This is a genomic window from Brevundimonas sp. SS2672 (genome assembly GCF_059579685.1).
The window spans coordinates 1,186,739-1,409,215 of record NZ_CM184201.1 but is presented as its reverse complement, the minus strand read 5'-3'; the positions used below and the strand labels follow the sequence as shown (position 1 = coordinate 1,409,215).

General features: G+C 65.9%; 226 protein-coding genes, 2 tRNA genes and 3 pseudogenes (2 of these 231 only partly in view). 101 read left to right on the top strand and 130 right to left on the bottom strand.

What is annotated here, in order from left to right:
* Positions 1-1,107, top strand: partial view of an ATP-dependent DNA helicase RecG gene (gene recG / locus AC52GN_RS07170; protein ID WP_496528617.1) — the 3' portion only. It extends 984 nt beyond the left edge of the window; 1,107 of the gene's 2,091 nt are visible here — the last part of the coding sequence; its start codon lies beyond the left edge, outside the window; its stop codon occupies positions 1,105-1,107.
* Between the two features lie 35 nt (positions 1,108-1,142).
* Here recG and AC52GN_RS07165 read toward each other — a convergent pair.
* From AC52GN_RS07165 to AC52GN_RS07155, 3 genes and pseudogenes are all read right to left on the bottom strand, one after another.
* A pseudogene (locus AC52GN_RS07165) lies at positions 1,143-1,716 on the bottom strand (DUF2497 domain-containing protein).
* Positions 1,717-1,879: 163 nt separating this feature from the next.
* Positions 1,880-3,454, bottom strand: coding sequence for a TolC family outer membrane protein (locus AC52GN_RS07160; protein WP_343829412.1), 1,575 nt, complete (start codon positions 3,452-3,454; stop codon positions 1,880-1,882).
* Between the two features lie 159 nt (positions 3,455-3,613).
* Complete coding sequence (locus AC52GN_RS07155) at positions 3,614-4,243, bottom strand: protein-L-isoaspartate O-methyltransferase family protein (protein ID WP_312219884.1); 630 nt, start codon at positions 4,241-4,243, stop codon at positions 3,614-3,616.
* Positions 4,244-4,374: 131 nt separating this feature from the next.
* On the opposite strand from AC52GN_RS07155, the gene AC52GN_RS07150 reads away from it, so the two are divergent.
* Positions 4,375-4,448: transfer RNA gene (locus AC52GN_RS07150), tRNA-Cys, on the top strand.
* Between the two features lie 55 nt (positions 4,449-4,503).
* On the opposite strand, the gene AC52GN_RS07145 is transcribed toward AC52GN_RS07150, so the two are convergent.
* Positions 4,504-5,313 carry a TrmH family RNA methyltransferase gene (locus tag AC52GN_RS07145; RefSeq protein ID WP_496528616.1) on the bottom strand — a complete coding sequence of 270 codons (810 nt, stop codon included), beginning with the start codon at positions 5,311-5,313 and terminating at the stop codon, positions 4,504-4,506.
* Between the two features lie 111 nt (positions 5,314-5,424).
* Between AC52GN_RS07145 and AC52GN_RS07140 the strand changes: the two genes are divergently transcribed.
* Positions 5,425-5,499: transfer RNA gene (locus tag AC52GN_RS07140), tRNA-Asn, on the top strand.
* Positions 5,500-6,071: 572 nt separating this feature from the next.
* Here AC52GN_RS07140 and AC52GN_RS07135 read toward each other — a convergent pair.
* The 18 genes and pseudogenes from AC52GN_RS07135 to AC52GN_RS07050 form a co-directional block, all read right to left on the bottom strand.
* A pseudogene (locus AC52GN_RS07135) lies at positions 6,072-6,980 on the bottom strand (recombinase family protein); the annotation flags it as partial.
* A 268-nt stretch (positions 6,981-7,248) separates the two neighbouring features.
* The gene (locus AC52GN_RS07130) at positions 7,249-7,509 is read right to left on the bottom strand and encodes a hypothetical protein (RefSeq protein ID WP_253107876.1); all 261 of its coding nucleotides are present in this window, start codon (positions 7,507-7,509) and stop codon (positions 7,249-7,251) included.
* On the bottom strand, positions 7,499-7,837 hold the full coding sequence (locus AC52GN_RS07125) for a DUF736 domain-containing protein (protein ID WP_253107877.1): 339 nt from the start codon (positions 7,835-7,837) through the stop codon (positions 7,499-7,501). The genes AC52GN_RS07130 and AC52GN_RS07125 overlap by 11 nt, the downstream gene beginning before the upstream one ends.
* A gap of 1 nt (position 7,838) precedes the next feature.
* On the bottom strand, positions 7,839-8,054 hold the full coding sequence (locus AC52GN_RS07120; RefSeq protein ID WP_200165115.1) for a DUF2274 domain-containing protein: 216 nt from the start codon (positions 8,052-8,054) through the stop codon (positions 7,839-7,841).
* A gap of 13 nt (positions 8,055-8,067) precedes the next feature.
* Positions 8,068-9,303: a TraB/TrbI/VirB10 family type IV secretion system protein gene (locus tag AC52GN_RS07115; RefSeq protein ID WP_269297217.1), complete on the bottom strand. Its 1,236-nt coding sequence runs from the start codon at positions 9,301-9,303 to the stop codon at positions 8,068-8,070.
* Complete coding sequence (gene trbG / locus AC52GN_RS07110) at positions 9,300-10,286, bottom strand: P-type conjugative transfer protein TrbG (RefSeq protein WP_269297215.1); 987 nt, start codon at positions 10,284-10,286, stop codon at positions 9,300-9,302. The genes AC52GN_RS07115 and trbG overlap by 4 nt, the downstream gene beginning before the upstream one ends.
* A complete protein-coding gene (gene trbF / locus AC52GN_RS07105) occupies positions 10,283-11,047 on the bottom strand; it encodes a conjugal transfer protein TrbF (RefSeq protein WP_253107881.1) in 765 nt (254 codons plus the stop codon). Before trbF ends, trbG begins: the two co-directional genes overlap by 4 nt.
* Before the next feature lies 1 nt (position 11,048).
* Positions 11,049-12,404: a P-type conjugative transfer protein TrbL gene (gene trbL, locus AC52GN_RS07100; RefSeq protein WP_253107882.1), complete on the bottom strand. Its 1,356-nt coding sequence runs from the start codon at positions 12,402-12,404 to the stop codon at positions 11,049-11,051.
* Between the two features lie 10 nt (positions 12,405-12,414).
* Positions 12,415-13,143, bottom strand: coding sequence for a P-type conjugative transfer protein TrbJ (gene trbJ / locus AC52GN_RS07095; RefSeq protein WP_269297211.1), 729 nt, complete (start codon positions 13,141-13,143; stop codon positions 12,415-12,417).
* Entirely contained in the window at positions 13,140-15,614 is a 2,475-nt protein-coding gene (gene trbE / locus AC52GN_RS07090; protein WP_269297972.1) for a conjugal transfer protein TrbE, read from the bottom strand. The genes trbJ and trbE overlap by 4 nt, the downstream gene beginning before the upstream one ends.
* A complete protein-coding gene (locus AC52GN_RS07085) occupies positions 15,608-15,865 on the bottom strand; it encodes a VirB3 family type IV secretion system protein (RefSeq protein WP_269297209.1) in 258 nt (85 codons plus the stop codon). The genes trbE and AC52GN_RS07085 overlap by 7 nt, the downstream gene beginning before the upstream one ends.
* Complete coding sequence (locus tag AC52GN_RS07080; RefSeq protein ID WP_253107886.1) at positions 15,862-16,182, bottom strand: TrbC/VirB2 family type IV secretion system protein; 321 nt, start codon at positions 16,180-16,182, stop codon at positions 15,862-15,864. The genes AC52GN_RS07085 and AC52GN_RS07080 overlap by 4 nt, the downstream gene beginning before the upstream one ends.
* On the bottom strand, positions 16,179-17,144 hold the full coding sequence (gene trbB, locus AC52GN_RS07075; protein WP_496528779.1) for a P-type conjugative transfer ATPase TrbB: 966 nt from the start codon (positions 17,142-17,144) through the stop codon (positions 16,179-16,181). The genes AC52GN_RS07080 and trbB overlap by 4 nt, the downstream gene beginning before the upstream one ends.
* Before the next feature lie 38 nt (positions 17,145-17,182).
* Positions 17,183-17,584, bottom strand: a complete 402-nt coding sequence (locus AC52GN_RS07070) for a ribbon-helix-helix domain-containing protein (protein WP_269297205.1) — start codon at positions 17,582-17,584, stop codon at positions 17,183-17,185.
* Between the two features lie 265 nt (positions 17,585-17,849).
* Complete coding sequence (locus AC52GN_RS07065; RefSeq protein ID WP_269297203.1) at positions 17,850-18,125, bottom strand: HU family DNA-binding protein; 276 nt, start codon at positions 18,123-18,125, stop codon at positions 17,850-17,852.
* Between the two features lie 147 nt (positions 18,126-18,272).
* Positions 18,273-20,186 (bottom strand): conjugal transfer protein TraG, encoded by a 1,914-nt coding sequence (locus AC52GN_RS07060; protein WP_496528778.1) that lies wholly within the window; start codon positions 20,184-20,186, stop codon positions 18,273-18,275.
* A 565-nt stretch (positions 20,187-20,751) separates the two neighbouring features.
* On the bottom strand, positions 20,752-22,161 hold the full coding sequence (locus AC52GN_RS07055) for an MFS transporter (RefSeq protein ID WP_496528615.1): 1,410 nt from the start codon (positions 22,159-22,161) through the stop codon (positions 20,752-20,754).
* Positions 22,162-22,186: 25 nt separating this feature from the next.
* Positions 22,187-22,549 (bottom strand): DoxX family protein, encoded by a 363-nt coding sequence (locus AC52GN_RS07050; RefSeq protein ID WP_253107890.1) that lies wholly within the window; start codon positions 22,547-22,549, stop codon positions 22,187-22,189.
* A 146-nt stretch (positions 22,550-22,695) separates the two neighbouring features.
* On the opposite strand from AC52GN_RS07050, the gene AC52GN_RS07045 reads away from it, so the two are divergent.
* Positions 22,696-23,295, top strand: a complete 600-nt coding sequence (locus tag AC52GN_RS07045; protein WP_496528614.1) for a TetR/AcrR family transcriptional regulator — start codon at positions 22,696-22,698, stop codon at positions 23,293-23,295.
* 209 nt (positions 23,296-23,504) lie between these two features.
* Here AC52GN_RS07045 and AC52GN_RS07040 read toward each other — a convergent pair whose 3' ends face one another.
* Positions 23,505-23,843 carry a hypothetical protein gene (locus tag AC52GN_RS07040; protein WP_269298668.1) on the bottom strand — a complete coding sequence of 113 codons (339 nt, stop codon included), beginning with the start codon at positions 23,841-23,843 and terminating at the stop codon, positions 23,505-23,507.
* A gap of 18 nt (positions 23,844-23,861) precedes the next feature.
* The gene (gene rlxS / locus AC52GN_RS07035) at positions 23,862-25,841 is read right to left on the bottom strand and encodes a relaxase/mobilization nuclease RlxS (protein WP_496528613.1); all 1,980 of its coding nucleotides are present in this window, start codon (positions 25,839-25,841) and stop codon (positions 23,862-23,864) included.
* 298 nt (positions 25,842-26,139) lie between these two features.
* On the opposite strand from rlxS, the gene AC52GN_RS07030 reads away from it, so the two are divergent.
* Positions 26,140-27,504 carry an erythromycin esterase family protein gene (locus AC52GN_RS07030; RefSeq protein WP_269298664.1) on the top strand — a complete coding sequence of 455 codons (1,365 nt, stop codon included), beginning with the start codon at positions 26,140-26,142 and terminating at the stop codon, positions 27,502-27,504.
* On the opposite strand, the gene AC52GN_RS07025 is transcribed toward AC52GN_RS07030, so the two are convergent.
* The 7 genes from AC52GN_RS07025 to AC52GN_RS06995 all read right to left on the bottom strand — a co-directional run bounded on the left by AC52GN_RS07025 (position 27,474) and on the right by AC52GN_RS06995 (position 31,496).
* Positions 27,474-27,716 (bottom strand): hypothetical protein, encoded by a 243-nt coding sequence (locus AC52GN_RS07025; RefSeq protein WP_496528612.1) that lies wholly within the window; start codon positions 27,714-27,716, stop codon positions 27,474-27,476. The two genes, AC52GN_RS07030 and AC52GN_RS07025, sit on opposite strands and share 31 nt — an antisense overlap.
* Positions 27,717-28,095: 379 nt before the next feature.
* Positions 28,096-28,332 (bottom strand): hypothetical protein, encoded by a 237-nt coding sequence (locus AC52GN_RS07020; RefSeq protein WP_496528611.1) that lies wholly within the window; start codon positions 28,330-28,332, stop codon positions 28,096-28,098.
* 299 nt (positions 28,333-28,631) lie between these two features.
* Complete coding sequence (locus AC52GN_RS07015) at positions 28,632-29,252, bottom strand: lytic transglycosylase domain-containing protein (RefSeq protein WP_269298658.1); 621 nt, start codon at positions 29,250-29,252, stop codon at positions 28,632-28,634.
* Positions 29,253-29,281: 29 nt separating this feature from the next.
* Positions 29,282-29,854: a S26 family signal peptidase gene (locus tag AC52GN_RS07010; RefSeq protein ID WP_496528610.1), complete on the bottom strand. Its 573-nt coding sequence runs from the start codon at positions 29,852-29,854 to the stop codon at positions 29,282-29,284.
* Positions 29,847-30,095: a helix-turn-helix transcriptional regulator gene (locus AC52GN_RS07005; protein WP_253107899.1), complete on the bottom strand. Its 249-nt coding sequence runs from the start codon at positions 30,093-30,095 to the stop codon at positions 29,847-29,849. The genes AC52GN_RS07010 and AC52GN_RS07005 overlap by 8 nt, the downstream gene beginning before the upstream one ends.
* Before the next feature lie 173 nt (positions 30,096-30,268).
* The gene (locus tag AC52GN_RS07000) at positions 30,269-30,598 is read right to left on the bottom strand and encodes a DUF736 domain-containing protein (RefSeq protein WP_200165134.1); all 330 of its coding nucleotides are present in this window, start codon (positions 30,596-30,598) and stop codon (positions 30,269-30,271) included.
* Positions 30,599-30,986: 388 nt separating this feature from the next.
* The gene (locus AC52GN_RS06995; RefSeq protein WP_234287783.1) at positions 30,987-31,496 is read right to left on the bottom strand and encodes a Ros/MucR family transcriptional regulator; all 510 of its coding nucleotides are present in this window, start codon (positions 31,494-31,496) and stop codon (positions 30,987-30,989) included.
* Between the two features lie 407 nt (positions 31,497-31,903).
* On the opposite strand from AC52GN_RS06995, the gene AC52GN_RS06990 reads away from it, so the two are divergent.
* Entirely contained in the window at positions 31,904-32,098 is a 195-nt protein-coding gene (locus tag AC52GN_RS06990) for a hypothetical protein (RefSeq protein ID WP_253107900.1), read from the top strand.
* A gap of 96 nt (positions 32,099-32,194) precedes the next feature.
* On the opposite strand, the gene AC52GN_RS06985 is transcribed toward AC52GN_RS06990, so the two are convergent.
* The 6 genes from AC52GN_RS06985 to AC52GN_RS06960 all read right to left on the bottom strand — a co-directional run bounded on the left by AC52GN_RS06985 (position 32,195) and on the right by AC52GN_RS06960 (position 38,047).
* Positions 32,195-33,976 carry a ParB/RepB/Spo0J family partition protein gene (locus AC52GN_RS06985; RefSeq protein WP_269298653.1) on the bottom strand — a complete coding sequence of 594 codons (1,782 nt, stop codon included), beginning with the start codon at positions 33,974-33,976 and terminating at the stop codon, positions 32,195-32,197.
* A gap of 93 nt (positions 33,977-34,069) precedes the next feature.
* Positions 34,070-34,498, bottom strand: a complete 429-nt coding sequence (locus AC52GN_RS06980; protein WP_269298651.1) for a DUF2958 domain-containing protein — start codon at positions 34,496-34,498, stop codon at positions 34,070-34,072.
* Positions 34,495-35,403 (bottom strand): ArdC family protein, encoded by a 909-nt coding sequence (locus AC52GN_RS06975; RefSeq protein ID WP_496528609.1) that lies wholly within the window; start codon positions 35,401-35,403, stop codon positions 34,495-34,497. The genes AC52GN_RS06980 and AC52GN_RS06975 overlap by 4 nt, the downstream gene beginning before the upstream one ends.
* A 443-nt stretch (positions 35,404-35,846) precedes the next feature.
* The gene (locus AC52GN_RS06970) at positions 35,847-36,542 is read right to left on the bottom strand and encodes a hypothetical protein (protein ID WP_253107904.1); all 696 of its coding nucleotides are present in this window, start codon (positions 36,540-36,542) and stop codon (positions 35,847-35,849) included.
* Between the two features lie 312 nt (positions 36,543-36,854).
* A complete protein-coding gene (locus AC52GN_RS06965) occupies positions 36,855-37,523 on the bottom strand; it encodes an RES family NAD+ phosphorylase (RefSeq protein WP_253107905.1) in 669 nt (222 codons plus the stop codon).
* The gene (locus tag AC52GN_RS06960; RefSeq protein ID WP_496528608.1) at positions 37,523-38,047 is read right to left on the bottom strand and encodes an antitoxin Xre/MbcA/ParS toxin-binding domain-containing protein; all 525 of its coding nucleotides are present in this window, start codon (positions 38,045-38,047) and stop codon (positions 37,523-37,525) included. The genes AC52GN_RS06965 and AC52GN_RS06960 overlap by 1 nt, the downstream gene beginning before the upstream one ends.
* Before the next feature lie 422 nt (positions 38,048-38,469).
* On the opposite strand from AC52GN_RS06960, the gene AC52GN_RS06955 reads away from it, so the two are divergent.
* Together AC52GN_RS06955 and AC52GN_RS06950 are read left to right on the top strand one after the other, a co-directional pair.
* Positions 38,470-39,240, top strand: coding sequence for a hypothetical protein (locus AC52GN_RS06955; protein WP_496528607.1), 771 nt, complete (start codon positions 38,470-38,472; stop codon positions 39,238-39,240).
* Positions 39,237-39,803: a hypothetical protein gene (locus tag AC52GN_RS06950; RefSeq protein WP_496528606.1), complete on the top strand. Its 567-nt coding sequence runs from the start codon at positions 39,237-39,239 to the stop codon at positions 39,801-39,803. Before AC52GN_RS06955 ends, AC52GN_RS06950 begins: the two co-directional genes overlap by 4 nt.
* A 4-nt stretch (positions 39,804-39,807) precedes the next feature.
* Here the strand turns inward: AC52GN_RS06950 and AC52GN_RS06945 are convergent, their stop codons facing one another.
* The gene (locus tag AC52GN_RS06945) at positions 39,808-40,305 is read right to left on the bottom strand and encodes a DUF2285 domain-containing protein (RefSeq protein WP_496528605.1); all 498 of its coding nucleotides are present in this window, start codon (positions 40,303-40,305) and stop codon (positions 39,808-39,810) included.
* 389 nt (positions 40,306-40,694) lie between these two features.
* Positions 40,695-41,360 (bottom strand): GntR family transcriptional regulator, encoded by a 666-nt coding sequence (locus AC52GN_RS06940; RefSeq protein WP_496528604.1) that lies wholly within the window; start codon positions 41,358-41,360, stop codon positions 40,695-40,697.
* Between the two features lie 196 nt (positions 41,361-41,556).
* Here AC52GN_RS06940 and AC52GN_RS06935 point away from each other — a divergent pair, with 196 nt between their 5' ends.
* From AC52GN_RS06935 to AC52GN_RS06920, 4 genes are all read left to right on the top strand, one after another.
* Positions 41,557-42,042, top strand: a complete 486-nt coding sequence (locus AC52GN_RS06935; RefSeq protein ID WP_496528603.1) for a helix-turn-helix domain-containing protein — start codon at positions 41,557-41,559, stop codon at positions 42,040-42,042.
* Positions 42,043-42,132: 90 nt separating this feature from the next.
* On the top strand, positions 42,133-42,255 hold the full coding sequence (locus tag AC52GN_RS06930) for a hypothetical protein (protein ID WP_262923268.1): 123 nt from the start codon (positions 42,133-42,135) through the stop codon (positions 42,253-42,255).
* Between the two features lie 67 nt (positions 42,256-42,322).
* A complete protein-coding gene (locus AC52GN_RS06925; RefSeq protein ID WP_496528602.1) occupies positions 42,323-42,964 on the top strand; it encodes a lasso peptide biosynthesis B2 protein in 642 nt (213 codons plus the stop codon).
* Between the two features lie 2 nt (positions 42,965-42,966).
* On the top strand, positions 42,967-44,721 hold the full coding sequence (locus AC52GN_RS06920) for an asparagine synthase-related protein (RefSeq protein WP_496528601.1): 1,755 nt from the start codon (positions 42,967-42,969) through the stop codon (positions 44,719-44,721).
* Here the strand turns inward: AC52GN_RS06920 and AC52GN_RS06915 are convergent.
* The 4 genes from AC52GN_RS06915 to AC52GN_RS06900 all read right to left on the bottom strand — a co-directional run bounded on the left by AC52GN_RS06915 (position 44,657) and on the right by AC52GN_RS06900 (position 51,638).
* Positions 44,657-47,155: a S9 family peptidase gene (locus AC52GN_RS06915; protein WP_496528600.1), complete on the bottom strand. Its 2,499-nt coding sequence runs from the start codon at positions 47,153-47,155 to the stop codon at positions 44,657-44,659. The two genes, AC52GN_RS06920 and AC52GN_RS06915, sit on opposite strands and share 65 nt — an antisense overlap.
* Entirely contained in the window at positions 47,152-50,082 is a 2,931-nt protein-coding gene (locus tag AC52GN_RS06910; protein WP_496528599.1) for a TonB-dependent receptor domain-containing protein, read from the bottom strand. The genes AC52GN_RS06915 and AC52GN_RS06910 overlap by 4 nt, the downstream gene beginning before the upstream one ends.
* Positions 50,083-50,164: 82 nt before the next feature.
* Positions 50,165-51,130 (bottom strand): FecR family protein, encoded by a 966-nt coding sequence (locus AC52GN_RS06905; RefSeq protein WP_496528598.1) that lies wholly within the window; start codon positions 51,128-51,130, stop codon positions 50,165-50,167.
* A 13-nt stretch (positions 51,131-51,143) separates the two neighbouring features.
* The gene (locus AC52GN_RS06900) at positions 51,144-51,638 is read right to left on the bottom strand and encodes an RNA polymerase sigma factor (RefSeq protein WP_496528597.1); all 495 of its coding nucleotides are present in this window, start codon (positions 51,636-51,638) and stop codon (positions 51,144-51,146) included.
* Between the two features lie 524 nt (positions 51,639-52,162).
* Here AC52GN_RS06900 and AC52GN_RS06895 point away from each other — a divergent pair.
* Entirely contained in the window at positions 52,163-52,540 is a 378-nt protein-coding gene (locus AC52GN_RS06895; RefSeq protein WP_496528596.1) for a thermonuclease family protein, read from the top strand.
* 2 nt (positions 52,541-52,542) lie between these two features.
* Here AC52GN_RS06895 and AC52GN_RS06890 read toward each other — a convergent pair whose 3' ends face one another.
* From AC52GN_RS06890 to AC52GN_RS06870, 5 genes are all read right to left on the bottom strand, one after another.
* Entirely contained in the window at positions 52,543-53,223 is a 681-nt protein-coding gene (locus AC52GN_RS06890) for a hypothetical protein (protein WP_496528595.1), read from the bottom strand.
* Positions 53,224-53,672: 449 nt separating this feature from the next.
* Positions 53,673-54,323: an MAE_28990/MAE_18760 family HEPN-like nuclease gene (locus AC52GN_RS06885; protein ID WP_496528594.1), complete on the bottom strand. Its 651-nt coding sequence runs from the start codon at positions 54,321-54,323 to the stop codon at positions 53,673-53,675.
* Positions 54,320-55,423 carry a GmrSD restriction endonuclease domain-containing protein gene (locus tag AC52GN_RS06880; protein WP_496528593.1) on the bottom strand — a complete coding sequence of 368 codons (1,104 nt, stop codon included), beginning with the start codon at positions 55,421-55,423 and terminating at the stop codon, positions 54,320-54,322. The genes AC52GN_RS06885 and AC52GN_RS06880 overlap by 4 nt, the downstream gene beginning before the upstream one ends.
* Positions 55,424-55,628: 205 nt before the next feature.
* Positions 55,629-56,432 (bottom strand): nucleotidyltransferase and HEPN domain-containing protein, encoded by an 804-nt coding sequence (locus tag AC52GN_RS06875; protein ID WP_496528592.1) that lies wholly within the window; start codon positions 56,430-56,432, stop codon positions 55,629-55,631.
* Positions 56,426-56,569 carry a hypothetical protein gene (locus tag AC52GN_RS06870; RefSeq protein WP_496528591.1) on the bottom strand — a complete coding sequence of 48 codons (144 nt, stop codon included), beginning with the start codon at positions 56,567-56,569 and terminating at the stop codon, positions 56,426-56,428. Before AC52GN_RS06870 ends, AC52GN_RS06875 begins: the two co-directional genes overlap by 7 nt.
* 706 nt (positions 56,570-57,275) lie before the next feature.
* Between AC52GN_RS06870 and AC52GN_RS06865 the strand changes: the two genes are divergently transcribed.
* The 8 genes from AC52GN_RS06865 to chrA all read left to right on the top strand — a co-directional run bounded on the left by AC52GN_RS06865 (position 57,276) and on the right by chrA (position 63,655).
* Positions 57,276-58,571 (top strand): Fic family protein, encoded by a 1,296-nt coding sequence (locus AC52GN_RS06865; RefSeq protein ID WP_496528590.1) that lies wholly within the window; start codon positions 57,276-57,278, stop codon positions 58,569-58,571.
* Between the two features lie 2 nt (positions 58,572-58,573).
* Complete coding sequence (locus AC52GN_RS06860) at positions 58,574-59,170, top strand: Shedu anti-phage system protein SduA domain-containing protein (RefSeq protein WP_496528589.1); 597 nt, start codon at positions 58,574-58,576, stop codon at positions 59,168-59,170.
* Between the two features lie 187 nt (positions 59,171-59,357).
* The gene (locus AC52GN_RS06855; protein ID WP_003163806.1) at positions 59,358-59,693 is read left to right on the top strand and encodes an ArsR/SmtB family transcription factor; all 336 of its coding nucleotides are present in this window, start codon (positions 59,358-59,360) and stop codon (positions 59,691-59,693) included.
* A 7-nt stretch (positions 59,694-59,700) separates the two neighbouring features.
* The gene (gene arsC, locus AC52GN_RS06850; protein ID WP_003163807.1) at positions 59,701-60,123 is read left to right on the top strand and encodes an arsenate reductase (glutaredoxin); all 423 of its coding nucleotides are present in this window, start codon (positions 59,701-59,703) and stop codon (positions 60,121-60,123) included.
* On the top strand, positions 60,123-61,208 hold the full coding sequence (gene arsB / locus AC52GN_RS06845) for an ACR3 family arsenite efflux transporter (RefSeq protein ID WP_496528588.1): 1,086 nt from the start codon (positions 60,123-60,125) through the stop codon (positions 61,206-61,208). Before arsC ends, arsB begins: the two co-directional genes overlap by 1 nt.
* Positions 61,208-61,648, top strand: coding sequence for an arsenic resistance N-acetyltransferase ArsN2 (arsN2, locus tag AC52GN_RS06840; RefSeq protein ID WP_003163809.1), 441 nt, complete (start codon positions 61,208-61,210; stop codon positions 61,646-61,648). The genes arsB and arsN2 overlap by 1 nt, the downstream gene beginning before the upstream one ends.
* Positions 61,645-62,391 (top strand): arsenical resistance protein ArsH, encoded by a 747-nt coding sequence (arsH, locus tag AC52GN_RS06835; RefSeq protein WP_003163810.1) that lies wholly within the window; start codon positions 61,645-61,647, stop codon positions 62,389-62,391. The genes arsN2 and arsH overlap by 4 nt, the downstream gene beginning before the upstream one ends.
* A 22-nt stretch (positions 62,392-62,413) precedes the next feature.
* Complete coding sequence (chrA, locus tag AC52GN_RS06830) at positions 62,414-63,655, top strand: chromate efflux transporter (protein WP_003163811.1); 1,242 nt, start codon at positions 62,414-62,416, stop codon at positions 63,653-63,655.
* Positions 63,656-63,983: 328 nt separating this feature from the next.
* On the opposite strand, the gene AC52GN_RS06825 is transcribed toward chrA, so the two are convergent.
* The 4 genes from AC52GN_RS06825 to AC52GN_RS06810 form a co-directional block, all read right to left on the bottom strand.
* On the bottom strand, positions 63,984-64,187 hold the full coding sequence (locus tag AC52GN_RS06825; protein WP_496528587.1) for a hypothetical protein: 204 nt from the start codon (positions 64,185-64,187) through the stop codon (positions 63,984-63,986).
* A gap of 99 nt (positions 64,188-64,286) precedes the next feature.
* A complete protein-coding gene (locus AC52GN_RS06820) occupies positions 64,287-64,664 on the bottom strand; it encodes a DUF2971 domain-containing protein (protein WP_496528586.1) in 378 nt (125 codons plus the stop codon).
* A gap of 367 nt (positions 64,665-65,031) precedes the next feature.
* Complete coding sequence (locus AC52GN_RS06815; protein WP_496528585.1) at positions 65,032-65,613, bottom strand: hypothetical protein; 582 nt, start codon at positions 65,611-65,613, stop codon at positions 65,032-65,034.
* Between the two features lie 180 nt (positions 65,614-65,793).
* A complete protein-coding gene (locus AC52GN_RS06810) occupies positions 65,794-69,099 on the bottom strand; it encodes a DEAD/DEAH box helicase (protein WP_496528584.1) in 3,306 nt (1,101 codons plus the stop codon).
* Between the two features lie 729 nt (positions 69,100-69,828).
* Between AC52GN_RS06810 and AC52GN_RS06805 the strand changes: the two genes are divergently transcribed.
* The 6 genes from AC52GN_RS06805 to AC52GN_RS06780 all read left to right on the top strand — a co-directional run bounded on the left by AC52GN_RS06805 (position 69,829) and on the right by AC52GN_RS06780 (position 72,918).
* Positions 69,829-70,527, top strand: coding sequence for an abortive infection family protein (locus tag AC52GN_RS06805; RefSeq protein ID WP_496528583.1), 699 nt, complete (start codon positions 69,829-69,831; stop codon positions 70,525-70,527).
* Positions 70,528-71,025: 498 nt separating this feature from the next.
* The gene (locus tag AC52GN_RS06800; RefSeq protein ID WP_496528582.1) at positions 71,026-71,598 is read left to right on the top strand and encodes an SOS response-associated peptidase family protein; all 573 of its coding nucleotides are present in this window, start codon (positions 71,026-71,028) and stop codon (positions 71,596-71,598) included.
* A complete protein-coding gene (locus AC52GN_RS06795; protein WP_253107936.1) occupies positions 71,595-71,759 on the top strand; it encodes a hypothetical protein in 165 nt (54 codons plus the stop codon). Before AC52GN_RS06800 ends, AC52GN_RS06795 begins: the two co-directional genes overlap by 4 nt.
* 34 nt (positions 71,760-71,793) lie before the next feature.
* Positions 71,794-72,066: a hypothetical protein gene (locus tag AC52GN_RS06790; protein ID WP_253107937.1), complete on the top strand. Its 273-nt coding sequence runs from the start codon at positions 71,794-71,796 to the stop codon at positions 72,064-72,066.
* A 169-nt stretch (positions 72,067-72,235) separates the two neighbouring features.
* On the top strand, positions 72,236-72,475 hold the full coding sequence (locus AC52GN_RS06785) for a hypothetical protein (RefSeq protein WP_291783441.1): 240 nt from the start codon (positions 72,236-72,238) through the stop codon (positions 72,473-72,475).
* Positions 72,476-72,741: 266 nt separating this feature from the next.
* Positions 72,742-72,918: a DUF1328 domain-containing protein gene (locus tag AC52GN_RS06780; protein WP_346487774.1), complete on the top strand. Its 177-nt coding sequence runs from the start codon at positions 72,742-72,744 to the stop codon at positions 72,916-72,918.
* Between the two features lie 159 nt (positions 72,919-73,077).
* On the opposite strand, the gene AC52GN_RS06775 is transcribed toward AC52GN_RS06780, so the two are convergent.
* The gene (locus AC52GN_RS06775; protein ID WP_200165182.1) at positions 73,078-73,287 is read right to left on the bottom strand and encodes a cold-shock protein; all 210 of its coding nucleotides are present in this window, start codon (positions 73,285-73,287) and stop codon (positions 73,078-73,080) included.
* Positions 73,288-74,467: 1,180 nt separating this feature from the next.
* On the opposite strand from AC52GN_RS06775, the gene AC52GN_RS06770 reads away from it, so the two are divergent.
* Both AC52GN_RS06770 and AC52GN_RS06765 read left to right on the top strand, forming a co-directional pair.
* Positions 74,468-75,109 carry a DUF421 domain-containing protein gene (locus AC52GN_RS06770; protein ID WP_200165183.1) on the top strand — a complete coding sequence of 214 codons (642 nt, stop codon included), beginning with the start codon at positions 74,468-74,470 and terminating at the stop codon, positions 75,107-75,109.
* Positions 75,110-75,197: 88 nt separating this feature from the next.
* Positions 75,198-75,425 carry a hypothetical protein gene (locus tag AC52GN_RS06765; RefSeq protein ID WP_269298579.1) on the top strand — a complete coding sequence of 76 codons (228 nt, stop codon included), beginning with the start codon at positions 75,198-75,200 and terminating at the stop codon, positions 75,423-75,425.
* 51 nt (positions 75,426-75,476) lie between these two features.
* On the opposite strand, the gene AC52GN_RS06760 is transcribed toward AC52GN_RS06765, so the two are convergent.
* The 6 genes from AC52GN_RS06760 to AC52GN_RS06735 form a co-directional block, all read right to left on the bottom strand.
* Entirely contained in the window at positions 75,477-75,800 is a 324-nt protein-coding gene (locus AC52GN_RS06760; protein ID WP_496528581.1) for a hypothetical protein, read from the bottom strand.
* Positions 75,801-75,931: 131 nt separating this feature from the next.
* A complete protein-coding gene (locus AC52GN_RS06755; protein ID WP_269298577.1) occupies positions 75,932-76,174 on the bottom strand; it encodes a hypothetical protein in 243 nt (80 codons plus the stop codon).
* 179 nt (positions 76,175-76,353) lie between these two features.
* Entirely contained in the window at positions 76,354-76,695 is a 342-nt protein-coding gene (locus tag AC52GN_RS06750; RefSeq protein ID WP_496528580.1) for a nuclear transport factor 2 family protein, read from the bottom strand.
* A gap of 63 nt (positions 76,696-76,758) precedes the next feature.
* Positions 76,759-79,974 (bottom strand): error-prone DNA polymerase, encoded by a 3,216-nt coding sequence (locus AC52GN_RS06745; protein WP_496528579.1) that lies wholly within the window; start codon positions 79,972-79,974, stop codon positions 76,759-76,761.
* The gene (locus AC52GN_RS06740; protein ID WP_496528578.1) at positions 79,971-81,491 is read right to left on the bottom strand and encodes a DUF6504 family protein; all 1,521 of its coding nucleotides are present in this window, start codon (positions 81,489-81,491) and stop codon (positions 79,971-79,973) included. The genes AC52GN_RS06745 and AC52GN_RS06740 overlap by 4 nt, the downstream gene beginning before the upstream one ends.
* Positions 81,406-82,164: an ImuA family protein gene (locus AC52GN_RS06735; RefSeq protein WP_291783467.1), complete on the bottom strand. Its 759-nt coding sequence runs from the start codon at positions 82,162-82,164 to the stop codon at positions 81,406-81,408. The genes AC52GN_RS06740 and AC52GN_RS06735 overlap by 86 nt, the downstream gene beginning before the upstream one ends.
* Positions 82,165-82,309: 145 nt before the next feature.
* On the opposite strand from AC52GN_RS06735, the gene AC52GN_RS06730 reads away from it, so the two are divergent.
* The 8 genes from AC52GN_RS06730 (at position 82,310) to AC52GN_RS06695 (ending at position 87,635) form a co-directional block, all read left to right on the top strand.
* Complete coding sequence (locus AC52GN_RS06730) at positions 82,310-82,531, top strand: hypervirulence associated TUDOR domain-containing protein (RefSeq protein WP_291783471.1); 222 nt, start codon at positions 82,310-82,312, stop codon at positions 82,529-82,531.
* Positions 82,528-83,073 carry a DUF488 domain-containing protein gene (locus tag AC52GN_RS06725; RefSeq protein ID WP_496528577.1) on the top strand — a complete coding sequence of 182 codons (546 nt, stop codon included), beginning with the start codon at positions 82,528-82,530 and terminating at the stop codon, positions 83,071-83,073. Before AC52GN_RS06730 ends, AC52GN_RS06725 begins: the two co-directional genes overlap by 4 nt.
* Before the next feature lie 66 nt (positions 83,074-83,139).
* Positions 83,140-83,316, top strand: a complete 177-nt coding sequence (locus AC52GN_RS06720; protein WP_145915895.1) for a hypothetical protein — start codon at positions 83,140-83,142, stop codon at positions 83,314-83,316.
* A 2-nt stretch (positions 83,317-83,318) separates the two neighbouring features.
* The gene (gene ligD / locus AC52GN_RS06715; RefSeq protein WP_496528576.1) at positions 83,319-85,169 is read left to right on the top strand and encodes a DNA ligase D; all 1,851 of its coding nucleotides are present in this window, start codon (positions 83,319-83,321) and stop codon (positions 85,167-85,169) included.
* On the top strand, positions 85,166-85,981 hold the full coding sequence (xth, locus tag AC52GN_RS06710) for an exodeoxyribonuclease III (RefSeq protein WP_496528575.1): 816 nt from the start codon (positions 85,166-85,168) through the stop codon (positions 85,979-85,981). The genes ligD and xth overlap by 4 nt, the downstream gene beginning before the upstream one ends.
* Positions 85,978-86,487 carry a hypothetical protein gene (locus tag AC52GN_RS06705; protein WP_496528574.1) on the top strand — a complete coding sequence of 170 codons (510 nt, stop codon included), beginning with the start codon at positions 85,978-85,980 and terminating at the stop codon, positions 86,485-86,487. Before xth ends, AC52GN_RS06705 begins: the two co-directional genes overlap by 4 nt.
* Positions 86,488-86,567: 80 nt before the next feature.
* Positions 86,568-86,957 (top strand): four-helix bundle copper-binding protein, encoded by a 390-nt coding sequence (locus tag AC52GN_RS06700; protein WP_496528573.1) that lies wholly within the window; start codon positions 86,568-86,570, stop codon positions 86,955-86,957.
* Positions 86,958-86,981: 24 nt separating this feature from the next.
* Positions 86,982-87,635 carry an SOS response-associated peptidase family protein gene (locus tag AC52GN_RS06695; RefSeq protein WP_496528572.1) on the top strand — a complete coding sequence of 218 codons (654 nt, stop codon included), beginning with the start codon at positions 86,982-86,984 and terminating at the stop codon, positions 87,633-87,635.
* Between the two features lie 274 nt (positions 87,636-87,909).
* Here AC52GN_RS06695 and AC52GN_RS06690 read toward each other — a convergent pair whose 3' ends face one another.
* Together AC52GN_RS06690 and AC52GN_RS06685 are read right to left on the bottom strand one after the other, a co-directional pair.
* A complete protein-coding gene (locus AC52GN_RS06690) occupies positions 87,910-88,659 on the bottom strand; it encodes a class I SAM-dependent methyltransferase (protein WP_496528571.1) in 750 nt (249 codons plus the stop codon).
* Positions 88,656-88,952: an XRE family transcriptional regulator gene (locus tag AC52GN_RS06685; protein WP_496528570.1), complete on the bottom strand. Its 297-nt coding sequence runs from the start codon at positions 88,950-88,952 to the stop codon at positions 88,656-88,658. Before AC52GN_RS06685 ends, AC52GN_RS06690 begins: the two co-directional genes overlap by 4 nt.
* 62 nt (positions 88,953-89,014) lie before the next feature.
* On the opposite strand from AC52GN_RS06685, the gene AC52GN_RS06680 reads away from it, so the two are divergent.
* The 8 genes from AC52GN_RS06680 (at position 89,015) to AC52GN_RS06645 (ending at position 99,579) form a co-directional block, all read left to right on the top strand.
* On the top strand, positions 89,015-91,075 hold the full coding sequence (locus tag AC52GN_RS06680) for a TonB-dependent receptor domain-containing protein (RefSeq protein ID WP_496528569.1): 2,061 nt from the start codon (positions 89,015-89,017) through the stop codon (positions 91,073-91,075).
* A 74-nt stretch (positions 91,076-91,149) separates the two neighbouring features.
* Positions 91,150-91,527, top strand: coding sequence for a MerC domain-containing protein (locus tag AC52GN_RS06675; protein WP_496528568.1), 378 nt, complete (start codon positions 91,150-91,152; stop codon positions 91,525-91,527).
* 20 nt (positions 91,528-91,547) lie between these two features.
* A complete protein-coding gene (locus AC52GN_RS06670) occupies positions 91,548-93,500 on the top strand; it encodes a TonB-dependent receptor domain-containing protein (protein ID WP_496528567.1) in 1,953 nt (650 codons plus the stop codon).
* A 3-nt stretch (positions 93,501-93,503) separates the two neighbouring features.
* Complete coding sequence (gene cobN, locus AC52GN_RS06665; RefSeq protein ID WP_496528566.1) at positions 93,504-97,337, top strand: cobaltochelatase subunit CobN; 3,834 nt, start codon at positions 93,504-93,506, stop codon at positions 97,335-97,337.
* Complete coding sequence (locus AC52GN_RS06660; RefSeq protein ID WP_200165203.1) at positions 97,324-97,800, top strand: MotA/TolQ/ExbB proton channel family protein; 477 nt, start codon at positions 97,324-97,326, stop codon at positions 97,798-97,800. Before cobN ends, AC52GN_RS06660 begins: the two co-directional genes overlap by 14 nt.
* On the top strand, positions 97,800-98,102 hold the full coding sequence (locus AC52GN_RS06655) for a DUF2149 domain-containing protein (protein WP_496528565.1): 303 nt from the start codon (positions 97,800-97,802) through the stop codon (positions 98,100-98,102). Before AC52GN_RS06660 ends, AC52GN_RS06655 begins: the two co-directional genes overlap by 1 nt.
* 281 nt (positions 98,103-98,383) lie before the next feature.
* Positions 98,384-99,214, top strand: coding sequence for a DUF6880 family protein (locus AC52GN_RS06650; protein WP_496528564.1), 831 nt, complete (start codon positions 98,384-98,386; stop codon positions 99,212-99,214).
* 32 nt (positions 99,215-99,246) lie between these two features.
* On the top strand, positions 99,247-99,579 hold the full coding sequence (locus AC52GN_RS06645; protein WP_496528563.1) for a DUF6880 family protein: 333 nt from the start codon (positions 99,247-99,249) through the stop codon (positions 99,577-99,579).
* Positions 99,580-99,588: 9 nt separating this feature from the next.
* On the opposite strand, the gene AC52GN_RS06640 is transcribed toward AC52GN_RS06645, so the two are convergent.
* Together AC52GN_RS06640 and dinB are read right to left on the bottom strand one after the other, a co-directional pair.
* Positions 99,589-100,155: an alpha-ketoglutarate-dependent dioxygenase AlkB gene (locus AC52GN_RS06640; RefSeq protein ID WP_496528562.1), complete on the bottom strand. Its 567-nt coding sequence runs from the start codon at positions 100,153-100,155 to the stop codon at positions 99,589-99,591.
* 5 nt (positions 100,156-100,160) lie between these two features.
* Positions 100,161-101,249, bottom strand: coding sequence for a DNA polymerase IV (gene dinB, locus AC52GN_RS06635; protein ID WP_496528561.1), 1,089 nt, complete (start codon positions 101,247-101,249; stop codon positions 100,161-100,163).
* A 173-nt stretch (positions 101,250-101,422) separates the two neighbouring features.
* Between dinB and gst the strand changes: the two genes are divergently transcribed.
* From gst to AC52GN_RS06605, 6 genes are all read left to right on the top strand, one after another.
* Positions 101,423-102,124, top strand: coding sequence for a glutathione transferase, Atu5508 family (gene gst / locus AC52GN_RS06630; RefSeq protein ID WP_346522528.1), 702 nt, complete (start codon positions 101,423-101,425; stop codon positions 102,122-102,124).
* A 117-nt stretch (positions 102,125-102,241) separates the two neighbouring features.
* Positions 102,242-104,302, top strand: coding sequence for an AsmA family protein (locus AC52GN_RS06625; RefSeq protein WP_496528560.1), 2,061 nt, complete (start codon positions 102,242-102,244; stop codon positions 104,300-104,302).
* A gap of 523 nt (positions 104,303-104,825) precedes the next feature.
* On the top strand, positions 104,826-105,059 hold the full coding sequence (locus AC52GN_RS06620; RefSeq protein WP_269298526.1) for a hypothetical protein: 234 nt from the start codon (positions 104,826-104,828) through the stop codon (positions 105,057-105,059).
* The gene (locus AC52GN_RS06615; RefSeq protein ID WP_452111347.1) at positions 105,056-107,998 is read left to right on the top strand and encodes a TonB-dependent receptor domain-containing protein; all 2,943 of its coding nucleotides are present in this window, start codon (positions 105,056-105,058) and stop codon (positions 107,996-107,998) included. Before AC52GN_RS06620 ends, AC52GN_RS06615 begins: the two co-directional genes overlap by 4 nt.
* 90 nt (positions 107,999-108,088) lie before the next feature.
* Positions 108,089-109,894, top strand: coding sequence for a DUF885 domain-containing protein (locus AC52GN_RS06610; RefSeq protein ID WP_452111346.1), 1,806 nt, complete (start codon positions 108,089-108,091; stop codon positions 109,892-109,894).
* A gap of 132 nt (positions 109,895-110,026) precedes the next feature.
* Positions 110,027-110,500 (top strand): Lrp/AsnC ligand binding domain-containing protein, encoded by a 474-nt coding sequence (locus AC52GN_RS06605; RefSeq protein ID WP_253107971.1) that lies wholly within the window; start codon positions 110,027-110,029, stop codon positions 110,498-110,500.
* A gap of 171 nt (positions 110,501-110,671) precedes the next feature.
* On the opposite strand, the gene AC52GN_RS06600 is transcribed toward AC52GN_RS06605, so the two are convergent.
* From AC52GN_RS06600 to AC52GN_RS06575, 6 genes are all read right to left on the bottom strand, one after another.
* Positions 110,672-111,991 (bottom strand): PQQ-dependent sugar dehydrogenase, encoded by a 1,320-nt coding sequence (locus AC52GN_RS06600; RefSeq protein WP_269298518.1) that lies wholly within the window; start codon positions 111,989-111,991, stop codon positions 110,672-110,674.
* Positions 111,988-112,404 carry a DUF2231 domain-containing protein gene (locus AC52GN_RS06595; protein ID WP_269298516.1) on the bottom strand — a complete coding sequence of 139 codons (417 nt, stop codon included), beginning with the start codon at positions 112,402-112,404 and terminating at the stop codon, positions 111,988-111,990. The genes AC52GN_RS06600 and AC52GN_RS06595 overlap by 4 nt, the downstream gene beginning before the upstream one ends.
* On the bottom strand, positions 112,401-112,625 hold the full coding sequence (locus tag AC52GN_RS06590; RefSeq protein WP_269298514.1) for a hypothetical protein: 225 nt from the start codon (positions 112,623-112,625) through the stop codon (positions 112,401-112,403). Before AC52GN_RS06590 ends, AC52GN_RS06595 begins: the two co-directional genes overlap by 4 nt.
* A gap of 238 nt (positions 112,626-112,863) precedes the next feature.
* The gene (locus tag AC52GN_RS06585; protein ID WP_452111344.1) at positions 112,864-113,985 is read right to left on the bottom strand and encodes an osmoprotectant NAGGN system M42 family peptidase; all 1,122 of its coding nucleotides are present in this window, start codon (positions 113,983-113,985) and stop codon (positions 112,864-112,866) included.
* Positions 113,986-114,004: 19 nt separating this feature from the next.
* Positions 114,005-115,651 carry an N-acetylglutaminylglutamine synthetase gene (gene ngg, locus AC52GN_RS06580; RefSeq protein WP_452111343.1) on the bottom strand — a complete coding sequence of 549 codons (1,647 nt, stop codon included), beginning with the start codon at positions 115,649-115,651 and terminating at the stop codon, positions 114,005-114,007.
* Positions 115,652-115,739: 88 nt separating this feature from the next.
* Entirely contained in the window at positions 115,740-117,515 is a 1,776-nt protein-coding gene (locus AC52GN_RS06575) for an N-acetylglutaminylglutamine amidotransferase (protein ID WP_496528559.1), read from the bottom strand.
* Positions 117,516-117,579: 64 nt separating this feature from the next.
* Between AC52GN_RS06575 and AC52GN_RS06570 the strand changes: the two genes are divergently transcribed.
* The 4 genes from AC52GN_RS06570 (at position 117,580) to AC52GN_RS06555 (ending at position 120,340) form a co-directional block, all read left to right on the top strand.
* A complete protein-coding gene (locus AC52GN_RS06570; RefSeq protein ID WP_496528558.1) occupies positions 117,580-118,062 on the top strand; it encodes a MarR family winged helix-turn-helix transcriptional regulator in 483 nt (160 codons plus the stop codon).
* Positions 118,063-118,890: 828 nt separating this feature from the next.
* Complete coding sequence (locus tag AC52GN_RS06565; RefSeq protein ID WP_269298506.1) at positions 118,891-119,679, top strand: Crp/Fnr family transcriptional regulator; 789 nt, start codon at positions 118,891-118,893, stop codon at positions 119,677-119,679.
* Between the two features lie 78 nt (positions 119,680-119,757).
* Entirely contained in the window at positions 119,758-120,240 is a 483-nt protein-coding gene (locus AC52GN_RS06560; protein ID WP_331283367.1) for a cyclic nucleotide-binding domain-containing protein, read from the top strand.
* The gene (locus AC52GN_RS06555; RefSeq protein WP_269298502.1) at positions 120,182-120,340 is read left to right on the top strand and encodes a hypothetical protein; all 159 of its coding nucleotides are present in this window, start codon (positions 120,182-120,184) and stop codon (positions 120,338-120,340) included. Before AC52GN_RS06560 ends, AC52GN_RS06555 begins: the two co-directional genes overlap by 59 nt.
* A gap of 234 nt (positions 120,341-120,574) precedes the next feature.
* On the opposite strand, the gene AC52GN_RS06550 is transcribed toward AC52GN_RS06555, so the two are convergent.
* The 5 genes from AC52GN_RS06550 to AC52GN_RS06530 all read right to left on the bottom strand — a co-directional run bounded on the left by AC52GN_RS06550 (position 120,575) and on the right by AC52GN_RS06530 (position 124,256).
* Positions 120,575-121,291: a cyanophycinase gene (locus AC52GN_RS06550; protein WP_496528557.1), complete on the bottom strand. Its 717-nt coding sequence runs from the start codon at positions 121,289-121,291 to the stop codon at positions 120,575-120,577.
* Between the two features lie 89 nt (positions 121,292-121,380).
* Positions 121,381-122,361, bottom strand: coding sequence for an NAD(P)/FAD-dependent oxidoreductase (locus AC52GN_RS06545; protein WP_496528556.1), 981 nt, complete (start codon positions 122,359-122,361; stop codon positions 121,381-121,383).
* 22 nt (positions 122,362-122,383) lie between these two features.
* Positions 122,384-122,650 carry a hypothetical protein gene (locus AC52GN_RS06540; RefSeq protein ID WP_496528555.1) on the bottom strand — a complete coding sequence of 89 codons (267 nt, stop codon included), beginning with the start codon at positions 122,648-122,650 and terminating at the stop codon, positions 122,384-122,386.
* Between the two features lie 155 nt (positions 122,651-122,805).
* Entirely contained in the window at positions 122,806-123,717 is a 912-nt protein-coding gene (locus tag AC52GN_RS06535) for a manganese catalase family protein (protein WP_253107989.1), read from the bottom strand.
* A gap of 23 nt (positions 123,718-123,740) precedes the next feature.
* Entirely contained in the window at positions 123,741-124,256 is a 516-nt protein-coding gene (locus AC52GN_RS06530; RefSeq protein ID WP_496528554.1) for a ferritin-like domain-containing protein, read from the bottom strand.
* A 140-nt stretch (positions 124,257-124,396) separates the two neighbouring features.
* Here AC52GN_RS06530 and AC52GN_RS06525 point away from each other — a divergent pair, with 140 nt between their 5' ends.
* From AC52GN_RS06525 to AC52GN_RS06495, 7 genes are all read left to right on the top strand, one after another.
* Complete coding sequence (locus AC52GN_RS06525; RefSeq protein WP_269298494.1) at positions 124,397-124,966, top strand: SRPBCC family protein; 570 nt, start codon at positions 124,397-124,399, stop codon at positions 124,964-124,966.
* Between the two features lie 21 nt (positions 124,967-124,987).
* Complete coding sequence (locus AC52GN_RS06520) at positions 124,988-126,163, top strand: zinc-dependent alcohol dehydrogenase (RefSeq protein ID WP_496528553.1); 1,176 nt, start codon at positions 124,988-124,990, stop codon at positions 126,161-126,163.
* A 254-nt stretch (positions 126,164-126,417) separates the two neighbouring features.
* Positions 126,418-129,798 carry a response regulator gene (locus tag AC52GN_RS06515; protein WP_338578619.1) on the top strand — a complete coding sequence of 1,127 codons (3,381 nt, stop codon included), beginning with the start codon at positions 126,418-126,420 and terminating at the stop codon, positions 129,796-129,798.
* 7 nt (positions 129,799-129,805) lie between these two features.
* Positions 129,806-130,393 carry a CheR family methyltransferase gene (locus tag AC52GN_RS06510; protein ID WP_496528552.1) on the top strand — a complete coding sequence of 196 codons (588 nt, stop codon included), beginning with the start codon at positions 129,806-129,808 and terminating at the stop codon, positions 130,391-130,393.
* The gene (locus tag AC52GN_RS06505; RefSeq protein ID WP_496528777.1) at positions 130,317-130,631 is read left to right on the top strand and encodes a CheR family methyltransferase; all 315 of its coding nucleotides are present in this window, start codon (positions 130,317-130,319) and stop codon (positions 130,629-130,631) included. The genes AC52GN_RS06510 and AC52GN_RS06505 overlap by 77 nt, the downstream gene beginning before the upstream one ends.
* Entirely contained in the window at positions 130,628-131,203 is a 576-nt protein-coding gene (locus tag AC52GN_RS06500) for a chemotaxis protein CheB (RefSeq protein ID WP_269298488.1), read from the top strand. The genes AC52GN_RS06505 and AC52GN_RS06500 overlap by 4 nt, the downstream gene beginning before the upstream one ends.
* Complete coding sequence (locus tag AC52GN_RS06495; RefSeq protein WP_269298486.1) at positions 131,200-132,339, top strand: hybrid sensor histidine kinase/response regulator; 1,140 nt, start codon at positions 131,200-131,202, stop codon at positions 132,337-132,339. The genes AC52GN_RS06500 and AC52GN_RS06495 overlap by 4 nt, the downstream gene beginning before the upstream one ends.
* 6 nt (positions 132,340-132,345) lie before the next feature.
* Here the strand turns inward: AC52GN_RS06495 and AC52GN_RS06490 are convergent, their stop codons facing one another.
* Complete coding sequence (locus AC52GN_RS06490; RefSeq protein WP_200165245.1) at positions 132,346-132,633, bottom strand: SemiSWEET family sugar transporter; 288 nt, start codon at positions 132,631-132,633, stop codon at positions 132,346-132,348.
* 234 nt (positions 132,634-132,867) lie between these two features.
* Positions 132,868-133,653 (bottom strand): Crp/Fnr family transcriptional regulator, encoded by a 786-nt coding sequence (locus AC52GN_RS06485; RefSeq protein ID WP_269298483.1) that lies wholly within the window; start codon positions 133,651-133,653, stop codon positions 132,868-132,870.
* Between the two features lie 146 nt (positions 133,654-133,799).
* On the opposite strand from AC52GN_RS06485, the gene AC52GN_RS06480 reads away from it, so the two are divergent.
* From AC52GN_RS06480 to AC52GN_RS06455, 6 genes are all read left to right on the top strand, one after another.
* Positions 133,800-134,018: a hypothetical protein gene (locus tag AC52GN_RS06480; protein ID WP_269298481.1), complete on the top strand. Its 219-nt coding sequence runs from the start codon at positions 133,800-133,802 to the stop codon at positions 134,016-134,018.
* Positions 134,019-134,161: 143 nt separating this feature from the next.
* The gene (locus tag AC52GN_RS06475; protein WP_269298479.1) at positions 134,162-134,815 is read left to right on the top strand and encodes a class I SAM-dependent methyltransferase; all 654 of its coding nucleotides are present in this window, start codon (positions 134,162-134,164) and stop codon (positions 134,813-134,815) included.
* A 183-nt stretch (positions 134,816-134,998) separates the two neighbouring features.
* Positions 134,999-135,301, top strand: coding sequence for a hypothetical protein (locus AC52GN_RS06470; RefSeq protein WP_269298477.1), 303 nt, complete (start codon positions 134,999-135,001; stop codon positions 135,299-135,301).
* Positions 135,302-137,413: 2,112 nt separating this feature from the next.
* Entirely contained in the window at positions 137,414-137,671 is a 258-nt protein-coding gene (locus tag AC52GN_RS06465) for a DUF6894 family protein (RefSeq protein ID WP_291783760.1), read from the top strand.
* A gap of 149 nt (positions 137,672-137,820) precedes the next feature.
* On the top strand, positions 137,821-138,942 hold the full coding sequence (locus AC52GN_RS06460; protein ID WP_291783758.1) for a methyltransferase: 1,122 nt from the start codon (positions 137,821-137,823) through the stop codon (positions 138,940-138,942).
* A 346-nt stretch (positions 138,943-139,288) separates the two neighbouring features.
* Positions 139,289-139,612 carry a GrlR family regulatory protein gene (locus tag AC52GN_RS06455; protein WP_269298473.1) on the top strand — a complete coding sequence of 108 codons (324 nt, stop codon included), beginning with the start codon at positions 139,289-139,291 and terminating at the stop codon, positions 139,610-139,612.
* A gap of 26 nt (positions 139,613-139,638) precedes the next feature.
* Here the strand turns inward: AC52GN_RS06455 and AC52GN_RS06450 are convergent, their stop codons facing one another.
* The 4 genes from AC52GN_RS06450 to AC52GN_RS06435 form a co-directional block, all read right to left on the bottom strand.
* On the bottom strand, positions 139,639-139,827 hold the full coding sequence (locus tag AC52GN_RS06450; protein WP_200165253.1) for a hypothetical protein: 189 nt from the start codon (positions 139,825-139,827) through the stop codon (positions 139,639-139,641).
* A 298-nt stretch (positions 139,828-140,125) separates the two neighbouring features.
* Positions 140,126-140,779 carry a hypothetical protein gene (locus tag AC52GN_RS06445; protein ID WP_496528551.1) on the bottom strand — a complete coding sequence of 218 codons (654 nt, stop codon included), beginning with the start codon at positions 140,777-140,779 and terminating at the stop codon, positions 140,126-140,128.
* Positions 140,779-141,129 (bottom strand): hypothetical protein, encoded by a 351-nt coding sequence (locus AC52GN_RS06440; protein ID WP_253108006.1) that lies wholly within the window; start codon positions 141,127-141,129, stop codon positions 140,779-140,781. The genes AC52GN_RS06445 and AC52GN_RS06440 overlap by 1 nt, the downstream gene beginning before the upstream one ends.
* A gap of 94 nt (positions 141,130-141,223) precedes the next feature.
* Positions 141,224-141,466, bottom strand: coding sequence for a hypothetical protein (locus AC52GN_RS06435; protein ID WP_253108007.1), 243 nt, complete (start codon positions 141,464-141,466; stop codon positions 141,224-141,226).
* 368 nt (positions 141,467-141,834) lie between these two features.
* Between AC52GN_RS06435 and AC52GN_RS06430 the strand changes: the two genes are divergently transcribed.
* On the top strand, positions 141,835-142,149 hold the full coding sequence (locus AC52GN_RS06430) for a hypothetical protein (protein ID WP_496528550.1): 315 nt from the start codon (positions 141,835-141,837) through the stop codon (positions 142,147-142,149).
* Entirely contained in the window at positions 142,149-142,607 is a 459-nt protein-coding gene (locus AC52GN_RS06425; RefSeq protein ID WP_346521904.1) for a hypothetical protein, read from the top strand. The genes AC52GN_RS06430 and AC52GN_RS06425 overlap by 1 nt, the downstream gene beginning before the upstream one ends.
* Here AC52GN_RS06425 and AC52GN_RS06420 read toward each other — a convergent pair.
* Positions 142,604-142,855, bottom strand: a complete 252-nt coding sequence (locus AC52GN_RS06420) for a hypothetical protein (protein WP_346521906.1) — start codon at positions 142,853-142,855, stop codon at positions 142,604-142,606. The genes AC52GN_RS06425 and AC52GN_RS06420 overlap by 4 nt on opposite strands.
* Positions 142,856-143,203: 348 nt before the next feature.
* Here AC52GN_RS06420 and AC52GN_RS06415 point away from each other — a divergent pair, with 348 nt between their 5' ends.
* On the top strand, positions 143,204-143,422 hold the full coding sequence (locus AC52GN_RS06415) for a hypothetical protein (RefSeq protein ID WP_269298460.1): 219 nt from the start codon (positions 143,204-143,206) through the stop codon (positions 143,420-143,422).
* A 261-nt stretch (positions 143,423-143,683) separates the two neighbouring features.
* Here AC52GN_RS06415 and AC52GN_RS06410 read toward each other — a convergent pair whose 3' ends face one another.
* The 5 genes from AC52GN_RS06410 to AC52GN_RS06390 form a co-directional block, all read right to left on the bottom strand.
* Positions 143,684-144,157, bottom strand: a complete 474-nt coding sequence (locus AC52GN_RS06410; protein WP_269298458.1) for a hypothetical protein — start codon at positions 144,155-144,157, stop codon at positions 143,684-143,686.
* Positions 144,158-144,745: 588 nt separating this feature from the next.
* Positions 144,746-145,105 (bottom strand): disulfide bond formation protein B, encoded by a 360-nt coding sequence (locus tag AC52GN_RS06405; RefSeq protein ID WP_496528549.1) that lies wholly within the window; start codon positions 145,103-145,105, stop codon positions 144,746-144,748.
* A gap of 162 nt (positions 145,106-145,267) precedes the next feature.
* Positions 145,268-146,215 carry an ATP-binding protein gene (locus AC52GN_RS06400; RefSeq protein ID WP_496528548.1) on the bottom strand — a complete coding sequence of 316 codons (948 nt, stop codon included), beginning with the start codon at positions 146,213-146,215 and terminating at the stop codon, positions 145,268-145,270.
* Positions 146,216-146,269: 54 nt separating this feature from the next.
* On the bottom strand, positions 146,270-146,611 hold the full coding sequence (locus AC52GN_RS06395) for a hypothetical protein (RefSeq protein WP_496528547.1): 342 nt from the start codon (positions 146,609-146,611) through the stop codon (positions 146,270-146,272).
* Positions 146,608-147,261 carry a response regulator gene (locus tag AC52GN_RS06390; RefSeq protein ID WP_496528546.1) on the bottom strand — a complete coding sequence of 218 codons (654 nt, stop codon included), beginning with the start codon at positions 147,259-147,261 and terminating at the stop codon, positions 146,608-146,610. The genes AC52GN_RS06395 and AC52GN_RS06390 overlap by 4 nt, the downstream gene beginning before the upstream one ends.
* Positions 147,262-147,324: 63 nt before the next feature.
* Here AC52GN_RS06390 and dsbD point away from each other — a divergent pair, with 63 nt between their 5' ends.
* From dsbD to AC52GN_RS06375, 3 genes are read left to right on the top strand one after another with little or no spacing between them, the layout of a single operon-like run.
* On the top strand, positions 147,325-149,220 hold the full coding sequence (dsbD, locus tag AC52GN_RS06385) for a protein-disulfide reductase DsbD (protein WP_496528545.1): 1,896 nt from the start codon (positions 147,325-147,327) through the stop codon (positions 149,218-149,220).
* The gene (locus AC52GN_RS06380; RefSeq protein WP_496528544.1) at positions 149,217-150,011 is read left to right on the top strand and encodes a prolipoprotein diacylglyceryl transferase family protein; all 795 of its coding nucleotides are present in this window, start codon (positions 149,217-149,219) and stop codon (positions 150,009-150,011) included. Before dsbD ends, AC52GN_RS06380 begins: the two co-directional genes overlap by 4 nt.
* 24 nt (positions 150,012-150,035) lie before the next feature.
* Positions 150,036-150,698: a DsbA family protein gene (locus tag AC52GN_RS06375; RefSeq protein WP_346487695.1), complete on the top strand. Its 663-nt coding sequence runs from the start codon at positions 150,036-150,038 to the stop codon at positions 150,696-150,698.
* Here the strand turns inward: AC52GN_RS06375 and AC52GN_RS06370 are convergent.
* The 4 genes from AC52GN_RS06370 to AC52GN_RS06355 form a co-directional block, all read right to left on the bottom strand.
* Positions 150,695-150,883 carry a hypothetical protein gene (locus tag AC52GN_RS06370; RefSeq protein ID WP_496528543.1) on the bottom strand — a complete coding sequence of 63 codons (189 nt, stop codon included), beginning with the start codon at positions 150,881-150,883 and terminating at the stop codon, positions 150,695-150,697. The two genes, AC52GN_RS06375 and AC52GN_RS06370, sit on opposite strands and share 4 nt — an antisense overlap.
* Positions 150,884-151,947: 1,064 nt before the next feature.
* Complete coding sequence (locus AC52GN_RS06365; protein ID WP_496528542.1) at positions 151,948-153,282, bottom strand: TonB-dependent receptor; 1,335 nt, start codon at positions 153,280-153,282, stop codon at positions 151,948-151,950.
* Between the two features lie 262 nt (positions 153,283-153,544).
* On the bottom strand, positions 153,545-154,042 hold the full coding sequence (locus AC52GN_RS06360) for a hypothetical protein (protein WP_496528541.1): 498 nt from the start codon (positions 154,040-154,042) through the stop codon (positions 153,545-153,547).
* A 109-nt stretch (positions 154,043-154,151) separates the two neighbouring features.
* Positions 154,152-157,124, bottom strand: a complete 2,973-nt coding sequence (locus AC52GN_RS06355; RefSeq protein WP_496528540.1) for a TonB-dependent receptor — start codon at positions 157,122-157,124, stop codon at positions 154,152-154,154.
* Positions 157,125-157,442: 318 nt separating this feature from the next.
* Here AC52GN_RS06355 and AC52GN_RS06350 point away from each other — a divergent pair, with 318 nt between their 5' ends.
* The 3 genes from AC52GN_RS06350 to AC52GN_RS06340 are packed head-to-tail and all read left to right on the top strand — an operon-like array spanning position 157,443 to position 160,030.
* Positions 157,443-158,096 (top strand): FAD-dependent oxidoreductase, encoded by a 654-nt coding sequence (locus AC52GN_RS06350; RefSeq protein WP_496528539.1) that lies wholly within the window; start codon positions 157,443-157,445, stop codon positions 158,094-158,096.
* An 11-nt stretch (positions 158,097-158,107) separates the two neighbouring features.
* Positions 158,108-159,115, top strand: a complete 1,008-nt coding sequence (locus AC52GN_RS06345; protein WP_496528538.1) for an FAD-binding dehydrogenase — start codon at positions 158,108-158,110, stop codon at positions 159,113-159,115.
* Between the two features lie 51 nt (positions 159,116-159,166).
* Positions 159,167-160,030 carry a bile acid:sodium symporter family protein gene (locus AC52GN_RS06340; RefSeq protein ID WP_453989457.1) on the top strand — a complete coding sequence of 288 codons (864 nt, stop codon included), beginning with the start codon at positions 159,167-159,169 and terminating at the stop codon, positions 160,028-160,030.
* Here AC52GN_RS06340 and AC52GN_RS06335 read toward each other — a convergent pair.
* The 6 genes and pseudogenes from AC52GN_RS06335 to AC52GN_RS06310 form a co-directional block, all read right to left on the bottom strand.
* Positions 160,027-161,757 (bottom strand): AMP-binding protein, encoded by a 1,731-nt coding sequence (locus AC52GN_RS06335; RefSeq protein ID WP_496528537.1) that lies wholly within the window; start codon positions 161,755-161,757, stop codon positions 160,027-160,029. The genes AC52GN_RS06340 and AC52GN_RS06335 overlap by 4 nt on opposite strands.
* Positions 161,754-163,040, bottom strand: a complete 1,287-nt coding sequence (locus AC52GN_RS06330; RefSeq protein WP_496528536.1) for an acetyl-CoA C-acetyltransferase — start codon at positions 163,038-163,040, stop codon at positions 161,754-161,756. Before AC52GN_RS06330 ends, AC52GN_RS06335 begins: the two co-directional genes overlap by 4 nt.
* Before the next feature lie 181 nt (positions 163,041-163,221).
* A pseudogene (locus tag AC52GN_RS06325) lies at positions 163,222-163,398 on the bottom strand (MaoC/PaaZ C-terminal domain-containing protein); the annotation flags it as partial.
* Positions 163,399-163,914: 516 nt separating this feature from the next.
* Positions 163,915-165,222: a 3-oxoacyl-ACP reductase gene (locus AC52GN_RS06320; protein WP_496528535.1), complete on the bottom strand. Its 1,308-nt coding sequence runs from the start codon at positions 165,220-165,222 to the stop codon at positions 163,915-163,917.
* A complete protein-coding gene (locus AC52GN_RS06315; protein WP_496528534.1) occupies positions 165,222-167,579 on the bottom strand; it encodes an acyl-CoA dehydrogenase in 2,358 nt (785 codons plus the stop codon). The genes AC52GN_RS06320 and AC52GN_RS06315 overlap by 1 nt, the downstream gene beginning before the upstream one ends.
* Positions 167,580-167,686: 107 nt before the next feature.
* On the bottom strand, positions 167,687-168,472 hold the full coding sequence (locus tag AC52GN_RS06310) for a Coq4 family protein (protein ID WP_496528533.1): 786 nt from the start codon (positions 168,470-168,472) through the stop codon (positions 167,687-167,689).
* Positions 168,473-168,534: 62 nt separating this feature from the next.
* On the opposite strand from AC52GN_RS06310, the gene AC52GN_RS06305 reads away from it, so the two are divergent.
* Positions 168,535-169,155 carry a TetR family transcriptional regulator gene (locus AC52GN_RS06305; protein ID WP_291782154.1) on the top strand — a complete coding sequence of 207 codons (621 nt, stop codon included), beginning with the start codon at positions 168,535-168,537 and terminating at the stop codon, positions 169,153-169,155.
* 127 nt (positions 169,156-169,282) lie between these two features.
* On the opposite strand, the gene AC52GN_RS06300 is transcribed toward AC52GN_RS06305, so the two are convergent.
* A complete protein-coding gene (locus AC52GN_RS06300) occupies positions 169,283-170,026 on the bottom strand; it encodes a hypothetical protein (protein WP_496528532.1) in 744 nt (247 codons plus the stop codon).
* A 132-nt stretch (positions 170,027-170,158) separates the two neighbouring features.
* On the opposite strand from AC52GN_RS06300, the gene AC52GN_RS06295 reads away from it, so the two are divergent.
* Both AC52GN_RS06295 and AC52GN_RS06290 read left to right on the top strand, forming a co-directional pair.
* Positions 170,159-170,764, top strand: coding sequence for an LOG family protein (locus AC52GN_RS06295; protein ID WP_312218569.1), 606 nt, complete (start codon positions 170,159-170,161; stop codon positions 170,762-170,764).
* Positions 170,765-170,879: 115 nt separating this feature from the next.
* Positions 170,880-171,173, top strand: coding sequence for a DUF8200 family protein (locus AC52GN_RS06290; protein WP_291782163.1), 294 nt, complete (start codon positions 170,880-170,882; stop codon positions 171,171-171,173).
* A gap of 76 nt (positions 171,174-171,249) precedes the next feature.
* Here AC52GN_RS06290 and gltX read toward each other — a convergent pair whose 3' ends face one another.
* The 3 genes from gltX to AC52GN_RS06275 form a co-directional block, all read right to left on the bottom strand.
* A complete protein-coding gene (gene gltX, locus AC52GN_RS06285) occupies positions 171,250-172,584 on the bottom strand; it encodes a glutamate--tRNA ligase (protein WP_496528531.1) in 1,335 nt (444 codons plus the stop codon).
* A 93-nt stretch (positions 172,585-172,677) separates the two neighbouring features.
* Positions 172,678-173,091, bottom strand: coding sequence for an RNA polymerase-binding protein DksA (dksA, locus tag AC52GN_RS06280; RefSeq protein WP_291782169.1), 414 nt, complete (start codon positions 173,089-173,091; stop codon positions 172,678-172,680).
* A gap of 206 nt (positions 173,092-173,297) precedes the next feature.
* On the bottom strand, positions 173,298-173,726 hold the full coding sequence (locus AC52GN_RS06275; RefSeq protein ID WP_496528530.1) for a flagellar assembly protein FliX: 429 nt from the start codon (positions 173,724-173,726) through the stop codon (positions 173,298-173,300).
* Positions 173,727-173,910: 184 nt separating this feature from the next.
* Between AC52GN_RS06275 and AC52GN_RS06270 the strand changes: the two genes are divergently transcribed.
* Genes AC52GN_RS06270 through AC52GN_RS06255 form a run of 4 tightly spaced genes read left to right on the top strand, consistent with a single transcriptional unit; the run spans position 173,911 to position 177,420 of the window.
* Positions 173,911-175,026, top strand: coding sequence for a flagellar basal body P-ring protein FlgI (locus AC52GN_RS06270; RefSeq protein ID WP_496528529.1), 1,116 nt, complete (start codon positions 173,911-173,913; stop codon positions 175,024-175,026).
* Entirely contained in the window at positions 175,026-175,334 is a 309-nt protein-coding gene (locus AC52GN_RS06265) for a rod-binding protein (protein ID WP_343829293.1), read from the top strand. Before AC52GN_RS06270 ends, AC52GN_RS06265 begins: the two co-directional genes overlap by 1 nt.
* Positions 175,331-175,771, top strand: coding sequence for a flagellar basal-body protein FlbY (locus tag AC52GN_RS06260; protein ID WP_343829292.1), 441 nt, complete (start codon positions 175,331-175,333; stop codon positions 175,769-175,771). Before AC52GN_RS06265 ends, AC52GN_RS06260 begins: the two co-directional genes overlap by 4 nt.
* A gap of 47 nt (positions 175,772-175,818) precedes the next feature.
* Positions 175,819-177,420 (top strand): EAL domain-containing protein, encoded by a 1,602-nt coding sequence (locus AC52GN_RS06255; protein ID WP_496528528.1) that lies wholly within the window; start codon positions 175,819-175,821, stop codon positions 177,418-177,420.
* Here the strand turns inward: AC52GN_RS06255 and AC52GN_RS06250 are convergent.
* Both AC52GN_RS06250 and AC52GN_RS06245 read right to left on the bottom strand, forming a co-directional pair.
* Positions 177,393-178,994 carry an ABC-F family ATP-binding cassette domain-containing protein gene (locus tag AC52GN_RS06250; protein ID WP_496528527.1) on the bottom strand — a complete coding sequence of 534 codons (1,602 nt, stop codon included), beginning with the start codon at positions 178,992-178,994 and terminating at the stop codon, positions 177,393-177,395. The genes AC52GN_RS06255 and AC52GN_RS06250 overlap by 28 nt on opposite strands.
* Positions 178,960-179,103 carry a hypothetical protein gene (locus AC52GN_RS06245; protein WP_496528526.1) on the bottom strand — a complete coding sequence of 48 codons (144 nt, stop codon included), beginning with the start codon at positions 179,101-179,103 and terminating at the stop codon, positions 178,960-178,962. The genes AC52GN_RS06250 and AC52GN_RS06245 overlap by 35 nt, the downstream gene beginning before the upstream one ends.
* 165 nt (positions 179,104-179,268) lie before the next feature.
* Between AC52GN_RS06245 and AC52GN_RS06240 the strand changes: the two genes are divergently transcribed.
* Together AC52GN_RS06240 and uvrA are read left to right on the top strand one after the other, a co-directional pair.
* Positions 179,269-179,796, top strand: a complete 528-nt coding sequence (locus AC52GN_RS06240; protein ID WP_496528525.1) for a group III truncated hemoglobin — start codon at positions 179,269-179,271, stop codon at positions 179,794-179,796.
* 96 nt (positions 179,797-179,892) lie between these two features.
* A complete protein-coding gene (uvrA, locus tag AC52GN_RS06235; RefSeq protein WP_496528524.1) occupies positions 179,893-182,832 on the top strand; it encodes an excinuclease ABC subunit UvrA in 2,940 nt (979 codons plus the stop codon).
* Positions 182,833-183,032: 200 nt separating this feature from the next.
* On the opposite strand, the gene AC52GN_RS06230 is transcribed toward uvrA, so the two are convergent.
* Entirely contained in the window at positions 183,033-183,923 is an 891-nt protein-coding gene (locus AC52GN_RS06230) for a hypothetical protein (protein ID WP_496528523.1), read from the bottom strand.
* Positions 183,924-183,943: 20 nt separating this feature from the next.
* Positions 183,944-184,882, bottom strand: coding sequence for a hypothetical protein (locus AC52GN_RS06225; RefSeq protein WP_496528522.1), 939 nt, complete (start codon positions 184,880-184,882; stop codon positions 183,944-183,946).
* Positions 184,883-184,984: 102 nt separating this feature from the next.
* Here AC52GN_RS06225 and trmFO point away from each other — a divergent pair, with 102 nt between their 5' ends.
* The gene (gene trmFO, locus AC52GN_RS06220) at positions 184,985-186,391 is read left to right on the top strand and encodes a methylenetetrahydrofolate--tRNA-(uracil(54)-C(5))-methyltransferase (FADH(2)-oxidizing) TrmFO (RefSeq protein ID WP_496528521.1); all 1,407 of its coding nucleotides are present in this window, start codon (positions 184,985-184,987) and stop codon (positions 186,389-186,391) included.
* Positions 186,392-186,542: 151 nt separating this feature from the next.
* On the opposite strand, the gene AC52GN_RS06215 is transcribed toward trmFO, so the two are convergent.
* Positions 186,543-187,562: an MFS transporter gene (locus AC52GN_RS06215; protein WP_496528776.1), complete on the bottom strand. Its 1,020-nt coding sequence runs from the start codon at positions 187,560-187,562 to the stop codon at positions 186,543-186,545.
* On the opposite strand from AC52GN_RS06215, the gene AC52GN_RS06210 reads away from it, so the two are divergent.
* Together AC52GN_RS06210 and AC52GN_RS06205 are read left to right on the top strand one after the other, a co-directional pair.
* Positions 187,504-187,758 (top strand): hypothetical protein, encoded by a 255-nt coding sequence (locus tag AC52GN_RS06210; RefSeq protein ID WP_496528848.1) that lies wholly within the window; start codon positions 187,504-187,506, stop codon positions 187,756-187,758. The genes AC52GN_RS06215 and AC52GN_RS06210 overlap by 59 nt on opposite strands.
* A 55-nt stretch (positions 187,759-187,813) precedes the next feature.
* Entirely contained in the window at positions 187,814-188,305 is a 492-nt protein-coding gene (locus AC52GN_RS06205; protein ID WP_496528520.1) for a MarR family winged helix-turn-helix transcriptional regulator, read from the top strand.
* Between the two features lie 3 nt (positions 188,306-188,308).
* On the opposite strand, the gene AC52GN_RS06200 is transcribed toward AC52GN_RS06205, so the two are convergent.
* Genes AC52GN_RS06200 through AC52GN_RS06190 form a run of 3 tightly spaced genes read right to left on the bottom strand, consistent with a single transcriptional unit; the run spans position 188,309 to position 189,967 of the window.
* Positions 188,309-189,085 carry a sulfite exporter TauE/SafE family protein gene (locus AC52GN_RS06200; RefSeq protein ID WP_496528519.1) on the bottom strand — a complete coding sequence of 259 codons (777 nt, stop codon included), beginning with the start codon at positions 189,083-189,085 and terminating at the stop codon, positions 188,309-188,311.
* A 4-nt stretch (positions 189,086-189,089) separates the two neighbouring features.
* The gene (locus AC52GN_RS06195; protein ID WP_452111302.1) at positions 189,090-189,623 is read right to left on the bottom strand and encodes a rhodanese family protein; all 534 of its coding nucleotides are present in this window, start codon (positions 189,621-189,623) and stop codon (positions 189,090-189,092) included.
* Between the two features lie 26 nt (positions 189,624-189,649).
* Complete coding sequence (locus AC52GN_RS06190) at positions 189,650-189,967, bottom strand: ArsR/SmtB family transcription factor (RefSeq protein ID WP_496528518.1); 318 nt, start codon at positions 189,965-189,967, stop codon at positions 189,650-189,652.
* 68 nt (positions 189,968-190,035) lie between these two features.
* Here AC52GN_RS06190 and AC52GN_RS06185 point away from each other — a divergent pair, with 68 nt between their 5' ends.
* Positions 190,036-190,911, top strand: a complete 876-nt coding sequence (locus tag AC52GN_RS06185; RefSeq protein ID WP_496528517.1) for an MBL fold metallo-hydrolase — start codon at positions 190,036-190,038, stop codon at positions 190,909-190,911.
* On the opposite strand, the gene AC52GN_RS06180 is transcribed toward AC52GN_RS06185, so the two are convergent.
* From AC52GN_RS06180 to AC52GN_RS06135, 10 genes are all read right to left on the bottom strand, one after another.
* Positions 190,908-191,534, bottom strand: a complete 627-nt coding sequence (locus AC52GN_RS06180) for a squalene/phytoene synthase family protein (protein WP_496528516.1) — start codon at positions 191,532-191,534, stop codon at positions 190,908-190,910. The genes AC52GN_RS06185 and AC52GN_RS06180 overlap by 4 nt on opposite strands.
* A gap of 105 nt (positions 191,535-191,639) precedes the next feature.
* Positions 191,640-192,632, bottom strand: a complete 993-nt coding sequence (gene secF / locus AC52GN_RS06175; protein ID WP_291782212.1) for a protein translocase subunit SecF — start codon at positions 192,630-192,632, stop codon at positions 191,640-191,642.
* Entirely contained in the window at positions 192,632-194,230 is a 1,599-nt protein-coding gene (gene secD, locus AC52GN_RS06170) for a protein translocase subunit SecD (protein ID WP_343829279.1), read from the bottom strand. Before secD ends, secF begins: the two co-directional genes overlap by 1 nt.
* 48 nt (positions 194,231-194,278) lie before the next feature.
* Positions 194,279-194,593: a preprotein translocase subunit YajC gene (yajC, locus tag AC52GN_RS06165; RefSeq protein WP_003165259.1), complete on the bottom strand. Its 315-nt coding sequence runs from the start codon at positions 194,591-194,593 to the stop codon at positions 194,279-194,281.
* Positions 194,594-194,752: 159 nt separating this feature from the next.
* Positions 194,753-195,841 (bottom strand): peptidoglycan DD-metalloendopeptidase family protein, encoded by a 1,089-nt coding sequence (locus AC52GN_RS06160; RefSeq protein ID WP_496528515.1) that lies wholly within the window; start codon positions 195,839-195,841, stop codon positions 194,753-194,755.
* A 127-nt stretch (positions 195,842-195,968) separates the two neighbouring features.
* Positions 195,969-196,613, bottom strand: a complete 645-nt coding sequence (locus AC52GN_RS06155; RefSeq protein ID WP_128115360.1) for a protein-L-isoaspartate(D-aspartate) O-methyltransferase — start codon at positions 196,611-196,613, stop codon at positions 195,969-195,971.
* Positions 196,610-197,401 carry a 5'/3'-nucleotidase SurE gene (surE, locus tag AC52GN_RS06150; RefSeq protein WP_291782223.1) on the bottom strand — a complete coding sequence of 264 codons (792 nt, stop codon included), beginning with the start codon at positions 197,399-197,401 and terminating at the stop codon, positions 196,610-196,612. The genes AC52GN_RS06155 and surE overlap by 4 nt, the downstream gene beginning before the upstream one ends.
* Positions 197,401-198,696 (bottom strand): serine--tRNA ligase, encoded by a 1,296-nt coding sequence (gene serS, locus AC52GN_RS06145; RefSeq protein WP_496528514.1) that lies wholly within the window; start codon positions 198,694-198,696, stop codon positions 197,401-197,403. The genes surE and serS overlap by 1 nt, the downstream gene beginning before the upstream one ends.
* 85 nt (positions 198,697-198,781) lie before the next feature.
* Positions 198,782-200,086, bottom strand: a complete 1,305-nt coding sequence (locus AC52GN_RS06140; protein ID WP_496528513.1) for a YceI family protein — start codon at positions 200,084-200,086, stop codon at positions 198,782-198,784.
* 73 nt (positions 200,087-200,159) lie between these two features.
* On the bottom strand, positions 200,160-200,864 hold the full coding sequence (locus AC52GN_RS06135; RefSeq protein ID WP_346487661.1) for a YceI family protein: 705 nt from the start codon (positions 200,862-200,864) through the stop codon (positions 200,160-200,162).
* A 249-nt stretch (positions 200,865-201,113) separates the two neighbouring features.
* Between AC52GN_RS06135 and mutL the strand changes: the two genes are divergently transcribed.
* On the top strand, positions 201,114-202,997 hold the full coding sequence (gene mutL / locus AC52GN_RS06130) for a DNA mismatch repair endonuclease MutL (protein ID WP_496528775.1): 1,884 nt from the start codon (positions 201,114-201,116) through the stop codon (positions 202,995-202,997).
* A gap of 36 nt (positions 202,998-203,033) precedes the next feature.
* On the top strand, positions 203,034-203,504 hold the full coding sequence (locus tag AC52GN_RS06125; RefSeq protein WP_496528512.1) for a low molecular weight protein-tyrosine-phosphatase: 471 nt from the start codon (positions 203,034-203,036) through the stop codon (positions 203,502-203,504).
* Here the strand turns inward: AC52GN_RS06125 and AC52GN_RS06120 are convergent.
* Positions 203,494-204,207, bottom strand: coding sequence for a Kelch repeat-containing protein (locus tag AC52GN_RS06120; protein ID WP_496528774.1), 714 nt, complete (start codon positions 204,205-204,207; stop codon positions 203,494-203,496). The genes AC52GN_RS06125 and AC52GN_RS06120 overlap by 11 nt on opposite strands.
* Positions 204,208-204,700: 493 nt before the next feature.
* On the opposite strand from AC52GN_RS06120, the gene AC52GN_RS06115 reads away from it, so the two are divergent.
* Positions 204,701-204,976, top strand: a complete 276-nt coding sequence (locus AC52GN_RS06115) for a YjhX family toxin (RefSeq protein WP_291782242.1) — start codon at positions 204,701-204,703, stop codon at positions 204,974-204,976.
* On the opposite strand, the gene rsmD is transcribed toward AC52GN_RS06115, so the two are convergent.
* Positions 204,959-205,534, bottom strand: a complete 576-nt coding sequence (rsmD, locus tag AC52GN_RS06110) for a 16S rRNA (guanine(966)-N(2))-methyltransferase RsmD (protein ID WP_496528511.1) — start codon at positions 205,532-205,534, stop codon at positions 204,959-204,961. The genes AC52GN_RS06115 and rsmD overlap by 18 nt on opposite strands.
* A gap of 46 nt (positions 205,535-205,580) precedes the next feature.
* Between rsmD and AC52GN_RS06105 the strand changes: the two genes are divergently transcribed.
* Positions 205,581-206,528: a CPBP family intramembrane glutamic endopeptidase gene (locus tag AC52GN_RS06105; protein ID WP_496528510.1), complete on the top strand. Its 948-nt coding sequence runs from the start codon at positions 205,581-205,583 to the stop codon at positions 206,526-206,528.
* Between the two features lie 70 nt (positions 206,529-206,598).
* Here the strand turns inward: AC52GN_RS06105 and AC52GN_RS06100 are convergent, their stop codons facing one another.
* Complete coding sequence (locus tag AC52GN_RS06100; RefSeq protein ID WP_496528509.1) at positions 206,599-207,852, bottom strand: pseudouridine synthase; 1,254 nt, start codon at positions 207,850-207,852, stop codon at positions 206,599-206,601.
* Between the two features lie 208 nt (positions 207,853-208,060).
* Between AC52GN_RS06100 and tadA the strand changes: the two genes are divergently transcribed.
* Both tadA and AC52GN_RS06090 read left to right on the top strand, forming a co-directional pair.
* A complete protein-coding gene (gene tadA, locus AC52GN_RS06095; protein ID WP_346487656.1) occupies positions 208,061-208,555 on the top strand; it encodes a tRNA adenosine(34) deaminase TadA in 495 nt (164 codons plus the stop codon).
* Positions 208,556-208,587: 32 nt separating this feature from the next.
* Positions 208,588-208,998, top strand: coding sequence for an MliC family protein (locus AC52GN_RS06090; RefSeq protein WP_496528508.1), 411 nt, complete (start codon positions 208,588-208,590; stop codon positions 208,996-208,998).
* Here the strand turns inward: AC52GN_RS06090 and AC52GN_RS06085 are convergent.
* From AC52GN_RS06085 to AC52GN_RS06075, 3 genes are read right to left on the bottom strand one after another with little or no spacing between them, the layout of a single operon-like run.
* Positions 208,995-209,582, bottom strand: a complete 588-nt coding sequence (locus tag AC52GN_RS06085; RefSeq protein WP_496528507.1) for a GNAT family N-acetyltransferase — start codon at positions 209,580-209,582, stop codon at positions 208,995-208,997. The two genes, AC52GN_RS06090 and AC52GN_RS06085, sit on opposite strands and share 4 nt — an antisense overlap.
* Positions 209,579-210,685 (bottom strand): 3-dehydroquinate synthase, encoded by a 1,107-nt coding sequence (gene aroB / locus AC52GN_RS06080; protein ID WP_496528506.1) that lies wholly within the window; start codon positions 210,683-210,685, stop codon positions 209,579-209,581. The genes AC52GN_RS06085 and aroB overlap by 4 nt, the downstream gene beginning before the upstream one ends.
* A complete protein-coding gene (locus tag AC52GN_RS06075) occupies positions 210,682-211,251 on the bottom strand; it encodes a shikimate kinase (protein WP_346487653.1) in 570 nt (189 codons plus the stop codon). Before AC52GN_RS06075 ends, aroB begins: the two co-directional genes overlap by 4 nt.
* A gap of 84 nt (positions 211,252-211,335) precedes the next feature.
* On the opposite strand from AC52GN_RS06075, the gene AC52GN_RS06070 reads away from it, so the two are divergent.
* The 4 genes from AC52GN_RS06070 to AC52GN_RS06055 all read left to right on the top strand — a co-directional run bounded on the left by AC52GN_RS06070 (position 211,336) and on the right by AC52GN_RS06055 (position 214,423).
* Complete coding sequence (locus AC52GN_RS06070) at positions 211,336-212,238, top strand: tyrosine recombinase (protein ID WP_496528505.1); 903 nt, start codon at positions 211,336-211,338, stop codon at positions 212,236-212,238.
* 86 nt (positions 212,239-212,324) lie between these two features.
* Positions 212,325-213,275, top strand: coding sequence for an acetyl-CoA carboxylase carboxyltransferase subunit alpha (locus AC52GN_RS06065; protein ID WP_496528504.1), 951 nt, complete (start codon positions 212,325-212,327; stop codon positions 213,273-213,275).
* Between the two features lie 96 nt (positions 213,276-213,371).
* Complete coding sequence (locus tag AC52GN_RS06060) at positions 213,372-213,947, top strand: response regulator (RefSeq protein ID WP_291782271.1); 576 nt, start codon at positions 213,372-213,374, stop codon at positions 213,945-213,947.
* Positions 213,944-214,423 (top strand): chemotaxis protein CheE, encoded by a 480-nt coding sequence (locus tag AC52GN_RS06055; protein ID WP_291782274.1) that lies wholly within the window; start codon positions 213,944-213,946, stop codon positions 214,421-214,423. Before AC52GN_RS06060 ends, AC52GN_RS06055 begins: the two co-directional genes overlap by 4 nt.
* Here the strand turns inward: AC52GN_RS06055 and AC52GN_RS06050 are convergent.
* The 6 genes from AC52GN_RS06050 to AC52GN_RS06025 form a co-directional block, all read right to left on the bottom strand.
* The gene (locus AC52GN_RS06050; RefSeq protein ID WP_496528503.1) at positions 214,420-216,300 is read right to left on the bottom strand and encodes an ABCB family ABC transporter ATP-binding protein/permease; all 1,881 of its coding nucleotides are present in this window, start codon (positions 216,298-216,300) and stop codon (positions 214,420-214,422) included. The genes AC52GN_RS06055 and AC52GN_RS06050 overlap by 4 nt on opposite strands.
* Before the next feature lie 50 nt (positions 216,301-216,350).
* Positions 216,351-217,367, bottom strand: a complete 1,017-nt coding sequence (locus tag AC52GN_RS06045; RefSeq protein WP_496528502.1) for a threonine aldolase family protein — start codon at positions 217,365-217,367, stop codon at positions 216,351-216,353.
* Between the two features lie 3 nt (positions 217,368-217,370).
* Complete coding sequence (locus AC52GN_RS06040) at positions 217,371-218,351, bottom strand: mechanosensitive ion channel family protein (RefSeq protein ID WP_452111284.1); 981 nt, start codon at positions 218,349-218,351, stop codon at positions 217,371-217,373.
* A gap of 44 nt (positions 218,352-218,395) precedes the next feature.
* Positions 218,396-220,093, bottom strand: coding sequence for a cisplatin damage response ATP-dependent DNA ligase (locus AC52GN_RS06035; RefSeq protein WP_496528501.1), 1,698 nt, complete (start codon positions 220,091-220,093; stop codon positions 218,396-218,398).
* Positions 220,094-220,186: 93 nt separating this feature from the next.
* A complete protein-coding gene (locus AC52GN_RS06030) occupies positions 220,187-221,998 on the bottom strand; it encodes an ATP-binding protein (protein WP_496528500.1) in 1,812 nt (603 codons plus the stop codon).
* Positions 221,999-222,115: 117 nt separating this feature from the next.
* Positions 222,116-222,415: a BolA family protein gene (locus tag AC52GN_RS06025; RefSeq protein WP_496528499.1), complete on the bottom strand. Its 300-nt coding sequence runs from the start codon at positions 222,413-222,415 to the stop codon at positions 222,116-222,118.
* A gap of 44 nt (positions 222,416-222,459) precedes the next feature.
* Between AC52GN_RS06025 and AC52GN_RS06020 the strand changes: the two genes are divergently transcribed.
* Positions 222,460-222,477, top strand: partial view of a J domain-containing protein gene (locus AC52GN_RS06020; RefSeq protein WP_496528498.1) — the start only. Its footprint extends 657 nt past the window's final position; 18 of the gene's 675 nt are visible here — the first part of the coding sequence; its start codon is at positions 222,460-222,462; its stop codon lies beyond the right edge, outside the window.

Sequence of the window (222,477 nt, the reverse complement as noted above, 5' to 3'; positions counted from 1 at the left end):
CATGACAAGCTGTCGCCCCTGCTGGATCAGGCGGGCGTGTCCAGCCTGCTGCTGACCGGGCGCGACACTGCGGCCGAGCGACGCGGCAAGCTGGCCGCCCTCGCGTCCGGCGAGGCTCAGGTCGCCATCGGCACCCACGCCCTGTTCCAGGACGCCGTGCAGTTCCACCGACTGGCGCTGGCAGTCATCGACGAGCAGCATCGCTTCGGCGTGCGCGAGCGTCAGCGTTTGCAGGCCAAGGGCGATCCGGCTCTGGGCGGGGTCCACCTGCTGACCATGTCGGCGACGCCGATCCCGCGCACGCTGGAGCTGACCCAATACGGCGAGCTGGAAGTCAGCCGTTTGATGGAGAAGCCGCCCGGCCGCACGCCCGTGACCACGGCCGTCCTGCCGCTGGCGCGCATCGGCGAGGTCGCGAAGCGTCTGAAGGCGGCGGTCGAGGCGGGCGCTCAGGCCTATTGGATCTGTCCTCTGGTGGCGGAATCCGAAGCCATCGACCTGGCCGCCGCCGAGGATCGGGCCGAAGACCTGCGCAAGCTGCTGGGAACCGAGGTCGGTCTCGCTCACGGCCAGATGCCGGGCGCCGAGCGCGAGGCGGTGATGGCCGAGTTTGCGGCGGGCCGTCTGCCCCTTCTGGTCGCCACGACCGTGGTCGAGGTCGGCGTCGACGTGCCGAACGCCTCCATCATGGTGATCGAACACGCCGACCGCTTCGGTCTGGCTCAGCTTCACCAGTTGCGCGGGCGCGTGGGGCGCGGCGCCAAGGCCAGTTCCTGCATCCTGCTGTACGGCGGCGAGGACGGCGCCTTGGGCGAAACGGCGAAGGAGCGGCTGGAGACCCTGCGCGGCACCGAGGACGGCTTCGTCATCGCCGAGGAGGACTTCCGTCTGCGCGGCGGCGGCGACCCGCTGGGCCTGAAGCAGAGCGGCTTCCCGGCCTATCGCTTCGCCGATCCGATCCGGCATCGGTCGCTGCTGCTGGCGGCGGCGGACGATGCGCGCCTGCTGCTGGGCCGCGATCCCGACCTGACCAGCGAGCGCGGCCAGGCCGTGCGCCTGCTGGAAGCCCTGTTCGACTGGAAAAACGAACGCCCCTCAGCGGACTGAGGGGCGTCGTAAATCTCGGCGATGTCCTGAAGCGATCAGCCTGCGTTGCGGGCGATGCGTTCGACTTCCTTGCGGACCTGCGCCTCGACGATGGCGGGCAGGTTGGCGTCCAGCCAGTCCTTCAGCATCGGGCGCAGCATTTCGCGGACCATGGCTTCGACCGTATTGCCGCTCATGAAGTTCATGTCGGCGGCCGAAGCGATCGGCGCAGGTTCAGGCTTCTGGAAGCTGGCGGCTAGACCGGCGAAGGCCGAAGCAGCGCTGGCGGCGGCGGTTTCGCCGACCAGGGTTTCGACCTCTGCCGCAGCGACTACGGGCTGCGGCGCGGCTGGCGCGGCCTCGGTCGGGAACGGCGCAGCGTCCGCCACATCCAGATCGCCGATGGCTTCGGCGGCCGGCGCCTCATAGGGTTCGGTCAGTTCCAGCACTTCGTCCTCGACCGGAGCGGGCTCCGGCTCGGTGACGACGGGCTCTGGTTCCAGCGCCGGCTCGGGCGTCGCCTCCGCCGCCGGGGCGGTTTCGACCGGAGCGTCGTCTTCAGAGATGATCCGGCGAGATCGACGCCAGAATCTCTTCCATCGTCGGTTCCTGGGCGGCTTGTTCGGTCATGTCGGAACCTCAACCTGGGTCGCTCGAACGGGGACGATCGCCAACCGATGCGGACTAAGGCAGGCGACGATGGGGACCGAGCCGCAAGACTCGTCTCCCCCTTCGAGATCCTGTCGTCGCATCAACGCCCGTCGGAATCAACGGACGTTTTGTCGTTCGACCTTCAGCCCTGGGGAGCAGTGCGAACCACTTCGCCCTTCAGCTGGCGGTCGACCGGGGCGTCCTCGACATCGACGGCGGGCGTCGTCGCCGGGGCGGCGATGCGGTCAATGGCTTCGATCACGCCGTCCCAGGGCAAGGCGCCGCGGTTCCGCACGGCGCGATAATTGTCCGACGGGTCGTAAGCGTCGATCGTCGGATCCAGGTTAGGGCCGCCCAGACGGCCCATGGCGGCCAGAAGCTGGGCCTGAGCGACATATTCATTGCGACGCGCGCTGGTCAGGGCGACCTCCGCGTTCCGCAGCTCCAGTTCCTGGTTCAGCACGTCCAGGGTGGTGCGCAGGCCCACCTGGGCTTCCTGACGCACGCCCTCGGCGGCCACCGAGGCGGCGCGCACCGCCTGTTCGCCCGCTAGGACGCTGGAACGCGCCGAAGCGCTTTGAGCATAGGCTGAACTGACCGATTGCAGCACCGCGCGACGCTCGCCCTCGACATTGATCTGGGCGGCGTTGGCGCGTTCCAGCGCCTGGGCCACCCGCGAACGGTTCAGGCCGCCCGTGAACAGCGGCACGGACACTGTGGCCCCGGCCGTAAAGCTGGTGCGGTCGCCCAGGTCGAAGCCCGACAGGTCATTGGCCGTCCCGCCATAGGAGGCGTTCAGGCGCGCCGAAGGCAGATATTCCGACCTCGCCGCGGCAACATTGGCCTCAGCCGCGCGCTGGGCATGGATGGCGGACAGCACGCCGGGGTTTTCGGCCAGTCCGACGTCCATCGCGCCGTCAAAGTCGGTCGGCAGACCGGGCAGCGTCGGCAGCGTCTGCAGATTGGACGGCGCCTGTCCCACAACGGCGGCGTAGGCCGCGCGCGAAACCGACAGCTGCGCCTGAGCGCTGGCCAGGTCGGATTCGGATTGCGCCAGACGCGCTTCGGACTGGGCGACGTCGGTGCGAGTGATCTCGCCGACCTCGAAACGGGCGTTCGATTCGTCCAGTTGCCGCCGGAGGACCGCCAAGTTCTCCTGACGGATACGCAGGATTTCAAGATCGCGGGTGACGTCGGCATAGGCCTGGATGACCGACACCATCACCTGTTGCTCGACGTCGCGCAGGTTCTCGCGGCCGGCCAAGACATTGGCCTCGGCGGCGGAAATGCCGTGCGATACGCGGCCAGCGGTCCAGATGTTCTGGCTCAGGCTGACGCTGGCGGTGGCGCCGTCGCTTTCGATCGTGCCGCCCGTGGTGCTGCTGCTGCCCGGCAGCGTGCCGGTCGCATCGGGCACGCCGTCGCCGTCGGTGTCGATGGGAAAGGTCTGACCGGGGATCGTCGTGGTGACGCGATCACTGCGCGTGCGGCTGTAGTCGACGCCCGCCGAAGCATTGATCGTCGGACGCAGACCGGCGCGAGCCTGGACGATGCTCTCGTCGAGGGCGCGTTGGTTCGCCCGCTGCGCCAGCAGGGTCGGATTGGTGCGATAGGCTAGGCCGATGGCTTCCTGCAGCGACTCGGCAAGGACCGGCGTCGCCCCCATCGTCAATGCGACCAGTGCGACCGAAGCGAGCGCGCGCGAGCGTTTCAACATGAACCTGTCCCTGCCTGACGCCCCCATCCGGCGCGCCTGTACTGCCTTGTACCGGCGTAGTTGGGGGCTATGCGCCCCCGACGCCAGTTAAGTTTTTTCACGCAGCGCGACGCCCCTTCCGTCGCACCGCTGAACGCCTTTTACGGCGCGAACGTCAGCCTAGAGCGCGAACGCGGGGGCCGGAACCATTTCCGCCAGCAGGTCCGGCGCCGCGTCGAACAGCTCGCGCCGCGAAACGCCTTCGCGCCCGCGTACATAGAGCACCGCCGTGCCGCTGGCGCCTTCACGCTCCACCACGGCCAGACGACCGCCGGGACGCAGAGCCGCAATCCACGATTCGGGGCGCTCGATCACCGCTCCCTCGCTGATGATCAGGTCATAGCCTTCGCCGTGCGGCTGGCCCAGCGGCGCCACGACGGTCTCGACCCCGGCCTCGGCCAGAGCGGCGCCGACCACGTCGAACACGGCTGCATCCGATTCCTGCGCCGTCACGGTCAGCCCCATGTGCGCCAGCACGGCCGCAGCGTAAGGCGCGGCGATCGCCAGAGCCTTCTCACCGGCACGAGCGTCCAATCCCTGCAGCAGCTTGGCCACATCACGCGGCAACATCAGGCGGCGGTCGCCGGCGATTTCCGGCTCGACGTCGGCATAGGCCGAGAAGGCGCGGTCGGCGGCGCAGAATCGCTCGCGCTCCACGGCGCCGATGGCGGCGTGCAGCTGACGGTCGGTGACGTCGTTCACGCGGACCTGCGAGTCCAGCATCACCTTGCGGGCGGCGGCGAAATCCATAATCCGAAGTCCTTCAGGTCGGCTCAGGCGAAGAAATGTGACGCGCTTATAGGTCCGTGCGTTGCAGCGGACAATCCGATCTGATAGCTGACGGCCCTCGCGATGGCGGGGCCTCTGAAATACGGGGTCGCGGCCTGATGGCGGAGTGGTGACGCAGAGGACTGCAAATCCTTGCACCCGGGTTCGATTCCCGGTCAGGCCTCCATCGCGATGAAACATCGAGAAAGCCGCTCTTCGGGGCGGCTTTCTTGCTTTCAGCCCTACGCCTGCCTCCTCGTCGTCACGTGATGCAGCGCCACGGCGCTGGTCGCCGCCACGTTCAGCGAATCAAACCCTCCCGCCATAGGGATGCCGACGGGACGACAGCGCGCGATGATCTCGCGCGGCAACCCCGGCCCCTCACTGCCCAACAGGATCGCCGTGCGGCGCGCCGGCTTCATGTCCGCCAGCGCCTGATCCGCCGACGGCGTTAAGGCCAACACCTCGAATCCCCTGCCCTGCAGCAGGTCGATCATCGCCTCGGCGTCCAGCCCTGCCGCCATAGGCGTTCGCAGGACCGCGCCGACCGAAACCCGGATCGCCTTCCGGTAGAAGGGGTCGCAGCAGGTTCGATCCAGGAACACCGCCGCAGCTCCGAAAGCGGCGGCGTTGCGGAACAGGCCGCCCATATTGTCATGGTTGCCGATCCCGGACGCCACGACCGCCACGGCGTGCTCGGGCAAACTGTCCAACAAGACGTCTGGCGCTACCGGTTCCGGCTTGCGCCCCAGGGCGAGGATGCCCCGGTGCAGATCGAACCCAGCCACCGCGTTCAGCACGTCTTGAGGCGCCGCATGGACCGGCACATCGTCCGGCAGACGCTCCAGCACCTGCCTCAACCCCGCCAATCGCTTCTCCGCGATGAGAACGGACACCGGTGCGCAGCGGGACGTCTCGGACGCCAGGACGCGCAGCACCACCTCCCCCTCGGCGACGAACAGCCCCTGCCGCCCCGTCAGGTCGCGCTCCTTCACATCGCGAAAGGCGGCGATGCGCGGGTCATCAGGATGAAGAACAGGAATGGGCGTCATGCCGAACCTTGTAGCGCAGGGCTTTCCGAAAAAATTTGGCGATTTCTGCCTTTTACCGGTTGCATGAATCGAAATGGCGCTGCTATACGCCGGCCTCCCCCGAGGGGATGTTCCGCGGTAGCTCAGTGGTAGAGCAGCCGACTGTTAATCGGCTGGTCGTAGGTTCGAATCCTACCCGCGGAGCCATTTCTCATTTTCGGGCAAATCGCCCGTTTCCCCTTCTCTGGGAGGGTGGATTGGGCGATGGTTTCCGACAACAAATCAAATGGTTGACGGAACTTTGTCGTAAGCTCTCCATGGGCCCAGGAGCAGTTCGAAAGTACGAGATTCAGCACCCTTCGCTTCTCTGAAGCGGAGGCCCGCTCGAAGAGATCGTGTGCTTCCCGTCCGAGACGGATCAGCGCAATCCCGTTATCGATATACTCGTCATCAGCGCTATGGTGCCGCTCAATGTCCTTCAGGCAACGATCCCGCTCCTCGCGCCATACGATTTGCATCCGGCGATAGAAGTCGTCGGAGATCACCCCGTCGAGTTTGTCTTCGTACATTCGCTCGATGCGAGCCTGTAGCCGATCGGCCTCGCCGCGGAGCCGCTCAATCGCCGCCCTACGCTCGCGGGTTTCATCCTGGAGACTTTCGCGCAAGGCGCGTTGGATCAGTTCAAAAGCAGCATCATCGAATCGCAGTTGCCGCAACAGTCCGGCGAATCGCTGCTCCAGCACCTCCTCGCGGACATACGGTTCGCCGCATTTTCCTTTGAAGCCCGTGCAGTGGTAATAAATGTATCGCTGCTTTTTGATCTCAGCGACCATCGCGCAACCACAATGACCGCACGTCATCATGCCGGTGAACGGAAAGTCGTTTACGCTGGCGCGAATGTTGGCCGCCTTGCGCCCATCTAGGACATCCTGGACCGCGCCCCAAAGGTCCTCGGAAACCAACGGCGCGTGGGAGCCCTGATAGACCTTGTCCAGCCATTCGAAGGCGCCGGTATAAATTCGGTTCCGCAGGATCGTATGGACCGTGCTTACGCCTATGGGAGCGCCACTCTTCCGGTAGGTCAGGCCAGCCTGCCGAGCCTTCTTGGAAACGTCCTTTAGCGAGTATTGGCCCGTAGAATACCACTCATATAGGCGCTGAACGAGCGGACCGAGCGCCGGATCGATGGTGATGATCTTCTTACCGTTCGGACCTTCGACGTTCAGGTAGCCGATCGGTGCGACTGTCGGCCACAGGCCCTGTTCGGCCTTCTCCAACATGCCCTTTCGGGTTTCTTCCGACAGATTGTCGATATAGTTTTTCGCCATCAGCACCTTGATGCCGTGCATGAACTTTTCTGAAGAGCGGGAGTCCTGCGAGAGGACGACGCCCTCTTTTACGAAATGAATTTCGATGTCGAGGTCGTCGACCGTCACCCAATCCTTGAGATTGCGATAGAGTCGGTCGGTCTTTTCGACCAGAAGCGTCCGAACTGTAGGGTGCCGGCGAACGTATTGCAGCATTTCGTTGAAGCTGGTGCGCCCGCTCTTCTTGGCGGTTTCAACGTCGACAAATTCCCGCGCCACCTGAATATCGTTGGCATCGGCGTAGTCTTTCATCAGCTTGGTTTGAGCCGGGATGGAAAATCCTTCCCGATCCTGCTCCTTCGATGAAACACGAGCATACATAACAGCCCGTCTTATCTCGATAACTGATGCAGAACGCGCGACTTTCCGACTGGCCATATCTGTCTCCCGCTAAGGTCGCCGAGCAAAGGCGATAACGGCGCGGCAACGGCTCAATCCAGAAAAGAGCATCAACAACGCCGGACGCAGAATCCTAGCGACCCAGCAGAACCAATCAAGCAAATAACTCGCAAACCTAAGAATGTTGCTATATATTTCAATTACATACGAAAATTTACTGCAACGCGACACCAGGGCGTGATCCGTCTCATCACTCCTTCTTGCGTGACTTTGGAATAGACCGTCCAGGCTTTGCTCTACGCTTCGAATCCCATTCGATCAGGATACGAAAGAAGTCCGTCAGATCGGCGAGCATCGCCCGCGCCTCGACTTCTGAAACTTCCCCTATCGACTGCTTCTGGAAGTGCGCTTGCGCGTCACGCGCGAGATCCGCGGAAAAGTGGCCGCCGCGCCGCGACGGACGAACGTCTTTCTTCGGGATGGACGACACAGAGCGGCGGTCAGGGTTCATCGTCCCAATCCCGCATCCGGTGCTGGCGGCTGCAGACCAGCTCGGCGGTGGCGCCGTCCGGCGCTGGAAACAGGGTCGCACGCTTCGGCTCCGACCAGGGGTCGTTCAACCGAACGCGGAGATAGTCTCGCGGATTCTCTCCCCGCGACGTCGCTTTCCAGGCCTCGCCGACGCGCGACCAGCCGAGCATGACGACATAGTCCGGCGAGTTGTCGTTTCGACGGTCGTCGTTCGGAACGAACCTGATTTTCCGGTCGATGAGGAGGGTTTCGATGCGGCCTTCCCAGCCGCCCTGCTTGGTCGGCTTGAACTTTCCGATGACGCCCATCTCAGCCTCCCTTCGCCTTCAGCGCCTTGGCGAACTCCCTGTCGCCGGCGAGGAAGACTTCGAGCATCGCCGGGATAAGGTCCGCGGTTTCGGCTTTGTCGCCGTATGCCTCGCGATAAACGGCGGCGTAGTCGGCCAGCGACCGATGAAGGTCCGGCGTCACGGTGATGGTGAGCTTGATCGGCGTCCGATCAGGCAGTTTGCCGAGCTTCAGCATTGGGTCTCTCCTCTCAGCGGGCCCACGGACGCAGCACGAGATCCTTGTGGACGATCACGCGCAGTGGAAATCCGGGGCGGATGGTGATGGTGGGTTGGACGTCGAGATTCCGGGTGACGATCTGTTGCCCGGCCTGACTGCTGGACTGCTGGGTCGACTCGCGGATGGCCCGGACGAGGTCGCTCTCGCCGTCGATGGTCAGCTCCGTTCCGACCCCGAGCAGGGTGGAAAGCGCGACGCCCTTGAGGAGTCGCCATGTATGGAAATCCACCTTGTCGGCGAGCCCGGCGTAGCCCGCGGCATCCGTCGCAGGGAAGTTGTCGAGCTGAATCGAAGCGCCGTCAGGCAGGATGATGCGCTGCCAGACCAGAAGCGCCCGGCTCTGACCGAAGGCCACGACGCTGTCATAGGCGCCGATCAGCCGCGCGCCTTGTGGGATAAGCAGGATGCGGCCTGTCGCGGTGTCATAGACGTTCTCCGTGACCTGGGCGGTGACGAAGCCAGGGAGATCGGAGCGCAGACCCGTGACAAGACTGGCCGCGATGACGCTGCCGGCCATGATCTGATAGGGCGAAGCCGGCTCCTGAATGCGATGCGGGTTGATCGTCGAGGACGGCCCTTGCGCCACGAAATCGATCTTGCGCTGCTGGCCGTTCGGATCGCGTTGGGGATCGATGCCAGGCTGTCCCTCCCCTGCCCCGGCGGGCGCGACCGCCGTGACCGCCCCCATCTGGGCGGCTTCTGCCGTGGCGGGAGCCTGACGCGCGAGTTGCACCATCACGCCGGACTCGCGGGCCTGGCCCGCCTGCGCCGCCTGACGCTGACGCTCCGCCTCCAGCGCCTGTTCCTCCGCCGATAGCGGCGGCGCTTCCTCATCGAGGGACGCGCGGCCTCCCACGCGCTCGTCATCAAGGATCGCCCGTCCGAGGTCGCCCGGAAGCGGCGGCCCGAGTTGCGGTATGGAGCCGTAGTCGCCTGGGAGGTCCGCGACGGCGTCGGCGGTTGCGCGGCGATCCGTCACGACCGGCTCGTCAACGGGCTCTGCGACCCGAAGCGTCGCTGGCCCCAGCGCGAGCCAGGCAACGCCGGCGATCACCGCCGCCCCGGCCGCGGCGCCGCCGATTACGACGCTGCGTTTGAACCGGACGATGCGGCGCGGCGCGGCGCGCAAGGTAAAGGCGTCGGGTGACGACTTGGGCGCACCTTCACGAGGCGGGGTCGCCCGGGGCGTGTCGGGCTCGTCGATCATCGCGACGCCCTCCGGCCACGCCGCTGATCGCCATCGGTTCGGGTAATCCGCACGACCTCCTGCGGCGCTTCGCCCATGCGCAGTTCCGCCGCAGCGAACAGCCGGTCGACGATGTAATGGTGTCCGCTGACCCGGTAATTCACGAGTTGGGCGTCGCCGAGCGGGCCGACGACGAACAGCGGCGGCGCCTCGCCCTGATCGAGTCGGGCCGGAAATTCGATATAAACCTTCGCCCCGTCGTCCCAGGCGCGGAGCGGCCGCCACGGCGGCGCATCGCCGGTGATTGCATAGCGGAAACGCAGGTTCTCGACGGCGACAGCGGGCGCGATAGTCTGCGCCGCCGCGGCCGCATCATTTCGCCGTTGCAGCGCCAACAACCGGTCCTGCGGATAGGTCCAGGAGATCGCCGCCATCGCGGTCGCATCGGTGCTTTCGAGCGCGAGGTGATAGGCGCGACGCGTCGTGGTGATGACCATGTTGGTGTGCAGCCCTGCCGCGAAGGGCTTGACCAGAACATGCACCCGCCGCCGGTCGCCGGCCCCGCTCACCGTATCGCCGATGACCCAGCGCACAGTGTCGCCGGCGGAGACCGCGATCAGCTCCTCGCCCGGCTGAAGCGCAATGTCGCTGACTCGCTCCGGCGCGGCGTAGAGCCGGTAGAGCGCCCCCTCGGTCCAAGGGTAGACTTGCACGGCGTTGACGTAGCCCGCGCGCGACGGCTCCTGCGTCGCGGCGCGGTTTGCGGCCTCGACGCTGGCCGTGGGCGAGCCGGTCTCGCGGCGCGCGGAAGGCGCAGGCTGTAGTTGGCCCGGCAGCGGCAACGGAACCGGGGTTTCTACGATCTCGACCGGGGTCGGCGGTTCCGCCGCGACGACGGCGGGCTGGAAGTCGACGGGGTCGTAGGCGATGGCGGGCGGCGGGGTCTTCCCCGCGCACCCGGCGAGCGCCAGCGCGGAGACCCCTGCAAGCGGCAAACGGATCACGGCGTATCTCCTTCAGGGGCGGCGATGGAAGGGTTGGGAAACGGCGCCGCTCCGACCGGCGACTGCGTCGCCGCGGTCGTGTCGAGTTCGCGGGACCAGTCGATCGCGTTGACGAACAGACCAAGAGGGTTCTTGCGAAGCGCGTCCGCTGTCTTCGGCGCGCGAAAGACCGTCGTCAGGATCGCCGTCCAGCGCTCGGTCCTGGCAAGACTGCCCCGCTCATAGGTCTGCTCGACCCATTTCACCTGGAACGACGAATCCGATGCGCGCACGACGCTCGTGACCTGCACCGACACGCTGCGCTCGCCGATCATGGCGAACGGGTCGTTGGTGCGGGCGTATTCATTGAGAAACCGCGCCCCGCGGTCCGTGGCGAAGTCGTACGCCTCCAACCAGTTCTGCTTGACCAACACCGGATCGGTCGAGACGGAACGGACGTTGGCGACGAAGCGCGCGAGGTGCCAGATGATCTGGCCGTCGGTCGGACGATAGTTCTGGACGGCGGGCGCGACCGACCGCGCCTCGCCCAGCCGATCGACTTCCACCACATAGGGCGCTACGCGGCTCTGGGTCGACTGCCAGACATTGCCGGCCGCGAGGCCGCCGCTGATCACGAGGCAGCCGAAGGCCATCAGCCTCCAGTTGCGGGCCTGAACGCGGGCGGAGCCGATCCGGTCGTCCCACATCTGACCGGCCCGTTGGTAGGGCGTTTCCGGCTGCGGTGTCCGGCCATAGCGTTGGATGGGGCGCTTGAATTTCATGCTAATCGTCCTTCTGACTGAGGTCGGGATTGGCGGGCGCGCCCGGACGGTCGCCGTCCTTCACGGCCTGCGCGATCATGTGCCTTCGGTGACGGGACGCCTGTTCGCTACGCATGCGCTGCGCCCAGGCCGGAGCGCTGGATGTGTCGGCATGAGCGCCGGCGCTCCCGCCTGGGACGGCTGCGCCGGAGGCGGAGCCAGCGGGCCGCGCGCTGTTCATCGCGTTCCACGCCGCGTCCTGCCCCCTCTGGGCGCTCTCGCGAAACGGCTGCGAAAGGCGCGATCCGGCGTTCCGGGCGCCCTGTCTCAGCGCTCCCGCCGCGGCGCGAGCGACGCCTGACGCGCCCGCTCCGATGGTGGACTTTCCGGCGGCGTTCTGACCGAGTTGGTAAGAGGCGCGAGCCGCCGAGCCCATTGCGGTTCCCGCGCGAAGGCTCGCCATGCCGCCGGACGCCGCAGCGCCGAGCGCCCGTGCGCCGAGCGCGGCGCCGCCGGCTCCGAGGAGAGCGGCGCCCGCGACCGTGCCGACCGCCGCGCCCGCCCCGAGTTGCGGCGCGCCGGACACGAGGCCGGAGGCGACGCCCGGTCCGAAGATGGCGAGACCGAGCAGCGAAAGAGCGGCGAGAACAAGCGTCATCGCCGAAGCCACGTCCGGCTCGCCCGTCCCGGCGGAGAGAAACATTTCAAAGAAGCCGCCGCCGATGCCGACGATGACGGCAAGCACCATGACCTTAAGGCCCGACGAGACGACGTTGCCGAGCACCCGCTCGGCGAGAAAACTCGTCTTGTTGAACAGGGCGAACGGCACGAGCACGAAACCCGCCAGCGTCGTCAGCTTGAACTCGATGATCGTGAGGAAGAGCTGGATCGCGAGGATGAAGAAGGCCAGCACCACCACCAGCCAAGCGACGAACAGCACGAGGATCGACAGGGCGTTGCCGAAGAAGGCGGGGAAGCCGAGCATGTCCTTGATCGCGGTCAGCATCGGCTTGGCGGCGTCGAAGCCTACGGCAGCGAGCTTGCCCGGCTTCAGCAAGTCGTCGGGGCCGATCGTCCCGCCGCCCGCGGTGAGGCCGAGCCCGGCGAAACTGCGAAAGACGATGTCGCCGAGTTGCTGGAAGTTGCCGAGAATGAAGGCGAAGATTCCGACATAGAGAATCTTCTTCAGGAACCGGCCCAGGACGTCCTTGTCCGCGTCCATCGCCCACCACAGGCCGGCCAGCGTGATGTCGAGCCCGATCAGGATGGTGGTGAGAAAGGCGACGTCGCCGCCGAGCAAGCCGAACCCGCTGTCGATGTATTGCGAGAAGGCCGCCAGGAAGCGGTCGATGATGTTGAGGTCCGGGGCCGGGTCCATGGTGTGCGGCCTATTGCGGCGTATAGGCGGGGCGGGTTCCGATGAACCGCCGGGTCCGCTCGTGGGCCGCTTCCATGACCTGTCGCTGGCGCGCTTGTTCGATGGCGTCGGCGCGATACTGCGCCGCCATCATCGACTGAAGCTGAAGCTGCTGACGGGCGACGAGCGCCGTCAGTTGATTGCCGGCCTGCTGCGCCTGCAAGCCGCCGGTCGCGGCCTGGCTTTGCGCGACGAGATCGGTGAGCAAGGCGCCGTCGGCCCGGACGTTCTCGACGACCTGGGCCTGAACGCGCATCGTCTGACGATAGCCCTGCAAGGACGACTGGAGCCGGGCGCGCGCCTGCTGGACGATCTGGTCGGTGCTGAGGCTTCGATCGAATGTCTGCGGAAACTGTTCGCGCAGCGCCGCGTCGGTGGCGGCGACGTCGAAGGCGATGCCTTCGGCGCGAGCCATCAGGCCGTCGATGCGCTCGATGGAACGCGTGAGCTGGTCCAGCGAAGAGAAGTCCAGACGCTGGAGCTGGCGCGCCTGGTTCTGCAACATGGTCGCCTGGTTCTGAAGCGCGGTGATCTGGTTGTTGATCTGCTGGAGGGTGCGCGCGGCCGTCAGAACGTTCTGGCTGTAGTTGGTGACGTCGAAGACCTTGAGCTGGGCGTGGGCCGGCGAAACCGGCGCGAGCGCGCCGCCGGCGGCGACGGTCGAGGCCAGAACGGCGGCGATGAGGGTGCCGGAATTCATGAGGTCGGCTCCTTCTGCTGGTTGAATGGCTCGGCAGACGCCGCGCCGGGATAATCGCTGAGGAGGTCGGCGGCCCACGGAAGGCCGCGCTCGCGCAGGAAGGCCGCGCCGAATGCCTCGGGTCCCGCGTCTTTCAGGGCCGCGTCGCTTACTAGAGCGTCGATCAAGGCCTGGGTCGCGGGGTCGGACGCGCCGCAAAGCGCGAGCGCGACCGGGCCGAGCGCGAGTTCGAACAGCCGGTTTCCGCCGCGCGACTGGAGATAATAGTGCCGCTTGGGCGTCGCCCGGGCGATGAGTTCGACCTGACGCTCGTTCAGGCCGAAGCGTTCATAGGCGGCGCGGGACTGCGGCTCGACGGCCCGGTCGTTCGCCAGGAAAATGCGTTGCGGGCAGCTTTCGATGATGGCCGGCGCAATGCTGCTGTCGGCGATGTCAGCCAGAGACTGCGTGGCGAAGACGACGCTGACGTTCTTCTTTCGGAGCGTCTTCAGCCATTCGCGGATGCGTTGGGCGAAGGTCGGATTATCGAGATAGACCCAGGCTTCGTCGAGGATGAGCAGGGTCGGACGACCGTCGAACCGGGCTTCCAGGCGGTGGAAGAGATAGCTCAGCACCGGCAGGACAAGGCTGGGCGTGTCCATCAGGGTTTCGGTCTCGAAACACAGGACGTCGGCGAGGGTCAGCCGGTTTTCGGCGGCGTCGAGCAGTCGTCCGAACGGCCCTTCCAACGTCCACGGCGCGAGCGCAGATTTCAGCGCCTGCGATTGCAGCAGGACGGACAACCCTGTCAGCGTCCGCTCTTCCGGCGGCGCGCTGGAAAGGCTCGTCAACGCCGACCAGAGCATTTCCTTCAGCTCGGGCGTCACGATCAGTTTCTCATGGCTGAGAAGTTCGGCGATCCAGTCGGCGGCCCACGAGCGTTCAGCGTCGTCGTCGATGTTGCAGAGCGGCTGGAAGGCCAGCGCGTCCCCCTCCCCGAGCGCGATATGGTCGCCGCCCATCGCCAGCGTCGCCGCCCGCGCCGACAGCCCCTTATCGAAGATGTAGACCTGCGATCCGGCGTAGCGGCGAAACTGTAGGGCGAGCAGCGCCAACAGCACCGACTTGCCCGCGCCGGTCGGCCCGACGATGAGCATGTGGCCGACGTCGCCGATATGGGTCGACAGCCTGAACGGCGTCGCTCCGCGGGTCTCCGCATAGAGAAGCGGCGGACCGTCGAGGTGGACGTTTCGAACGGGCCCGGCCCAGACCGCGGACAACGGCATGAGGTGGGCGAGGTTCAACGTGTGGACGAGCGGCTGACGGACGTTGGCATAGACATGGCCGGGGAGGCTTCCGAGCCAGGCTTCGACCGCATTGACGGACTCGCGGATGCAGGTGAAGCCGAGCCCGTTGACGATCCGCTCGACGATGCGGACCTTATTTTCGGCCGCGCCGCGATCGACGTCGGACACGGCGACGGTCGTGGTCAGATAGCCGAAGGCGACATGGTCGCCGCCAAGCGCCTGCAAGGCGAGGTCCGCATCGACCACCTTATTGTCGGCGTCGGTGTCGGTCAGCGGGACCGGCTCGTTGGTCATCACCTCGCGCATCAACTGCGCGATCGACTTGCGCTTGTTGAACCATTGGCGCCGGATCTTGGTCAGCGCCTTGTTCGCCTCGGTCTTGTCGAGACAGATGAAGCGGGTCGCCCAACGATAGGCGAAGTCCTGATGATTGAGCGCGTCGAGCAGGCCGGGACGGGTCGCGTTGGGAAAGCCCAGGATCGTGACGGTCCGCAGATGCTCGTCGCCCAGCATCGGCTTGATGCCGCCCGACAGAGGGGTGTCGACGAGAAGACCGTCCAGATGCATCGGTGTCGACGGTGCGGCGATCGGATGCCGCCGCGTCGAGATCGTCGCGTGGAGAAATGACAGCGTTTCTGCGTCATCAAGGCCACGCACCATCGGCATGAAACCGGAGAGGAGATCGAGGACGCGATCGGTCTCGGCGACGAACGCCCGCAGCTCTTGAAGCCAATCGCGGCCGACGTCCGGGGTGTCCCGCTCCAGAAGCGCGCGCTCCGCGCGATTGACCTGATCGGCGGGCGGCAAGTAGCAGAGCGTGAGATGAAAGCGGCTCTCGAAATGCTGCCCGCGCCGTCCATCGAAATGCGCCCGCCGCTCTTCATCCACCAGCCAGGACGCCGCATCGGGAAAGGCGCTGTCGGGGTAGCCGAGCGCTTCGACGCGGACCGCATCGAAGAACAGCGCCCAGCCCGAGCCAAGCCGGCGCAAGGCGTTGTTCGCCCGTGCAGAGACCGAAACCAGTTCGGCCTCCGTCGCGGATTCGAGATCGGGACCTCGAAAGCGCAAGGTGCGCTGGAACGCCCCATCCTTGTTGAGGACCACGCCGGGCGCGACCAGGGCCGCCCAGGGCAGATGATCGGCGAGAAGGTCGGCGGTGCGGCGGTATTCTCCTAGGTTCAGCATGACCACCATCCCTTCTGCCGAAGGTGGCGGACGCCGACGGCGGCGAAGTCCGGGTCCCGCTTGGCGGCGAAAACTGCGAGGCTGTGTCCGAAGAGCCAGATGATGAGGCCGGCGATCCACTGCTGGAGACCGAGCCCGATCGCGGCGGCGAGCGTTCCATTGAGGATCGCCACGCCGCGCGGCGCGCCGCCGAGCAGGATCGGTTCGGTCAGCGCGCGATGCAGCGGAACCTCAAAGCCCTCGACGCTCATGCGATGAGCGCTCCGCCGCCGAAAGAGAAGAAGGACAGGAAGAAGCTCGAAGCGGCGAAGGCGATCGACAGGCCGAACACGATCTGGATCAGCTTGCGGAAACCGCCTGAGGTTTCTCCGAACGCTAGGGCGAGCCCGGTCGTGATGATGATGAGGACCGCGACGATCTTGGCGACCGGGCCCTGAACCGACTCCAGCACCTTCTGGAGCGGTTCTTCCCAGGGCATGCCGGAGCCTGCCGCGAGAGCGACGACCGGGATCAGGACCCCGGCCAGGACGACCGAGGCGGACAGGCGCGGATGCACGGTAGGCGTCATGGGAGTTCTCCTCTGAGAAGGGCTTTGAGCTGAGGGGGATTGAGGTCGGTCACGGCGTAGGCCCCGTCGCCGTCGAGGCCCGTCACCTCGGCGACGGTCTCGATCCGCCGTCCGACGCCGCGACCGCGGATGAAGACGACGAGATCGATCGCTTCGGCGATCAGACGGCGCGGCACCGTGACGACGCCTTCGGCGACGAGCTGTTCGAGCCGGTAAAGCGCGGCGTGCGCCGAGTTGGCGTGCAGCGTGGCGATCCCGCCGGGATGGCCTGTGTTCCAGGCCTTGAGCATGTCGAGCGCTTCGGCGCCCCGCACCTCCCCGACTACGATCCGGTCGGGCCGAAGGCGAAGGGTCGAGCGCACGAGTTCGGCCATGCCGACGACGCCAGGTCGCGTGCGCAGCGGGACGGTGTCCGCCGCCGCGCATTGCAGCTCGCGGGTGTCCTCGATGAGGATGATCCGTTCGTCGAGCCCGGCCATTTCGGCGAGCAGCGCGTTCGCGAAGGTCGTCTTTCCTGACGAGGTGCCGCCGGCGATCAGAATGTTCTTGCGGTCCACGACCGCGCGCCGAAGGACGTCGGCCTGGACCGGCGCGAGCATCCCGTCAGCGATATAGTCGATGAGGCGATGGACCTTCACGGCGGGCTTGCGGATCGCGAAACAGGGCGCCGGGGCGATCGGAGGGAGAAGACCTTCGAACCGTTCGCCGCCACTCCCGTCGGGCGACGTCGGAAGCTCGGCCGAGACGATGGGCGCGTTCGGATGGACCTCCGCACGGACGTGATCGGCGACGAGACGGACAATCCGTTCGACGTCCTGCGGCGTCATCCTCGCGCCGGTGTCGGTGCGGCCTTCGCCCAGCCGATCCAGCCGCAACGCGCCGTCTGGATTGACCATGATCTCTATGACCACAGGATCGGCCAGTGCTTCGGCGATCGCTGGCCCCATCGCGGTACGCAGCATGGCGCGGCGTCGGCCGAAGGTGACGGGATTGGCGCCGGTCACGCCGCGTCCTCCTGGACGGTCGGCATGTCGCTAGTCTCAGTCCCGGCGATCCGTCGCCCAACCTGATCGATGAATTTCTGGAAGCGTTCGCGCCCGACCGCGCGGGCGGCCGCGTCCGGCTCGGGAATCTGCGCGGTAAGGCTGAACTGGAAGCTGAGAAAGAGCGAGACGCTTTCCAGCAGCACGTTCATGTCGCGGGCGACACGTCGTTGATCGGCCGACATCCGGTCGAGGCGCGCCTTCAGCAGGTCGTCGACCTCGCGCATTCCACGGCGGCGGAAATGCTCGCGCAACGCGCCCGCGACGATGGCCGATTTCGAGGTTCCGGGCGCCTTCGCCAACCGATCGAGTTCGGCAGTGAGTTCGGCGTCGAGATAAACGTGGTGGCGCGGCTTCATGCCCGTTCCACCGGGGTCGGAAACCGGCTGACTTGGGCGCCTTTGGCACGATTGTTCATGAGCCTCGTCCGTCGGCCGTCGCGACGCGCGACGGGTCGACAGCGAAGATCAGGCGAGGCGGCTCAGGCCGTTACCCCCGTTATTCTCACTCAAATGCACGGACGCAGTCGATGACAGCGCGCGGGATCAACTCTAGCAACGGGTTTTTCAGCTCACGCAATCATCTTTGACGGAACGCGCGCACATGGCGCGCGCTCCGTTGAGATCAGCCGTTCAGCTTGTCCTTGACCGCTTTCGCGGGCGCGAAAGTCAGCTTCTTCGACGCGGCGATCTTGATCGTTTCACCCGTCGCCGGATTGCGGCCTTCGCGCGCCGGGCTGTCCTTCACCTTGAACTTGCCAAAGCCGTTCAATGCAATCTCGCTGCCGCCAGCCGCCGCATCGGCGATCGCGGCGAAAACCGCGTCGACGATTTTCCGGGCGTCGGCTTTCGAGGTCCCGTGCTCGGCCGCTATCTTGTCGGCCAGGTCGCTGTTGTTCATTGGTGTCTCCAGAGGATTGTTGAGACGCTTCGCGTAGCGTGACCTCCGGTCATCGTCACGCGTGAAATACGGCGTTCTAGAAATCGGGCAGCAGGTCGTTTCCTTTGCCTGTCGCCTCATTCATCGCGTGAGCGCGCGCGACATTGCTCAGCGCCTCATCGCGCGCCGATCCAGCGCCGGGTCGCCGTCGTCCTCGCCGGTCGTAGCCGCGTCGTGAAGGTCGGGCTCCGGCGTCGCGTCGGCGCCTTCCTCGGCAAGGCCCGGATGCCGTTGCTGTTGAAGACCGCCCTCTTCTGCGATCGCCGCAATCAGCTCGTCCTCATCGGGGGCGACAAGCGCGACATGCGGTTCGCGCACCTGACCGCCCCAGTCGTCGGAACGCGCAGCGGGGCGGTCGGCATATCCATCGTCCGCGAGTTCGGGAGGTCCCAAAACCCGCGACTTGAAGTTCCGGTCTTCGTAGTAGCGAAGCTTCTTGGCCCGGATCGGCGCGAGGCCGGACACCATCACCAGCTCGTCGGCGGGCGGAAGCTGCATGATCTCGCCGGGCGTCAACAGCGGGCGGGCCGTCTCCTGCCGGCTGACCATGACATGGCTGAGCCAGGGCGCGAGGCGATGACCCGCGTAATTGCGCTGGGCGCGCAGCTCCGTGGCGGTGCCGAGCGCGTCGGATATCCGCTTGGCGGTCCGTTCGTCGTTCGAACTGAAGGCGATGCGGACGTGGCAGTTGTCGAGGATGGCGTTGTTTTCGCCATAGGCCTTGGAAATCTGGTTGAGGCTTTGCGCGATCAGATAGGCGCGGATGCCGTAGCCGGCCATGAAGGCGAGCGCGGTCTCGAAGAAGTCCAGCCTGCCCAAGGCGGGAAACTCATCGAGCATCATCAGCAGCTCGTGCCGCCGGCTCTTCTTCGGATCGCCTTCCAGCCGTTCGGTCAGGCGCCGTCCGATCTGATTGAGGATCAGGCGGACAAGGGGCTTGGTGCGGCTGATGTCCGACGGCGGAATGACGAGGTAGAGCGAGACCGGCGCCGCTGCGTCCACGAGGTCGGCGATGCGCCAATCACAGGCCGAAGTCGTCTCCGCCACGACCGGATCGCGGTATAGGCCGAGGAACGACATGGCCGTGGACAGGACGCCCGAGCGTTCGTTCTCCGACTTGTTCAGCACCTCCCGCGCCGCCGACGCCACGACCGGGTGAACCATTGGATTTTCAGGGGCGCCGAGATGGTTGGTCTCCATCATCCGGCGCAGGGTATGGGCGAAACTGCGCTGAGGATCGGACAGGAAGCTGGCGACGCGCGCAAGGGTCTTCTCCTCCTCTGCATAGAGGACGTGGAGGATCGCCCCGACCAGCAGGGAGTGGCTGGTTTTCTCCCAGTGGCTGCGCCGTTCGAGCGCTCCTTCCGGATCGACCAGGATGTCGGCGATGTTCTGGACGTCGCGCACCTCGTCGGGACCTTTGCGGACTTCCAGCAGCGGATTGTAGCGCGCCGAGCGGGGATCGGTCGGGTTGAACATCAGGCAATGCGAGAAGCGAGCGCGCCATCCCGCGGTGAGCGTCCAGTTCTCGCCCTTGATGTCGTGGATCACTGCCGAACCCGTCCACGAAAGTAGGGTGGGTACGACCAGGCCGACGCCCTTGCCCGAACGGGTGGGCGCAAAGGCCATCACATGCTCAGGACCGTCGTGGCGCAGATAATCCCCGTCCTTGACGCCGAGGAAGACGCCGGACGGCCGCATCAATCCGGTGCGCGCGATCTCGCCGTGCGTGGCCCAGCGCGAGGAGCCGTAGGTCGTGACCTTCCGGTTCTGCCGGGCGCGCCAGAGCGACCCCGCAATAGCGGCGGCGCATGCCATGAAGCCCGAGCCCCCCGCCAGCAGCCCCGCCTTGTCGAAGACGTTGGGCGCATAGGCCTCGTAGTGGAACCACCAGCTGAACAGCGCCCACGGACGATAGACCGGAACATCGAACAGGATGAACATCGGCGGGCCGAGTTGCGGCTGATGGCCGAGCATCGCGGCGGCCCATTGCGTCGCCGCCCAGACGCCCAGGATCACCATGCCGAAGCAGACGAGGATTTGGCCGACGAGAAGTCTGGTAGGAGTCACGGTGTTTCTCCGCCGCCGGCAGATGCGCGCGCGGGCGGCGAGGCGAGCCTCGTGTCATGCGGATCGGATCGTTAGACCGTTTATCCGCATTCAAGCGCACGGACGCGCCCGGCTACCCATCCGGTCATGAACCGCGCCTCGCGATTGCGCGGTCGCCGGCTACGATCTCAAAAAGCCCAGCAAGCGCCGCGTGGGCGGCCGCCGCCGCGGCAGGAACGGGAGACGCAAGTAGAGAGGGATAGCGCAGTTCCTGTCTGGAATGGGGGCGTCGAGCGCTTCGCTGGGACGGTCAACACGCCAGAGGCCCGCGAGAACCGGGAAACCGCTCTTCGAGTTTCCATGTCAGACGCTGCTTCGGCTGCTGCCTCGCCCTTTCAACGAGCGAACCCCGCCGAGGTGCGGATAGAGCCAGTCTACGCGCGCGATTTGGCCTGACGCCTGTAGCGCCGAAGCGATGCAGCCCAACGGCCACATCGCTCCTGAGCGGACTCCAGCCAGGGCCTCTCGCACGGATTGGCTATTTCCTCGTCGCCACGCCAGCGGCGAAGGTGCCCAGCAGAGTCAGAAGCGCGATGCCGAGCACAACGTATCGTGCAGAGTCCACCGCAGACTCCCCGCCCGCGGCCATGAGCGTGCCGGCGAACGCTGAAGTGATCGAGAAGGCGATGAGCTGGGTAATGGTGATCGCAGCCGCCGCCTTGCCTCCTTCGGCAGGGTCGTTGGTGCTGCTCATCGCCGCAACGCCCAGAAGAGGCCATGCCAGCCCGATGCCGACGCCGGCAAGCGCCAGAACGGCCACCCAAGTCAGCACCATCGCCAGATCAGCACCAGCGATCTGAAGCATGCCATAGGCGATCAATCCGGCCGTCAACAACGGCGCGCCGCCCCGGATGGCTCGGCGACGGCCGCGCTCGCCTTTGATCGACACCACGAAAAGCTGCGCGATGACCCACGCCAACGACAGCACCGCCCCGAGAAACCCGGCGGTCAGCGGGGACAGTCCCGCCAGTTGCTGGCCAAACAGGGGAACGAAGTTCTCGACCATGACCCCTGCGCTCAAGGCCGCAACCGTGAGGTAGACCCATTTCAACGAATTTCCGCGCCTGTAGGTGATGTGCGGAAGGATGGTTTCTTTCGCACGCCGTTCCACGACAACGAACAGCCAGAGCAGTACAAGGCCGATTGCGACCATTGCGAACGTCGGCCAGCCCATCGGCACGATGGCGCTGAGGCTGATAACGATGGTGGCGAGGACGAGCGGGATCAGGGAGGCGACGGGGACAGCAGTGCGATGCCCCGACCCCGCCAGGCGCGCGAACGACCGCTGCGCGACGACGCCGAACAGGAGCGAGATCACGGCCAGCGCCCCATAGGACCAGCGCCAGAGGCCGAGTTCCGCGAACACCCCGCCAAGGGCCGGGCCGAACAACGTCCCCAGGCCCCACATGGCCGATACGACCCCGGTCGCCCGCGCCCAATGCCGTTCGGGCAGGGCTGCCCTGATCACTGCATAACCGAGCCCGGCCAGTAATCCGCCGCCAAGCCCCTGCACGATCCGGCCGACGATCAGCATTTCCATCGTCGGACTCGCAGCATTGGCCGCCGCTCCGAGCGCAAAGACGACGAAGGCCGTGACATAGGCCGGCGCCGGTCCCTTCCAATCGAGGATACGGCTGACGAACAGGGAGGCCACGATGGCGGAGATGACGAACGCCGTCGTCACCCACGCATAGTATCGCTGCCCGCCGATATCCGCGACGATTGAGGGCATGAGCGCCGCGGTGAAGTAGAGATTCATCGCATAGAGCAGCACGCCGCTCGCCATGACCAGAACAATGGCGAGGTGACGGCCGGACAGGAGATCGGACCAGCCGTCCAGGCGAGCCGCAGGCCCGCTTGGACCCGCCGGCGTTGGTGACGTGTTCATCGATATTTTTCCGATAAGGCGCGATTCAGCGAGAGAGGCGTCGCGCGGCCAGAGACAGAGCCAGCACGGCGAGCGAAACGAACAGGACGATGCCGGGCGCGACCGCATGGTCGTAATCGGCGTTCAGCAGCGTCGTCAGGGACGCGGCGGCCATCACCAGCGCGCCAAGTCCGGCTCCATAGGGCCGCGAGATAGCGCGGATGAGCAAAAGCCCGGCCGCCAGTTCGAGAATGGCCGTGACGTAGTGGAACCAGTCGGGGTAGCCCCAGGCCGCATAGGCGGCGGCGTTTTCTTCGGAAATGAAAGCATTTCCATAGGCGCCGAACAGAAAGAACGCTGCGAGAAGCCAAGCCAGGACGGAGGATATGACGGGGAGGGATTTGTTCATGGCGGTCGCACCTCACGGATCGGAGCGACCGAGGCAGCATAGGCTGGACCCAGGGGCCGCTCTAAATTAGAATGAGCGCTCAATCTATTATGATCACTTCGAGGTCAAGCTATAATAGAGCGATCATTCTACGAAATGGAGACCCCATGGTCCGCAAGCGCGTCCCCGCACAGCACGAAGGCAAACGGCAGGAAATTCTGGCCGCGGCCCACAGCTGCTTTCTGAGGCATGGGCTGCAAGGTGCGTCGATCTCGATGATCTGCAAGGAAGCGGCCATGAGTCCCGGCCACCTCTATCACTACTTTCCGAGCAAGGACGCGATCATCGAACAGATGGCCGATGACTACCTTGCGCAACTCCACGCGCATTTCAGCGGCCATGCGGAAGGGTCACAAACCTCGACCGTCTTGCTGTCGGAATTATGGAGCATGAAGGGATGGGACGATCTTTCCCATTGCCGCATTCTTTTCGAGTTGCTGGCGGAAGCCGGACGGAACGAGAAGATTCACGCCATCCTGCAGGAAAACACCAATGGCGTCAGGCAGCTTCTGGCGGCAACGCTCATTGCTGGACAGAGGCGCGGCGAAGTCGATCCTGGCCTTGACCCACAACACGCCAGCGCCGTGCTCGTCGCGGTCCTCGACGCGGCGCCGATGTTGCCGTTGTTGGTTCCGGGTATCGATTTCGAGGAAAGCAGAGCCTTGATCACAACCATGATCGACCGATTCCTGCGACCGGAGAAATAGCTAGGAGCCGATAAACCTCAGGGAAGCTCCTGATCGGCGCATCGCCAATGACGAACACTGGTGGAATGGCATGATCGCCCAGTAGGCCGTCAATGTTGCTCGCCGTTTCCGCATTGCGGCCGACACGTCCAGTCCATCGGCGAAGACGGTCCTGCATGAAGAGGCCAATGATTCAAGTTGGCGAGAGATCTGGAGCCTCCCGTCGTTCCTCATAGAAGAACCGCACCATCTCGATTTGGCAGAAGGCAGATAGTTTGAAAGGCTTCGGCGAAGCGGACGTCGAACGCCTCGATCAAGCGAGCGATTTCACGTGGAATCGGAGACGACGCTCCGCTTCGCAAGACTGTCCGCATGGCCTTCTCCAGATTGTGGCCGACCGACGACATCAGCCACGCCTCGTCGCCTTCTCCGCGCAAAACCTGGGCCTTGAGCGCCAACTCATGGGCATGGGCGCGCAGATCAGCCCGCTTTCCCACGACGACGCCCGCCGCCTCTGCATAGTCGCGCGCCAACGCCAGGTAGGCGCCCGCCCTCTTGCAGTCACTCACCAGCGTTCCATCTCCTGCCTAGGTGATCGACGGCCCGCCGCGCCCGCGCCCGATCGTCCAGTTGACGCCGTCGCCCTTCATCACCCCCGAGACCGTGCGGCCGATGTGCCGGTCGAGAACCGGCCGCCAAGGCACGAGGGTGAACTCCCGGGACTTTTCGATCAGCGCGACCCGCCCCGAAGCCAGGTCGACCGGACGGCGATAGACGCCTTCGATCCGGTCGCCGGATCGGCTCTCGACATAACCGAGACCGAGTTCGTCCGAGAGGGTCCCGGCGACGCGGCTCATCTCGCGCCGCCTGAGCTGGGCGAGCATGTCGCGGCGATAGACGATCTTGCCCTGATCCTCCTCGGCCAAATGCTGCCCCACGAGCCAGCGCATCCGGCGGGCCTTCGCCGCCGCGATCTCCTGCCCGAACCCCGCGTCGCGCGTCGCCTCGGGCCCGGACGCAACCAGTTCGCGGTCGAGCCAGGTCGCGCCGTCGAAAGTAGCCTGCCGTTCGAGCGGGATCTTGGAAAGCCTATCGACGACCACCGGCGCGGCCTTGGCGCGCCGGGCCTCGAACGCCGCCGCCCGCGCGACATGGTCGGGCGCGATCAACCAGCGGCCGTCGGCTTCGCGCTCGACCCCGGCGCCGGCCTTGCGCATGGCCTCGAGCCGACGAACGTGCGTCTCGGCGAAATCCTGCGTCGCGGACGCGTCGTGACGGAGATGAAGGTCGACGCTATAGCTGCCTCCGTTCGACGCCGCGATCTCGGCGACGGTGCGGTCAGCGGCGCGGGCGTCCGTTGGCGTCGCGCGGATACGTACGACCGCGCCCGCTGGAAGTCTCTCGGTCGTCTCGCCCCGTCCGATGTCGACATAGTGAATGCGGCCGTCGGCGGCGTCGACGATCAGGTAGTGACGATCATTGAGTTCGTCGGACAGGCCGCGCTCGATCACCCGTCCGACGATAGGCCGCATCGAGGACGGATCGGCGATCACGGCGTCCAGGCCCGGACGTTCGACGCCATGGGCGGTGAAGGCGCGCTGCATCGTGCGGATGATGTCGCCGCGTTCGCCCATACGCCGCAAGGTCTCCTCGCAGTCCGGCGCAAGCGCCCAGCGCCCTGCCCCCAGCTCGCGCGCCAGGCCGAGACGGCCGAGCGTCTGCAACCGGCCGGCCCGCAAGGTCTGCTGGAACGGATCGCGCTCGAACGCCACGACGACGCCCCCGGCGTCGAGGTCGCGAAGGAGCCGCCGGTCGAGGCTGGTCAGCCGCTCCTGGGACACCTCCGCACGAAGCCGGTCGGCGATTTCGACGTCGCTGCGCGGACCCAGGTCGAGCGAGACGAGTTCGGCGGCCCGCTCGCGCATTCCCTGCGAGAGATAGTGGCGCGCGATGATGAGGTCCTTCCCGCGATCGTCCTTTCCGCGCACGATGATATGGGTGTGCGGATGGGCGGTGTTGAAGTGATCGACCGCGACCCAATCCAGCTTCGTCCCGAGATCCATTTCGACCTGCGCCATGAGGCGGCGCGTCAGGGATTTGAGATCGTCGTAGGATGCGCCGTCCTCGGGCGAGACGATGAAGCGCATGTGGTGCCGGTCGCCGTCCTGACGGTCGATAAAGGCCCGGCGGTCGACGCTGTCCGCGTCCGCCGAATAGAGACGGCCTGGTCCTCCATCGCGCGTCGTTCCGTCGCGTTCGACGTAGCGCAGGTGCGCAAGCGCCGGAGCGAGTCCCTTGGGACCGTCGAGGCGCACGATGCGCGTCTTGATGATCACCCGGCGCTGACGCAGCGCCGAAAAGCGGTCGCGTGAGGCGAGGACGCGGCCGACGCCTGCGCCGCGTCCGATCCGCGCGCCGGAGAAACCCCGTCTGCCCCGTCCGGACGCTGCGCCGCCGCGCGCCAGGTTCGCCGCCTTCACGACGCGGCCGACATAGCTGCGCGCCCGGGCCTTCCCGAGCGAACGGATGCGGCCGAGGCGCGGTTCAAGATCGTCGTAGTCCGACATGGCGGCTCCTTTCGGCGGGCGCGAGACCTCGCCCGAAACCCCGACATGGCGCGCCCGAACGCCCTTGCCTATTGGCGCCATCGCAAAGCCCGGATTTGCGAGCTTTCAGCGCACTATGGCGCCATCGCGCCGGTCATGGCGCTACTCAATCTTAGAAAAAACGATGTGCAGACAATCACTTGCAGCGCCATCCCGGGAAGATGGCGCTGTTGTTTTATCTTGCCCGGCACGCCTTGATGCACCCCGCGGAGATGAATACCGATGCCCCGCCTCCGAAATTCTGGGCGATTCCGCCCGCTTGCCCGAATCCGGCCTTCGCCACTACGAGGGTTGCAGCATCCTAGGAGGGCAGGACATTTTTACGCGACGCGAGACATCCTTTGGGCTTCTGGCGACGGGCATCGCTTCACTGGCCTGGCCTGCATCAGCTCACGACGGCGGAGTGGCGTCGCGGCTTGCGGAAGCCGCCCTGCCCTTCGATGCGGCCCAAGATCTCGGGCAGGATGCGAAGCTTGTAGAGGCTCTCGCTGCGGTCATCGGGGATCGCGATATCGTCATGCTGGGGGAGCCAAGCCATGGCGACGGCAGTTCAATCCGGCTGCGGGGCCGTCTGGTTGAGCTCCTGCATCGTCGCTTCGGCTTCGACGTCCTCGCATTCGAGGCCGACTTCTGGTCGCTCACCCGCGGCTGGGAAGCGATAAGCGAGCCGGCGCAAATCCGGCCGTTCGCGGACGGCAACCTCTACGACTTCTGGGGCCGCGCCCCGGCCGTCGACGGCCTTTGGACCTATGTGGAAGCCGTATTCGCCAAGGGAGGCCGCCTCGATGTGTGCGGTTTCGACTGCCGCTTGAAAGGCGAAATGGCACGCGAAAACCTGACGGCGACTCTCCGTTCCACCGTCGGGGCGAACCTCTCCGACGAACAGTTCAAGGCCTTTGCCGACGGCTACGCGGCGCTGCAAACCGCCGAGTTCGCCGTCCCTCCGCCAAAGGAATTGCAGGAGGGCTATTTCGCCTCGATCGATCAGATGATCACTGCGCTTCAGCAGGAAAACGTCTCGACCGATGCGGTTGAACAGGCCCAAGCCGAGCTGCTCAGTCTGGCGGCCTGGGCCCGGGTGGCTTGGAAGGGCCGCTCGAGAGACGAGGCGATGGCCGCCAACCTGGAATGGCTGGTCACGCAGAAATTCCCCGGCCGCAAGGTCATTGTCTGGGCGCACAACAACCACATCCTCAAGAACCCCACGGTCTACCTGGACATTCGCGACCCCGGCCCCGCTCAACAGATCGCGGCGATGAGCGAAGCGCAGAAGGCCGCCCTTTCCTATGTCGGCAGCGTCTCTTCCCGAACCTTTCCCGGCAGGGTCTGCGCCATCGCCACGACCCTGGGACGAGGTGAAACCAGCGCCCTGTTCTACAAGGCGCTGGACGGCTCGCAGATCGATTTCACCGTGACCCGCCACGTGCCCGCCCATGCGTCGGATTCGATAGAGGCCCTGCTTTTGGAAAAGAACGCGGAGGCGGCCCTCCTCGACCTGCGCGACCTGTCGCACGCAGACTTCTTCCGATCGCGCCTGATCGATCTGAGCTATCCCGCCGACGCGCCATTTGGGCGCGGCTATGACGCTGCCATCTATCTGAGAGATGGGCGCGGGCTCGCCTGACCGGCCATTTCCACGACCGGGGACCGCGCCGGTCGTCGGCGCGGTCGTAGCGGCTCATCCCCCTGCTCCAGAAGCTCGAGCGACGCCGTTTCGAGCATCGCCCGCTGGGCTTTGGCGGCCTCCAGTTCGGCTGCGATCTGACGCAGTTCGCGCGGATCGAGCACGCCACGAAGCTCGGCGCGCAGTTCTTCGATATGCTGTTCCAAGGTCATTTGAGCCTCCTGTCGAGTGAAAGACAGGGGTCGTTTCCGGCGCGGGGCGGGCCGGGTCAGGGACCGCGAAGCGGCCGCGCAGCGGCGATGGGGGAAACGATTTTTCCCGGCGCGCCCGGCGTTCGATCGGGAGGGCCGTCGTCTGTCCCCCGGGAAAAATGGTGGGGCCCCGTCGTCCTTGAGGCGGCCCGCCCCGCGCCGGATGATGGGGAGTCCGAGCGGACGTCCCCCGCTCCAGCACGGGCGCCGCCGCCCTGCTTTATGCGCCGCCGCCCTGCTTTATGCGCCGCCGCCCTGCTTTATGCGCCGCCGCCCTGCTTTATGCGCCGCCGCCCTGCTTTATGCGCCGCCGCCCTGCTTTATGCGCCGCCGCCCTGCTTTATGCGCCGCGCCGAACCACTGCGGCCGTCGAGCCATCCAGCAGCGCGAGGTTCTCGTAGCCGAGCCGCTGACAATGCGGCAGGAGTAGTTCGAAGACGGCGAGGGCCTTCTCGAAGGCGCCGGTGCAGCACCACATCATCACCTCCCCCGGCTCATCGGTGACGGTTGAAAGCACCTCGAAACGATCGCCCGACCCCTCTTCGTCGGCATAGAAATATTCTTCAGACTTCGGCATCTCCGTCTCCCTTCGCCGATTGACGGATGCAGCGACCGGAGCGGAAGGGCCGGGTCAGGGACCGCGCAGCGGCCGCGAAGCGGCGGTGGGGGAAACGATTTTTTCCGGCGCGCTCCGCGCTCTACGGATGCGCGCCGACGCCTGCCCGCCGGGAAAAATGGTGGGGCCCCGTCGTCCTTGAGGCGGCTCGCCCCGCGCCGGAGCCTGCATCCCATTGTCGACAACCCGATAGCGACGAGGCGCGCCGACCGACGCGAATGGCGTCGCAGTTAAATTCGCGCGCCACCGCGACCCTCCCCTTACGGATGGTCGCCTAGCGGCCGTCGCACCGCGAACAGACTGTCGGACGCCGTCGCCTCCGGCGGGGCGGAGGTCGACGCCTCAGGCCGGACGAGCGCGAAGAACAGGCTCTCGCCGGACAGAACGGCGGGCGGCATCTCGCGTGTCGCAGGCGCGCGGGCGAGCTGGGCGATATAGGCGCGCGTCTCGCCGGGAAGCGGCCGCCCCGTGGCCAGATGCTCGGCGTAGCGGCCAGGACCGGCGTTGTAGGCGGCGAACAGACCGGGATAGCCGAAGCGGTCGTGCATCAGCTTCAGATAGGCGGTCCCCGCCATGATGTTGTCGCGCGGATCGTGCGGATCGGACCCGAGACCGTAGCGACGGCGCATCGCGGCGTAGGTGCCGGGCATCACCTGCATCAGGCCCATCGCGCCCGCGCGCGAGACGATCGGCCGCCCGTCGAGATGGGTCCGGCCGCCGCTTTCGGCGCGCATCACAGCGGCGATCCACGCCTCGGGGACGCCGAACCGGCGCGAGGCTTCGCGGATCAGCGGCGTCCAGCGCGCGACGGCGGGCGACATCACGACAACCGCGTCCGGGACGGCGGGCGCAGCGTCGGCGACGGCGTGCGCCCCCGTCATTCCGAGAGCGAGCGCGAGCGCGGCGAGCCTCAGCGCAGCCACAGCGGGGTCGCCTTTCCGATCACGGCGGCGCGCGGGACGGGTCCGAAATATCGGCCGTCGAAGGAGCCCGGCGCGTCCATCAGCAGGAGGACCGCGCCGTTCTTGAGGCGGCGACATCCGCGCCACCAGGGCAGCGGGCGGCCGAGCCGGTCCGCCTCGCGGCGGGTCGCGACGAGGCGGGCGTTGACGTAGATCCACGGCCCGAGCGCGCAGACGAGGTCGCCGTCGGCGGCGACCACGCGCTTGAGCAGCGGCACGTTCGTCGGCAGGTAGCGGCGCTCGGCGGCGAGGCGGCGGACGCTCGCGGGCGTCGCCGCCAGCACCATGTCGCCGACGCCGTAGGCGGCGTGCGGATCGATGCGCCATAAGCCGATCGGCGCGCTGGCCGACGCGTTCCAGACGAGGCGGGGCGCGGGGCGGACGCCGAAGTCGAGCGCGGCGGGGACGCCGATGAGCGTCGCCCCGGCGGCGGCCGCGCCGAGCCAACGGCGCGCACGGCGGTCCGCGGCGCGGCTTCGCGCCAGCCAGCGGACGAACGGGAGCGGGGCGCGATCAGACATCGAACCGCCCCCGCACCTTGCTGCGGTTGGTCAGCGACCAGTCGTCGAGATCGTCGATGTGATAGCGGACATAACGTCCGTGGCGGCGGGGGCGCGGCCCCTCGCCGCGCCCCCGCATATTGTCGAGGGTGCGGCTGTCGAGGCCGAGATACCAGGCCGCCTGCGCGGTCGAGAGAAAGGGGCTGCCCTTGCGGGCGCGCGCGGCGCGCGCCACGGCGTCGTCGTCATCCTTGTCGATCATGTCTGTCTCCTTTCGCGGGCCGGACCGGCTCAAGGCGGGTCCGGCTGCGCGCGAATGGAGACGGGACCGACGCCCTGCGGCAGGCCCGTTCTGGCGGACCCGCCGAAACGTCCGGGGTGCAGACCGAACGTGAAAAGAGACCCCCGCGCCGGTGAGGCGCGGGGCTGCGACGTTCAGACGACGCTGTTGGGGATGATGGCGAAGACGTCCTCGTCATCCTGCCCGGCGGCCTTGCCGAGGGTGGCGTAGATGGGCTGGTCGCCGATCTGCGGGTGGAAGATGCGGACCGAGACATAGGGGCGTTTCGATTCGCGCCCTTCCCTCACCCACGCCCCGCCGAGTTCGCTGGGGCCGGACCAGATGCGGTAGTCCGGCTGGTTCTCGCGCTTCTTCTCCTCGTTGGGAACGATGGCGATGGGAAGCGGCTGGCGGCGGCCCAGGAGGGCGAGTCCGCCGGCGTAGCTGTTGGTTTCGGGGTTCAAGACGACGGTTCCGAGCGACATGATGCGGTTCCTTTCCGATCGTGCGTCGGGGCCGATCCCCGACGACAGGCGGACCGTTTCGGACGGGCGGGGCCGCACGAACCCCTTGGGCCGGAGCGAAGCGGCGGACCGGAGGCGCGGGCCTGTTTTGGAGCGAAGCGGCCGCGAGGAGGCGGCGCAGCCGCCGGGGAAAAGAGGCCCGAGCCCCGGTTTCGGGCGGCACGGCGCGGACGTAGGTTCAAGCCCAAGTCGGATGGATCGGCTCGCCGCGCATGGTCGGGGCTACCGCCATCGCGCCGGATGACGGAGCATGACACGCCCCGTCAACGCTTCACGGCGCGCACATCGCCGGGCCGGCGCACCTTCACTCCATGACAGGCTTCCCCCGAGGGGCGACGCGGCGTTCCGGTCAGCCGCTCGTCTTGGCCCCGCGCGGCTTGCGGCCGGGTTTGGCGGGCGCCGGCGACGCGACCCTCTTCGCCGGCCGGCCCGCGCGCTTCGGCGTTTGGCCGGACTTGCCGCCGAGGCCGATGGCCATGGCGGCGACGCGACGCTTCTCCGAATAGCCCGGCGCGACCATCGGATAGTCGGCGGCGAGGCCGTAGCGGGCGCGGTAGTCGTCCGGCGTCAGATCGTGGGCGCGAAGGTGGCGCTTGAGGCTGGCGTAGGGCTTGCCGTCGATCATCGAGAGGATGCGGTCGGGGTTCGCAAGAGACTTGCGGACCGTGACGGCGCGGACCGGCGCGGGCGCGTCGGCGACCGTTTCATCCGGCGCGGCGGCCCCGGCGAGCGCGCCGTGAACCGAGGCGATCAGGCGCGGCAGTTCGGCGGCGGCGACCGTGTTGTTGGCGACATAGGCGGCGACGACATCGGCCGTCAGGTCGATGAGGCTGGCGGTCGGCGCAGCGTCGTCGGTCATGAACAATTCCCCTTCCCAGCGTTCGGAAGGGCGGACGCTAGACGAACGACGCGAGGGATCAAACAGAATCCCGACGACGCCGGGCGCCTCCCGCCGTCGCGAGGGAACCCGACCCCGCGCCTGAACGCTTAGCGGCTGCAATTCCGCGCTCGGAAATGCATTGCGGCCCGGCGTGTCATCTCGCACCCCTGCGGCGCACCGGGCCGCTTCCCCATGGACCTCGTGACGATTCCCGCTAGGCTCCGCGCGCCGCTGTTCCGGTGCCGCGGCCGGCGGCTCGGGCGTCCTCGTGGGACCCGCACTCCGAGCCGCCACCGGCCGAGCGAACGCCTCGCGGCGCGCTACATTCGTTTGCAGTCTCGCGGCGCATCCTGACCTAGGGTCATGGCGAGCGGGGAAGCATCGACGTGACGGAAACCTCGGATTTTGAAATGATCGCGGCGGCGTGGCTGGAGCGGTTCGGGTCGCCCATGCCGGTCGCGGGCGAGATCGAACTGGCCTGGCGCATCCTCAAAGAGAGCGGCGTCGACCTGCCTCCCCCTGCGCCCCCGCCTCTGTCTTCCCCGGAGAACGTTCAGGACGACCCTGCGTCCGAAGATTGACCAAAGAATCGCCGCCCGTCGTCCCGGAGGGGCGCGGGCGGCGCGCGATTTTCGGGCCGCTGAAACGGGCGGCGGAGGCCGCCGCCCGTCCCGTTGCTATTCCGCCGCGATGGCGTAGGGCGCAGGTTCGAGCGCCTGCGGGGGCGGCAGCCGCCGCATGGCGGTCTTGACCGCGCCCCACCGATCGACCGGGGCGTAAATCCGGTCGGTGTAGCGGGCGGGCGGAAAGGCCATCCATTTCGGCGTCCAGCCGTCCACCTTGGCGCGTCCCCCCGTCCCGGCGAGGAAGTCGCGCAGGATGATTTTCTGCGTCTTCACATTCTCGGCGATATTGGTGTCCGCGATCCGCTTGCCGCCGACGTCGCGCAAGAGAGCGTTGGCGACGGCGCGGTCGCGCAGCAGGCCGAAAAAGGCGTCGTCGGGGGCCCACCAATCGGCCATATCGACCTTGAGATAGGCCCCGACCGCCTCGACCAGCGGGCCGCCGACCGCCAGCGTCTCGCCCATGACCACGGCGGCGACGGCGAACACCTCGTCGTCGGACAGCTTCACCAGCCGCGCGAACAGTTCGACGACCGGCGTCTCGCGCGCCTGCGCGCGGGCGACGGTTTCGTCGTCGGCGTCGAAACCAAGCAGGGCGAGGACGGCGCGGCGCCTGGCGTCGAAGACGGTTTCGGCGCTCGCGGTCTCGACGCTGTCGGCCATGGCCTCGTTGCGGACCTTGCGGTCCGCCGTGCGGACGCTCCACAGCGACGACCCGGCGACGGCGTGGGCGACGAGCAGGCGGAAGGCGACGGCGGGATGGTCCGCCAGCACCGCGCGCACGGCGGCGTGACGGTGCAGGTCGATATAGTCCTGCATGACGCCGGTCGTCTCGGGCTTGCCCGCGCCGGGCGGCAGGCCTTGCGCCTGCGCTTCGGCCTTGGCGGCGGCGGCGCGGGCGCGACGGGCCTCCTTGCCCGAGAGATAGCCTTCATGGACGGTCACGTCGCCGCGCCCGCTGACCGCAATGAAGACCTTGCCGCCCTTGTCCTTGGGCGTCTTCTCATGGTCGTAGCTGTAGAAATGCTCGCCCGTATCCATGATCTCGACGGCGGACCAGCCGTCCTCAAGGTAGCGGTCGCGCAGCGCCGCCACCGCCTCGTTCTGCATCGTCCAGAACAGGTCGGCGTCCTCGAAAATGCCGTCCTCCCCGAACAGGTCCGCCTTGATCCGGCCCGGATAGGCGTCGAGGTCGAAGAGGGCGACCTTGGTCGGGATCGACTGGCCGCCGAACAGCCACGCCTTCAACGACTGACCGGTGGGCGCATACTGCTCGGGATCGTCGTAGAGGGCGAGCCAGTCCTTTTGCTGACTGCGGCTGGCGAGCGTCAGGTGACGGACGGTGGCCGCGTCGATCTTGTCGGCGGCGTAGAGGGCGCGGATGCGCGGCAGGAGATTGCCGAGCGCGAGGATGCGCCGCACGTAGAGCAGGGTCAGGCCGAAGGTCTGGCCGATCTGTTCGGGGGTGCGTCCCTTTCGGATCAGTCCGGCGAAGGTCTCCCACTGGTTCACCTCGTCGGGGTCGAGCCGGGCGATGTTCTCGATCAGCGAGGCTTCGAGCGCGGCGGCGTCGTCGCCGGGCTCCATGATGGCGCACGGCAGGGGGTCGACCTCACCGCCCTCCTCGAGGACGGTGCGCGCCGCGAAGTAGCGGCGGCGGCCCGCGACGATCTCGAAGGTTTCGCCTTCGCCGGAGGGTCGGACGAGAAGCGGCACGAGGACGCCGCGCGCGCGGACGGTGGGCAGGATGTCCGACACGTCGGGCGGAGCCTTGCCGTGGCGCATGTTGAGCTTGGACACGCTGAGCTTGCCAAGGTCGATGTTTGCGAGTTGCATGACAGTCTCTCCTTCGGGAGTGACCGGCCCCGTCCGTTCGATCTATCTGACGGACGACGGGCGGGGCCGGGATACGCGGGAAGAGCCGCGCGCTCATCCTTGGCCGGGGTCGGCGCTCGGATCAGGGGACGCGCCGGGCGGGCTGGTCCGGCGCAGAAGGGCTTCGGCGCGGATGATCGACCCGGCGCGGCGCGCCCAGGCGGACCAGACCGACAGGCGGAAATGGGTCGCGAAATGAAGGTCGCGCTCGATGCCGAGGCCGAAGGGCAGGCGAAGGCTCGCGAGTTCCGTCAGGCTGAACGATCCGAGTTCGGGGGTCCCGAAGCCGAGGTCGGCCAGCCCGAACAGGGTGTCGCCGTCTTCGTCCAGTTCGGTCGCGAGCCATGTCGCCGCGCCGACCGGACTGAAGAATTTGACGACCGGAACGGGATCGGGCTCGGGCTTTTCGGCATCGAGCGCGGCAAGCCGGGCCTCGGCGTTGGCGCGCAGCCGGTCGCGATGATCGGGGGGCAGGAGGATCATGCCGCCGCCCTCCCCGCCTCACAGGCGACGGACGCGGCGGCTTCGTCCGCCTCTGGCGCATAGACCAGCAGGTAATCGGCGGCCTTGGACGCCTGCCCGGCGGCGCGGAAGATGGCGCGATTGTCGGACCGCAACACGGTCAGCCAATGCGCGAGATAGTCGGCGTGGCGGACGGTGGGTGCGATGTCGAGCGCGGCGCACAGGAAGGCGGAGCCGAGTTCGGCGGTCAGTTCCTCGCGCGCGTAGGCGGGGGTTCCGAAGCCGCCCGACTGGTCGCGGCGGAGCCGGGTCGGATGGCCGGTCCAGTGGGTCAGTTCGTGCAGCGCCGTGCGGTAGTAGTTGATCTGGTCGAAGAAGGCGGGCTGCGGCGGGATGCGGATATAGTCCTCGCCGGGGTGATAATAGGCGCGCTCGCCGCCGATGCGGACATCGGCCCCGCTGGCGGCGATCAGGGCTTCGGCGCGCGGGACGATCTCGCGTTCGGGAAGCGGCGCGGGCCCAAGGTCGGCATTGACGGCGAGCCGGTCCAGTCCTTCGCACTGGTCGAGATTGAAGACGGTGAAGCGCTTGAGAAAGGGGACGACGCGGGCGTCCTCGCCGGTTTCGCGGGCGCGCTCCTTCTCGGCCTCGGGGGTGAAGCGGTCGGCATAGACGACGGTCGTCCCGCGCTCGCCCTTGCGGACGCTGCCGCCCGCCGCGAGGGCCTGACGGAAGGTCAGCCAGTTCTGCGAGGCGTAGCCTTCGGAAAAGCCCGCGCCCCACAGCAGCAGGACGTTGATCCCGGAATAGCGGCGGCCGGTGGCGGCGTTGCGCGGCAGGCCTGGACGGCCCGCCCCGGCGCGGCCCCATGGCCGGACCCATGGGAAGGTCCCGGCTTCCAGTTCGGCGATGATCTTGGCGGTCACCTCGTCATAGAGGTTGGCGCGCGGTTCGGCGGCGGGCGAAGCCCGCCCTTTCCCTTGCCCTTCCCGTTCGGGCGGCGCTGCGGCTGGCTGTCCTTACGCATGGCGATCCTCCTTCCCCGCCCCAAACCCCACAGCCTCTTCCGGAAGCAGGGGGTGGACGGCGAAGGCGTCCTGCAGGACGCGCCCTGCAAGGCGGGCGTCACCCAAGGGGCCGGAGCGGAGCGGAGGAGCGGCCAAGGGGCGCTTGGCGCGCGCCGGGGCGCGTCCAGAAGGGCGCGTCGGCCACCTCCCGCTTCAGGGAGAGGCCCAAACAAAGCCGCCGCGCGTCTGCGCGGCGACCGTCAATGGGGAGCGTTGCGGGGGGCGAAGCCCCCTGCTCGAAGGGGTAGCGGGAGACCGCGCGCGGGCTCCCGCTCAGGGAAAGGCCTTCCCCTCTTCCTGCATCAACGGCGCAAGGTCATAGGCAGCCCCTCCCTGGTCGTCATGACCCGGATGTCCTTGCGATCGGCGGCGCAGCGGACGACGGTCGCCCTTTCGCCGAGCCAGAGCAGGTCGCCGTCGCAGGGCGCGCCGTCTATCTCGGCGACGATCAGGTCCCGCACAAAACCGACCTTGACGACCTCGCCGTGGAAGGCGCCGATGGAGCCGGCCATCCAAAAGGCGGCGGGAAGCGCCGGGATGATCGTCACCGCGGCTTCGAGCCAGCGGGTATTGGGCTTGGCGATACGGGCGTCGAGAATGATCCGGGCTGCGGCGACCGTGGCGATGAAGACGAGGACCAGGCGCAGGGGCAGGCCGAGTGGGCCGACGAACCAAAGCGCGCCGCCGACGATCGCGACGATCCAGAGCGCGATAGTCACGGAAGCGCGCGGCGTCTCCCGATAAAGCCAGCCGCCCGCATAGGCGAACATGACGGGTACGCACAGCAACGCGCCGAGGACGAAGGCGAGCATGACGCTGGGAGCCGCGGTGTCGGCCATGGTGATCAGCTGAAGCCCAGACAGCCCCCATTGGCCGAAGATCGAGCACAGGAACATCATCAGGACGGTGAAGCCGCCTACCGACAGGAGCGGCAGCAACAGGAGCAGGCGCGTCAGATTGAGCGGCAGCGTGGGTGTTTCGCGGGAGGCGTCGGTCATGGCTTTCTGCTTTTGCAAAAAGCCGCTCCGCTTGTCGGCGCCGCACGATTCGGCCAAGGTTAAGGATGCATCGCACCGGAATGTCGACGTCATCGATCCGGGCGATGTCAGGTCGGATCGCCGCCCCACAGGACGACATGCTCGCCTGTGGAGCGGAACGGGCGAAGCCCCCTGCTCGAAGGGGTAGCGGGAGACCGCGGGCGGGCGCCCGCTCAGCGGAAGGCCTTCCCCTCCCGCGCCTCCCGAGCGATTGCGGTTGGGCAAACATGCGCGACGGCGTTCGGCTCCGCCCGAAGGCGGCGTTGCCGATTCTTAGGCGCTCAGCTTGCGAACCTCGATCCGGCGCGAGGCCGCCTCGACGCTGATTTCGAAATGCTCCGCCTGCACGACCTCGGTGACGCCGACCGGTCGGTAGGCGACGATGTTGCATCCGCCGCGATGGCGCAGGCTGTCGTAAAGAAGCCCCGACGCCAGGGACGCCCGTACGCCTTCGCCGAAAGCCTGTGCAGCGTCGTAACTGTCGGAGGCGTAGGCTTCGGGCAAGGCGGTCTGTCGGCCGCGAATGTCGCGATAGTCGCCGATCAAGGCAGCGGTATAGTTGCGATAGGTCCGCCGCATTCCCTTCACCGATCGCGCCACAGCTTCGCGACGCAGGTGGTGGCCGACTTCGGCGGCCGCGGTGACGATCGACGCCGCCGCATACCAGGCGCCGAGGTCCGGACCGTTGAACCGCATGCCTCCGGGCGCGACATGGAGGAAGGACGCCATGACGATGCTGGCGTTGGCGCGACCGTAGACCCACTGATCGCGCGGAAGGCGGTCGATCCGTTCAGCGACCAGACGGTCATTGGTCCAGCCCGCCAGCTCCATCACCGCCGCCGCGTCGGCCGCCGTGGCGACGGTGTCGAACAGGCCGATCGGCGGAAAGCGCGACGGCACCAGCCGGTGGGCCGGACGGGGCGCGGCGACTAGCTTCTCCATCAGCTGAAGACGATCTCGCTGTCGTCATAGGCTTCGAACGCCGCATCGAGGGCGTTGGGTGCCATGTAGGCCCCGCCCCGCGCGGCGTCGAGGAAGCGGCGCACCGTCATCAGACCGTCCTGGGTCCCGTTGGTCACGAGGTTGATGGGCGGATGTCCGCCGAACACCGCCGCATCGTGCGGTCGGAGCAGCCAGTCGACGCCCGCATGCTCATCGGCGAACAGGACGCCCAGAGCCTGATGGATGCCGAACAGCGCCGAGATCCGCGTCAGCACATCGACGTCGAGCGTGATCTCGCCATGCTCGCGCGCCTGCTTGCACCAGCTCTGATAGGTCGAGCGCGACGGGTAACCGAGGATCAGGCGGCGCTGCTCTTCGTTCAGCCCCCAGAGATCGGCGATGGCGGTGAATGTGCGAAGCGCGGGCGCGCTCAGACGGCGCCGGTTCGCCGGGGCGAAACGCGCCACATCGAGGCGCGGCAGCTCCGCTTGAGGACCGCGACCGGAAACGATGCCTATTGCCATGACCATCTCCTAACAAATCTGGACATAGTCCATATTCGGTCAGATATCAACCAACCAGCTTCGGCTCGCCCGCACGGTTCTCGGCGACGAACAACCGGAGGCGCTTAAGCGTATGGTCAGCGAGACTCACGGTCGTTACCGTGCCGCAGGCGAGGATAGAGGACGACACAGATATGCGGACCTTCGGACTGACGATGATCGCAATCGCTCTCGTCGGATGCACCGCCCCTTCGTCGCCGGACCAGGGCGTCGGCCCTGCCCCCGGACCGGCATCAGCCCGGGTTCCCGCCGGCGCGACCATCGGGGCGGACGGCTATGCGACGCTCCTGAGCGCCCCGCCCTCGCCTGCGCCGCCGCCGCGCTCCCGGCAGCCCATGCCTTCGGAGGACGACGAAAGCCTCCGCAATCCCGAAGAGGCGGCGATGCGCGACGCCCAGGCGCTCGACCGGCGTCTGAAGGCGGCCGAGCCGGGGAACTATATCGGCTACCGCGTCGTGCGCGATCCTTCGCCGCGTTTCGCCTTCCAGTTCCGGCGCGACGCCGCCGCGACCCTGGCGCGTCATACGCGCGATTCCCGCTTCGCTTCGCGCGAGGGCGGCGTCCCCACCGCCGAGCTGCAACCGATCTTCGATGAGTGGTTTCCGCGTCTCGCGGCCAAACGGCTCGTCGGCGGCGGCTCGGTGCTGGAGTTCGACGGCGTCGTCGCCTTCGACATGACCGTGGACGAAGCCGCCTTCCGCGAGATCGCCGCCGCCGAGGGCTGGACCTTGCCCGAGCGGCTGCGCCTGGACTTCGGGCCGCCGCCCAATCCGCGCGCGATCGATCCGGCGCTCGCCGCGCTGGTTCGCCTCGTCCCTCGCTCGGATCGTCTGCCGGGCGCCGTCAACCAGGCGGCGCTGTCGGGCCGGATCATCCTGCGCGACGGCTGCTTCCGCCTCGCCGATCATGGCGACGGCGGCGAGCCGCTGGTGCTGTTCGACAGGGACGCCGAGATCGGACTCGACGCCGACAACCGCATGACCGTCACGGACGGCGGACAGACGGTTCGGATCGGCGAGAAGGTCGTATGGGCCGGTCCGCGCGGCGCGAATGAAGCCGACGCCGGCGTAAAGGCGCTGCGGGCGCAATGCGGCGCGGGGCCGATCATTCCGATCGGCGCGCCGAGCAGCGCCGCCCATTTCCCGCCCCGATGACCGACATGCCGCACCACTGCGACCGCCAGGCAGACCTTATGAAGCAAGCCCTTCTCAACATCGACATCCAGTCCTCCAGCTCGGCGCGCGCGCGCCGCCTGCTGATCCTGTTCGCCTGCGCGGCGCTGACCGCTTGCGGGCAAACGCCGCCGGAGGCCGCCCCGCAGCCCCGCACCACAGACAGTGATGCCGCCGCGCCGGTCGATCGCGAGGCTCCCACCGCGACGGTCGCCACCCTGTCGGGCGAATGGCGCGTGGCCGCGATCGACGGCCGCTCTCTCGACGAGCCTGTGGGGATCGCCATCAGCGGCGACGAGGCCGCGGTCTGGTGGGAGCCGGCCTGCGCCGGCGTCGCGCGCCGCTATCGGATCAACGGCGGGTCGGTCTCCTTCTCGTCGATCGGATCGAACGGAGGCCGGAAGGAAGTTTGCGAGATCGCTCCACCCCCGCGCCTGGACGATGTCCTGCGCGCGCTCGATGAGGCCGATACGATCGCGCGCACGCCCAGCAACGGGGTCCGTATCTCGGGCACGCGCCACGACGTGACCCTGTTCTCGCAATAGTCGGTCAGGACGGCTCGCGCCGAAGCATTCCGGGTCCGGCGCCGGCGACGAGGCGTTCGCCCGTTCTGACGAGCCGCGCCACCCGTTTGCGCATGTGGTCGCCCGCCGCCCAATCCGCGGCGACGCGCCCCCCGCCGAACAGGGCGACAGCGATCTCGCGCTGGCTCGCGCCGGCTCGCCCGCCGTCCCAGGCCTGCAAGGCCATCGCCCACCGCCTCGCCCGCGGCTCGATACGAAAGAGGCCGGACGGCAGTCGGTTGAGGCGATGCAGGGCGACGAACTGGCCGAGCGCCTGAAGGCGGATGTCGATATCGGCGAAGCCGGCGAGATCATAGGTCAGCCGGACAGGTCCTTCGAGCAGGGTGCCTGCCCGCACCTCGAGGCGGATCGAATGCGTCCCGCCGCCGATGATGATCTGTTCGCGCCCGTCGCCAAGGCGTCGGATGACCGCACGACAGGGCAGACGATCAAGTCGAAAAGCGTCGGGGTCGGCGTCGGCCACAGGCGCTGCCCGGACGGGAAGAACCGCGGGGTGGAGGTCGGCGCGCCAGAAGACGAGCGGGGACCGCGCCCCGAGGAAATCGCCACCCCCAGACCTCCCGTTCATCCACGGCCGGGGTCTCGATGAGCCGGATCGCCGGGAAGCGCCTGAGGTGTCGGTTCGCCTTCACCGGCAGGATACGACCGGCGTCATCAGGTCGACGCCGGAGCGCTTCCCAAGCCCACCCGGCGAGGTCGAGCGCGACCATCCGGTCATAACCCTCTCGATCGCCCCATTCCGGGCGATAGCCATCGCTCCCCGCTTCGCGCATGCCCCCTCCTTGCGGCCGCCGCTTGAAAGTCAGTTGGGATGATCCCCCGCCGGTCGGCCGCGCGCGGCGCCGCTCAAATTCAGCACGACTCTCCTGTTGGCGAAGCCAAGGGGACCTCGTCTACGCCGTGGGCTGACGCAGCGCCGCGCCGGGCGATTTCCGCCGCGATATGGGGCGCCGCCCGTATACGGCGATGGTGATAGGTTCGCAGTGCTTCGCAGAACGCTTGGGGCGCGCCTTCATCCGCCAGGACTTTTATGCGATCCGCCTCGACATCGACGTCGATGAAGACGATCCGCTCGGCCTCCAGGACCTGCCGCAACTGCACACCGACACGCTGATAGGCGGCAAGAAGCACAGCATTTCCCGAGCGCCGCACGACATCCTCGAAGATCCTCTGGATATCCGGCGCCGCCGTGGCGTCCGTTCGCGAGCGCGGCCGATATCCTGGAAGGTCAGCAGTGAGATCGAGCGCCGCCAGCAGGCACGTCAGACGAAATTCGTAGCGATCGCGCAGGGCGCCTGCGTCAAAGCGCGGCGCAACGAACCCGCCGCACGGCCCTCGCTCGACCAGACCCTCTCCGCAAAGGCAGGAAAGCGCCTCACGGATCGGCGTCGTTGACAGACCCAACCGGCGCGCTTCGTCCGCGATCACGATTGGCTGCGCAGGCGGATAAACGCCCTTCAGCATGTTGGTCCGGATCACATCCAACGCCCTTAGGAAGGGATCCCGCTTCTTGGCCATGGCGCCCTCCAACCACAGAAGCGCCGCGATAACGCGCGGCGAAGCTTGTTCGCCAACACGTTGCAAGCTCGTTCGATGCGAACCCGCCGGACATCGTCGGCCTCACCGCCCGTTATCGACGGGTCGCCTTTTTTGGACCCGACGAAGAACGTCGTTACGGTGAGAGCCAGTGATCGTCAGCAAAAGGAAGGCAGCCATGGATTCCATGCGCAGGCAGCCCCAGCGCGACAACGACGTGCTGTCCCGAGCCCTCAAGCTGGTGCGTCGCCACCGCGGCATGACTGCCCGCGCCGTGGCAAAGGCGATGCACATGCCGCTTCGCACCTATGAGCGTTTCGAGGCGGGCGGGAGCCGGCTCAATATCGACTACATCCATCGCTTTGCGGCGGCCACGCGCAGCGATCCCCACGCCGTCATCATGGCGGTCGCCATCGGCTCGCCTGAGCTGGCCTGGCGCAGCGCCGACAACAAGCTGGTCACGGCCTTGACCATCGGCGGCAAGCGCCTCAACGGCCTTCTGGGCGATGGGATCGCGAAGCTGGACGGTCGCGCCGTCATTTTGGCCGTGTGCGCCATGTATGATGATCTGCTGGCGGAAAACGAGCGTCAGGAGATGGCGGCGCGTTGGCTCGAGAAGGGCGTCACAGAACTTACGCTCGCACGTCCCCAACCCGGGCGATGAAATATACGACAAATATAGTTTTGAGTACCGACGTCTAGGGCGCTTACTCTCTGGGCTACGTCTGTAGCGATCAACCAGGGAGTGACTGAAATGACCAAGCTCAAACTGCGCCTCGTCAGCTTCGGCAGCGCCAAGGCTCTGACGCGCGATGGACTGGGCATCCAGTTCATGGAAGGCGCCGTCCGAAACGGTCTCTACCCGACTGGCGGCTGACGACCCTGCGGGCGATCACGAAAGCGGTCGCCCGCAGCGTCTCCGCTCTATGGAGGCCGCAGAAGACATGCCCACATTATGGCTCCAGCGGAATGTCCACACTGCGCAGATCGCAACGGATATCGTGGTTCTCGACGTTGAGGCTGATCGGTACAGTTGCCTGCTCGGCGCAGCGTTGTACGTCCGCCTCGGCCAAAACGGTCGCCTAGAGGCGGCGAATGAGGATGTCGCAGGAGCGCTGGAGGCTGCGGGATTTGCGACAAGAAGCCCGCTTTCGACTTCACACATGCCTCCGACGCCGGCCAACCGGGAATTGTCGATGGTATCGAATACGTCCAGGATCGAGACTGTTCGCGCCAGCCTCGCCTTCCTCGCAGCGAAGTGGATATTCAAGGGCAAGACCCTAGGCGAACTTATTCGATTTCATGACACCGTCAGGCGGCGAAGCGATCCCATCGCCGAACCTCGGCTAAGCGAGTTTGTCAGCGCAGCCCGCCGGGCGCGCCCATGGACGCCGTTCGAGGGAGAGTGCCTTCAGAGGTCGTTCCAGCTCCGCTGCTATCTCGCGTCGCACGGCGTGGCGGTAGACTGGATCTTCGGCGTGCGCACTTGGCCGTTCTGCGCGCACTGCTGGCTCCAGTTCGACGACATCGTCGTCGGCGATCGGCTTGATCGTGTGGCGCGATATACGCCGATCCTGAAGGCCTGAGCATGGGCGACTACGTGCTCGTTTGTAGACCGCACGATGAGGGGGCGATGCTCGAACGCTCGGCCGGCCTCGCCGCAAAAGCTCGGCAACAGGGTTACGCTGTCCAAGACCTGAATGCGCACGCGTGGTTCGGGGTGCGCGGCCCAAACCCGCCCAAGAGGATGCAGGTCGGAGGGTGGACCTTGATCGGCGACGTCATCAACAGACGTTCGCCTCATATTCCTTCCTGCTCGGACAGTGATCAATGGAACTACGAACGCAAACTGGTCGCCCGTTTCTGGGGCCGGTTCGTGGGCGTGCTGTTCGGACGCAAGGACCAACCTACTGCTTTTCTCAGGGACCCGTCCGGTGCGATGGAATGCGTGGTCTGGCAGGACAGGGGCCTGACCATCGCCTGCTCATCGGCCGAAGCTTGGCTTCTACCTCCTGTCGGCGTGTGGCGCATCGATCATGATCGCGTTTCTGACGCCCTTTATGATCTCATCGCCCCCACCGGGCCGTTGATGCTCGACGGGCCTATCGCGTTGCAACCTGGCTCCATTCAGCCTCTTCCACTGCCGCAACGCGCTGAGTTGATATGGCGTCCGCGCGACTTCGCACAGATAAGTCTGGGGGCTGCGCCACGAACCCAAGAGGCCATGGCGCGCCTCGAAGGGGCGATCGATGAAGCCATTACGGGTCTCGCTGACCTGGGCGGTCCTTTAGCAGCCGAAGTCTCCGGCGGGCTCGATTCCGCTCTTGTGGCCGCCACGCTGACGCGCCGACGTCCCGGAGCGACCGCGCTCTGGATTAACACCTTCGGCCAGACCACGGAGTCCGATGAGCGCCGCTATGTCCGCGCGCTTGCTCGGACGTTGGATTTCGAGCCGCATTGCCAGCCTCACGTCGCCAAGCCCATGACGGCTGATTGGATCGAGGCGATTTCAGGCGGCTTCCGTCCAGGGCTGAATGGCATGGACTATCCTCAGGACCTCGCCTGGGCGAAGCAGATCGAAGCCCATGGAGCGAGCGCCGTCATGAGCGGCAAGGGTGGAGACAGCATTCTCCTTCAGGCCGCGACGACCGACATCTTCATCGATCTGTGGCGTCAGAGGAGATGGCGAGCGTTCGCATCGGAGGATGTTCTGGAACTGGCCGCCGCTAATGAAGCGTCCATATGGACGCTATGGCGCGAAGCTCTTCGATATCGAGGCGGCCTCACTCAGCCGCTGCGGCGCGCACACCCAATCCTCACGCCTCGCGAAAACGACGCCGGGTTGCACCCGTGGCTCGAGGGACTGGAGGCCTTTGGGCCCTCCAAATGCTTCCAGATCGCCGGCGTGGCCGACAGCGTCTCGCACCACGGTCCCAGCGCGCTCACCCGCGCCGTGGACGTCCGGCATCCGCTTTGCGCACAGCCGGTCATAGAGACATGCTTAGCCCTGCCCGCCTGGGTTTTGACCGTGGGCGGACGGGATCGTGGACTGGCGCGGCGGGTCTTTGCGGATCGACTTCCCACTGAGATTCTAGAGCGTCGGTCAAAGGGCGAGATGACGCGAGTGTACGGCCAGATGATCGTGGAGAACCTTGCTTTCATCCGATCCTGGCTGATGGACGGCCGACTAGCCGCCCTCGGCCTGATCGACCGTGAGGCCGCGGGCGGCGAACTGACGCCCGAGGTCTTGATCTGGCGGGGTCAGTACGCAGCCTTGTTCACGATGGTGACGATCGAAGGTTGGGTTCGGTCCTGGGAAGGGAGACTGGGGCGGACGGCGTGACCGTCTTAGTCCCTCGCAGGACCCGCTCCAACCAGCCGAAGATCTGTCCGTAGTAGTCCCTGATATTCGCCGGGCTCCACAGTAGGTGCTGTTCTCCCCAATAGGTCACCATGCGCGCCTCGCCCCCGGTGCGTAGAATGGCGCTGAACATTCGCTCGGCCTGCGTCGCCGGCGTGAAGTCCATGTCAGCCGTGAGGAACAGGACGGGCGCCCTGATCCGATCGGCCCTGAGAAACGGGCTGGAAGCGGCGTAGTCATCGGGTTTGACCCAAGGCGGCGCGCCAAGCGCCGCTTGAGTCGTCTCTGTCCACCCCTGATTGAGACGGAAGAGTCCGCCGTCTTCGGGCATGATTCTGGCGCCGGGATCGAACTCCCCCCAGACGCCTTGCATGTCGCTGTAGGACGAGGAGGCGATGTAGCCGCGGAACCGTTCGGACCGGGTAGCGATCTCCAGCGTGGCGTAACCGCCGAAGCTATGCCCCCAAAGAACCAGTCTATCCCGAGGCAGCTGCGGCTCCGCTTTCAGAGCCGCGTCAATGGCGAGGTCTACCCCCTTCTCAAAGGCCTCGCCTCGCCCCGCCGCTGGCTGGTCTGCGGGAAGGAAGGGGCTCAGATAGGCGTACCCTGCCGCGACGAAGACAGCAGGCCGCGTACTGTAGGTCATGGTCCACGGGTCCGCCCAGACGAGATTGTCCGCCCACCCCGGGTAAACCTTGACGATCACGCCCTTGATGTCTGCGCCGTCCGGCAAGAACAACCAGCTTGTCACGGGACGCCCGTGGATATCGAGATGGGAGACGGCCTTCGGGGTCGGCAGGTCGATGCCGGCGAGGCCTGCATTAACGACGTCGAGCTGACGGCTTCCAAGGCCAGTTTGGACAATCAGGTTCTCGGCGAGACCGACGCGTCGCAAGACCACAGCCCTGTCTCGCGACAGCGCGAGCACGCGGTCTTCGCCGATCGGACCGAACGGGGCGGACAGCACCCTTCCATCGGCCGAGATGACGACGCCTTCGTCGTTCTCGTCCAAACCGACCGACCACGGCCTCCTGGGCGGCTCATTTATCTTTTGCCGACGCGGCCGATAAATATCGCCGGCTTGCACCGCCTCACGCACAACCGCGTCGCCGACCGCAAGCGGTCGCACGCCTTGCGCCGTCATTTCCCAATAGCCGCCGTCAGCGAAAACATAGGCGGCGGTTCCGGTCGAAGCGGAAATCCGACCGGGCGGAACGCGGAGCTCGGCCGTCAGAATGGCTGGCGCCCCATCTGACGAAAGCCGGTGCCAGTCTCGTCGCTCGCTGTCGGGCGTCCGCGCTTGAATCACGGGCGAGCTCCCAATCCATTCCGCCTTAACGCCCGCCGTCACCTCTGCGGAGGTTCCCACGACGAGATTCGCCAGGTTGAAGCGGGTCGTCTTCTGCGCGCTCAAGGACCAGAGCGCTCCGTCCCGCCATCGCTCTCCGTCCTGGCGCGCCCAAACCAGCACGGCGCGAGCGTCAGGCGACCAACGCATCAGATGCGGCGCCACATCCAAGCCGGCGAAACTCGTAACATTGCGCTGTGCGTCGAGGTCGATGATCGACAGCCTGAGCCTGCTTTCATTCTCCAGCTGGACGAGTTCCGGCTCCGACAAGGGCACGGCGTCCCCCTTCCATGTCACAGCGACAGACGTCCCGTCCGGCGCCACCGCGAAATCCGCAACCCTGCCCTGCATGAGGGTTTTCCGCTCACCGGTCAGGGCGTTGAGGCGAACAAGCACATTTTGCGGAGACGGCGTCTCGGGAGACAGGACGCCATGGCGCGCCTCGATCACGGTGCGTGCGGGCTCCCGGCCCCGGGCCGTGGTCGCCCAGGCGCTCGAACGCCTGGCGGTCATATCCCGATCATAACGGAGACTGGCGGGAAGCCGCCCGTCCTCCGAGGCGAGCAGGACGAGCGTGTCATGAGCCGCCCATTCGGCGAAGGCCCCATTTGGGGGCATATCGGGGGTCAGGCCGGTCCATCGCACGGCCCGGTCCCGCAACGTCACGATTCCGTACTCGAACCGGTCCCCTTGCAGACGTGTGATCAGCAAGCGCTCGCCGTCCGGCGACCACGCCACCCGCTGCAGGCCCAGGCCCTCCTTAGGAAGCAGTCTCGTGGGCGGCGCATCGGAACGGAGATCGACCAGCCAAAGGTCCATGATGGTCCAGACCGACCGACCCCCGAATTCGACGCTCGGCAGACTGTCGTAGGCCCCCCGCTTTTCATAGACCAACCAACGGCCGTCGGGCGAAAGGTCCGCGCGCTCAATCGACTCGAGACCGAGAATGTCGTCCACCGTCAGCGAAGGGGGCGGCCCGTCGTCTGGGCGAAACTGGCCGAGGCCAGGCAGGCGAGCACCGCCAAGACTGCAACGAGCGAGTTCAGGAAGGTTCTCATGGCGCGTCACCAGCGCCGGATCAGTTGCAGCGAAACGACGCGGCCAAGCGGATTGGCCTGCCCGGCGTCGAACCCGTACCCCGAGGGAGCGTCATAGAAGGGCGGATCCTGATCGAAGAGGTTCTGAGCCGTCAGTTGGAGCCTCAGACCGCCAAGCCGGCGTCCGGTCGGGGACCAGGCGATCGAGGCGTCTGCGGTGTTCCATGCGTCGATCCGCGAGCCGACCGAGTCGCGATAGGAGTCCACAAAGTTCCATGCGCCCCCGACCTGCCATTCCCCGCGCGACCACGTCAGGCCCGTCCTGGCGCGCAGATCCGCCGGGTAGCCCAAGCGGCCGGCCAAACGCTGGACGGGCGCGGCGGGCGTTGACCGGCTCGCGTAGTCCAGGATCCAGGACACCGAGGCGTCGAAGGCCAATTCACCCTGAGCGAAGCGCCACGCATGCCGCCCGGCGATATCCACGCCCGACACGCGGACGTCACCCGTATTGACCCAACGCGTATCGACGATCGCACCGTAGGCGGTCGTCGGAAATGCCGCTGAGAATCCAGGCGATGCAGCGTAGCTTTCGACCAGCGCCAGGTCAGCTGGCACAGAGGTCGGGTTCACGAAGACGACAAACGGTCGAAGCGAGGGATCGATCAGAGCGCCATCGAAATTGGCGTTCACAGGCTGGGCGATCCGATCCTCAAAGCGCGTCTCGAACACGTTGACGCTCAGGTTCGATCCGGTGGCGAAGCGATAATCGAACCCCGCCGTGAGGGTCTGCGACGTCTCCGGCTTCAGATTGCGATTACCGCCGATGAGCAGCAGAACCAGCGCCTCAGAGCCGTCTTCCCGGTCAAGGAAGGCGGGCGACACCGCCGCTTCCTCAAAAATCTGCTGCAGAGCGCCCGCCCGAAAAGACGTCCCCCATGAAGCCCGGAGGGTCAGGCGTTCGAGCGGAGACCAGACGACGCCCAGCTTCGGATTCGTCGTGGTTCCTAAATCATCGTAGTCCTCGACCCTCGCCGCCACGGACACGTCAAGGCTTTGGACGCCAGGTCGTGCGTTGTCCGGACCGACAAGCGGCAATCGCGCCTCGGCGAAAAGCGCTGAGACGGATCGCTCTCGCGTGGGGCTCGGAAAAAGGCGCGGCGTCACTCCGACGAGGAAGGTCTCGCCGCGATTGTCGAACACCTCCTGCCTGACCTGGGCGCCGACCGCTACGGACATCTGACCGCCAGGCAGGTTGAACCAATCACCCTGGATCAGGACGTTGGCCGAGCGGGCCTCGCTTTCGTTGTTCACCCGGCCGTAGCCGCCGCTGATGAAGTCGAGCACCGCGCGATTGTTGGCCGCTCCGGCGCCGAAAGGATTGAAATAGCCGTCGACGGCCGGATTGAATCGGGTTTCGGGATTGTCAGGGACATTCCCGAGCGCTTCGGCCAGGAAGGTGTTGTTCACCCGATTGGTGAAACCGTATTCGGCGATCTCCGTCGCCTTCGCCAGATAGGTCTCCAGAGCCCAGTTGTCGGATAGCTCGTAACGAAGGCCCACTGTCAGCCCAAGGCTTTCCGACTGGGCGTAGCTCCGCGCCGGACCGAGATCTCGCGCGAACGAATAGCCGATCATGTGGGAGGTCGCGCCGACAGGCGACACGAACCAAGGATTGGTCGTCGAGACCGAAAACACCGATGTCGTCGCCGAAGAGGCGATCTCATTGTCCCGGCGACTGTAGCGGAGGTCCGCCGTGAGTTCGAGGCGGTCGCCAAACGCCTGACGCACCCGCCCGTAAACGCTATGGCGCTCCACCGCAGGAAGCAGGTCCACGTCCAGCATGGGGGATTGAAGGTTCGGCTGTCCGGGCGCGAAATCGGCGGCGACCTGCGCGGTCCCGCTGGCGTTGGGTCGAATGCCGAAGCGGGTCACATAGGCTGAGACCGCCGGGTCGAACTCCACGATATTGCCCGGACTGCTGTAGAATGTGCGACGATCCGATCCTCCGAACGGCCGCAGGTCGCCGTCCGCCGTATACGGGCGGTCCAGAGCGCTGAGGCCGTTGGCCGTCTGATACTCATAGGAGAGGTAGGCTGAGCCTGACGCCCAGCTCTTGCCGAAAAGGTGGGACGCCTGCACGTCCTCGCCGCCGCTCCGTGCGGAAGCGATGCGAAGCCGGCTTTCCTGTCCGTCGAACGAGCGACGCATCAGAACATTGACGACGCCGGCCACCGCGTCCGCCCCATACAGAGCCGACGCCCCATCGAGAAGGATATCGACCCGTTCCACCGCCGCGGACGGCAGCGCCGAAATGTCCGCGAATCCCGCGCGGGCGCCTGTACCGGCCAAGCGTCGGCCATTGACGAGCACGAGCGTCGACGCCGCGCCCAGGCCGCGCAGATTGACGCCCGTGGAGAATACATTGTTCGACGTACTGGCGTCGGACATCGTCGCCTGCGAGAGCGGCGTCGACGTGCCGTAGTTCTGCGGGAGAGCCGCAAGGGTTTCCGCCACCGTTCCATATCCCCGCCGATCGAGTTCGTCGCGGGTCAGGATCGTGACCGGCGAAGCGGGATCGCCCGAAGACCGCAGCAGGGTGCCCGTCACCACCACCTCGTCCAGGACGGTGACTTCGTCGTTTGTCGTTCGAGCCGTCCTCTGCACCACGAAGACGCCGGGTCGGCTCTGAGACCAGGTCAGGCCGCTGTCACGCAGCAGGCGGCTCAGAGCCGCCTCGGGTTCCATCCGTCCGTTGACGCCGGGCGAGCGCCGGCCCGCGACAACGTCCGATGCAAAGAATATCTGCTGGCCGGACTGGGCGCCGAAGGCCGTCAGAGCGTCGCGCATCGGTCCTGCGGGGATGTTGAAATCGCGCGCGGACTGGGCGCAGGCGGGCGTCCCGGCGGAGAAGAGGCAGGCGACCACGGCGGCGCCGGATAGCAGACTCGAACGGCTCATAGACAGGTTTCCTCCAACGCCCCCTCTGGCGTCGAAGAAAGAGACCAACGAGACCCCGGCCTACCCCGGAGCCGAAACCCAATTAATTTCCGCGGCGGACCAATCCGACGGATCCGTCCGCCTTGGGAACGGACTTCAGGCCCAAGCCATCCGAGGCGGCGGAGACGAAGGCGTCGCGGTCTCCGACCAGGAAGACGCCGTTGATCGACACGGTCCGGATGCCCGGATCGTCGATCTCGATCTTGTCTGTCAGATAGCGGTTCATCTCGGAGACGGCCTGCTCCAACGGGATGTCGGAGAAGATAAGGCGTCCAGAGGTCCAGCTTGTCTCGGCGGCGACATCCACCGCCCTAGTTGAGATCGCTCTGCCCGAGACCCTGGTCTGCTGGCCCGCCGCCATGCGGCGCTCGCCGGTCGCCATCTCCGGCGCCGCGACGTCGATCACCCCCGAGACGAGGGTGACGCTGACCGCCTCCCCTGCCCTGCGGACGTCGAACACCGTGCCCACGGCGGTGACGCGCGCATCCCCCGCATAGACGACGAAGGGCCGCTCGGGCGCCGGCGCCACGTCGAAGAGCGCCTGGCCATGATCGAGATCGATCCGCCGCTCCCCATTCGTGAACCGCACCCGGATGCGGGAATCGGTGTCCAGATTGACCTTGGAGCCGTCGGCGAGCCGGATCACGCGCTGCTCGCCGACATCGGTCGCAAACGCGCCCCGTCCGCTCCACAGCCACGCTCCTGCGATGAGGAGCAAGGCGGTCGCGCCCGCCAGCCCCCCGATCAGGACGGACCGTCTGCCCAAGCCGCTGCGGCGGGCGCGATGACGCGCGCCGTCGAGCGCCTCCGCGATCGCCGGATCGGAGCCCAAGCCCTGGCTCTCGCGCCAGACGCGATCGACGCGACGATAGGCGTCGGCATTGCCGGGTTTCGACCGCCATTCGAGAAACTCCTCGATGGCACCGGAGTCGATGGAGGTCGCGCCGAAGCGGGCATGCCACGCGACCGCTTCCTCTTCCGCCTTCTCAACCCTGTTCGGGTTGGTCATGTCGCGCCTCATTCTAGCGCCGGAGTTGGGCGGCGCAGTGGGCCAGGGCCCGGGTCATGCGCCATTCGACGGTCTTGGGAGATATGCCCAGCCTATCCGCGATCTGGGCGTTTGTCAGACCATCGATACGCGACAGTAAAAAGACATCCCGAAGAGATTCTGGCAAGCCGAGCACGATCTGAATGAGCATGACTCGGTCGGTCTGGTCGGCGTCGATGCAGTCGCGGAGCGCCGCCCCGGCCTCCGCCCTCAACGCCAGTTCGCGCCGCCGCCGCCGCGTCGACGCCAGGTTTGTCGCTATCCGCAGCAGGAAGGCTTTCGGGTGACGGATGTCCGAAAACGAGACCGCCGAAGCTAGGCGCAGCCAGGTTTCCTGAGCCAGATCCTCAATGTCCTGATCGCCGAAGCGGCGCTTGAGCGATCGGGCCAGCCACCGCTCGTTCTCGCGATAGAGAATGGACAGTTCGGCGCCGCCTTCGCCTTCCATCCGTCTGCTTTGATCCGACACGGGCCCGCCTCCTTTCGCAAAGAGGCGGGCCCGGCCGAAGCACCGGGTGTTGAGAACATGCTCAAACACATGCGCTGACGTCTTTAGCTCCCGAGGAAGCCTGGACATGCACGCCGGCCACCCGTCGCCACGGAGCGCGAGGTGGTGATTTCAGGATCTGCTCAAGCGAGGTTCTCACGCCTCGGCGTCAAATCAGACGCAGCCCAAGCCTGATTCATCCGTGTTCACTTGGCAAGGCGCATTATGCGGCGGGCCGCGCCTGCGCCGTTGACGCCGCGTTGCCGCGCCCAGGCCTGCAGAGGATCAACCCTCTCTCAACACGGTCCGGGCAGGTTGTCTTGATGCGTGATTCCCGTCCTCGCCGTGGTCGCCGACCTACCCGCCTCCTTCGTGCAGACCGTCGGCGCCGTCCTAACCTGAGGTTCGCGGCGCTCGTTGCGGGCGCTGCAGCGGCGGCGTTTGCGGCGGCCTTCTCGTGGCCGCTCGACGACGAACTGAGCCGCCTCGTCCCCACGCTCGAGAAGATGCTGAGCCATCGAGAAGCCTCGGCTCCCGCTGACCGCTTCCTATGCGACGTCGCCTATGTGAACGACGGCGACACCCTGCGCTGCAAGGACGGAACGCGCGTTCGCCTTCACGCCGTCGCCGCAAGGGAGGCCGACGAAACCTGTTCGCCGGGCCACCCCTGCCCCGCCGCGTCGGCGGCTTCGGCGACCGCCGAGCTGCGGCGCCTGGCCGCCGACCGGACGATCAGCTGCGAGCCAATCGGCCAGAGCTACAACCGCGTCACCGCCATCTGCTGGACCCCGACGCAGGTCGAGATCAACTGCGCCATGATCCGCAGCGGCACGACTGTGGTGTGGGCGAAATTCGACCGCCAGCGTCCGCTGTGCCGCGCCTGACGTCAGCGCCGCATCGCCTTCTCGTGCACCCAGCCCTCGTTCATCAGAACCACGGCCGCCTTGCCTTCAAGCGTTTCGGCGTTGTCGCGAGCCAGCTGCGGGAATGCCTCCTGCATCGGCTTCGACTTCGCCCATTCCGGCATGTTCTTGAGCTGCCAGGTGTAGTCGACCTGTGAGACCGTCATCCCCATCATTTCGCCCGGCTCGGTGAAGCGGACGATCTCCTTCACCGCAGGTTCGCCGTAACAGAAGGACGGGGCGGCCATCAGGCGCGAGTTGCCTTTTTCGCTGAACGCCTTCTCGCCTTCGGGCGTCAGCGTGTATGCGACGACCGCCACCTTGGGTTGGGGACCGGGAAAGTAGCCGCTTTGTGTGATCTCGGCAGGCTCGCCCTTCATTAAGCCAGCCGCCGCCAAGGCTTCAAAGGGCGCCGCCGCCTTCTTCTGGATCTCCAGCCGCAAAGGATGATCGCTGACGGCCTCCTCCACATAGAGGGGGAAGACGCCCGCGTCGGCGAGGCGATCCGCAGCGCGCACGCTGCCGGACGGCAATGCGAGACAGGGCGGGTTCTTGCTGATCCAGTCGTTGATGGCCGTCTCGAAATTCTTCTTGTCGGCGGCCTTGGGGTTTGAACACCCGGCGACGAGGGCGGCGACAGCGGCAAGAACGATGACGGATCTCATGACAGCTTTCCCTTCAACGCCCTGAGGGCGATCACTCGCGACGCCGCCTACAGGCAGACAACGCCCCAAAGCAAAGCTTATAGTCCAACGCCGCCGGGATTCCGACCTTTCCCGACCGGCATGATGCCGCCGCAGCTCGTCAACCGTCGCTGATCGCTGCCTCCCACCAGGTGAGTTGCCTCTTCTTCTGACTTAAACCCGTCATTGGGGACGTCTGCTTTGGGAGCTAGGCCTGAGGTTCGAATTATCTTGCGACCAAAAGTTTGCTGGAAATCCGACCCAGATTTCCAGCAAGTCTTCCGGAGACCCAATTGTCCTAAAGCGGTTGCCCGGAACGCCAGGCAGCGCGTCCGCCTGATCTGAGCGAGATGGTAACGGCAAGCGCTGCCAAGCACGGCCACGTTGAGGCTCGCATGTTTGATATTTGCAAACTGCCCGCCTTTGAAGGCTTATCCCGCGGCCCGGTAGCTCTTCAGAGCGACAAGGTTCTCAAGTTCATCTGAGAAGCGGCGGATGAGCTCCACTGTCGTGTTAGCTATCTCCGGCACTTCGTCGGCTGAAACCAGTGTTTCCTCCCCATGCGCAATGGAATTCCGCCGTTTGAGCAGAAGGATGTCGACGAACGTTTCGTGTTCTTTGAAAGGCTCCGGTGAGATGCCGCACACTAAGCATATGTCGGCGAAAACCTCGAAGTTTAGGTTTGCGCGCGTTTGAATCAGATCGTCGTTGGCTCTCCCAAAACGCCGCGTCTCGCTATCCAGAATGTCATCTATCAGCTTGCAGCGATCGGCCATGTTCATATTGTTTTGGGCTATGCTGGCGAGCCGGGGGATGAAGTAGTTGCGTCGGTGCTGGCGATCGAGCTCGGCATAAGTGAGTTTCTTAAGAGCCAGATGCTCCATCAGCTTCCGGGCAGCAAAGCGCACGCCACCTTCCCAATGGGCATAAGCGAGCGCGATCAGCGCGCGTACGAGCGGCTGCTTGAGTTGGTCGTCAGCGCGTTCGATCGATGAGACAAGATCGCTTATCTCACGTAGGCGCCACGTCCGATCCGCGGTGAGTTGCTCGCTTAACTCAGCTTCGGTGCGTGCCTTACTCAAGGCCGGAACCAGTTGTCGCCCAGCGGCACAGTCTCCTGGATGCGGCTGGTTCCCCGCAAGCCTGGCGACATTAGGGTAGCAACGACTGGTTGCTGCCAGAAGCCGGCGATCCGCTGCACGACGAATCCCGCCGGGTCAGCCAGACGCTGGATCGCATCGAAGTTTTTGGAGATGCCAACCGCAATGCTTTCCAAGGCGACGAGCCCCACGCGGCCACTATGCTGGCCGTCCTCAAGCCGTCGGAGAGCATTCTCTCCCGCAACAGCATCTAGAAGGTTGAACGTCTGAGTTATAGCGTCGGTAGCTTTCGCAATATCACCCTCCTTGCCGAGAGTAATCATTCCCTCATCGATGTATTCCTCGACGTCGAGTTTTCCATCGTAGGGAATGAACCGATGCACGAGGAAGCGAACGGCGAGCGCAATATGGCGTTGTTTTTCCATCGCCCCATCTTTAATTCCTAGCACGCGCCGGAATAGTGGACTTTCAGCGACCTGTTTGATTGCTCGGAAGTAGCCCGGGTTCACCATCAGCATGATGCAATTTCGCAGTTCTTGAGCGTTCGCAACGGTGCCGCCAGCGTTGAGGCGCTGAAACAAGTCGTACTTCGTTTCCTCGTCGCTTGGACGTTTGAGAATCTCGACCCCAATGCGCGACCGTCGGATGGCAAGCTGGTGAGCTTTGGTCAAAGGGACCTGCTGTGCGACGGGCACATTGATCCTGTCAGACTGATCCCAAACCGTGTTGGCCAGCGAGGGAAGGTATTTTGTCGCGTCTAATATCGACGGCGGCTTCTGACCTTCTGCACTTTTTAGAAGTCCCATGAACTCGAGAATGGTCGAGGTGCGCTGCAATCCATCGATCAACTCCCAACGACCGTCGGGCCTCTCGAACACAAAAATCGACGGAATCGGAATTCCGAGCAAAAGCGATTCGATCAGCTTCGATTTTTGACTGCTCTCCCATCGAAACAGTCGTTGAAACTCCGGGTCGATAACGATGTCGCCCTCGGTGTACATGCTGACCACCTCGCCCACTGACATCTGATATGCATCAGTCCTGACCTGACGCTGTGCCTTACTGATTTCGGCGTCGAGCATTCGATCTCCTGACAATTTTGAGGGTCGGCTTGCGTGCCACACGTTCCGCGGGAAGTTCGAGCTTAGCCAAATCGCTCAAGGTCCGACTAGGGTCGATCTACGAAATAGACGTTCGGCCCGAAAACGGACCGTGGACTTCTTCGCAGAATGGCGGGTTTATAGCGTGACGCCGGTAGCCGCTTGTGGCGCATTTCATACCCCGACCTTAGGTCGAAGTAGTCCGTTCGGCGGCGTCGGCCAGCTTTGCGATCCGCTCTTCACCTGCTTCCACGATGAGACCTCGAAGACGTTCAGCGCCGGCCAGCAAAAGCTGCAGGTCTTCGACATCAAGATCGTATTGGTCTGAATAGCGCGCTTCGACGTAAGCCCGCTTTAGCAGTTCAAAGCGGCGGCGGTCGGCGCGCTGCTCTCTTGGCCATGCAGCAGCCAGGCGCTTGTCAGTGTCTTCCGCGAGGGAGCGAAGGAACTTGATGTTGTGCGAGCGCGGAAAATAGAAGGTGTGGGTTAGGAGAAAGCACGCATAGGCGGTCTCTGTCGCCTGATGCAGCAGAAACGCGGCCCGTTTGCGAACGTGCTGCCCTTCCCCGCCCATCGCCACATGCCGCCGAGCATCTTCGATCCAAAGATCCAAATCCTTGATCCGCGCGTCGAAGTATCTTTGAGCGGCATCTCGCGCCTCAACCGCCGTCATCGGCTGCGGCTGGGCGAACGGATGTCCCGGCAACTCGTACAGCACCACGCCGTCGCGCAGAATGTCAGTCCAGAAATACTCGCCCCGGGTCAGGGCCTGGTTCACCTCGGCCATGGTGTGGACGATGATGTTGACCGTCCGCCCCACGGCGGGATCGCGCAGGATCTTGTCCTCGGCCACGTACCAGTAGTCGGCGATGTCGGTCAGTTTCTCATGGCTGACGATCACCAGCAGATCGAAATCGGACAGATAGCCGTTGTCGGGTTCATCGACCCAGTCGTTGCGGGCGTAGGATCCGAACAGGATGATCTTCAGCACCCGCCCGTCGCGCCGCCAGGACTGGGTGCCCCCTCCCCGCTTTTGATCGCCGCGTCGAACTCGGTCAGCAGGGTCGTGCGGACGCGCTCCAGTTCGCGCTGCTGCTTGGCCGGAAGGTGATCCAGATCAGCGCGCATGGAGCCGCCCGCCGTGCGCCCGCAGAGTCCCCAAATCCATCGTCATGCCTGCCGCCTTCGTTCGCATCCTCACCCCAAATCACTTCCGCAAAAGCCTACCCCGCCTGTTCGCCAAGCGCCACAATGAGGGGTGGTGTCCGCCGGACAGTTGAGAACACGAGAGCTCGTGCGCCGTCGCCTTTAGCTTACGCCTGGACATAGCAACGGCCAGCCGGGGGACGCGGCAACTGTCGCCGGTCGAGCCGCGTGTGGCAAGCCGATTGGGGAGGCGCCAGGTGCGCGGCGCGTTCCGACGGCGAGCCGGACTTGACCTCCGGGCTGGCGCGGACCGTCATGGGGGGGCTCACGCCATAGCGAAGCCTCCTGTAACCTGTGTACGCGCCATGGCACACGGCTTGGGGGCACGACGCGAACGGCCACATCATGAGTCCGCCTAGTCTGGCCATGCTGGATGTCCTGGCGACATCAGGGCGAGCCATGGACATTAAGGACATATAGGATGTCATCGCCGGCCGCGGCCTGGAGGTATCCTTGTCGGCCTAGGGCCCGCAATGAAGCGCCCGGGATCGGTCTGACAACGGCCACTGGGGTCAGGTCCGCGCCATGAGCAGTCATTCACTGTCGGCCGCAAAGGCGACATTCGGCACCCCTAACCAAGCGCGACTACCGCTGGCGTTAGCCTTGCGGTTCGGTCTATTCGAGGCGCATGGCTAAGAAATCCTTGGAAACGCTTCTTGCCCGCGCGCGAGCGCACACCATGACCGCACGGCAGCGCCGCGAGCAGGGTATGAGCCTTGTTGTAGGAAATACTGCGGTCGAAGGCCTGCCGCTTCATCGTGGCACTGTCACTATGGTTGTGACCCGCGTCCCGGAGCCCCAGCGCGGAACGGTCGCCACCACTATCGGCCATGAGCCCCCGAGCGTACCTTTCGATGTTAGCGGTGCAGTGCGCCAATTCAATCTGGTTCAGACCTTGGTCGAACGTCACCTAGCTGGCGAAACCGTCCGGATCACGGGGGATCTTATTAAATCCCTGCACGCCGCTGCAGGCGACGGGGCCAGCCGTCACTTCGGCACCTTTCGACAGCTTCCCGTCGAAATGCGAGGTAGCCCGCATCAGCCGCCGCCACCTGCCGACCTTGACCAAGCTGTCGCGGCATTCTGTGACCAGCTTGCAGACCGTTGGCACACGGACGACGCTTTTGCTCTCAGCGCCTATGCACTCTGGCGGCTGAACTGGATTCACCCCTTCCTCGACGGCAATGGCCGAACCGCCCGAGCCTTGAGCTATCTCATTCTCAACCTCAAGCTAGGCATGCTCCTTCCAGGATCACCGACCCTGCTAGAGCAGTTGAAGGAACGGCGCGACGATTACTTCGACGCTTTGACAGCCGCAGATGTAAGCCTCGATGAAAGCGGTGCCGTGGACTTGGTGCCTCTGCAAAGCCTGCTCACCCTCTTGCTTGAACGACAGCTTCTCAGCCTGCCAGCCCTGTCGGGACGTGAGGAGAACCGGCTCGCCGCGATCGTCAAACGACGCATCGGACAACTAGATTCAGCAACGCGCGAGGCTCTGTTCGGGGCCACTACGGTCGATCACCGCGCGTGGTCTGTTGGCGATTACTTGCTAGTCCATGTCGGCCCGCTCGAGGCGCTTGATCGTGCGGAAGCGCTCTTTTCAATTACGCACCAGCCCTTTCCGGGCCTCCTTGCGCTTCCCTACGAACGCGCGCAGCTGTCGATCAGCGCGAAACAACGCGGCGCGATCGTGAGGCCGAGGACGTTCGAGGTAGCCGACACCGGAGGCTTATGGCTCGAGCCGAACGCTGCGATCACCCTTGAGCGGCCCGCTGTGGTACTGCGGCGGCCGGACGCGCCTTCGTTCGACTGGCGTCTGGACGGCGCGCTCTACGTGCTCAGGCGCGGCGATGAAATTACTGATCTCTGGACGCATGAGGTGTTCGACCTGTTGGTCGCGCGTCACATCGACGGGGCGCGCTGACCGTGGCCCTGACGCCCGGGGAGTTCGCCGTTTTCGAAGCGTTAGTGAAGGAGCCGACAGTTAGACGCGAGCTCGAGTGCCGCCCCTACCTGGTCCACGCCGAGCATCTGCTGATCGAGAAAACACTACGCAGCACTGTTCAGCACTATGAGGTACGTAGCTACGCGGGCGACGCCGATCTTATCCTCGCCGCCGACGTCCTCACCGATACAGGTCAGAGCAAGCGGGTGGCCTTCCTCTGGGAGTTGAAGGCCCCACAATGTCCATTGTTTGAGTACGACGACAACAAGCATCGCTGTCGCCCCTCTGCTGACCTAATCAAGGCCGAAAACCAACTGCTACACTACGTTGACGAAGCCGTTGCCAACGAGAACACCCGTGCTCGGCTGGGCGTGGCACATCGAGAGGACATACGTCCGGGCGGCATCATTATCGGCACACAAATATCCATGCTCCGCAATCTAAGACGCCCCCGCGACGTTGAAATGGCGGCTACGGCGCTGCGAGTGCGCCAAGAGCGACTTTACCACGCTCAGGGCATTCGAATCCTACTCTGGGATCGTGTTCTTGATGCGGTCCGCCCGGTGCCCGACATCTAAGAGAGTCCGGATGAGACGAAGTCGAAGCAGGTGTTCGCAGGCCAGCAGCAACAGACCCAGCCGGTTATGCGGCGACGCTATTGCGCCAGGAGCAGTCATTGGCTTCTCGACGGACAGCTGACATTCCATCCTTGCTTAGCGTTCCCGGCTTGGTTGACGACACCATTAATTCCATTATTTTGGAATCATGGAATCCGAAGCCGCCATCCTCGCTCTTGCCGCCCTAGCCCAACCGACACGCCTTGAGGCCTTCCGTCTGCTGGTGCGGCACGAACCCGAAGGCCTACCCGCCGGCGAGATCGCGGATGCCCTGGCGGTGCCCGCCAACACCATGTCGGCGCACCTCGGGGTTCTGTCCCGCGCCGGCCTGGTCAATTCGGAGCGCCACAGCCGGTCGATCATCTACCGGGCGGACCTGGATCGCCTCCAGGCGCTGGTCCTGTTCCTGCTGAAGGACTGCTGCCAGGGCCGCGCCGAACTGTGCGAGCCGCTACTGGCCGAACTCTCGCTCTGCCGCGCATGAGGACACCATGGACGTCGTCATCTATCACAACCCTGCCTGCGGCACGTCGCGCAACGCCCTGGCCCTGATCCGACACGTCGGGATCGAGCCGCAAGTCATCGAGTATCTGAAGACGCCGCCCAACCGCGCCATGATCCAGGCGCTGGTCGAACGGATGGGCGTCCCCCTGCGCGGCCTTCTGCGCGAGAAGGGCACCCCCTTCACCGAACTGGTCCTCGGAGACCCTGATTTGACCGATGACCAGATTCTGGACGCCATCGAAGCACACCCGATTCTGCTGAACCGTCCGATCGTGGTCGCGCCGCTAGGCGTGAAGCTATGTCGCCCGTCCGAAGCGGTCCTCGACCTTCTGCCTTCAGAAGGACTCAAGCCCTTCACCAAGGAGGACGGCGAAGTCGTCATCGACGCCGGGGGCCGGAGGGTCCGCTGATGGTCAATGCCGTGATTGCTGAACAACCAAGGCGCCACCTGTCCTTCCTCGATCGCTGGCTGACATTGTGGATTTTCGCCGCAATGGCGCTGGGCGTGCTGCTGGGCACAGTCGCGCCCGGGCTTCCCGCCTGGATCGACGGCCTGTCGGTCGGGACGACCAACATCCCCATAGCCATCGGCCTGATCCTGATGATGTATCCGCCGCTAGCGCGGGTGACGTACGAGGAACTTCCCCGCGTCTTCGCCGACAAGCGCGTGCTGCTTCTGTCCCTGTTCCAGAACTGGGTGTTGGGGCCGGTGCTGATGTTCGCGCTGGCGGTGATCTTCCTGCGCGACCAGCCGGAACACATGACCGGCGTCATCCTGATCGGACTAGCCCGCTGCATCGCCATGGTGCTGGTCTGGAACCAGTTGGCGCGCGGCGACAACCAATATGTGGCGGGCCTGGTCGCCTTCAACTCGATCTTCCAGATCGCCTTCTTCAGCCTCTACGCCTGGCTGTTCCTGACCGTACTGCCGCCCCTGTTCGGGCTGGAGGGCAGCGTGGTTGACGTCAGCGTCTGGACCATCGCAAGCGCCGTCCTGGTCTATCTGGGCCTGCCCTTTCTCGGCGGTTTCCTGACCCGGCGCGCGCTGGTCACGCGCAAGGGGAACGACTGGTACGAGGCGCGCTTCCTGCCGCGCATCGCGCCGATCACCCTGATCGCCCTGCTGTTCACCATCGTCGCCATGTTCAGCCTGAAGGGCGGCGAGGTCGTCGCCCTGCCGCTGGACGCCCTGCGCATCGCCATTCCGCTGACGATCTACTTCCTGGTCATGTTCGTGGTCAGCTTCCTGATGGGACGGCTGATCGAGGCGGACTATCCGCGCACCACGGCCCTGGCCTTCACCGCTGCCTCCAACAACTTCGAACTGGCGATCGCCGTCGCCATCGCGGCGTTCGGATTGGCCTCGCCGGTAGCCTTCGCCGCCGTCATCGGTCCGCTGGTCGAGGTCCCTGTGCTGATCCTGCTGGTGTCGGTCGCCCTGTGGCTGGGCCGCCGCTGCTTCCCCGCGACCGCCCCGATGAAGGGCGCCTGCTGATGGCCTTCAACGCCGTGGAGTTGCCCGAGCCCACTCCCGACCTCATCGCCGCGCTGGAGGCCGCCGGGCTGCCGACGGACGATCTCCACGAGCCCGGTCGGCGCTTCTACCGCTTCGGGGACGATGCCGGACTGATCGGCTACGGCGGGCTGGAGCAGGTCGGGCCCGACGTCTTGATCCGCTCCATCGTCGTCCCTGACAGCCGTCGCGGCGGCGGTCACGGCGGGGCGATCCTGTGCTGGCTCGAAGCCGAAGCCGCCGGACAAGGGGCCGACGGTCTCTATCTGCTCACGACCTCGGCCGCCGCCTTCTTCCAGCGACACGGCTATTCGGTCGCCCTTCGGTCAGCCGCGCCGCCCTCAGTCGCCGCCTCCCGGCAGTTCAGCGGCCTGTGCCCGGCCTCGGCGGCCTTCATGTTCAAGGAACTGCGCGCCCGATGACCCGCCTTCGCGACCTGCCTGATCCCGACCACCTGCCCGCGCTCGACCCAGCTTATCTGTCCAGCCGCCCCGCGCTCGGCCTCGGCCCGCACGATCATCCGCCCCGCATCCTGCTGCTCTACGGCTCACTGCGCGACCGCTCCTATTCCCGGCTATGCGTCGAGGAGGCCGCTCGCCTGCTGCGCTTCATGGGCTGCGAAACGCGCATCTTCGATCCGTCCGACCTGCCGCTGACCGATCAGGTCGACTACGACGATCATCCCGCCGTCCACGAACTGCGCGAGCATGCCCTGTGGTCGGAGGGCATGGTCTGGAGCAGCCCCGAACGCCACGGCCAGATTTCGGGGATCATGAAGCTTCAGATCGATCACCTGCCGCTGAGCATGGGCGGTATGCGCCCGACTCAGGGCCGCACCCTTGCCGTCATGCAGGTCTCCGGCGGCTCGCAGAGTTTCAACGCGGTCAACACCCTGCGCCTGCTCGGCCGCTGGATGCGGATGATCACCATCCCCAACCAGTCCAGCGTCGCCAAGGCCTTCCTGGAGTTCGACGACGACGGCCGCATGAAGCCGTCCAGCTACTACGATCGCATCGTCGATGTGATGGAGGAACTGGTGCGCTTCACCGTCTTGACGCGGTGGCACGCAGGTCAGTTGGTGGATCGCTATTCCGAGCGAAAGGCGTCGGGCGTGCCGATCGATGCGGCCAATGACCTGTCAGCGATCGCGATCAGGTCTGCGTAGCATCAGACTGGATTGCTGGAGAATGGCCACGGAAATCAGCGGCGAATCCAAAGCAGCCCACAGACGCCTGAGCGCGCCCCTGACCGGCTCGCCGGCAGAGGTCTTCGCGGTCTTCCTCAAACTCGGCCTCACGTCGTTCGGCGGCCCCGTCGCGCACCTCGGCTATTTCCGGAACGAGTTGGTCGCTCGACGCCGTTGGATCGATGAAGCCGGATACGCCGACCTGGTCGCCATGTGCCAATTCCTGCCAGGGCCGGCCTCCAGCCAAGTGGGCTACGCCTTGGGCTTGTGGCGCGCCGGCCCATTGGGTGGCGTTGCGGCATGGTGCGCCTTCACGCTGCCGTCCGCCGCGCTTCTGGTCTTGTTCGCCATGGGCGCAGCCTCGCTCCACGGGCCAGTTGGAATGGGCCTGCTTCATGGACTGAAGCTGGTGGCCGTGGCTGTGGTCGCTCAGGCGGTCTGGGGGATGGCCCGCACCCTGACCCCTGATTGGCAAAGAGCAGTCATCGGCCTAGCCGCTGTTGTAATCCTGATGTTGCTCGGCGGAGCGACAGGCCAGATCGTCGCTATCGTCCTCGGCGGTCTGGCGGGGCTGCGCCTTTGCCGCACGACGACCGCCGCGCCAGGGGCGACTGCAAGCTTCCCGATTTCACGGCGCGCCGGCGCAGGGGCCCTGGTCCTGTTCCTTCTGCTTCTGGCGGGCCTACCGCTCGCCTCCATGGCGACAGGGTTCCACGGCGTCGCCTTGCTGGACGTCTTCTATCGAGCCGGCGCCTTCGTTTTCGGAGGCGGTCACGTCGTTCTGCCCCTGCTCGAAGAAGGCGTGGTGCAGCCCGGCTGGATCGATTCCAATGGCTTTCTTGCGGGCTATGGCGCAGCCCAAGCCGTCCCGGGGCCGCTTTTCACCTTCGCCGCCTATCTGGGCGCCGTGATGGAGCCTTCTCCGAATGGACTCGCTGGGGCCGCCCTTTGTCTCGTGGCGATCTTCGCGCCGGGATTGCTGCTGGTGACAGGCGTGCTGCCGTTCTGGAGCCTGCTGCGCGCCCGACCGGCGGCCCAGGCGGCGATGCGCGGTGCGAACGCGGCGGTCGTCGGCATTCTCGCTTTCGCCCTCTATACCCCAGTAGGAACCAGCGCGATCCTGAGTCCGATCGACTTCCTCGTGGCGCTGGCCGGCTTCGTTCTGTTGACGGTGTGGAAGTGCACACCATGGATAGTCGTTGCCCTGACCGCCGCAAGCGGGGTCGCCTTCGCACTGATCTGAGCCGAGCCCGCGCCCGTCGCGATGTATCCAGGACTCCTGCATGGTGAACAAGGCAGACCTTGCACTCCGAGTGCTCGTAGCGGCATGGATGCCGATGGGGCATCATGACAAGAGCCATCTTCCCGTCGGGCGGTCGCATTGATGAGTCCTCCCAAGAGGGTTCGTCATTCTTGCCCCACCGGAGGGGCTTCGTCGGCTTATGGTCAGGTGTCCTCGCCTATTCGCGCTGATGTCGGCGACGCGCCAGAAGCGGACATGAGGGTCCGGCTGCAAAGCGGACGTGCCGGACATTCAGGCCGGTCTGCGATTAAGCGCGAATGCCCTTGGGTCAGGTGACATGCGTTCCAATTGCAGGCCCTTGGAAGCGATTCTGGTCCCGGATCCAGACTTCGTCCTCTGGAGAACAGTTCGCGCCGAGCACGACGCCGGTGATGACCTCGGGATTGAACCGCACGACTTGCCCCGCACCATCGGGCTTCATCGACCGCCATTCCTGTTCGTAGGACCAGATGTCGGACTTGGTCGCGAGCATGCGGGGAACCGCATCACCAAAGCCGGCAGCAAGAAGGTCGCCGATGACCGGACGCTCGGACTGGTAGTCTACCTTCCAAAGAGGATTGAGGCCTCCGTATCACTGGCGACTGAAGTCGAACTGTAAGGCGACGCCCTGGTGGCTCCATCCGTAATGGCTCCACATCAAGGTGCTGTCGATGCACGCCGCAAGGCAAAAGACCCCGGTCGCATTAGCGTTCATGCGTAGGCCGTTCTGGACTTGGTCATGAAGCTCCGACATGGACTTCCCAGCCAACTTCCGTCGGATCCACTCTGTCGCGAAATCCGCAGGAATCTCGCGCCGGGTCACCTCAGCCAAAGCCGCGACTAACGGATCCTGACGAGATTCGAATTCCGCCTTGCTGTCGGGAAGCGTGGCATAGGGCCAACAGTCGAATGGATCGTTGAACGCTGCTGCGCCGGGATAGAAGCAGCGGCCGTCCAGAAGCTGGTTCACACGATCCTCCCAGGACGGTGACTGTCCGGGCGCAAGGCTGAGAAATTTGTAGAGAAGCGGTGCGTCCGTAGGCAATGCGATTTGTCCGATCACAAGTACACGTTGGCACTGTTAGAACAGCGCAACCGTCACGCGGAGTCAGTTAAGGTCCGCAAGGATTGCTGTCGCCGCTTTTGATGCCATCGAACAATCCGTTCAGCGCCAGAAGCGGAAGTCGACTCACTAGCCGCTTGCGGACATCCCTTTCCTTAGATGCGAAGCTTCCACCAACGCTAACCGCCTGCGGATGTCGACGAACCAAGCTGAAGATCGCTGTCGCTCAGGTCAGCGCCGACAAGTACTGGTGTCGAATGCGTCCATGCGAGCGTTAGCGGCCTAGCGAAAAAGCTGTGGCCGCACCCAGGTCGGGAAGGCCGCCCTCGCGAGGTCCCCAAGCGAATGACGCGTCCTGCAGTAACAGGACGATAAAGCCGTGGTACGACTTGTAGAACCCGGACAGATCCAAGGTGCCTCGGTCAGGCGAAACGTGTGCTTGGGTTATGTTCCGGTAGCGGCGGAAGGTCGACGCGAACTCGGCCGGCGCTGTCTCAGGATATGCCTCAAGCCCATTTTCCCGAGGAGGCGATCGCCCGGCCAAGATAACGGCCCGGCGCGCGTTCAAAATCCGCTGTAGATGATGCGTGATAAGCGCGTCGGCCTGCTCCGCCCGGAGCGGTCGGGTGTCGCGTTGTCGCCGGGCAGCGCAGCCCATCAAGAACTCATAAAGATGATGCACCAACCGAGCGTAGGCGTTGTAGGCCGCATAGCGGTCCCGCCGGTTTCCAGTGCCCGTTAGCAGTTCGGGCGCGTAGCCTAGGAAGTCATCGAATGCGTCGCGACATCGCAGAAATTCGTGTTGCAATGCCTGAACCAGTTTCTGGTCAGTCTCGTCATTCAGCTCGAAGCGCATATAGCATCGCTCCCCTTTCTCGAGATCAGGCCATGACTGGCTCCGCGACTTTTCGCAACAGCGGAAGCCAGTGCCTGATCAGGGGCGCCTCCGAGTGAGTTGGCGCGGGGCCTGCCGCTCTGCGCCACGAGGCGACATTGGGAGCAAGCCGGGAAGCAGTCATTCCGTCTGCACACAAGGCTAGGTGTGTTCCGCGGCGATGACCCGGAATCTCATCCCCCACGTGTCCATCAACAGAGCTTCCGTCGAGACAAAGAGCTCTAGGTGCGACGGATCGAAGGCGGTCTTCACATAGCCCGGCTGAACGATAGAGACGCTGAACTCGTAGGAGAACTCCTTCCAGCGGTTCGTCCATCCATTCACGATGGCTGGCGTGCCGATGAGGTAGCGGCTCGGGCGACCGCCACGGATTGCCTTCGCCTCCCGCTTTTGAAGATGGTCCAGAAAGATATCGGGACGCTCTCGCCAGCGGATGCATTTCTGAGCCTGCCCGCAAACCGCAAAGAGATCATCGACACGAGCGCCTTGCCGATCGCTCGAAGAATATTTCAGATGGAAGAGGTCCACCTTGAGCGTGCTCCCTGAGAGCCGCATGGCGACGAGGTCAGCAATTTCACCAGACCCGTCGTCATTATAGATCACCTCGTACTCTGCATCGCTGTCTCGGAGCCTGCGAGCCATAAACGCCTGCACGGAGTCGTCGTCGATCGAGCTGAGTGACTCCTTCCGAATGTTCACGCCAGTCCAATCGAGAGCCTCGATCTTATCGAGGTCGAAAGCCGGTCGTTCCTCATACGGAGGCAGGACGAAAAGGTCGTGGTCGACAAGCATGTCGCCGTCCGCGAAATAAATGTGCGGAGGGTCCTCGACGAACTTCTCGCGCAGGAGCTTTTCCTTCCCGCGCACATAAACCGACACCTCTGGTCCGCTGGTCTGGCGGTAGTGTGCTCCGGCTGCATCGATCGTCATCTCGAATTCGGCAGCGCGCTCGTCAGCTACGACGCGGAAGCCGAGCGGGCCACTATCGCTGAATGAGCTCAGCTCGATATCGCAGTCGTAGAAGGGCGCTCGAACGCCCTCGATCTCAATCTCGACCTTGTCCTCTTGCAGATGGAGGAAAGTCTCGGGCCAAGCGATTGCAATAGGGGGCTTCGGAGGGCGAGTTGTTTGGCGTTTCGGTCTGACAAGGCGCTGGATGATTTTGTCGGTGGTGATCGTGCCGTCAGTCAGCTTACGGCCGAGGCCATGGCACCAGTCGATCCAGTCGCCGAAGTTGTTGGTGGTGTCATAGGACCAGATCTTGCCTTTAACCGAGCAGCCGATCGTGGTCTTCCCATCGTCGGTGTAACCTTGCCCGAAGAGGTTGGTCTTCATCCGATTGCGATTGCCAGGCAGCGTATCGAGCTGCTCGCCGATATCCGAACCCATGAAGCTTGAATAGCGAACCGGCTTCCTCTGCGTTTCGCTCAGGCCAAGGTTCATCAGGATGAGGCGGCGGAATCCGTCGAGAACGCGGAAGATATTTTCTCCGCGGATGCGCTCGACGTCCAAGCCGCAGATCTTTTTGGCGATGTCTTCGTGGAGATCCTTCAGGCGCGAACTGTTGATGTAGAGCAGACCATGATCGTCATCCCAGTGGATCATGTAGAGGTTGTATTCGACGTTCGTCGGCTCTTTGGCGGTGGTCCAGCGCAGGCGATCTTCCTCACGCTTCACGAAAATCGCGATGCGTTCGGTTTCGTTGATGTGAGGGCCTTCAACGATTGAGCCCGGCTTGAACAGGTCCTCAATGGCGTGTGGTTGCCATGATGGGCACGTGGTCTTGTAGACGACAGTGCTCATCCGAGGTGTAAGCGTTTCCAATGGAAAGTGCTCGGGGATGTCCGAGAAGCCTGCGAACACCTCTTCGCGGCGACGCTCCTTCTCAGTTCGGGCCGCGCCAACAACACTCAGGACTCGGTTCCAATCTGCGTCCTCAGCGTAGAGGACCCTGAGCGACTCCTTGATGTCTGTGCCTGTTATGTTCGCGATGACGGTGGCGTCACCGAGATCGTTCCGTGTCCGCGTAAACCGTCCAACGAACTGGAACGTGACCGCTTCGCTTCGCTGCTTATCGTGCAGAGCGGCAATTTTCAGATCGGGTAGATCAAAACCTTCGCCGAGCATGTCGACGCAGACAGCGATCTTGCTTCGCTTCGCTATTAGCTCATGCAGTCGCGTCTCGCGCTCGCCCTTGCTGAGGTCGCTGTGAATAAGCACAGGCGCGGCTTCGGGAGCAGCCTTCGCGTACTTGCGGAATAGGTTCGTTGCGCGCGCGATTGTATCTGCACGCGCCATCACAAGATGCTCGAAGCCGGCGGCGCGGTCCTCTCGCATAACGCGGACGGCTTCAGCCACGATTTTGTCGTCTGCATCTTCCTCATCAAGACCCTGAACAGGGACGAATTTGATGGGCTTGAAGAGGTTCTCCTCCTGCGCCTTCGAGAGGGGGTAGACGTAGATAAAACGGCCGTCGACGCGTCGGCCGTCATTCCGAAATGGTGTCGCTGTAAACTGAAGGATGCGCTTGCGCTTGAACTGCGCACGCGCGGCGGACCAAGTCTTGGCCGCGATATGGTGGGCTTCATCGACGAACAGTGCATCGACGTGCTCCGCCATCCGCGCCTGTACCTCCGGCGCGGCCTGGCCGAGGATCTGAAGCGTGGAAATGATCACGTTCGAACGAAGGAAAATCTCGTCGACCTCTTCGATGGTCTTAGGACCGCTCACAAGCTTCGCGACGACCGGGTAGCGAGCAGATTCTTCGAGGCAGGTTGCCGCTTTCAGCACACCCAAGGTCTCGAATTTCTCAGTGATCTGTTTACGGAGGTTGCTGTTCGGCACGACAACCAGGAGCCGCCTGATTGGGGTTCCGACCGTCAACGCGAGCATTGTCTCAGTCTTACCCGTGCCGGTGGGCATCACCACCGTCGCGGGCGAATTGGTGACGCTCCAATGGGCCTGCGTCGCATAAACTGCGCCAATCTGAGGCGGGCGAAGGCCTTTGGTTATGACCTGCGCGTTTTCGACCTCTTCGGCCCGCAGCGTGAGCTTCCCCTTCCATGACTTCAGTGCCTCGTCACCGAGGGCGATGCACCCATCTCGCGAAACGGAGAGCGCGCGCTTCGTCTTCGGAAACAGCCAGACACCGTTGTTCGCATCCAACGATGCGGCAATTGACGACGCAGACGATGCGTCATCGACCTGCAGAACGCCGTCGCATCCAAAATTCGAGGTGGTGGCCTTGTCTACGAAAGCGATCGTTTCGCCCGACGGCAGCCTGCCCCTAAAGGCAGCGATCTTCTTGTATTCGTAAGGTTCAACCGTTGCAGACACGGTCTCAGACTCGCGGTCCAGATGCGAGAAGGCAGCACCCAAGATGCGCCCCTGGAAGGTGAATCGTTCGGGTAGTTTCAGCTCGACGACTTCGGCAAACAGATCGGTCAAATTTTCATTCCCGGCGCACGACTCGTTGATAGCGCTTGACGAAGGCTCACCGTGAGAATGCGACGAGAATCGTTCCACGAACACCGGTCGACCACATATGCCCACAGCTAAGTTGTGAAGCAGGTGCACGCAGAGAGAGAGTTCGAGGTGTCGACCACCAGGTGCCGTTACTGATGGCCCGGCAACGGGCCTTGGTCGTGAGATGGGAATTCAACGCGTCTCTCGCAGGCTACGCATCCTCGCTGCGGAGCATCGAGCTTTGGGAAGACCTCTCCATAGAAGCGACCCGCGAGACCGAGGGGGCCACGGGCGACGTCCTGCGTCATTTGAGTTCAAGTTCGCTACACGACATCTGATCGGCCCTCGGCGTCCTAAGTGCGCTTCGCGAACTCCCCGTCATCGTATGACTTGATGCCGGATCCAAATGTGGCGCTTTCCTCCACTCGATCTGTTAGCCGCACGAGACGCTTTCCGTGGGCCGGCCCTGTCGTAAGGTGTTCGCCTCAGGTCGTTTGCGGAAACGAGACGCATGCAAAGCCGGTTTTCTTCATTCATTGTCGGCGCCTTGGTCGACGCAATCACAGGCGGTGCCGGGAATGATCAGACCCCCCGGTTGGCATCTACCGATCCGGCCCGAAGATCGAGCAGTTCTTTCTCGACTGCGGCATCGATATGCGGATCGGCGCGAGCTCACGGGTACCGGCCGCCACCGAAGCGATTAGGAACGCCATGAGCAGACCGGACGGCGATGCGGCGATCGAGCGGCTGATCCAGAAGGTCTGCGACCCTAGGGAGTATCTTTCTGAGCCTGCCAAGGCGGTCGCCGTTCGTAACCGTCTCAACACTGCGCTTGAGCCTGATGGGCTGTCGGTCACCGTCGTCGGCGGACGGGCGGTTCTGGTAGAACTCCAACACGCGGGACTCGTGGTGGAACCATTCTTGGCGAAGGTCCAGACCATCGACTTCGACACCGTTCAGCTCGAACTCGCCCGTGCGATGCCTAGCCTCAAGTCCGACCCCGAGGATGCCGTAACTGCGGCCTGCTCTCTGATCGAGGCCGTCTGCCGGTCGATCCTCATCGAACTCTCCCTCCCGCTGCCGCCGAAAAAGGATGTTGAGGGCCTGCTGAAGGCGGTCCAGGAGCCGCTCCGCTTATCGCCAGGGCGAAGCGATTTCCCGCCGGAGATCGAAGCCGATATTCGGCAGGTGCTCAGCGGCCTGACCTCGGTCATCAAGGGCATCGGTGCGCTACGAACCCACGGCGGCGACGCGCATGGCCGTCAGCGAGGTTTCCCGCGGATTGACGCGCGCATTGCTCTCCTGGCTTTGAATCCCGCGAGCTCGGTGGCCCTGTTTCTGATCGAGACCTGGGAGCGGCTGCAGCACCGCACCCTGCCCCAGCATTCCAATCCAGAGGCTCCGCGGTAGCGGCCTGCTCGCTCGTCATGATAGCCCGTCGCTTAGGACCGTCTGAAACGGCGACCATCAGTAGGTCGTAGCACCTCCCCACAGGCCCGATCAGAACTCCACTTTGAGTTAGACGCTGACGCAATGGATTTAGCTTCCAGCGTCGTCCGAAGCGGACGTCCTGAACGTCCGATAAGAGTCAAAAGCCGTACTGGAATGGGCTCCCGAGTCCTGTCGAGTTCAGTACTCGCGATGCGCTGCGAGAAGTACAGGGTGAACACCTCCCCCACGGCTGAAGACCTCGAGCGCCTTGGGGACATCCACCGGCAGCTCCAGAAACTCATGGTCGGGTTCCACCCTGCGGCCCACGGCCATGCCCCACTCTTCGCCACCATAGCCGCCGTGCAAGCTTGTGGCCAAGAATGGAGCGGCCAGCCAAACATATGGCGCGTGAGGGATTCTATCGGCCCCGGCCCGCCCAGGGATTGAACGTCGCTCGGCCAGAGTTGAGGATGCGCCATGTGCAACAACTATCGCCTGCACGTGCCGGCCAACCAAATCGCCGCGCCATTCCGTGACGCGGGCCGGTCGCTCGGCTTTCCGAGCGGCCTGCCCAACCTGCCTCCGGCCGACTACCGCATCGGCGACATTGCGCCCGTCGTCACCCAAGGCGCCGATGGCCCGCAGCTGACTATGACGACCTGGGCGTGGAGGAGCCCGACCGGGAAACCCGTCTTCAACTTCCGCTCGGACGGCCGGTCTTTCGCCAACTCCGTCCGCTGCCTGATCCCGGCCGACGGCTTTTACGAGTTCACCGAGCCTAAGGCGCAGGGCAGGAAGACGAAATGGCTGTTCACCATGGCCGGCCAGCCATGGTTCTGGATCGCCGGCATCATTAAGGACGGGGCCTTCGCCATGCTGACGACCGAACCAGGCCCCGACGTCGCGCCCTATCATGACCGCCAGATCGTCCTCTTGCCGCAGGGTGCTGGCGTCCACTGGCTGGATCTCTGCGCGGCCGAAGACCTCATGTTGCGGCCCTGCCCGGCCGGATCGTTGACGGTGCAGAAAGTCTGGCCGGAATCGCCATGACAGCCGAGACCGATCTGCACAAGGCGGCCCGCTTCGAAGCCGAGGCCCATGACCTTCACCGCCGATCGCGCGCGGCGGCCAACCTGCCCGCGTCCATCATCCTGCGCTTTCGGGCGCTGTGGAAGGAAGAGGCGGCGCGCCTGCTGCGGCGCCAACGCTAGGCCCCGACAGGGCGACTCAGCTACACGCGGCGCCATGACGCCCGACGAACTGAACGACACTCTCGACGCTATGGCCGCAGCGGCTGGCGATGACCCCAACCTTCTGCCGGGCCTGATCACGGTCGAGACTGACCATTGGGTCAATGTGTTGTCTGCTGTGCGAGCCAAGTGCACGGCCCTACACGACGGCCTGCGCCATCGGGACATCGTCATCCACGTCGGATCGCAGCAGGAAACCAAGGTGCTGACTAGAGCCGAGGCGGGCGATCGAGGCGAACCCTATCGAGATCTTCTGCCCAGCGGTTGAGCGCCACTCCGCCGCCAGGATAACAGCGGAGGGCGCTCGTCTCCCCGGAGCGCCGCACGGGGCCAGCAAGCGCGACGCTGTGTGCCAACCGGCCCCGCGCGGAAGAGTTCCGTCCGCGGGAACCGTCTATCGCCTCCCGAGCTTTATCGGCTCGCTCAGGAGGTCGATCATGGTCGTCAGTTCACGCGCGCCCCTGCGCGATCAGGCCGGAGTGAAACTCGTTCGGATAGAGCGCCTGGCCAAGCAGCAGCGCAAGATTTCCTTTCGTCTCTCGTCGCATCGGGACGGCAGTAAGCGCCTGATCATGGATGAGGCAGAGGCGCACCGCGCTTTCGCGCGCGAAGTCGCCGCCTCCCTTCAGGACCCCGTCGTCCTCGCTCTGATCGAGCGCGGCGTCCTGCAGAACTGAAAACCCCTCGCCGGCGCTTGGGGCATCCGGCGAGGGGCTCGGCGGTTCTCAGACGGCAGCCCCGAGGATGGGGTGGGCTGCGAAAGGCCAACTGGCGGGCGCTTGCCGGGTTCCAAATGATCGCCAATGGACGTCGCTGCAAAGTCGGATAGCACGGTTCCAGTCCCTCGGAACGCTCAAGCCTCCGATACGTTGGCCGACGGGTGGAGCGATCGAGGCGGAGGCGTCGACGTTCACGCCGTCATCAACACGCCAGAGGACCATCCATGCTTCGTTGGGCCATCATCTTCTTCATCATCGCCCTGGTCGCCGCCGTGCTCGGCTTCGGCGGCATCTCGGGCATGTCGTTCGAGATCGCGAAATTCATCGCCATCATCGCCATCATTCTGTTCGTCGTCTCGCTAGTTGTGGGCGGCATGCGCGGCCGTGGGCCGCGTATCTGACGCGTCATTTCTAGAGCGCGTAAAGGCCCGGCCGCCGGTCGGGCCTTCTTGCTGCCGGCGCCTCACAGCCTCAGGGAAGTCAAAGCGTCTCAAGAAACGAGAAAGCCCGCCCTCCTAAGAGAGCGAGCCTCAATAGCGCCATTAAACTGGCGCGTTCGCTTAAACGACCTGCAGCTGACCTGCCGAAGTCTTACCCGAGCGCTGGTCGCGCTCGAGTTCATACGACAGCGCTTGGCCTTCGTTCAGGCCGCTGAGGCCAGCACGCTCGACAGCCGAGACGTGGACGAAGACGTCGCCGCCGCCAGCGTCAGGAGCGATAAAACCGAAACCCTTGGTAGGATTGTACCATTTGATAATGCCAGTAGCCATTTCCATGACCTCCGAGAAAGATTGCCCTGAGGAAAAGGTCCTGAGAGCTGTCGGGTCTAAGGAAACGGAAATCTCGATGCGTCGCAAAGAAATAGGGCGTTACGCAGAGATATCGACATCCAGACGGTGAGCTACAAAGACGGAACAAGCAAGGATAAATATTATTTAGTTCGAGTTGAGGGCTCCACCAGATTTAATATCGAGCAATTACAGGGCGCTTCTGGAGCGCAGACAAGTTTATCACCTGCGGCTTCACAATGGTGCTACGCGTACTGTTCGCCGGCTGCCGCCCACGGAGATCACGGAACAATGGATCATCGGAGGCTGACTGCGGCTGAAAAGCGCCTCGTAATCGCCGCCGCGTTTGGGGGTGTGATCGCACTGGCCGTAATCATCTGGGCCGTTCTGACGATCATTGCAGGCGGTGCTGATTAATTTCTTGTGGGCCTTGCGCTTTTAATACTAGCTCCCATTTAGGCTACGAGCCTCGGCTCATTAGGCCCGTCTGAGTCCCAATGTGGCAGACGGGTTTTCTTATGCCCGTCAGCCAGGCTTCGGCGGCAACTCGGCGGCGGGTTAACTGGAGCGGGCTTCCGGCCTCCCTTCAATGCGCGAGTGATAGACGCGAGTTCTTTTTCGCCCCGCGCTTCCGCATCAAGCCTAATGCGAGCCTTAAGCCTTGATTTCCTTTGCTGCGTGATTTCGAGCCCGCTCCACAGTTATCGTACACGCGCCAAGAGGTTTCACCGGTCGACCGTCCAGCTTTATCAACTCCCGCAGCTTCATCTGAAACTGCCCGAGAGTTATTTCGCGACCCTGGATGGGCGTGTCGGTCATTCGATATCCTCCGAGCGGCGCAGCGACTCGATCACTTGCTGGAGCTGGCGGATCTCGCCTTCCTTCTGCTTCGCCTTCTCCAGAGCGGCGTCCCATTCCTGTCGTACGCAGTCCAGATCAGCCGTGAGCTTCCTGACCTGGGCGTCGAGCGCCAGCGCCCGGTCATGCGCAGCGGCGAGGTCGGCCTGCCTATCCGGCGACGCCCCTCAAGGACTGCGTGGTTACGGTTGAATCTTCCTAATCTACACCGCCCCTTTGCTGAGGGTGCGATTAGGCACACAGCCAACCCTAAACCACGCGCTGCGTTGTGAAGCTATCGGCTTAACTGCAAGGACGCGGAAAGATGAAAGCAAGCCCCCATCTTGCGGACCTGAGTGCTCTGCCCAAGCTGGCGACTGTCCCGCCTAAAATACGCTTACGAAAGGTAGAAGCTCTCGGCGTCACGCTTATCGCAGCCGTGGTTTTCCTCGGAGCTGTCGGCGTCATCGAGCCGGAGGAAAGCAACGGTCTGGATTTGATCGTGCGGGTCACGATCATATTCGTCGCTCTAACAGCGGGGTTTCGGTTCCTTGGCAAGCGTGAGCTTAGCCAGATGTCGCCGTTCGAGATCGTCACGCTTCTGATGATAGCCGAGATCGTATCGCCGTCCCTGACGGCTGGCGACGAGTCTATCCCAGGAGCCTTGGTCGGGGCCGCTACCCTTCTGTTCCTGACCTTTATCGATTCGGTTATGACCTACCGGCTGAAATGGTTTCAAACCGTCAGCGAGGCGCTGCCTGCGATCGTGATCAATAGGGGCAGGCTCGTCGAAGATGCTTTGCACAAGGATCGCATCAGAACGGACGAAATCCTGTCGGAAATGCGCAAGGCCGGGATCGAGCGGCTGGATATGATCAAATGGGGCGTGCTGGAGCCCGATGGCCGGCTATCGTTCGTTCGATACGACGGGGAAGACACAGGTGCAGAAGAGCCATTGGTTAGCTAGGCTAGAGTTTGGAACCTAAGGGGCAGCCTGCTGGAACGGGATCGGCGCCCACCGCTTGGTTAAGGGCAACCCTAGAGAGGATATGACCATGACCGACGTCCCGCCAAACGACCCAAACTCTCGCGGCCCCGCCGATAAAGACAGCCTCCAGGAGCAAGCCAGACGCGAGACCGACGAAGCTGAGCGCCGGGAACGGGAGCCCGATCCCAGCGTCACTACGCCTCAACCGGATGAGAACCCCGACCAGCGCCGAAAGCTGGAGGAGGAAGCGGCGAAAGCTCCACCGGCGACGCCGCCGATCGCTAACCCAGACTGATCAACCGAGGTTCAGTCGGACGGCGGCCCGGGCAGAGCCGCCGTCCAAGCTTCAGTTCCTGCCCTGCACGATGTCGCGGTTAGCTGCCCTGGTCTTGGGGCCCTGAGAATCCATGGCCTCGGTACGGTCGGGCCGGTTTGCGTGATTGGCGCCCTGCTGAACGGCTTCTCCGTCCAAGGCCTCCTCTTCGTCCATATAGTCGGACACCTCGCCGGCGGCGGGCGGGGCTAGCGAGCTGTCGGAAACATCCGATGCCGCGTAGGAGCGAGGTTCTTCTTTGCGGTCCTGATCTGTCGCCTGGTCGCGTGGAGCCGCCGGATCGGTCGCGGCATTCTGAGCGGTCGCGCTGGACGATGACGTGTTCTGATGTGGCATGTCTTGTTCCTTCGTTGTGTCTATCGAAAGACGCGCGACGCTCTCTGTTCCATACTGCTCAGGCTAGGTGACCTCTTCATTCAATTGGAAACGGCGGCCCCGGATGGAGCCGCCGTTCTTCTGTCGAGCTCCTACTCCGGACGACCGGTCGCTGGCGCGCGCTCTTGGCTGAGATCCACGTGCGCTGGGTTCGGCGTCAGATCGAGCATCGCGCCGGTCCCCGCATCGATTCCGGCGCCAAGGATGCCCCCGACGAGGACGTTTCCGGCCATGGCGACGCCGCCACCGGTCGAAACCTTGTTGGTCACGGTCACAGTCGCCAGCTGATACCCCTCCAGCGTTGAGGTCGCCACGAACTCCGACTTGCGCGGCATCTTGATGGCGATACCGTCACTCTTCGCGGGACAACCCAAAGCGGACCTTTCGACCCACCGCAATGAGTCGCAAGCCGTAGTGAAATAGACTCCCGAGTCCGATCCAGGCCCGCACTCGCGATTTGCTGCAAAACGTACAGGCTCCTGGGCTTGGTCGCGACAGCGCGTTACGAGAAGCATCAAGCCTCGACGGTTTGCTGATGCTGGATGATAAGCCAACGACCTTCGGAGAGGAGGTAAGTGGACGTGCAGACGCAGCGGTAGGTAGGAGCTTCTGGTCGATCAGCCGCCGCGCGATAGCCAATAACAATAAGGTCGGCACTCGCTCGGGCGATTGTGTAGTCGCTGGGTGTGACCTCGCGCCAACGCGGTCCGCTGATGCTATCGATGACAGTCTCAGCGTCCAGGATTCCAACCTCGGCGAAGGCCATCAGGCAGCGCGGATGCAGGAGCGCTGCGTAGGCTTCGCGACCGCCGAGCCAGAGGCTTTTCTCAAGCGTCCAGATTTCGTCAAACGTCATGCCGTGCTCTCTTATTCTGAGGAACGCCTCGGATCCGTTGTCGATCCTGCTAACGTCACGGGACTAGCGAAAATCCCGCGGCTTGATACGCAGACCCCTGCCCTCGCGCGCATCGGAGCCGCTCGATCCGTGATGGAACTCGTCGCCACGTCCGTGCGGCAACGGGAAAGCGTCATCCTTCTCGCCGATCCGGCCCAGCCGGTCCGACAGGTCGAAGAGTTTCGCGGCAACGAGGTGAACGACGTCGCCTTCGCGTTGGACGCACCCCTGCACAGCGATCATGCTCGAGCCGAGTATCACGCGGCGGTGCTTCTCGTAGATGTCGGGCCAGACGACCAGATTGGCCACTCCAGTCTCATCCTCGATGGTGATGAACATGACGCCCTTCGCGGACCCCGGCTTCTGGCGCACCAGCACCAGACCCGCGATCTTGGTGAGGCGGCCGTCGCGCGTCCCCTGAGCCTGGGCGCAGGTGACGATGGCTTCGCCGGCCAGTTCGTCGCGCAGGAAGGCGACCGGATGGCGACGAAGCGAAAGACCGACATGCTGATAGTCCTCTACGACCTCCCTGCCCGCGGTCATCGCTTTCAGCGCCACCGCCTCCTCGTTGATCTCAGGCGGCGGCCGTCCATCGTCGCCGGCCGCCGCCGCGAACAAGGGCAAGGGCTCGTCGCGCAGCGCCTGGATCGCCCATAGCGCCTCGCGCCGCGCCAGACCGAAGGCCGCGCGGAAACCATCCGCCTCCGCCAGCCGCACCAACGCGGACACCTCGGCGTCCGAGCGCCGCCATACATCGTCGATGTCGGCGTAAGGGCGATCCCTGCCCGCCACGAGCGCCGCTCCGTCCGAATTGGCCAGCCCTGTGACCATGCGCAGGCCGAGCCGGACAGCGAAGGCGCCCGGGCGGTCCGTGGACTCAAGCGTGCAGTCCCAGCGCGAAGCGTTAATGCAGACGGGTCGCACCTCGACGCCATGCTCACGCGCGTCGCGAACGATCTGAGCCGGGGCGTAGAAGCCCATCGGCTGCGCGTTGAGAAGGGCCGCGCAAAAGACGTCGGGGTGCCAGCATTTAAGCCATGACGAGGCGTAGGCGATGAGCGCGAATGACGCGGCATGACTTTCCGGAAATCCGTAGGAGCCGAAGCCTTCGAGCTGGTTGAATGTCCTGGTGGCGAACTCCTCGGTATAGCCGCGCGCCACCATGCCCTGGATCAGCTTGCCTCCGAAGGCCGATACGCCGCCGGTGTGCTTGAACGTCGCCATTGCGCGGCGCAGTTGGTCCGCCTCGCCGGGGGTGAAGCCGGCGCATTCGATGGCGACGCGCATCGCCTGTTCCTGAAACAGGGGCACGCCGAGCGTCTTGCCCAGCACCCGCTCGAGTTCGGGCGTCGGATAGTCGACGGGTTCGCGTCCCTCGCGCCGCCGCAGGTAGGGATGGACCATGTCGCCCTGGATCGGACCGGGCCGGACGATCGCCACCTCGATGACGAGGTCATAGAAGGTGCGCGGCTTCATGCGGGGCAGCATCGCCATCTGCGCCCGGCTCTCGATTTGGAAGACTCCGAGGGTATCGGCCTTCCGGATCATCGCATAGGTGCGCGGGTCCTCCGCCGGGATGGTCGCGAGATCGAGGTCGACGCCCTTGTGCTCGCGAAGGAGATCGAACCCCCGGCGCATGCACGAGAGCATCCCCAGCGCCAGCACGTCGACCTTCATGAACTTCAGCGCGTCGATATCGTCTTTGTCCCATTCGATCACCTGTCGGTCTTCCATCGCGGCGGGTTCAATCGGGACCAGTTCGTCCAGGCGGTCCTCTGTCAGGACGAAGCCGCCGGGATGCTGCGACAGGTGGCGCGGCGCGCCGATCAGTTCGCGCGCGAGTTCGAGCGTCAGCCGCAATCGGCGGTCGGCCATATTGAGATTGAGTTCGCTCGCAAGCTTCTCGCCCGCCCCCTCGGTCGCCCAATGGCCGAGTTGCTTCGACAGGAGGCCGATCATGTCCTCGGGCAGGCCTAGCGCCTTGCCGACGTCGCGTAGCGCGCCCTTGGCGCGATAACGGATCACGGTCGAACAGAGGGCGGCGCGGTGACGGCCGTAAGTTTCATAAACCCACTGGATCACCTCCTCGCGCCGCTCATGCTCGAAGTCGACGTCGATGTCCGGGGGCTCCTTGCGTTCCTGGCTGACGAAGCGCTCGAACAGCAGGTCGTTACGGCCCGGATCGATCGAGGTGACGCCCAACACGAAGCAGACGGCGGAGTTGGCCGCCGATCCGCGCCCCTGGCAGAGGATGCCGAGCTTGCGCGCCTGCCGGACGATGGCGTCCACCGTCAGGAAATAGGGTGCATAGTCGAGGCTGGCGATCAGGGTCAGCTCATGACGAAGGGTCGCGGCGACCTCGTCCGGGAGGCCCTCAGGATAGCGCTCGGCTGCGCCTTCCCAGGTCCGTTTCTCCAAGGTCGCCTGCGCCGACAGACCGTGCTCGACCACCTCATGCGGATATTGATAGGCGAGTTCATCCAGGCTGAAGCGGCACCGCTCCGCGACCTCAACGCTGCGGGCGACGGCTTCGGGCCACAGGCGGAACAGCCGGGCCATTTCCTCGGGCGGTTTCAGATAGCGGTCGGCGTGGCGATTGCGGACGAAACCGGCGTCGTCGATCGTCACGCCCTCGCGGATGCAGGTCACGACGTCCTGCAGGACGCGGCGATAGGGATGGTGAAACAGGACATCGTTGGTCGCCACGGTCGGCACGCGCGCCGCCGACGCCAGATTGGAGAGGCCGTGCAGGCGAAGATGGTCTCGCGGCCGCCGACGCAAGGTCAGGGCGCAATAGGCGCGGTCGCCGAAGAGATCGGCGAGCCTTCGCAGCCGCCGCGCCGTCAGGTCATCGGCCTCGTCTGGAACCAGGACGGCGATCAGACCCTCGTTCCATGCGGCGACGTCGTCCCAATGGAGTTCGCATTCCGCCTTACCCGCACGACCCTTGCCGAGGCTGAGCAAGCGACACAGCCGGGCGTAGGCGGGCCGATCGGTGGGATAGACCAGAAGCTCGGTCCCGTCGGTGAGCACCAGCCGGGCGCCGACGATCAGGCGGACGCCGGTCGCCTTGGCCGCTTCGTGGGCGCGCACAATCCCCGCAAGCGAGTTGCGATCGGTGATCGCCAGCGCCTCGATCCCCAGCACGGCGGCCTGGCTGAAAAGCTCATCGGCCGACGAGGCGCCGCGCAGAAAGGAGAAATGCGAGGCGCATTGCAGTTCGGCATAGCGCGCGCTCATCCGAACAGCCCGTGCAGAAACCAGCGGTGCGAGCCCGTATGCGGGTCCTCGCCATCGCCGGCCCGGTAGAGCCAGAAGCGCTCGCCCGCTTCATCCTCGACCTGGAAGTAGTCGCGCACCGCCTCCAGTTCGGCGTCGCGCGTCCACCATTCACCGAAGATCCGTTCCGGACCGTCCGCGCGCATCACCCGTCGCCGCTGGCCGCGCCAGGTGAATGCGGCGGGCGGATGGTCGGGCAGCAGCGCCATCGCTTCGACCAGCTCGGGCGGGTCGAGCAGCCGCGACGGGCGGGGCCAGTCGAGAGGCCAGGTGCGCCCATCCGCCGGAGCCAGAGGTGCAAGGCGGCTCAGGCAGCGCTCGGGCACATCGCTCTCGCGCGGGGCGAGGCGATAAAGACGGCCCGCACCGATGCGGTTGGCGAGGGTGTCGATTAGCTCGGAGACATCGGCGGGCGCGGCTTCGACCAGGCTCGATGCGCCCGCCCGGTAGTGCAGCGGTTCGGCCACGGCGGCCGTCAGCGTCATGCGCTCGATTCCGAACCCCGGCGCTACGGTTTCGATCTTGTCGCAGAGGAGCCGGGTCAGGCGCCGGACGTCGCGCACCGGCTTGGCAGTCCCGATGCGGACCGCCTCGACCCGATTGTCGACGCGGTGAAACAGCAGGTCGAGCTTGCGCGCCCCGAGCCGCTTTTCCTCCAGCGTCTCGCAAAGCTGGACGACCAGCTTGCCGGTGTAGCGCGCCAGGGTCTCCGGCGCGCCGATCGGCTCGGCGAAATCACGCACGACCCGCACCAGCTCAGCAGCCGTCATCAATTCGAACGGCTCTTCGACGCGGCCATAGGCCTGATCGAGCCGCCGCCCGAGCTCGGGTCCGAACCGAAGGGTGAGCGGCGCGCGCGGCGCGGCGGCCAATTCGTCGATACGGTCGAAGCCGAGCCGGCGCAGGCCCTCAACCGTGACGGGCGTCAGGCGCAGCGCGGCGACCGGCAAAGGGCTCAGGCGGTCCGCGATCTCGTCTTCGGCGACCAGCCTGGCTCCACCGCCGAACCGCGCGAGGGCATGGGCCGCGCCGTAGGAGGGTGCGACGACCGCCCGCGCGTGGATGCCCGCCGAGGCGAGCCGTCCGGTCAAGTCGTCGAGCAAGGCCGCCTCACCGCCCTTAAGGTGAGAGGCCCCGGCAATGTCGATCATCAGGCCGTCGGGCGGATCGGGCGCGACGATCGGCGCATAGCGCCGCAGCGCCCACAGCGCGAGCCTATCCAGCGCGCGATCATCGGCCTCCCGGTCGGCGTCCATCACGGTCAACTCTGCGACCAGGGCCTGGGCCTTTGCTATCGCCATGCCAGGATGGAGTCCGAATCCCTGAGCGGCCGCATCGGCCGCCAGCACCATGCGTTTGCGGCCGTCGCGACCGACGAGCACGAGCGGCGCGTCAGGCGGCGGCGCGGACGCGCCCATCGACCGGCGCAACCGATCGGTCGGCCACGTCGGCAGGTAGAGCGAGACGACCCTTCTCATCACAGGCTTCCAGGACAAAATCCGCGCATTCGCCGGCGCGGGACCGGATCAACTCGACCAGCCAGCGGGGGCGGCCGACACCCGGTACAGGCAGGGGTTCCGAAGGCAGGGCCGAGACTCGCCAGCGCGTGACGGCCGCGGTCGGCTGGCCGAAATCGCTGGCGTCTGACTGTCTGCGCCAGCGGCGCACCGCCAAACCCGGCACGCCCGACGCTTCCGCCGCAAGCTGCAAACGCCGCGAGGCGGTCATCGGCAGTTTGGACAGCTCAGCGACGACGCCGGCGAGGCCGCCGTGACGCAAGCCTTCTTCGAAACAGGCGAGCATGGCCTTGTCGTCGCCGATCTCGGCGTAGATCACCCTGTCAGGATGAAGCCCTGCTTGGGCCAGCGCCGGCGCGAAGAGGTCGCGCTGGCTTACGCACCACAGAACCGGCCCATCCAGACGCGCCATGATCCCCGCGGCGAACAGCGCCGCCGCCGCGCCGTTAAGCGCGCCTGCCCCGCCGCCAGCGACCTCGTGCAGCGCGCCCAGCGAGAGCCCGCCGCCAGGCAGCCGGCGATCCACCGCCTCGATCCCGAACGGCAACACCCCGCGGTCCCGCTTCTCGCTCGTCTCGATCCGACGAATGCGAGTGCGTAGCGCATCGAGAAGGGGTTTCGAGGGCGATGACATAGACTCCAAATTCTGCCGCGAGTTAAAATGTTCCCTTTCTGTTCTACTCGCGAGCGTCAAGAGTCAACACGGATCGCAGGGGGGCCGCCGAAAATTGGGGGGAACGAAATCGGCAAAGCCTGATTGTCCTTTTAGGAGATCAGGAATGGCCAAGACTTTCGACGTCGGCGATCACGTCAGCTGGAACTCCGAGGCGGGGCGCGTGTCGGGCCGGATCATCAAAATCCACACCCGCGACTTTGATTACAAAGGTCACACGCACCGCGCGTCGGAAGCCGACCCCCAATACGAGATCAGGAGCGACAAGACGGATCACATCGCCGCCCATAAGGGCAGCGCTCTGGATCATGTGCGACACGACGCGTGACGCTGCCGTTCTACACGATCGGACACTCCAACCGGAGTTTTGAGGATTTCGTCGCCCTGCTGCAGGAGGCGCACGTCGAACGGGTGGTGGACGTCAGGAAGATTCCGATGTCCCGAACCCATCCTCAGTTCAACAAGACAACGCTTCCGGACGTCTTGGCGGATTTTCAGATTTCTTACGAACATAGCGCCGCCCTGGGCGGTCGACGCGGGCAGGTGAAACACGTGCCCGCGGACGTGAACGCCTACTGGGAAAACAAGAGCTTCCACAACTATGCCGACTACGCCCTCTCACACGAGTTTCGTGACGGGCTCGAACGACTGATCGAGGCCGGCCGCCAGCAGCGCTGCGCAATCACGTGCTCCGAAGCGGTCTGGTGGCGATGTCACCGCAGGCTCATCGCCGACAATCTACTCGCGCGCGGCGAGCCGGTTCTACACATCATGGGACGCGGTCGTCTGGAACCGGCTCGGCTGACAGGCGGGGCGGTCATTGGTTTGGACGAGACCGTCAGCTATCCCGCTCCGATGAGCACGGACTAGGCCTGCCAATCAGCAGACGGCACCTTTCGCTCCGATGGCGCGTTGCGCTCCCGAGAGGAGACTTTCATGTCCAAACGCGAGTTAATCGATACGGGCTCGGACAAGCGCTACGTCCGGCGCGATGAGAAGGGTCAGTTCAAGGAATCCGACGACGTGGGCCGCTCGCTCGCCGCTGACCGTCGGCAGAAGGCGAAGCACGAGAGCAAGCCCGGCCAAGGCGACCGCGGCGATCGTCGGTCCTGACCGTGGCCCGCGCCGCCCGGCGCGCCGCCCCGGCGTCCACTACCTCCCTCCCCGCCTTCCGTCCGGTCCAGCTCGCGACGCTGGTTGACGCCGTGCCAAGCGGCAACCGCTGGTTGCACGAGATGAAGTATGACGGTTATCGGCTGGAGATCGCGATCGGGGGCGGTCGCGCGCGAGCGTTCACTCGCTCGGGTCTGGATTGGTCCGAGAAATTCGACGGAATCGTCGAGGCGGCCGCGAGCTTGAAGGTCGAGTCCGCGTTGCTGGATGGCGAGGCCGTCGTGTTCGACGCCGAAGGCCGCTCCGACTTCCAGACGCTTCAGGGCGCATTGAAAGGCGATCCCGCCAGGATCGACTATGTCGCCTTCGACCTGCTCGAATTAAACGGCGAGGATCTGACGGGGCTGCCACTGCTCGAGCGCAAGGCTCTTTTGCGCGACCTAATGCCCAAGAAGCCGAGGCGACTCCGCTACTCCGACCATATTCGTGGGAGCGGTGAAAAGCTGTTGAACAGCTTCTGCGCAGCGGGCCTGGAAGGCGTGGTGTCGAAGCTGGCCGATGGACGCTACGTCGGCGCGCGATCGTCCGGGTGGGTTAAGACCAAATGCATCCAGCGCCAGGAGTTCGCCGTGGTCGGATGGACGCCTTCGGACAAATCCCGCGCTTTCCGTTCCCTGATCCTCGCCGTCAACGAGGACGGCGCTCTACGCTATGCCGGCAAGGTCGGGACAGGCTTCGATGCGAAGGAACTGCAGCGGCTCATGTCCATCATGGGTCCGCTCGAGCAAGACACGCCGACGGTCGAGGCGCCGCGTTCGGAAGTCCGCGACGCCCATTGGCTACGCCCCAAGCTCGTCGCGGAGGTCGCCTTCACCGAAATGACCAACGAAGGCACGCTGCGCCATCCAAGCTATCTCGGCCTGCGAGACGACAAGAAGCCTGAGGCCGTTGTGATCGAGAAGGCGACGCCGGTCAGGTCGGCGGAATCGCCGGTGAACGTGCCGATCAGCAACGCCGAGCGGATCATCTATCCCGAGAGCCAGATCACCAAGGGCCAACTCGCAGACTATTACGCAGCCGTCTCGCCGATCATGCTGGCCTGGATCGCGTCCCGTCCGATCAGCCTCGTCCGATGCCCGCAAGGCCGGGCCAAGAAATGCTTCTTCCAAAAACATGACGCCGGCAGCTTCGGCGAGGCGGTCCGTCATGTGGCGATCGAGGAGAAGGACGGCGAGGAGGAACCTTACCTCTATATCGACACGGCCGAAGGGCTGATGACCTGCGTGCAGATGGGCACGATCGAATTCCACGGCTGGGGCGCGCGCATCGAGGACGTCGAGAAGGCGGACCGACTAGTCTTCGACCTTGACCCGGACGTAGGTCTCGATTTCGAGGCCGTGCGCTCCGCCGCCTTCCGTTTCAGAGATATCCTGAAGACGATCGGGCTGGAGACCTTCCCCATGGTGACGGGCGGAAAGGGCGTTCACGTCATTGCGCCGCTGACGCCGCGGGCCGAATGGCCCGAAGTGAAGGATTTCGCCCGGCGGCTTGCCATCGCAGTCGCTCAGACTGAGCCGACCAAGTTCACAGCCGCCCTGCCGAAGGCCCAGCGGAAAGGACGCATCTTCGTCGACTACCTGCGCAATCAGCGCGGCGCGACCGCCGTCATGCCTTACAGCGCTCGCGCTCGCGAAGGCGCGCCCGTCGCCGCGCCGATCACCTGGAAGGAGATGGAGACGATCGAAGGCCCGGCTCGCTTCCATGTCGGCGATCAGGCCGAACTGCTTAAGCGCGCCGGTCTGAAGACGCTGTCGTCCTGGGGACGCGCTGATCAGGCGCTGCCCGACCTGTGAAGATCGCAACCTACAACGTGAATGGGGTCAACGGCCGCCTCCCTGTCCTTGTTCGGTGGCTGGAGTTGGCTCAACCGGACATCGTCTGCTTGCAGGAACTGAAAGCCCCTCAGGAAAAATTCCCCGAAAGCGCCATCCGCGATCTTGGTTATGACGTGATCTCGCATGGTCAGAGCCGATGGAACGGCGTCGCGCTGTTGAGCCGGGTCGGTGAGATTCACGAGACTCGACGCGGCTTGCCAGGCGATCCCGACGACATACAGAGCCGATACATCGAGGCGGCCGTGAACGGCGTGCTTGTCGCCGGCCTCTATCTGCCGAACGGCAACCCCCGACCGGGTCCGAAGTTCGATTTCAAGCTGCGCTGGTTCGAGCGTCTGCACGCCCACCTGGCGAGTCTGGTTGGTCTTGACGCGCCCGTCATCGTCGCTGGCGATTTCAACGTCATGCCGACGGATAAGGACGTTTATGCCCCCGAGCGCTGGCGCGACGACGCCCTCTTCGCCCCTGAGGTGAAGGCCGCCTACCAGCGGTTGCTTGACCAAGGGTGGACGGACGCCGTCCGCCGCCTGCACCCCGACGACGTCATCTACACCTTCTGGAAATACTGGCGCGGCGCGTTCGAACGGAACGCGGGGCTGAGGATCGACCATCTCCTCTTGAACCCGCCAGCCGCCGCTCGGCTTGTGGCGGCCGAAGTCGATACCCGCCCGCGCGGCTGGGAGAAGACGAGCGATCATGCGCCGGTGTGGATTGAGATTCGCGAGCCGAAAGGCAGGCGGCGGACGCCTCCCGCTCAGGAGAGGAGATGATGGAGACCGAACAGTTCATTCTTCATGAGAACGATTGGTTGCCGAACAACGAACGGCTCCCGGTCCTCCTCTATCGCGGAGTCGTCAATGCCGAGGGGAAAAAGGCCGCGGAACGCTTCGAACGGATGTTCGCCGATCACGGCTGGCCGCCGCAATGGCGCGACACGATCTTCGACTATGACCACTACCATTCAACGGCCCACGAAGCGCTCGGCGTGGCGACAGGCTATGGCACGCTGCTGCTCGGCGGGCCCGGCGGCCGCGAGGTCGAGGTCCGCGCCGGCGACGCGCTCATTCTGCCTGTGGGCGTCGGCCATCGCCGCATTGAGGTCAGCGACGATTTCATGGTCGTCGGGGCATATCCGAAGGATTACGATTGGGACATATGCCGAGAGGCGCCCTCTGCTGAGACGCGCCGGCGAATGCGGACGCTCGCGATTCCTGATGAAGATCCAATCGCCGGGCGCAGCGGACCGCTTCGCGAGCGCTGGCAGGCGAACAGGTGAGGCCTCCACGAAGGCGGATCGTATCTTCGACCTCGGGAGTTCGACAGGGCGGGGCGCTTGAGAAACGAGAGGCCCAGGCCATGTCCATTCATAAGATGATCCTGCTTCACCCGGATGTCGGCGACGACTTCAACGAACTGCTCGCCGACGCCGCCCGCCACGCGATGTTCTGCAGCCTGATGTGCACGTCGTGCGCCGACGCCTGTTCTGCCGAGACGATGGATATGCGGCAGTGCATCCGGTCCTGCCTGGATTGCGCAGACGTTTGCGATGCGACCGCCCGACTTGCGGTCCGCCGCACGGGTCAGAATATCGAAGCTCTACGCGCCATGCTCGAGACCTGTGCGAACGTCTGTGATCTTTGTGCAGAGGAGTGCGAGCGTCACGACCACGACCATTGCCGTCTTTGCGCAGAGATGTGTCGCGAGTGCGCGGATGACTGTCGCAAAGCGGTCCCGACGGTCCAGTAGGATTGTTTCAGGGAGTCATTCCCGATGTGTAACGAGTACGCCCGCGAGATCGCATTGGCCAAGTTTCGCGAGGAACTCGCGAAAGCCAAACAGATGCCGTTCGAGTGGCAGGATGGGCGGATTCCTAACGACCTCGGCCCGAAGCCCAGCCTGAAAATTCGAGATCTTGGTTTGGTGGTTCGCCTCAAAGGAGACCACCTCGTCGGCTCAATGTTGCCTTGGGCCTGGCGCGCGCCGAACGGCAAACCTGTCTTCAACTTCAGGAGCGAAGGCTGGGACTTTGCGGGCAGCGATCGCGTGCTGATCCTTGCGACCGGATTCTACGAGCACAGCACGCCGCGCAAGCCTGGCGTCAAACTGATGGATCGCTTCTTCTTCACGATGCGAGACCAGCCTTGGCATTGGATCGCGGGCATCGTGAAAGACGACTGCTTCTCGATGCTCACGACCGAGCCCGGACCAGATGTCGCGCCTTTCCACAAACGCAGCGTCGTCCCGCTGGCTCCGACCGATGGGGTGGAGTGGCTGACGCTTTCCAGGGATGAGGCGGAAATATTTGCGCCTCTCCCGGAAAACACGCTCGAGGTGCGTGTGATCCGAAGAGACGGCATTCAACGGGCAGCCGATCCGGCCAAGCCCGTGCCTGCTGACGAAGGTGGATTACTCCAGGGGCTGTGATGGTCGTTTCGGCAGAGTTGTGGTCTGGACCGTCTTTTCGGCCTAATGCGCGGCGCAAATGCAGAAACGCAAACACCTCGTGCGCCATTGAGCTTACGGGGTTTTTGGCGCCTATATCGGTATAACCAGAGCGGCTATACGAACAGTGGTTGCGGGAGCCGGATCGGGACGATGCCTCACACCTGCGATCCGCTTCATGACGTGACTACGTCAGCGACATTCAACGCCCACATCGCTTCAGAAGCAGCCACTGCGTCAGAGCGAGAAGGCGACTCTAGTTGGGCTCGCAAACCACCACATAATCGGCGCCGCATCGTAAGCCGTTGCGCTCGGCACAGAGCGCGAGTCCTTCTTCGCGAAGAGTTTCAACCCGCGAGGCAAGGCTCCGGGCCAGCCCGTGGTTTGCGACCCGGGGCAAGCGCCGCACAGCCATATCCAGTTGACCGTTCACCCATTTCGCCTTGTAGCGATTGGGAAAGCGACAAGCCGAGAGCACCCTGAAGCCGGCGCTGGCAAGCGCGTTCAACGTCCACTCCGCCGGATACTCCCGATAGGGCGTCTCGTCCGCCAGGAGCAGGACCGCGTCGCGCAGCCTGCCGATCTCACGCACCATCCGGGCCTCGTCCGTATCGGCCGGTCCGACGATGTAGGGATCCAGGCCGACGACATAGAGGCGACGCCCAGTCATGGGCCTCAACCGGCGCAGAAGGGTTTGCTGGAAATAGGGCGCGAAGCCCTCGACGGCGCCGATGAGATAATCGGCCAGCACCGTGTCGAAGACCTCGCCTTCCAGCAGGGTCGCGTCGGTCCAGTTGCCGAGCAGCAGCCGGTCGTGCGGCCGAAGACGCTCCCCGACCGAGGCGCGCACCTGATCCGCATGACCGGCCGCAGCCGTCACCCCCGTCCAGGCCTCCGTGGCCAGACCCGTGCTCCACAAACTGGAGTTGACCCCTGTCCCGGCGTCCAGAAAACGACCCCACGGAAGGTCGCCCTGCAGCGCCTCCACGTGATCGAACAGGCTCATTGCGCCTCGGCCCGGGCAGCGCGAAACGCCGCTCGGCGGACCAGCCGCACTTCGAGATCATGACCCATGGCGTCGGCCAGGCGCACCGCCGCCTTCAGGGTCATGCGCTCCCGATCCCTCAGCCACAGGCAGACCTGTCCCCGCGGGACGCCGAGCCTTCTCGCCAGATCGGACTGACTGAGACCGTTGGCCCGACACGTCTCGAAGACCCGCCCGATCATTCGCCAGACCTCGACCTGCACCCGCTCGGCCTCCGCCAAAGCCCCCTCGCCGCTCATTTCAATCTCCCTCATGCTCGCTTGATGAATGTTACGATATAACATAATAGCGACTCTCTTCATGAACGGGGAGCGTCATGCACTCAAGATCGATCCTGCTCGCGGCGGCGAGTTTCTCAGCCATTTCCACGGCGGCCTGGGCCGACGCCCTGCCCCAGTCCGGTCCGGCCGCGACCCGCTTGGAAGACGTCGTGGTGACCGCCGACGCCCTGGGCCGTTCGAGCAGGGAGGTGGTGTCCAATGTGGCGGTGCTGCGAGGCGACGAACTGGTCCAGCGCCGGCAATCGACTCTGGGCGAGACGCTGACCGGCCTGCCCGGGATCAACTCGGACACCTTCGGCGGCGGGGCCAGCCGTCCGGTTATCCGCGGCCAGACCGCGCCGCGCGTGAAAGTCCTGACTGACGGCTCGGCCCTGATGGACGCCTCGGAAGTCTCCCCCGACCACGCCGTGTCCGGCGAACCCCTGTTGCTGGACGGCGTCGAGATCCTGCGCGGCCCGTCCGCCCTGCTCTACGGCGGCGGCGCCATCGGCGGGGCAGTCAATCTGATCGACAAGAAGATCCCGACGCGCATTCCAGAGAACGGCGGCGAAGGCGTCGCCGAGTTCCGCCTGGGCACGGCGGACAATGAAGAAGCCGGCGTGGTCGGCCTGACCGCCGGCGCGGGATCGTTCGCCATCCGGGTCGAGGCCGCCGGACGCCGCACCGACGACTATGAGGTCCCCGACTTCGACGAAGCCACGCTGGACGGGTCGTTCAACCGGAGTTCGACCGCGACCCTGGGCCTGTCCTGGATCGGGTCGCGCGGCTATCTGGGCGCCGCCTATACGGAGCAGCGCAGCGAATACGGCCTGCCGGGGCATACGCACGAGTATGAATCCTGCCATCCGCACGGCTCCAGCCTGCACTGCGGCGGTCACGACCACGGCGACGACGACCATGACCACGATCATGATCACGATCACGACCACGATCATGACCATGTCCCGATCGTCGATCTGATCAGCAAGCGGGTGGACGTGCGCGGCGAGATCGAGGATCCGTTCGCCGGGATCGAACGCATCCGCTTCCGCGGCGGCTTCACCGACTATCGCCACGACGAGATCGACGACGGCGAGATCGCCACCACCTTCACCAATGAAGGCTATGACGCCCGCGTCGAGGTGCAGCACGCCGCCATCGGCTTGGTGCGCGGCGTGGTCGGCGCCCAGACCTCGCGCAGCGATTTCGCCGCCGTCGGCGCCGAATCCTTCATTCCCGAAAGCCGCACCGAGAACCACGCCCTGTTCCTGGTCGAGGAATACGTCGCCGGCGACTGGCGCTTCGAAGGCGCCCTGCGCCAGGAGTGGCAGGAGGCCCGCGCCCTGGGGCGCGCCGATACGAGCCACTCGCCCTTCTCCCTTTCCGGCGGCGCCAGCTGGACCTTCACGCCCGGCTACGTCGCCAGCGTGACCCTGGCCCGATCACAGCGCGCGCCGACGGCGCAGGAGCTGTATGCGCGCGGCGTCCATCTGGCGACCAACACCTATGAGATCGGCGACGCCGATCTGGACGTCGAGACGGCCAATTCGATCGAACTGGGCCTGAAGAAGATCGAGGGCGCCACGACCTTCGCCGCCAGCCTCTATCACTATGACTATGACGGCTACATCTTCGCCGACACCCTCGACCAGTTCGAGGACTTCCGCCTGATCCGCTACACCCAGGCCGACGCCCGCTTCACCGGGATCGAAGGCCAGGTCACCCACGAGTTCCGGCCGGGCCTGTCGGCCACGGCCTTCGGCGACTACGTCCGCGCCGAGCTGAAGGGCGACGGCGGCGACTTGCCACGCATTCCGGCCGGCCGCCTGGGCGCCCGCGGCGACTTCTACCAGGGCGCCTGGTCGGGCAACCTGGAGTACGTCCACGTCTTCGAGCAGGACCGCATCGCCGCCTTCGAACGCAAGACGCCCGGCTACGACATGGTCAACGCCACCCTGGCCTATGACGTCCCGACGATCGCCGACATCAGCGGGCAGATCTTCGTGCGCGGGACCAATCTGCTGGACGAGAAGGCGCTGAACCACGCCTCCTTCATCAGCCATCTGGCGCCCCTGCGCGGCCGCAATCTCGTCCTGGGTTTCCGCGCCCGATTCTGATCCTTCCCCTCCTCCCCCCGCCTGGCCGCGGCGTCCCATGACGTCGCGGCCGACTTTCCTCTGAAAGGATCGCCATGAACGCTCGTGTCCAGACCTGGGGCGACGCCGCCGCCGTCGGCCTGTCCTGCCTGTGCATGATCCACTGCCTCGCCCTGCCTCTGGTCGCAGGACTGCTGCCGGTACTCGGCCTGTTCGCCGAGGCCCCCTGGGTGCACTGGGCCTTCGCCCTGACCGCCGCGCCCATCGCCGCCTGGACCCTGACGCGCCCGACGCAGGACGGTCGTCGCGCCTGGCCGCTGATCGGCCTGGGCGCGCTCGGCGTCGCCCTGCTGTTCCTGGCCGCCGCCGAGTGGCCGACGCACGAGGCCGAGACGCCGATCACCGTCGCCGGCGGCCTGCTGCTCAGCGTCGCTCACCTGATGAACTGGCGGCGCAGGCCGCACGCCCACTGACGTCCTGGACATCCCACACCATGAAATCCGCTATTCCGCAGGCCTCTGCGACGGCGCTCGCCGCCGCCCTCGGCGCTGCTTTTCCCGCCATCGCCGAAGAGGCCGCGCCGCAACGCCTGCCTGACGTGGTCGTCACCGCCACATCCACCCAGCGGACGACGACCGACGCGCCCGCCAGCGTCACCGTCATCGACCGCGAAGAGCTTCTTCGGCGGCCGGTTCAAGACCTGACCGACGTCCTGCGCGACGTGCCGGGCGTGACGCTCAACGGCGCCGGACTGACCCGGCGCGGCGTCTCCATCCGCGGCATGCCCAGCGAACACACCCTGTTCCTCCTCGATGGGCGACGGGTGAACGCCGCCGCCAACGCCGTCCAGCACGCCGACTTCGACCTGGGCTGGATGCCGGCCGAAGCCATCGAACGCGTCGAGGTCGTGCGCGGGCCGATGTCGTCGCTCTACGGCTCCGAGGCCCTCGGCGGCGTGGTCAACGTCATCACCCGCAGCGCGTCCGACGAGTGGCGCGGCAGCCTGACCGTCATGGGCGGATTACGCGAGGATGGCCGAGGGGGCGAAACCTACCAGGTCGGCGCCTATGCGGGCGGCCCGCTGGCGCAGGACCGTCTTGGCCTCAGCCTGTTCGCGGAATCCAAGGCGCGGGCCAATACGCCCCAGGCGACGAACCGTCGCCTTTCCGACCTCGAAGATCGCGAGACCGTCACCGGCTCGGCGACCTTGAGCTGGACGCCGGATGCGGCGCAGCGGATCGACCTGACCATTCTGGGCGGGCGCGACGACCGCTATCGCGACACGGCGACCACAGGCGCATCGCCCGTCTACTATCGCTTCGCCGACACGGTGCAGCGGCGCCAGTACGCCCTGTCGCATCGCGGACTCTGGGGCTGGGGCGAAACGGCCGTCCGCGTCTACCGTTCGACGCTGGATCGCGAGAATGCGGTGACGGCCGGACAGACCCCGTCGCGCCCTGTGGGGATGCAGGAGGACATCCTTGACGGCCGGGCCATCTTCGACCGCTGGGCGAGCCATCGCCTGAGCGTGGGCGGCGAATGGCGGCGCGAGCGGCTGGAGGACGCGGCCGCTTCCCGGTCCGGCCGGCTGGAAGGCGAACGCTACGCCCTGTTCCTGCAGGACGAATGGACCCTGACGTCCTCGCTGTCGCTGACCGGCGGCGCGCGGTTCGATCATCACGAGCAGTACGGGTGGCAGACCAGCCCGCGCCTCTACGCCGTCTGGTCGCCGCTCGAGGGGCTGACGCTCAAGGCCGGGGGCGGCCGGGGCTTCAAGTCGCCCAGCCTGAAACAACTGTCGCCGGAGTTCGAGACCATAGCGGCCGCAGGCCGTTTCCGCGTCTACGGCAACCCCGACCTGAAGCCCGAGATCGGAACCTCCTACGAGGCCTCGGCCGAATACCGCCGGGGCGGCTGGATGGGCCGCGTCGGCGTTTTCGACAACGACATCGAGGACCTGATCGAAACTCGCTGCACCGCATTCTGCGGCGTGCGCGGCCGTGAAATCCGTCTGTATCAGAACATCGCCGAGGCTCGGATTCGCGGCATGGAACTGGCCGGCGCCGCGCCCCTGCCGGGCGGCTTCAGCCTGAGAGCCGACTACACCTACCTGGACAGCGAAAACCGGGAGACGGGCTCTCCCTTGTCCGAACGACCCGAGCACAGCGGCCACGCCACCCTGCGCTGGCAACCTGACGAAACCCGCTTCGTCCAGCTTCGCGGCGAGTACGTCGCCGAGCAATGGATGGTCTCCAACTCCGTACAGCAGCCGGTTCCCGACTATGCCCTGGTCTCGCTGGAAGGCGGCTACCAGATTCAGCCGAACCTGTGGGTGCGCGCCGGGGTTCAGAACCTGGCCGACGTGCGTCTGGCCGAGGAATCCGCCTTCTTCTCCTTCGCCGAGCCCGGCCGCTTCTACCACCTCGGCTTTACGGCGAGCTTCTGAGCCGTGGCGTTCCTCCTCCGCCTCTTCCTGATCGTCGCTGTCTGCCTGGCCCCGGCCCTGCGGGTCGCCGCCCAGGACGCGCCGGGCCCCCGCGTGCAGGTGATCGGCAGCGATTTCATCCTGCCCGCCAAGTTCGTGCGGTTGCAGGCCATGGCTGGGGCGGAGGACGTCGCCTTGCGCGGAGCATCCCTCTCCACGCTTGACGATCAACCGGACTGGGCGCGGGCCGACTTCATCCTGCTCGACACGCCGCGTCCCTCCGATGTCGAAGCGGTGCAGGCCGTGATCGGCGACAGGCTCGAGATCGGCGACCGGCCCTGGGTTCGCATCGGCGGCGGCGCGCCGGCCTTCGGCAACCTGTCGCCCGAGGCGGCGCGGCGCATCGCCGGCTACTATGCGGCGGGCGGACAGGAGAATTTCACCCTCCTGTTCCGATATCTGAAGCTCCACGCCATGGGCGGCGACGCCGCCGCGCTTCCGCCGCCGCGCCCGCTGGAGCAGGTCGGCTATCATCACCCGAGCCTGGAGGCGCACGACGCCGAAGCTCTCGACGCCTGGCTTGCCGGGCGGCCGGCGCGCGCCCGCGCGGCGATCTTGATGTCGAGTTCACAGGTTGCGGATGGCGACACCGCCGTGATCGACGCCCTGATCGCCGCGCTCGACGCCAGGGGCCTGGAGGGCGTCGGCGTGTGGTTCGACCAACGTCGTCCGCAGGGCCTGACCGAGGCGCTCGCGCCGCTCGCCCCCGATCTGCTCCTCAACACCCAGCATATCGTCGCCGGCGACCCGATCCGCGACCAACTCATCGCGCTCGACATCCCCGCCCTGATGACCTTCTCCTACCGGGAAGGCGGCGTCGAGGCCTGGCGCGCGGCCGATACCGGCCTGCCCAGCCGGTCCGCCGCCGCGCTGATGGCGCCCGCCGAGGCCTGGGGCATGAGCGATCCCATGGTGATTTCGGCTTTCGAGAACGGCGCTCTCGCCCCGATTCCCGAACAGGTCGAAGCCGTCGCCGCCCGCGCCGCCCGCCTCGTCGCCCTTCGCCGCAGGCCCAACGCCGACAAGCGGCTGGCCCTGATGTTCTGGAACCATCCCGGCGGCGAGGCGAACGTCTCGGCCTCGAACCTGAACGTTCCGCGCAGCCTGGAGGCGTTGAGCCTGGATCTGAACGCAGCGGGCTATGCGATTCCGCCGCTTTCCGAAGCCCGCTGGATCGACGCGGCGCGCGCCATGCTGGGCGCCTTCTACCGGCATGAGGAACTGGACGGTCTGCGGGAGCGGGAATTGGCCGTGACCCTGCCCGTCGCCCGCTATCGCGCCTGGCTTGACGCCCTGCCCGCCGTCCGGCGTGACGCCGTCCAGGCCCGCTGGGGCGACCCGGCGCGGCATTGGTCGGTGCGGACCATCGACGGCGAGACGGTTTTCGTCATCCCCGCCTTCCGCGACGGCGCCCTGACCGTCCTGCCCCAACCGCCCCGGGCCGCCCGCGTGGGCGAGGCCTATCACGACACCGCCGCACCGCCCGACCATCTGTATCTGGCCGCCTATCTGTGGGTGCGCGACGTTCTGGACGCCGACGCCCTCATCCATCTGGGCACCCATGGGACGCAGGAGTTCCTGCCCGGCAAGGACCGGGGACTGTCGGCGCACGATGACGCCTTCGTCGTGCTGGGCGGCCTGCCGGTCGTCTATCCCTACATCCAGGACAACATCGGCGAGGCCATGCAGGCGAAGCGGCGCGGCCGCGCCGTCACCGTCAGCCATCAGACCCCGCCCTTTTCTCCCGCCGGTCTGAATGACGAGCTCAAAACCCTCCACGACCTGATCCATCAGCACCAGCAGCTGGAAGAGGGCGCGGTGCAGGACGCTGTGCGGGAGCAGATTCTCGACCTCGCGGCGCAACGAAGCGTGGACGCAGACATGGGCTGGACGCGATCGACCGCGCGCATCGACTTCGCGGCCTTCCTGAACCAGTTGCACGACTATCTGCATCAGGTCGGCGGCGCGCCCACGCCGCTCGGGCTGCACGTGTTCGGTCGTCCGGCCTCGCCGGATCACCGGTTGACCACCGTCATGCAGCAACTGGGCGCGCCCTACTTCGAGGCGCTTGGCCTGGACGAGCAGGAGGTGCTCGCCAAGGATCAGGCCGCCCTGCACGCCGATCCGGCCTTCCAGACGCTGCAACATCACCTTCGCGACGGCCTTCCTTCCAGTTCCATCGCCGATCCCCTTCTGCGCGCCCAGATCGAACGCGCTGAAATCCTCGACCGGCGCCTGACGGAAACCGGAGAGACAGACGCCCTGCTCAGGGCCCTGTCCGGCCGTTTCGTCCTGCCGGGCGAAGGCGGCGATCCGGTGCGCAATCCCGAAGCCGTCGGCGGCCGAAATCTCTACGCCTTCGCGCCCGACAAAATCCCCGCCCAGGCCGCCTATGACGCCGCCGCCGAGGCCCTGGACAGCCTGCGTCAGGCCTATGCCGAAGAGCACGATGGACGCCCGCTGACCAAGATGGCCGTCAGCCTGTGGTCGTCCGAGTCCGTCCGCACCCTCGGCCTTCCTGAGGGACAGATTCTGCGCGCCCTGGGATTACGGCCCCGCTGGGACGCGGGAGGACGCATCGTCGCGCTCGACATCATACCGGCCGTCGAACTGGGGCGGCCGCGCATCGACGTGGTGGTGCACGCCACCGGCGTCTATCGCGATCAGTTCGACGGCTTCCTGCGCCTGCTGGCCGACGCTGTCGAACGCATCGCCGAACAGAACGAGCCCGGCGATCCCGTCGCGGAGAACAGCCGCGCCGCCGCCGCTCGCCTGGTCGCCGAAGGCCTTTCGACCGATGAGGCCGAGGCCCTGGGCCGCGCCCGCATCTTCAGCAATGCGCCCGGCGACTACGGCAGCGGCGTGCCCGACGCCGTGCGGGACGCCGACAGCTGGAATGACGCCGAGGATCTGGCCGATCCCTTCCTGGATCGCCTGGGCTATGTCTATGGCGCGGGACGCTGGGGCCGGAAAGCGGAGGGCGGCGTCTTCGCGGCCCAGCTCGCCGGGGTCCAGGCCGCCGCCCTGTCGCGATCCAGCAATCTGCACGGCGTCCTGTCGACCGATCACCCTTTCGAATACCTGGGCGGCCTGTCGCTGGCGATCCGGCGGGCCGGCGGCGAGGCGCCCTCTCTCTACATCACCGACCCGCGGGCCGGGTCGCCGAGGACGGTCGCCGCTCGCGACTTTCTGGCTGCGGAAATGCGCAGCCGCTACACCAACCGCACCTGGATCCAGGCCATGCAGGCCGAAGGCTATGCCGGGACGCTGGCTGTTGTGGATCTGGCCGACAATCTGTTCGGCTGGCAAGCCACCGCGCCCGGCATGGTCCGACAGGATCAGTGGCAGGCGCTTCACGACGTCTATGTCCGCGACGAGCGCGGCCTGGGCGTGCGGGAATGGTTCGAAGCCCACAACCCCATGGCCGAGCGACAGATGATCCAGCGCCTGCGCGACGCCGTCGCCAAGGGCTACTGGTCTCCCGACGCGGCGACGCGGAAAGCGCTTGAGGCGCGCCTGGCGCAGATCGACAGTCCTTCGCCCCCCGGAGCGACGACGCATCCCGGCTTTGGCCAGGGAGCGGCTCGCTCAGCGGCGGCCTCGGTCCTGGAGCCTGCCCCGGCGGGCACGCCCTCCGACCTCGTGCGGGGCCAGGTCCTTGAGCCGATCCCGCCGCCCGCCCCTGCCCCGTCCCTTCCCCCGCCGTGGGGCCGCCTGCTGTTTCTCCTCGCCTTCCTGGCCGGCGGCGTCAGCCGTCTCGTCTCCCTCCCTCGAAAGGTCCCTCATGCCCCAGCTTGAAGCCGGCCTCTATCAGGTTTCCAGCCTGTTCCTCGCGCCGGCGCTGATCCTCATCCTGGCCGCGATGGCCTATGCCCTGTTCGCCCTCGGCGCCTTCCTGGTGGAGGCCGGTCAGCGCCGACGCGCCGACTGGCGCAGTCCCCTATGGCGCCGCTGGCGAGCGACCGACGCCGCCAGCGACGATCTGGAACTGATGATCCTCAAAGACCTCGAGGGCCTGCGCATCGTCTCGCGCAGCGCCCCCATGCTGGGCCTTGTCGCCACCATGATCCCCATGGGCCCCGCCCTGCTGGCGCTGGGACGTGGCGACGCCTCGGGCGTAGGCGAGAACATGGTGGTGGCCTTCTCAGGCGTCACACTGGCCCTGATCGCCGCCAGCATCGCCCACTATGTCCTGACCGTGCGCCGGCGCTGGCTGCTTCAGGACCTGCGCGCCATCGAACGCGCGCGGGAGGCCGGTTGATGCGCTTCCTCGACGAAGAAGACGACGATCCCATCACCGCCGTTGTCAATCTGATCGACCTTTTCGTGGTGATCATCGCCGTCCTGCTCGTGGTTCTGGTGCAGAACCCGCTCAACCCCTTCAACGCGCGCGACCTGATGGTGATCGAGAACCCCGGCAAGGCCGACATGCGCATCACCGTGAAGGGGGGCGACGAACTGACCCGCTACGAATCCCAGGGCCGGATCGGCGAAGGCCAGGGCGTCAAGGCGGGCTCAGCCTATCGCCTCCCCGACGGTAGGATGATCTATGTGCCGGAATAGAAGATCGGATCATAAATCCCAGTCCAAAGCCGGCGCTCCATAGGAAAGGCTTCCAGTGCTTGATCTGAACCGCAGCCAAGGGAGGAAAGGGGTATGAATAAATCGAAGTCACTGTATCCCTGCTTTCGAGTTGCGCCAATCTGGGTCTTCTGGCGGCTCCGTAAGGCGCGCCTCCCGTCCGACACACAGCGACTGCTGGGTAGCAGGGTGGTGACGAAATCGTCCTTGGCGCCCGTGCTATAGCTGCCCCTCGGACGACCCCGCTCCTCCCAAAGGACCTCATGGCGCGACAACCCAGGATCTCGACCAGGCTTTCCGCAGCCAACCTCGTCCATCTCGGGGCGCCCCGTCTGGCGGACCTGCTGATCGAGGCCGGCGCCGGGAACGCCAATCTCAAGCGCCGTCTTCGTCTGGAACTGGCGGCCGAGGCCGGCCCCGACCTCCTCGCCCTTGAGATCGACAAGCGCATCACCGCCGTCTCCGTCGCCCGCACACGTGTGTCCTGGCGCAAGCGCGGCGAACTGATCGAGGACCTGACCGCGCACCGTCGGATGATCGTCGAACGTCTGGCGCCCGAAACCCCCGGCGAAGCGCTCGCCGTCCTCATCCGCTGGTTCGACCTCTATCCTGGCTTGGCCGCCCGCGTGAAGGACACCAAGGGGGAACTGCCCGCCGCCTTCGAAGCTGCGGCGCCGGACCTCTTCACCCTCGCCGAAACCGCAGGAGACGAGGCGCTGCGCGACCTGGTCGATGCGCTCCGCCGGCGCCCCCAGGACTATGCGCGCTGGATATCCTCCGTCGGCGAGGCCCTCGGCCCGCTCACGGCGCGCCGACTTCTGGACGGCCTGGACGTATCGACCCGCAAAACTCCGGCCGGCCGCAACCTGCTGCGCCGCCTCGCGGATCGGGCCGGCGATCTCGATCTATGGCTGTCCCTCGTCACGCCTGAACAGGCCGGATCGCCCGACGTCGCCGCCGACATCGCCCGCCGGCTCCTTGAGGTAGGCCGCACTGCAGAAGCCCGCGCCGCCCTGGAAGCCGCCCTTAGCCCCTCCCCCTTAACCGTCGCTGGACCTATGGACGCGACCCGACTGACGGCGCGCCCCGACTGACCCCGGCCTGGGAGGCCGCATCCATCGAGGTGATGGACGCCGAGGGCCATCGCCAGGAAGCCCAGGACCTTCGCTGGCGCCTGTTCGAGCGCGACCTGTCGGCGCCCGTCCTTCGCGACTACCTCTCGCGCCTGGCGGACTTCGACGATGTCGAAGCGCTCGACCAGGCCTTCGTTCACGCCTCGACCCACCCGGACTTCGAAGCGGCCATGCGCCTGCTGATGGACTGGCCCGCCCATCGCGAGGCGGCCGCCCTCGTCCTGGCGCGCCCCCGCGAAGCCCGGCAGGTGCGCCCCGCATCGGCGGACTGGGCCTCGCGCCTGGCCCAGCGCTACCCTGAAGCCGCCGAAATCCTGACGGGTTAGGCCCGCCTGTCAGGCCAGGGTCCTGAAGGTGACGGAGTAGCGCAGCGCCGTCATCGGCGAGATGGAATGCTCCCAGTCGCTCCGCGCTTCGCCGGAAAGGCGATAGACGGAGCCCGGCCCCAGCGCCGCTCCGGCGCGACCCCACTTCGACCCCGCCTTGCGACGAAGGCGCATGACGCAGGGCGCAAGGAAGGAGACGCCCAGAATCTTCCCATAGACGGGACGGTCGCGGTGCCAGCCGATCCCGGCGCCGGGCGCATATTCATTGACGAGGGCCTGCACGAACGCCCCCTCATCAAGACTGAGCGGTCCAGCCAGGCGATCCAGAAGCGCTTTAAGGAAATCCGGCCAAGGTTCGGCCGTCTCCAGTCGTCGCTCAAGGTCGTAGCGGCGTCCAAAAGCTGCGATCCGTCTGAAGCCCTGATAGCCCATATGCTCATAGGGCCTGAAGCTCAGCTTCTGCAGGTGAGCGACCACCGCCGCCTGTTCGGCCGCCGTGAGGACGTCCGGCCAATAGTCGAAACCCGCTGGCGCGGCCGGCCGCGGGACGTGGCCGAACAGATCAGTCTGGAGCATGGCCGTCACAGCGCCAGTTCGCCCGCCGGCGTCGATGAAGGGATTCCAGGCGAAGCCTTCTCCAGATTGGACAGGGTCACGCCGACAAGCCGCACGCCCCTGGTTGGCGGATAGAGGGAGCGCACCAGCAGGCGGGCGATCTCACGCAACCGCGCCTTCGAGGCGACCGGCTCTTTGAAGGACCGACCGCGGGTCGACTGTTGGAAGTTCGCCCATTTGACCTTCACCGTCACGGTCCGGCCGAGCGCCCCCGCCTCTTCGCACCAGGCCCAGACCTCGTCGGCCATCCGATCCACGCCCGCCTCGATCGCCGCGGGATCGACCAGGTCGCTGGCGAAGGTGGTCTCCGAGCCGCTGGACCTGCGCTCGCGGTCCGGATTGACGGGGCGCGGATCCTCCCCGCGCGCGACGCCGTAGTACCAGGCGCCGGATTTGCCGAAATGATGCTGAAGGAAGGCCAAGGACTGACGCTTGAGGTCTGCGCCGGTCTCGATACCCAGGCGGTTCATCTTCTCAGCCGTCACCGGCCCGACGCCGTGGAAACGCTTGACCGGCAGGGCCTCGACAAAGGCTTCTCCTCGCCCGGGCGGGACCACGAACTGGCCGTTCGGCTTGCGCTGGTCCGAGGCCAACTTGGCCAGGAACTTGTTGTAGGAAATCCCGGCCGAGGCCGTCAGACCGGTCTCCTCGAGGATGCGCGCGCGTATCTCCTCCGCGGTCGCCGACGCCGTCGGCAAGCCCCGGATATTTGCGGTGACGTCGAGGTAAGCCTCGTCGAGGGACAGGGGTTCGATCAGGTTCGTATAGTCGGCGAAGATGGCGTGGATCTGCGCCGAGACGGCGCGATAGACCTCGAACCGGGGCGGCGTGAAGATCAGTTCCGGGCACTTCCGCAAGGCTGTGCTCGACGGCATGGCCGACCGCACGCCGAACTTGCGCGCCTCATAGCTGGCGGCGGCGACCACGCCGCGCGAAGCGGCGTGGCCTACGGCGACGGGACGACTGCGCAAGGCGGGATCGTCCCTCTGCTCCACCGAGGCGAAGAAAGCGTCCATGTCCACGTGGATGATCTTGCGTATGGGGGCAACGTCCATGGACAACGCCTAGCAAGACTCGAACAAAATGAGAACATTCTTCCGGTGGCGTGACGGCTCCAGCCTGAAATGCGCCGTATCGGAAGCGGAACGCGAAACAGTCGGACCTGTTCTGCAAATTCGCTTGCCCACCCCCGCTGGCGTTCGCGATCAGCTAAGCGTTGGAGAGCTCCATGACGGACTTCACCCTCTATTATTGGCCGGTTCCCTTCCGGGGCCAATTCGTTCGCGCCCTTCTCGCCCATGCTGCCCGGACATGGTCGGAGACGAACGAAGCGGCGATCAGCGCGCTCATGCAGAGGCCGCCCGGGGAGATGCCCGTGCCTTTCATGGGGCCGCCCGTATTGGTCGATCACGCTTCCGGAGCGGCGATCTCCCAGATGCCCGCGATCCTGCTGTATCTGGGAGAGACGCTTGAACTGCTGCCTTCCACGCCAGAACTGCGCGCCTTGACGATGAAGGTGGTCAATGACGCGAACGACGTCATCGATGAGATCACTCTGGACGGCGGCCGACAGATGTGGACCGAGGCGCGCTGGTCGAGCTTCGCGCCCCGTCTGGGAAAATGGATGGCGTTGTGGGAGGACCTGGGCCGACGCCATGGCCTGACGGCGCATTCCGGTTTCTTGCTGGGTGGAGAAAAACCGGGCGTGGCCGACATCGTCACCGCGACCCTCTGGTCCGCCCTGACCGAGCGCTTCCGCCCTATCGAATTAATGCTTGAAGAAACCGCCCCCATCACCGCGGGCCTTGCACGGCGCCTCTCAAGGACGCCAGCCCTGGCCCGCTTGGCGGAGTGGTCGCGCCGTGAATACGGCGACGCCTATTGCGGCGGCGACATCGAGCAATCCCTGCGTAGAGTTCTGAACGTCTGAGGCGCTCGAACGCGAGAGCCTCGCGAAAGCCGGTGAGCGCCTGAACCCGCGCAGGCTGACCCGGCACGTGGCGCCCTTTGCCGGTTGAGGCGTTGATCAGCCTCACCGGAGGCGATCTTGATCGACAGGCCTGGAGCGAAATCGACGATCGACAGCTTGCGCCAGAAAGCGGAAGCGGCCCTGCGGCGCGCAGCAGAGGGCCGCGACGCCATTTGCGCCTATGTGGTCGCTCGGGATCCGGTATGGCTCGCCGTTCGTCGTCCCGGCCGGCCGGAGTTCATCGCGGCGGCGATCACCTTCGCCCTCGTCGCCGCCTTTCTCCTGTTCCTTGTTCTGTTCGACTGGAACTGGGTGCGCGGCCCTATCGGTCGCGCCGCCTCCGCCTCGACCGGCCGGGAGGTGGCTCTGAAAGGGGACCTGGATGTCAGGCTGTTCAGTTGGACGCCCTCGGCGACGGTGCGCGGTCTCAGCGTCGGCGGGCCCACATGGGCGTCCGGGCGCAATACCGCCGAGATCGAACGGCTCGACGTCTCGATACGATTGCGACGGCTGTTTCTGGGCCAGATCGAAGTCGCTTCGCTGACCCTCACCCGCCCGCGGGTCCACCTAGTCGTCGACAGCCAGGGCAGGCGTAGCTGGGACCTGGAGCCGGACCGACCCGATGACGGGCGGGGCGCCAGGCTGCCCGTCATACAGCGCCTGGTCATTCACGACGGCCGGCTTACGCTGAACGAACAGCGACGCGGCATGACGCTCGACGCCGTGGTCACGGCGCGTGAGGCGCGCTCGCCCCGGGATGGAGAGAGCGGCTTCGTGCTCGACGGCAAGGGGACCATGAACGGCGAGCCCCTGACGCTTCGCGTGACGGGCGGTCCCTTCATCAACATACGCCGCGACCGGCCCTACGCCTTTACAGCTGAATTGGCCGGAGCGAGCTCCAGGCTGAGCGCCGCCGGAGCCGTCACCCGGCCCTTCGACCTGGGTCGTTTCAACGCCAGGCTCGAGCTGCAAGGTCGTGATCTGGCCGACCTCTACCTTCTGACCGGGATTACGACCCCCAACACGCCGCCTTATCGGCTGAGAGGAAGCCTGACTCGCGACGGAGCCCGGTTCCGCTTCGCGGACTTCAGCGGGCAGGTCGGTTCGTCGGACCTGTCGGGGACCCTGGAGGTGAACAGGGTCGAAGGGCGCCGCCGCGTCGATGCCGAGCTCGTGTCCCGCGCCCTGGACATTGACGACCTGGCGGCCGTGTTGGGCGCGCGCCCGCAGGTCACGACTGCGGGCACGGTCGCGACCTCGGGCCAGCCCGGCAAACTGCTGCCCGACGCGCCCTTACGAACAGAACGTCTGCGCGTGATGGACGGAACCCTCGCCTATCGCGCCGCTTCGGTGAAAGCCAACGCCTTCGACATTCGGCAGGTCCGGCTCGGCGCGGATCTGAAGGACGGCGTTTTAAAGCTCGATCCGGTCTCCTTCGCTTTCAACCGCGGCGAACTGAACGGAACCGCGCGGATCGACGCCACGAAGGACACGCCTTACAGCGCCGTCGACTTCCGTCTCAGCGGCTATCCGCTGGAGTCCATCATACCCGCACGGGACGGTGCGCCGACGGTGACGGGCCGCGCCCTGGGCCGGGCGAAGCTCGAAGGGCCCGGGGCGTCCATTCATGAACTGGCGGCCCGTTCGAAGGGAAGCATCAGCCTCGTCGTTCCTCAAGGGCGGATGCGTTCGGCCTTCGCCGAACTGCTGGGGATCAACGTCGGCGCCGGCCTGCGCAAGCTGCTTTCGGGCGATCAGTCCGCTTCGGCCATCCGCTGCGCCGTCGCCGATTTCAAGGTCTCAGACGGCGTCGCTACAGCCCGCACCTTGGTGATCGACACGGACGTGGTCCTGGCCCAGGGATCGGGAACCATCGACCTGGGGGCCGAGAGGCTGAATCTGAAGATCGACGGCGAAACCAAGAAGCCTCGTCTTCTGCGGGTCTGGGCGCCGATCACCATCACCGGCCCCCTCGCCTCTCCGGATCTCGGCGTGGACCTGTCGGCCGTCGCCACACAGGGCGGCGTCGTCGGCGCCCTGGCCACGCTCGTCAGCCCCATCGCAGCGCTGCTCGGGTTTATCGATCCCGGCCTGGCGGAAGACGCGGACTGCGGCTCGCTAATCGCCAGCGCGCGATAGCCCTATGGTCCGGAAACGCCCTCGCGCGATCCGGCGGCGTGTTCTGGGGCGGCGGACGGGAGGCGCTGCGCACGCCCAGAGCCGTCAGGAGCCGTTACAGGTTCAAGCGCCTAGCTTTGCCGCTACTCCTCGCTCAGGCGGACGTGCATCCGCTCATGAAGGGGATTACCACTGCCGCACGACATTCAAATTATAGGCGCTTTCTCCGGCTTCACTGCGAACGACTTCCTGATGGAGACGCCGCCAACATAGAAAAAACCACCCACGTATGACGAGTATCGTTTTGCATATTGGATTATTGTTTCATTTTTCTCACAAAATGATTCTTTCTATTTCTCATTGAGCCTTCGGCGCACATTTCGAAGATGGCGCAGTTTTTCGACGTCGGCGTGAATTTCATTCCGCCTCACGAACAATAACCGAAACTCCTGCTCCCGCCTCAGTGCTAGCGATTCAGGAGTCGGCTAAGCGCCGACAGACGCTTGCAGGGGCCGCGGCCCCCGATCTTGGGAGGGATTGAGGCTTGCGGACCACGACAGGGGTGAAGGCTGCCTTCAGGCCGGCGCGCGCGGTCTGCGCCGCTGCTGACGGGAGGGTCGATCCAGCTGACGACGCAGGCCAGGCGGGGCTCACGAACGCTACGCTCGATCCGCCCCGTCGCGGCGCGGCGCGGCGCGGCGCGGCAGGCTGGAGAACCATCGCCGCGATGGAACTCAAGGCGCAAATTCAAATCAAAAAACGAGGGGTGATCCGATGAGACTGTCTGCGTATCTGAAGACCGGGACGATAATCGCCGGTCTAGCCGTCACAGCCGCCGCCCAGCCGGCTTGGGCTCAATCCGAAGCGCCGCCCGCCGAGCCCGAAGCCAGCGCCGTCGCCGATATCGTGGTGACCGGCTCGCGTATCCGACGGCCGAACGTCGAGGCCTCGACTCCGGTCAACGTCGTCGACGCCCAGGAGATCGAGAACATCGGCGTCACCAACCTGATCGACGCCATGGCGCGCCAGCCGCAGGTCGGCCTCGGCGCATCGGCCTCCAGCACCACCAATACGGTGGCCGGACAGGGGCTGGCGACGCTGAACCTGCGCAACCTGGGCGCCAGCCGCACCCTGGTGCTGGTGAACGGACGACGCCATGTGGCGGGGTCGAGCGGCACCAGCGCGGTGGACGTCAACACCATCTCCAAGACCACGATCGCGCGCGTCGATACGGTGACGGGCGGCTCCTCGGCCGTCTATGGCGCCGACGCCGTGGCCGGGGTGGTCAACTTCATCACCAAGCAGGATTTCGACGGCATCGCCGCCCAGGCCCAGTACGGCTCGGCCGACGGCCCGAACACCTACTACGGTTCGGTGGCCGTCGGACGGAACTTCAACGACGGTCGCACCAACGTCATGGCCGCCGCCACCTATGACAAGACAGAGGGACTGTACCGGCACGAGCGCGACTACGCCATGAGCGGCCTGGCCTATATCCCGAACCCGGACAAGAAGAGCCCGGACGACGGCCTTCCATCCTTCATTACCGCGCGGGACGTCTACACCAACATAACCAACGATTCCTTCACCCCGGTGATCGTCACGCCGATCGGCTCGAACGCGGCCTACAGCCTGACCTTCACCGAGGACGGGCGGCTTGTTCCCTTCGATCGCGGCCAGATCGTCGTCGACGGCGCCGGGCGGCCGCAGAAGGTCTCCATCGGCGGCGACGGCTTCAAGTTCCGCGAAGACGCCCTGCGCACTCCAGTCGAGCGCTATGGCGGCGAGCTGCAGCTGCGCCATCAGTTCCAGCCCTCCGGCGACGTCATCACCGAACTGAACCTGTTCGCCGAGGCCAAGTATTTCCATACCGAGGCGAACAGCCAGCGCGAGAACGGAACCTTCGCCGGAGACGTCGCGGGCACGGCCACCGGCAACGCCTACCGCATCCAGGCGGACAACGCCTTCCTGCCGTCGGATCTGCGCGCGATGCTGACGGCCGCGGGGGTGGAGGAATTCGATATCACCCGCAACGACCGGGATTTCGGCATCCGCACCTATGAGAGCGTGTACGACACCACCCGTTTCGTGGCCGGGTTCGACGGCGCCTTCAGCAACGGCTGGCGGTTCGAGGCCTACGTCAACTACGGCCAGACCGAGTCCCAGTTCACCAACTTCGACCGACTGCAGAGGGAGTTCTACGAGTCGATCGACGCCATCGAAATGAACGGGCAGATCGTCTGCGCTGACGCGGACGCGCGGGCGCGAGGCTGTAAGCCGCTGAACCTGTTCGGAGCGGGCATCGCCTCCCAGGATGCGATCGATTACTCCTACATCTACACCGTCCGGGACGACGTGACCCGTCAGTGGAACGCCGTGGCCAGCGTCAACGGCGAACTGTTCTCCTATCCGTCTCTGTTCAGCGGAACCAGCCTGCCGGTCGCCTTCGCCGCGGGCGTCGAATGGCGCAAGGAATACGCTCGTTCGGTGCCGGACAAGCGTTCACAGGATGCGTTGATCTTCCAGAACGCCCAGCAGATCACCGAGGGCCGCTATGAATCCAAGGAGATCTTCGGCGAAATTAATGTGCCGCTGCTGGCCGATGTCCCGTTCGTGCAATACTTGGATCTGACGGCGGCCTATCGCTATCAGGACTACACCACCACGGGCGGCGACAGCAGCTACGGCGTCGGCCTGGAATGGACGGTCGACCGCAACATCCGCTTCCGCGGCAACTTCGCCAAGGCGGTGCGAGCGCCCAATATCAACGAACTGTTCGGCGGCGGCAGCGAGGGCTACAGCCAGATCGAGGACCCGTGCGACGCCACGCGGGTGAACCTGGGCAACTTCTCCTCCAACCGCCGGGCGAACTGCGCGGCCCTGGGCCTGTCGCCCGACTTCGTCCAGTCCACCGCCACGCGGCCAGTGGTCAGCCAGGGCAATCCCGACCTGGCGCCCGAAGAGGGCGAAACCCTAACCCTGGGCGTCGTCTTGACGCCGTCCTTCCTACCAGGGCTGGCGGTGACCATCGACCACTACGACATCAAGATGAGCGACGTGATCGCCTCGCTCGGATGGCGGAACATCATCAACAACTGCGTCGACAGCCCTGACCTGAATAATCCCTTCTGCACCAGCGTATCGCGCGGCTCGGACGGCAACATCACCCGCGTGCTGAACCAAGTGCTGAACGTGGCCGAATACACCAACTCGGGTTGGGACGTGACGGCCTCCTACCGGACCGATCTGGCCAAGCTGGGTCTGCCGGATTACGGCTCCTTGTCCTTCAACGCGGCCGCCGGCTTCCTGGAGGACCTGACCTATGACCCGGTTCCGGGCGACGCCAGCGTGCGCGACGAGCAGGCGGGCGAACTGCCCAATCCCAAGCGCCGGATGAACTTCCGCGTGACCTGGGACTATGACCGCGTGTCGGTGTCCTACGCCAACCAGTATCTGAGCAGCATGGTCCGCAGCAATCAGGACCAGCCGGGAACCTATGAGCCCTACAAGGCCCCGTCGTGGCTCACCCACGACATCCGCGCCGAGTATCGCTTCGACAGGTTCTCCGTCTTCGCCGGTGTGAACAACTTCACCAATGAGGAGCCGCCGCAGACGCCCTTCACCTGGACGGGTACGTCGCTCAATACCGGCTTCAACGCCAGCATCTACAATAATCTGGGCCGCTACGCCTACATCGGCGTGAACGCCAAATTCTAATCGAACAGGTTTGAGGCCGCCCTGCGAGGGGCGGCCTCTTTCATGACGGGCGTCCGGTCGGCGCCCAGAAGATCCAGGGGGAGAAGAAAGATGAAGACCGTGATCGCTCACAGCGCCATCGCCGTCGCACTCGGCGTTCTGGCGATTGGCGCCGGCGTAGCGCCGACGCCGGCCCTGGCGCAGACCCAGGCCAGCGCCGCGCCTGCCGCCGCGCGCCAGGCTCCGCCGCCGCTGACAGATCTTGACCGGCAGTTCCGCGCCATCGCCGATGAAGAATGGGCGTGGCGTCAGCGTGAATTGCCCTCGCGCCTCTCCAAGCCGATGAATCTGCCGGATGTGAGTGCTGCGACCCAGGAGCGCCGTCTCGCCTACTGGGTGGATGTGCAGCGACGTCTGAATGCGATTTCCCCGGATCAGCTATCGCCGTCCGAGCGCACCAACTACGCCGTCTACAAGAACCAGATCGACAACTTCGTCGATGACGGACGCTTCCGCCTTTACGAGATGCCCTTCAACGCGGACAGCTCGTTCTGGTCGAGCATCGCCGGCATGGCCAACGGAACCTTTGGCTCCGTAGCTGACTACGAACGCTACCTCTCACAGCTGGGCGATACGCCGCGATACTTCGACCAGCAGATCGCCAATATGCGCGCCGGCGTCGCGCGCGGCTTCGTCCAGCCGCGAGAAGCCCTTTCAGGACGCGATGTTTCGATCACGGCTGTGACGGATCCGACCGACCCGCTCAAGAACCCCTTCTATGCGCCCTTTATCGACATGACGGGCGTCTCGGACGCTGACAAGCAAAGGTTGCGGAGGGCCGCGATCGAGGTCATCCAGCAGAAAGTCGTGCCTGCGCACCGAACTCTGCTGACCTTCTATCGGAACGAATACCTGCCAGCGGCCCGCGACACCCTGGGGGCCAACCAGCTGCCGGATGGAGAGGCCTTCTATCAGAGCCAGATCCGCCAATACACGAGCATCAACCTGACGCCGGACGAGATCCACCGGATCGGCCAGGCGGAGGTCGCCCGTATTCGCGCGGAGATGGAAACCGTGATGCGCAGCACCGGCTGGACCGGCACCTTCAACGAGTTCACCCGCTTCCTGAAGACCGACCCTCAGTTCGTCTACGACAAGCCCGAGCACCTGCTGTGGCACGGCGCCTGGGTGGTCAAGAAGGTCGACGGAAAGATGAGCCAGTTTTTCGGCCTTCAACCGCGTGACACCTTCAGCGTCTCGGCGGTCCCGGCCAATATCGCCCCCTTCTACACTGCGGGGCGCGGCAACTGCTCGCTCAACACCTACGACCTGCCGTCGCGCCCGCGCTACAATATCCCCGCCCTGACGGTGCACGAGTGCAACCCGGGCCATGCTTGGCACGGAAAGATGCGCAAGGAGTTTCCGGGCATTCCCGAATGGCGTCTGCAGGCCAATATTTCGGCCTTCGGCGAAGGTTGGGGGCTCTACACCGAAAAGCTTGGCGTGGAGATGGGCGTGTACGAGGACGCCTATGAAGACTTCGGCCGCCTGAATTATGAAATGTGGCGCGCCGCTCGCCTGGTGATCGATACGGGTCTTCACTCCAAGGGATGGACCCGCGCTCAGGCTATCGCCTTCCTGAGCGACAATACGGCTCTGTCAGACCACGAAATCCAGACGGAGATCGATCGCTACATCACCTGGCCCGGCCAGGCCTTGGCCTACAAGTTGGGCGAGATCGAGATCGTTCGCCTGCGACGCAAGGCGGAAACGGAGCTGGGCGCCGATTTCGATATCAGGGCCTTCCACGACAAGCTGATCAGTCTGCTTGTCGCCACGATCCCGGCGATGACGGCCGAGATGGAAGACTTCATCAGCCAGAGCAAGGCGACCGCGAACGCGGCGCGCGCCGAGTAGGCCATCCGGCCGATCCACGGCTGGCGGTTTTCTCCCAGATCGCCGCCCCCCGCCGCCTGTTGATCCGTTTGCGGATCAGCAGGCGGTTTGTCATCGTTCGGAGTAGCCAGGATGCGTAAGGGGGAGCCGCGTATGAGCGCGGCGGGATACAAGCTGGACGAGGCTGACCGCCGCATCCTGCAGGTGCTCCAGCAGGACGGGCGGATCACCAACCAGGATCTGGCCGCCGCCTGCACCATGTCGGCGTCGTCCTGTTTCGAGCGGGTGCGCCGCCTGCGCGAGCGCGGCGTCATCGCCGGCTATAGGGCCCTGATCGACCCGAAGTTCGTTGAGCGCGAGCTGCTGATCTTCATCGAAGTGCTGCTGGACCGCACGACCTCGGACATCTTCGACCAGTTCGCCGAGCGCATCCGCCGCTCGTCCGAGGTGCTGGAGTGCCACATGGTGGCGGGGCGCTTCGACTATCTGGTCAAGGTGCGAATGAGGGACATGGCCGCCTACCGCGGCTTCCTGGCCGGCGCGCTGAGCGTCATGCCAGGGGTGCGCGAGACCCGCACCTATGCGGTGATGGAAGAGGTCAAGGACACCTCGGTCCTCGCGCTGTAGCCAATCGACGTCATGGCGCCTCGCAGATTTCCGCGCCAGCCGGATGGCGGAATACCAACGCGACGCGTAACGGCAGACGATCCGCACCTCGCGGGAGACACGCCTCGAGCGCTGGCCAAGGCGCTGAAGCTGCTCGAATCCGAAGAGGCCCGACTGGAGCGTCGAGTCGATCTATCGCCCGGGAGCGGCGCCTGCGGGAGCGACGCGCCAAACCGTGTTGGACAGGTCGTCGGCCACCAGCAGCATCCTGCGCTGAGGATCGAACCAGACGCCCACGGGACGGCCGCGAGCTTCGCCTTTGTCCGTCAGAAAACCGGTCAGGAAGTCGACGGGCGGGCCGGCCGGCCGGCCGCCGGAGAACGGAACCCAGGCCACCTTGTAGCCCGCCAGATCCTGGCGATTCCAGCTCCCGTGCTGTCCGATGAAGGCCCCTTCGGCGAAGGCGCCGCCGAAGCCGCCGTCGCGGGCGAACGAGAGACCGAGGGCCGCCACATGGGCTCCCAGGGCGTAATCCGGCTTCACGGCCGTGGCCACCAGTTCCGGCTTCCGGGGCCACACGCGCGGGTCGACATTCTGTCCCCAGTAGCTGTATGGCCAGCCGTAGAAGGCGCCGTCGCGGACCGAGGTCAGATAGTCCGGAACGAGCTGGGGTCCGATTTCATCTCTTTCGTTCACTACGGCCCAGAGGGCGGCGCTCGACGGCTCGATCGCCAGGGCGGTGGGATTGCGGATGCCGCGGGCGATGGTCCGACGCGCGCCCGTGGCCCGATCGACGGCCCAGACGACCGCCCGCTCCTCCTCCACGGCCATACCCCGCTCGCCCGCATTGCTGTTGGAGCCGATGCCGACGTAGAGGGTCGATCCATCGGCGCTGGCGGTCAGGGCCTTGGTCCAGTGATGATTGAGGGCGGACGGCAGGCGAGTCACCTCTTCAGCGGAGGCCGAGATCCGGGTCTGCCCTTCGACATAGGGGAAGCTGACCAGGGCGTCCTGCTCGGCCACATAGATGCGGCCGTCGACATAGGCCAGGCCATAGGGCGCGTTGAGACCGTCGATGAAGACCGTGCGGACTTCGGCGCGGCCGTCGTTATCGGCGTCGCGCAACAGCGTGACACGGTCCCCGCCCTCGACCTTCGTGTTGCCCTGCTTCTTGATGACCCCTGCGATGACGTCCTTCGGCCTCAAGGCCGGAGCGCCGCCGCCCCGCCCCTCGGCCACGAGGATGTCGCCGTTAGGCAGGACCAGCATCTGACGCGGAATACGCAGGTCCGTAGCGAGGGCCGTCACCACGAAGCCTTCGGGGGCGCGCGGCGTCTCATCTCCCCATCCTACAGGCCGGGCGATACGCATCGGCGGCAGCAGGGTTTCCCTGATCTCCGGCAAGTCAGGCGCCGGCCCGACTTCGTTGATCCCTTTTTCGCTTCGACCGCAGGCGGCCAAAGCAACGGCGCCGGCCAGGGCTCCGTACAGAAGAAGGTTGGTGCGGATCATCGGCCAGCCTCCTCGTCCAGCATCCCGGAATAGCGCAGCCAGCCCGCAATCAGGGCCAGAACGCAGCACAGGGCGGACAGGGTGACGCCGAGCGCGCCCACGGAGCTCCATCCGTCCTGACTATGCTTGAATGCGTTCGCAAGCCCGACAAGGCACAAGGCCCCGAGGACGCCGCTGTACAGAAAACGCGAGACCCCGCGGCGTCCCCAGGCCAGGTCGATCAGGCTCCATACGAACGCCGCCCCGCCGAAGATCAGACCGCCAACGATCGCCCAGGAAGAGAAGTTGCTCCACTGCATCTGCGCGGTCCGGAGGTAGGCCGCATCCGTCGCGGTCCCGAGGCTGAACAGAGCCACCGGAACGCTCAGGATCAGCCCCTGCAAGGCCCGCCCCGGGCCTGCCGTCGCGGTCATGGCCGGCTCTCGGCCAGTTCGATGCGACGGACCGCGCGGGCGCCGCGCGCCTTCATCCGCCGTCTCAGTTGCTCGCGGATGCTCCAGCCTTCCAGATGCATCAGATCGCTGATCGTATAGCCTTCCCGGGAAAGCGCTTCGCGCACGTCGCTGACTTTAAGGCAGGCGTGGTCTCGCTCGGCGATTTCAAAAGCGCGTTCGATGACATGGGTCTGGTTCATGGCTCCTCCTTCGCCTGACCCAATCGGCCCCAGGCCATGCGGTTCCGAGCCCGAACGATATGACGCAGGCTGGCGATGGTCCTGCAGGAGATTCCGCCCGCTTTCGAGGACCAGACGCCCGGCGTGACGGCTCGCGCTCCGCTGCCGCCCAACGAGAACAGGATTCAATGTGCGTGGGACATGGCGTCTGGGTGAGAAGGACCTCGGTCTTCCCTCCGCCCCGACGGCCAAGGCGGCGTCAACTCGTCGAAATGTTCGGCTGATGCGTGAATCCCCTGACGCCTGTCAGCGCGCGCGCGTCGCGTCTGATTTCCACCTCGCTCTGAGCATAGAGGGTCAGGAGGCGAGCCAGATCGACCAGAGCGCTCTGATGGATGCGTTCGTAGCCATGGCTGGCGTCCACGCCGAACGTCACCAGGGCCGTGCGGATGTCGGCGCCGGATTCCAATGCAGAGGCGGAATCCGAACGGTAGTAACGGAACACGTCTTTCTGGTGCGGGATGTCGTGATCCCGCGCCAGTTGGACCAGCTTTCGGGAAAGGTGCCAGTCGAAGGGACCCGTCTGATCCGCCATGGCGATGGTGACGCCGAACTCGGACGAGTTCTGACCCGGCGCAGTGGTTCCGTTGTCCACCGTGACCATCGCCGCCACGTCCGGCACGAGCACGGCGGAGGCGCCCAGGCCCACCTCTTCAGCGATAGTGAACAGCCACCAGGTATCGACCGTGGGCGTGCGTTCTTCGCGCAGCATGCATTCCAGAGCGGCCAGCATGACCGCGACGCCGGCCTTGTCGTCCAGATGACGTGACACGATGAAGCCGCTGTCGGTGAACTCGGGCTGGGCGTCGATGGCGACAATGTCGCCGACATCCACGCCCAGAGCCAGGGTGTCGGCCCGCCCGTGGGTCACGGCGTCGATCCGCAGTTCGACCTGACGCCAATGGACGGGTTGATCGTCCACCTCTTCGTTGAAGGCGTGCCCGGAGGCCTTCAGGGGAAGGATCGTTCCGCGATAGCTTCCGCCTTCCGCGAAGACGGTGCAGCGCGCGCCCTCGGCGAAGCGTGACGACCAGTGGCCGATCGGCACAAGCTCCAGCCTGCCGTTGTCCTTCACCGCCTTCACCTGGGCGCCGAGCGTATCGACGTGCGCCACGATGGCCCGCGCCGGAATAGCTTCGAGACCCGGCAGGCGCACCCGGATCGCGCCGCGTCGGGTCAGTTCATAATCCAGGCCCAGACGCTCCAGCTCTCGGCACAGGGCCCAGACGGCTTCGTCCGTGTAGCCCGTCGGACTGGGCAGGCTCAGGAGTTCCCCCAAGCGGGCGTTCAGGTAATCCAGGTCGATCTTCGGGGAGGTCAAGGTCGCTCCTGACATAGTCTCAGGCGTCGGGGCGCGCCGACAGCGGGAACAGCAGATCGATGAACCGTTCTGCCGTGGGGCGGGGTTCGTGATTGGCCAGGCCAGGGCGCTCATTGGCCTCGATGAAGGCGTAATCCGGCTGATCCGGCGCACGCACCATGAGGTCGATCCCCGTCACCGGGATGTCGATGGCCCGCGCCGCCGCCACGGCCGCTTCGACCAGAACCGGATGCACCTCGTCCGTCACGTCATGGATGGTGCCGCCGAGATGCAGGTTGGCCGCCTTGCGCACGAGGACCTCCTCGCCCTCCCCTGCGACGTCATCCAGGCCATAACCGGCCTCCGCCAGGGTGCGCTCCGTTTCCGCATCGATGGGAATGCTGGATTCGCCCCCGGTGGCGGCGGCGCGCCGACGGCTCTGATGCTCGATGAGGACCCGCAAGGTCGAGCGTCCGTCGCCGATGACGCGCGGCGGACGCCGCACGGCGCAGGCCACGACCTCATAGTCGATCACGACCAGGCGCAGATCCTCGCCTTCCACCTGCTCCTCGACAAGGACGTCCGGACAGATGCGCCGGGCGCGCAGCAGGGCCGCCTGGACGTCGGCCATGGTCTTCAAACCCACGGCCACGCCCTTGCCCTGTTCCCCTCGCGCAGGCTTGACCACGAGCTGACCATAGGTCTCCAGCGCTTCGTCGATCGCGCCGAGATTCTGCGGATCGATGCGGCGCGGCACGCGCACTCCGGCGGCCTCCACGATCCTGCGGGTCACCCTCTTGTCGTCGCAGATGCTGAGAGCCACGGCCGAGGTCAGCTCCGAAAGGCTTTCGCGGCAGCGGACGGAGCGTCCGCCCCAGGAAAGGCGGAACAGCCCTCCTTCCGAGTCGATGATATCGGTCTGGATGCCCCGTCGCCGCGCTTCATCCACGATGATCCGGGCATAGGGATTGAGCGCATGATCATCCGAGGGCCCGACGAACAAGGCTTCGTTGATCGGGTTCTTGCGCTTCACGCCGAAGAAATGGACGCGCCGGAAACCGAGCTTCTCATAGAGGGCGATCGCTTGGGCGTTATCGTGCATGACCGACAGGTCCATGTGGGCCAGGCCGTGCGTCCTGAAGTGCTCCGCCAGACGGCGGACCAGAGCCTCGCCGATCCCCGGCTGTGTCGCCTGGGGATCGACCGCCAGGCACCAGAGGGATGCGCCGTTCTCCGGATCATCGAAGGCGCGAGCGTGGTTCACACCCGTCACCGTGCCGATCACCGCTCCGGTCGTCAGGTCCTCCGCGACGAAATAGGAGAGAGTCCGGTCGTCGCGATGCGACCAGAGGAAATCCGGCGGCGCCTGCACCATGCGACGCTTGGCGTAGATATCATTGACCGTCTGGGCGTCCGCTTCCGACATCAGACGGCGAACGGTGAAGCCCCGCGGCTGACGGCGGCTGGACCGATAGGTCGCCAGGTCCAGCCGATAGGTATGGGACGGATCGAGGAACAGCTCCTGCGGCGCCGAGGCCAGCAGGACGTGGGGATTGCGGACGTAAAAGGCGATGTCGCGGCGATCCGGCCCCTCCGCGCGCAGAGCCTCGACCAGAGGCGCGGCGGTCTCGAAGGTCTGGGCGAACAGAAGGCGGCCCCAGCCGCAGTCAAGGACGGCATCGCGCACGGACTCACGTCCCGAGGGCACGGGCGGTTTGAGGCCTTCATGACGCATGCGTTTCAGCCGGTGCGCCTTGGGACGCGCGAGACGAAGATCAGACGCCATGTTGCTGCATCCACATCTCGAGGACGGCGACCTGCCACAGCTCCGAACCACGCAAAGGGGTGATATGGCCTGTCGGGTCGTTGAACAGCCGATCCAGGTAGGCCCTGTCGAACAGCCCGCGGTCGCGCGCCGCCTGATTGGTCAGGGTCTCACGCACCATGTCGAGATAGGGACCCTGGATGTATTTGAGCGCGGGCACCGGGAAGTAGCCCTTCTTGCGATCGATCACCTCTGATGGGACGACAAGGCGCGCCGCCGCCTTGAGCACGCCTTTGCCGCCCTGGGCCAGCTTGTGTTCCGGCGGGATACGTCCGGCCAGTTCGACCAGTTCATGGTCCAGGAAGGGCACGCGCGCCTCCAGTCCCCAGGCCATGGTCATGTTATCAACCCGCTTCACCGGATCATCGACCAGCATCACCTGGCTATCCAGCCGCAGCGCCTTGTCGACAGAGGTCTCCGCCCCGGGTTGCGCGAAATGCGCCTCGACCAGAGCCCGGCTGACATCGACATCCGTCATATAGGCGCCGTTCAACTGGGTTTTCAGGGTTTCGTGGCTGCGGTCGAAGAAGGCGCCGCCGTAGGCCTCGACAGGGTCGGCGGCCCCGACCATCGGAGGATACCAATGGTAGCCGCCGAACACCTCGTCGGCCCCTTGCCCGGACTGGACGACCTTGATGTGTTTCGAGACTTCCTGGCTCAGCAGGTAGAAGCCGACATTGTCATAGCTGACCATCGGCTCGGACATGGCGCCGATCGTGCCGGGCAGAGCCTCCATCAGCCGCTGGTGCGGCACGAAGATCTGATGATGCTTCGTCCCATAGTGTCTGGCGATCAGGTCGGAATAGACGAACTCGTCTCCCTTCTCGCCGTTGGCCTCCTCGAAGCCGACCGAAAAGGTCATCAGGTCCTTCTGACCCAGTTCGGCCAACAGGCCGACGATCAGGCTGGAATCCACTCCACCCGACAGCAGCACGCCGACGGGCACATCGGCGACCATGCGGCGCTTCACCGCTATGCGCAGGCCGTCCAGCACCTGATCGCGCCAGTCCTCGGCGGTCAGGGCGGCGTCCCCGGCGTGGCGCGTCATGTCCGGGCGCCAGTAGACCCGTTCGCGCGACGCGCCGTCCGGCTCGATCACCCGTATCGTCGCCGGCGGAAACTTCTTCACCCCCTTCAGGATGGTGTGCGGCGGCGGCACCACCGCATGAAAGGTCATATAATGCTGCAGACCCACCGGGTCGATTGTCCTGTCGACGTCGCCCGCCGCCAGAAGCGCCGGGAGGGTCGAAGCGAAACGCAGCCGCCTGCCTCGTTCGGCCAGATACAGCGGCTTGATGCCGAAACGGTCGCGCGCGATCACGATCCGACCGCTGTCGCGTTCGTGCAGGACGAAGGCGAACATCCCCTTGAACCGCTCGACGCAGGCCTCGCCCCAGGCCTTCCAGGCCTTGATGATCACCTCCGTGTCGCCGTGCGAGAAGAAGCGGAAACCCAGGCCCTGAAGCTCCTCGCGCAATTCCGGATAGTTGTAGATGCAGCCGTTGAAGGCCAGAGTGACGCCCAGATCGGCGTCCACCATCGGTTGCTGCGCCTTCTCCGACAGGTCGATGATCATGAGGCGCCGATGTCCCAATCCCACTGGCCCACGCATCACTATGCCGGATCCGTCCGGTCCCCGGGGCGAGAGGGCGTCCGTCATCCGCTGTACCGCGCCGGCGTCGGCGGGGCGCCCGTCGAAGTTGATCTCGCCGCTAAGACCGCACATGGGTCCTCCTTGAAGTGTGGATGCAGCGCGTACAAATGGTTAGTTCACGAATGAGTTCAACCCAATGAGCGAAATTCCCCTGGCGTCAGCCGCCGACGCCACGGCGTCATTGGTGCGCTCGGTCCGCCGCATCGCCCAGGCGATCGACGTTCGCTCGCGCGAGATCGCCCGGTTGACAGGCCTGACGCTGCCGCAGCTTCTGGTGCTGCAATCCATCCGTCGTCTCGGCGAGGTCAGCACCCGCGCCATTTCCCAGGACGTCTCCATGTCGCCGCCGACCGTGGTGGCGGTGCTCGACCGACTGGAGGCGCGCGGCCTCATCGTCCGGTACAGATCGACCACGGATCGTCGCATCGTCCACGCGCGCCTGACCGAGCCGGGGCACCAGGCCCTGGCCGAGGCGCCGGACCTACTTCATTCGGATGTGCTGGCGAGGCTCGCGCTGCTGTCGCCGAACAAGCGACGCCAGATCGCCGGCGCCGTCGCCGCCCTCGCCGATCTCATGGCGCCTTCCGACTTGGGTACGGAAGCACATCGAAACGCCTAAACAGATCGACGCGGCGTTTCCCTCATCAGGCCTTCCCGGCGCCCGCGACAGCGGCGTCGCCTATGCCCGAACGCATGCTCAAGGCTAGGCCAGGTCCAACGGGATACGCCCAGCCGCAACAGCAGCTTGCTCCAGGCCCTTTTCCCGCAAGCGCTCCATCCGGTTGATCTGCCGGCGAACGCTCTCCCTTCGGCGAGCAGCTGCTCCGGGGGCGCAGCGTTCTTCCGCGCCTCGCCGATAGATGGCGATGTCACGGATGGTCCCTGCGAAACATGATCTGATCGAGCACGAGAAACAGACCCGCCGCCAGGGCCGCCCAGGCCCGAGCCCGATCAGGACCAGGCCTGCGAAGCCCTGCATTAAATGCGCGCCTCTCATCGCGGCGTTTCCCTTGCAGGCGCCCCGCCCCCCTGGCCGTCGTCCTGAAAATAAGGCGCGGCCTCCGGAAGCAGACCCTTGTCGACGGGCGCTTCCGAAAGGGGCTTCGACCAGGACAGCCAAACCAGGCCGAACCCCACAGCCGTCAAGGCGAGGCCCGCCGCGAGGATGATCGTAATGCGCCTCCCGCCGCGACCCTGGCGGGCGTACTGCGCTTCAATCGGACGCTGCTCGTGAACAGCGGTGGCGGATTTTTCATGTGGGCTTGGCGGCATGGTCAGACTCCTGATGCTCAGCCGCTCCACAATCATTCGTACGAACTGAGGTTGCCCTAAGGACGCCTTCAGACAAGCGGAACCCGGCGCCGACGGCTCCTAAAGCCTGCGGCTTAACCCATGTGAACGTGAGCTCTTCGGCGGCATGCCATGCTCCCGACGTGGAGGAATTCCCATGTCGCGTTTGTCTTCGTTCTCGCCTAGCCGTGCCTTCATCACCGCCCCCGCCCGCGAACTGGGGGTCGCCGACCATCCGGTCTTTCAAGCGCTGCCGCTTGAAGCTCGAAAGCGAATAGAGGCGACAGGCCGTCTGCAACGGACTCAGAGCTTCGGCCGGGCACTCGCCGAGCACGAACTGCATTTCGTCTTGAACGGCGCGGTGGGCCTGTTCCCGGGGGCCGGCGACATCTGCGTTTCGCTCGTACCCGCCGGGGCGGTTCAAGGATGGGACCGCGCCCTATGGCCGACCTCCCCCGGTCCAGTGGCCGTCCCCCTGGTGGAAACCCTGCTGTTCAGCACCCCCGCGGCCTCGATCCTCGACACGCTCGGTCGGGATTGGCTGACACGACTGGTCATGCTGCAGGCGCAGCAGCGTCTGCGTGGACTGGAGGCCGAGGCCTGCTGCAACGCCTCCCATGCGGTCCTGGATCGGCTCGCCAAATGGATTGTACGACTGCACGAGGGATCCGCCGGCGCGCCGCTGCATATCACACAGGCCCAGTTCGGCCAGATGTTGGGCGTCCAGCGCACCAGCGTCAATGTCGCAGCGGCCCGGCTCCAGGCTCTGGGTCTGGTTCGTTTCGGCAGAGGGCGGGTCCGCATCCTGGATTTGGAAGGCCTCCGGGCCGCCTCTTGCTGCGTCGCCCCCGCTGCGAGCCTCGCCGACCGGGCCGCGCCTGTGCGCGCTCCTGAAAGCAAGAGCTTCATTCAGGCGCCGGAGTCGCCCCTCAGGAGAATTGCCTGACGGGAAGGAGCGGCTCCCGCTCGGGAGCCGCAACGACTACGAGCCGCTGGCGTTGGCCTGTATTCGCAAGAGGACGCCATGCTCCACCTTCCTCCCACGCGTCGGCTCGAACTCAAGCTCGCCAGACGCGACTGTCTGACCGCTCAGGAATCCGCAGCCTTGGCCGGACTCGTGGAAGAGCCGGTGCTCAAACCGGCCGGCGCGCAGCTCGTCGGCCCAGGCGAACGGCCGGAGATCAGCACCCTTCTCCTTTCCGGCTTCGCCGCCCGGTACAGCGAGCTGGCCGACGGACGGCGCCAGTACACCCAGGTCAACTGCCCCGGCGATTTCGTCGACTTGCACAGCCTCGTCATGCGGCAGACGGATCATGGCGTCCTGGGTCTTTCACCCTGCGTCGTGTCGGCCGTTCCACATGACCGACTGAGGCGCATCACCGAGGATCGTCGACGACGGCGTCTTCGACCTGCCGATCCGACAGCAGGATCTGGCGGATTTTCTGGGCATGTCCGCGGTGCATCTCAACCGCACCTTGCAGATTTTGCGCGACACGGGCTGGATTAGCTGGAAAGGCGCCCAGGTTCGCGTCATCGATCGCCAACGCCTCATCGAGGCGGCCGAGTTCGACGACGCCTACCTTCGCCTTGACTGTTCTCCGGTCTGACCGCCGCAATGTCGTCCTCCGCACGCAGGCAACGCCCTCGCCGCGTGCGCGCTGGCCTTAAGGATCAAGAAAAGGAACAGCGCTCATGCGGCGAAACAAGGCGGCCTGGATCATCACAGGCGTATTCATTCTTATCGTAGTGCTTGCCGTATTCCTGACGCCGCGCGGGCGCGACATGAACGCGGCGCCCGGGACGCTCGTCGATCAACCGGACCCAGCCGCCCAATCAGGGAGCTAGTCGGCCGTGTCGCGCGCAGCCGCCGCAGGCCTTCGCGCGTCCAGGTCGAAGCCGTCGCCATGAGCCAGCACATGCATGCGGATGTCGAACAGCGACAGGGCGTCGTCAGCCTGGCCTTCCACAATATTGGAATGAGTGGCGGCTTCGCCGTCGACCACATAGACTGCTCCGGCGCCCAAAACAGTCATCCGGCGTCCTTCGACCACGAGGGCGGTGTCCTCGTCTACGCCAAGGCCCAGCAGTCTCGGATTATGCGCCACGGCGCCGAGCAGACGTCCATAACGCCCACGCTCGGCGAAATGCTGGTCGATGATGGCGTCCCGCAGCAATCCCAGTCCCGGCGCCATATGCAGCTCGCCGATGCGATAGGATTCTTCGGCCGTCCCCTTCACAAGCATGGTCTCGCTCATGACGGAGGCGCCGGCCGAGGTGCCGGCGATCAGGCCGCCCCTCTCATACAGACGCCGGACGCTCCGTTCGATCGGAGTGTCTCCAATCTGGCTGGATAAGCGGAGCTGGTCGCCGCCGGTGAAGAAGACTCCCGCGGCGTTCTCGAAGGGGGAAAGCTTGTCGGCGTCGCAGCCCTCGCGCGCCAGAGCCAGGGCGATGGCGCGTCCTATGCCGCGCGCGCCGCCGGTGACCAATGCCACCCGGCCTTGGAATCGCGGCGGCGCGCCGGGAGGCGGGGCGGGCGCGGGATCGTGAGCATTCATGGAGACGGCCTCCCTTACCGCCTCCCTGCAATCGCGGTCCCCGGACGCCATTCCGGAGCGTCTGGATTCAGACTTTCATCCGGGCTCCCTCAGTGCAGCTTGAGCCGCCCGGACACGCGGCGCATCAGCAGGCGGGACAGGGCCAGAAGCGCTGTACGCCGCAGGCCGATCACCGCGCGATAGTGGTCAAGGTGAAGACCCATATAGGCCTGACGCGCCAGCCAGCCCTCGATCAGGAAGTTCGGCCCGACCAGACCGCCCATCAGCGATCCCACGCCGCCTTCGCTGCCCAGGGACACCAGGGAGCCGCGGTCGCGATAGACATAGGGCCCCGGATCGCCCGCCTTGAGCAGGGCGCGAGCCAGATATCTGGCTTGCTGGGCCGCCGCCTGAGCGCGTGCCGGGACGAAGCCGGCGCCATGCGGAGTCTGGGCGCAGTCTCCCATGGCGTAGACGTCCGGGGCGGACGTCCTCAGACGATCGTCCGTCAAGAACTGATTGAGACGCCCGGTCTCAAGTCCGAAATCGCGATTGCGGGGCGACGCCAGAACGCCCGCCGCCCAGACGGTCAGGTCCGATCGAATCCAGCCCCGGCTGGTCTGCAGTCCGTCCGCCGCAACCTGCTCAACCCTGGCGTCCACGGCGAGGGTCACGCCCCGGCGCTCCAGTTCCTGCGCCGCCTTGGCGGCCACGGTTTCGGGCAGACCGCCGAGGATGCGCGGCCCCGCCTCGACCACTGTCACCCCCAGATCGAACTTCTGATGGGCCCCCAGACCGGCTGAAAGGGCCCGGTGGCCTTCGATCAACTCGGTCGACAGCTCGACCCCCGTGGCGCCCGCTCCGACGATGGCGATGTCCACCCTTTGGCCGGGCGCATAGGCCGAGGCCAGGAAGGCGCCGGTCAGGCGCCGGTTGAAGGCTTCGGCGTCCGCCACGTCCTCCAGCAGGTGGGCGTGCTCGGCGGCCCCCGGCGTATTGAACAGATTGGAGCCGCTGCCCATCGCCAGCACCAACCGGTCATAGGCCAGCGTTCGCGGCGGAATCAGAACCCCGCCGTCGTCGTCCCGCACTTCGGCCAGACTCAGCCTCTTTTCAGCGGCGTTCAGTCCCTCTAGGTCTCCGAAGGCGAAACTGAAGTGATTGCGCCGGGCCAGCAGCGGATACGCCAGGCCTTCCTGATGCGAGATCCAGCGAGCCGGCCGCGACCTCGTGCAGGGAGGGCTTCCACAGGTGAAAGATGGTCCGGTCGATCAGCAGCACGCGTCGCGGACCTTCATTGCGGCCCAACGCGCGCCCCAGCCGGGCGGCGAGCTCCAGGCCGCCCGCGCCTCCGCCGACGATGATGATTTCGTGGCGCATGTTTTCTCCTCGCGTGGCAAAGGCCGAACCCGAGCCTCAATGCGGATATGGATACGGCCGACGCCTGACGCGCCGGCCGCTCCGCGAATGCGACGGTGTTTCGCATCGTCCGTCCGCAACCCCGCCTCCCCTTCCTGATGTGAAACGACCGCCCCCTAGCCCGGCGGAACGGATGGGACCGGCCGAGTTCGCCCCGCGCCTGGGCCGGCCCCGAGGTCCGCGCCGGTCAACGGATCGGATTCGGGATCGGAACGCGTGCGAGCGGCGAATGTCTCCACCGCCTTTTCTTCGTCGGCCGAAAGCGCCACCTCGGCGCGGCCGTCCCCGCCGTCGACGGCCATTTGAGCTTCGCGCTCGTCGACGGTGTCCCACTGCTCGCCCGTGTTCCACGGTCCGGATGCGTCGCCCTCGCCCTGGGACATGTTGTAGTATTTGTCCGCGAAGTCCGGATGGCCCGGCAGCTTGCCCGGCGGGAAGTTGGCGGGGATGGCGTAGAGGGCCTTCTCGAACGACTTCTGGTGGGCGACCTCACGCGTCATCAGAAAGGTCAGGGCGTCCTTGATTCCCGGGTCGTCGGTGACGTTGATCAGTCGCTCATAGACGATCTTGGCCCGCGACTCCGCCGCGATGTTGGAGCGTAGGTCGCAGGCCGGATCCCCGATCGAGTCCACATAGGCCGCCGTCCAGGGCACGCCCGCCGAATTGATCAGGGCCGCGCCGCCTCCATAGAGGATGGACGTAGTGTGGCTTTCGCCCCCCGACGTCATGCTGGCGTAGAGGTCGGCCTCCTCCTCCGCCGCCTCGGCCAGGCGCCCCTTGGCGCCGCGGTTCAGCATGGCGACGATCGAACCGATGATCTCGAGGTGGCTGAGCTCCTCGGTCGCGATGTCCATCAGCATGTCGCGGCGGGCGACGTCCTCGTCCGCCAGACCCTGCGTAAAGTAGCGCATCGCCGCCGCCAATTCGCCCTGTGGCCCGCCGAACTGCTCCAGCATCAGGGTCGCCAGGGCCGGATTGGGTTCTGAAACCCGCACCGTGTACATCAGCTTCTTGTTGTGCATGAACATCTCGCGTCTCCTTGCGACAGCGATCAGCGGCTGGGGTTCTCGCCCGCGCGCTTCAGCATCAGGAATTTCTCGGTGAGGGCCGGCAGGCTCTGGTCCACCCAGGCCGCCATGCGCGCTTCTTCATCCAGCGAGGCGTTCAGCGGATCCAACGCGACAGAGTAGCCACCGTGCTCGGCCAGGACGATCAGTCCCTTGTAGGCCGCGACCTCATAGTTCTCGAAGGCGAAGTTGGCGAAGGCGTTCTTGAGAATTTCGTCCTCGGCGAAGGTGTGGCCCAGGGCTGCCATGTTGCCGCTCATGGACATCGCGGCGTCCTTCAGACCTGACGGACTCTCGTCAAGGCCCGAGAGAATCTGCTCAAGCCGTGAAATCTGCTGCTCGGTTTCAAGCCGGTGCGCCTTCAGCTTCTCCGCCACCTCCATGAAATTTCTGGCGCGTTCGATCTGCCGATCCATCAGGGCCAGGGCCTGATGCTCCACGGCATGGGCGTTCTTCAGGCCAGTCACGAACACGTCGCGCCAGACGTCGTTGTTGATCATGTCGATCTCCTTCGGTTTGCGGGTCTCTGGCAAACCGGCGGAGCGGATGAGGGGTCCGGCTGTCGGATACCCGTCACTTCATCGATCTCCGCAACGAACCCGCTGTCGGTCCATTGGCTCTTCACGCACCGGAGCCAGACATGACCGATCGTCCGATTTCGACTGACGCCGATGTGGATTCCTCGGCCTTCCGCGACAGCGACCTTCACGAAGGGCGCCACGCGGCCGACAGCTTGCGCGCCATGCTGATCCGACGGCCCCGATCGGCCCTCTACAACTATTGGCGCGATCTTTTGAACCTGCCCGTCTTCTCGGAGACGGTGAAGTCTGTCGAAGTTCTGGACGCGACGCATTCCCGATGGGTCGTCGAAGGACCGGGCGGAAAGGACGTCGCGCTGACCTCCGTGGTCACAGAGGACCTGGCGGACCGTCGCATCGCCTGGACCTCGACCCAGGGCTCCGACGTCGACCATGAGGGTTGGATCGAGTTCCGGGACCATCCTTTCGGGCGCGGCACGGAGGTCCGGCTCTTCATCAGCTACGATCCGCCCGGCGGGGTCGTGGGCAAGGCGATCGCCAAGGTCATGCAGCGCGAGCCGCGCCTGCAGGCGCGGCGCGAACTGCGGCGCTTCAAGCAGCTCATGGAGACGGGCGAGATTTCGACCTCAAGGGCGCCGGATGCAGCGCCGCGCGGCTCCCGCCGCCTCTGATCGCAGCAGAAAGGATCGCCCATGCGCGCGCTCACCTGGCACGGCAAGCATAACGTCCAGATGGACACGGTTCCCGACCCGGAGATCATCAACCCTCGCGACGCCATCATCAGGATTACGGCCACGGCCATCTGCGGCTCGGATCTGCATCTGTACGACAGCTACATCCCCGGAATGTCGAACGGCGACATCCTCGGCCATGAATTCATGGGCGAAGTCGTGGACGTCGGGCGCGGAAACACCAGCCTGAAGAAGGGGGACCGGGTCGTGGTGCCCTTCGTCATCGCCTGCGGCCAATGTTTCTTCTGCCAGAAATCCCTTCCCGCCGCCTGCGACAATCCCAATCCGGCGGATAAGGCCGACGCATCGGAGATCGCCTTCGGCCAGGTGATGACCGGCGCCTTCGGCTATTCGCACCTGACCGGCGGCTACGCCGGAGGACAGGCCGAGTACGCGCGGGTGCCCTATTCCGACTACGGGCCGATCAAGATCCCGGACGGCGTCGAGGACGAGAAGGTGCTCTTTCTGTCCGACATCTTCCCCACGGGCTGGATGGCCGCCGAGAACTGCCAGATCGAGCGCGGCGACACCGTCGCCGTCTGGGGCTGCGGGCCGGTGGGTCTGTTCGCGATCAAATGCGCCTTCCTTCAGGGCGCGGGCCGCGTCATCGCCATCGATCACCATCCCAACCGCCTGGCCCTGGCCAGGGCCAACGGCGCCGAGGTCCTCAACTACCACGAGGTCAGGGTCCGCGAGGCGCTCCAGGAAATGACGGCGGGCCTCGGGCCCGACAGCTGCATCGACGCCGTGGGCATGGAAAGCCACGGCTTCTCGCCCGACAACATCGTCGACGCCGTAAAGACCTCGACCCGCATGGGGACAGACCGCGCCCACGTGTTGCGCGAAACCATCATGGCGGTGCGCAAGGGCGGCACGGTGTCGGTGCCCGGCGTCTACGGCGGCTTCGCGGACAAGGTGCCGGTCGGCGCCTTCATGCAGAAAGGCCTGACCCTCAAAACCGGCCAGACACATGTGCAGCGCTACCTCCCCGCCCTGCTCGAGATGATCCTGGACGGCCGCATCGACACCACTGATCTGATCAGCCACCGCCTGCCGCTCGAGCAGGCCCCCGAGGCCTACCGCAACTTCAAAGAGAACCAGAACGAATGGACGAAGGTGGTGCTTCATCCGGAATGAAGCTGCAGGAGGCGCTGCGACGCCGGGCTTTTCCGCCGCTTCGTCAGATTCTGGAGCTGGCCGCGCCTTTCTCGTGAGAGCCGCAGCGGGGCCACGGGGCGATCAGCCGCATCGTTCATCAGCAAGTCTGTGCGGCGAGATCCAGCATAGGTTATTGCAAGGTCTGCACGCGTCCTTAGGCAGGGCGCTCTCGCTCCTCGTCCAGGGTTCACAACTTGATGAAATCGTCACGTCGTCCGTCTGCGGGCTCGAAGATGGAGGCCTGGGCGGTTCTGGGGTTGGCCCTGGTTCTTTCCTTCTTCCTCGCCACCGGGCTTGTCGCCTGGAGGAATGTCGAAGTTCTGCGCGCCAACAACCAGCAGATCATCCATACGCACGAGGTGATCCTCGCGGTTGATGAACTGTTGTCCGCCGCTCAGGACGCCGAGACGGGCCAGCGCGGCTATCTGCTGACGGGCAACGTCTCCTATCTGCAGCCCTACGAGACGGCGACCCGGGATCTCAACCGACGGCTGGGCGATATCGCGGAGCTCACCCGCGACAACCCTGTCCAACAAGGTCACCTGAATCAGCTGCGCGCTCGCCTCGACGCCAAACTGGCCGAGCTGGACGCGGCCCTACAGGCGCGCCGCGCCGAGGGCATGCAGGCCGCGCTGGCGCGGATGGCCACGGATCAGGGCAAGCAGGAGATGGACGCGATCCGGGCCCAGGTCGCCCTCATGCGTCAGGAAGAGCAGAGCGTGCGTCAGCAGCGACTGACGGAAATGAACGCCGCCTATCGCACGGCGCTGATCAGCGGCGTGCTTTCGGGCGTGCTCGGTGCTGTCCTGACGATCACGGTCTTCATGCTGGTCCGTCGCAGCGCCAGGGCGCGCGCGCGCCAGGAATGGCTGCATGAAGGCCAGGTGGGCCTCGGCGTCGCCATGATGGGCGATCAGTCGCTGGAACAGCTGGGAGACAGCATTCTCGCCTATCTGGGACGGTACGCCGGCGTCCAGGCGGCCGCCCTGTTCAAAGGCGAAGGCGGCCTTTATCGACGCATCGCCGCGCTCGGCGTCCCGTCGGACGCGCCCGTCGCTGAACGCTTCGGCCCGCGCGAGGGGCTGCTCGGGCAGGTGGCGGCGGACGGTCAGATTCTGACCCTGTCCGACGTGCCTGAGGGCTATCTGACGATCGGTTCGGCCCTCGGCCGCGACAAGCCGAGGCACCTGGTGATCGCCCCCGCCCGGGCGGACGGCGCGGTCAATGCGGTTCTGGAACTCGGCTTTCTGCACACGCCGGACGAACGGCTTATGGCCCTGCTTGAAGAAACCGGGCCCGCCATCGGCACAGCCTTGCGCTCGGCCCGCTACCGCGCCCAGCTGCAGAACATGCTGGAGGAAACCCAGCGCCAGGCCGAGGAGCTCCAGGTCCAGAGCGAGGAGTTGCGCGTCTCCAACGAAGAGTTGGAGGAACAGGGTCGGGCGCTGAAGGAATCCCAGACGCGACTGGAGCAGCAGCAGGCGGAGCTGGAGCAGACCAACAGCCAACTGGAGGAGCAGGCCCAGTTGCTGGAAACCCAGCGCGACGATCTGGAGCGCGGCGCCTCGGCGCTGACGCTGAAGGCGCGCGAACTCGAACAGGCCAGCCAGTATAAGTCCGACTTCCTGGCCAATATGTCCCATGAGCTGCGGACCCCGCTCAACTCCCTGCTGATCCTGTCCAAACTTCTGGCCGACAACCCAGAGGGAACGCTGTCGGAGGAACAGGTCAACTACGCCCGCACGATTCAGTCGTCCGGCAATGATCTCCTGGCCTTGATCAACGACATCCTCGACCTGTCCAAGATCGAGGCAGGCCACATTCAGGCGCGTCCCGAGGCGGTGTCGATGCAACGGTTGACGGAGGACGTCCGGCAACTCTTCCAGCCGGTGGCGGACGATCGCGGTCTGGCCTTCGAGATCGAACTGGACGCTGGAGCCGATCTGATGGAGACGGATCGCCAGCGGCTGGAGCAGATTCTCAAGAACCTGCTGTCGAACGCCTTCAAGTTTACGGAAATCGGGGGTGTGAAACTGGGCATATCGGCCCAGCCCGGGGACAGGATCGCCTTCGCCGTGTCGGATACCGGCATCGGCATATCCCCCGAGCAGCAGACGGGGATTTTCGAGGCCTTCCAGCAGGCCGACGGAACCATCAGCCGCAGATACGGCGGCACGGGCCTGGGCCTGTCGATCTCGCGCGAACTGGCGCGCCTGCTCGGCGGGCGGATCACCCTGGAAAGCCGAGTGGGCGAAGGGAGCGTCTTCACTCTGACCCTTCCGCGCGCCTATGACGCTGCGCAGGTCCCTCCGCGCGAGACGCCTGCCCCTGCCCCGCATGTTTCACCCCCGTCGGAACCGCCTCCCGAGCGGCGTCAATCAATGTCTGCGAGCATCGAGGACGACCGCGATCATCTGGCCGGAACGCGCCGCCTGCTGCTGGTTGTCGAGGACGACGACCGCTTCGCCGCCATCGTCCGCGACCTGTCCCGCGAGCTGGGCTTCCAGTGCATCGTGGCGGGCACGGCCCAGGAGGCTCTCAAGCTGGCCAAGCGCCATCGTCCCAGCGCGGTCGTGCTGGACGTGGGCCTGCCCGATCAGTCGGGCCTGACCGTTCTCGACGTGCTGAAGCGCGACGATGACACCCGCCACATCCCCATCCACGTCGTCTCGGCCGAGGATCACAGCCAGACCGCCCTGTCGCTGGGCGCCATCGGCTATCTGGTCAAGCCGGTGAAGCGCGAGGATCTCGCCGAGGTTCTGCGCACTCTCGAGGACACGCTGACCCGCACCGTACGTCGCGTGCTCATCGTGGAGGACGATCTGGTCCAGCGCGACGCGGTGAGCCGCCTGCTGGCCTCCGGCGACGTAGAAACCGTAGGCGTGGGCACCGCCGCCGAATGCCTGGAGCAACTCAGAACCCAGACCTTCGACTGCATGGTGCTTGATCTCACCCTGCCTGACGCGTCGGGCTTCTCCCTGCTGGAGACCCTCAGCCGCGAGGGCGGCCATGGCTTCCCGCCCGTGATCGTCTATACGGGGCGCGATCTGTCGCCCGATCACGAGCAGCAGCTGCGCCGCTATTCGAGCTCCATCATCATCAAGGGCGCCAAGTCGCCGGAGCGGCTGCTCGACGAGGTCTCCCTCTTCCTCCACCAGGTGGTGTCCGAGCTTCCGCCCGAGCAGCAGAAGATGATCCGCAAGGCGCGCAATCGCGACGCCGTGCTGGAAGGGCGCCGGATTCTGATCGTCGAGGACGACGTCCGCAACGTCTACTCCCTGACCAATGTCCTTGAACCGCGCGGCGCCCTGGTGGAGATCGCCCGCAACGGCAAGGAAGCGCTCGAGGCGCTGGAGCAGGCCTCGACCGATCCTTCGAAGGCTGTCGACCTTGTGCTGATGGACGTGATGATGCCGGTCATGGACGGCCTGACGGCGACGCGTGAAATGAGAAAGGATCCGCGCTGGACGACTCTGCCGGTGCTGATGCTGACCGCCAAGGCCATGCCGGACGACCAGGAGCGCTGCATGGCGGCCGGGGCGAACGACTACATGGCCAAGCCGCTGGACGTGGACAAGCTGCTGTCCCTGGTCCGCGTCTGGATGCCCCGCTGAGTCCGCCATGACGAACGAGATCGAGGATATCGAGATCGGTCTGCTGCTGGAGGCGCTATACCAGCGCTACCATTACGACTTCCGCCAGTACGCACGGGCGTCGATCAAGCGCCGCCTGATTCAGGCGCGCAGCCATTTCGGCCTGCCGAGCCTGACGGCCCTGCAGGAACGGGTCCTGCACGATCCCGAAATGCTGCCTCGTCTGCTCGCCTTCCTGACAGTTCAGGTCAGCGAGATGTTCCGCGATCCCGGCTACTTTCGCGCCCTGCGTGAGCAGGTGCTGCCCCATCTGCGCACCTATCCCTCGCTCAAGGTGTGGATCGCGGGGTGCAGCGCCGGGGAGGAGCTGTATTCCATGGCCATCCTGTTCCGCGAGGAAGGCCTGTTCGATCGCACCCTCTTCTACGCCACCGACATCAATCCCGACGCCCTGCGCGCCGCGGAAGCGGGGATCTATCCCCTCGATCGAGATCCGCAAATTCACCGAAAACCACCAGAAGTCGGGCGGCCGCTCGTCCCTGTCCGACTACTATACGGCCGACTACGGTCGCGCGGTCTTCGACAAGTCGCTGCGCGCCAATGTCGTCTTCTCTGACCACAGCCTTGTCACGGACGCCGTCTTCGCCGAGATGCAGCTCATCTCCTGCCGCAACGTCATGATCTATTTCGACCGAGGCCTTCAGGATCGCGCCGTGGGCCTTTTCAGGGACTCCCTGGCGCGCAACGGCTTTCTGGGGATCGGATCGAAGGAAAGCCTGCGCTTCTCACGCCATGCGGCCGCCTTCTCCGAGTTTGTCCCGGCGGAGAAGATCTACAGGAAACGCGAACCATGAGTCCGTCCCCCGACCGGGCCGTGGTGATCGGCGCCTCCGCCGGAGGGGTGCAGGCCCTGCTCGCCCTCCTCCCGTCGCTGCCGGCGGACTTCCCCTGGCCGATCTTCATCGTCCTGCACGTCCCGGCCGACCGCGGCAACGTGCTGGCCCCTCTGTTCGGGGCCAGATGCCTGCTTGAGGTCAAGGAGGCCGAAGACAAGGAGACCGCCCGTCCCGGCGTGGTCTATTTCGCCCCCTCAGACTACCACCTGCTGGTCGAGAGCAACGGTGATATGGCCCTGTCCTCCGACGAAGCCGTCAACTACTCCCGCCCCTCCATAGACGTGCTGTTCGAAAGCGCGGCGGACGCCTACGGCGCCGGCCTGACCGGGGTGATCCTGACCGGCGCCAACGAGGACGGCGCAGCCGGGCTGAGCGCCGTCGCCGCCGCGGGCGGGGTCGCCCTGGTGGAGGAGCCCGCCGCCGCCTACGCCCAGGCCATGCCCCAGGCCGCCCGCAACGCCTGCACGGCGGCCGTCGCCCTGCCGCTCGAAGGCATCGCCGAACATCTGAAAGGTCTCGGAACAGAATGAGCAGCCCGGAACAGCCGATTCACCTTCTGCTGGTCGACGACCTTGAAGAGAACCTGCTCGCGCTGGAGGCGCTGCTGAAGCGGGAGGACGTCGTCTGCCTGAAGGCCCGCTCGGGCGACGAGGCGCTGGAGCTGCTGCTGATCCACGATGTCGCCCTGGCCCTGGTGGACGTGCAGATGCCAGGCATGGACGGTTTCCAGTTGGCCGAGTTCATGCGCGGCAATGTGAACGCGCGCCACGTCCCCATCATCTTCGTCACGGCGGGAAGCGCCGATCTGCAGCGACGGTTCAGGGGCTATGAGGCCGGGGCCGTCGACTTCATCCAGAAACCGATCGAAACCGACATCCTGCGCAGCAAGGCGAACGTCTTCATCGACCTCTATCGCCAACGCAGGGAGATTCTCGCCCAGCGCGATGAACTGGAGGCCTACGCCAACGCCCTGCGCGCGGCGGACCGCCGCAAGAACGACTTCATCGCCATGCTGGGCCATGAGTTGCGCAACCCGATCATGGCGCTCCGCGCCGGTCTTCAGCTTCTGGAGCGCCAGTCGGACAAGAACCGCAAGGCCGACATCCAGGCGCGGATGGAGGTTCAGGCCCACCACCTCTCGCGGCTGATCGAAGACCTGCTCGACGTCGCCCGGATCGATCAGGGCAAGATTTCCCTTCAGCGCGAGCGTGTGAGTCTGCAGAGCGTCATCGAGTCCGCCGTGGACACCAGCCGACCCAAGATCGAGGCGGGCGCGCATGACCTGACGGTCGCCCTGCCTTCCCAGCCCCTGTGGCTCGAAGGCGATTTCACCCGCCTGTCGCAGGTCGTCAGCAACCTGCTGACCAACGCCGCCAAATACACGCCGTCCGAAGGACAGATCCGTATTTCCGCGGATGTCGTCCAGGACGAGGTGCGGATCGACATCGCCGACAACGGCGTGGGCGTGCCGCATGACATGCAGGGCCGCATCTTCGATCTGTTCACTCAGTCGAAGGGGCCGGACGATCGCTCGCGCGAAGGTCTCGGCATCGGCCTGGCTCTCGTAAAGCAGTTGGTCGAGATGCATGACGGAGCCGTCGAACTGGCCAGCGACGGCCCCGGTCGAGGCAGTTGTTTCACCCTGCGTTTTCCACTCGCCGCCTGACCGCGTTCACGCGTCCGATGCGCTCTTCGCCGCGTCGCGAAAGCGCCATTTCATAACCAGGACCGCCGACGCCATCACGAGGGCGGAGGCGTTGGCGACGGTCACAGGCCAGGCCGAGGTCATCACGCCGTAGATCGTCCACAGGATGAAGCAACTGACGGTCAGGGAATAGGTTTTGAGGCTCACCGCCGAGGCGTCCCTCTCCTTCCAGATCTTGTACGCCTGCGGGGCAAAGCTCGTAATCGAGCAGATTGCTGCAGCCGAGCCGATAAGTGTTGCAACATCGCCAGTCATGATGGGCCAACGTCATGTTAGCGACGCTGTTCCCAAGGTGCATGTTCGCCGCTGAGGTCAATGTAGTGACGATCGCCTCAGCGCCGCCGACAACGATCCTAATGGATCGGAGCCTTTTCCGATTGCGCCGGGGTGGGTCGATGGGTCGATAAAAGCCATCTACGCTTGCGCCTGTAGCGAGAACAGGGACGGACGCGGCCGATCTCGCGCCGCCGTCCCACCGCGACCGCCCGCTTACTCTGGAGGCGACTCCAGGTAGGCCTTGTCGAACTCGGCCAGGGCGGCCAGCCCGCCCCAATCTTTCAGATGAACAAGAGCCCCCTTCCACTCCACGAGACCTTCTCGTCGAAGCTCCGCCACGACGCGGTTCACATGGACGGTCGAAAGCCCAAGGATATCCGCTATCTCCGCCTGGGTCATAGGCAACTGGAAGCAGCAGTCTTTCGCGCGGCCCACCAGTTCCAGTCGGCAGTAGAGTTCACACAGGAACCAGGCCAGGCGCTCCTTTGCGCTCTGGGCGCCGAGCGCAAGAATCCACTCGCGGCTTACGGCGCCGTCGACCAGGGTGTCCAGCCACAGGCTTCTGACCAGGTCGCCGTCGGCGTCGATCAACCGATCAAGGCGAGCATGGGGAATGGAGGCCGCCCGACAGTCCGTCAGGGCCACGACGCCCTGCGGCTGACGCTTCTTCAACAAAGAGCCGAGATTGACGAAATCGCCTGGGAGACAAATCTCGGTGAATTGGCGCCGCCCATTCCGCAACAAGCGGTAGCGAGCCGCAAACCCGTTCAAAAGCAGGAGGCAGGAGGAGGCCTTGACGCCCTGTACGATGAGGTCGTCCCTCGCAGGGATGAGCGCCAAGGGATTGAACGCTTCACTGAGCTTGCGGAGGGTTGCTGGAGACACGCTCCTGCGCCGCGTCAGCTTGATCGTGATCAGATCGTGGAGCTCGTCGCCGGACCACATCCCCTCTTCGCCTTCCCGCTCCACACTTCGCGCATTTCCATCGCCGCCGCTCATGCGACGCGGCGTCGATAACGTCCTCGACGCCCAGGCGTTGCTTTAACGGTTCCCCTTCGCATGGGTCGGATCGCCTGGCGCCATGCCGAGAGACGCCGATCAGCAGAGTCATCCTAGGTTCAGGCTCGGGCGTATAGGTTTCCGTCATGGCCCTCTACGATTTCCTCGTCGCCGGTCTGGAGGTGGATCAGGTCCACGAAGCCGAGGCTTCGACGGACGCCGAGGCGCGTCGTCAAGGGTTTCGCTTCGCCGGCGATCTGATCAAGGAGCGCGAGATCCTGAGCCGGGAATCCGTCGCCTTCGAAGTGAGAGTGAAGACGAAGGACGGCCGCCAGATCTGCGCGGTCAATGTGAGGCTGGATTAGGATTCCCGAAATGGGCCTCGGACGATCGGCCGGTTGCTCTAACAGGACATGACGGTTGGCATGGTACCGGACGACGTTTGTGTTACACATTAACAATGCCTTCTTCCCGATCGACCGCCTCGCCGTCCTTCTTCAACCAGGAGATGGCGGACGCCTACGACCATCGGAACCGCGCCCTCGTTCCGATCTCCAATTGCCTCCACTTCCTAACGGGCCTGGTCCTGGCCGAATGTCCGAGCGAAGCGCGAGTGCTGTGCGTCGGCGTGGGAACGGGCGCTGAAATCCTCTCCCTGGCCCAAGCGCGTCCAGGATGGTTTTTCGTCGGGGTCGATCCTTCCGCCGAGATGCTGAATGTCGGCCGGGACCGGTTAAAGGAAGCGGGCGTTCTGGAGCGATGCGAGCTTATCCAGGGCTACGCCGAGGACGCGCCCCCCGGCCCATTCGACGCCGCGGTCAGCCTGTTGGTCGCCCATTTCATCAGACGGGAACAACGGCCGGCCTTCTACAGCGCCATTCATGATCGACTGAAGCGGGGCGGTCGCTTCGTCAGCGCCGAAATCAGCGCCGATCTCGAAGATGCGGCGTTTCCAGACATGTTGAAGGACTGGAAGCAGGTCCAGACCCTGATGGGCGCGACCCCCGAATCGTCGGCCAGGCTGGAGAGCATGCTGCGCGACGCGCTGGGGGTTCTGCCGGCGGCAGAGACCGAGGCCCTTTGGCGGGCAGCAGGGTTTGCGACGCCCGTGTCCTTCTTCCAGGCCTTCATGATCCGAGGCTGGCACGCCATGAAGGCGTAGGCCGGACGCGATCCGGGCCGGGACGCTGGCCGGCCTTTGCTGACGCAGTCGCAATGGCCGGCCGTCGGTTGGAAGCCCCCAAACTTATGGAACAGCCTGCCGGGCTGGACTACAGCGCCCCTTGAACCGTCTCCGCGGCCATCCAAATAGCGACCGCCTTCACTCTTCACTGGAGATGCTTCGATGCGAACCGTCGTTGTAGAACCCTTTGGCGACGTCTGGGCCGTCCGCGTGGATGACGTCGAGCCTCAGCTGTTTGGGCGCGGGCGCGCCGCGGAAGACGTCGCCAAGACCGTGGCGGAGCGGCTGGCTGCCGCCGGCGACCACGTCGAGATCCATCTGTTCCTACGGAACGGCCAAAAGGCGGCGCGATTTGTTTGCCTACCTCCCCTTTCAGCCGAGGACTCTCCTCTGCTGATCGGAGGAAGCCTGCTGGCCCAGGCGGCGGCGAACGTCGACGATACCGACCAGCGCGTAAACGCCTGACGGCCAAGGCGGAGTGCAGCAGGTAGAAGGGGGCGCCAGAAGAGCGCTGCGGACTCGCCCTTCCCTATGCTGCCCAGGAGGGATTTATCCAGGTCGCCGAGCCGGTCCGTCGATGCGGCCGGTCGAGGGCTGGACAGCCATGCAAATTGTAAAATAGTAACATCGTTCACGACGGGAGGCGGAACGTGCCGGGGCGGCCCAAACGAACGGGACGGATGACAGAGGCGGTCCTGATCGCCCTGTGTCTTGCGATCTTCGGCATCCTTTACTGGATTGCGACCGGATAACGTGAAGCGGGCCGGCTTCGGCTGTCATTCCGCAGTTGGTCGAAGAGCCGCCCCCGTGGAACCCATCGCCCTCGGGACGGCTAAGGATTGTCTTCCGCGCGGAAGTCTGCGGCCCGGAGCGCAACCCCCTGACCACCGCTCCGGGCCGCAACCCCTGACGAGAAAGGCGCGACCGAGAGGAACCAGGCCGGGCTTAAGCAGTTTGCCGGGCATCCCCTTCTTCCTGGCGCCGGGAGATCGTCTTTGCGCAAACAAAAATCTCCCATCCCCCGCTGGTGGCGTCTAGCCGGGTGGGAGGCGGCGCGGCTGCTCGGAACGCTTTCGTTCATAGGGATCGTCGGGTGCGCCTACATGGGCTGGATGGGCTGAGACGGAACCCCGGATGGTCCTCGAGCTTTAAGGAGGCGCATTCCGGCGCTGGCGTGCGATGCGGCCCGGCGCGCAGCCACGCACCCCCTGCGGCGCACCGGGCCGCAACCAATTCCGGCGCAGCTTGTTGGCTTCGCATGACTGGATTTGGCGGACACCTGCTCGCGGCGCTCGATCGCCTATTCAAACGCCTGACCGGGAACGAGCGCCTCCTCTAGGCGGCCTCCGTCCCTCGACTGCGGCGGCGTGCGGGCTGAAATATCAAAAGCGCTGCCGTTAATCATCACAGGTTAAACGCGCAAAGCGCTTGGAGATCTAAGCTCGCCCAGTCGCTCGCCTCCTGAGCGGGCCTGCTCCAGTCCCTCGCGCACCTCCTGAAAGAGCGGGGCTGGACCGACGGTAGAGGAACGCGACTTGCCCAGACGTCCCCAATGGCGACCCAGCTTCGGCGAATGGTCGGTGGTGATTGCGATTTTGGCCCTACTCGCGATCGCCGCTTCCTCGGCCTTCGAGTGATCGGACAGACTCATTGATGTCGGCCGTCAGGTCGTCGGCCGTGCGGCGAGGTTGCTTTCAGGTGGCCATGACGACAAGGAGACCACCCCATGGCGGAACGTCGACTTTCGCAATGGCGCAACCTCGGCCTGGCGGCCCCGGTGATCTTTGCCGCTAATCGAGTGCGGCGGCCTCGCCTGTCCAGCTGGCATCCGAGTGTCGTCTGCGGGGCTTCGCCGTCGCGGGCGTCGCCACCGGCTCCCTGATAAGGTTTCTGGCCGTGCTGTCGGCCTTGCAACGCCTGCGTCCCGTCTGCTGCTAGCCCCGGCCGGTCTTCCGTAGAGAGAAGCTTGGGAGGTCGTGGCGCCGACAGCGACGGCGACACCATCAATGTGAGCGCTGGCCCGGCCGGCGGATGTGGCTCCCGCCCGTGCGAGCGTTTCTTCTGTAGGCAAATGAAGACCCCTCGCCGGCGCCTGGGGCCTCCAACGAGGGGCTTCGCGGTTCAACAGAGGGCAGCTCCAGGGGTTAGAGAGCTGCGATGGGCCAACTCACGGGAATGAGAACGGTTCCGAACGTCAAGGACATGCCCCCCGAAGCGAGAGCACGCATGAGGCGCGTCTGCAGTAAACTTCAAGCGCCAAAGGCCGCTCTCCGAATACCCGCCAAACCGGAGGCCCTGCAATCCGGGCTCGCTCCCTCTCGCAGCTGAGCTTTCAGGCTCGTTAGGCCCTCCTGAGTCCCAATGCGGCAGATCGGTTTTCTTATGCTCGCCTAATAAGTCCAGCATGCTGAGGCGCGCCTTCGCGTCCCGCCGGTCGTCGACGGAGCCGTCATATCAGGCCACCGCCGATGGCGACGTCCAAAGCGCGCGGCCCGCTGTAGAGCTGTCCTCCGGACAGTTCGCTCTTTCAGCCCGCCGACGCGTTCGTTCAAGTCGTGGATACCTCGGAGAGCGCCGATGACCTGCGGGACCGCCGACCACCCTCTCTATCGTTTCGCCCTGTTCGGGCACCGCTCCGCCTTCTGCGCGGAGATCGCGGCGGCCACGGACGACGACGCATACAGGGAAGCTCTGCGCTTCATGGGCGAGCTGTTGAAAGAGGGCGACACCATGAGGGACGACGGCTTTTCGTATCGGGTCACGGTGACCGCGATCGACGGCCGCCGAATCTGCGACATCACAAGCTGCGGCGCAAACCACGCGAGCCGAGATTGATCGCGTCGGACGCGTACGCCCGAGCGCCCGCTCGGATGCAACGCCGCAGGCGCGGGAGCCTTATCTAGAAGGCCCAGCGTCAGATCGACGACGGCCGGTTTCAAAGCTTGAGCGCCTCCTCGTTTGGTTAGGACCGTCAGGAAATCCGCATGTTCTTCCCCACCCGCCGGCCCAGGTCGACCGCGCCGCCGCTCCCGGCCGGCCGTCGCAAGCCAAGCCATCCGGCCGCCCGGCTCGAAGGCGACCTGATGGAAGGAGCGCCCGATCACAGCGATCGCCGCCCTGGACCTAGCTCCGCCGACATGGGGATTGGGCAGCGGCGCGCGGCCCTGGTCGCCCTTCTCGACCTGCTGGCGGCCGCCGGGTACGATTTCGTGAGCCCGACCCCCGCCACCCACAGACGGGTGGCGTCCCGGCGGGAGCGCGCCCGCGCCGCTAACCTGCGAGACATCTTCGGCTGGGGGCGCCCCTTCGACCCGAACGACCTCGACCCTACCCTCCTCGCCACGATGTCGAGCGGCGGGCTCCTCGTCGACGAGGGCGCGTCGCTTCGATCCGCTGTCAGGGTCAGTGCGCTTGACGGGCGCCTGCACCTGCACTCCGCCCGGAGCGACGCCTCTGACGCCGTCTTCCTTGGACCGGACAGCTACCGCTTCGTCCGCTTCCTGACCTCCGCGCTATGCGGTACGCAGCCGCGCTCGATCCTCGACGTCGGCGCCGGCGCCGGCGCCGGCGCGCTGGCGCTGGCCGCACGCTTGCCGCATTCCAGGGTCGTGGCCGGGGACGTGAACCCCTTCGCCCTTGCTCTCCTCGCCGCCAATGCCGCCCACGCCCGCCTGTCGATTGAAATTGTCGCGGGCTCTGGGCCCGGGGCCGCGGCCGGCGAGTTCGATCTCATCATCGCCAACCCGCCCTATCTGGCCGACGGCGAGCACCGGACCTATCGCGATGGAGGCGGCGCCTTGGGCATGGACCTCGCCTTGGCGTGGGTCTCTGTTGGACTGCATCGCCTGCGTCCGCGGGGGCGCTTCGTGCTCTACACGGGCAGCCCGATCATCGAAGGCCGAGATATGCTGCGCATCGAGCTCGAGCGGCTCGCCGCCGAGGCAGGCGCGAGCATGACATATGAGGAGATCGACCCGGATGTCTTCGGGGGGATGCTGGCGCACGAAGGCTATCGAGAGGTCGAAAGGATCGCGGCCATCGGCGCTGTCCTGTCTCGCCAGGCCGCGCCGCGAAGGTTATTCGCCACCCGGGGCCTTCGCCCTTAGACCGCTTGGGCTTCGGTGAAGGCTGCGTTCCTTATGCCAGCCTTCGGTCGCATCCGCGTGAGGAGGAACGGGATCCCGGAGCGCCGGTTAAACCTCTGAAGGCCTTAATAGAGGGCGTGGCTAGAGAGTATGTGCACAGGTCCATGACGCAGATCGACGTAAGTTCGCCAGAGCCCCAGCTCTGCCTCCGATGCGCGGGATCAGGCATCTTCGACACGGGCGTCTGCCACATGTGCGACGGGTCCGGGAAGGCGCAGATCGACACCGACCTTTCAGCCGCCGCCGAGCAAGAGTCGAATCCCAGATCGCAGCCGAATTCTTCCGCTCGCCTCGCGGCCCAGCGCTGATGGACGACGGCCTTTACAAGATCGGCTTCAGGACACGGCTGGGACCGGGCTATGGGGTAGTCGTGCTCCAGGGCGGGCGCATCATCGGCGGCGACAGCAGCTCGTTCTATGTCGGCTCCTATGTCATTCACGGAGCGAGGTTCAAGGCCAGCCTGCAGCTCGATCGGTATACCATCATCCCTGTCCTGCGATCCGTGTTCGGCGTCGAGCGTGCGCGTATCGAGTTGGAAGGCGATATCCTCGGCCAGGACGCGCTCATGTCGGGGTCTTCGCCCGATGCGCCCGAAGTGAGTTTCGAGGCCGTGATGAGCAGACTGGCCTAGACGGCGCGCCGTCGTTTACGGCCAGATCAACAACGACCGCCTCCGCCGATCGAGGCTGCGCCTTCGCAATCGCCTTCCATCACCAGGCGACCGACCACTTCTGCTCCGCCCTGCAGGGCCATGAGCTTGTCTTCAGCGTCCTCCCAGTCCTCCGCTTCCAACTGGAGAGAAAAGCAACGCTCGCCCTGCTGGTAGTCCACGAGAAACATCGGCATCGCCTATCCTACCACCAACCAGGTTGAGGGACGTCCTCGAGCCGCGAGACGGCGAGCGACGCTCCAGGCGAAGGCCCGTTTCGCCGCAGCTTTGTCATCATAGCGGCGCGGCTTGTCCGTCCCACCTCCGGTCAGGCGATACCACGCCTCCCGTCGTCTTGAGCCAGGCTGGATGCGTTCAAGTCTGACGCCCACGCGGGAGCGTAACAGGCGTTTTCTTTTCATTTCTCCGTCCTCCTGCCCCCGCGCGAGGCGGCGAAGGCGGCGCAAAGCGCCCGCGCCGCCTCCCCTGCGCGCCTTATCGATATCGAGCGCGCTCCGCAGCGATCTCGTCGGTTGTATAGGGCGCCCCGGCGGGGTCAAAGCGCGTCCAGCCCGTCTGGCGGTAGGCGGCCCCTCGAGCGGCGGCGTCCCAGCCGCGGCTCTCGTCCAGGATCGCCTGCGCCCGGGCCCGCTCCGTTTCATTGACGCGAACGCTGACAAGGGTTCCGCCCCGACGCACGCCTTCGGCGTAGACGTGGGCGTCATCGTCATCATGGCCCGCCTCTTTGAGCGCGCCGAGAATTCCGCCGACCGCCCCGCCCGCAGCGGCGCCCGCGGCCCCTGCGACCGCCGCCGACGCGAGCCAGCCTGCTGCCACCACGGGGCCCAGGCCCGGCACCGCCAGCATGCCCAGGCCCGCGAGAACGCCGGCGCCCACGCCGAGCGCGCCGCCGGTCGCCGCCCCCTTGCCCGCGCCTTCTGCGACGTCGTTCTCGCCGTCGCCGTTCATGTCACCGGGCGACCGCCCGTGATGTCGGTGGCTCTCGTGCCAGTTGTCGGCGTTATTGGAGATGACGCTGATGTCAGCCGCTCCAAAGCCGGCGGCTTCGAGGGCGGACACGGCGTCCATCGCTTCGGTGTGAGTATCGTAGAGTCGCGTGATTGTGGACATGGAAATCTCCTTCAGCATCAGGAAGCGGGCGACGCGCTGACGACGCCTTTGTAGTCTACGGAAACCCTCGACTCGACGCCGTCCTTGACGGCGGTCGCCGTCCAGACGCCGTCTTCGCCCTGGCTCAAACCGCCGACCTGGGCGTAGCCCTGTTTCTCAATGGCGCTTCTCGCCTGCCCCTCGGTAAAGGAATTTGCGCCCGGCGTGATCGTCCCCTCTGCAGCGTTCTCCGTCGTGTCGACGGCGGGGTTCCGAGGTGTCTCCGACGCGGACACCACAGGCCCTTCGACAGGGGATTGGGCGTCGCGGTTATCTCCGCACGCTCCAAGCAGAACGACGGCTCCGATCAGACCTATGGAAGCTCTCATGGGTTTCTCCTTTGATGAGGTGTTGAGGGAAGCCGCCCGGATTCAAAGCGTTCCGCCGCGTCGAAGACTTTCCCGCGGACCGTAAGGTTCCGGGTCATCCAGCCCGCTCCGAGGTCCGCGCTTCGCACGCCTCCACGGCCGAAACGCCATCTCGCCTCGACGCCAGTCGATACAAGGCATGCTCGTCGTCGAAGACTTCAGCGGAAGAAAAGGTCCGGCTGACGGCGAGCCGCCGCCGCGCCTCGGCCATGGCGGCCGCGGCGTCCTCCACCGTGACGCATTCGACGCGCAGGACGCCCGTCCCCGATCCACTGTAGCGAATGGTGAAGTGAGGCATGTGGCGGCTCCTCTTTGACGGTGAAGCAAGAGCCCGCCGCGCGACCTGTTCCTTGGGTCGCCTAGCGGACCCATGCGGAAGCAGGCTGGCGCTCGGTAGCCGAATCCTCTTTCGCGCTGGCATCCCCGTTACGAGACATGGCCGGGACACGGCCTCAGCAAAGTCGATCGGAGCTGGCTCCCACGATCTCGAATCCAAGCCCTGGAAGGGCAGCATCACCTTTGCAGCTCGGCGCGACGGCTATCCCTGCCGCAATTCGCGTTGATGGGCACAGGTGAGGAGAACACCGGCGAGACAGTCATGACGCCAGGTTCTGGAACGCCTCCTCGCCCCCTCAACTTCTCTCCTCGGCATAAGAGGAGAGAGCCATGACCGAGACACCACGTGATCCGCCTGAACACCTCAACAACGAGGACGGCGACCTGACGCCGGTCAAAGCCGACACGGTATCGAGGGGCGATCCAGCGGAACGGCTTCGCGGCGTCGGCCAGGAGAACATCTCCGCCCGTCCGGCCAGGCCGAGACTATCGGACCCGCCCCCTGCCCCGCCGGAGTTGGACGACGACGCCACACAGATGAAGAAGATCGACGACGCCGCGGGTACGGAGCCCTCACCGCCTGGCGTCGCCGAGCCGGAGGGTGCACGCGAACTGCCCAGGCCGCCGCTTGCGGATCCGACCTGATGGCTCCGCGGCTCAAGCTGTTCGAATGGTCGGACGGCTTTCACACCTTCACCGTGGCGGCCAGCTCGCGACCGAAGGCGTTAGCCGCTTGGGGCAGCGGCCAGGATCTCTTCGCCACCGGCTTGGCCAAGGAAGTCGACGACAGCCCCGACGCTGACACCGCCAAGGCTTCGCCCGGCACGGTGGTTGAGCGCAGGCTCGACGTGAAGCTGCCGGCGAGCGCTCCGAAGAAGGGCGCGGCGAAGAAGACGAAGCAGCCCAGCGCCGCCGATCGGAAACGGGTGGAGGAAGCCCAAATCGCCCTGGACGACCTCGACGCCATGCACGGTCAGGCCGCACGGCGGCTGGATGAAGAGCTGCAAGCCATTAGGGCGCGCAGGGAAGAGGAACGGACGGCCTATGAAGCGCAGCGCGAGAAACTACAGGCCCGCCTGGAGAGGGCGCGCGCTAAGCTCTAGCCCTTATCGTCATCGTCTTCGTCGTCCTCGGCCTCGAAATCCGCGAACACGAGCTGCATCTCAACCCTCACCTCGTCCATGGTCTGCTGGACCCAGGCGTGAAGGGCGCGGACGGTCTTCTCGGCTGATACGGCGTCCGGCGAGAACAGACGCTCCATGACGTCCGTCAGGGCCTGGTTTCTGCCCATGAGCACGCCAGCCCGATAGATCGGGTCGTCTGAAGGGTCGATGTCGTCGTCTTCGTCCATGTGCGACCTTCTGGCGCGCTAACACTCTTGTGAGTTGCGCACTCGCGTAACGGTTGTGACCCTCTCGCCTGGAGATAGTCTCCATCGGGACAGTTATATGTCCATAAAACTTTAGGCGTCGCGATGGCTGCATTCACGATGAATGTTATGGCCGCGGGCGCGGCGCCCGTGCCGCCTGACTGGTAGCCTTGCGCGGCCCTTCGCCGTCAACAAATCCCTTCAATGGGATCAGCGGCCCGGCTTGAGGACAGTCCCCCGGTTCTCGCTGGGCCGTTTCGATTCGCGAAGTAGCTCGGAACCGGTGAACCTCCCACCGCTTGGTTTCAGGCAACCAACAGGGAGATGACCATGACCGACGTCCAACCGAACGATCCGAACCGCAATCCCAGGGAAGCGCCCGACCTGGACGGCGATGAAGTCGAAGCCGGCCGCCAGGCTCGCAAGAGCGGAGCCAATCAAGACCCTCTGGCGAACAACAATCCGGCCGACAGGAACCCATCGCCTTCGACCGGCGGCGACGGCGCCGCGGGCGCCGGCGGTCCGAAGGGCTTTGGCACGGGCGCCTGATCAGCAGGAATGGGTGGCTGGCCGAATCTCCGGAGCGGCGCCCATTCGACTGATTGATCGTCGGTGGCGGCGGCGCTCTTGCGCCGCCGCACAGCTTGAGCGCCGCCCTGTTCCGGCGACGCCCTACTTGGCGTCCGGGCGCACCGAGCCGCCCTGACCGCCTATCTCCCGATCGTCTCGGGTGCGATCTCGCAGTTCACCAGAGCGGCGCGCAACCATCGGGCTCACGCTGTGCAAATCTGACGCCTTCAGGCTGGTCGGCTAAGGCCGCCGCGCGCGTGTCGCACCAGCGACCGTCGCAACGCCAAGGCCTGCAACGACAAGGTCCTCTACGATCCCGCTGCGGGTCTGGCCAATGCGCCGCAGCGCGGCCTTTCGGCCGGCCAGCGTCAGATAGGCCAGCGGTATGGCGACGCCCACGGCCAAGGCGGCGCCGCGCCGCTCGCGTCCCCTCGGCGCCAGGGCGCCGCCGGCGATCCCGGCGCTCGCGATCCGGGCAAGCAGGCCGAGGAATACCGTACGATCCGGCGCGGACTTCATCTTGTCGCCGAGCAGTTCGCCAACGCCCATCGCCAGCGCACCGAACCTGAATAACGGACGGTCGAGCAGAACGAGTCTGCCCGGCGTGGCGCGGCGGCCCAGCCGCGCTGCGGCGATGACGGCCATGGGCGTCATCGAACGCGCGCTGGCGGCGGCGCCGATCAGGACCGAGGGAAGCAGGTCGAGGAAGCGCATGAAGGCTCAACCCTCTCCGACCGGGCGGGTTGCGTCGGCCGTCTCACGGAGCCTCCACCCATCCTCGCACATTTCCGGCGAGGACCGCCACGGCGCCGAAAAGCGCGATGAGCTATTCTGAGATCGCCACTGCGCCCGCGTTGAGCGTCAACACGGTCCCGCGTGAAGAGAACACGATTTAAGTTGGTGAGAGATCAGGAGCCTCCCCTCGTTCCTTATAGAAGAATCGCACCATCTCAAACAAAGCTCCTACTTCTCGATTTGGCAGGAAGCAGATAGTTCGAAACGCCTCCGCGAATCGGAGCCACTCGGGGGTGTTACGGCCTCGGAAATATTCGCTATTTCCGGAAGCGCGCCGATCCTCTCCCCAATCCTGTTAGCCCATGACAACCAGACCATCACTGGTCCCGGGATTGGCCATGCGGATTTGTCGCACGAAAAGAGCAACTCCGCTGAGATGACATCAGTCGCTAGGCGCCTGCGATCCGTTCATGGGTGCGGCTGCTGCTACTGGGGCGCTCCCCGTTGGAACGGCTGTCTTGCCCACTCACTACGGCAGCCGCCCAGAGCAACCGCTCCGTGCGGGTCTTACCGAGTCGAACGCCTATCGACGTCGAAAATCAGGAAGAGCTGCCAAGTCAAAGCCAGGATCGCCAAGCCTGACAATATCCAGGGGTGACCGATCCAAAGGGCGGACCAGTCAAAGCTGCCATTGTTGATCTTCTTGATATGATTGAAATTCTGGCTGATCCCGACGACCAGGCCCATCATTCCGACGACGGCGGCGATATAGCGCGACCACAGGGCGTCATATGATTTCAACATCAAGATGAGCGCCAGGACGCCAAGAGCGAACCGCTGGACCCGACAGTAGGGGCACGGGAAGACCAGGCCAGCCAGATCGACAGCCAGGGTGAACAGGACCACGGCAAGAATGGCGGCGCCCACGATCTCGCCGGTTCAAAAGGGCGCTTCCCAGCAAACTCATGATCTTGTTCACGCCAGCTCCAATCCCATCAACCCCAGGGCGCCTGCGCCCCACCCGATATAGCTTTGCCTGCCAGCGTCGCCGTGTGAATGCAATGATCGGATCGCTCGACAGCACGGGCGTCAATCCGGCTTTCGCCCTTTCCCGCCGGAGCCGTCGCTGCGGATGTTGATCCGATCGAGCAAGAGCTCGACGCGCAAGCCGCCCAGAGGCGAGTTCAGAAAGCGAACTTCGCCGCCATGGGCCTTGATCGTCGCCAGAACGATCGACAGTCCCAGCCCCGCCCCTTCATGACGACCGCCGGCTCCCCTAAAGAAGCGCTGTCCAAGTCGTGAAAGCTCGTCCGCAGCCGCCCCCGCCCCGTCATCCTCGACGACCAGACGCGCGGGCCGGAGCGTCATTTCCAGTCCGATGCGTATCCGCTTGTCCGCATGACGCCGGGCGTTCGCCAGCAGATTGTCGGCGGCCGCGCCAAAGCGAACAGGATCGACATACAGAAGGCCGTCCTCCCCGAAAAACTGAACCCTTTCATCCGAGGCGGCCGCAGGAAAGGCCTGCCTCAGGGTGATCAATCGGCGGTTTTCGTTCTGGATCGGGGTCTCATCCTCGCGCGCCAGCGCCAGCAGCCCCGCCACCAGCCGCGCCGTGCGATCGACCGAGGTCTGGATCTGCTCAAGCGCATGTCGCCGGATCGACGGGTCGTCCGTAGCGGCGGCGATCTGCGCCTGTATCCGCAGACCCGCCAGCGGCGTTCGCAGTTCATGCGCCGCCGCCGCAGTGAACTCCGCCTCTCGGCGCCGTGCGGCGCCCAGGCGGCCGATCAACTCGTTCAAGGCCAGGACGAACGGCTGCAACTCACGGGCGCCGTGGGACACGTCGATGGGAGCCAGATCATCGGCATCGCGCGCGCTCAACGCGTCGGTCATCTGGCGGACCGGCGCCAAGCCTCGCCCGACCGACCACCAAATCAGGGCGCCCAGCGCCGTCAGCCCCAGAACCGCCGGTCCGATCAGGCCTGTCACGACGCTTCCGACCAGATGTTCGCGGACCGCCAGATTGTCGCCGACCATCACCCGAAATCCGGCCTGCGGATCGCTGACTGTATAGACGCGCCATCGCTCCCCTCAGATCTCGCGCTCGGAGAACCCGTCCTCTCCGCCGGACAACTGCTCTACGGGCGCGCTTTGGGATCGTCCCAGCAACTGGCCGTCCATCGACCAGATCTGACAGGAGAGCTGGCGATCATAGACGTGGCCGGCCTTCGTTTCAGAGGCCTGGATGACAGGACGAACATCGCCCGCCCGCATCATCGAGGACACCATGCGGGCGGATTCCATCAGACGGCTGTCCAGCACCTGCTGCACCTCGGCGCGGGTATGCACCTCGGCCCACAGAACCGCCCCGCCCCATACCAGGGCGGTGACGAGAGCCAGTGTGGCGAACAGCCTGAAGCGGATCGATTTCATTGCAGCGTATAGCCGACGCCGCGAACCGTGCGGATGAAGCCGGCGCCCAGCTTGGCGCGTAGATGATGAATATGAACCTCGACGGCGTTCGAACCGATATCCTCCTGCCAGCCATAGAGCCGCTCTTCGAGCTGCGCGCGCGAAAGCACCTGGCTCGGCCGCTCCATCAGAGCTTCGAGAACGGCGAACTCGCGACGCGACAACGACAGGTCGCCATCCCCACGCCAGGCCAGTCGGGCCTTTGGATCAAGGGTCAGATCCCCGTGACGCAAGGCGGGTGATGACCGTCCCAGCAACCGCCGCCGAACCGCCCTCAGTCGGGCGGCGAGTTCGTCAAGGTCGAAGGGTTTGCCCACATAGTCGTCCGCGCCGGCGTCAAGCGCCTGTATGCGGTCGCGACTCTCGTCGCGCGCGGACAACACCACGACGCCGACGTCCATGTCCCGCTCGCGCGCATATCGCAGCACCGACAGACCGTCGCCGTCCGGAAGTCCGAGATCCAGCACGACGGCGTCAAAGCCCGACGCCTCCAGCGCCGCCCTCGCCTCCTCGACCGTGGCGACCTGTTCGACGGTCCAGCCGCAAGCGCTCAGGCCGACGCTCAGCCCGTCGGCCAGAACCGGATCGTCTTCAATGGCGAGAATTCTCATGATTTCGATGTGCGGGTCGCGGCTTAAGCCTGACTTAAGTTCATTCTACGACCTGTCCCCGCCATGATGTCTCTCCAACGCTTCGTCAGCGTCATGCTGCTTCTGCTCATCATCGGTTTGGGCGGATCAGCATTGGCGCAGGCGCCCTTGCCTCTCGACCAGGCCTTCGTGCTCAAGGTGTCGCGCCAAGCCGACGGCGATGTGGCGTTCGACTGGACCATCGCGCCGGGACACTACCTTTATCGGGATCATACAGCCGCAACGGCGTCAGGCGCCAAGGATGCCCTGCCGCTGAGACTGGCTCCTGGCGAGCGCAAGGATGATCCAGGTTTCGGCGTCGTGGACGTCTGGTACGGCAAGGGCCGCGCGGTCCTGTCGGCCGAGGCCCTGGCTGCGGCGGGCGGGCCCCGTTCGATCGACATCACGTTCCAGGGCTGTCTTGAGGACGCCATCTGCTACCCGCCGACGACGCGAACCGTCGAAACGCCCGCGAAACCGAAGTCGCCGGCATCGGCGCCGACGACGCCCGCGCCGGCCACGCCTGTCGTCTCCGTCGTTCAACCGCCGAAGGACGTCTCGACCGAGCCGACCGGGCCATTGGTCGCACCGGCAGCCCCTGAGCCGTCGCCTCTCGCACCGTCTGAGGCGGTTCCGACCTCGGACGGCCTGATCGACAGCCTGGCGCTGAAAGGCGGCGCTGTGTGGGTGCTGGCCGCCTTCTTCGGCTTCGGCCTTCTGCTGGCCTTCACCCCGTGCGTTTTTCCCATGTACCCGATCCTCGCGGGCGTCATCGGTCGCGGCGTGGACGGCCGAGGAACAAGGCGAGGCCTGATCCTGTCGATCGCCTATGTTCTTGGTCTGGCCGCCGCCTTCGCCTTGCTGGGCGTCGCGGCCGCCTGGTCGGGTCAGAACCTGCAGGTCGCCCTGCAATCGGCCTGGGCCGTCGGCGGCCTCAGCCTCATCTTCCTGGCCCTGGCGATCTCCATGTTCGGCGGGTTCGAGCTGCAACTGCCTTCGGCATGGACCAGTCGCTTCTCGCGCGAAGAAGGACAGGGGCGGCGTTCAGCGCCATCCGCCGCCGCCATGGGTTTCGTTTCAGCCCTGATCGTTGGCCCTTGCGTCACCGCACCGCTGGCCGGAGCTCTGCTCTATATCGCCCAGACCGGAGACGTGGTTCTGGGCGCGGCGGCCTTGTTTTTCCTGGGGCTGGGCAAGGGCGTGCCCCTGATCATGTTCGGCACCGCCGGAGCCCGCTTCCTGCCCAAGGCGGGTCCCTGGATGAACCGGGTCAAGATGGCTTTCGGCTTCGCCTTCCTGGGCATGGCCTGGTGGTTGGCCGGACGTATCCTGCCGCCGACCGTCACCCTGGCGACGGGGGCGGCGCTCAGCTTCGCCGCCGCCGCCGTGCTCGGGCTCTTCAGCCCCGCGACGAACAATCTGATCTCGAACCTCGCCCGAAGCGCCGGACTGGCGGCGAGCCTATGGGGCGCCCTCATCCTGATCGGCCTCGGTCTCGGCGCGGTCGACCCCTGGCGGCCGCTTGCGCCCCTGATGTCGGCCAATTCAGGCGCGGCCGCGACGCCATCTGTCGTCCCGACCGCCATCGTCGAGGATCAGGCGACGCTGGAGCAGGCCCTGGCTCGCGCCGCCGATGTCCGCCGTCCGGCCGTCCTCTACTTCACCGCCGACTGGTGCACGATCTGCAAGGCCGTTGATCGTCGCGTTCTGGCCGATCCGGCGACGATCGCTGCGTTCGCCGCAGCAGATCTGATCAAGGTCGACGTTACCCAAAATACGGCTGAGACGCGTGACCTGATGAAGCGCTACGGAGTGGCCGGGCCGCCGACCATGATCTTCCTGACCGCTTCATCCACCGAGGCGACCGGAGCCCGCCTGATCGGCGATATGACGGCTCAACAGGTCCAGACGGCTTTGGAACACGCCGGGGCGAGGTCATGAACGCCGTCTCCCTGGGCCCGCTGGTCCTGTCAGGCGAACGTTTCGCCATCCTGGCCGGCGTCTTCGTCTTCATCATTGGAACGGGCCTTCTCGCCACTCGCGTCAGCCCTCGCTTCAATCTCTGGAGCAGCGTCGTCGCCTTCGGCGGTATCGCAGCCGCTCGCCTCGGTCATGTCCTGACCCATTGGGAGTATTTCCAGGACGATCCGTGGCGCACTCTGGCGGTCTGGCAAGGCGGCTTCAGCTGGATATGGGCCGTGCCGGTCATCATCGCCGCGATGGTCGTGCTGCTGCGGACCAGGCGAGAACGCGCCTGGGCCCTGGCGCCGTTGGCGGTCGGCGCGCTCGTCTGGACGACAGCCTATCAACTGGTCTCCGCCACCGAGCCCCTGCCTCCGCCCCATCTCACCCTGAGCGCGCTTGAGGGACCGCCTGTCGACCTGTCGGCTGTCGACGGTCGTCCCGCCGTGATCAACCTGTGGGCGACCTGGTGCCCGCCCTGCCGTCGGGAAATGCCCGCCCTGGCGCAAGCCCAGATCGAACACCCGGACGTACGCTTCCTTTTCATCAATCAGGGCGAAGGCGATGTCGTCGTACGTCGCTTCCTGACGAATGAAGATCTGAACCTTCAATCCGTCCTGTTCGACACGGCGATGGAGGTTCCGCGCCACTATCGAACAGTCGGCATTCCCGTGACCCTGTTTCTTCACGCCGACGGCCGTCTGGCCAAGGCTCACCTGGGTGAAATCGCCCCCGAGCAGATCGCGATCGAAATCGCGCGTCTGAACTAGCCCGCCATGCTCAAAGGAAGTCCCATGATCCGCAAATTCGTCCCCGCCCTCGCTGCTGCCGCGGCGGCGCTGGCCGCCTGCAGCCCCGCCGATGCCGACAACGGCGCCGCCGGGACAGCGGTCGTTCAGGACATGCCGCCCATCGCCAGGACAGGCTTCGACGATCTGTTGCACAATCCGGCCACGCCGTTCCTGGGCGCCGAGAACGCTGACGTCACCATCATCGGGTACGTCGACTACAACTGCCCCTACTGCAAGAAGATGTACGTCGAAATCGACGAGGTTCTAAAGGCGGATCCCAAGCTCCGGGTTCTCTATAAGGATTGGGCCATCTTCGGCGCCGTATCGGAGAACGCCGCCCGATCCGCCCTGGCCGCCGGTTATCAAGGCAAGTACCACGCGGTCCACGCCGCGTTCATGAAGCATCCCTCGCGGGTCACCGACGATGAGATACGCCGCCTGCTTCAAGGCGCCGGGGTTGATCTGGCGCGGTTAGACCAGGACCTGGAGACGCACCGCGCCGAGATCGACGACGTGCTGATGCTCAATATGCAGGAAGCCATGGCCATGGGTCTGCAAGGCACACCCGCCTTCATCATCAACGGCTATCTGATCCCGGGCGGAATGCCGCGAGCGCAGCTCGAAGCCATCATCGCCCGCCTGCGCACGGGCCAACCTCTGCGTTAAGGCTGCAAGGACTGCGGCGACGGCGTCCAAACGACGACGTCGCCCGCCTTGAGCCCCGACAGCACCTCGACGCCCATCGGACCGACTTGGCCCACGACAATATCGCGCCGGACGGGCTCGGCGCCGCGCGCCCGAACCATGACGAAGGCGTTGGGCGCAGCCCCCGGCCCCCTCAGAGGGCGCAACCAGGCCGATCCGCACAACCTTTTCAGCGCTTTCGTCTTGCGGCTCCGGCCGGACGATCGCGCCGCATGGCGGCGTGATAACCACGCCGTCGTCGCCATCTCGCACCTCGCATGAGCGGGTTAAATCACCGCGCGATCCTCAAAGCCAAGCTCGCCTCTCAACACCAGGTCCAAAGCCCGCCTAGGCTGACGTCATGCGCACGAGTCCGGTTCGACGTCATCACCGCTCGCTGTAAGCACAGGCCGCCAGCCTACTGACACTAAAGCTGCTTAGCTTTCTGCCTCTGCAATGAAGGTTCGACGTGATCAAAAGCGCCGGTGCAATGTCATTCGCACTGTACGGCCAACGGGATCCTGCGCATTGCGCCCATAGCCGGGCGCCGGGGAGCCGTCGCCGAGACGCGCTTTAGGCCTTTCATCGAACAAATTTGATATCTCCAGGCCCACTTGCAAGCCGCCCCCCTCTGGCGTGACGCATCACCATTGTCCACGGATGACGCCCGGGGAGAAGCCATACGAAAACTCAGATTCAGGTCTACGGCGGCAAAAGGCTCCAACAACAAATCGGACAGGCCATCCTTGCCGCTGAACCGCCGGGTCCTATAGCCGTCCTGCCATCGGGCCGAGACATTCAGCCCCCAATGGCCCCGTTGAGCATCTATCAACAGACGCGCGTCCTGACCGGATACGCCACCCCCATCCCCTTTCAGCCGATCCAACTCCGGCAACCCATTCGCCAGCGACAACCTATTTCGCAAACGGAAACTGTGATTCAGCGCAATGCGCAGAATCCTAGCCTCCCCCTCCCGCTTCGGCGGAAGGAGGCGGGATATTGAAATTCAGACTGGAAGTTAAGCCTTCCGTCAGGTTGGAACCCAGGTTCAACGGACGATAATCGACGCTGATCAGTCGCCCGTCATTATCGCGCTGGAACCGCTCAGGAAAAATCGCCTCCACATCTTCCGTCAAGTCCGGTAACGAGCCGACACCGTTTGTAGTCGTGTCGCGCTGATATCCCAAGTTGATGAACAGGCTCCAGCGAGTGAACGGCCCTAGCGATGCGGTCAGTGAGAGCCGTTCAGAATGTGGCTGTCGTAGGCTGGGATTACCCCCATGATCGGCACGATTTCCAACGCTTGACCCGTACGGAAATCGAAAACCACGCGAGGTGTGTCGTGATATGGGGGGGCGGACCTCAGATTATCCGCAATGCTGTCGTTAGCGGCGGACCATACGCCGTTCAGGCGCACCTTCCGCTGGGGCGTCCAAGCCAAAGCAGCATTCACCTCATCGCCAGACCCCGCATCGGTGTCTCTAACGCCGCCTCCCACCGTCGCCAGCAGATCACCCACGCCCCGCATTACACCTTTGCGGACGCCGGCCTTGGCCAGCGGCACGGCCAAGGAGCCCTTTGCTTCTCGCAACTGGAAGGCGCTCGTTGTTTGCTCTTCGTCACGCTCCACGTTCGAGCGGTTGTCCATGAGATGGCCGTTAATGTTGGCGATCAGTGGACCGGCGGGCAATTCAATCAGCGTCCGCCCGGCCGACCCGCTCAAACCAACCATGCGGTTCTCGCTACGCGTATCGCCGAAACCGATCTCGTGCGCGCGAGAGGCCTGAGCGGTTGCATTTGCCTGGACCTGCCATCCCAGCACCCTGCCGCTGAGCCCGAGGGCCCCGCCCAGGCTTTCATTTCGCCGGAGGGTGTCTACGACCGCATCGCCGAAAAGCACGCGCGAGGTGCTCTCCCTACGCTGGCCATCCAAGGTGAGGACAGTTGACCAGTCGCCCAATGGGCGTGTCGTGCTGAGGTGCAAGGCAGCCAGATCCACAGCAGGGCGGAGGTTAACGGCGCTGCCGGCTAGCTCTTCACCCTCATTCTGATCGCGCTCATCGGCGTGCAGGGCGGTATCGTGCGAAGCGCGGGCGCTCATCTGCACAGTCCTTGGGCCGTCAATCTCAGAGCGACGGAGTTGGGCTGCCAACGATGAGGTGCCGCCCTGCGTCGGCTGCCCGCCCGAGACGCGGCCGTCATGACTCTGGAATCGTCGCTGCAGGACCAGATTCACCACCCTTTGCCCAGGCGCGCCGCCATAAAGGGCGGTCGCCTCCTCAGGCAGCACCTCAGCGCGGACCAGCGCATCCGGCGGAAAGCCGGTAAAGGCGCTCGGATTAGCCACCCGCTTGCCGTTGATGACGATCAGAGGCGCGCCGCCAACGCCATATGTTTCCCCCAACCGCTGCAGGACCTCGCTGATGTCCCAGGCACCCAGAGCATCGATCTCTGCGCCGTTCAGTTCGATCTGGGGGGGAACCATGGCGGAGCCGCGACGACCACGGACTTCTACATCATCGACCCTGACCGGATCATCTGGGTCTTGGCGGATGGGCAGGTTCACCGCCGCGCCTGCTATAGGGGTACGGCCGTATGTCCCATGCGTGACCTCCACCTGCCCCATGACAGCCAAGCTTACTAAGGATAGCCACAGTAGCATCCACTACTCCGTCGCGAGCTACCATCGAAACCGGGCAATTTTTCAAATCTAAGTAATATATTATATGATATCTTGCCTCATCATCAGCAATAAGCTTCAACGATGAACAAGTCGATAGATAGAACATGAATAAGATCGGGAGGCGTCCCTCCCGATCAAATCCTCATTAGATGTCGAGATCGACGTTCGTCTCGAAATCAACTGCAAACGTACAGGGTGTTGGAATACCGAATAGACCGGTACCTGAAATCGTACCGGAAGCCGAACCGTAACGCGGCTCACTGAAAGATCCCGCAGGTGCGGTATCCCCGGCGGTCTGCGCACAATTGCCCGCCACCGAAGTGGTCTTCAGCCCAGTGATGGTAATCGGGGCAGTCGGCGATCCTGAACCGACATCCACCACCAAGTTATCCTGGAACGTCACGTTTCCACAAGGAAATCCACTTCCGAGGGTATAGCCGGTTGCGTGAACCGTAATGGTTCGACCCGAGACCGTAGCAGGGACCCAGGCTGAGACGCAATTATTGGCAGATACCGTCTGGTATGCGTCAGTATAAAGCTTAACCTGAATAGATCCCTGCGGAGATATGCTCTGAGCATACGCAGCAGACCCAGAAGCCATGATCAATACAGAGGCAGACAACGCGGAAATAGCTTTACGCATAACGTTTGCTCCTATTATAAAACGCCATTTTTATGGCATTACATTGCTACGACACTTTTCATCTATAAGCAATCATCAATTTACATCTATGTGAGAATAGTCACATCACCTAAAACATCTTTGTCAACGAGAAACCATAAACCCTAGGATCAAGGGTAAAAACATTCGTTGTGAGCATGGAGTCATCACTATTGGTAAATGCATCGACGATTGGCGTTTTATCGAACACGTTCTTCACATAGGCCTGAGCGACAAGGCCAGCTTTTTGATTTTCAAATGTGAAAGAAACGCCAGCATTATCCCATGCCTTCAGTCTATCGTAATCAGTATTATACACTCGGAAGTAACTATCCCCTTGCCTATAATAGTCACCTCTAATCGTTACATCCCAATCTGACAAATTCCATGTGTACTGCATACCAACATTTGCCGTATATCTCGGAGAATTTGGCAGCTCATTGCCACTGAGATCGGCAGCGAACCCACGCCCTCCATTCGGCGCGTCAGTTAGGGGATTGTAGGTAAAGCCAAACAACTGCCAGAAAGGCACCTGCCCAGGGAAGTTGGGATCAAAACTACCCAGTCGCTGCGACCCTCCGCATAGAACTGCAAGGGCGTTCACGCCGTAGATCGGGAACATAGGCGATTTGAGAATAGTTTCGATGTAGTCGGTCGGTGCCACGCAATTCGAAGGCACCTGGACCCAAGGCCTTACCACCGCCCAATCAGGGTTGCCTTGCGTCCGATTCATGACATCGATGGACGATTCGCCATCGCCAATTCTAGTTTTCAGATATCCTATATTCCCATCGATCCGGAAGTTGCGCACGGGAGAGTAGATAAACTCCAACTCTAGCCCCATGGAAGTCATATCAAAGTTCTCGTTTAGCGATATACGATCAACGATTTGAGACACTTGATAGTCACTATAATCGTAATAGAACGCATTGGCATTAAGACGAAGAGCTCCGTCAAGCAGAGATGATTTCACTCCAAGCTCGAATGCATTAACATATTCTGGGTCAAATGTTTCTGGGAGAGGTTGATACTGTATAACACTTGTATTTATATCAGCTCGAGGAGGATTTGCCCCGCCACCCTTATATCCACGAGCATAGGACGCATAATACATTACATCTTCGCTGGCCTTCCAATCCAACACTGCCCGCCCGGTCCAAGCTTGCCAATCCTGCTCGATGTCCGGCAGAGCGGGATATCCGCGCGCGACCGACCCTCCGGATAAAGGCCCGAATCCAATCAGATCAAAAGATCCAAGCAACAGCTGGCTGGGGTAGGGCGTGGTCGTCTTCTTATCATCCGTGTAACGAAGACCTGCGGTAAGACGAACATCGGATGAAAGATTCCAATACCCCTCACCAAAGACGGCCCACGATCTGGTATTTACAACATTCTTGCTTCTGAAATAATTATGACCATCCCCAATCAGGTCACCTAACGAAGAATGGTCAACATATACACATTCCATTAAAGACCCGTCTTGGCAATTATTTGTTTGCTTCGGAATTCTTAACCCAAGAACCGCATTATAGAAATATTCTGCAATCAAGCTGAACACATTATTAAATACGTAATAATCATCCTGGGTCTTGAAATCTAAATAATTGGCTCCAAGGTTGAAATCAAACGCCCCTCCACCTCGACCCTGAAGCCGGAATTCTTGATAGAACTGTCTATTATCGGACTGGCTTAGATCGATCGACTCCATCCGTCGCGAAGGTCCGAGTTGAGGGTCCGTATATATACCCCCCGGAGACGCCAAGGAATCTTCGAGTTTCGGACTAATAGGGCTGCTGGTCGCCCAAAGATTGGTGCTGTCATTGAATATGTCATTCGAGACATATCGCGCATAATCTTGTGATGATTCGAAGTTATCTTCGGTATAAACCGTCGTTGAGTATAACTTCAAATTGTCAGATATATCGTACTCAATGTTAAGCTGAACAACATCGTTCTTAGCCTTATAATATGGATCATACCTCGTCGATATTTCTCGTAAATTCCGACTTTGGATGACCCCATCATAAGGATCAACGCCATAATCGACGGCGTTTACGCCCTGCCTTCTGGGAAGGCTGTTGTCATAGCCATAGCCGATGCCGGACGCCACATAAAGTTGGGACAGACCCGTGCCGTTTGGAGCGCTATAAGCCGCGTCGGTATACAAAGACGCCGCTTGGCACCCTTGAGAAAGCCGTCCTTGAACCAAGGAATCCGGGACAGCAGTCGCCCCTACACGGGTCGGTCCGTCATCGCGCGTACAAAGTTGCTTGCCCGTGCGGGATCTGTTGTCGTCTTCGCCGAAATGCTCCCAGATCAAGTTGGCGCGTAACCGGCCGCCAGGCTCCCACGCAGCAGACAACCGCGTAGAATACAGGTCTCGCCCATTCACCGACGTGTCGTTGAATGTGTTGTAATCGAAACCATCCCGCTTGGTTAGAGACGCAGCCCCTCGCACCCAAAATGTGTCAGTCAGCGGGATGTTCACCATCATCTGCCCCCGCATTGCGCCATAGTTGCCCGTTTCAGCCTTTAGCATGGCGCCGAAATCAGGCTGCGGCAGATTCGGGATCATATTGACGACGCCAGCCGTGGCATTGCGACCATACAAGGTGCCTTGAGGCCCCCGGAGCACCTCTACCCGGTTTACGTCCAGGTATTCCTGCTCAAAAAGACGATTACGGATCAGAGGGCTGTTGTTGAAGCTGACCGCCACCGCCGGATCCGAGGATGCGGATATCGCCTTCGTCCCAATTCCGCGAATAGCGAAATTATACATGCTGAAGTTGTTCTTGGAGAAGCTGACGTTGGGAATGGCGCGCATCAGTTCCGCCCCCTCGATCTTCATGGCGTCCAGGTTCTCGGCTGAGAGCGCTGTAACGGCGATCGGCACATCCTGAATGGATTGTTCGCGCTTCTGGGCCGTGACGATGATGTCGCCGACCGACGTTGCGTCCTGGGAAGGCGCTGCATCCTGAGCCAGCGCAGGGCCCGCCGCGACAACTAGAGCGAAAGCCGACGCGGTGACAGCCAGACGCGCGCGATTACAGGCCGCTGAAGCCATGATAACCCTCCCCTGCACGGCCCTGCTCCCCAGCTGGACCGAATGCTTCCTCCCGCCTTTGTGTTGAGCTGACGACGAGGCGGATGCGCCGAAAGCTGACGCTATCGATCCACCTATTCATACGCATGTCAACAGCTTACTTACATAGATGTCTTGTGACCTTACGGAAGCTTTTCATCTTCTCCCGCAGCGCACTCGTTGTTCTCCTCTCTCCACGTCCGCTCCATGTCCCGGATTTGTTTGAACGAATGCGAACGTCGCACTTGTATTTACATAGTTGTTAGTGAAATCATGCTGCATTCGCTTTTTTAGGAGGACATGATGGACGGGGACGTCATTGTCGTTGGCGGCGGGCTCGCAGGCCTGGTTGCGGCGCACGAACTGACAAGGGCAGGCCGCCGTGTTCTGCTGGTGGACCAGGAAAACGCGAGCAATCTTGGCGGCCAGGCGTTCTGGTCGTTCGGGGGCCTGTTCCTGGTGAACTCGCCCGAGCAACGTCGCCTGGGCGTGCACGACAGTTTCGACCTTGCCTGGCGGGATTGGCGGGGCAGCGCGGGCTGGGATCGGCTGGACGGCCCCTTGGCAGAAGACGAATGGGCGGTGCGCTGGGGCCGCGCCTATGTTGAGTTCGCCGCCGGTGAAAAAAGCGACTGGCTGCGTCAGCATGACATCAAGCTGACGCCCATGGTGGGCTGGGCGGAGAGAGGCGCCGGCAAGGCGTTCGGCCACGGCAATTCGGTTCCTCGCTTTCATGTCGCCTGGGGCACGGGAACGGGCGTGTCGGAGCCGTTTGCGCACCGAGCCAGAGAAGCAGCGAGAATCGGGCGGCTGACTTTTCACCACCGGCATAGAGTCGATCAGATTCTGGTCGAAGGCGGGCGGGTGACCGGCGTTGCAGGCGCCGTGCTGGCGCCCGACGACGCGCCGCGAGGCGCCCCTCCAATCGCCAGGTCATCGGCGACTTCACCCTGAAGGCCGACGCGGTGATCCTGGCGACCGGCGGCATCGGCGGCAACCATGAGATGGTCCGCCGCTACTGGCCCGAACGGCTGGGCGCGCCGCCGAAGACCATGATCACCGGCGTGCCCGCACATGTGGACGGACGAATGCTGGACATCGCCGCCGGGGCCGGCGCGCGCCTCGTGAACCGGGACCGCATGTGGCACTATGTGGAGGGCGTGCAGAATTGGGCTCCGATCTGGCCCGACCATGCGATCCGCATCCTGCCAGGACCGTCGCCACTGTGGTTCGACGCCCTGGGGCGGCGCCTGCCCTTCCCGGCCCTGCCCGGCTACGACACCATCGCCACGCTGAAACATCTGCGCACGACGCCCGACCTGATCGAGCACGACCACTCCTGGTTCATCGTCACCGAGACCATGCTGGCCAAGGAGTTCGCCCTGTCGGGCTCGGAGCAGAACCAGGACATCACCAACCGCAACCTTCTGGGCGTCTTGCGTTCGCGCCTGGGCAAGGCCGCGCCTCGAGAAGTCGCCGCCTTCCGCGACCAGGGCGCCGATTTCGTGGTCGCCGACGATCTAGAGACCCTGGTCGGCAGGATGAACGGCCTGACCGACAGACCACTGCTGGACGCCGCCCTGATCCGCGCCCAGATCGAGGATCGCGACGCCCAGATGGCCAATCCCTACGCCAAGGACGCGCAAGTTCAGGGCATTCACAACAGCCGACGCTATCGCGGCGACCGCTGGGCGCGCACCTCAGCGCCGCACAGGGTGCTGGACCCGACGGCCGGGCCGCTGATCGGGGTCAAGCTGCACGTCCTGACGCGCAAGTCTCTGGGCGGACTGCAGACGGATCTGTCCAGCCGCGTGCTGACGCCGGACGGAACGCCGCTGGAGGGACTCTACGCCGCAGGCGAAGCTGCGGGCTTCGGCGGCGGCGGATTGCATGGTTACAATGCGCTGGAGGGCACCTTCCTGGGCGGATGCATCTTCTCGGGACGGGCGGCGGGGCGCGCGCTGGCGAGCTAGGCCTAAGAGGGACAATCGCGCCGCCATCTGGCGCACGGGGAGAAACGACGCATGGATTCCGCAATGGCCACCATCGGCCTGCCCGTCGCGCTGGGTATCATCATGTTCGGCCTGGGCCTCGGACTGACGCCCGCGGACTTCGCCCGCGTGGCCCAGCGGCCCAAGGCGGCGGGCGTGGCCCTGGCCTGCCAGTTGCTGTTGCTTCCGGCCATTTGCTTCGGGCTGGTGCTGCTGTTCCGCCTGCCGCCCGTCCTGGCGGTCGGCATGATGCTGCTGGCCGCCTCCCCTGGCGGGACGACCGCCAATCTCTACAGCCACTTGTTCCGGGGTGATGTGGCGCTGAACATCAGCCTGACGGCGATCAACTCCGTCATCGCCGTCGTGACCTTGCCGGTCGTGGTCAATCTGGCGATCGCCTTCTTTCAGCCGGGCGACCTGCATGTCGGCCTGCAGTTCAGGAAGACGATCGAGGTCTTCATGATCGTGCTGGCTCCGGTGGCGCTGGGGATGCTGGTGCGCGGATGGCGGCCCGCCTTCGCGGCCGCCATGGACAAGCCGGTGCGCATCGCCTCCATTCTGATCCTCGTGCTGGTGATCCTCGGCGCCGCCGCCTCCAGCTTCCACGTCCTGATGAGCCAGATCGGCGGACTTGCCGGCGTGACCGTGGCCTTCTGCCTGCTCAGCCTGGGCGTCGGCTACGGCGTGCCGCGCCTGCTCAGGATCGAGCGCCCGCAGGCCGTCGCCAGCGCCTTTGAGGTCGGGCTGCACAACGCCACCCTGGCCATCGTCATCGCTCAGTCGGTGTTGAACAGCCCCGAGATGACCCTGCCCGGCGCCGTCTATGGCGTGCTGATGTTCCCGCTGGCGGCGGGCTTCGGCTTCCTGATCACGCGCAGAAAGCCCGGCCGGGCCTAGTCACGCAGGTCGCGGCGCAGCACCTTGCCCACATTGGTCTTGGGCAGGGGCTCGTCGCGGAAGACGATGATGCGCGGCACCTTGTAGGCGGTCAGCCGCTCACGGCAGTGGGCGACGATCATCGCCTCTGTCAGCTCGGACGAGCGCGGCACGATGACCACCTTGATCCGCTCGCCCTGCACCGGGTCGGGGACGCCGACAGCCGCCACCTCGTCCACCAGGGGGTGGGCCGCCACCACATCCTCGATCTCGTTCGGATAGACGTTGAAGCCGGACACCAGGATCATATCCTTGATCCGGTCGACCAGCCTCACCCGACCGTCCGCCTGCATGACGCCCACGTCGCCCGTCGCCAGCCAGCCGTCGGACGACAGGACCTTGGCCGTTTCCTCCGGTCGGTTCCAATAGCCGCGCATGACCTGGGGGCCGCGCACGCACAGTTCGCCTGGTTCGTCGATCCCGCACCAGCTTCCGTCATCGCGCCGCATCCGCACCTCGGTCGAGGGCACCGGCAGCCCGACTGTACCATCGAAGCCCATCGTCTCGGGCCGCTCGATATCCACATAGCCGATGCAGACCACCGGCGAGGTTTCTGTCAGGCCATAGCCTTCGATCAGCGGTGCGCCGGTCACGGTCTGCCAGGCCTCGGCCACCGACGCCTGGGTCGCCATGCCCCCGGCCACGGTCAGGCGCAGATCGGTGAAGTCGCGATCGCGGAAGGCCTCATTCTTCAGCAGGCCGGCGAACAGGGTGTTCAGCCCGGTGAAGGCCGCGAACCGCTCTTTTCTCAGCACCCACTCCACCCGCTTCGCGTCGCGCGGATTGGCGATCAGGATGTTGCGCCCCCCCACGCCCACGAACATCAGCAGGTTCGCCGTCAGGGAGAAGATATGGTAGAGCGGCAGCATGGTGACGTTGCCCACCACCTGATCCTGCGGGATCTGGGCCATGATCCAGGCGCGCCCCTGAAGAACATTGGCGATGATGTTCCGATGGGTCAGCATGGCCCCCTTGGCCACCCCGGAGGTGCCGCCTGTATACTGCAGGAAGGCGAGGTCTTCCGCCTTCGTCTCGACCGGCTTCAGCGACAGTCGCCGCGCCCGACGCATCACGGCGGGCCAGCGTTCAGCCTGCGGAATGCGCCACTTCGGCACCAGCTTTTCGACATGGCGCAGCAGGGCGGTGATCGCCGCACCCTTCACAGGCCCCATCATGTCGCCCATGGCGGTGACGACGACGTGGCGGACATCCGTGCCCTCGATCGCCTGTTCCAGGGCAGCGGCGAACATCTCCATCACCACAATGGCGACCGCGCCGCTGTCCTTGAGCTGATGCTGCAGCTCGCGCGGCGTGTAGAGCGGATTGACGTTGACCACCACCGCCCCAGCGAACAGCACGCCGAACAGCGCCACCGGATACTGCAGGCAGTTCGGCATCATCAGCGCCACGCGATCGCCCGGCCGCACGCCTTGGGCCTGCAGCAAGGCGGCGAACGCCCGCGCGTCCGACAGCGCCCGGCCATAGGTCACGCCCGAGCCCATGCTGACGAATCCGACGCGTTCCGCATATTTGCGGGCGTCCGCCGCGAACAGGTCGCCGACCGAAGCCCATTGCACCAAGTCGTCGTCGATCGTCGCCGGCACGTCGGGACGATAGGCGCGCGTCCAGAAGCGCTCGGCCCACAGGTGATCGGCCTCGGTCTTCGTCACATCCAGCGTCGCGCTCATTTCTCGATCACGGCGACGACGCCCTGCCCCCCGGCGGCGCAGATGGAGATCAGGCCGCGTCCCTTGCCGGCCCGGTTCAGCATATGCGCCAGATTGCCCAGGATGCGTCCGCCCGTCGCCGCGAACGGATGCCCCGCCGCCAGGGACGAGCCGTGGATGTTCAGCCGCTCCCGATCGATGGCGCCGGGCGCCCGATCCAGCCCCAGCCGGGCGCGCGCATAGTCGTCGCTTTCCCAGGCCTTGAGCGTGCACAGCACCTGGGCGGAGAAGGCCTCGTGGATCTCGTAGAAGTCAAAGTCCTGAAGCGTCAGCCCCAGCTTGGCCAGCATCCGCGGCACGGCGTAGGCGGGCGCCATCAGCAGACCTTCCTCGCCGCTGACGAAGTCCACGGCCGCCGTTTCGCCCGCCCTCATCCAGGCCAGGATCGGCAGTCCCCGCGCCTTCGCCCATTCCTCGCTGGCCAACAGCACCGTCGAGGCGCCGTCCGTCAGCGGAGTGGAGTTGGCCGCCGTCAGCGTGCCGTTCTCGCGATCGAACACCGGCCTCATCGCCGCGACCTTGGCCGGATCGATATCGGGCCGCAGATTGTTGTCGCGCTTCAACCCGTTGAAGGGGGTGATCATCTCGTCGAACAGCCCCGCCTCATAGGCCGCCGCCATATTGCGATGGCTGCGGATCGCCAGGACGTCCTGCTCCTCGCGCGGAATGGCCCAATGCTTGGCCATCAGTTCGCAATGCTCGCCCATCGACAGGCCGGTGCGCGGCTCGGCGTTACGCGGCGGTTCTGGCCGGAAGGGCGCAGTCAGGCCTGCTCGCGACAGGGCTTTCAACCGCCCCAACGTCGACTTCTCGTGGTTGGCCGCCAGCAGGGCGCGGCGAAAGCCTTCATTCAGGGCGATCGGCGCATCCGAAGTGGTGTCTACCCCGCCCGCAATCCCGGCCTCGATCTGGCCCAGAGCGATCTTGTTGGCGACCAGTATGGCCGCCTCCAGACCTGTGCCGCAGGCCTGCTGCACGTCATAGGCGGGTGTGTCGTGTCCCAGCGTCGTCCCCAACACGCTTTCGCGCGTCAGGGCGATGTCGCGCGAGAGTTTCAGGACGGCGCCCGCCGCCACCTCTCCCAGTCGCAGCCCATGCAGGTCGAAGCGGTCTATCAGCCCCTGCAGGGCGGCTGTCAGCATGTCCTGGTTCGACGCCTCGGCGTAGGCCGTGTTCGACCGGGCGAAAGGAATGCGGTTGGCGCCGACGATGGCGACCCGACGCGGCGCGGACAGGGTAAGCATCAGACGATGATCTCCGATGGAGGGGGACGCTCAGACGTCCTCGCAAGTGAACGCGCTCGCCCGCAGGATCGCGCACCTCGAAATCGCGATGCTTCGGAGCCATGAACAGCGCCGCCTCGCCGGGCAGAAACAGAGGCGCGCGGAAGGAAACTTCGATCTCGGCCGCCTCCCACCCGCCCGACGGCGTCAGGACGGCCAACGCCCGCGCCTTGGTCCACATCCCGTGGATGATCGCGCGCGGAAAGCCGAACAACCGCGCGCCCAGGGCCGAGGTGTGGATGGGGTTGGCGTCGCCCGACACGCGGCCATAGCGGCGCCCCAGGTCAGCAGAAAGCGACCAGACCTGGTCGCGCGCCATGCCGGACGCCTGCTCCATCTCAGGAGTTGGGCGGCCAAGCCCGCGATCGCCGCGTTTCAGATAGACGCTCTCGCTCTCCCACACGATCACGCCGTCGCGGCGCGCGGCGGTGAGTATGCCTAAGGCCTGGCCTCGGTCATGCGTCATCAGATCCCCGAAGCGCGTGCTCAGGCTAAGCGCCTCACCCGGCGCCAAGCGCGCGTGCTGGCGGATGCGGTTGTGCAGATGAACCAGGCCCGCCAGGGGAAAGGGGAAATCCGGCCGCATCATCAGACGCAGATGCATCGGAAAGGCCAGGATATGCGGCCAGGTCAGCGGTACGCCCTGCCCCGCCTGAAAACCGCACAGCCGGCTGTAATCGGCGATCGCCTCGGCCTTCAACCGAACGGCGTGGGCCTCGAGCACCAGGCTCGGAAGATCCCGCGCCCTGGCTTCACCACGCAACAGCCCCCGCGCCGCGCCGCCCGCCAGTTGCAGCATTGTGATCGGCGTCGCCGCCTCTGCGCCTCGCATCCGTCACGCCCCCAGAAGGCTCTGGCCGCAAACGCGCACGACGGCCCCGTTCACCCCGCCGTTATCCGGCTCGGCCAGCCACAGAGCGGTCTCGGCCACGTCGATCGGCTGGCCGCCCTGCCCCAGACTGTTCATCCGCCGTCCAGCCTCGCGGATGGCGAAGGGGATGGCGGCCGTCATGCGCGTCTCGATGAAGCCCGGCGCGACCGCATTGACCGTGATCCCGTCGCCCGCCTCGGCCGCCAATCGCCGCACCGCCCCGATCCAGCCCGCCTTGGACAGGGCGTAGTTGGCCTGTCCCTTGTTACCCGCGATGCCGCTGAGCGAGGACACCGCGACGATCCGTCCGTTCGACCGGATCAGCCCCGCCTCCAGCAGCGCGCGCGTCAGGGCCAGCGGCGCGCCCAGATTGACCGCCATGACGCTATCCCACTCGGTGGCCGACATCCGGGCCATGGTCCGGTCGCGCGTGATCCCGGCGTTGTGAACCACCGCGTCGTATCCGCCCGCCGCCCGCGCCGCGCTGACCAGTCGTTCCGCCGCATCGGCCGTAGTGATGTCGAGGCTCAGCGCCTCGGCGCCGATCTGGTCGGCCAGCACGCGCAGGTCCGTCTCCGCCCCCGGCGCATCGAGCGCCGCCACCGCATAGCCTTCGGCCGCGAACAGCCGCGCCATCGCTTCGCCGATGCCGCGCGATGCGCCGGTGATCAGGACGCGCCTCGGCTCGGTCGAGGCAAGCGCAGCCGTTCCGCTGATCGTCACCACCTGCCCCGAGACATAGGCCGAGCGCGGCGACAGGAAGAAGGCCAGGCTGGACGCCGCCGCCCCTTCCGCCCCCGCCGCGACCCGCAACAGTTGCGCCGTTCCGCCCTCGCGCGCCTCCTTGGCCAGAGAGCGGACGAAGCCTTCCAGTCCGCGCTGCAGCGCCGCGCCCTCGACGGTCGCCGTGTCTTCGGGCGGTCGGCCGATCACCAGCATGCGGCCATGAGGATCAAGCCGACACACCGTCTCGTGGAAGTAGCGATAGAGGCCCGTCGCGCTCGCAACATCAGCGATGTCAGAGGCGTCGAAGATCAGCCCCCCGTAACGCGCGCCGTCCTGCGCCTTCGAATGGAGCTCGACGCCCCAACGCTCGGCCAGGCCATGCAACAGCGGCGAGAGGCGCGCGCTTCCACCCAGCAGCAACGGCCCCACCGGCGCCGCGCCCGCCTCGGCGCGACGACGCAACGGCAACGGGCGCGGCAAACCCAGCGTTCCAGTCAGCCAGCCGCCCACGCCGCTGTTGGCGAAGTCCAGATAACGGTCCGACATCAGGCCGCCTTGCTTCCCTTGCCCGCCGACGCCGCCCGGCGTCGCGCCAACCCCTCAGCCAAGCCGAAATCCTGCGGAAAGTCGTCCACCTGGATCGCCTGTATCGCGACCTCGGCGTAACGCGCGATCAGAGCCCTCTCCTCGGCGTCGACCAGGCCCTGAGCCTCGGCCTCGCCCGCCCAGGCGGTCAGTTGGGTCAGGTCCTGCGGCGCACGAGGCAGACGTCCGGCCTTGATCGCCGGTTTCAGCCGCGCCTCGACGGCTTCCACCTGAGGATACAGATCGAACGCGACCAGAACGGCGGCGATGGGATCCACCTCCAGGCTGGCGCTCCACGATCCGGCGACCAGCCGATCCCGCGCCGGACCGTGACGCTGGATCAGGCCGGCGACCTGGGCGGCGCAGGCGTCGCCGGGCGTCGGCGTCTTGAGCCCGAACGGCGTCCCCGCCAGTTTCAGGAAAAGGGCCGCGCTCCGGCTGGGGTGATTGGCCAGCACGTCCCGCCACGCCGTGGCCGCGCGGTTCAGCGCATCCTGCGCCGCCCAATGCACGAAGGGCAGGTCTTCGGCCGGACGCCCCTCGTCCTCAAACCGCTTCAGCGTCGCCGACAGGATGAAGAGCTGGGACAGGATATCGCCCAGCCGCCCGGTCAAGGCGCCCTTGCGCTTCAATGCGCCGCCCACCGTGGCCATGGAAATATCCGACGCCAGGGCCAACAGGGTGGAAAGCCGCGTCGCCAGCTTGTAGTAGCGCCGCAGTTCGGGCGCCGCGTCGCGTGGCGCCGAAATCAACGCGCCGCCGGTGAGGCCGAAACCGACCGCCCGCGCCATATTGCCCAGGACGAAACCGCCGTAGCCGAACAGGGCGCGATCGAAAGCTTTCAGCTCCTGCGCCTCGGCCGTGCGCATCATCGGCAGGACATAGGGATGGCAGCGGATCGCGCCCTGGCCATAGATGATCAGGGTGCGCGTCATGATGTTGGCGCCCTCGACCGTGATGGCGACCGGAATCTGCTGATAGGCGCGGGCCAGGAAGTTGCCGGGGCCCATGCAGACGCCCTTGCCGCCGATCACGTCCATGCCGTCATTGACGATGATGCGGGCGCGTTCGGTCACATGGTATTTGGCGATAGCCGAGACGACCGAAGGCTTCTCGCCCTGATCCAGCGCCGCCGCCGCCAGCCGCCGCACAGAATCCGTGGCGTAGAGATGCCCCGCCATCCGGGCCAAAGCCTCCTGCACGCCCTCGAAGGCGCCGATCGGCTGGTTGAATTGACGCCGGATGGCGACATAGGCCCCGACCATGCCGACAGCCAGCTTGGACATCCCCACGTTGGAGGACGGCAGGGAGATGGCTCGACCGGCCGCCAGACACTCCATCAGCATCCGCCAGCCGTTTCCGACCTGCTCGCGCCCGCCGATGACCATCTCCATCGGCACGAAGACGTCGTCGCCCTCGATCGGCCCGTTCTGGAAGACGGCGTTGAGCGGCCAGTGCCGACGCCCGATCCGCACCCCCGGATGCTCGCGCGGGATCAGGACGCAGGTGATCCCCGGCTCTTCGCCTTCGCCCAGCAGCCCGTCCGGATCGACCGCGCGGAAGGCCAGGCCGATCACTGTCGCGATGGGGGCCAGGGTGATGTAGCGTTTTCGCCAGGTGATGCGGAAACCCAGGGTCTCGCGTCCTTCCCACATGGCCTTGCAGACCACGCCCGTGTCGGTAATCGACGCGGCGTCGGAGCCTGCGAACGGGTTGGTCAGGGCGAAGCACGGAATCTCGTCACCGCGCGCCAGACGCGGCAGATAGTGGTTCTTCTGTTCTTCCGTGCCGTAGTGCAGCAGCAGTTCAGCCGGCCCCAGGGAGTTGGGCACCATCACGGACACCGCCGCCGCCGAGCAACGCGTCGACAGCTTCTGGATCACCTGGCTGTGCGCGTAGGCCGAGAAGCCGAGGCCCCCGTAGGCCTTGGGAATGATCATGCCCAGAAAGCCCTTGTCCCGCGCAAAGGCCCAGGCGTCAGGCGGCAGGTCCTGCCACACCGCCGTGCTGTCCCAGTCATTGGACAGGTCGCACAGCTTTTCCGTCTCGACGTCGAGGAAGACCTGCTCCTCGTCCGTCAACCGCGGCGCGGGTGTCGCCAGGAGGCGTTTCCAGTCCGGCCGCCCGGAGAAGATTTCCGCGTCCCACCAGACGTTGCCGGACTCGATCGCCGCCTGCTCGGTGGCGCTCATACGCGGCATGATGCGACGGAAAGCGTCCATCGCCGGGCGCGACAGCATGGCGCGACGGACCGGCGCAACCGTCAGCATGACCAACAGGACGGCGAGAACAGCCCCCGCCGCAATCCAAACCCACATCAACGCTGTTCCTCCCCGGCGACGGGCGCAGTCGCACGGCCGCTCATCAGTTCATTCATGAAAGAAGGAACGCGGCCGCCCCCGTCCGCGCTCCCTCAGCCCTCGCTTCAGCCCTTGCCGCCGCGATAGGCGTTGCGGACTTCCGCCGGCACGCGCTCATAAATTCCGGGCCGTGGAATGCGCAGACGACGCCGGGCCTGATCCAGAGGCTCCGCCAGCAAGGCCTCGTAATCCTGCCCCGGAAGCCAGGCCGCCCGACGACCGTCGCGCCACGCCTGAAACACCGCTCTTGCACACGGATAGCCGGTGCGCGCGCGTGCGAACTGCACCGCAATCGCCGCCGCGATCAGGCCAAACCCTGAACTGCGCGTCTGCGGCAGAGAGAAGGCCACCACGCAGGCTTCGCCCAAGGCGTCGGTATGATAGCCGGTCAACACGTGCCAGATATCATGCACGTCGCGCAGGCGGCGCGCATACCAGGCGCGCGGATGCGCCGCCTCGATCTCGCTGTCCGCCACCTTGCGGCTTTCGTCAGCCAGTCCGTAGGCGGAGAAGTCCTGTGCGACGATGAAGTCCAGATAGGCCGCGCCGACGCTGCCTTCCGGCATGGTTTTCAGCCACTCCCGATCCTGCAACCGGTCCGCCAGCTCCAGGCGGCGATAGGCCTGAACCCCGCCTTCGGGACTGCTCATCAGCTTGGCGTAGCCCCAGTCGACGGAACGCCCCGCCAAGGCGTTCATGATCTCGAACACCTGTTCGGTGTCGTCCTTGTCCGCAACCAGTCGGCTCATGGCGCGCGCAGCCCGCACCGGCTGAACCCGACGGCTCAGCGTGCGCGAGGCTTCGCGAAATCCCGTTATGGCCCCACTATGATCCAGCGCGGTCGCGGCCATGGCTTGCAGTCTCCTTGGACGGCTCGTAAGACACATTACCTACATGGATGTCATTTACACCGATGTCAATTAAAATCGCCGATAAGCCGCGCCGCCGGCGCCGTTCGCCTGAAGAAGCCCGTCGCGAGGCCCTGGCCTCAGCGCGCGACCTCCTGCTCTCCGGGGGGCCCAACGCCGTCACCCTGGCAGCCGTGGCCGGCGAGATCGGCGTCACCCATGCGAACCTGATCCACCATTTCGGCTCGGCCGCAGGACTGCAGTCGGCGCTGATGGGATCGATGGTGGCCGATCTCAGCGACGCTCTGGACGCCGCAGTGGCCCGTCTGAGGACGGACGAAGGCGCGCCGCTGGAATTGATCAACGCCGTCTTTGACGCCTTCTCGACCGGCGGCGCCGGGCGACTGGCGGCCTGGATCGCCCTGTCCGGCGACCTGTCGCACCTCGAACCGGTGCGCGAAGCCGTTCAGAATCTGGTCGTCGCCATTCAGGAGAAACTCGGCCTGGGCGGGGATCAGACCGACGAGACTATCGGCTCGGCCGTCCTCTTCATTGCGCTCGGCGCCTTCGGGGACGCGCTGATCGGCGCCCCTCTGCGCGGGATGCTGGGCCAATCGGACGACGCCAGCCGCAGGGTCGTGGCCAGCCTGCTGCCAGCCTTCCTCGCCATGCATCCCCGCGCCTGACCAGAGAAAAGAAAGCCCGACGCGAGGCATCGGGCTTTTGAAGTCATTTGGTGATGGTGGGTGTCCTCGAAGAAAGAAGACAGGCCCTTGATCAACCGGTTTGGTTAATGGGTCATTAACGCTGTTTTCAGTCTGGCAACCAGGTCGTCTGATAGGCGGAACCAGACAGCCCCCGCGTAATTCGCCAGCCCTCGCCCGCCCGTTCGGCGTGGGCGGCGGGCGCGCCTGGCCCAGGGTAGTGAAAGACCGTTCCATCGACCTCGATATCGCCTGCACGATCGCTGGCCGTCGCTACAGGCGCGACCCAGCGCCCGCGCGAATCCGCCACCGCCTGGGCTGACATCCCGCCGGCGCGCACGACGATCTTCTGGCCTGGATCTGCGCGACCGGAGGCGATCAGACCTCGACCGTCGCCATCCAGGGCGTCCAAGGCCGGCCCCGGCGTCAGGCGCAGGCTGGGGCCGCCATCCGTCAGCAGCGCGGCCGCCTGCCTTCCCTCCCCCACCACGAGCAGTAGCTGAGGCCCAGGCGTCGCCGTCTGGCCGATCTGAATCTCCGGGGTCAGAACCTGGCCTGTCGCTGCGGCGCCGACATGGAGCTCGAACCGGCCCTGGGCGTCCGCGCCCGCCGCCACGGCCGGTCCGTCCGTCCCGCTGAGAATGACGCGCGCGCGCGGCGCCGCCACGCCGCGCACCAGGACGCCGCCGTCCCCTTGAGTGGAAACGCTGAAGATGCGGGGCGTCGTCATCCAGTCGTCTTCCTGCGCTTCGGCCGGGTCCGCCTCCGCTTCAGGTTTGGGCGAACCGCAGGCCGACAGCGCCGTCGCCAGCACAAGGCTCAAACTCGCCAGCAGGCCGATCCTTCGTTCCATCCTGTCCCGCATCGCTATAAGGCTGTCAGTCCAGATAGACGGCTACGTCCGCCCGGCCCAGCCCCTTCGGCCCGGCCTGCCCGGTTTGTCCGTCTGTCCTTCCACCTGCCGCCAGAGGTCGTCAAAGGTCCCATGTCCCTGCCCTCCGTCAATATCGCCCCATTCGAGGGCCGGTCCGTCTGCCTGTTCTGCGGCTCGTCCGATGGAACAGATCCCCGCTACATCCAGGCGGCGGCGGCGTTCGGGAAGGCCGTAGCCGAGGCGGGTTGGCGCTTCGTCTATGGCGGCGGCGGCGTGGGTCTGATGGGCGCGTCCGCCCGGGCGGCCCATGAAGCGGGCGGCCGCGTGGTGGGCATCATGCCGGCCTTTCTGCGCAGCCGCGAACGGCTGTTCGACGACGTGGAGACGATCGTCGTCACGTCCATGCACGAGCGCAAGCAGCTCATGTATGACGAGTCCGACGTCTTCGTGGTTGCGCCCGGCGGCGTCGGCACGCTGGAAGAAGTCGTGGAATTGCTGTCGTGGAAGCGGCTGGACCTGCATGCCAAGCCCGTCATCTTCTTGAATCTGGACGGCTTCTGGGACGGATTCTTCACCCTGATCGAACACACCGTCGAGAAGGGCATGACCCCGGCGGGCTTCCTGGAGGCCTATGTCAGCGTCGATTCTGTCGAGGCCGCGATCGAGGCCATGAAATCAGCTCAGGACACGCCGCACTTGCAACATGATCATCGGTAAGTAAACGTGCGTCAGTAACGCCGGTCCGCCGAGCAGGAAGCTGGATTGACAGTTTCCTTAAAAAACGGACTATGGCGATGCTGGGCGTGCGCCCTACCCTTATCGGAGACTGTTCATGCGTGCTCTTCTCGCCGCCGTCGCCCTATTCGCGGCCGCCCCTGCCTTCGCCCAGGCCCCGGCCACCAGCGCCACCCTGGCTGACGCCGCCAAGGCCCCGACCGGCCGCGTGATCGTCGACGGCGCCACCTGGCGCTGCGAAGGCGACGCCTGCACCGCCACCGGCGGCTCCAATCAGCCCGCGACGCGCGCCTGCCGTCGCACGGTCGCCAAGATCGGCCCGGTGACCAGCTTCTCCTACAAGGGCCAGGCTCTGAGCGCAGAAGAGGTCGCCGCCTGCAACGCGGGCTGATCCCGATCACAGTCCACAACGAAAAAGGCCGCCTTCACGACGAAGGCGGCCTTTCTTGTATCCGGCGCCCCGACCGTCAGGCGGTTTCGCCCTTCAGCCGCTGAACCATGCGCTCGCGGCCGATCAGGGGGATCATGGCCGCCATGTCCGGTCCATGCGCCTGCCCCGTCAGGATCAGACGCAGCGGCATGAACAGACCCTTGCCCTTGGCGCCGGTCTTGTCCTTCACCGCCGAGGTCCAGGCTGACCAGGCCTCAGCGTCGATGGTTTCGGGCAGCAACTCCAGGGCGGCGGCGGCGAAGGCGGCGTCTTCGATCACCGGCGTCACCGGCCCCGTGACGATCTTCGCCATTTCAACGACATCGCCGAACTTGCTGAGATTGCCCTTCACCGTGTTCCAGAAGGCTTCGCCCAGATCGACGCCCAGAACTTCCAGGCGCGGCCTGGCTCCGGCGTAGTCGATGGCGTGCACAGCCTGAGCATTCAGACGGTCCAGATCGGCCGTGTCGTAGCGAGCCGGCGAACGGCCCATCTTGGAGAAGGCGAAGGCGTCACCCAGTTCCTGCAGCGAGGCGGCGACCTCCAGATTGTCCGAGGTGCCGATCTTGCCCAGATGGCTGGTGATGGCGATCGGTTCATAGCCGTCGGCGCGCATGTCCATGATGGCCAGCGAGCCCAGGCGCTTGGACAGGGCCGTGCCGTCGGCGCCGACCAGCAGCGGCATATGGGCGAAGCCAGGAACCCTGGCCCCCAGCGCCTCAAAGATCTCGATCTGGGCGCCGGTGTTGGTGACGTGGTCCTCGCCTCGGATGATGTGGCTGATCTCCATGTCGATGTCGTCGACGACCGACGGCAGCGTATAGAGGAACAGGCCGTCCTCGCGGATCAGAACCGGGTCGGACATGGAGGCGGTGTCCACCTCGGCGTGACCGCGCGCCAGGTCTTCCCAGGCGACGCGCTTGCCTTCCAGCTTGAAGCGCCAGTGCGGACGGCGGCCCTCGGCCTCCAGCGCGGCCTTCTCGGCCTCGGTCAGCGACAGGGCGGCGCGGTCGTAGATCGGCGGCAGGCCGCGCGACAGCTGCACCTTGCGGCGGCGGTCCAGTTCGTCGGCCGTTTCGTAGCAGGGGTAGAGGCGACCATCGGCCTTCAGCCGAGCGGTGGCCTCTTCATAGCGATCGAACCGCTTGGACTGATTGTAGCGTTCATCCCAGGTCAGGCCGAGCCATTTCAGGTCGATCTCGATGTTGTCTTCCGACTCCCGAGTCGAGCGGACCAGGTCGGTGTCGTCGATCCGCAGCACGAACGAACCGCCCTGCCCCTTGGCGAACAGCCAGTTCACCAGAGCCGTGCGGACATTGCCGACGTGCAGCTTACCCGTGGGAGACGGAGCGAAACGAACCTTGACGGACATGGGGGATCAACGACCTCGATAGGAAGGCGGCTTGGTCGCGCCGCCGCCCTCTCAAGTCAAGCCGAACCGCCCTTAATCGACGCGAGGGAAGCGTCAGTCGTCGCGGTGAACGCGCTCGCGGCGTTCGTGCCGTTCCTGAGCTTCCACCGACAGCGTCGCCGTCGGGCGGGCTTCAAGACGACCCAGGCCGATCGGCTCGCCGGTGTCTTCGCAGTAACCGTAGGAACCGTCCTCGATCCGGCGCAGGGCTTCATCGATCTTGGAAATCAGCTTGCGCTGACGATCACGGGTCCGAAGCTCAAGCGCACGGTCGGACTCGGAAGAGGCCCGATCCACCAGATCAGGGTGGTTCTCAGTCTCGGCCTTCAGATTGGTGACGGTGCCCTTCGACTCGCGAAGAATGTCGTCCTTCCAGCTCAGAAGCTTGCTCTTGAAATAGGCGACCTGCCGCTCGTTCATGAACGGTTCGTCGTCGGTCGGCCGATACACAGCCGAGTCCCCGGACATTACAGAGGCCAATGCGGTCATCGCACTCACACTCGTTCTCTATCGCGCCCCCTGCGGCGCAAGGGCCGTATAGGCAAGCGCAAGAGTCGCGGCAATGGCGTTCGCGTGTCCGTGATATGGCTAAGGTGCATTGACCCAGGGGAAGTGTGGCGAATTATCCTCACAAACCGCCGGAGATCCGGGGTTCAGCCGAAGTTTCAACGCCTTCAGACGCGAACACGGCTCATTTCAGCTTTCGCCAGTTCCACCGAAGCGCGCAGGTCGATCTGATCCAGCACAGCTTTCAAGCCCGGCTCTGCTCCTTCCTCGCGCTCTTCGCGCAGGTCACGGGCCAGACGGCCCAGGGCGGCGGCGCCGTCCTGACCGCCCAGCAGGGCCAGCTTCAATTCGTCCAGCCGATCCAGCAGGCCCGAGCCCCGACGAATGGCCCGGCGTCGACGCTCGGTCGGATCCTCCACCCCCTGCAACGCCATCAGGGCCGCCGCACCGGCCACGCCCGAAGCGCCCGAGGTCGCCCCAGCCTGGGCGGCGGACGTCGCGCCGGCCGTCGTCGGCAAGGCGAAGCCGCCCGCCGCACGTGCGGCCGGTCGCGTGGTCGGCGTCGAAGCCGCGCCCAAGGGTCCGGTGACCTTCATGCAAGACGTCTCCTTCTGAGCGTCGCACCATGCCGCCAGGGACTGAAGTCTTGGTTAACGACCCGGCAAAACCTGCCGCCAGGCGCCGACCAGACCTCGACCCATCATTGAAATTGATGGGCTTTTCGTCCGGCACGATCCTCGCATGGTTAATGACGAACGCTCACGCAGGGACGTCTGTCGCATGCAGAAGTTGCTTACCGCCCTCATCGCCCCGGCTGTCGCCGCCGTGGCGCTCGCCGTCCAGCCGGGCGTCGCCGAGGCGCAGTCGCGCATCAAGGACATCGTCTCGATCGAGGGGGTCCGCTCCAACCAGCTCGTCGGCTATGGCCTGGTCGTGGGCCTCAACGGCACTGGCGACAGCGTGCGCAACTCCCCCTTCACTCGCCAGTCGCTGGAGGGGATGATGGAGCGCCAGGGCGTCAACATCCGCGGCGCCAACCTGAACACCAAGAACGTCGCGGCCGTCATGGTCACGGCCGAACTCCCCTTCGCCACGCCGGGCTCGCGGCTGGACGTCAGCGTCTCGGCCATGGGCGACGCCAAGAGCCTGCTAGGGGGCACGCTGCTGGTGACGGCGCTGCAGGGCGCGGACGCCGAAATCTACGCGGTGGCGCAAGGGTCGGTGCAGACGGGCGCCGTCTCGGCCTCGGGCGCGTCAGGCTCCTCGATCACGCGCGGCGTGCCGACGGCGGGTCGTATCGCCTCGGGCGGGGTGGTCGAGCGCGAGACGGGCTTCGATCTCGGTTCCATGCCGTCGGTGCGCCTGACCCTGCGCAACCCCGACTTCACCACGGCGCAACGCATCGCCGCCGCCATCAACGAAACCTACCCCCAGACCGCCTTCGCCGAGAACGGCACCGTGGTGGCCATCCGCGCGCCCCAGAACTTCGGCATGGCGGGCTTCCTGAGTCGGGTCGAGAACCTGCCGGTCCAGATCGATTCTCCGGCCAAGGTCATCATCGACGAGGTCAACGGCGTCATCGTCATGGGCGAGGCCGTCCGCATCTCCACCGTCGCCGTGGCCCAGGGCAATCTGACCGTCTCGGTCCAGGAAACGCCTCTGGTCAGCCAGCCCGAGCCGTTCAGCCGCGGCGGTCAGACCGTGGTCGTGCCCCAGTCGGACATCAGCATCTCCGAGGAAACCGGCCGCCAGATGCGGATCGTCGGCGGCTCGACCTCCCTCTCCACCCTGGTCAACGGCCTGAACGCCCTCGGCGTCAGCCCGCGCGACATGATCAGCATCCTGCAGGCCATCAAGGCCGCCGGCGCCCTCCAGGCCGAAATCGAGGTGATCTGATGGACGCTCTCGCCGTCTCTCCGGACCTGCTGCGCGCCGACACCCCGGCTCGCCCCGGCCCGCCGCAGAATCACGAAGCCATGCGCCGCACGGCCGAGTCCTTCGAGGCCAGCTTCCTATCGCAGATGATGAAGCCCATGTTCGAGGGCCTCAGCACCGAGGCTCCCTTCGGCGGCGGCGCAGGCGAGGCCGCCTGGCGCGGCTTCCTGGTCGACGCCATGGCTCAGCAGACGGTGAAGGCGGGCGGCGTCGGCCTGGCCGACAGCGTCCTGGCCCAGATGATCAAGATGCAGGAGCAAGGCGCATGACCGCCGATATCGAGACCGCCGCCTTGCGCGTGCAGCACCTGACCCGCCTGACCCGAGACCTGACCGATCGCCTATCGCTGGAAATGGACGCCATGCGCGCCCACCGCGCTCAGGATCTGGCCCAGGGCGTGGCCGAGACGCAGGAGATGGCCAACCTCTATCGCCGCGAATCCGCCCAGGTGAAGGCCAACCCCGCCGCCATCGCCGCTGCGCCCGAAACCGACCGGCAGGCCTTGATCGAAGCCACCGAAACCTTCGAGGCCGTCCTTGCGGAACACGCCGTGACCGTCGAAGCGGCCCGCCAGGTGTCCGAAGGCCTGGTCCGCACCATCGCCGCCGAGGTGGCGGGCGCCCGAGCTCAGGGCGTGGGCTATGGCGCGGCGGGTCAGGCGATGCAGGGCGACGGACGGGCCGTGGCGCTGAACCGCACCGCCTGAGGCCCCTTATCGCCATTCTTTAACAGCGTGCGGCCTACGGCTTCGGCATGACACTGACCCCCCGCCTCCTGGGCCTGGCGTTCGCCGCCGCTGACGCGCTGATCGAAGTCGATCAGCATGGCGTGGTGCGCTTCGCCCTGGGTTCCGGCCCCGTCGCAGGTCAGCAAACCTCAGCCTGGGTCGGCCGCCCTCTCGGCGAGCGCCTGTCGGTCCAGAGCGCCGCGACGCTGCAGAATCTGCTGGACGTGCTGCTGCCGGGACAGAGAAGTCCCGCCGCTGAGGTTCTGGTCGATTGTGGCGACGGCCGGATGCGCCCCGCGACCTTACGCGCCTTCGCCCTGCCCGACATCGCCCCGGCCCGGTCCTGCGCCCTGTCCTATCAAGGCGAGCCCTTCGAGGTCGACCACGCGCCTCCGGCCGCAGGCGCTCCGCCGAGAGACGCCGAGGGCTTTCTGACTCATGCGCACGCCAGCCTTTCGAGCGGCGAGACCGGCGCCCTGCAACGCCTGGCCTTGGCCTTCGTCGACGTGAACGGCCTGCATGACGTCGATCCCGCCACGCTGGAGCGGGTTCACCATCGCATCGGCGGCGCGCTCAACGCCGCCTCCCACGACGGCGTCAGCGCGGGTCGGCTGACGTCCGACCGCTACGCCCTGATCCGCAAGCTGGACGATACGCGGGATCTGGCGGCGGAAATGCGGAAAGCCGGTCAGGCCGAGGGTGTTGTTCTGTCGGCCGTCGCGACGCAGAGCGCCCTGGGCGGCGACGCCGCCTCGGCCCTGCGCGCCATGCGTTTCGCCATCGAGGGCTGCCTGAAGGACGGCGGGCTGGGTCAGCCGGAGTTGTCCTTCGCCGATTCCCTGCAACGCACGCTGAAGGACGCCGACCGTTTCCGCAGCATCGTGCGCGACCGGGATTTCGCCCTCTATTACCAACCCATCGTCGATCTGAAGACCCGGGCCGTCCACCATTTCGAGGCTCTGGCCCGCTTCGGACAGGGATCAGGCCCTGCCGCCGCCATCCGCATGGCCGAAGAACTGGCCCTGATCGACGGCTTCGACCTGGCCGTAGCGGAAAAGGCGGTGCGGCGCCTGCGCGAGCCGGGCGGCGGCCTGCTCAAGATCGCCGTCAACGTCTCGGGCGCCTCCCTGGCCAACGACGCTTATGTCGCGGCCCTGCTGAAGATGACCGCTGCGGCGCCCGATGATCGTCGGCGCCTGATGGTCGAGGTGACGGAGACCGCCGCCCTGGCCGATCTGGCCGCCGCCGATCGTCGTCTGGGCGCCCTGCGCAACGCCGGGATCAAGGTCTGCATCGACGACTTCGGGGCCGGTTCGGCCTCCTTCGATTATCTGCGCGGCCTGTCGGTCGACGCAGTGAAGATCGACGGCGCCCTGGTGCGCGATATCGATATCGACGCCCGAACCCGCACCCTGGTCGCCCATCTGGTCGAGTTGTGCGGCTCGCTGAGCCTGGAAACCATCGCCGAGATGATCGAGACGGATCAGATCGCCGACGCCCTGCGCGACCTGGGCGTCACCCACGGTCAGGGCTGGTTGTTCGGCCGGGCCGAGCCTGAGCCGCGCACCATTCTGAACACCCCCGCGATCCGTGGCCGCCGTCAGGGCGTGATCGAAGGCTGGAGCTGACCGTCCTCCAGCACGACCGTTCGTTCGACACCCAGATTCGCCAGGAAATCTGCGTCATGGCTGACCACCACCAGCGCGCCGTCATAGCCTGACAGCGCCGCCTCCACGGCCTCGACGGAATCGATGTCCAGATGGTTGGTCGGTTCGTCCAGCACCAGCAGTTGCGGCGGCTGCGTCCCGGTCATGACGCAGGCCAGGGCCGCGCGCAGCCGCTCGCCGCCAGACAGGTCTCCCGTCTTGCGGTCGGCCTGCACATTGCGGAACAGAAAGCGGGCCAGAGCCGCCCGCGCCGCATTGGGCGTGCCCTGCGGGTTCAGCCTCAGCCAGGCATCGACGAGCGTTTCCTCCGGCTTCAGCATGGCCGCCTGCTGATCCAGCAAGGCCGCGCGAACCGGCCGCTCGATCGATCCCGCCGACGGTTCGGTCAGGCCCGCGATCAGCTTTAACAGGGTCGTCTTGCCCGCCCCGTTGGGACCGGTCACGGCGACGCGCTCCGGCCCGGTCAGGCGCAGGGAGATCGGCCCCAGCAGACGGCGGCCGTCACCGGCCCTCACGACCGCCTCGTTCAGGTTCAACACCATACGTCCCGCAGGCAGTCCGGTCGGCGGCATGGCCAGCGCCATCTGGCGCACGCGTTCGACGCGCTCGCGCGCCTCGACCAGATCGCTCTCGGCCGCCTGGCGTTTGCGTTCCGCCAGCCGCTGACCACGCGCGCCGGTTTCCTCGGCCCGCTGGGCCTGGGCGTCGAGCAGGATCTTGGGATCGGAGCTGTTGGCGCGCGCCGCCTTGGCCGTGCGGTCACGGCGCGCCTGACGCTCCTGCGCCATCTGAGACTCGCGCTGGACCCGACCGATAGCGCGTTCCGCCTGTTCCAGATCGCGTTCGGCAGCGGCCCGTTCGGCGTCGCGACGCTCGACATACAGTTCCCAGCCGCCGCCATGCACCCGCGCGCCCAGACTGGAAAGCTCGACGATGCGGTCCACGCGTCGCAGCAGGGCGCGATCGTGGCTGACCAGCACCACCCCGCCCGGCCAGTCGGTCACGACATCGGCGATCATGGCGCGGGCCTCGGCGTCCAGATGATTGGTCGGCTCGTCCAGCACCAGCAGGTCCGGCGCCGCCAACTTCAGCCCCGCCAGCCGCAGGCGCGTCTGTTCGCCGCCGCTGAGGTCCGCCGTACGGCGATCTAGCGCAAGATCGCCCAGACCGACCCCGACCAAAGCCGCCTGCATCCGCTCTTCCAGCGTCCAGTCCGCCTCGGCCATGTCGTCCAGCGAGCCGTCGCCGGCCAGCACGCGATGCAGAATCGCCAGAGGCTCGGCCACGCCTAGGGTATCCGCGACCGCCTCATCATCCGCGGGCGTCTGCGCCTGCGCCAGCCAGCCGACCGTTCCGGCGCGCGCGATCGCGCCCTCGGCCGGTTCGGCCAGACCAGCGACAAGGCGCAGCAACGTGGTCTTGCCCACGCCGTTGCGACCCACGACAGCCGTGCGTTCGCGCCCGAAGGCGAGCGTCAGATTGTCGAAGAGGCTTCGGCCGTCAGGCGTGCGGGCCGCGACGCCGTTGAGCGTCACGAGCGCGGATGCGGACAGGCTTGGGCTTGGGCTTGGGTTGAGTAAGGACATAGGCGAACACGAGCAGCGGCATGGAAAGGGCGAAACCGATTTCCAGGGTGCTGATCATGATCGTCTTGCCTCCTCACTGATGCGTTGGCTGATGGAAGGATGGGGACGGAAGTTTCGTAACGCAACCCCAAAACTGCGGCTCAGCTTTCGCAAGGCGGCCGCCACGCCCCTTGGACAATCGGCGTCATGGTCTTTCGGCCTCCCGGTTCCTATCTTGAGCGTCATGAGCACGCCTGATCGTCCCGTCGCCTTCCGTATCGACCGTCCTGCTCCGGATCGAGCCGAAGCCGCCGCACGTAGAGAAGCCGCCGTGGCCCGCATCCGCGCCGAAACCGGCATCGACGAAGACATGATCGACGCCCTGGTCGAGGGCTTCTACGCCAAGGTGCGCGAAGACGATTTCATCGGCCCGATCTTCGACGCCCGCATCGACGACTGGGGTCCGCATCTGGAGCAGATGAAGCTGTTCTGGTCGTCCGTCGCCCTGTCCACCGGCGTCTATCAGGGGCGCCCCATGCCCAAACACCTGCCCTTGCCCATCGATGCGCGCCACTTCGACCACTGGCTGGGCCTGTTCGAGGCGACCGCCCGCGATCTGTGTCCGCCCGCGGCGGCCGAACACTTCATCGTCCGCGCCCGCCGCATCGCCGAAAGCCTCGAACTGGGCGTCGCCAACGCCAACGGGGTGATGGTCGGCCTCGGCGAACGCTATCGGCGGCCGGAAACGCCGTGGGCGCCCGAAGCAGGCTAGAAGTTCTCATATTGTTCTTGCTGTTTCCGGCGAATTGATCCCCATATAGCGTCGTCGCCCCGGACCGTTCCGGGGTCTTCCGCGTTCCCGGATTCCATGACCGAAAAGCACAACTTCATTCGCGTTCGCGGCGCCCGCGAGCACAACCTCAAGGGCGTCGATCTCGACATTCCGCGTGAGCAGCTGGTGGTCATGACCGGCCTGTCCGGGTCGGGCAAATCCTCGCTGGCGTTCGACACCATCTACGCCGAGGGCCAGCGCCGCTATGTCGAGAGCCTGTCGGCCTATGCGCGCCAGTTCCTGGAGCTGATGGGCAAGCCGGATGTGGATCTGATCGAGGGCCTGTCCCCGGCGATCTCCATCGAACAGAAGACCACGTCGAAGAACCCGCGTTCGACCGTCGGCACCGTCACCGAAATCCACGACTACATGCGCCTGCTGTGGGCGCGCGTGGGCATTCCCTATTCGCCGGCCACCGGCCTGCCGATCGAAAGCCAGACCGTCAGCCAGATGGTCGACAAGCTGACCGCCCTGCCCGACGGCGAACGCATCCTGCTGCTGGCGCCGGTCGTTCGCGGCCGCAAGGGCGAGTACAAGAAGGAAATGGCCGAGTGGCAGCGTCAGGGCTTCCAGCGGCTGAAGATCGACGGCGAGTTCTACGCCATCGAGGACGCCCCTGCGCTCGACAAGAAGTTCAAGCACGACATCGATATCGTGGTTGATCGCATTGTAACCAAAGAGGGTCTTGAAGGCCGTTACGCCGACAGCATTCAGACCGCTTTGGATCTGGCCGACGGCATCGCCACGGCGGAATGGGCGAATGCGCCCGAAGGCGAAGAGCCGCGCCGGATCGTCTTTTCCGAGAAATTCGCCTGCCCCGTTTCAGGCTTCACCATCAGCGAGATCGAGCCCAGGCTGTTCTCGTTCAACAACCCCTTCGGCGCCTGTCCGACCTGTGACGGCCTGGGGGTCAAGCTGGCCTTCGACGCCGATCTGGTGATCCCCGACCGCGACAAGACCCTGCACAAGGGCGCGGTGGCGCCGTGGGCGCGCGGCCCCTCGCCGCTCTATACGCAGACGCTGCAATCGCTGGCCCTGCACTACGGCTTCTCGATGGACAAGGCGTGGCGCGACCTGCCGGAAAAGGCGCAGGCCGTCATCCTGCGCGGCTCGGGCGGCGACAAGATCAAGTTCGTCTATGACGACAACGCCCGCAAGTACGAGGTCTCCAAGCCGTTCGAGGGCGTGCTGCCGAACCTGGAGCGCCGCTGGCGCGAGACCGACAGCGCATGGGTGCGCGAGGAACTGGGCCGCTATCAGTCCGAAACCCCGTGTGAGGTCTGCGGCGGCAAGCGCCTGAAGCCCGAGGCGCTGGCGGTCAAGGTCGGGGGCGAGGACATCGCCGACATCTCCAACCTGTCGATCTCCAAGGCCTTCCTGTGGTTCTCGACGCTGGAAGACGCTCTGACCGAAAAACAGGTCGAGATCGCCCGACGCATCCTGAAGGAGATCACCGACCGCTTACGTTTCCTGAACAATGTCGGCCTTGATTATCTGAACCTGTCGCGCAGTTCCGGCACCCTGTCCGGCGGCGAGAGCCAGCGTATCCGCCTGGCGTCGCAGATCGGCTCGGGCCTGACTGGCGTGCTTTATGTGCTGGACGAGCCGTCGATCGGCCTTCACCAGCGCGACAACACCCGCCTGCTGGACAGCCTGAAGGGCCTGCGGGATCTCGGCAACTCGGTGCTAGTCGTCGAACACGACGAAGAGGCGATCCTGACGGCCGACTACGTCATCGATATGGGCCCGGCCGCCGGCGTCCACGGCGGCACGGTCTGCGCCGAGGGCACGCCCTCCGAGGTCATGGCCAACCCCAACTCCCTGACCGGCCAGTATCTGACCGGCGCGCGCGAGATCGAACTGCCGCCCGAAGGCCGCCGCCCCATCAACCGCAAGCGGATGCTGAAAGTCTCAGGCGCGACGGGCAACAACCTGAAGAACGTCACGGGCGAGATCCCGGTCGGCGTCTTCACCTGCATCACCGGCGTGTCGGGCGGCGGGAAGTCGACCTTCACCATCGAGACGCTCTACAAGGCCGCCGCGCGGCGGCTGAACAATGCGTCCGACGCCCCCGCCCCCTTCGACCGCATCGAGGGGCTGGAGCATTTCGACAAGGTCATCGACATCGACCAGTCGCCGATCGGCCGCACCCCGCGCTCGAACCCCGCCACCTATACCGGCGCCTTCGGTCCGATCCGCGACTGGTATGCGGGCCTGCCCGAGGCCAAGGCGCGCGGCTACGGCCCCGGCCGCTTCAGCTTCAACGTCAAGGGCGGCCGCTGCGAGGCCTGCCAGGGCGACGGCGTCATCAAGATCGAGATGCACTTCCTGCCCGACGTCTACGTCACCTGCGACATCTGCAAGGGCAAACGCTACAACCGCGAAACGCTGGAAATCGTCTTCAAGGGCAAGAGCATATCCGACGTTCTGGACATGACGGTTGAAGAGGCGGCGCGCTTCTTCACCGCCGTGCCCTCGATCCGCGACAAGATGCTGACGCTGGAGCGTGTGGGTCTGGGCTACGTCAAGGTCGGCCAGCCCGCCACCACCCTGTCAGGCGGCGAGGCCCAGCGGGTCAAGCTGTCGAAGGAGCTGTCCAAGCGCGCCACCGGCAAGACGCTCTACATTCTGGACGAGCCGACGACCGGCTTGCACTTCGAGGACACGCGCAAGCTGCTGGAGGTCCTCCAGGAGCTGGTCGAGAACGGCAACACCATCGTGGTGATCGAGCACAACCTCGACGTCATCAAGGTCGCCGACCATCTGCTGGACTTCGGCCCCGAGGGCGGCGACGGCGGAGGCGAGATCGTCGCCGTCGGCACCCCGGAACAGGTCACCGAGAACCCCGCCAGCTGGACCGGCCGCTACCTCAAGGAAGTGCTGGACCGGCACGAGGAACGCCGCAAGGGCCGCGTCGCCGCCCTAACCGCCGAACCTGCGCCCGCCAAACGCGCCAAGGCCCGCAAGAGCGCCTGAACCGATTCCAATCCGCTCACCTCGGCGGACGCCGGGGCCCATTGAGAGCGCCCGTCGGCAATCTGTGAGTCAGGCGCCGCGCCCTGAAGCCAAAGCACTGGATCCCGGCGTCCGCCGGGATGAGCGGGGGATAACAACTGGAATGAAAACGCCGCGCCCCTGTCGGAGCGCGGCGTTTCATTTCCAGCGAGGTCGTCGGATCAGACGCGCGGCACGCCCTTGATGCCCAGATAGGCCGCCGAGAACGGCGCATAGATGACGGCCGCCTGCGCCGCCGACAGCAGGGAATTAACGACGCCCCACACCAGCAGGGCCGGCCAGAACTTCACGAGAAGCGTGGCGACATTGGTCGTCTCTGCTCCCGCCAGGCTTTCCAGGCCGCCGAAGATCAGGTTCAGCGGCGCGATGACGATGGAGCCCAGCAGCCCCACCAGCATGGACATGACGCCCGCCAGAACCGCCATGCCCAGCAGCGGCCAGAAACGGCCCCTGGTCATGGCCCAGCTTTCCTTGATGGCGATCTTCTGCTCCGCGAAGGTCGTCGGCGCGACCAGGCAGAGGCGCACGGCCAGCCAGACGGCGACGGCAGCAACCCCAAGTCCCACAAGAACCGCCGGCAGGATCAGGAAGGGCGCGCCCATGCTCGCCGCCAGCCCTACAAAAATGCTGACCAGCACCGTGCCGCCCATGATCACGCCGAACATCAGCAGCGCTACAACCAGCGTGGCCCCCAGGATACGCAGTTCATCGCGCCCCAGGCGCAGATAGCCGAACCGCTTCTCCTCCGGACGAATGACGGAGCGCGCCACCGCCGCCGTCAGCACTGCGCTGAACAGCAGCGACAACGGCAGGGCCAGCCCCATCATGGCGCCGTAAGCCTGCCCCAGGGTCGTCAGATCGCTCATCGACGGCTCGGCGCTCTGTTCGATCTGCTCGGCCAGGTTGATGATGTTGATCAGGCTGCCGCCGGCCACAGCGAAGAAGACCGCGAAGAACACGATATAGGCGGCGGCCCAGGCCAGAATGGCCATCGGCGCCCGACGGGCCAGGCGGAAGCCCTCAAAGACGGATTCGGTGGCGTTGAAACTCATGCTGGCTCCTCGATTCTCGCTCAGCTTAACGCAGCCGCGCCGGTTTCGTCCTGTTTCTGCATCGCCAGCATCTGGCGACAGGCCGAAACGCCAGGCGCGATCCAGATGGCGACGATGACGCCGTAATAAGCCGCAATGGCGATAAAGGCCGCAACGCCCGCCACTGCGACAACGAGCGGGTTGAAGGCCGGAAGCTCGCTCGACGCGCTCTGGGCCCAGGCCGCCAGTTGAGGCCAGAAGGGAATGCTGACGCCCAGGGCGATCAGTCCCGCCACGATCAGAAACAGCACATGGACCAAAAACGTGACGGCAAGCGTCGCGACGAAAAGGCCCAACAGCATCCCGACGCGGCCCTTCGTCATCTTCCACCCCGCCACGAAGGCGAAATCCTGAGACGCGATGCTGAGCGGCATGATCATGGAGGTCCGCAACCCCGCCCAGACGATGCCGACGATTCCCGCCAGCCCCACCGCCACGCCCAGCACCACAGCCGCTGTTTCGGACACCATCCAGAAGGCCGCCCCAAAGGCGAAGGCCAGCAGAAGGACGACCAGCATCACGCCATAACAACCCGCCATGACGGCCAGGCCGGCCACGGCCACCCTCGCCTCATCCATGCCGACTCGAAGATCGAAAAAGCGACCCGGCGCGCGCTCGGGCCACAGCACCGCGCGGCAGATGGCGGCGATGATCAGGACGTAACCGATCAGCTGCACCACATTGATCAACATGGACCAGGCCTGCATCCGCATCATGGCGGCGAGCGCCTGCGGGCTGGCGTCTGCATTCTCGGCCATGGCCTCAAGGCCGATCGTCATCAAGAGATCGATCATGACGATGGCGGACAGCAATACAGGCAGGGCCAGAACGACGCCCCAGGCGAAGACGCTGCCGGGCCGACGCCGGATCAGACGAAAACCATCCGCCAGCGCTTCATCGATCTGGAATCCATGGGTCATGAACAGCCTCCGCCGTCGCTTATAAGGACGAACGTCGTCCTCCGACAGCCTTGACCGCACGCCCCGCATGACAGGCGCGCGCCACGCGGCTATTAGGCCGCCATGTCGAATGCGTCCCCCACTCCCCGCCCCGTCCACGTCATCGGCGGCGGCCTCGCCGGATCCGAAGCGACCTGGCAGATCGCCCAGGCGGGCGTGCCCGTCATCCTGCACGAAATGCGCCGGGACGAGCCGGAACAGGTCCGCACCGACGCCCACCATACAACGGGCCTGGCCGAACTGGTCTGCTCCAACTCCTTCCGCTCGGACGACTGGGAGTTCAACGCCGTCGGCCTGCTGCACGCCGAGATGCGCGCGCTGGACAGCCTGATCATGGCCTCGGGCGACGCCAATCAGGTGCCCGCGGGCGGCGCTCTGGCGGTCGACCGCATCGGCTTTTCGGACGCCGTAACGGCTAGACTGGAAGCTCACCCCCTGGTGACCATCGTGCGCGAAGAGATCGCGGGCATTCCGCCGGAAGACTGGGACAACGTCATCGTCGCCACCGGCCCGTTGACCTCGCCCGCCCTGGCCGACGCCATCCTGAAGGCGACCGGCGAAGAAAGCCTCAGCTTCTTCGACGCCATCGCGCCGATCCTGCACGCCGACAGCATCGATTTCGACGTGGCCTGGCGCCAGTCGCGCTATGACAAGGAAGGCCCCGGCGGCGACAAGGCGGCCTACGTCAACTGCCCGATGGACAAGGCCCAGTACGAAGCCTTCATCGACGCCCTGCTGGACGGTCCCAAGGCCGACTTCAAGGAGTGGGAGAACGTCCCCTATTTCGACGGCTGCCTGCCGATCGAGGTCATGGCCGAGCGCGGCCGCGAGACCCTGCGCCATGGCCCGATGAAGCCGGTCGGCCTGACCAATCAGCACAACCCGACGGTCAAGCCCTACGCCATCGTCCAACTGCGTCAGGACAATGCGCTGGGCACCCTGTTCAACATGGTCGGCTTCCAGACCAAGCTGAAATATGGCGCCCAGACCGACGTCTTCCGCATGATCCCCGGTCTGGAGAACGCCCAGTTCGCCCGTCTGGGCGGCCTGCACCGCAACACCTTCCTGAACAGCCCCAGGCTGCTGGACAAGCAGATGCGGCTGAAGGCCATTCCGCGCCTGCGCTTCGCCGGTCAGGTGACCGGGGTCGAGGGCTATGTCGAGAGCGCGGCCATGGGCCTGCTGACCGGCCGTCTGGCTGCGGCGCAGGCATTGGGACGCGACCTGTCTCCGCCCCCGCCGGAAACCGCCATGGGCGCCCTGGTCGAGCACATCACCGGCGGCCACCTGGAAGGCTCCAAGTTCCAGCCGATGAACATCAACTACGGCCTGCTGCCGCCGCTGGAGGCGCCCAAGGTCGATGAAGACGGCAAGCGCATCCATCCCAAGGAGCGCGGCCGCGCCAAGAAGCGTCTGCAGAGCATCCGCGCCATGGATGCGCTCAAGGCCTGGCGCGACGCGGCGCAGTAATATCGTCACCCTCGGGCTTGTCCCGAGGGCCCATCGTCGAGCCTGTCCCAATGGAGTGGAATGATAGCCGCAGCCTCAAAGCGGCTCCTACCGCGACTGAAATCCGCCATAGGCCCTCGGGACAAGCCCGAGGGTGACGGTGAGGGGCGGATTATTGAAGCTTCGCGCCGCCGGGTTTGAAGGCCAGGGTCATCGCCGCCATGGCGACGAGGCCCAGCCCCATCAGCATCCAGGCCTGACTCAGGTCCGACAGGCGGTCGCGCAGCAGCCCGGCCGCCAGCGGCGACAGGCTGGCGATGAGGTAGCCGCCCCCCTGAACGAAGGCGAGCAGGTCGCCTGAGCGCACCGGATCGTCGACCTGGTCCATGGCTAGGATCAGGGTCAGCGGAAACACCGCGCCGATCCCCAGGCCCAGCAACAGCATGACCAGGATCGCCAGACTGACCGGCGCCAGCACCAGTCCCGCCAGACCGATCAGCGCCAGGGCCACGGCCGCCAGCATCGGCCCGCGCCGGTCGGGAAAACGCGCGATAAACAGGGACACCAGCACGCCCGCCAACACCTCGGCGCCCGTCATGCCGCTGAGCAGGAAGCCCGCCGTCGTCCGCGCCTGCCCCATGTCGACGTAGTACGGCGGCAGCCAGGCCAGCACGAGCGTATAGGCCGAGGTGCCCAGCCCCAGAATCGGGACCAGCGCCCACGCCCTCGGCTGCTTCCAGAACGGAAGCTCGGGGTGGGTTCCTTCGGCCACGGCGGCGCGGTTCGGCTCCTCGGCCGCAGGATCACGCGCGGCGATCATCCAGACGACCGCCGCCAGGAAGGCGGGAACCGCCCATAGGGCCAGCGCCCCGGCCCAGCCGACCGCCTCGGCCCACCCGGCGGCCGTCGCCGCCGCCACGGCCGCCCCGCCCATGATTCCGGTCGTATAGACGCCCATCACCGTGCCGAAGCGTGTGGGGAACGCCCGCTTGATCACGACCGGCGCCAGGGCCTGGATCAGGGCGACGCCGATACCCACCACCACGGCGCTGGCGATCAGACCGGCCGTCCCGTCGAAGATCGCTCGCGCCAGACAGGACAGGCCGATCAGAACCGCGCCCAGCAGGATGCCCTTGCGCTCGCCCAGCCGTCGCCGCAACGGCCGGATCGACAGGGCGCCGACGCCGATCATCGCCACCGGCAAGGTGGTCAGCAGGCTGGCCGTGGTCGAGATCCATGCCGGTCGCCGCTTCGATCAGATCCAGCAGCGGCCCGACCGCCGCCATCGCCGGGCGCAGGTTCAGCGCCAGGGCGAAGATGGCGGCGACCAACAACAGGCCCGCGCCGCGCGACGGTTGCGAGGCGTTCGACTGATCCATCCGAGGTGACTCCGGCGACGAAAGGCGATAATGTCTCGCTATCAAGTATCTTGATGTCAAGACAATGACCGATCGCGCTTCCCGCGCCGCCGCCCAGTGGGCTGTCGCGCGTCCCGACCTCGACCTGCTGGCCATGGAGACGCTGGGCCGTCTGCACGAGGCCTCCATCCTGGTGACGCGCGAGCGGCAGGCGCCGCTTTACGCCCGCTACGGCCTGCAACATGGCGAGTTCGACGTTCTGGCCACCCTGCGCCGCGCGCCCTCAACCGACGGCCTGACGCCCACGGCCCTCTATGAGGCGACGATGATGTCGTCCGGCGGCATGACGGCCCGGCTGGATCGGCTGCAGAAATCCGGCCTGATCGAGCGCACGCCCCACCCCAGCGACCGCCGCGCCTCACTGGTCAGGCTGACGCCCAAGGGGTTCGACCTGATCGACGGCCTGATGCCGCTGCACATGGCTGAGAGCCAGGCCATGCTGGCCGACCTGTCGCGCGACGAGCAGGTTGCGCTGGGGGCTCTGCTCGCCCGGCTGATCGCCGGGCTGGAGCGTTGAGCGTCAGCCCGCCATGATCGCCTTCACGGCCACATAGGCCGCAACGACCAGGATCAGCCCGGCGAACAGGCGCCGGCCCAAGGCGGCGTTGGCTCCCAATCGGCTCGCCAGCGGCAGACCCGCCACTGTGCCCGCCGCGCCGCCGACCGTCATGGCCCCGACCAGGGTCCAGTCAACCAGCCCCGACAGGCTGTAGTTGACGGCCGTGCTGGCGCCGAACGCCGCCACGCTCAACAACGAGGTCGCCTGCGCCGCCGCCAGGGTCATCCCCGTGGCCCACATCAACCCCGGCACGATGAGAAAGCCGCCGCCGATACCGAAGAATCCAGCCGCCACGCCGACGCCCGCGCCCGACGCCGCGACACGCGGCGCCATGTCGCGATTCAGGCGCACGCCGGGATCGCCGTCGCCCTTCCTGGAAGACAGCATCGCCAAGCCCACCATCGCCATGGCCACGGCGAAGGCCAGCAGCAGATGGCGTCCGTCGATAGCCTTGGCCACGGATGAGCCGACCCAGGCCGCAGCCGCGCCCGTGACGGCGAACACGGTCGCGCAGGGCCAGCGAACCCGACCGGCCCGCGCCTGGCCCGCCAACGCCGTCAGAGCGTTCAGCGACACTCCCGCCGCCGAAACCCCGATCGCCACATGGGGATCACGCACCCCGACGACATAGAGCAGAAGCGGCACGGCCAGAACCGATCCGCCGCCCCCGAACACGGTCAGCAGCAGGGCGACCACGCCCCCGCTCATTCCCGCCAGAAGCAACGGCGTCAGGCCCATGGTCTCAGGCCCTCTTCATGTTTCGGTTCCAGGGCATGACCGCCAGCAACCGCGCCATGCCGCAGAAGCCGGTCGCCCCCGCCACGAACAGACCGGCGCCGACAAAGGCGCTGATCCCCCAGAAGCCAGGATGGACCATGACGCCCAGCGCCCCGCCCAGCAGGATCAGTCCCCCTGCCGCCATCTGCACCTGACGCATCAGCTCCAGCGGCTGCTTGCGGTCGGCGCGTACAGGCAGTCCCGCCTTCTTCCAGGCGTCCAGCCCGCCTTCGAGAACGTGCGCCGGACCGTCGATGCGCGCGGCCAGCCGGTCGCAGTTTCCGGCCGTGCGATTGCCGCTCCGGCACATGAAGATCGCATCCTTTCCGGGCTTGAGGCTCAGCTCGGCGCCTTCGAACACGGACAGGGGGGCGGTCACGGCGCCCGCAATATGCTCGCGCGCATGCTCGTCCGGCTCGCGCACGTCGATCAGCACGGCCTGGCCCGCCTTGAGGCGGGCGGCGACATCGGCGGGCGAAAGAGAGATCAGCGGGTTCATTGAAATTCCTTCCAGGGAAGCGGCGCTCAGAGCGCCTCAGGCGGACAGAAGATCTCCGCCAGGATCCCGATCACCTTCAGGGCGGCCGGATCGGCGATGCGATAGAAGACGGCCGTGCCGCTCCTGCGCGCGCTGACCAGACCGTCCTCGCGCAGGCGCGCCAGATGCTGGGACAGCGCCGACTGCGACAGGCCCACCTGAAGGTCGGACACCTGACGCTCGCCCTCGCCGATCTGGCACAGGATCATCAGACGGTTTTCATTGGACAGCGCCTTCAGCAGCCGGGCGGCGTCGCCCGCGCTGACTTGAAAGCGTTCCAGTCCCATGGCTTCGAGATCGATCATGCAGCCCATATATTCGATCTTGCTAAATTAGCAATACCTAATATTTAGAGACGAAACGGAGACCCATCATGACCCACCATCCGCTCCATCCTGATGTCGTCGGCTTCTTCGATCCCGTCACCCACACCGTGACCTATCTGGTCTCGGACCCCGCGACCGGGGCGGCGGCCATCATCGATCCGGTGCTGGACTATGACCCGGCTGCCGCGCGGACATCGACCGGCTCCATCGACCGAGTGCTGGAGGCCCTGGCCGCGCATGACCTGAAGCTTGAGCGTGTGCTGGAGACCCACGCCCACGCTGACCACTTGACCGGCGCAGACGAAATCCGCACCCGCACCGGCGTCCCCATCGGCATCGGTGAGAAGATCACCCGCGTCCAGAAGACATTTGGCGATCTGTTCGACGCCGCCGACGTGACGCCCGACGCCGTGGTGTTCGACGAAGTCTACGCCGACGGCGCGCGCTTCATGCTGGGCGCTATCCCCGTCGAGGTGCTGCACACCCCCGGCCATACCCCGGCCTGCGTCAGCTATCGGATCGGCGATGCAGTCTTCGTCGGCGACACCCTCTTCATGCCTGACTTCGGCACGGCGCGCTGCGATTTCCCCGGCGGCGACGCCGGCGTCCTTTACCGCTCGATTCAGCGGGTCCTGGCGCTGCCGGAGGACACGCGCGTCTTCGTCGGACACGACTATCTGCCCGAAGGCCGCACGGAGTTCCGCTGGGAAACGACTGTCGCCGCCCAGAAGGCGGACAACATTCATATCGGAGGCGGCCGCTCCGAAGCCGCTTTCGTGGCCCTGCGCGAGGCGCGCGACGCCACGTTGAAGGCGCCGCAGCTTATCCTTCCCGCGCTTCAGGTGAACATCCGCGCCGGCGCCCTGCCTCCAGCCGAGGCCTCGGGCAAGCGGTTCATCAAGCTGCCGTTGAACGCACTCTAAAGACGCCCGCGCAGAACCGACCAGAACAGCCGCAGCCGTTTGAACGGCTCAGCCTCTTCAGGCCGCGTCAGCGCCGCAGGCGCCACGGCCGGAAAGGCGGCCGTCGGCAAGCGCTTCAGGGCGGCGTTCGCCGTCCGACGGGCCGCCGTCGCTTCGTCGGTCCGCCCCGTCTGAGCCAGGCCGCGCACACGGCCCGCCCCGGCGACCGCCGCATCATGTCCTTCCCCCGCCAAGATGCGCGCCGCGACCTGCATCGGCCCGACATAGAAGGCGTCCAGGTCGTGCGCCTCGCCATGCACCCGGCCGATATGCGCCTGGATCAGGGCGTCGAAGGGCTCGCGCGACAGACCATGCCGCGTCACGGCGGCCGTCAGCGCCTCCAGAATCGGGTGGCCGACGCGCGGCGCATCGCTGAACACCCCGTCCATCTGTTCGGCCCACCAGGTGTATCGCATCTCGGCCAGCAAGGGCTGCGTGACCCGCGTGGGAATGGCCATCAGTCCCGCCTCGAAGGCGTAAAGGGCGATCAGATCCGCCCGAGCCGCTTCGTCCGCCACGAAACGGCTGGCCAGCCAGCGGTCTAGATCGGCGGCGCGAACCTGAGCATCAAGATCAACAGTCATGGCGACAGGCCCTTCGACCATTGAAGCGATCGCATCAAGCCCGGAAAGCAAACGGCCCGCCTTCCTTTCGGAGGGCGGGCCGCGATTTGGAGACGGACGTCGTCCTTACGGACGGCTGGCCATGCCCAGCTTGACCGGCGTAGCGTCGGCCTTGCCGCCGCCGCTGCGGTCCACGCCCCACAGAAGAATGATCGGCGCGCCCACATAGATGGACGAGAAGGTGCCGATCACGACGCCGAAGGCCAGGGTGATCGAGAAACCGCGCAGGGCCTCGCCGCCGAAGACGGCCAGGACGATCAGCACGATCACGGTGGTCAGGCCGGTGATGATGGTCCGCGACAGAGTCTCGTTGATCGACAGGTCGATCACCTCACGCAGAGGCATGACCTTGTACTTGCGAAGGTTCTCACGCAGGCGGTCGAACACGACGACGGTGTCGTTCATCGAATAGCCGATGACCGTCAGCAGGGCCGCGACCAGATTGAGGCTGAACTCCATGCGCAGGGCGACGATGAGACCGAAGGTCAGCGCCACGTCATGCAGCAGCCCCGCCACGGCCCCGATGCCGAACTGCCACGGGAAGCGGAAGGCGATGTAGAGGAACATCAGCACCACAGCCACGACCAGGGCCAGGACGCCGTTGGTCAGCAGTTCGCCCGAGACCTTGGAACCCACGACGCTGACGCCGGAATAGCCGACTTCGCCCACAGCCTGGCTGATGGCGCCTTCGACCTTCTGAACGACAGCGGTCTGATCCTCATTCTCCGGCACCTGGAAGCGCACGATGGCGGTCGAGCCGTCATCCAGGTTGGTGTCGCGTCGGGCGATGCCCTGAACCTGGACGTCGCCCAGATCCAGCCCGCTGACCGCGCCGCGCAGCTTGTCCAGCTCCAGCACCTGACCGGCGGGCTTGGCGACTTCCATCGAGGCGCCGCCCCGGAAGTCGATGCCCAGGTTCAGGCCGGGATAGAAGCAGCCGATGATCGCCGCCACCGTCAGGATCGCCGACAGAACGGCGAAACCCTTGGCGTATTTGACGAAGTGGAAATTCGTCTTGTGCGGCAGCAGTTTGATAATGGGCCAACCGTTCATCGACATCACTCCGCGATCGGCAGTTTCTTCGGCTTGGCGATCTTGAGCCAGTAGCCGAGCAGGACTTGGGCCGTCAGCACCGAAGAGAAGACGGAGGTGAAGACGCCGATGGTCAGGGTCCAGGCGAAGCCGCGCACGGGGCCGGCGCCGAACATGAACATGATGATCGCAGCCACCAGGGTGGTCAGGTTGGCGTCGATGATGGTGCCCATGGCGCGGTTGAAGCCCGCGTCCATCGACGCCACCACGGAACGCCCCTGACGCGCCTCGTCGCGCATCCGCTCATAGATCAGCACGTTGGCGTCGACGGCCACGGCGAAGGTCAGGATCAGACCGGCGATGCCCGGCAGGGTCAGCGTAGCCTGGGTCAGCGACATGGCCGCGACGATCAGGATGCCGTTCAGCACCAGGCCGATCACCGAAATGCCCCCGAACAGGAAGCCGTAGGCCAGGATCATGAAGACCACGATGACCACGAAACCCAGGGCGGTCGACAGGGCGCCTGCGGCCACGGCGTCGGCGCCCAGTTCGGCGGTGACGACGCGGCGTTCCTCGACCTTCAGCGGCGCCGGCAGGGCGCCGCCGTTCAGCAGGTTCACCAGTTCGGACGCCGAGGCGATGGTGAAGCTGCCGGTGATCTGACCACGGCCGCCGGTAATCGGCGACTGAATGGTCGGCGCCGAAATGACCTTGCCGTCCAGGATGATGGCGAAGGGCTTGCCGATGTTCTGGGCCGTCGCCTCGCCGAAGCGACGCGATCCCTGACTGTCGAACTGGAAGTCGATGGCCGGACGGTTGTTCTGGTCGGCGCCGACGCTGGCGCGGGTCAGGTTCTCGCCCGAGACCAGAATGCGACGCTTGACGAGGTAGGGCGTGCCGGCGTCATCGACCAGCAACTCGGCGTCCGGCGGCACACGACCGGCCAGGGCATCGTTCAGGCCGGTCGGCGAGGTGTCGACCATCTGGAAGGTCAGCTGAGCCGTACGACCCACCAGACGCTCCAGCTCGGCCGGATCGCTCTGCCCCGGCGCCTGGATGACGATCCGGTCGGCGCCCTGACGGGTGATGGCGATTTCCTTGGTGCCCGAGCTGTCCAGACGGCGGCGGACCACCTCGATCGACTGATCGACGGCGGTTGCGCCCATGCTGGCCAGAGCCGCGTCGGTAAAGGCGTAGCGGATACGGCCGCCGCCCAGCTTGGTCGCCACCCGGTCCGGCTGGCCGGTCGGGCCGACGCCCTGCTGCGCCATGGTGCGCAGGGTGTTGAAGGCCGTGTCATAGGCCGCGCCTTCGGCGACCGTCACGACGACGCCGCCTGCCTCGCGCTGCATGCCCGTGATGTTGACCTGGTCTTCCCGCAGGGAAACCCGGACGTCTTCCATCAGGTTCGAAATGCGCTTCTCGCGCATTTCCGGCACGTCGACCTCAAGCAGGAGGTAGGAGCCCCCCTGCAGGTCCAGGCCCAGGTTCAGGCCGTTGCTCGGCAGCCAGCTCGGCAGAGCCTCGCGCTGCGCCGGCGACAGCACGCTCGGGTAGGCCAGGAACAACCCGAGGACGAGCGACAGCGCGACCAGGGTGATTTTCCAGCGTGAAAGCTGAATCATGTCTCGGTTCTCTTCAGGGCCGGCGCGCGCCGCGCCGAGGCGAGGCTATCAGCCCTTGTCGTTGGCGGCGATGGCGGTGCGGTTACGCACCTCGGCGATCATCGCCTTGACCACGCGGACGTTCACGCCCTGCGAGATCTCGACCATGGCCTCGGCGTCCTCGACGCGGGTGACCTTGCCGACCATGCCGTTGGACAGGACGACCTCGTCGCCGCGCTTGACGCCGGCGATCAGGGCCTGGTGCGCCTTCATCCGCTTCTGCTGCGGACGGATCATCAGGAAGTAGAACAGGATGAAGATCGCGACGATCGGCGCGATCTGGATGACAAGGGCCATCAGGCCGCCGTCTTGGGTTGCAGTCATGAAAAACTCCCCGAGGCGGGCCGCGCCTTCATCGGGGGCCCTTCGAAAAAACAAGGCGCGGAACCTAGGGCGCGCCGGGCCGATTTGCAACGCGACGCGATGACAAGTCCGGGACAAGAGCGTCCGGGCGTCGCCGCCCGGACACGCCGCTTCACCGGATCAGCGCGGCAGGACCGTCAGCGGGTCCAGGGCGACCGGATCGTCGCCGCGCATCTGACGCACTTCATAATGGATCGACGGGCGGCCGTCTCCGGCGGTCAGCCCCACCGTACCGATGACCTGACCCGCCCGCACCTGGGCTCCGTCGCGCACGGTGGCCGAGCCCAGATGACCGTAGACCGTGCGCCATCCGTCGCGGTGAACCACCAGGACCGTCAGCCCCTGCCCCACGATGTCGTCCCCGACATAGGCCACCGTGCCGTCGGCCGAAGCCTTCACCTCGGTTCCGGCCGAAGCGCCGATGTTGACGCCGTTGTTGCGCTCGCCCATGCCCACGGGGCCGAAACGACGCAGGATGTCGCCTCGCACAGGCCATTGGAGAGCCAGCGGACGCCCAATCTCGGCCAGCGGTGCGGCAGACGTATCCACAGCCGGCGAGCGGGTCGGCGGCGGCAGAGGCGCATTGCCGCTGGGCGGCGGCGGAGGCGGCGGGGCCACCCCGTTGTTCGGCGTCCGCACGCCCACCGGCGACGGCCCCGTGGCGTAGGGATCGGCGCCGCCGTCCACCGCGCTATCCGGCAGGATGATGCGCTGACCGGAGCTGATGGCGCCTCGCGGCCCCAGTCCGTTCAGGTCGATCAGAATCTGGACCGGGGTGCGGAAACGTCGTCCCACGCCCGAAATGGTGTCGCCCGGCTGAATCACATAGGTCGCGCCAGGCATGGCCGGATTGCCGGCGGCAGGCGGCGGCGTCACCGTGATCGGCGCGCCGGTCGAGGGATAGGCCGGGCCGCCCGCCGGCGGCAGGCCGCCGCCCTGGATGTCGCCGGCCGGGGCGCGAGGCCCTTCCTGCACGGGCGGCTGGGCGGGCTGCTGCGGCTGCGTCGCCTGGCCTTGATAGTAGGGATTGTTCGGATAGGCGCCGGGCTGCTGCCCCTGCTGTTGGCCCTGCCCCGGCTGCGGATAGCCGCCCGCCCCCATCGGCCGGGTCGAATAGCGCGGCTCGCTCGGATAGGTCGAACACGCCGTGACCGCCAGCGCCCCGCCGACGACCGCCGCCGCCCTGATCCAGCCTGTGAAGCCGCTCATGCGTCTCTCCGTATTAACCTTGTTCAGCATCTCGAAGCCGGTTTGCCCCGGCCCGCCGCCGAAGCCAACCCGGCAACCCGCGCAAAAGTGGGGCGGAAAGGTTAATGGAGCGGTGAGATTTCGCCCCTCACCCCTCTTTCGCCGTCCCTTCGACCAGGGGAACGAAGCGGACCTCGCACAGGCTTTCGCGCTGGAAGCTGCCGTCCGGCTGGCCGGTGTAACGGTTCAGCATCTGCACCGAAGTGCGGCCGACCGGCGCGACCAGGACGCCGCCCGGCTTGAGCTGTTTCAGCAGTTCCGTCGGCTCATGCGGTGAAGCGGCCGTGACCATGATGCGATCGAACGGCGCCTGTTCCGGCCAGCCCTGCCCGCCGTCGCCGTGGCGGGTGAAGACATTGTCGATTCCCAGGATTTTCAACCGGTTCTCGGCCTCGGTTAAGAGGCTCTTGTAACGCTCGACCGAATAGACGAAGCGCGCCATGCGGCTGAGGACCGCGCACTGATAGCCGCTGCCGGTGCCGATCTCGAGCACGCGGTGGCGCGGCTGGACGTCCAGCGCCTGGGTCATCAGGCCGACGATGAAGGGCTGGCTGATCGTCTGGGCGCAGTCGATCGGCAGGGCCTGATCCTCCCACGCCTGATCGAGGAATTTCTCATGGACGAAGACGGCGCGGTCGATGGACTCCATCGCCTTCAGAACCCGCGCGTCCGTCACCCCCTGACGCCGCAGCGACAGGATCAATCGGCCCGCGCGGTCGTCCTTGAGACTCATTTTTCCTGCGGCCCCTTGGGCGGCGCTCCGCCCAGCACCTTCTTCAGGTCATTGACCGACTGCATGTGCGTCAGATCGATGTGCAGCGGCGTGACCGAGATGCGGCCCTCGTCCATCGCCCGCAGGTCGGTGCCGTCGGCGTGCTCCTGCGGCGCGCCGCGGAAGGCCATCCAGTAGTAGTCGCGGCCGCGCAGGTCGGTGCGGCGGATGGCGTGCATCTCGCCGATGTCGCGGAAGCCCTGGCGCGTCACCTCGACCGTCTTGACCAATTCGGGCGGCAGGCGCGGGAAGTTGACGTTCATGACCACGCCCTCCCCCCACTTCTGCTCCAGCAGGCGGGCGACGATTCCGGGACCGAAGGCTTCGGCCGTTTCCCAATGGGCGACCGCCTCGTCGTGGAAACGCTCCAGCGACTGCGACAGGGCGATGGAGCGGATGCCGAAAGCCATGCCCTGAAGGGCGCCCGCCACCGTGCCGGAATAGCTGACGTCCTCGCCCACGTTGTGGCCGCGATTGACGCCCGACAGCACCAGATCGGGCTTCTCGGGCATGATGTCGTTGACGGCCAGGATGACGCAGTCGGTCGGGGTGCCGGTCACGGCGAACCGCTTGTCGCCCAGTTGATTGACGCGCAGCGGCTCGGTCAGGGTGATGCCTCGCCCCTTGGCCGACTGCTCGGTCTGGGGCGCCACGACCCAGACGTCGTCCGACAGGGCGCGGGCGATCTTCTCAAGGCAGGCGAGGCCCTCGGCCTCGATGCCGTCGTCGTTGGTCAGAAGGATACGCATCAGTTGGACGCCACGCCTACAGTCTTGAGTCCGCCCATATAGGGCTGCAGGGCGGCCGGAACCGCGATGGTCCCATCCTCCTGCTGATAGTTTTCCATCACCGCGACCAGGGTGCGGCCGACCGCCAGACCCGAGCCGTTCAGGGTGTGCAGGAACTCGGTCTTCTTCTCGCCCGCGCGTTTGAGCCGGGCGTCCATGCGCCGCGCCTGGAAGTCGCCGCAGTTCGAGCAGGAGCTGATCTCGCGATAGGTGTTCTGCGAAGGCAGCCAGACCTCGAGGTCATAGGTCTTCTGCGCCGAGAAACCCATGTCGCCCTTGCACAGCAGCACCTTGCGATAGGGCAGCTCCAGCGCCTGCAGCACCGCCTCGGCGCAGCCGGTCATGCGTTCATGCTCGGCTTCGGAATCCTCCGGGCGGCAGATGGAGACCATCTCGACCTTGGAGAACTGGTGCTGGCGGATCAGACCGCGCGTATCGCGCCCCGCCGACCCAGCCTCGGCCCGGAAACAGGGCGTCAGGGCGGTCATACGCAGGGGCTGGGCGACCTCGTCCTCGGACAGGATCTGCTCGCGCACGAGGTTGGTCAGGGAAACTTCGGCGGTCGGGATCAACAGATGCTCGCCCGAGCGGAACAGGTCTTCCTCGAACTTCGGCAACTGGCCTGTCCCGAACATGGCGTCGTCCTTGACCATGTAGGGCGGCGCGACTTCCTGATACCCGTGCTTATCCGTCTGCATCTCCAGCATGAACTGACCGATGGCGCGTTCCAGACGCGCCAGTTGGCCCTTCAGCACGGCGAAGCGCGAGCCGGACATCTTGGCCGCGGCCTCGAAGTCCAGCAGGCCCAGCGCCTCGCCCAAATCGGCGTGATCCTTGGTCGGGCCGGTCGTGCGGGGTTCGCCCCATTTCAGGACTTCGACGTTGTCGTTCTCGTCGTCGCCGTCCGGCACATCGGCGGCGGCCAGATTCTTCAACCCGGCCAGCAGGTCGCGCAGTTCGGCGCCCTTGGCGGTTTCGGCCTCGCCCGCCTCGGCGATCTCGCCCTTGAGGGCTTCGACCTCGGCCTTCAGGCGGTCGGCCTCGGCCATGTCCTTCTTGCCCATGGCGGCGCCGATGGCCTTGGAGGCGGCGTTGCGCTTGGCCAGGGCGTCCTGGCCGCGCGTCTGGGCGGCGCGCAGGTCCACGTCCAGCGCCCGAATGCGCGCGACGACATCGGCGGCGTCATCCACGCCGCGCGACGACCAGCCTGCGACGAAGGCTTCGGGATTGTCGCGAATGGCTCGGATATCGTGCATGGCGTCGCTCTTTCGGCGCTCAGGGAAGGAGAGCCGAAGGCTGTAGCGCCCCGCGCGGAGTCGGGCAAACCCCGCGCCCGATTTCTTAACCCTGACGCGCCGCCTTGACCTTGATCTCGACGCCGATGGCCTTGGACACCCAGTCGCCGCCCGCGTCCGACGCCATGCCCATGTTCAGAGCCGTGCGGTCCAGTTCCAGCTTGCCCTCGACCGTGGCCTCGCCGCTCGCCTCGTCGAAGGTGAAGGGCAGGACGACCGGGACCGTCGTCGTCTTGATGCGCAGGGTTCCCGTAGCCTCATAGCGGTTGCCGCCCAGCGCCTTGAACGCCGTCGCCTCGAAGCGGGCGGTCGGATAGGTCGACGTGTCGAACCATTCGGCGCCCGGCAGGCTGCCTTCCTGGGTGGCGTCGCCGGTCCTGGCCGTGCCGGTCTGGACCGTCACCACGGCTTTCGATCCAGCCAGATCGGCCGGGTCGAACCAGACTTGCGCGTCCCATTGCTCGAACCGGCCGGTGAAGGCCTTGCCGGTATGGGTTCCGGTGAACTGGATCGTCGAGGCGGCCTTGTCCACGGTCCAGGCGACGGCCGTGCCCGGCGTCACCGCCGCGTCAGCCGCAGGCGCGGCGGCAGGGGCCGAGGCGACCGCCTGCCCTTCCGCCCTCGGCGCAGGCCTGGCCGCCAGACCGAAGGCGGCGCCGATCACAACCACGAAGGCGACGCCCGCCAGCCGCTCAGCCCAGCGCAGGGCCGGGGTCGGTTCAGGCGCGACGCCATGCGCGTCATCGCCGTGCGGCAGGACGGGGATCATGTGCGACAGCACGCCGTCACGGTCAAAGAACTGGTGCTTCAGCGCCGCCCCGACGTGCAGGGCGACCAGGACGATTGCGCCCCAGGCCAGCTTGCTGTGCGCGCCCATGGCCATCCAGGCCGTTGCGCGGCGGGCGGCTTCGGAGGCGTGCTCGATGAAGGGCAGGTGTGGAATGGTGAACAGGCCGAACCAGCTGGTCGCCACGGCCAGCGGCGTGTCCGTGACCACGGCCCAGCCGGTCGAGACATAGATCCACCCCGTCAGCGGCAGGGCCAGCATCAGGGCGTAGAAGGCGGCGTGCGTCGCCCGCGCGGCGAACTGCTCCCACCCTTTCATGGCCCCCGGCAGAGCCGGAACCGGGTGCGTCAGCCGCCACACGATCCGCAGCGCCGTCAGCGCCAGGATCAGGAAGCCGATCGACTTGTGAATCTGGAAGACGCGATAGGCCAGCGCCTGGCTGTCCGGCTCGACGATGGCGTCGCTCATCCACCAACCCATCGGGATCATCGACAGGATGGCGACCGCGATCAGCCAGTGCAAGGCGATGGCGACGGCGCTGTAGCGGCTGGGGCGGCGGGTCATGAGAGCTCTCGCGTCAGTCTGAACATGAAGAAGGCGGGACCGACGGCCCCGCCCCTTCGTCGTGGTTCGCCGATCAGGCGGCCGGAGCGGCCGGGGCGACTTCCTTGATAAACTCGGCGTCGAAGCGGATCGTCACCTCATCGCCGACCGGGCCCAGCGGCATGCCGAAATCGGTCCGCTTGATCTTGCCTTCAGCCGCAAAACCGATGGCCGGAGCCGGCACGAAGGGGTGCTGTTCCAGGTCGCCGTTGAAGGTCGCATCCAGGGTCACCGGCTTGGTGACGCCCAGGAAGGTCAGGTCGCCCGTCACCTTGGCGGTGCGTGCGCCGGTCAGCTCGACCTTGGTCGACTTGAAGGTGATCTGCGGGAAGGCCGTGGCATTCAGGAAGGCCTTGTTCTTGGCGATGTCCTCGCTGAAGCTCTTGAATCCTGTGGCGGCGTGAGTGCCGAGGTAGTCGCCCGGATAATTGGTGTCGACCGAGGCCGGGTCGATCGTCGCCTCGACCGTGCTGTTAGCCAGGTTGGCCGTATCGAGCGTGATCTTGGCGTCGAACTTGTTGAAGCGCGCCGTGTAGTTCGAGATCGAGTTATGCGGCAGCGACCACTGCAGCGAGGCGTGGGTCGGGTCCATCACATAGACGCCCGAGGTCGCCTTCAGCGCGACCGGAGCGGTCGAGGCGGCGTCGGTCGTCGGGGCGCCGGCGGTGTCGGCGGGCTGGCTGCAGGCGGCCAGCAGGGCGGCGGCAGAAACAGCGATCAGGGCGGCTTTGATCTTCATGGGAAGGAAACCTCGGTCAGACGGTTGAAACGAAAACTGGACAGACAGTCCGGAAACAGGTCGATTGTCCGTCCGGCCTCGCCGTCGGACTGCAACAGTATATGTTGCCATTCACGCGCTTCAAGCCCTCGATCACGAATTTCGCCTCGAGCCTCACGAAAAAAGGATTGAGGTGCGCCGGGCGGCGACGGCGCCTATCCTCGCGACTCACATGACCATCCGCCGCCTCCCCCCGAAACCGTCAACCGCATCGCCGCCGGCGAAGTGGTCGAACGCCCGGCCAGCGCCATCAAGGAACTGGTCGAGAACGCCATCGACGCCGACGCCCGCAGCATTGAGATTCAGGCGGACGGCGGCGGCCTGACCCGTATCCTGATCGCCGACGACGGCAAGGGCATCCCGCGCGACGAACTACCCGTCGCCATCGAGCGCCACGCCACGTCGAAGCTGGAGCCGGACGACGCCGGCGACGTGGACCTGCTGCGCATCTTCACCCTCGGTTTCCGGGGCGAGGCCCTGCCCTCCATCGGCTCGGTCGCCCGGCTGAACATCACCACCCGCGCCAAGGCCGAGGCGGGCGAGCCGCAGAACGACGCCTGGGCCGTGTCCGTCGAGGGCGGCGCCCAGCGGCCCCTGTCGCCCGCCGCCTTCCCCGGCCCGCACGGCGCGCGGGTCGAGGTGCGCGACCTGTTCTACGCCACCCCTGCCCGGCTGAAGTTCATGAAGTCCGAGCGGGCCGAGGCCATGGCCATCTCCGAAGAGATAAAGCGTCAGGCCATGGCGCACGAGGCCGTCGCCTTCACCCTGACGCTGGACGGCAAGACGACCCTGCGCCTGCCCGCCGAACATCCCGGCGACGAAGGGCGGCTGAAACGCCTCGGCGCCCTGCTGGGCCGCGACTTCGAGGCCAACGCCCTGTTGATCGATCAGGAGCGCGACGGCGTGCGTCTGTCCGGCTATGCGGGCCTGCCGACCTATTCGCGCGGCAATGCGGCGCACCAGTTCCTGTTCGTCAACGGCCGCCCGGTGCGCGATCGCCTGCTGCAGGGCGCCCTGCGGGGGGCCTACGCCGACTTCCTGGCGCGCGACCGGCACCCGGCGGCGGCCCTCTTCATCGACATCGACCCGCTTTATGTCGACGTGAACGTCCACCCGGCCAAGGCGGAGGTGCGCTTTCGCGACCCGGCGCTGGTGCGCGGCCTGATCGTCGGCGCCCTGCGCCACGCCCTGCACGCCGCGGGACACCGCGCCTCGACCACAGTCGCCGCCGACGCCCTGTCAGGGTTCCGCCCCCACACCGGCGACGCGCTCTACAACCCTGCTGCGCCGCAATCGTTCAGCAACGCCGCGCCGGGCTGGAGCGGCTGGCAGGGCTGGTCGCAACCGGCCGCCGCCGCCCAGAACCTGCCGGGCCTGAACGAACGCTCTGGCCGCGTCGAACACACATGGAGCGGTGAAGCCGCCGCCCCCAGCTACCGCACGCTGGGCGAAATTCAGGCCGACCACGCAGGCCAGATCACGCCGGGCGTCCCTGCCCCGGTCGACCTGATCGACTATCCGCTGGGCGCTGCGCGGGCCCAGCTTCATGCGAACTACATCGTGGCCCAGACCCGCGACGGCCTCGTCATCGTCGATCAGCACGCCGCGCACGAACGGCTGGTCTATGAGCGCATGAAGGCCCAGATGGCCGACGGCGCCGTCACCCGTCAGGCCTTGCTAACGCCCGAAGTGGTCGAACTGGACCCCGCCGAGGCCGAGCGCGTCGCCGCCAAGGCCGAGGAACTGGCCGAGATGGGCCTGATCGTTGAAGCGTTCGGCGCGGGCGCGGTGCTGGTGCGTGAGACGCCCGCCCTGCTGGGCGACACGGACGTTCAGGGCCTGATCCGCGACATCGCCGACGACCTGTCCGAACACGGCGCCGCCCTATCGCTGAAGGAACGCATGGCCGAGGTCTGCGGCACCATGGCCTGCCACGGCTCGGTGCGTTCGGGCCGCGTCCTGTCGGCGCCTGAGATGAACGCCCTGCTGCGCCAGATGGAGGCCACGCCTCACTCCGGCCAATGCAACCACGGCCGCCCGACCTATGTGGAGCTGAAGCTGCACGACCTCGAGAAGCTGTTCGGGCGGCGCTGATCTTTTCGTCGCCCTACCGCTTCGCTACTTGAGGGCATGACCCCTTCCGTCCTCTTCGTCTGTCTCGGCAACATCTGTCGCTCGCCGCTGGCCGAGGCGGCCTTCCGCGAAGAGGCGCGTCGCCTGAAGCTGGATGTCATCGCCGATTCTGCAGGAACCGGCGGCTGGCACATCGGCGCTCCGCCCGACCCGCGCGCCCAGGCGGTCGCCCTGAAGAACGGCGTCGATATCTCGGCCCTGCGCGGTCGCCAGGTGAAGCCCGCCGACTTCCGCCGCTTCACTCATCTGGTGGCGATGGATCACGAGAACCTGGCGAACCTGCGCCGCCTCGCCCCGCCCGACGCCACGGCGGAACTGAGCCTGCTGCTGGACCACGTCGAGGGCCGCGCCGGTCAGGCCGTGGCCGACCCCTATTTCGGCGAGGACGACGGCTTCGATGTCACCTGGGCCGACGTCACGGCCGGCGCCCGCGCCCTGGCCGCCGAGCTCCAGCGTCTTAGAGGCTGAGCGTCTCGACCAGGCCGCTGGCCTTGCCGCCCGACGCCGCCTCTCCGCCGCCGATGGCGTAGATCACGCCGTCCACGCTGGCCGCCGCCAGGCCATGGCGCGGCGTTCGCATGGCCGGACCGGCCGTCCAGGCGTCGCGCGCCGGGTCATAGATCCAGGTCTCGGCGAAGACCCCGCCCCCGCGCCCTTCGAACCATTCGCCGCCGAAAGCGATCAGCTTGCCGCCTGCCTCGGCCATCGCCAGGCCGCCTCCGACCTGCCGCCCCGTGGCGGGCGAGGCCGGGATCGGCGCCAGCGTGTCCCAACGGTCGCGGGCGGGATCATAGCGGTCCAGCCGTCCCGTTCCGCCGCCGTCCACCGTGCGGCCGCCCGCCACGAACAGCTTGCCGTCGAGCACCGCCCCGGCCGCACTGTTGCGAGCCATCGGCGCCGGACGCGCCGTTTCCCAGCGATTGGCGGCGGCGTCGAAGACCAGATGGGTCGCCACATCGGCCTGGTCGTTCCACTGACCGTTCGCCTCGCCCTTGGGCGAGCGGCCGGTGACCAAATGCACCCGATCGCCCACAGACAGGCCGACTGTTTCGCACAGACGCTGCGGCATCTGACCGACCTGGGCCCAGACGCCCCGGTCGATGGCCCAGATGTCCGTCATGGCCGTCCATTCGCCGCCGTCGCGCCGGTCGTAGCCGCCGAAGGCCCAGATCTCGCCCGGCCGCCGACGCCAGCATCGGGTGATGGCGCGGTTGCGGCAGTCGCGGCCCTTCGCTCCAGCGATCCGCCTTCACGTCATAGATCGCCGTCCGGTCATTGATGTGCAGCCCGCCCGCCGCCGACCGCACCAGGCCGCCCGCGATCGTGATCGAACCGTCCTGGGCGGCGCAATAGATCTCCTGCGTCGGCCAGGGCATGGAGGCGCGGGGCGTCCAGCCTGTCTCGGCGCGGGATACGACGGGCGCTGCGACGACGGCGGCGACGGCGGCGAGGAAGGTGCGGCGGTGCAGGGTCATGCCGACAACCCTAGCCGTTCGCCTCGTCCTGCGCTAGAAATCCGCCTCTTCCCCCAACGGGATCGAACCATGTTTGAGATTGTAGCCACGGCATAGGCCCGGACGCTGATCGTCCCAGGCCTCCTGAACCCGCCCCGCGCCGCCTTGCGTCGGGCGCGTATCTTCTCATGCCTTGGAAATCTCAATCCCATGAACCTGTCACGTGCGGAGCAACGCACGCTCCACGCCCTCGCCCAGGGCGGTCGCATCCTGCTGGAACGCGACGAACAGGGCCGCATCCTAGCCGCCCGCTGCTTCACTCGCGAAGGCTGGGTGCTGGACGGCTGCAATCTGGATCAATGGCGCAGCCTGAAGCGCAAGGGCGTCATCAAGTCCCGCAACGGCGGCCCTTATGTCGTCAACCGCGAGGGCCTCGGCCGCCTGCGCAGCCGGGCCGACAACCGGACCTCAGGCCGAGGCTTCTGACGCCCTGAGGAACAGGACGCGCGCGGCGCCGTAGTCGCGCGCGTCCAACCGCTCATAGCCGGGCGTGTCGATCTCGGGCTCGTCCGAGCCGCGCTCGAACACCACGACAGCGCCCGGCGCCAGCCAGCCGCCCTCCAGCAACCGCGCCAGCGTCTGTTCCCCCAACCCCTTGGCGTAGGGCGGGTCCAGGAACGCCAGGGTGAAGGCCTCGCCCGCCGAACCGGGACGCGGCCCCAGGTCGGTCGCGCTGCGCCGATGCACCCGGCACCGGCCGAACAGGCCATAGGCGTCCATGTTCTCGCGGATCGCGCCGCGCGCGCCGTCGTCCGTATCCACGAACAGGCAGAAGGCCGCCCCGCGCGACAGGGCCTCGAACCCCAGCGCGCCAGAGCCGGCGTACAGGTCGATCACCCGCGCCTCATGCAGCCCCTCAGCCCACGGGGCGTGCTCCAGCACGTTGAAGATCGCCTGACGCGCCCGATCCGAGGTCGGGCGCGTGTTCTGCCCCTCGGGCGTGACGATGGCGCGGCCTCGATATTGTCCAGCGACGATTCTCATGGGCCCGCCTCTGGACCGACCCGGCTCGCAATGCAACGGTCGGCCCATGTCGAACGTCGGATTCTCGATTACGATTCCCGCTTACATCCTTGTCGCGGCCGAGGAAGCACGACGCAGCCCCCTGATCGCAAACGTCCGCCCCATCGCACGTTGGAAGGGGCTGGCGGGCTTTATCGCTTTTTCGCTTGTCCTGATGTTCGCCGTCTCCATCGTCATAGCCTTGGCGATAGCCTTCATCGCGGCGATGGGCGTTGCTCAGGCAAGCACCCTGGGTCCTGTGCCGGAGGGGCCCGACCGACTGTATGGCGAAGTCGTATTCGTGCTGGAGCTCGGCGCGGTGCTCGGCCTACTGGCCGGCGCGGTCCTGTTGAGCGCCAAGGTCGCCTATCGGGCGCCGATGACGGCTTTTCTCTGGCCCGGCCGCCTATTCGCGCAGAAACAGCTATGGCTCGGGTTCGCCGTCATGGCCGCCGTGGGAAGCGCCAGCGTCGTGATCTACAACCTCATCGACCCCGCTGGTGCGGCGCCGATCCTGAATCCCGCCTATTCGATCGAAAGCCGCCTGTTCTACGTCGCCGCCGCCGCTCTCGGCCTGTTCGTCGCAGCCGCCGCCGAAGAGGTCGTCTTTCGCGGCGTCCTGCTCCGGGTGACGGGCGGGTTCACCAGTAGCCTGCTCATTCTATGCCTGTTCAACGCCCTCGTGTTTTCCGCCGTTCACCTGGACCCCGATCCGGCGGCCTTCGTCGCGCGCGCCATGTCAGGCCTGGTCTGGGCCTGGGCGGCCTTAAGGCTTGGCGGTCTTGAGTTCTCCATCGGCGCGCACTGGGCAGGCAACCTCGTCATCGCCCTGCTGGGCGAACCGCTATCCAGTGAACCGCCGCCGGGAGAGGTCGTGCCATTGTCCGTGCTTGCCTATGAAGGCGTCGCCATGATCGTGGTGCTGATCGTGGTCGAACACATCGCCCGCTCCCGCCGGGTCCAGGTCTCGGCGTAGAGAACCTCGACCTCGGCGCCGGTCGTGCCGGTGCGGTCGCCGGCGAAGGCTTGGCTTCCGTTCAGAGTCTTCAGCCTCGTCCGCGCGGGCCCCCGCGACCGCCGCCGCCCGAAGGCTTGCCGCCGAAGGGTTTGCCGCCGCTGCGAGGCCCACCGGGACGATCTCCCGAGCGTGCATCGGAACGCCCGCCGGCGCCGCTCGGGCGGCCGAAAGGCTTATTGCCAGGCTTCCCGCCCGGACGGCCGCCCTTGGCCGGGCCGCGACGGTCGTCGATGAACTGGTCCGCGCGCGGTTCGCGCGGCTTGAACGGGCGGCGCGGACGGTCATCGTTCCCAGCACCTTCACCCTCGCCCGGACGAGCGCGCGGTTTGAAGGTCTTGGAATGCTCGAATTTCGGCTTGGCCTTGGCCCAGCCTTCCTTGCGGGCGGGCTTGCCGAACTCGGCGCCTTCTTCCGCAGCCGTCTCGGCGGCGCGGACACGGCTGGGCTTGCGCGACGGGTCCGACATGGCCGAGCCGGACTTGCCGCGCACGATCGGCGTGCCGGTGCGGCGGCCGGGAACCGGCGCGGGCGTCTCGACCGTGTTGCCGGTCGGCAGGTTCTCGGGGCGGATATGATCGGCCAGCATCTCGCGGATTACGCGCGGGCCGACTTCCTCGACCGCGCCGACCGGCAGGGTGCCGAGTTGGAACGGACCATAGGCCAGGCGGATCAGGCGGTTGACCGTCAGGCCGACGCTCTCCAGCACCTTGCGGACCTCGCGGTTCTTGCCCTCAGTGATCTGGACGCTGAGCCACAGGTTCGCCGAGGACTTCTCGCCCTCGGCCTTTTCCTTGGCCTTGTCGATGGTGGCCTCGACCGGGCCATAGCGCACGCCGTCGACGACGACGCCGTCCTTCAGCTTGTCCAACTGCGCCTGGGTGATGCGGCCGCGCGCGCGGGCGCGATACTGGCGCACCAGGGCCGTGTCCGGCAGTTCCAGCGCCCGGCTGAGTTCGCCGTCGTTGGTCAGCAGCAGCAGGCCCTCGGTCGCCAGATCCAGACGGCCGACGGAGATCACGCGCGGCAGGCCGCTGGGCAGGGCGTCGAACACGGTCGGGCGGCCCGCCGGGTCGTTGTGGCTGGTGATCAGGCCCGCAGGCTTGTGATAGCGCCAGACGCGCGTCGCCTGTGCGGCCCCGATAGGCTTGCCGTCGACGGTGATCTTGTCGTCGCGTTTCACCAGCACGGCGGGCGTGTCCAGGATGCGGCCGTTCACCGCCACCTTACCCAGACCGATCAGCCGCTCGACCTCGCGACGCGAAGCGATGCCCGCGCGGGCCATGGCCTTGGCGATCTCGTTCGGTGCGTTCCGGCGCCTTGGCTTCAGGCCCAGGCTTGCCGCCCGATCGACCCTCGGCCCGGTCGCGGGGCTTCCCGCCCGGCTTGCCGCCCTTGTCAAAGGGCTTTCGCGGGCCCTTGTCGGCGAAATTGCGGGGACCGCGCGCGCCGTCGTCTTGACGGGAGCGGGGCTTCTTGTCGTTGTCTTTGGGATGGCGATCCATGATGAGCGGTTCATGAGCATGGCGCTCGATCTGGCGCAAGCGGCGGCTGAAGCCGGCGAGGTTCCGGTCGGCGCGGTAATTGTCGATGAAACGACCGGCGAAGTCCTTGGGCGTGGGCAAAACGGCCCCATTACGGCCCATGATCCGACCGCACATGCCGAGATCATCGCCCTGCGCGATGCAGCGGCGAAGTTGCAGAATTATCGCCTTACCGACCTGACCCTCTATGTCACGCTGGAGCCGTGCGCCATGTGCGCGGGCGCCATCAGCCACGCTCGCATCGGCCGCGTGGTCTGGGGCGCGGATGATCCCAAGGGCGGCGCCGTCATCAACGGCGGGCGTTTCTTCGACCAGCCGACCTGCCACTGGCGACCACAGGTCGAGGGCGGCGTCCTGGCCGATCCGGCGGCCGACATGCTGCGCGGCTTCTTCCGCTCACGCAGGAAATCCCGCACAGGAACGACGGGCGACGCAGGGCGTTGAGCCTTCAAGCTTGACCTTGAGAGGGGCCTCCCTTGCCGACTCGTATCCTCTGGCCCGCCATCGCCGCCCTGGTTCTATTGTCCGGCTGCGGCCCTGAACCGCGCAAGGCCCCTACAGATGGCGAAGAGGTGCGCGAGCGCGCTGTCGAGGCCCAAACCGCGCGCCGACGCACCGGCGCCGAACTTCAGGACCGAGCCCTGAACCGCGTCGTCCACGCCGTCTACCTGTGCAACAATTCCGAACGTCTGTCGGTCGACTTCGACAATCCGCGCCAGATGGCGACTGTGCGCAACTCCAGCGGCGAGGCGGTCGACCTGTACCAGGAGCGCGCCGCCGACGGCATCTGGTATCGCGCCTCGGGCTATGAACTGCGCGGCAAGGGCGTCATGGCCACCTGGACCGCCGCCGACCGCGACCCCACCGAATGCCGCGCGGTGGACTAGGCGAGGCTCCCCAGCCGGTCGTCCAGTCGCCGCCGCACCTCGGGCCAGTCCTCGTCCAGTATGGCGAACTGAGCCGTATCCCGCGCCCGGCCCGTCCAGGTGATCTTATGCTTGCGCAGCACGCCTTCAAAGGTCGCGCCCAGCTTGCGGATAGCGGCCTGGCTGCCTGCGTTCAGGGCGTCGGTGATGATCTCCACCCGGATCGCCCCGTTCGAGAAGGCGTAGTCCAGCAACAGTCGCTTGCACGCCGGGTTGATCGGCCCGCCCCGCGCCTCGGGTCGATAGAAGGTCGAACCGATCTCGCAGCGCCGATGCTCGGGCCTGATCTCATAGAGGCTGGTCGTGCCGACGACCGCCCCGTCGCTGCGCCGTCTGACTGCATAGGCGATGCGCGAACCCGCCGCCATCGCCCTCAGCGCCGCGTCCCACCAGTCGTCGAAATGCGGGCCATAGGCGGCGGCGACCATGCCGTTCCAGGCGTCCGCGTCACAGTCCAGCGCCGCCCTCACCTCTTCCTTCAGCGCTTCGCTGAACGGCTCCAGCCGCACGAAGGCGTCTTCCAGAACGATCGGCGACAGCTTCACGCCGCGCCTTCTTCGATCAGGAAGGCGCGCACCGCCTCCGCGTCGACGTTCTTGTCGGTGAAGGCGTCGCCCACCGCCCGCGCCAGGATCAGGGTCAGGCGCCCGCCCTCGGCCTTCTTGTCCCCCGCCATGCGGGCGATCAGGGTGTCAGCGGCGAAACCGTGCTCCACGTCCGACAATCGCGTCGGCAGGCCCGCCGCGCGAATGCCCGCCTCGGCCCGCTCGGCCTCGGCCGCCGGACACAGCCCCTGGCGCGCCGAATAGCGGAAGGCCATGGCGCAGCCCAGCGCCACCGCCTCGCCGTGGGTCAGGGTCTCGTCGAACGCCAGTTCAGCCTCCAGCGCGTGGCCGAAGGTGTGGCCGAGGTTCAGCAGGGCGCGACGGCCCGCCTCCTTCTCATCCTCGCCGACGATCTGGGCCTTGATCTCGACAGAGCGGATCACGGCCCGTTCCAGCGCGTCGGGATCGCCCTGCGCGCCCGCCGCACCTTCATTGCCCAACCAGTCGAAGAAGGCCGCGTCGCAGATCAGCCCGTGTTTCAGCACCTCGGCCCAGCCCGAACGCACCTGCCGCACCGGCAGGGTGGCCAGGGCCTCGATGTCCGCCAGCACCCGGCGCGGTTGGTGGAAGGCGCCGATCAGGTTCTTGCCGCGCGGGGTGTCGATCGCCGTCTTGCCGCCGACCGAGGAATCCACCTGGGCCAGCAGGGTGGTCGGAACCTGCACGAAGTCGACGCCGCGCATGAACAGGGCCGCCGCCAGACCCGCCAGGTCGCCCACCACGCCGCCGCCCAGCGCGACCACCATGCTCTTGCGGTCCAGCCCCTCGGCCAGCAGCCGGTCCAGCACGGCCTCAAGCTGTTCGAACGACTTGGACGCTTCACCCGCAGGAACGGTGACGATCCCCGTCGCCACGCCCGCCGCCGCCAGAGAGGCGCGCACCGTCTCGCCGTGAATCGTCGCCACCGTCTCGTCGCTGACGATAAAGGCGCGCGTCGGCTTCAGCGCCGCGACCTCCGCCCCCGCCGTCTTCAGCAGGCCGCGCCCGACGACCACCTCATAGGGGGCGAAGGCGCCGCCCGCGACCGGGATCGTCGTGGTCATGACTGGGTCTCCTGCCGTCCGAACCGGCGCAACTGTTTCAGGATGGCCTCGACAGCCTGAGCGTGCGATCCGCCGCCCACATCGACGGTCAGATCGGCCTCGCCATAGATGGGATAGCGCGCCTTGGCCAAGTCGTTCAGGGCTGTCAGAGGATCGCGATTGCGCAGCAGCGGCCGCGTATCGCGTCGCCCCACCCGCTCGGCGATGACTTTCAGATCGGCCCGCATCCAGACGCTGACGGCGTGCTGCTTCATCAGGGCGCGGGTGTCGGCGTTGAGCACAGCCCCGCCCCCGGTCGCCAGCACGATCGGCGGCCCTTCCAGCAGGCGTTTCATGACCCGCGCCTCGCCCGCACGGAACTCCGCCTCGCCGCGCGTGGCGAAGATTTCGTTGACGGTCATGCCCGCCGCTTCCTCGATCACCTGATCGCCGTCGGCGAACGGCAAGCCCAGCCGCGCGGCCAGACGGCGCCCCACAGTCGATTTCCCGACGCCCATCAGCCCCACCAGAGCTATGGTGCGGACCGAAGACAGCGGGAAGGAATCAGGCGAGGCGTCGGAAGGCATGGTCCGTATACCCTCTACACCAGACGTCGCCCTGCTCCACATCCCACAAGCAACGATTGGCCAGAAGAGACGACCTGACGCCGCATGACCCCGCAGATCGAAGCCTTTCTGGAGATGATGGCGGTGGAGCGCGACGCCTCGCCCCATACGCTGGCCGCCTATGGTCGCGATCTGGCGGACGCAGAGACCTGGCTGGGCGACGCCGGCGGCCTGATGAGCGCGCCGCAGGAAGCTCTGGAGGCCTGGTTCGCCGATCTGTCGCGACGCGGACTGTCCGCCGCCACGGCCGCGCGACGCCGCGCCTCCGTACGCCAGTTCTATCGTTTCGCCCTGGGCGAGGGTTGGCGCGCCGACGATCCCTCTCGTCGCCTGGATGCGCCCAAACAGGGCCGCAGCCTGCCCAAGACCCTCGGCCGCGACGAGATCGAGGCCCTGCTGACCGCCGCCGGCGCCGCCGACAGCACAGCAGCGCTGCGTCTGATCGCCCTGGTCGAGATGGCCTACGCCTCGGGCCTGCGGGTGTCGGAACTGCTGGCGCTCAGGGTCGAGGCCGTGCGCCGAGATCCCGCCTATCTGATCGTGCGCGGCAAGGGCGGCAAGGAGCGGCTGGCCCCGCTTAACTCCGCCGCACGCGAGGCGATCAAGGTCTGGCTCGACGCCCGCGACGCCGCGCGAAAGCCGAATGCGCCGGACAGCGTCTGGCTGTTTCCCTCGCACGGAAAGAGCGGCCATCTGACGCCGCGGCGGTTCGCCCAGCTTCTGGATCAGGCGGCCGTCACAGCGGGAATCGACCCGGCCCGCGTCAGCCCCCACGTCCTGCGTCACGCCTTCGCCACCCATTTGCTGGAAGGCGGCACCGACCTGCGCGTGGTGCAGACCCTGCTGGGTCACGCCGACATCTCGACCACCCAGATCTACACCCACGTCGCCACGGATCGCCTGTCCCAGGTGGTCCACGCCAACCACCCCTTGGCGAAGGACGACTGAACCCGCGCTTGCTCCGGAACGTTCCCCGCTCTAGGTTCCGCCGCTTTCCGTAGCGCCATCGGCGCTTCCTCCTCTACGGACGCCTTATGGCCACGCACTATCTCGAATTCGAAAAGCCGATCGCCGAGCTGGACGCCAAGATCGCCGAGCTGTCGCTGCTGGCGCCGACCAGCGGATCGTTCGAGACCGAGATCGCCGCCCTGCGCAAGAAGGCCGACGCCATGCGCACCAAGGCCTACGCCAACCTGGACCCGTGGATGCGCACCCAGGTCGCGCGCCACCCGCAGCGTCCGCACTTCGTGGACTACGTCGACGGCCTGTTCACCGACTTCGTGGAGCTGCACGGCGATCGTCAGTTCGGCGACGACCAGGCCATCCTGGGCGGTCTGGCGCGCTTTCGCGGCCAGCCGGTCGTGATCATGGGCCATGAAAAGGGCCACGACACCCAGACCCGCATCACCCACAACTTCGGCATGGCTCGCCCCGAGGGCTATCGCAAGGCCGTCCGCCTGATGGACATGGCCGAGCAGTTCGGCCTGCCGGTTCTGACCTTCGTCGACACCGCCGGCGCCTATCCGGGCCTGGGCGCTGAAGAGCGCGGCCAGGCCGAGGCCATCGCCCGCTCGACCGAGCGCGGCCTGACCCTGGGCGTGCCCTCCATCGCCACGGTGACCGGCGAAGGCGGTTCGGGCGGCGCCATCGCCATCGCCGCCGCCAGCCGCGTGCTGATGCTGGAGCACTCCATCTATTCGGTCATCTCGCCGGAAGGTGCGGCGGGCATCCTGTGGCGCGACGGCACGCGGGCCAAGGACGCCGCCAACGCCATGAAGATCACCGCGCCCGATCTGATCGAGCTGAAGATCGTCGATCGCGTGATCCCCGAGCCCCTGGGCGGCGCCCACGCCGATCGTGAGAAGGCCATCCACAACGTCGGTCAGGTTCTGGAAGAAGAGCTCAACGCCATGTCCGGCCTGTCGGCTGAACAGCTGAAGAAGCAACGCGCCGACCGCTTCTACGCCATCGGCCGCCTGGGTTGATCAAGGACTGATCGCGATTGCGCGGCGTCGCAGCGCCGCCGAAACTGACGTCATGCGATTCGGTCTGTTTCCTTCCTCAACCCTCGGCAGGCCTCCATGCGCGGCATGAACGGGGTCGGCGAATCCCTGCGCGAAAGCGCGGTGTTCAACTTCGACGGCGCGGTGACCATGGTCATCGACGATTCGCCGTTTTCGCTGGAGCTGACCGCCCAGGCCCTGCTCGGTTTCGGCATGAAGGTCCGCCACGCCTGCGAAAGCGCGGCCGGGGCCATCGCCATCCTGCAGAACCATCCGGTCGACCTCATCCTGGTCGACTGCGAGATGCCGGGCATGAGCGGGTATGAGTTCGTGCGCTGGCTGCGCCGCTCGGGGCTGGATCCGAACGCCTACAGCCCGGTCATCATGACCGCGGCCCACGTACGCCGCTCCAAGGTGTCGGACGCCCGCGACTGCGGCGCCAACTTCCTGATCACCAAGCCGTTCAGCGCGGGCGTTCTGCTGGAACGCATCGTCTGGGTGTCGAGAGACAATCGTCCCTTCCTGGAGGTCGGCGACTATTTCGGCCCCGACCGCCGCTTCCGAAACGAGCCCTGGCCAGGTCCGGAACGTCGCGCCGAGGAACGGCGAAGAACCGCCTTTGAAAAAGAACGCCGCGCGGCGGTGGAGCTATGACAGTCATCACCCACAATCGGCGCCGCAGCCGCCTGTCGACCCTGGTCGATCAGCCTGGCGGCGTCAGCGTCGGCGTCGCCTTGACCGAGGCTCGCGCCAATCTGGCGCGGTATGAGAGCCGCAGCCGCGAGATCATCGAGCAGCAGGTCACGGCCCTGGCCGCCCTGCCCGTTCCGACCGGCGTCGACGAAGGCGCGCTGGACCAGGCCTACGCCCACGCCAGCGCCGTGATCGACGCGGCCGGGCCGTTCGAGCTCAACGACCTGTGCGCGGCGGCGGCCAATCTGTGCGATCTGATCGACGCCGCGCCCGAAGACCGCCCATTCGACTGGCGCGTCGTCACCGTCCACGCCCAGGCGCTGCGCCTGCTGCTGACCCTGCCGCCCGAAGCCGTCGACGCCCGCGCCAAGGTGCTGGACAGCCTCAAAGACATGCTGAAGGCCAAGGTTCCGGGCTCCGGAGAGCCTGAGGCCTAGCTCGCCTGGGTCTTCGCCCCGCGCGTCTGCTTACGCCACAGAGCCGCATATTCCCCGCCCTGACGCGCCACCAGCTCATGATGGGCGCCGCGCTCGACGATCCGGCCCGCCTTCAGCACCAGGATCTGATCGGCGTCGGCCACGGTGGACAAGCGGTGCGCCACCACCAGGGTGGTGCGGCCCGTGCGGGCGCGGCGAAGCGTCTTCTGGATGGCGGCCTCGGTGCGGCTGTCGAGCGCGCTGGTCGCCTCGTCCAGGATCAGGATGCAGGGGTCGGCCAGCAGGGCGCGGGCAATCCCGACGCGCTGCCGCTCGCCGCCCGACAGCTTCAGCCCCCGCTCGCCGACGCGCGTGTCCATGCCCTCGGGCAGGTTGCGGATGAAGTCCGCCAGTTCCGCTGCTTCGGCCGCCGCCCAGATCGCCGCCTCGTCCGCGTCAGGGCGGGCGAAGGCGATGTTGGCGGCGATGGTGTCGTTGAAAAGGGCCACGTCCTGCGGCACCAGGGCCACGGCGGCCCGTAGCGACGCCTGTGTCAGACTGCGCGCGTCCCGCCCATCGATCAGCACGCGCCCGTCCTGCGGGTCCAGCAACCGCAGGGCCAGCTTGACGATCGTCGATTTGCCCGCCCCGGACGGTCCCACCAGAGCCGTGGTGGTGCCCGCCGGCGTGACGAAGCTGACATCGTCCAGCCCCGCCGCCCGTGCGTCATGCCGGAAACCGACATGGTCGAAAACGATCTCCGCCCCGCAGCCGCTTTCAGGTCGCGGCAGATCGATGGCGTCGGGCGCATCCGCCACATGCGGCGCTTGACGCGTGACCTTAAGCATCTCCTCCATGTCGATGAAGGACTGTCGGATTTCCCGATAGGCGAAGCCCAGGATGTTCAGCGGCGCATAGAGGGAGATCATGATCAGCACGGCCGCCGTCACATCGCCCGGCCCCATGCGCCCGGCCGCCGCTTCGAACCCGGCCATGACCGCCATGACGCCCAGGCCCAGGTTCATGATCAGGCCCTGGATCAGGTTCAAGGCGGCCAGGGAGGTGTTGGCCTTCAACGACGCCTGAACATAGGTCGCCAACGACTGGTCATAGGCCTCGGCCGCACGGCCCTCGGCCCCGAACGATTTGACGGTTTCGTAGTTCAGCAGGGCGTCGACCGACAGGCCGGCCGCCTCGCTGTCGGCGGCGTTCATGGCGCGCCGGTGCTCCAGCCGCCAGTTGGCCATGGCGAAGGTCGTGGCCGCATAGACCAGCACCACGGCCACGGCGACCGCGCCGAAACGCCAGTCGTACTTGCCGCCCAGCACCGCCGCCGCCAGCACCAGCTCCAGCACCGTCGGGCCCAGGTTGAACATCAGGATGCGCAGCAGGAAGTCCACCGCCCGCGAACCCCGGTCCATCACCCGAGACAAGGCGCCGGACCGCTTGGTCTGGTGGAAGTCCAGCGACAGGCTGAGCGCGTGGGCGAAGGTCTCGGCCGCCGTCTTGCGCTGGGCGGCCGCCCGCACGGGAGCGAACACCACATCCGACAGTTGCGGCGTCGCCGCCGACAGGAAGCGGACCAGCGCCCAACCCACGGCGAAGGCGGCGAATCCCAGGCCTACGGACGCCGCCGGTCCCTGGTCCGCCGCCAGATGGTTGACCGCCGCCCCCAGAACCAGCGGAGCCAGGACCCCCAGCCCCTTGCCCGCCAGGGTCAGCAGGATCGCGCCGGCCACCCGCCAGGGCAGTTGCGGCGCGCCCGAACGCGCCACGACGCCGATCAGGTTTTTCAGCGCCTCGAACGTAGGCGGCGCCTCTTGCTGAGAGGCGTCGACGCCGGCGTTCATCGCCTTGGCCGCGACGTCGCCGCGTCTTCCCGAGCGCTCACCACGCATTGCCACGCCTCGCCGCCATCACGCCTCCGAGGCGAAACGCGCTCGCCACGTCAGTTCAGGCTCGCCACGGCGTCGATCAGGGCATCCACCGACGCCTCGTCCGTCGCCCAGGAACAGACGAACCGCACCGAACCGTCATCGAATTGATAGCAGGCCCAGCCTGCCGCATTCAGCTGCTCATGGGCTTCATCGTGCATCCGCACGAAAACGGTGTTGGACTCCACCGGGTGAGCCAGCACGAAGGGCGTCTTCGCCTCGATGCCGTCCGCCAGGCGCTGAGCCATCAGATTGGCGTGAGCGGCGCCAGCCAGCCAGTCGCCCGACTCCAGCAGCCCCAGCAGGGGCGCGGCCAGCAACCGCCCCTTGGACGCCGTCTGGCCGGCCTGCTTCAGCCGGTTGTCGATCCGCCGCGTCATCGCCTTGTCGAAGATCACCAGGGCTTCCACGCAATGCGCCCCTGCCTTGGCCCCGCCGAACGACAGCACATCGACGCCCAGGCGCGGAATATCCTTGGGGTCGAAGCCCGCGGCCACGGCGTTGGCCAGCCGCGCTCCGTCCATGTGCACGCCCAAGCCCGCCCGTTTGGACGGCTCGATCAGATGGCGCAACTCTTCCTCGGAATAGACGGCGCCGTATTCCGTCGCCTGGGTCAGGCTGAGCGCGGCCGCCGGCTGACGATGGCCCACGACCGGCTCTTCCAGAGCAGCGTACAGGGCGGCTACGTCGATCTTGCCCGAATAGCCCGGCAGACCGATCAGGCCGACGCCCTGGCCGAAGAAGCCGGGCGCGCCCGTCTCGTCCGTGCAGACGTGGGCCGCGTGATGCGCCAGAACCGCCTCGTAGGGACGCGCCAGCATCGACAGGCCGATGGCGTTCGCCGCCGTACCGCTGAAGACGAAGCGCACCTCGGCGTCCGCATCCAGGGTCTGACGGATCAGATCGGCGGCGCGCGCCGATGTATCATCAGCCCCATAGGCCCGCGCGAACCCGGCGTTGGCGGCGACCATGGCCTGAAGTGCCGAGGGCGCCATGCCCGCCGTATTGTCGGAACCGAAATCAAAACGCACGGCTCATTCTCCCCCTTGGGCCGACGTTCCGTCGGGTGCCACATCACTCTGAACAGGGGCCATGACGACCCGCGCGAACTTGGCGTCCCTTGCCGGCACCTCGACCTGGTGCGGGAAAGGAATCTCGATGCCGGCCTCGTCCAGGGCTTCCTTGCCCGCCTGCATCAGATCCGCCTGTGTCTGCCACCAGTCGTCGTTGTTCACCCAGGCATGCAGGGTGATCTGGACCGCGCTGTCCAACAGCCCTGTCACGCCCGTCCATGGCGCCGGCTCCTGCAACACCCTGTCGTTGACCCGCGCGACCGAGGCCAGCACCGCGCAGGCGTCCTTCAGATTGTCGCCATAGCCGACGGTGAACTTGATCTCGATGCGGCGCGTGCGTTGTCCCGTCAGATTGACGATCACGTCGCTCAGCACCTTGGAGTTCGGAATGACGATCTTGTGGTTGTTGGCGTTCGTCAGCTGGGTGGTGAACAGGTCCAGCTTCTGCACCGTGCCGGAGGCGCCGCCTACGTCGATGGCCTCGCCCACGCGATAGGGACGCAGAATCAGAAGCATCACGCCCGCCGCCACATTCGACAACGTCCCCTGCAGCGCCAGACCGACGGCCAGGGAGGCGGCGCCCAGCACGGCGATGATGGAGGTCGTCTGCACGCCCAGCCGCTGCAACACGGCGATCATGCCGATGATGATGACCACGACCCGGACGATCTGCACCATGAAGGCCAGCACGGTGGGGTCGCGCCGCACCACCCGCGTCCGCCCCAGAATCTTGCGCGCCGCGCCCGAGGCCCATCGCGCGGCGATGAGAGTCAGGACGAAAATGATGGCCGCCACCGTCAGGTTGATGGCGAAATCGCCCAGCATATCCATGGCCTTGGCCAGGATGGCGGCGTCGATGCTCAACCTCTGCTCGCCGGCGGCCACAGCCTGAGCCAGAGGCTCGGCGAACGCGGCAGGACTATGCTGAAACTTCGTGAGCATGAACCGGGTCTAACGCACGTACAGCCGATTGGAAGCCCCGCCGCTCAAGCTTTTTCGCCGGCGCTGACTCGCCCGCCGCCTCGCTCGATCGCATCCAGCAGGTCGAGGACGGAATCGAGGCTGTCGGCCTCACGCGCGGGCTTGTCCCAGCGGATGCGGCTGACGCGCGGAAAACGCATGGCGACGCCCGACTTGTGACGCGTCGAACGCTGCAGTCCCTCGAAAGCGATCTCCAGCACCAGACCGAAATCGCGCTCGGCGCGGACCGCGCGGACCGGCCCGAACCGGTCCGTCGTATGATCACGCACGAACCTGTCCAACTGCTTCAGCTCTTCATCGGTGAAGCCGAAGTAGGCCTTGCCGACCGGCGTCAGCGCGCCCTCATCGGTCCAGACGCCGAAGGTGTAGTCGGAATAGAATCCCGAGCGTTTTCCATGCCCGCGCTGGGCGTACATCAACACGGCGTCGATGACGTGCGGGTCGCGCTTCCACTTGAACCAGGGTCCCTTGGGCCGCCCCGCAACATACAGGCTGTCGCGGCGCTTGAGCATCAGGCCCTCGGCGGCGGCCCCGACCGGCGGATCAGCGCGCAGAGCGGCGAGATCGTCCCAGGTCTCATGCGCCAACAACGGCGACAGCCCCAGGCGCTGCCCGCCATGCTCCCCCGCCAGGCGTTCCAGTCGCGCCCTCCGCTCGATCAGGGGCAGGCCTCGCAGGTCTTCTTCTCCATCGGACAGAAGATCATAGGCCAGGATCGACGCGGGATAGTCCTGCATCAGCCTCGCGCTCGCCGTCTTGCGATTCAGCCGCTGCTGCAGATCCCCGAACGGCGCCACCACCCCGTCGCGTATGACCAGAAGCTCGCCGTCGACGGCCCCCTCGAAGGCCAGACCCGCCGTTACATCTGGAAAGGCGGACGATATCTCATCCCCCGTGCGGGAATAGAGGCGTGTCTGCCCGCCTTCGCGTACGGCCTGCACCCGGATGCCGTCCCACTTCCATTCGGCGAGGAAGTCCGCCGGGTCCAGGCGCGGCAGATCCAGCCCTTCGTCGAAGGCCGTAGCCAGCATGACAGGACGAAACCGGCCGGGTGCGTTCGCGCTGGGCTGCTCCGCCCGCCCTTCGACCCAGGCGAACAGATCCTGATAGGGGGGCTGCAGCGCGTGCCATATCTCCTCGACATCGCTGACGGTGATCGGCGGCAGGCGCTCGACCGCCTCATGCCCTTGCGGGCTCGGCGGGTCCGTCAGGGCGGCCGGCCGCATCATCGCCACGGCGGTACGGGCCAGACGCGCGGACAGGCCGACCCGGAGCCCTCCCGTCACCAACTTCAGCAACGCCCACCGCCCCTTGGGCTCCAGCGCATCCAGCCAGCCCTCGATCAGGACGGGCGCGTCGGCGCGGTTGGCGCGAAGCAGGGCATCGACCACCTCGCCCAGATCTGGCTCCCGATTGGCGCGATGCGAGGGGTCACGCGGCCAGATCAGCGCGGTCGTCTCGGCCAGATCGCCCACATAGTCATAGGACCAGCCGAACAGGATGGAATCGACCCGGGCCTCGACGGCCTTGCGGATCACGGCCGGCTTGGCCGCCGTGAAGCTCAACTCGCCGGTTAGGGCCGCCAGCGCCCAGCCGCGATCAGGGTCGGGCGTCGCCTTCAGATAGTCGCGCAGCAACACCAGCTTGGCGTTGCGCGAGGTCGTCAGCGACAGGCGATCCAGCAATTCGGCGAAGGGACGCAATCGGGCTCCAGCTCTCAAGGCTCCCCTGCACAACGACGAAGAGAGCGCCTGGCTCCCTCGACGGTCGTCGCTCCCGGCCCATGCGCCGCGTGATCAGGCGGCCTCCGCTTCCTGATCCATCAAGCGGCGAAGCGCCGTCCGTCCGCCCTTGGCGTGCGCCATGAGGGCCGACAGGCTGCGGAAATCGATCGGCTTGTTCAGATAGGCGTCAGCGCCCGCCGCCAGCCCGGCTTCATGGTCCTCGTTCCGCGCCGAGGCCGACAGAACCACGATGGGCGTCTCGGCGTTGGCCCCTCCCCCTTCACGGATCAGGCGCGTCGCCGCCAAGCCGTCCATGACCGGCATGTTGACGTCCATGACGATCAGATCGAACCGCTGATCCCGAGCGGCGTCGACGGCTTCCTGACCGTTTTCAGCGATGCTGCTGCGCCGCCCGGTGGAAGCCATCCAGGCTTCCAGGATCATGCGGTTGACGGGGTGATCCTCCACCACCAGCACCTCCATGCCGTCGCCCACGGCGACATCGCCCTCGGTTGGCGTCGCAGCTTCGGCCGCGCGCCAGGCGACCACCTCGCCCTCGACGACGAAGGTGAAGGTGGAGCCTTCGCCCGGGCTGGAGGTCACGGAAATGTCGCCCCCCATGATGTTGGCCAGACGGCGCGAGATCGTCAGCCCCAGCCCGGTGCCGCCGAACCGCCGTGTCGAGGACGCGTCCAACTGGGTGAAGGGCTGGAACAACTGTTCCATGTCGGCTTGGGAGATGCCGGCGCCGCTGTCGATGACGGCGAATTCAAAGGTCACGCGGCGTTCTGAAACGCGTCGCCCTCGGGTGACGAAACGAACGGCGCCCTGATCCGTAAACTTGACCGCGTTGGACAGGAGGTTCTGCACCACCTGGCAGACCCTCAAGGGATCGCCGCGCACCACGGCGGGAATGTCGCCTTCGAAGGCGGTCACGAAGTCCAGACCCTTGGCCTCGGCCTGGGCCTCGAACGGGCCGATGATGCGACGGTGCAGATCCTCCAGATTGATGTCCACCGTCTCGAAATTCATGCGCCCGGCCTCGATCTTGGTCATGTCGAGGATGTCGTTCAGCAGGCTCAGCAGGTTGTCGCCCGAGTTGCGGATGATCGCCAGATACTCGCGCTGCGCCCCTTCCAGCCGCGTCGCGCTCAGCAGTTGCGCCGCGCCCAGCACCCCGTTCATCGGCGTGCGAAGTTCATGGGAGATGACGCCCAGGAAGTTGGACTTGGCCTCATTGGCCGCATCGGCCTTGTCGCGCGCAGCCTCCAACTCCTCGATGAGATGCGCCTGATGCTCCTGGAAGGCGCGTATCCGCTCCTCGCGCAGCATGGTCATCGTCACAAGGACGAAAAGGCTGGCGGCCGTGAACGGCGCCAGGGCGACAAAGGGCCAGAAGACGGGGTCGCCGATCAGGCTGGCCCCGATGATAGCCGCCGCCGCGCCATAGGGAGAGGAGATGAGAATAGCCTGCCGGGGCGAATTCCTCAGCTGGGCGAACACGAGGACATAGCCCGATATCAGGAGGGCGATGGCCAGTTCGCGCCCAAACGCCGACGGCGAGAACCACGCCAGCAGGGGCGCCACGGCCCAGATCGCCGTGGTGGCGGTCGCCACCGCCGGGAACACCAGCCCCCAACCGGCGCCTGCGCTCTGGCTGACGCGTTTTTCGACCTCGCCGCGCAAGGCGCCTGCGGCCAGGGTCGCGACGAACCAAAGCAAGCCATGCGCCAGACCGACCGTCGCAATCAGCCCCAACGCCCAGCTGACGATAATGAGATAGCGCAGATAGTGGGTTTGCAGGATGGCGGTCAGGGCCTGGGCCGCTTCGCCCGGCGCCTGCGCCCCATCTATCCCCTTCGCAAACCCGTCAGATCCAACCATCGCGACGCCCCCGCTCGCTCCAAAATGCTTCGGGTGCGGACGCTAGAATGAAAGGTTCTAAGACGATATGAATGCGGATAACTACGTAATCCGAATTATCAACGGCGACGGCCGGCGTCAGGCCTGAGCTTCCTGCGGCGTCTGCGCCCGGATCGAAAGGGCGTGCACCGGACCGGCCAGCTCCTCCTTCAGCACGGCGTTGACGGCGCGCTGTCGGGCCACGCGCGTCTGGCCGACGAAGGCGTCGGATACGATGGTCAGCTGAAAATGACTTTCCCCGCCGTCCTGGGCGTCAATGCCGCCTTCATGATGGTGGCCCGCGTGCTTCCAGCTGTCATCCTCCAGTTCCAGGCGCACCGGCGCGAAGGCCGCCGTCAGTTTTCCGCGCATAACCGTCGCGATCGGGCCTTCAGACATAGGGACTCCTTGAAGCTGACCAATTCGGCCCTACACTTCGGGCGATGTCTGCGTCTTTTCAA

Bases quoted from the DNA above. Each gene is read 5' to 3' on its own strand.
- trbB (WP_496528779.1), bottom strand. From the start codon at position 17,144: ATGCTGCGTACCGCGATGGGGCCAGCGATCGCCGAAGCACTGGCCGAT.
- AC52GN_RS06135 (WP_346487661.1), bottom strand. From the start codon at position 200,864: ATGAAGATCAAAGCCGCCCTGATCGCTGTTTCTGCCGCCGCCCTGCTG.
- AC52GN_RS06140 (WP_496528513.1), bottom strand. From the start codon at position 200,086: ATGACCCGCCGCCCCAGCCGCTACAGCGCCGTCGCCATCGCCTTGCAC.
- AC52GN_RS06160 (WP_496528515.1), bottom strand. From the start codon at position 195,841: ATGAGCGGCTTCACAGGCTGGATCAGGGCGGCGGCGGTCGTCGGCGGG.
- AC52GN_RS07020 (WP_496528611.1), bottom strand. From the start codon at position 28,332: ATGCCGAAGTCTGAAGAATATTTCTATGCCGACGAAGAGGGGTCGGGC.
- arsC (WP_003163807.1), top strand. From the start codon at position 59,701: ATGGACGTCGTCATCTATCACAACCCTGCCTGCGGCACGTCGCGCAAC.
- AC52GN_RS06785 (WP_291783441.1), top strand. From the start codon at position 72,236: ATGGTCGTCAGTTCACGCGCGCCCCTGCGCGATCAGGCCGGAGTGAAA.
- AC52GN_RS06640 (WP_496528562.1), bottom strand. From the start codon at position 100,155: ATGCTCCAGACTGATCTGTTCGGCCACGTCCCGCGGCCGGCCGCGCCA.
- AC52GN_RS06950 (WP_496528606.1), top strand. From the start codon at position 39,237: ATGACCGACATGCCGCACCACTGCGACCGCCAGGCAGACCTTATGAAG.
- tadA (WP_346487656.1), top strand. From the start codon at position 208,061: ATGGCGATCCATGATGAGCGGTTCATGAGCATGGCGCTCGATCTGGCG.
- AC52GN_RS06040 (WP_452111284.1), bottom strand. From the start codon at position 218,351: ATGCTCACGAAGTTTCAGCATAGTCCTGCCGCGTTCGCCGAGCCTCTG.
- AC52GN_RS06590 (WP_269298514.1), bottom strand. From the start codon at position 112,625: ATGAACCAGACCCATGTCATCGAACGCGCTTTTGAAATCGCCGAGCGA.
- AC52GN_RS06520 (WP_496528553.1), top strand. From the start codon at position 124,988: ATGCGCGCGCTCACCTGGCACGGCAAGCATAACGTCCAGATGGACACG.
- AC52GN_RS06525 (WP_269298494.1), top strand. From the start codon at position 124,397: ATGACCGATCGTCCGATTTCGACTGACGCCGATGTGGATTCCTCGGCC.
- AC52GN_RS06205 (WP_496528520.1), top strand. From the start codon at position 187,814: ATGACCGATCGCGCTTCCCGCGCCGCCGCCCAGTGGGCTGTCGCGCGT.
- AC52GN_RS07010 (WP_496528610.1), bottom strand. From the start codon at position 29,854: ATGTCTGATCGCGCCCCGCTCCCGTTCGTCCGCTGGCTGGCGCGAAGC.
- AC52GN_RS06275 (WP_496528530.1), bottom strand. From the start codon at position 173,726: ATGAAGGTCACCGGACCCTTGGGCGCGGCTTCGACGCCGACCACGCGA.
- AC52GN_RS07050 (WP_253107890.1), bottom strand. From the start codon at position 22,549: ATGAACAAATCCCTCCCCGTCATATCCTCCGTCCTGGCTTGGCTTCTC.
- dsbD (WP_496528545.1), top strand. From the start codon at position 147,325: ATGATGTCTCTCCAACGCTTCGTCAGCGTCATGCTGCTTCTGCTCATC.
- AC52GN_RS06965 (WP_253107905.1), bottom strand. From the start codon at position 37,523: ATGGAGAAGCTAGTCGCCGCGCCCCGTCCGGCCCACCGGCTGGTGCCG.
- AC52GN_RS06480 (WP_269298481.1), top strand. From the start codon at position 133,800: ATGGCCCTCTACGATTTCCTCGTCGCCGGTCTGGAGGTGGATCAGGTC.
- AC52GN_RS06995 (WP_234287783.1), bottom strand. From the start codon at position 31,496: ATGACCGACGACGCTGCGCCGACCGCCAGCCTCATCGACCTGACGGCC.
- AC52GN_RS07115 (WP_269297217.1), bottom strand. From the start codon at position 9,303: ATGATCGACGAGCCCGACACGCCCCGGGCGACCCCGCCTCGTGAAGGT.
- AC52GN_RS06240 (WP_496528525.1), top strand. From the start codon at position 179,269: ATGAGCACGCCTGATCGTCCCGTCGCCTTCCGTATCGACCGTCCTGCT.
- AC52GN_RS06360 (WP_496528541.1), bottom strand. From the start codon at position 154,042: ATGCGTAAAGCTATTTCCGCGTTGTCTGCCTCTGTATTGATCATGGCT.
- AC52GN_RS06060 (WP_291782271.1), top strand. From the start codon at position 213,372: ATGCGCGGCATGAACGGGGTCGGCGAATCCCTGCGCGAAAGCGCGGTG.
- AC52GN_RS06410 (WP_269298458.1), bottom strand. From the start codon at position 144,157: ATGCGCTTCCTCGACCTGCTTCCCTCGGTCCTGATCGGCGCCGCCGCC.
- AC52GN_RS06100 (WP_496528509.1), bottom strand. From the start codon at position 207,852: ATGGCCCGCGCGGGCATCGCTTCGCGTCGCGAGGTCGAGCGGCTGATC.
- AC52GN_RS06390 (WP_496528546.1), bottom strand. From the start codon at position 147,261: ATGAGAATTCTCGCCATTGAAGACGATCCGGTTCTGGCCGACGGGCTG.
- AC52GN_RS06070 (WP_496528505.1), top strand. From the start codon at position 211,336: ATGACCCCGCAGATCGAAGCCTTTCTGGAGATGATGGCGGTGGAGCGC.
- AC52GN_RS06775 (WP_200165182.1), bottom strand. From the start codon at position 73,287: ATGGCTACTGGCATTATCAAATGGTACAATCCTACCAAGGGTTTCGGT.
- AC52GN_RS06380 (WP_496528544.1), top strand. From the start codon at position 149,217: ATGAACGCCGTCTCCCTGGGCCCGCTGGTCCTGTCAGGCGAACGTTTC.
- AC52GN_RS06855 (WP_003163806.1), top strand. From the start codon at position 59,358: ATGGAATCCGAAGCCGCCATCCTCGCTCTTGCCGCCCTAGCCCAACCG.
- AC52GN_RS06335 (WP_496528537.1), bottom strand. From the start codon at position 161,757: ATGAGCGCGACGCTGGATGTGACGAAGACCGAGGCCGATCACCTGTGG.
- AC52GN_RS06485 (WP_269298483.1), bottom strand. From the start codon at position 133,653: ATGAGCGGCGGCGATGGAAATGCGCGAAGTGTGGAGCGGGAAGGCGAA.
- AC52GN_RS07000 (WP_200165134.1), bottom strand. From the start codon at position 30,598: ATGTCGCTCGGAACCGTCGTCTTGAACCCCGAAACCAACAGCTACGCC.
- rsmD (WP_496528511.1), bottom strand. From the start codon at position 205,534: ATGAGAATCGTCGCTGGACAATATCGAGGCCGCGCCATCGTCACGCCC.
- trbE (WP_269297972.1), bottom strand. From the start codon at position 15,614: ATGCTGAACCTAGGAGAATACCGCCGCACCGCCGACCTTCTCGCCGAT.
- serS (WP_496528514.1), bottom strand. From the start codon at position 198,696: ATGCACGATATCCGAGCCATTCGCGACAATCCCGAAGCCTTCGTCGCA.
- AC52GN_RS06720 (WP_145915895.1), top strand. From the start codon at position 83,140: ATGTCCAAACGCGAGTTAATCGATACGGGCTCGGACAAGCGCTACGTC.
- AC52GN_RS06560 (WP_331283367.1), top strand. From the start codon at position 119,758: ATGCTCCACCTTCCTCCCACGCGTCGGCTCGAACTCAAGCTCGCCAGA.
- AC52GN_RS06925 (WP_496528602.1), top strand. From the start codon at position 42,323: ATGCCCACATTATGGCTCCAGCGGAATGTCCACACTGCGCAGATCGCA.
- AC52GN_RS06780 (WP_346487774.1), top strand. From the start codon at position 72,742: ATGCTTCGTTGGGCCATCATCTTCTTCATCATCGCCCTGGTCGCCGCC.
- AC52GN_RS06470 (WP_269298477.1), top strand. From the start codon at position 134,999: ATGCGAACCGTCGTTGTAGAACCCTTTGGCGACGTCTGGGCCGTCCGC.
- AC52GN_RS07065 (WP_269297203.1), bottom strand. From the start codon at position 18,125: ATGAACAACAGCGACCTGGCCGACAAGATAGCGGCCGAGCACGGGACC.
- AC52GN_RS06030 (WP_496528500.1), bottom strand. From the start codon at position 221,998: ATGGTTGGATCTGACGGGTTTGCGAAGGGGATAGATGGGGCGCAGGCG.
- AC52GN_RS07155 (WP_312219884.1), bottom strand. From the start codon at position 4,243: ATGGATTTCGCCGCCGCCCGCAAGGTGATGCTGGACTCGCAGGTCCGC.
- AC52GN_RS06230 (WP_496528523.1), bottom strand. From the start codon at position 183,923: ATGAGTTTCAACGCCACCGAATCCGTCTTTGAGGGCTTCCGCCTGGCC.
- secF (WP_291782212.1), bottom strand. From the start codon at position 192,632: ATGTCGATGAACGGTTGGCCCATTATCAAACTGCTGCCGCACAAGACG.
- AC52GN_RS07055 (WP_496528615.1), bottom strand. From the start codon at position 22,161: ATGAACACGTCACCAACGCCGGCGGGTCCAAGCGGGCCTGCGGCTCGC.
- AC52GN_RS06615 (WP_452111347.1), top strand. From the start codon at position 105,056: ATGAGACTGTCTGCGTATCTGAAGACCGGGACGATAATCGCCGGTCTA.
- AC52GN_RS06305 (WP_291782154.1), top strand. From the start codon at position 168,535: ATGTCAATTAAAATCGCCGATAAGCCGCGCCGCCGGCGCCGTTCGCCT.
- AC52GN_RS06550 (WP_496528557.1), bottom strand. From the start codon at position 121,291: ATGAATGCTCACGATCCCGCGCCCGCCCCGCCTCCCGGCGCGCCGCCG.
- AC52GN_RS06940 (WP_496528604.1), bottom strand. From the start codon at position 41,360: ATGGCCAAGAAGCGGGATCCCTTCCTAAGGGCGTTGGATGTGATCCGG.
- AC52GN_RS06735 (WP_291783467.1), bottom strand. From the start codon at position 82,164: ATGTCATCGCCCTCGAAACCCCTTCTCGATGCGCTACGCACTCGCATT.
- AC52GN_RS06675 (WP_496528568.1), top strand. From the start codon at position 91,150: ATGAACGCTCGTGTCCAGACCTGGGGCGACGCCGCCGCCGTCGGCCTG.
- AC52GN_RS06260 (WP_343829292.1), top strand. From the start codon at position 175,331: ATGACCGCCGATATCGAGACCGCCGCCTTGCGCGTGCAGCACCTGACC.
- AC52GN_RS06670 (WP_496528567.1), top strand. From the start codon at position 91,548: ATGAAATCCGCTATTCCGCAGGCCTCTGCGACGGCGCTCGCCGCCGCC.
- AC52GN_RS06540 (WP_496528555.1), bottom strand. From the start codon at position 122,650: ATGCGCCACGAAATCATCATCGTCGGCGGAGGCGCGGGCGGCCTGGAG.
- AC52GN_RS06495 (WP_269298486.1), top strand. From the start codon at position 131,200: ATGAGCAGCCCGGAACAGCCGATTCACCTTCTGCTGGTCGACGACCTT.
- AC52GN_RS07130 (WP_253107876.1), bottom strand. From the start codon at position 7,509: ATGAACCCTGACCGCCGCTCTGTGTCGTCCATCCCGAAGAAAGACGTT.
- AC52GN_RS07060 (WP_496528778.1), bottom strand. From the start codon at position 20,186: ATGGTGATCCTGGGCGTCTGGGCGGCGACGCAATGGGCCGCCGCGATG.
- AC52GN_RS06755 (WP_269298577.1), bottom strand. From the start codon at position 76,174: ATGCCGCGCAAGTCGGAGTTCGTGGCGACCTCAACGCTGGAGGGGTAT.
- AC52GN_RS06200 (WP_496528519.1), bottom strand. From the start codon at position 189,085: ATGGGCCTGACGCCGTTGCTTCTGGCGGGAATGAGCGGGGGCGTGGTC.
- AC52GN_RS07045 (WP_496528614.1), top strand. From the start codon at position 22,696: ATGGTCCGCAAGCGCGTCCCCGCACAGCACGAAGGCAAACGGCAGGAA.
- AC52GN_RS06555 (WP_269298502.1), top strand. From the start codon at position 120,182: ATGTCCGCGGTGCATCTCAACCGCACCTTGCAGATTTTGCGCGACACG.
- AC52GN_RS06610 (WP_452111346.1), top strand. From the start codon at position 108,089: ATGAAGACCGTGATCGCTCACAGCGCCATCGCCGTCGCACTCGGCGTT.
- AC52GN_RS06605 (WP_253107971.1), top strand. From the start codon at position 110,027: ATGAGCGCGGCGGGATACAAGCTGGACGAGGCTGACCGCCGCATCCTG.
- AC52GN_RS06465 (WP_291783760.1), top strand. From the start codon at position 137,414: ATGACCTGCGGGACCGCCGACCACCCTCTCTATCGTTTCGCCCTGTTC.
- AC52GN_RS06050 (WP_496528503.1), bottom strand. From the start codon at position 216,300: ATGCGTGGTGAGCGCTCGGGAAGACGCGGCGACGTCGCGGCCAAGGCG.
- AC52GN_RS06930 (WP_262923268.1), top strand. From the start codon at position 42,133: ATGACCAAGCTCAAACTGCGCCTCGTCAGCTTCGGCAGCGCCAAGGCT.
- arsH (WP_003163810.1), top strand. From the start codon at position 61,645: ATGACCCGCCTTCGCGACCTGCCTGATCCCGACCACCTGCCCGCGCTC.
- trbL (WP_253107882.1), bottom strand. From the start codon at position 12,404: ATGGACCCGGCCCCGGACCTCAACATCATCGACCGCTTCCTGGCGGCC.
- yajC (WP_003165259.1), bottom strand. From the start codon at position 194,593: ATGACTGCAACCCAAGACGGCGGCCTGATGGCCCTTGTCATCCAGATC.
- AC52GN_RS06025 (WP_496528499.1), bottom strand. From the start codon at position 222,415: ATGTCTGAAGGCCCGATCGCGACGGTTATGCGCGGAAAACTGACGGCG.
- AC52GN_RS06905 (WP_496528598.1), bottom strand. From the start codon at position 51,130: ATGACCAACCCGAACAGGGTTGAGAAGGCGGAAGAGGAAGCGGTCGCG.
- AC52GN_RS06595 (WP_269298516.1), bottom strand. From the start codon at position 112,404: ATGACCGCGACGGCAGGCCCGGGGCGGGCCTTGCAGGGGCTGATCCTG.
- AC52GN_RS06575 (WP_496528559.1), bottom strand. From the start codon at position 117,515: ATGTGCGGTCTTAGCGGCGAGATCAACTTCGACGGGCGCCCCGCCGAC.
- trbF (WP_253107881.1), bottom strand. From the start codon at position 11,047: ATGAAATTCAAGCGCCCCATCCAACGCTATGGCCGGACACCGCAGCCG.
- surE (WP_291782223.1), bottom strand. From the start codon at position 197,401: ATGCGTATCCTTCTGACCAACGACGACGGCATCGAGGCCGAGGGCCTC.
- AC52GN_RS06055 (WP_291782274.1), top strand. From the start codon at position 213,944: ATGACAGTCATCACCCACAATCGGCGCCGCAGCCGCCTGTCGACCCTG.
- AC52GN_RS06985 (WP_269298653.1), bottom strand. From the start codon at position 33,976: ATGCAACTCGCAAACATCGACCTTGGCAAGCTCAGCGTGTCCAAGCTC.
- AC52GN_RS06680 (WP_496528569.1), top strand. From the start codon at position 89,015: ATGCACTCAAGATCGATCCTGCTCGCGGCGGCGAGTTTCTCAGCCATT.
- AC52GN_RS06350 (WP_496528539.1), top strand. From the start codon at position 157,443: ATGATGGACGGGGACGTCATTGTCGTTGGCGGCGGGCTCGCAGGCCTG.
- AC52GN_RS06435 (WP_253108007.1), bottom strand. From the start codon at position 141,466: ATGCCTCACTTCACCATTCGCTACAGTGGATCGGGGACGGGCGTCCTG.
- AC52GN_RS07145 (WP_496528616.1), bottom strand. From the start codon at position 5,313: ATGACGCCCATTCCTGTTCTTCATCCTGATGACCCGCGCATCGCCGCC.
- AC52GN_RS06420 (WP_346521906.1), bottom strand. From the start codon at position 142,855: ATGGACGAAGACGACGACATCGACCCTTCAGACGACCCGATCTATCGG.
- dinB (WP_496528561.1), bottom strand. From the start codon at position 101,249: ATGGACGTTGCCCCCATACGCAAGATCATCCACGTGGACATGGACGCT.
- AC52GN_RS06890 (WP_496528595.1), bottom strand. From the start codon at position 53,223: ATGAGATCCGTCATCGTTCTTGCCGCTGTCGCCGCCCTCGTCGCCGGG.
- AC52GN_RS06515 (WP_338578619.1), top strand. From the start codon at position 126,418: ATGGAGGCCTGGGCGGTTCTGGGGTTGGCCCTGGTTCTTTCCTTCTTC.
- AC52GN_RS06650 (WP_496528564.1), top strand. From the start codon at position 98,384: ATGGCGCGACAACCCAGGATCTCGACCAGGCTTTCCGCAGCCAACCTC.
- AC52GN_RS06265 (WP_343829293.1), top strand. From the start codon at position 175,026: ATGGACGCTCTCGCCGTCTCTCCGGACCTGCTGCGCGCCGACACCCCG.
- gltX (WP_496528531.1), bottom strand. From the start codon at position 172,584: ATGTCCGTCAAGGTTCGTTTCGCTCCGTCTCCCACGGGTAAGCTGCAC.
- AC52GN_RS06430 (WP_496528550.1), top strand. From the start codon at position 141,835: ATGACCGAGACACCACGTGATCCGCCTGAACACCTCAACAACGAGGAC.
- AC52GN_RS06685 (WP_496528570.1), bottom strand. From the start codon at position 88,952: ATGAGGGAGATTGAAATGAGCGGCGAGGGGGCTTTGGCGGAGGCCGAG.
- AC52GN_RS06215 (WP_496528776.1), bottom strand. From the start codon at position 187,562: ATGATCGGCGTCGGCGCCCTGTCGATCCGGCCGTTGCGGCGACGGCTG.
- AC52GN_RS06920 (WP_496528601.1), top strand. From the start codon at position 42,967: ATGGGCGACTACGTGCTCGTTTGTAGACCGCACGATGAGGGGGCGATG.
- AC52GN_RS06825 (WP_496528587.1), bottom strand. From the start codon at position 64,187: ATGCTCGCGACCAAGTCCGACATCTGGTCCTACGAACAGGAATGGCGG.
- AC52GN_RS06770 (WP_200165183.1), top strand. From the start codon at position 74,468: ATGAAAGCAAGCCCCCATCTTGCGGACCTGAGTGCTCTGCCCAAGCTG.
- uvrA (WP_496528524.1), top strand. From the start codon at position 179,893: ATGACCGAAAAGCACAACTTCATTCGCGTTCGCGGCGCCCGCGAGCAC.
- AC52GN_RS06510 (WP_496528552.1), top strand. From the start codon at position 129,806: ATGACGAACGAGATCGAGGATATCGAGATCGGTCTGCTGCTGGAGGCG.
- AC52GN_RS06415 (WP_269298460.1), top strand. From the start codon at position 143,204: ATGACCGACGTCCAACCGAACGATCCGAACCGCAATCCCAGGGAAGCG.
- AC52GN_RS06730 (WP_291783471.1), top strand. From the start codon at position 82,310: ATGGCCAAGACTTTCGACGTCGGCGATCACGTCAGCTGGAACTCCGAG.
- AC52GN_RS06375 (WP_346487695.1), top strand. From the start codon at position 150,036: ATGATCCGCAAATTCGTCCCCGCCCTCGCTGCTGCCGCGGCGGCGCTG.
- AC52GN_RS06455 (WP_269298473.1), top strand. From the start codon at position 139,289: ATGGACGACGGCCTTTACAAGATCGGCTTCAGGACACGGCTGGGACCG.
- AC52GN_RS06300 (WP_496528532.1), bottom strand. From the start codon at position 170,026: ATGGAACGAAGGATCGGCCTGCTGGCGAGTTTGAGCCTTGTGCTGGCG.
- AC52GN_RS06705 (WP_496528574.1), top strand. From the start codon at position 85,978: ATGATGGAGACCGAACAGTTCATTCTTCATGAGAACGATTGGTTGCCG.
- AC52GN_RS06450 (WP_200165253.1), bottom strand. From the start codon at position 139,827: ATGCCGATGTTTCTCGTGGACTACCAGCAGGGCGAGCGTTGCTTTTCT.
- AC52GN_RS06700 (WP_496528573.1), top strand. From the start codon at position 86,568: ATGTCCATTCATAAGATGATCCTGCTTCACCCGGATGTCGGCGACGAC.
- AC52GN_RS06690 (WP_496528571.1), bottom strand. From the start codon at position 88,659: ATGAGCCTGTTCGATCACGTGGAGGCGCTGCAGGGCGACCTTCCGTGG.
- AC52GN_RS06895 (WP_496528596.1), top strand. From the start codon at position 52,163: ATGCTGAGCCATCGAGAAGCCTCGGCTCCCGCTGACCGCTTCCTATGC.
- AC52GN_RS06935 (WP_496528603.1), top strand. From the start codon at position 41,557: ATGGATTCCATGCGCAGGCAGCCCCAGCGCGACAACGACGTGCTGTCC.
- secD (WP_343829279.1), bottom strand. From the start codon at position 194,230: ATGATTCAGCTTTCACGCTGGAAAATCACCCTGGTCGCGCTGTCGCTC.
- AC52GN_RS06115 (WP_291782242.1), top strand. From the start codon at position 204,701: ATGAACCTGTCACGTGCGGAGCAACGCACGCTCCACGCCCTCGCCCAG.
- gst (WP_346522528.1), top strand. From the start codon at position 101,423: ATGACGGACTTCACCCTCTATTATTGGCCGGTTCCCTTCCGGGGCCAA.
- AC52GN_RS06750 (WP_496528580.1), bottom strand. From the start codon at position 76,695: ATGACGTTTGACGAAATCTGGACGCTTGAGAAAAGCCTCTGGCTCGGC.
- AC52GN_RS06655 (WP_496528565.1), top strand. From the start codon at position 97,800: ATGCGCTTCCTCGACGAAGAAGACGACGATCCCATCACCGCCGTTGTC.
- AC52GN_RS06310 (WP_496528533.1), bottom strand. From the start codon at position 168,472: ATGGCCGCGACCGCGCTGGATCATAGTGGGGCCATAACGGGATTTCGC.
- AC52GN_RS06490 (WP_200165245.1), bottom strand. From the start codon at position 132,633: ATGACTGGCGATGTTGCAACACTTATCGGCTCGGCTGCAGCAATCTGC.
- AC52GN_RS06645 (WP_496528563.1), top strand. From the start codon at position 99,247: ATGGACGCCGAGGGCCATCGCCAGGAAGCCCAGGACCTTCGCTGGCGC.
- AC52GN_RS06790 (WP_253107937.1), top strand. From the start codon at position 71,794: ATGACGCCCGACGAACTGAACGACACTCTCGACGCTATGGCCGCAGCG.
- trmFO (WP_496528521.1), top strand. From the start codon at position 184,985: ATGTCGAATGCGTCCCCCACTCCCCGCCCCGTCCACGTCATCGGCGGC.
- AC52GN_RS07125 (WP_253107877.1), bottom strand. From the start codon at position 7,837: ATGGGCGTCATCGGAAAGTTCAAGCCGACCAAGCAGGGCGGCTGGGAA.
- AC52GN_RS06245 (WP_496528526.1), bottom strand. From the start codon at position 179,103: ATGATCAGCACCCTGGAAATCGGTTTCGCCCTTTCCATGCCGCTGCTC.
- AC52GN_RS06600 (WP_269298518.1), bottom strand. From the start codon at position 111,991: ATGATCCGCACCAACCTTCTTCTGTACGGAGCCCTGGCCGGCGCCGTT.
- AC52GN_RS06980 (WP_269298651.1), bottom strand. From the start codon at position 34,498: ATGATCCTCCTGCCCCCCGATCATCGCGACCGGCTGCGCGCCAACGCC.
- AC52GN_RS07070 (WP_269297205.1), bottom strand. From the start codon at position 17,584: ATGAAGCCGCGCCACCACGTTTATCTCGACGCCGAACTCACTGCCGAA.
- AC52GN_RS06880 (WP_496528593.1), bottom strand. From the start codon at position 55,423: ATGCTCGACGCCGAAATCAGTAAGGCACAGCGTCAGGTCAGGACTGAT.
- AC52GN_RS06155 (WP_128115360.1), bottom strand. From the start codon at position 196,613: ATGAGTCTCAAGGACGACCGCGCGGGCCGATTGATCCTGTCGCTGCGG.
- AC52GN_RS06565 (WP_269298506.1), top strand. From the start codon at position 118,891: ATGTCGCGTTTGTCTTCGTTCTCGCCTAGCCGTGCCTTCATCACCGCC.
- AC52GN_RS06800 (WP_496528582.1), top strand. From the start codon at position 71,026: ATGTGCAACAACTATCGCCTGCACGTGCCGGCCAACCAAATCGCCGCG.
- AC52GN_RS06445 (WP_496528551.1), bottom strand. From the start codon at position 140,779: ATGCTGAAGGAGATTTCCATGTCCACAATCACGCGACTCTACGATACT.
- AC52GN_RS07160 (WP_343829412.1), bottom strand. From the start codon at position 3,454: ATGTTGAAACGCTCGCGCGCGCTCGCTTCGGTCGCACTGGTCGCATTG.
- chrA (WP_003163811.1), top strand. From the start codon at position 62,414: ATGGCCACGGAAATCAGCGGCGAATCCAAAGCAGCCCACAGACGCCTG.
- AC52GN_RS06795 (WP_253107936.1), top strand. From the start codon at position 71,595: ATGACAGCCGAGACCGATCTGCACAAGGCGGCCCGCTTCGAAGCCGAG.
- AC52GN_RS06065 (WP_496528504.1), top strand. From the start codon at position 212,325: ATGGCCACGCACTATCTCGAATTCGAAAAGCCGATCGCCGAGCTGGAC.
- aroB (WP_496528506.1), bottom strand. From the start codon at position 210,685: ATGACCACGACGATCCCGGTCGCGGGCGGCGCCTTCGCCCCCTATGAG.
- AC52GN_RS06660 (WP_200165203.1), top strand. From the start codon at position 97,324: ATGCCCCAGCTTGAAGCCGGCCTCTATCAGGTTTCCAGCCTGTTCCTC.
- AC52GN_RS07120 (WP_200165115.1), bottom strand. From the start codon at position 8,054: ATGCTGAAGCTCGGCAAACTGCCTGATCGGACGCCGATCAAGCTCACC.
- AC52GN_RS06570 (WP_496528558.1), top strand. From the start codon at position 117,580: ATGAGCGAAATTCCCCTGGCGTCAGCCGCCGACGCCACGGCGTCATTG.
- AC52GN_RS06340 (WP_453989457.1), top strand. From the start codon at position 159,167: ATGGATTCCGCAATGGCCACCATCGGCCTGCCCGTCGCGCTGGGTATC.
- AC52GN_RS07085 (WP_269297209.1), bottom strand. From the start codon at position 15,865: ATGAGCGTCGAGGGCTTTGAGGTTCCGCTGCATCGCGCGCTGACCGAA.
- AC52GN_RS06075 (WP_346487653.1), bottom strand. From the start codon at position 211,251: ATGCCTTCCGACGCCTCGCCTGATTCCTTCCCGCTGTCTTCGGTCCGC.
- AC52GN_RS07025 (WP_496528612.1), bottom strand. From the start codon at position 27,716: ATGACCTTGGAACAGCATATCGAAGAACTGCGCGCCGAGCTTCGTGGC.
- AC52GN_RS06815 (WP_496528585.1), bottom strand. From the start codon at position 65,613: ATGCGCTTCGAGCTGAATGACGAGACTGACCAGAAACTGGTTCAGGCA.
- AC52GN_RS06765 (WP_269298579.1), top strand. From the start codon at position 75,198: ATGACCGACGTCCCGCCAAACGACCCAAACTCTCGCGGCCCCGCCGAT.
- AC52GN_RS06270 (WP_496528529.1), top strand. From the start codon at position 173,911: ATGCAGAAGTTGCTTACCGCCCTCATCGCCCCGGCTGTCGCCGCCGTG.
- AC52GN_RS06315 (WP_496528534.1), bottom strand. From the start codon at position 167,579: ATGTGGGTTTGGATTGCGGCGGGGGCTGTTCTCGCCGTCCTGTTGGTC.
- AC52GN_RS06870 (WP_496528591.1), bottom strand. From the start codon at position 56,569: ATGCGCGCTGATCTGGATCACCTTCCGGCCAAGCAGCAGCGCGAACTG.
- AC52GN_RS06760 (WP_496528581.1), bottom strand. From the start codon at position 75,800: ATGCCACATCAGAACACGTCATCGTCCAGCGCGACCGCTCAGAATGCC.
- AC52GN_RS06395 (WP_496528547.1), bottom strand. From the start codon at position 146,611: ATGAAATCGATCCGCTTCAGGCTGTTCGCCACACTGGCTCTCGTCACC.
- AC52GN_RS06190 (WP_496528518.1), bottom strand. From the start codon at position 189,967: ATGATCGATCTCGAAGCCATGGGACTGGAACGCTTTCAAGTCAGCGCG.
- dksA (WP_291782169.1), bottom strand. From the start codon at position 173,091: ATGTCCGGGGACTCGGCTGTGTATCGGCCGACCGACGACGAACCGTTC.
- AC52GN_RS06740 (WP_496528578.1), bottom strand. From the start codon at position 81,491: ATGAGAAGGGTCGTCTCGCTCTACCTGCCGACGTGGCCGACCGATCGG.
- AC52GN_RS06475 (WP_269298479.1), top strand. From the start codon at position 134,162: ATGGCGGACGCCTACGACCATCGGAACCGCGCCCTCGTTCCGATCTCC.
- AC52GN_RS06530 (WP_496528554.1), bottom strand. From the start codon at position 124,256: ATGATCAACAACGACGTCTGGCGCGACGTGTTCGTGACTGGCCTGAAG.
- trbJ (WP_269297211.1), bottom strand. From the start codon at position 13,143: ATGAATTCCGGCACCCTCATCGCCGCCGTTCTGGCCTCGACCGTCGCC.
- AC52GN_RS07080 (WP_253107886.1), bottom strand. From the start codon at position 16,182: ATGACGCCTACCGTGCATCCGCGCCTGTCCGCCTCGGTCGTCCTGGCC.
- AC52GN_RS06400 (WP_496528548.1), bottom strand. From the start codon at position 146,215: ATGGTCGGCGACAATCTGGCGGTCCGCGAACATCTGGTCGGAAGCGTC.
- AC52GN_RS06320 (WP_496528535.1), bottom strand. From the start codon at position 165,222: ATGTCGGACCGTTATCTGGACTTCGCCAACAGCGGCGTGGGCGGCTGG.
- AC52GN_RS06330 (WP_496528536.1), bottom strand. From the start codon at position 163,040: ATGCTTACCCTGTCCGCGCCGCGTCGGGTCGCCATCGTCGGCGCCAAC.
- AC52GN_RS06125 (WP_496528512.1), top strand. From the start codon at position 203,034: ATGACCCCTTCCGTCCTCTTCGTCTGTCTCGGCAACATCTGTCGCTCG.
- AC52GN_RS07015 (WP_269298658.1), bottom strand. From the start codon at position 29,252: ATGACGGGGGCGCACGCCGTCGCCGACGCTGCGCCCGCCGTCCCGGAC.
- AC52GN_RS06440 (WP_253108006.1), bottom strand. From the start codon at position 141,129: ATGAGAGCTTCCATAGGTCTGATCGGAGCCGTCGTTCTGCTTGGAGCG.
- AC52GN_RS06745 (WP_496528579.1), bottom strand. From the start codon at position 79,974: ATGAGCGCGCGCTATGCCGAACTGCAATGCGCCTCGCATTTCTCCTTT.
- arsB (WP_496528588.1), top strand. From the start codon at position 60,123: ATGGTCAATGCCGTGATTGCTGAACAACCAAGGCGCCACCTGTCCTTC.
- AC52GN_RS06290 (WP_291782163.1), top strand. From the start codon at position 170,880: ATGCGTGCTCTTCTCGCCGCCGTCGCCCTATTCGCGGCCGCCCCTGCC.
- AC52GN_RS06910 (WP_496528599.1), bottom strand. From the start codon at position 50,082: ATGAGCCGTTCGAGTCTGCTATCCGGCGCCGCCGTGGTCGCCTGCCTC.
- AC52GN_RS06865 (WP_496528590.1), top strand. From the start codon at position 57,276: ATGGCTAAGAAATCCTTGGAAACGCTTCTTGCCCGCGCGCGAGCGCAC.
- rlxS (WP_496528613.1), bottom strand. From the start codon at position 25,841: ATGTCGGACTACGACGATCTTGAACCGCGCCTCGGCCGCATCCGTTCG.
- AC52GN_RS06960 (WP_496528608.1), bottom strand. From the start codon at position 38,047: ATGGCAATAGGCATCGTTTCCGGTCGCGGTCCTCAAGCGGAGCTGCCG.
- arsN2 (WP_003163809.1), top strand. From the start codon at position 61,208: ATGGCCTTCAACGCCGTGGAGTTGCCCGAGCCCACTCCCGACCTCATC.
- AC52GN_RS06355 (WP_496528540.1), bottom strand. From the start codon at position 157,124: ATGGCTTCAGCGGCCTGTAATCGCGCGCGTCTGGCTGTCACCGCGTCG.
- AC52GN_RS06180 (WP_496528516.1), bottom strand. From the start codon at position 191,534: ATGACTGTTGATCTTGATGCTCAGGTTCGCGCCGCCGATCTAGACCGC.
- AC52GN_RS06500 (WP_269298488.1), top strand. From the start codon at position 130,628: ATGAGTCCGTCCCCCGACCGGGCCGTGGTGATCGGCGCCTCCGCCGGA.
- AC52GN_RS06225 (WP_496528522.1), bottom strand. From the start codon at position 184,882: ATGACCCATGGATTCCAGATCGATGAAGCGCTGGCGGATGGTTTTCGT.
- AC52GN_RS07005 (WP_253107899.1), bottom strand. From the start codon at position 30,095: ATGATCGACAAGGATGACGACGACGCCGTGGCGCGCGCCGCGCGCGCC.
- AC52GN_RS06970 (WP_253107904.1), bottom strand. From the start codon at position 36,542: ATGACCGACGCCTCCCGCGAAACACCCACGCTGCCGCTCAATCTGACG.
- AC52GN_RS06535 (WP_253107989.1), bottom strand. From the start codon at position 123,717: ATGTTCATGCACAACAAGAAGCTGATGTACACGGTGCGGGTTTCAGAA.
- AC52GN_RS06295 (WP_312218569.1), top strand. From the start codon at position 170,159: ATGTCCCTGCCCTCCGTCAATATCGCCCCATTCGAGGGCCGGTCCGTC.
- AC52GN_RS06695 (WP_496528572.1), top strand. From the start codon at position 86,982: ATGTGTAACGAGTACGCCCGCGAGATCGCATTGGCCAAGTTTCGCGAG.
- AC52GN_RS06195 (WP_452111302.1), bottom strand. From the start codon at position 189,623: ATGAACCCGCTGATCTCTCTTTCGCCCGCCGATGTCGCCGCCCGCCTC.
- AC52GN_RS06255 (WP_496528528.1), top strand. From the start codon at position 175,819: ATGACACTGACCCCCCGCCTCCTGGGCCTGGCGTTCGCCGCCGCTGAC.
- AC52GN_RS06955 (WP_496528607.1), top strand. From the start codon at position 38,470: ATGCGCGACGCCCAGGCGCTCGACCGGCGTCTGAAGGCGGCCGAGCCG.
- AC52GN_RS06185 (WP_496528517.1), top strand. From the start codon at position 190,036: ATGACCCACCATCCGCTCCATCCTGATGTCGTCGGCTTCTTCGATCCC.
- AC52GN_RS06425 (WP_346521904.1), top strand. From the start codon at position 142,149: ATGGCTCCGCGGCTCAAGCTGTTCGAATGGTCGGACGGCTTTCACACC.
- AC52GN_RS06105 (WP_496528510.1), top strand. From the start codon at position 205,581: ATGTCGAACGTCGGATTCTCGATTACGATTCCCGCTTACATCCTTGTC.
- AC52GN_RS06805 (WP_496528583.1), top strand. From the start codon at position 69,829: ATGAGCAGACCGGACGGCGATGCGGCGATCGAGCGGCTGATCCAGAAG.
- AC52GN_RS06460 (WP_291783758.1), top strand. From the start codon at position 137,821: ATGTTCTTCCCCACCCGCCGGCCCAGGTCGACCGCGCCGCCGCTCCCG.